Genomic DNA, 230686 nt, shown 5'->3' with positions numbered 1-230686 from the left:
CGAGGCTCCGCAGCTCGAGGACTGGATCCGCCGAGGGCACTGACCCGGCCTGTCTCAGAGGAGTACTGCCCGTGACCACCACCACGTCAAGCGTGATCCCCACCCTCCCCGGTCGCTACTACGTGGACCCCGAGATCTTCGCCGCGGAGCAGCGGAACATCTTCGAGGCGATGTGGTTCTGCGTGGTGCGCTCGGCCGACCTGCCCAAGCCGGGCTCGTTCAAGACCGTTCAGGTCGGCTCCGAGAGCATCCTCGTCACCAGGGCGCGCGACAGGTCGGTGCGCGCTTTCTTCAACGTCTGCCGCCACCGCGGCGCGACGCTGCGCACGGAGGAGTCGGGCGAGGTGAAGCGGGCCTTCCAGTGCCCGTATCACGCCTGGACCTACGACCTGGACGGCAAGCTGATCGCCGCGCCCAACCTGACCAAGATGGCCGACCTGGACCGGGTGGAGTACGGCCTGGTGAAGGTGCACGTGCGCGAGTGGCTCGGCTACGTGTGGGTGTGCCTGGCCGACGAGCCGCCCTCCTTCGAGGAGGACGTGCTGGGCGCGGTGACCGAGCGGCTCGGCTCGCTGGAGCTGCTCGAGAACTACGACGTGGCCGGTCTGGAGGTGGGCCGCAGGATCGTCTACGACGTGAAGGCGAACTGGAAGCTCATCATCGAGAACTTCATGGAGTGCTACCACTGCGCCACGATCCATCCCGAGCTGACCGAGGTGCTGCCGGAGTTCGCCGACGGCTACGCGGCTCAGTACTTCGTGGGCCACGGCGCCGAGTTCGGCGAGGAGATCCAGGGCTTCACCGTCGACGGGTCCGAGGGGCTCGACCGCATCCCGGGCGTCAGCGAGGAGCAGGACCGCCGCTACTACGCGATCACGATCAAGCCGCAGGTGTTCATCAACCTGGTGCCCGACCACGTGATCGTGCACCGCATGTTCCCGCTGGCGGTGGACCGCACGGTGGTCGAGTGCGACTGGCTCTACCTGCCCGGCGTCGTGGCGGGCGGCAAGGACCTGGACAAGTCGGTGGAGCTGTTCCACCGGGTCAACGAGCAGGACTTCGAGGCGTGCGAGCGGTGCCAGCCGCAGATGAGCTCGCGTACGTACGCCAAGGGCGGCGTGCTGGTGCCCAGCGAGCACCACATCGGCGCCTTCCACGACTGGGTCCAGGACCGCGTCGGGTGAACGAGCACGACGACGAACGCCTGACGGCCGGCCCGCCCAAGGACTGGGCGGGCGGCCTGCCCGCGGTGGGCCACGCCCTGCGCATCGCCCACCGGCAGATGGGGATCGGCCGCACCGCGCTGACGCTGCTGCGCGTCAACCAGAAGAGCGGCTTCGACTGCCCCGGCTGCGCCTGGCCGGAGGGCGAGCACCGCAGCCCGGCCGAGTTCTGCGAGAACGGCGCCAAGGCGGTGGCCGAAGAGGCCACGACCCGGCGGGTCACCCGCGAGTTCTTCGCCGCCCATCCGGTGAGCGAGCTGGCCGGGATGAGCGACTACTGGCTGGGGCAGCAGGGCAGGCTGACCGAGCCGATGTACAAGCCCGTGGGCGCCGAGCACTACGAGCCCGTCGGCTGGGCGGAGGCGTTCGGCATGATCGCGGCCGAGCTGCGCGCGCTGGACAGCCCCGACGAGGCGGTCTTCTACACCTCGGGCCGCGCCTCCAACGAGGCGGCCTTCGCCTACCAGTTGCTGGTGCGCCGGTTCGGCACCAACAACCTGCCCGACTGCTCCAACATGTGCCACGAGTCCAGCGGCGCCGCGCTCACCGAGACGATCGGGATCGGCAAGGGCACCGTGTCGCTCGACGACCTGCACCGGGCCGACCTGATCTTCGTGGTCGGCCAGAACCCGGGCACCAACCACCCCCGCATGCTCACCGCTCTGGAGAAGGCCAAGCGCGGCGGCGCGCGGATCGTCGCGGTCAATCCGCTGCCCGAGGCCGGGCTGCTGCGCTTCAAGAACCCGCAGCGGCCGTCCGGGCTGGCCGCGGGCAGCGCGCTGGCCGACCGGTTCCTGCAGATCCGGCTCAACGGCGATATGGCGCTGTTCCAGGCGCTGTCGCTGCTGCTGCTCGACACCGCCGACGAGGCGTTCATCGCCGAGCACACCAGGGGCTTCGAGGAGTGGAAGGCGCACCTGACCGGCCTGGACTGGGCGGAGGTGCTGGAGGCGACCGGCCTGACCCGGCAGGAGCTGGAGGAGACGGCCCATGACGTCAGGAACGCCGGGTCCGTCGTCGTCTGCTGGGCCATGGGGCTCACGCAGCACCGCAACTCCGTGGCCACCATCCGCGAGGTGGTCAACTTCCAGCTGCTGCGCGGCAACGTGGGCCTGTGCCCGGTGCGCGGCCACTCCAACGTCCAGGGCGACCGGACCATGGGCATCTACGAGAAGCCCTCGAAGGACTTCCTGGACGCGCTGGCCGCCGAGTTCGGCTTCGAGCCGCCCCGACACCACGGGCTGGACACGGTCGAGGCCATCCGGGCCATGCGCGACGGCGAGGCGAAGGTCTTCGTCGGCATGGGCGGCAACTTCGTCCGCGCCACCCCCGACAGCCGCGTCACCGAGGCGGCGCTGCGCCGTACCAGGCTGACGGTGCAGGTCTCCACGAAGCTCAACCGCTCGCACGCGGTGTGCGGCGAGCGGGCGCTCATCCTGCCCACGCTGGGCCGCACCGAGCGCGACCCGGCCGGGTTCGTCACCGTCGAGGACTCGATGGGGCTGGTGCACGCCTCGCGCGGCCGGCTCGCGCCCGCCTCCCCGGACCTGCTGTCGGAGGTGGCGATCGTCGCCCGGCTGGGCCGCGAGCTGTTCGGCGAGGAGCCGTGGGCGGGCTTCGAGCGGGACTACGCCACGATCCGCGACCGCATCGCGCGGGTGATCCCCGGTTTCGAGGACTTCAACGGCCGCGCTGAGGCCGGCTTCGCGCTGCCCAACGCGCCCAGGGACGAGCGCCGCTTCCCCACCGCCACCGGCAGGGCGGGCTTCACCGTCAACCGGCTGGAGGTCCTGCGGGTGCCGCCGGGGCGGCTGCTGCTGCAGACCGTACGCAGCCACGACCAGTACAACACCACCGTCTACGGACTCGACGACCGCTACCGTGGTGTCAAGAACGGCCGCAGGGTGGTCTTCGTCCACCCCGGCGACCTCGCGGAGCGCGACCTGGCCGACGGCGACGTGGTCGACCTGGTCAGCGAGTGGCCCGACGGCGAGCGCACCGCCGAGGGGTTCAGAGTCATCGCCTATCCGACCGCCCGCGGCTGCTGCGCCGCCTACTTCCCGGAGACCAATGTGCTGGTGCCGCTCGACTCGGTGGCCGAGACCTCCAACACCCCGACCTCCAAGAGCATCGTGGTCCGGCTCAGCCGGCGTACCCGAGGCGGCGGCTGATCTCGTCGGCCCCGCCGATCAGGACGGGAGCGAGCTCGTGCATCCGCTCGGCGGTGAAGCGGTAGGCGGGGCCGGAGGCGCTCACCGCGGCGACGACGTCGCCGTGGTAGGAGCGGATGGGCGCCGCCATGGCGTTCAGCCCCTCCTCCAGCTCCTCCAGGCAGTAGCCGTAGCCGGCCTGCTTGATCTCGGTCAGCTGCTCCCTGAGCCGGTCGAGGTCGGTGACGGTGCGTGGCGTGAAGGACTCCAGGGCCCCGTCGGACAGCACCCGCTCCCGCTGGCGCTCGTCCAGGTGGGCCATCAGCACCTTTCCGCTGGAGGTGGCGTGCAACGGCGTGATCTGGCCGACCCAGTTGTAGGTGGTGACCGCCGAGGCGCCGCGGACCTGGTCGAGGTTGACGGCGTAGTTGGAGCGGAGCACGGCGATGTTGACCGTCTCGCCGAACTCCTCCGCCAGGCGCTGGCATACCGGGCGCCCCCGCTGGGTGACGTCGAGCTGGGTGTTGACGCCGCCGGCCAGGCGGATGATGCCGAAGCCGAGCCGATATTTGCCGCGTTCCTCGGCCTGCTCGACCAGGCCGCGCGCCTCGAGCGCGCCGAGCAGCCGGAACGCGGTCGACTTGTGCACGTCGATCTCCGCGGCGACCTCGCTGACCCCTGCCTCGCCCCGCCGGGAGAGGATCTCCAGCACGCTGATCGCCCGATCGACCGACTGCACTCCCCCGCTGCCCGAATCGTTGCCCATAGCGAAACTCTAAGTGCTGGAGGGAACTCCGTCTAACATACGACCAAAAGATCTCCTGTTGCGAGTAGTGAAACGCAATGCGTATAGCGCTACGATTTGGCGAAACGCGCGAGCGAGACGAGGCACCATGACGTCACATCAATACGACTTCGTCATCGTCGGAGGCGGCTCGGCCGGCAGCGCGCTGGCGAACCGGCTCTCCGCGGACCCTGCCACGCGGGTGCTCGTCCTGGAGGCGGGCCGATCGGACTACCCGTGGGACGTGTTCATCCACATGCCCGCGGCCCTGCCCTTCCCCATCGGCAACCGCTTCTACGACTGGCGCTACGAGTCGGAGCCCGAGCCCCACATGCACGGCCGGCGGATCTATCACGCTCGCGGCAAGGTGCTCGGCGGCTCCAGCAGCATCAACGGCATGATCTTCCAGCGCGGCAACCCGCTGGACTACGAGCGGTGGGGCGCCGATCCCGGGATGAAGAGCTGGGACTACGCCCACTGCCTGCCGTACTTCAAGCGGATGGAGAACTGCCTGGCCGACCCCGACACGCCGTGGCGCGGCCACGGCGGGCCTCTGGTGCTGGAGCGCGGGGCGGCGAGCACGCCGCTGTACGACGCGTTCTTCGAGGCGGTGCAGCAGGCCGGTTATCCCCTGACCGACGACGTGAACGGCTACCGGCAGGAGGGCTTCGCCCGCTTCGACCGCAACATCCGGCGCGGCCGCCGCCTGAGCGCCGCCAGGGCGTACCTGCACCCGGTCATGAAGCGGCCCAACCTGACCGTCAAGACGCGCGTGCTGGTGACGAAGGTCGTCTTCGACGGGAACAGGGCCGTCGGCGTCGAGTTCGACGGCGGCCGGGTCCGCGCGGGCGAGGTCATCCTGTGCGGCGGCGCGATCAACTCGCCGCAGCTGCTGCAGCTGTCCGGGATCGGCAACGCCGACGAGCTGCGCGAGCTCGGCATCGACGTCGTGCACGACCTGCCGGGCGTGGGCGAGAACCTGCAGGACCACCTGGAGGTCTACATCCAGCACGGCTGCCGCGAGCCGGTCTCGATGCAGCCGAACCTGCAGAAGTGGCGCCACCCCTGGATCGGCGCGCAGTGGCTGTTCCTGCGCGGCGGGCCGGGGGCGACCAACCACTTCGAGGCGGGCGGCTTCGTCCGCGGCAACGACGAGGTCGACTACCCCAACCTGATGTTCCACTTCCTGCCGCTGGCCGTGCGCTACGACGGCTCGGCGCCGGCGGGCGGGCACGGCTACCAGGTGCACGTCGGCCCCATGTACTCCGACGCCCGCGGCTCGGTGAAGATCAAGAGCACGGATCCGCGGCAGCATCCGGCGCTGCGCTTCAACTACCTGTCCACCGAGCAGGACAGGCGCGAGTGGGTGGAGGCCGTCCGGGTGGCCCGCAAGATCCTCGGGGCGCCGGCGCTGGCCGGGCTCAGCACGGGCGAGGTGTCGCCCGGCCCGTCCGTGGAGACCGACGAGGAGATCCTGGACTGGGTGGCCAAGGACGGTGAGACCGCCCTGCATCCCTCGTGCACGGCCAGGATGGGCGTGGACGCGATGTCGGTGCTCGACCCGGACACGATGCGGGTGCACGGCGTCGACGGGCTGCGCGTGGTGGACGCCTCGGCCATGCCGTACGTGACGAACGGCAACATCTATGCGCCGGTCATGATGCTGGCGGAGAAGGCGGCCGACCTCATCCTGGGCAACACGCCGCTGCCGCCGCAGACGACCGAGTTCTACCGTCACCGGGCATGACACAAGGGCGGTGGGGCACTCCCCCACCGCCCTCGTGCGCCAACGTCAGCGGAAGACGACGGTGCGGTTGCCGTTGAGCAGGACGCGCTGCTCGCTGTGCCACTTCACGGCCCTGGCCAGCACCTGCGCCTCCACGTCCCGGCCGGCCGCGACCAGGTCCTCGGGGTCGAGCTCGTGGTCCACCCTGGCCACGTCCTGCTCGATGATGGGCCCCTCGTCCAGGTCGGCCGTGACGTAGTGCGCGGTCGCCCCGATGAGCTTCACGCCGCGCTCGTGCGCCTGGTGGTACGGCTTGGCGCCCTTGAAGCCCGGCAGGAAGGAGTGGTGGATGTTGATGGCCCGCCCCTCCAGCCGCTTGCACAGGTCGTCGGAGAGGATCTGCATGTAGCGCGCCAGGACCACCAGCTCCGCGTCGCACTCCTCGACCAGCTCCAGGATCCGCGCCTCGGCCTCGTCCTTGGTGGCGGCCGTGACGGGCACGTGGTGGTACGGCACGCCGTACGAGGCGGCCAGCGGTTCCAGGTCGGGGTGGTTGGAGACGATCGCGGGGATGTCGATGTTGAGCGCGCCCACCTGGCGGCGATAGAGCAGGTCGTTCACGCAATGGCCGAACTTCGAGGCCATGACCAGCGTGCGGGTGGGCGTGGCCGCGTCCTTCAGCTGCCAGTTCATCTGGAAGGACTCGGCGACGTAGGTGAACCCCTCGCGCAACCGCTCGATCTCGTCATGCGCGGCGAAGTGCACGCGCATGAAGAAGCCGCCACCCTTGCGGTCGTTGAACTGCTTGCTCTGCAGCATGTTCCCGCCGTGCTGGACGAGGAAGCTGCTGACCGCGTACACGATGCCCGGCTTGTCGGAGCAGGACACCGTGAGGATGAACTCGCGGCCAGGGTCGGGACGTGGAGACATCACACCCTCCCGGTGTTGCGTATGACGCAAAGAAGAGATTTATACGCAACAGACTGAGGGCAGGGGCCAACCACGTCAAGGGGCAAGAAGGTCAAACCTCAGCACAACGTATTTATTTGGCCAGTGATTCCGGCAAACCCTTGACGAACACTCCGAGACGAGTCAATCCTGTTCCTCATTAAGCAGCGCCTTGCGCGATACGCAACTATCGAGGTGTGCCGATGACCGAGCTCTACATCGCGGGCGAGTGGACCAGGCCACTCGCCGGTGGTCAGCGGCGCATCCACTCGCCCGCCGACGGCAGCCTCGTGGCCACCGTGGCCGAGGGGACCGCCGCGGACACCGAGGCGGCGATCGCCGCGGCCAGGCGCGCCTTCGACGGCGGCCCCTGGCCCGCGACACCGGCCCGCGAGCGTGGCGCGCTGCTGTACAAGGTAGCCGACCTGCTGGAACGCGACCGCCAGACCTTCGCCCGCGCCGAGTCGGGCGACACCGGCAAGCGCCTGGTGGAGAGCGAGTACGACATCGACGACTGCGTGGCCAGTCTGCGCTACTTCGCCGGCGTCGCCGGCACCGACGCGGGCCGGGTCGTCGACACCGGCCGCGACGACGCGATCAGCCGCATCGTGCACGAGCCGATCGGCGTCTGCGGCCTCATCACGCCGTGGAACTACCCCCTGCTCCAGACCACGTGGAAGGTCGCCCCGGCGCTCGCCGCGGGCAACACGTTCGTGCTCAAGCCGAGCGAGCTGACCCCCAGCACGGCCATCCTGCTGATGCGCGCGCTGGCCGAGGCCGGGCTGCCGGATGGGGTGGCCAACCTCGTGCTCGGCGCCGGCCCGGAGGTCGGCGCGCCGCTGGCCGAGCACCCGGACGTGGACATGGTCTCCTTCACCGGCGGCCTGGCCACCGGGCGGCGCGTCATGGCCGCCGCCGCGGCCACCGTGAAGCGGGTGGCGCTGGAGCTGGGCGGCAAGAACCCCAACATCGTCTTCGCCGACACCGATTTCGACACGGCCGTCGACTTCGCGCTCACCGCGGTGTTCCTGCACTCCGGCCAGGTCTGCTCGGCCGGCGCGCGCCTGCTGGTGGAGGACTCCCTGCACGACGCGTTCGTGGACGAGGTCGTACGGCGGGCCGAGCTGATCCGCCTGGGCGGCCCCTTCGACCCGCACGCCGACACCGGCCCGCTCATCTCCGCCGCGCACCTGGCCAAGGTCGAGGAGTACGTGGCGGCGGGCCTGGCCGAGGGGGCCGTGCTGCGCTGCGGCGGCCGCCGCCTCGACGGGCCCGGACACTTCTACCGGCCCACCGTCCTGGACGAGTGCAAGCAGGACATGCGCGTCGTGCGCGAGGAGTCCTTCGGCCCCGTCCTGACCGTCGAGCGCTTCACGACCGAGGACGAGGCGGTCCGCCTCGCCAACGACACCGAGTACGGCCTGGCCGGCGCGGTCTGGACCCAGGACGCCGGCAGGGCGCAGCGGGTCGCGGGCCGGCTGCGGCACGGCACGGTGTGGATCAACGACTACCACCCCTACGTGCCGCAGGCCGAGTGGGGTGGCTTCAAGCAGTCCGGCAACGGCCGCGAGCTGGGCCCGACCGGCCTGGACGAGTACCGCGAGATCAAGCACGTCTGGCAGAACATCCGACCGCGCCCACAGCGGTGGTTCCCAGAGAACTGACGCTCCGACGACGAAGAGGTGGTCATGACCGTCCCGTCACTGACCGAAAGCACACCGCTCAACACCGAGGCACCCCCCATTCTCGACGTCCGAGGCCTGTGGAAGGTGTTCGGCCCCAAGGCCGGCCGCGTGGTCGGCAGCACCCTGAGCCGCACGGAGCTCAAGGAGCAGACCGGCTGCGTCGCCGCGGTCCGCGACGTCTCCTTCTCGGTCCGGCGGGGCGAGGTGTTCGTCGTCATGGGCCTGTCCGGCTCGGGCAAGTCCACCCTGGTGCGCTGCCTGACCCGGCTGATCGAGCCCACGGCGGGCGAGATCGTGCTGGACGGCGAGGACATCCGCGCCGCCGACGCCCGCAAGCTGCGCGAGCTGCGCAGGCACCGGATGGCGATGGTCTTCCAGCACTTCGGGCTGCTGCCGCACCGGTGCGTGCTGGAGAACGTGGCCTTCGGGCTGGAGATCCGGGGCGCCCCCAAGAAGGAGCGCTACGAGCGGGCCCGCGAGGTGCTCGGGCTGGTCGGGCTGACCGGCTTCGAGAACTCCTACCCCGACCAGCTCTCCGGCGGCATGCAGCAGCGCGTCGGCCTGGCCCGCGCGCTCGCGGCCGACCCCGAGGTGCTGCTGTTCGACGAGCCGTTCTCCGCGCTGGACCCGCTGATCAGGCGCGAGATGCAGAACGAGGTCATCCGCCTGCACCACGAGGTGGGCAAGACGATGATCTTCATCACCCACGACCTGAGCGAGGCGCTCAAGCTCGGCGACCGGATCCTCATCATGCGCGACGGCGAGCTGGTCCAGGTCGGCACGCCCGACGAGGTGGTGGGCGCGCCCGCCGACGAGTACGTGGCCAACTTCGTCAGCGACGTCCCGCGCTCGCACGTGCTGACCCTGTCGTGGATCATGCGCCCGCCGCTGGCGGGCGAGCCGCTCGACGGCCCGGAGCTCGGCCCCGACGTGGTCATCCGCGACGCTGTGCACACCGTGCTGTCTGCCGACCGCCCGGTGCGCGTGGCCGGGGACGACGGCCTGCTCGGCGTGGTCACCAGCGCGGAGATCCTCGAAGTGATCGCCGGAGGGCAGCACTGATGGCGGCCGTCACGGCGGTCGCCGCCAGGCTGCACAAGCTGCCCGACCGCAGGCTGCTGCTGGCCCTGGTCGTCGCGGCCTGGGTGGTGGGCTGGGCGGTGCTCGGCGGGCGCGACACCCAGCAGCTGGGCGGCGCCGAGCTGACCCCGCTGCACCGCGACCTCAGCCAGGCCATGGACGTCATCGACGACAGCCGCAACAGCAACCCGTTCTTCCTCTACTTCATCAACTACATCCGGCTCTTCCTGGACGACGCGGTGACCTTCGTCCAGGCGCTGATCAGCCAGCCGTCCTTCGGCCGCCCCCTGCCCGTGCTGGGCTGGCTCGGCGTGGTGGCGATCGCCACGGCCGTCGCCCTGCTGTACGGCAACAGGAAGGTGGCGGCGCTGACGGCCGCGGGCTTCCTGTCCTTCGGCCTGCTCGGCCTGTGGCAGGAGAGCATGGACACGCTCGCCCTCACGCTGACGGCGGTCGCGCTGTCGCTGGCCGTGGGCATCCCGCTCGGGATCTGGGCGGGGCTGAGCGACCGGTTCCTGCGGCTGGTCACGCCGGTGCTCGACTTCATGCAGACGATGCCGACGTTCGTCTACCTGGCGCCGCTGACGCTGTTCTTCCTCATCGGCCCGGCCAGCGCGACCGTGGCCACGATGATCTACGCGGTCCCGCCGGCCATCCGCATCACCGCGCACGGCATCCGGCAGGTCTCGCCGGAGACGATGGAGGCGGGCACGTCGCTCGGCGCCACGCCCCTGCAGGCGCTCAGGCACGTGCGGCTGCCGATGGCCAGGCAGACGATCATCGTGGGGATCAACCAGACCATCATGGCCGCGCTGTCCATGGCCACCATCGCGGCCCTGATCGACGCGCCCGGCCTGGGCAAGACCGTGCTCAAGGCGCTGCAGACGCTGGACGTCGGGACCGCCTTCAACGCCGGCCTGGCGATCGTGATCATGGCCGTGGTGCTCGACCGGGTGACCTCGGCCGCCAGCCGGCGGGTGGAGGACCAGCGCCGCGCGGGCCGGCTGCGTTCCGCGCGCCGGCGCCGCATCGAGGTGACGGCCGTGCTCGGGATCGCGGCGGTGCTGGCGTACCAGTCCTACACCTACCTCTGGGCCGCGGACTTCCCCATCGAGGCCAACATTGGCTCGTACGTGCGCAACGCCGCGGACACCGCCAGCGCCTGGGTGCAGGACAGCCTGGTGACCTACACCAACGCGCTGAAGAACGCGCTCACCAACGGGCTGCTCAACCCGTTCGAGGCCCTGCTGACCGGCTCGCCCTGGTGGCTGGTCTGCCTGGTGGCGGTCGCCGTGGCCCTGCTGGTGGGCAGCGCGCGGGCCGCGCTGGTCACCGCCATCGGGCTGCTGATGGTGCTGGCGCTCGGGCTCTGGCAGGACAGCATGGTGACGCTGGCCTCCACGCTGGTCGCGACCATCCTGGTGATGGCGCTCGGGGTGGTCGTCGGCGTGTGGATGGGCCGCAGCGACCGGGCCGACACCCTGCTGCGTCCCGTGCTCGACGCGGGGCAGACCATGCCCGCCTTCGTCTACCTGGTGCCCATCCTCGGCCTGTTCGGCCCGACGCGGTTCACCGCGATCATCGCGGCCGTGGTCTTCGCCGCGCCGGTGGCGATCAAGCTGGTGGCCGAGGGGATCAGGCGGGTCTCCCCCACCACGGTGGAGGCCGCGACCTCGGCGGGGGCGGGCACCTGGCAGCTGATCTCCAAGGTGCAGCTGCCGATGGCGCGCAGCGGCGTGACGCTGGCCGCGAGCCAGGGACTCATCTACGTGCTCTCGATGGTCGTCGTGGGCGGCCTGGTGGGCGCCGGGGCGCTCGGCTACGACGTGGTGGCCGGCTTCTCCCAGCACGAGCTCCGCGGGAAGGGGCTGGCCGCCGGGATCGCGATCGTCGTGCTCGGCATCGTGCTCGACCGCGTCATGCGCGCCGCCACGCAACGGGCCGACGCCGCCGCCCACGGAGGGCTTGCGAACAAATAAGGAACAGGAACACAGGAGGACCAAGTGGCGATGTCGAGAAGCGGCAGGATCAGGGCGCTCGCGCTCGTGACCGGCGGCGGCCTCCTGCTCAGCGCGTGCAGCGGAGCGAAGGTCGGCGAAACCCAGCAGGCCGCCGCGGGAGGCGGCAAGACGTGCGGCACGTTCAACCTCGCGGTCAACCCATGGGTGGGCTACGAGGCCAACGCCGCGGTGATCGCGCTCGTCGCGGAGAAGAACCTCGGGTGCAAGGTGGTGAAGAAGGACCTGAAGGAGGAGGTGTCCTGGCAGGGCTTCGCCACCGGAGAGGTTGACGCGGTCGTGGAGAACTGGGCCCACGACGACCTGAAGAAGAAGTACATCGACGAGCAGAAGGTCGCCGTCTCGGCGGGGCCGACCGGCAACAAGGGCGTCATCGGCTGGTTCGTGCCGCCGTGGATGGCCAAGAAATATCCCGACATCACCGACTCGAAGAACCTCAACAAGTACGCCTCGCTGTTCAAGACCTCCGAGTCCGAGGGCAAGGGCCAGCTGCTCGACGGCGACCCGTCCTTCGTCACCAACGACGCGGCGCTGGTCAAGAACCTCGACCTGGACTACAAGGTCGTCTACGCGGGCAGCGAGACCGCGCTCATCCAGGCCTTCCGGCAGGCGGAGAAGCAGCAGACGCCCCTCATCGGCTACTTCTACGACCCGCAGTGGTTCCTGTCCGAGGTGAAGCTGGTCAAGGTCGACCTGCCCGCGTACACCAAGGGGTGTGACGCCGACGCGGCCAAGGTGGCCTGCGACTACCCGCCGTACGAGCTGGACAAGATCGTGAGCAAGAAGTTCGCGGACTCGGGCAGCCCCGCCTACACCCTGGTCAAGAACTTCACCTGGACCAACGACGACCAGAACCTCGTGGCCAAGTACATCGCCGAGGACAAGATGACGCCCGAGGAGGCGGCCGCCAAGTGGGTCGCCGCCAACCCCGACAAGGTCAAGGCCTGGCTCCCCGCGACCTGACCGCTCCTCCGCCGTGCGCCCGGCCCGATCGTCCTGCCGCGATCGGGCCGGGCGTACGCGTGCGCCCACCGGCCGAAAGGCTGTACTGAATAAGACAGAACACCCCTTGACACCCGGAATGCGGCGAGCGACGCTTGTTGCGGAAAGCGCGTTTGGTTGCATATACCGCAACAACGGAGGTGGCTATGACGGGCCCGAGCGTGGTCATCATCGGCGCGGGCGTGGTCGGCGCGGCCTTGGCCGACGAGCTGTCCGCCCGAGGCTGGACCGACGTCACCGTCGTCGACCAGGGGGACGTGCCCGCCACCGGCGGCTCCTCCTCGCACGCCCCCGGCCTGGTCTTCCAGGTCAACGGGTCGAAGACGATGACCGAGATGGCCCGCTACACCGCGGAGAAGTTCGTCGAGCTCGACAGCTTCCTGCAGGTCGGCGGGCTCGAGGTGGCCACCAGCCCGCAGCGGCTGGCCGAACTGCATCGCAGGCACGGCTGGGCGGTCGCGTGGGGGCTCGAGGCCCACCTGCTCACGCCGCAGGAGTGCGCCGCCAAGCACTCGCTGCTGGACGAGGCCAAGGTGCTCGGCGGGCTCTACGTCCCGACGGACGGGCTGGCCAAGGCGGTCAAGGCGGTGGACGCCCAGCTGGCCAGGGCCCGGGAGCGCGGCGTGCGGGTGCTGCCCAGGCACGAGGTGCTCGACATCAGGACCCAGGACGGCAAGGTGTGCGCGGTGGTGACCGACCACGGCGACCTGCCCGCCCAGGTGGTCGTGTGCTGCGCCGGGATCTGGGGCCCGAAGGTGGCCCGCATGGCCGGCATGGAGCTGCCGCTCACCCCGCTGGCCCACCAGCTCGCCTGGACCGGGCAGGTGCCGGGGCTGGCCGGCCAGACCGAGGAGGCCACCCGGCCGATTCTCCGCCACCAGGACGCCGACCTGTACTACCGCGAGCGCTTCGACACGCTCGGCATCGGCTACTACGGCCACCGGCCGATGCCGATCACCGCCGACGAGATCCTCGCGGTGGACGAGGCGGAGGTGATGCCGTCGGTGCTCACCTTCACCCCCGACGACTTCGCCAAGGCCTGGGAGGAGACCCAGGCGCTGCTGCCCGACACGCAGAAGGCGGAGGTCGAGTCCGGCATCAACGGGCTGTTCTCCTTCACCACCGACCACCTGCCGCTGATGGGGCAGTCCCAGGACGTCGAGGGCTTCTGGGTGGCCGAGGCGGTCTGGGTCACCCACTCCGCGGGCGTCGGCCGGGCGATGGCCGAGTGGCTGGTCGACGGCCACTGCTCCTCGTTCGACCTGCACGAGTGCGACGTCAACCGGTTCGAGCCGCACCAGCTGGCGCCCGACTACGTGCGCGATCGCGGCTGCCAGAACTACGTCGAGGTCTACGACGTCATCCACCCGCTGCAGCCGATGGAGCACCCGCGCCCGCTGCGGCTGAGCCCCTTCCACCCGCGCCAGCAGGACCTGGGCGCCGTCTTCCTGGAGGCCTCAGGCTGGGAGCGCCCGCAGTGGTACGGCGCCAACGCGCCGCTGCTCGACGGGCGCGACCTCCCCACGCCCGGCCCGTGGGCCGCGCGGTACTGGTCGCCGATCGTCGGCGCCGAGGCGCAGGCCACCCGCGAGGCGGTCGCGCTGTACGACATGAGCGCGCTCAAGCGGCTGGAGGTCAGCGGCCCCGGCGCACTGGCGTTCCTGCAGCGGATCACCACCGGCGACGTCTACAAGTCGGTCGGCTCGGTGACGTACTGCCTGCTGCTCGACACCGACGGCGGCATCCGCAGCGACGTCACCGTGGCCCGGCTCGGCCCCGACCGCTTCCAGATGGGCGCCAACGGCAACCTGGACCTGGACTGGCTGGAGCGGCACCGCCCGGCCGACGTGTTCATCCGCGACGTCACCGCCGGCACCTGCTGCCTGGGCGTGTGGGGCCCGAGGGCCCGCGACCTGGTCCAGCCGCTGACCGGCATCGACCTGACCGCGCTGAAGTACTTCCGCGGCGCCCGCGGCTTCATCGGCAACGTGCCCGTCACCATGCTGCGCCTGTCCTACGTCGGCGAGCTCGGCTGGGAGATCTACACCACCGCCGACATGGGGCTCAAGCTCTGGGACACGCTCTGGTCCGCGGGGCAGGAGCACGGCGTGCTGGGCGGCGGCCGCGGCGCCTTCACCAGCCTGCGCCTGGAGAAGGGCTACCGCTCCTTCGGCACCGACATGACCTACGAGCACGACCCGTACGAGGCCGGCCTCGGCTTCGCCGTCAAGCTGGACAAGGGCGACTTCGTCGGCCGCCGGGCGCTGCTGGAGCGTAAGGAGTCGGTCCGCAGGAAGCTCACCTGCCTGCTGACCGAAGAGGTGGTCATGGGCAAGGAACCGGTCTACGACGGCGACCGGGCCGTCGGCTACGTCACCAGCGCCGCCTACGGCTACACCGTCGGCCGCGGCATCGCCTACGCCTGGCTGCCCGCCTCGCTCGCGAGCCCCGGCCAGGCCCTGCACATCGGCTACTTCGACCAGCGCGTCCCGGCCGTCGTGGCCGAGGAGCCGCTCTTCGACCCGGCGATGACCCGGCTGCGCGGTTAGGGAAAGGACCTCATATGATCGACACCCCGCTGGACGTGGTGGACCCCGAGGTCCACGCCCTGATCGGCGCCGAGCTCGCCAGGCAGCGCTCGACGCTGGAGATGATCGCCTCGGAGAACTTCGCGCCCGCTGCCGTGATGGCGGCCCAGGGCTCGGTGCTCACCAACAAGTACGCCGAGGGCTACCCCGGCAGGCGCTACTACGGCGGCTGCGAGCACGTGGACGTGATCGAGCAGATCGCCATCGACCGGATCAAGGCGCTGTTCGGCGCCGAGGCGGCCAACGTGCAGCCGCACTCGGGAGCCCAGGCCAACGCCGCGGCGATGGCCGCGCTGCTGGAGCCCGGCGACACCATCCTCGGCCTCGACCTGGCCCACGGCGGCCACCTGACGCACGGGATGCGCATCAACTTCTCCGGCCGCCTGTACAACGTGGTCGCCTACCACGTGCGCGAGAGCGACCACCTGGTGGACATGGACGAGGTCGAGCGCCTGGCCCGTGAACACCGTCCCCGGCTCATCATCGCCGGCTGGTCGGCCTACCCGCGGCAGCTGGACTTCGCGGCCTTCCGCCGGATCGCCGACGAGGTGGGCGCGTACCTGATGGTGGACATGGCGCACTTCGCCGGGCTGGTGGCCGCCGGGCTGCACCCCTCCCCCGTGCCGCACGCGCACATCACGACCACGACCACGCACAAGACGCTCGGCGGCCCGCGCGGCGGGGTGATCCTGTCCACGGAGGAGCTCGCCAAGAAGATCAACTCCTCGGTCTTCCCCGGCCAGCAGGGCGGCCCGCTGGAGCACGTGATCGCGGCCAAGGCGGTCTCCTTCAAGATCGCCGCTGGGGAAGCGTTCAGGGAGCGGCAGCTCCGCACGCTGGAGGGCGCCCGCATCCTGGCCGACCGGCTGCTGGCGCCCGACGCGGCGGCCGCGGGCGTGAAGGTGCTGACCGGCGGCACCGACGTGCACCTGGTCCTGGTCGACCTGCGCGAGTCCGAGCTGGACGGCAAGCAGGCCGAGGACCGGCTGCACGCGGCCGGGATCACGGTCAACCGCAACGCCGTGCCGTTCGACCCGCGACCGCCCATGGTCACCTCGGGCCTGCGGATCGGCACCCCGGCGCTGGCCACGCGCGGCTTCGAGGCGGCCGACTTCGCGGAGGTCTCCGACGTCATCGCCACCGCGCTGACTCCGGAGGCCGACCTGTCGTACCTGCGCGACCGGGTCGAGGTCCTGGCCGGCAAGCACCCGCTGTACGGAGAGGCGCGATGAACCTGCCCGAGCACCCCGAGTGGCTGTGGGGCACCGCCGAGCCCAGGCGCTCCTACGACGTCGTCATCGTCGGAGCCGGCGGGCACGGCCTGGCCACCGCCTACTACCTGGCCAAGAACCACGGCATCACCGACATCGCGGTCCTGGAGCGGGGGTGGCTGGCCGGCGGGAACATGGCGCGCAACACCACGATCATCCGCTCCAACTACCTGTGGGACGAGAGCGCGGGCATCTACGAGCACGCGCTCAAGCTGTGGGAGGGCCTGGAGGAGGAGCTCGGCTACGACCTGCTGTTCAGCCAGCGCGGCGTGCTCAACCTCGCGCACAGCCTGCAGGACGTGCGCGACAGCGTGCGCCGCGTCGAGGCCAACCGGCTCAACGGCGTCGACGCCGAGTGGCTGGACCCCGAGCAGGTCCGCGAGGTGTGCCCGATCGTGGACATCTCGCCCGGCGTGCGCTACCCGGTGCTCGGCGGCACCTTCCAGCCCCGCGCCGGCATCGCCAAGCACGACCACGTGGCCTGGGGGTACGCCCGCGCCGCGGCGGCCCTCGGCGTCGACTTCATCGAGCACTGCGAGGTCACCGGCCTGCAGGTGAGCGACGGCCGGGTCACCGGCGTGGAGACCACCCGGGGCCCGATCTCGGCCGGCCGGGTCGCGCTGTGCGCGGCGGGCCACACCTCGGTCGTGGCCAAGACCGCGGGGATCGACCTGCCGCTGCAGAGCCACCCGCTCCAGGCGCTGGTGTCCGAGCTGCTCGAACCCGTGCACCCGACGGTCGTCATGTCCAACGCCGTGCACGTCTACGTCAGCCAGGCGCACAAGGGCGAGCTGGTCATGGGCGCCGGCATCGACGCGGCCAACTCCTACCGGCAGCGCGGCGCCTTCCACATCATCGAGCGGCAGATGGCCGCCGCGCTGGAGCTGTTCCCGATCTTCGCCCGCGCGCACGTGCTGCGCACCTGGGGCGGCGTGGTGGACGTCTCGCCCGACGCCTCGCCGATCGTCGGCCTGACCCCGGTCCGGAACCTCTACCTCAACTGCGGCTGGGGCACCGGCGGCTTCAAGGCGACGCCCGGCGTGGGCTGGTGCTTCGCTCACACCGTGGCCAACGACGAGCCGCACCCGCTCAACGCCCCCTTCTCCCTTGACCGATTCACCACCGGGGCGCTCGTGGACGAGCACGGCGCCGCCGCGGTCGCGCACTGAGGAACGGCCGATGCTGCAGATCCCATGCCCCTGGTGCGGTCCTCGCGACGAGGCCGAGTTCCACTACGGCGGGCAGGCCCACGTCGCCTACCCCGCCGACCCGGCCGCGCTGTCGGACGAGGAGTGGGCGCGCTACCTGTTCTTCCGCGACAACCCCAAGGGCCCCTTCGCCGAGCGGTGGAGCCATGCGGCCGGCTGCCGCCGCTGGTTCAACCTGGTCCGCGACACCGCCACCAACGAGATCCTGGAGGCCCGATGAGGCTGTCCACCGGCGGGCTGATCGACCGCGGCGGCACGCTGCGCTTCCGCTTCGACGGCTGCGAGCTGACCGGCCATCCCGGCGACACCCTGGCCTCCGCGCTGCTGGCCAACGGCGTGCGCCAGGTCGCGACCAGCGTCAAGCTGGGCCGCCCGCGCGGCATCTTCGCCGCCGGCAGCGAGGAGCCCAACGCGGTCGTCCAGATCGAGCGGCCCTTCCCCGAGCCGATGCGGCCGGCCACCACGATCGAGCTGTACGACGGGCTCGTGGCGAGCAGCCTGCCCGGCCGGGGCCGCCTGGCGGCCGAGCCCGACCCGGCCCGTTACGACGCCGTGCACGCCCACTGCGACGTGCTGGTGGTCGGCGCCGGACCGGCGGGGCTGGCCGCCGCCCGGGCCGCGGCCGTGGACGGCGCCCGGGTGATCCTGGCCGACGAGCAGCCCCGTCCGGGCGGCAGCCTGCTGGGCACCACCGAGGACATTCCGGGCAGCCCGGCCGGGCAAGGCGGCCACGAGTGGGCGGCGGCGGTGACGGCCGGCCTGGAGCGCCTGCCGGACGTCACGGTGCTGCGCCGCACCACGGTCTTCGGCTACTACGACGACAACTACCTCATGGCCGTCGAGCGCCGCACGGAGCACCTCGGCGCGGCCGCCCCCGCCCACGTGGCCAGGGAGCGGATCTGGCGCATCCGGGCGGGCCGAGTCGTGCTGGCCACCGGCGCGCACGAGCGGCCCATCGCCTTCGCGGGCAACGACCTGCCCGGCGTGATGCTGGCCGGGGCCGCGCGCACGTACGCCGTCAGGTACGGCGTGCTGCCCGGGCGCCGGGCCGTGGTCTTCACCACGAACGACAGCGCCTACGAGGCCGCCTTCGACCTGGCGGACGCCGGCCTGGAGGTGGCCGCGATCGTGGACGTGCGCCCCTCCCCCGGGCCGCTGGCCGAGGCCCGGCGGCGCGGCATCGAGGTGCTGGCCGGGCAGGCGGTCGAGGCCGCCAGGGGCGCGGGCGAGGTCTCCTCCGTCCTGGCCGGCGGGATCGAGATCGAGGCCGACCTGGTGCTGGTGTCCGGCGGGTGGAACCCGGTGGTGCACCTGTTCAGCCAGGCGGGCGGGACGCTGCGCTACGACGAGGACCTGGCCGCGCTGGTGCCCGGCGTCTCGCGGCAGAAGGTCCGCGTGGCGGGGGCCGCCAGGGGCGTGTTCACGCTGGAAGGCTGCCTTGCCGACGGTGCCGGGGATGGCGGGCCAGTGCCCCTGGGGCCCGGGGGGACGCCGTACTGGCTGGTCCCCGCGGACGACCTCGGCGGGCACTTCGTGGACCTGCAGCGGGACGTCACCGCGGCCGACGTGCTGCGCGCCACCGGCGCGGGGCTGCGTTCGGTCGAGCACGTCAAGCGCTACACCACCGCCGGGACCGCGCACGACCAGGGCAAGACGTCGGGGCTGCTGACCTCGGCCGTGGTGGCCCATGCGCTGGGCGTGCCGGTGGGCGAGGTCGGGATCACCTCCTACCGGGCGCCGTACACGCCGGTGAGCTTCGCGGCGCTGGCCGGGCGCGACCGCGGCGCGCTGCACGACCCCGTCAGGGTGACGGCGCTGCACGAGTGGCACGCCGAGCACGGGGCGCTGTTCGAGAACGTCGGGCAGTGGCAGCGGCCGTGGTACTACCCGCGCGCGGGCGAAACCATGGAGGCGGCGGTGCTGCGCGAGTGCCGCGCCGCACGCGACGACGTGGCGGCGATGGACGCCTCCACGCTCGGCAAGATCGACGTGATCGGCCCGGACGCGGGCGAGTTCCTCGACAGGCTCTACACCAACCTGATGAGCTCGCTGGCCGTCGGCTCGATCCGGTACGGCGTGATGTGCCGGGCCGACGGCATGGTCTTCGACGACGGCACCGTCATCCGCCTGGCCGCCGACCACTTCCTGGTCACCACCACGACCGGCAACGCCGCCGCGGTGCTGGACTGGATGGAGGAGTGGCTGCAGACCGAGTGGCCGTCGTTGCGGGTGCACCTCACCTCGGTGACCGAGCAGTGGGCGACGGTCGCGCTGGTCGGGCCGCGCTCGCGCGAGGTGCTCGCGGCGCTGGCGCCCGAACTGGCGGTCTCGGCGGCCGACTTCCCGTTCATGACCTGGCGCGAGGCCGAGGTGGCCGGGATCCCCGCCCGGGTGTGCCGCATCAGCTTCTCCGGCGAGCTGGCCTACGAGATCAACGTGACCTCCTGGGACGGGCTCCGCCTGTGGACCGCGATCATGTTCGATGGCCGCGTCACCCCGTACGGCACCGAGACCATGCACGTGCTGCGGGCCGAGAAGGGCTACCCGATCGTCGGCCAGGACACCGACGGCACCGTCACACCACAGGATCTGGGCATGTCGTGGGTGGTGTCGAAGAAGAAGCCCGACTTCGTGGGCAAGCGCTCCCACGCCAGGGCCGACAGCTCGCGTCCCGACCGCAAGCAGCTCGTCGGGCTGCTGCCGGACGACCACGGCTTCCTGCTGCCGGAGGGCGCCCACCTGGTGGCCTCCGCCGAGCTGCCCGAGCCGCCGGTGCCCATGCTGGGGCATGTCACCTCCAGCTACCGCAGCGCGGCGCTCGGCCGTACGTTCGCGCTGGCCCTGCTCAAGGGCGGGCAGTCGCGCCACGGCGAGCGGCTCTACGCGCCCGTGGGCGACGCCATGGTGCCGGTGACCGTCACGTCTCACGTCCTGTACGACCCCGAAGGAGCGCGTCGCGATGGTTGAGCGCAGGAGTCCGGCCGGGGCGTTCGCCGGCCGTTTCGAGGCGGCCTCGCGCGGCGGGGCGCTGACGCTGCGGGAGATCCCCTTCCTCACCCACGTCAACGTGCGGGTGCCTTCCGGGACCGACCTCGGCGTCCCGCTGCCGGTCGAGCCGAACACCGCGGTGACCTCCGGCGAGATCACCGCGGCCTGGCTGGGGCCGGACGAGTGGCTGGTGATCGCCCCGCCCGGATACCGGCCCGAGCTGCTGCGCAAGGAGCTCGGCGAGCGGCGCGGCTCGATCGTGGACGTCTCGGCGCAGCGCACCACGCTGTTCGTCGGCGGGCCCAGGGCCCGCGACCTGCTCGCCCACGGCTGCGCGCTCGACCTGCATCCGCGCGTGTTCGGGCCGGGGCGATGCGCGCAGACCATGCTGGCGCGGGCGCAGGTCGTGCTCGTGCCCCGGGAGGACGGGTTCCTGGTGCTGGTGCGCTCGTCCTTCGCCGCCTACCTGGCGGAGTGGCTGCTGGACGCGGCGGCGGAGTACGTGACGTGAGCATCGGGGTCTTCGACCTGTTCAAGATCGGCATCGGGCCGTCCAGTTCGCACACGGGCGGGCCGATGGCGGCCGCGCACAGGTTCGTCCGGGGGCTGCGCCAGGACGGGCTGCTGGAGTCCGTCGCCCGGGTCGAGGCGATCCTGTACGGCTCGCTCGGGCTGACCGGCAAGGGCCACGGCAGCGACAAGGCCGTGCTGCTCGGCCTGTCCGGCGAGAAGCCGGAGCTGGTCAACGTGGACTCCGTCGACGCCCGGCTGCTCGCCATGCGGGAGTCGGGCACCGTGTCGCTCGCCGGCACGCACCCGGTGCCGTTCGTGGTCGGCGAGGACCTGGTCTTCGAACGCAGGATCTCGCTGCCCGGGCACCCCAACGGGATGCGCTTCACCGCCTTCGGCGCCGACGGCGGGGTCCTGCGGGAGAAGGTGTACTTCTCGGTCGGCGGCGGCTTCGTCGTCGACGAGACGGCCGCCGGGGCGGACCGCATCAAGGCGGACGACACGGTCCTGCCGTACCCGTTCACGACCGCGGAGGAGCTGCTCAAGCACTGCGCCAACACCGGGCTGTCGATCTCCGGGCTGATGCTGGAGAACGAGAAGGCCTTCGGCCGCACCGAGGCGGAGATCCGCGCGGGCATCCTGGAGCTGTGGCGGGTGATGACCGAGTGCGTCCGCCGCGGCATCACCTCCGAGGGCGTGCTGCCCGGCGGGCTCCGTGTGCGCCGCCGCGCGCATGGGCTGCACCGGCGCCTGCTGGCGGAGGCGCCGGAGAAGGACCCGCTGCACGCGATGGACTGGGTGTCGCTGTTCGCGCTGGCGGTCAACGAGGAGAACGCCGCCGGGGGCCGCATCGTCACCGCGCCCACCAACGGCGCCGCGGGCATCATCCCGGCGGTGCTCACCTACTACACGCGGTTCGTGCCCGGCGCCGGCGACGACGGGGTGGTGCGCTTCCTGCTGACGGCGGCGGCGATCGGCGTGCTGTTCAAGGAGAACGCCTCGATCTCCGGAGCGGAGGTGGGCTGCCAGGGCGAGGTGGGTTCGGCCTGCTCGATGGCCTCGGCCGGGCTGACCGAAGTGCTGGGCGGCACGCCGGAGCAGGTGGAGAACTCCGCCGAGATCGGCATCGAGCACAATCTGGGCCTGACCTGCGACCCGATCGGCGGCCTGGTCCAGATCCCATGCATCGAACGCAACGCGGTGGCCTCCGTCAAGGCGATCGCCGCCGCCCGCATCGCCCTGCGCGGCGACGGCCGCCACTTCGTCTCGCTGGACAAGGCCATCAAGACCATGCGTGACACCGGCCGCGACATGCTCGACAAGTACAAGGAGACCTCGCGCGGCGGCCTGGCCGTCAACGTCATCGAGTGCTGACGGAGCCGGCCAGCAGCCGCAGGTTCTCGGCCTGGGCGGAGCCGGGCGGGGCGTGGTAGACGGTCAGGGACTGCTCGGGGTCGTCGGGCAGCCGCAACGACTCGAAGGAGAGCGTGAGCTCGCCCAGCAGCGGGTGACGCAGGCGCCGGGTGCCGTGGTTGCTCTCCTTCACGTCGTGCCCGGCCCACAGCCGGCGGAACGTCTCGCTCTTCACCGACAGCTCGCCCACGAGCGTCAGCAGCCGCGGATCGTCGGGGTAACAGCCGGCGTACAGGCGCAGAGCGCCGACCACGTCGGCGGCCTTCGCCTCCCAGTCCGCGAACAGCCGCCGATGGCCGGGCTCCAGGAACACCAGCCGGGCCCAGTTGCGCTCCTGGGGCGGCAGCCGGTCCCAGTCGCCGAACAGGGCCGCCGCCATCGGGTTCCAGCCCAGGATGTCCGAACGCGGCCCGGTCACGTACGCCGGGACCCCCTCCAGGGAGGCCAGCATCTGCCCGAGCGCGGTGCGCACCTGCTGCAGCGGCGGCGGCCCGTACTTCCTGCGGTCCCGGCACTTGACCAGGCGGGTGAGGTGCTCGTGCTCGGTGTCGCTCAGCCGCAGAGCGCGCGTGATCGCCCCGATCACCTCGCCCGACACGTTGTTGCCCTTGCCCTGCTCCAGCCGGGTGAGGTAGGCGACGGACACGCCGGCGAGCTGGGCCAGCTCCTCGCGGCGCAGCCCTGGCACGCGCCGGTGCCGGCTGAAGACCGGCAGCCCGACGTCCTCCGGCCGCAGCCGCGCCCGCCGGCTGCGCAGGAATTCGCCGATCTCGCTCATAACCCCCGATAGTACGCACACGATAACGAACGAGGCTGACCCTGCCAGTAGTAGGAACAGCGGTCGTACGCGGAGCAGGGCTCTGGGCGATCCGCCCGGGCTGCGGCAGGCTCGATTCCCCTGATCGCCACCTAAAGGGGGATATTTCAAATGTTTGCCGCTCAGCGCAACGGCCGTCCTGCGACCGCCGAGGAGTTGGCGCCGCTCGCCTTCGCGGGCTACGCGCATTTCACCGCCATGCAGGTGCGCGGAGGCCGGGTCCGCGGCCTCGACCTTCACCTGGAACGGCTGCGGCGCGCCTCGGTGGAGTTGTTCGGCCGTGCGGTGCCCGACGATCGGGTGCGCTCCTACCTGCGGGCGGCGCTGCGGGCCGGCCCGGCCGACGTCTCGCTGACGGCCACGGTGCATTCACCGGCGGGCGAGTTCACCGTGGCCGAGGGGGAGCCCGAGGTGCTGGTCCGTACGGGGCCGGCCGCCTCCGGTCCGGCGGGCCCGCTGACGCTGGCGGCGGTCGAGCACGAACGCTTCCTGCCCGCCGTCAAGCACGTCGGCGAGGTGGCCAAGACGTACGTCCTCCGCCAGGCCGCCGGCCAGGGCTTCGACGACGCCGCCTTCGTCGACCGCCGCGGCCGGCTCAGCGAGGGCTCGATCTGGAACCTGGCCTTCTGGGACGGCACCGCCGTGGTGTGGCCCGTGGCCGAGATGCTGACCGGGACCACGATGGCCGTCGTCCGCCGGCGACTCGATCACCTCGGCGTCCCCCAGCGCGCCCAGGAGGTCACCCTCGCCGACCTGCCCGCCCTGGCCGGGGCCGTGGTCATGAACTCGTGGACGCCGGGCGTGCCCGTCCACCGGATCGGCTCCGTGCCCCTGCCGGAGGCCGAGCCCTTCGTACGGTTGCTGCACCGCGCCTATCAGGCCGAACCGCCGACCACCCCCTGATCCGTCCCTTCCGCCCGGATGTCCAGGACCTCCAGGAACGCGGCGGCGGCCGGTGACGGGCGTCCCCTGCTCCAGATCAGGTGCTCCACTCGGGTGGGCGGGTCGCGGAGCTCGACGACGCGCACGCCGGGGAGTTCGGGCGCGAAGGCGGCGGGCATCATGGCGACGCCCAGGCCCAGCCGGACCAACCGGGCCATGAGGTCGGCGTTCGTGATCTCGAAGGCGACCTCACGGCTGACGCCGGCGGCGGCGAACGCCTCGTCCGACTGGGCGCGCGCGGCCGTGCCGGCGGGGAAGTCGACGAACACCTCCTCCGACAGCCGGTGCAGGTCCACGCCGGCAGCCTCGGCCGGCACTTCGGCCAGTGGGTGGCCGGGCGCCACCACCGCGACCAGCTCGCCCCGCGCCAGGACGAGCCCCCGGACGCCCTTCGGCCGCACGCTCGGCGGCAGCCCGAGGAAGGCGATGTCCAGGGCGCCCTGCCGGACCTGCTCGGCCAGCTCGTCGCTCGCCCCCACGCGCAGCGTGATCCGTACCTGCGGATGGCGCACGTGAAAGCTCTTCAGCGCGCTCGGCAGGTCGACCGCGGTGACGGTGGGGATGGCGCCGATGGCGAGCCGGCCGCGGAGCTCCCCTGAGGCCGCCGCCACCTCGGCGCGAGCCCGTTCGGCGGCGTCGAGGGCCTGCCGGGCGGCGGGCAGGAACGCCTCGCCGGCGGGGGTCAGCGTGACCCGGCGGCTGGTGCGGTCGAAGAGCCGGGCGCCCAGTTCCCGTTCCAGCCGGGCGATCTGGTGGCTCAGCGCGGACTGGACGACCCGGCAGCGCTCGGCGGCACGGGTGAAGTTCGCCGTCTCCGCCACCGCGACCACATAGCGCATCTGTTGCAGCTCCACGGATCAATCGTGGATCACGATCGCCTGGCGTGACAAATATGCGTCGGACTCATTGATCGTCCAGGTCTCCCGGAGGAGACCGGCCTGGGCGTCAGTAGGTGGCGCGGCCGCCGCTGATGTCGTAGACGGCGCCGGTGGAGAAGCTGACCTTGTCGGAGGCCAGCCAGGCGATCAGTTCGGCGACCTCCTCGGGCCGGCCGACGCGGCCCATCGGGATGAGGCTGGTGATGTGGGCCAGGGCCTCAGGACCGGTGGTGGCGTTCATCGGGGTGGCGATGACGGCCGGCGCGATGACGTTGGCCAGCACGCCGCTGGTGGCCAGCTCCTTGCCGAGCGACTTGGTCAGCGCGATGACGGCGGCCTTGGAGGCGGAGTACGGCGCCATGTTCGGGTTGCCGTCCTTGCCGGACATGCTGGCGATGTTGATGATGCGTCCCCACCCGCGCTCGCGCATGCCCGGGACGAAGGCGCGGCAGGTGTTGAAGGTGCCGTGCACGTTCACCTCGAAGGTGCGCCGCCAGCCGTCCAGCGGGATCTCCCACAGGGGCGCGTTGGGGCCGACGATCCCGGCGGAGTTGACCAGGATGTCGACCGGCCCGACCTCGTCGGCGGCGGCCTGCACGGCGGCGGCGTCGGTGACGTCGAGGACCAGGTCGGCGCCGTCGGCGATGTCGGCGGTGATGATCGAGACGCCTTCCTTCTCCAGCCGGAGGGCGGCGGCCTTGCCCAGGCCGCTGACGCCTCCGGTGATGAGGGCGGTGCGGGAGGAGGTCATGAGGTCCTTTCATTCCAATAGTTGGAACGAAGATTTATTTTATGGAAGTTGCTTGCGAGATTAGCCGATACTCACTTCCCGCAGGAAGCTCTCATGGAGCAGAACTTCCACTTTTCGGAACAGTGGTCTAGCGTTCGGAACATGTTGGTATCTGTACCCCGCCCCGGGAACCCCGTCCACCACGCCGACGTCAACGACCGGCGCCCGCAGAGCGTGGAGGCCCGGTAGTGCGCGCGCTGGTGCTGACCGGCCCGGGCAAGGCCGAGATCCAGGAGGTCGAGCCGCCGGTCGCCGCGCCCGGGCAGGTGGTCGTGGACGTCGAGCGGGCCGGGGTGTGCGGCACCGACATGGAGCTGTTCACCGGCGAGATGAGCTACCTGCACACCGGGCGGTCGTGGTACCCGCTACGCCCCGGCCACGAGTGGTGCGGTCGCGTGACCGACGTGGGCGAAGGCGTGGACGCCGGCTGGTTGGGCCGCCGCGTCACCGGTGACACCATGCTCGGCTGCGGGCACTGCGAGCGCTGCCGCGCCGACCGCCACCACGTCTGCGCCGAGCTGTCGGAGATCGGCATCAGCCTCGGCCGCTCCGGGGCGCTGGCCGAGCGGCTCGCCGTACCGGCGACGGCGCTGCACGCGCTGCCGGACAGCATGGACCTCACGCTGGGCGCGCTGGTCGAGCCCGGCGGCAACGCGTTGCGCGCCGTCCACGGCGCCGGCCTGCGGCCCGGCGAGCGGCTGCTGATCCTGGGCACGGGCACGATCGGCCTGCTGGCGGCGCTGTTCGCGCGCTCCCAGGGGATCGAGGTCCACCTGCTGGGCCGCGACATCGACGGGCTGTGCCTGGCACAGTCCCTGGGCTTCACGGGCACCTGGACCCGGCCGTCGCTGCCGGAGCTGCGGTGGGACGCCGTCATCGACGCCTCCAACGCGCCCGAGCTGCCCGCACTCGCGGTCGACCTCGTCGAACCGGCCGGCCGCGTGGTCTACATCGGCCTGGCCGGCACCCCGAGCACCCTCGACACCCGCGCGCTGCTCCTCAAGGACGTCACCGCCGTCGGCATCCTCGGCGGCTCGGCCGGGCTGGCGGGGACCATCGCCGCCTACGCCGACGGCTCGGTCGACGCCCGCCCGCTCGTGGCCGCCACGGTCGGCCTGGCCGAGACCGCCGACATCCTGGCCGGCCACCGCCCCGCCGACGCCGGACCGGGCCCGAAGATCCACATCGATCCCCGACAATGAGCCCGGCGATGCCGCACCTATCGGTCGCTGATCTCAGGACAGCCCGGCGGCTCCACGATCTCGACGCCGATGGGCGCCACGGCCCCCGCGTTCACGTCCGACGTGTAGCCACCCGGCACCGTCGCGTATGGATCCGGGTGACGTAGGGCGCGGCGGCCCGACATGAGTAGGGGCTACTCATGCGCGGCCGGGACCAGAAGCCGGACGATCCTCCGCAAGGCGAACTCTCCTGGAGGAAACGACCGTGAGCTTCAAACATGGAGCGAGAACGTGGCGCCGGCGGCTCGCGTTCGGGGCGATCGGCGCGCTGCTCGCCGCATCGATCCCGGCCCTGACCACGCCCGCCGCGGCGGCGCCGGCCCCGAACGTCTCGCTGACCTTCTCCATCGACTATCTCTTCCAGATCGAGAACCCGGACGGCGGAGGCCTGAAAGACGGGGACTACTACCCGAAAGTCCAGATCGCCGACGGGCCCATCGAGGTGGGCCCGCGGATCGAGGACGACGAGTTCTCGCCCAAGGGCCTGCCCGAGGCGCCCAACGGCTGGGTCTTCACCAAGTCGGACCTGCCCGGTGACAAGCCGACCGTGGACATCACCGTCAGCTTGTGGGACTGGGACAGCGCCCTCAACACCAATGACGACAGGATGGACATCAGCCCTCAGCCCCAGGACATCGAGCTGAACCTCGTCTACGACTTCCGCTCCCGGTCCCTGTCGGGGGACGGCATCGTCTTCGGCACGCCGTGCATCGATTCCACCGGCGACTTCAAGGGCCAGAGCTGCGTCGAGGGCAACGGCGACCACGGCTTCCCCAAGGACAACGACGGCAGGAGGACCAGGCTCGGCATCACGGTCAGCACCGATCTTCCCGACACCGACCAGGACGGCATCCCGGACATCGTCGAACTCTCGGGGATACGCGACCGCAGCGGCACGGTTCTCGCCGACCTGCCGGCGCTGGGCGCCGACCCGTGCCGTAAGACGATCATCCTGCAGGTCGACTACATGGCCGACGGCAGGCACTCCCACCAGCCCAAGGGCGACGCGATCACCCTGGTCAGGAACGCCTTCAAGAACGCTCCGGTCCGAGCGGCGAATCCGTGCCCGTACGGCGCACGCCCCGACGGCGTCGACTTCGTCTACATCCCGGGCGCGCGGCTCAACGAACAACCGGCCATCGGACTGGTCAACGACACCGAGTTCGTCTCCGCTCGCAACGACCACCTCCGCCATGAGCTGTCCCCGTACGCGCACTATGCGATCTTCGGGCACGACCTCATCGTCAGCCGCGAGGACGGGGACAAGACCGAGCCGGGGATCTCAGGCGAGTGCTGCGAGTTCCAAAGGGACAACAACAAGGACTTTCTCGTCACCCTCGGCTCGTGGCGGACCACATGCGTGGCGGACTTCGGCGTCGACTACGGCGGCGACGGCGTCCTGCAGACGAAGCCGGCGGGCGACGACAAGATGGTCGGAACAGCGATCCGGGTGGGCGGCGACGGCACCTGCGACACCACCAGCGCGCACCGCACCGACGTGCAGGTGCTCGACACCGGAACGGGCAAGGCCGACGCCGAGGTCGGCACCGTGCAGGACCAGGCCGGCACCCTCATGCACGAGCTCGGGCACGCGCTCGGCCTGGCCCACGGCGGTGCCCTGCCCCAGGGCGACGACACCGACGACAACTTCAAGCCCAACTACCCCAGCGTCATGAACTACTTCTTCCAGTCGGGCATCCCCAACAGCCCGCCGCCCCTGCTCGTCAACGACATCGGGATCTGGAAGACCGGGGCCACCCGCATCGGGTATTCGACCGGGAAGCTTCCCGACCTGGTCGAGAGCTCGCTCCTGGAGAGCAACGGGATAGGCGACGGCACCGACTACACGTTCTGGATGACCGACAACCTCGCCCACCCCGACAGCTCGGTCAGGCCCTGGCGAGCGGGGATCGGCAACGGACCGCTCAACTGGAACGACAACACCACCACGGGCACCGGCGTCCCGATCATCGACCCGACCCGGGTGAGCGTGGACATCAACGGCAGCGGCGACAAGACCACCCTCACCGATCACGACGACTGGGCGGCCGTCAGGTTCCGGGCCGGCAACTCGCCCGACAGCAAGGGGCGAGCCTGCAGCAGCTACCCGGTGAGTGCGCCGACCTGCAAGGGGACCGGCGGAAGTCCGGAGAGCGAGCTCGACTTCGCCACCGTGCTGCGGCAGGAGGTCTCCTTCTTCAACCAGTACGACCCCGACATCGCCACGACCAAGAGCGTCGACAAGCGCGACGCCGAACCCGGTGACACCCTCACGTACCAGGTGAAACTCGACAACGTCGGCACCGGCGCGGCGACGGCGATCGGGCTGACCGACACCCCGCCCGGCGGCGCGGCCCAGACGCGACAGGTGCCCTACCTCGGCCCGGGAGTGTCCACGACCGAGACGTTCACCTACGCGATCCCCTGCGACACCGCCAACGGGACCGTCCTGACCAACACGGCCACGGCGACCGCCAAGGACACCGGCGGCGGAGCCGAGGCGAACACGGCGAACAACACCGCCAAGGCCGAGACCGCCGTGCACGCCCCGAAGCTCACCCTGGCCAAGACCGCGCCGCGGACGGTCAACGCGGGCGAGGCCATGACGATCGACCTGAAGGTCGTCAACGCGGGCAGCGGCACCGCCACCGATGTGACCCTCACCGACACCCTCCCGGCCGAGGTCGCCTACAGCCGGGCCCTCGACCAGGGCAGCGGGCCCAAGCCCTCGTCGGTGACCGCCAACCCGGACGGCACGACCACGCTCACCTGGTCGCTCGGCTCGATCGACGGCGGAGCGACCTCCGGTGTGCGGTTCACGGCACGGCCCAGCCTGCTGTTCGCCGCCGGGGACGAGCTGCCCGACGCCGCCTCGGTCTCGTACCGGAACGGCAACGGATGCGTCTACGAGCCGGTGACCGCGACGGCCTCGACCACCGTCACCGAGGTGCCGCCCACCCGTAACCCGTGGCCGCAGCTGTCCTGGCAGCTGCACCCCGACCGGCAGAGCGCCGAGTTGCTGGCCCGGATCCAGGCGACCGACTCCCGCTTCGACGGGGCCGACGGCTCGGCCCCGGACGGCGCGCTCTCCCGGGCCGAGGTGAACGCGGTCTTCGGCCTCTCGATCAGGCAGCCGGACCTCCTCCGAGCCCAGCTGCTGACGGCCTACCTCAACCTAGCCGACCGGCGGATCAACGCGGCGACGAAGATCTCCTCGCTGGTCGCCGCCACGCTGGAGCTGAGGTCGGTGGCCCAGGCCGCCCGCCACGCACAGGCCACGCTCCTGCTGCCGGACGACCTCGCGCACCTGCTCACGTACACCAAGGCGACGACCGTACTGACCGAGATCAACCTCAACCTGAGTGAACGCTACTGAGCCGGACGGCCCGCCGCGGCGACCCCGCGGCGGGCCGGGTCCCAGTCCTGGCCGCGCCACCAGGTGACGAGCAGGCCGCCGGCCAGGACCACGGCCGCCACGACGCGGTAGCCGGCGCTCATCCCGTACGTGGCCATCACCGTGCCCATGACGGCGACCCCGACCGCGCTGCCGAGCTCGCGGGTGGCGCTGTTGAGCCCGGAGCCGAGCCCGGCCCGCTCGCGCGGCAGCGCCGCCATGATCTCGTACGAGAGCACCGGCAGGCACACCCCCATGGCCGCCCCCATGACGACCAGGCCGACCGCGTACACCGGGTACGGCATGGCCGCGTCCGCGAACGACAGCAGCGCCGGCCCCGCCACGATCCCCGCCAGCCCGGCCGGTACGGCGGGCCGCGCGGGCAGGCGGCCCGACAGCCGCGACAGGACGATCATGGGGATGACGAGCGGCACGATGGCCACGCCGGTGACCAGCGGCGAGAAGCCCTTGACCTCCTGCAGGAAGCGGGCGTTGACGAAGAACATCGCGAACAGCCCGAAGAACGTCACCGCCACGCCCAGCGTCCCCGCCCGCAGCCGCGGCAGCGCGAACAGCCGGGGGTCGAGCAACGGCCGCGGCGCGCGGAGCTGGTGCCCGACGAAGACGCAGAACAGCACGGCCGCCACGCCGAACGCCGACAGCACGAGCCCGCTCCCCCATCCGGCCTCGGGCCCCTCGATGACCCCCGCCAGCAGCGCCACGGACGCGGCCGTGAGCAGCACCGTCCCCGGCAGGTCCAGCGGGGTCGACGCCAGGCGGGGCGCGCGCGGCACCAGCACGGCGACCAGCACCGCCAGCACTCCGGCCAGCAGCACCGGCACGCCGAACAGGGCCCGCCACGGCAGGTACTCCATGACCGCGCCGCCGCCCACGTTGCCGACCACCCCGGCGGCGCCGGTGGCGGCGGTCCACGCGGCCACGGCGTGCCCGCGTTCGGCGGCCGGGTAGACCCCGACCGTCAGGGCCAGGGAGGCGGGCATCACCAGGGCCGCGCCCGCGCCGCTGAGCGCCCTGGCGGCGATCAGCGTGCCGACGTCCGGTGCGAGCGCCGCCAGCAGGCAGCCCGCCGCGAACACACCCAGGCCCGCCAGCAGCACCCCCTTACGGCCGAACCGGTCGCCGGCCGCTCCCGCGGGGATGAGCAGGCAGGCGAAGACGATGACGTACGCGTCCACGATCCAGAGGATCTGGGACGGTGACGGGCGCAGCTCGCTCGCGGCGAGCGTGGGGATGGCGAGGTTGACGGCGGCGACCAGGGCGACCGCGAGGATCACGGAGGAGGCCATCAGGGCCATGATCCGCGTCCTGGCGGGATGACCGGTTTCTAACGTCGATGCGGGCATGCGAAACCCCCGGATTGTGGAGATGGGTGATGAGTCGAGCGGAGGCCTCCCGCGGAATTCACCGTAAACTCGATCCTGACTTGACCTCAAATGCATCTTTTTCAGGTGATATATGCGTCAGACGCAACCCAGCCTGGACCTGCTGATCGCGCTGGACGTCCTGCTGGAGGAGGGCAGCGTCTCGGCCGCCGCGCAGCGGCTGCACCTGTCGGAGCCGGCCATGAGCCGCACGCTCGGCCGCATCCGCAAGGCGATGGGCGATCCCGTGCTGGTGCGCTCGGGACGGCAGATGGTGCCCACGCCGCGGGCGCTGGCCGTCCGGGACGAGGTGCGGGCGCTGGTCGAGGCGGCCAGGAAGGTGTTCACGCCGCCGGGCCGGCTGGACCCGGCCACGCTGGTACGGCGCTTCACGATCCTGGCCTCGGACGCGGTGATCACGGCCATGAGCGTGGCGCTGCTGACGGAGGCGGCCGCGTCGGCTCCCGGGGTGCGCTTCCACTTCATCCCCGAGGGGTACGGCGACGCGCGGGCGCTGCGTGACGGGAGCGCGGACCTGGAGGTGACCGTGATCTCGGACCCGGCGCCGGAGACGCGGGTCGAGCCGATCATGGCAGACCGGGCGGTGGGCGTCGTCCGTCCCGGGCATCCGCTGCTCGACGGGCCGGTCACGGCGGAGCGGCTGGCGGCGGCCGAGCACGTGATCGCCACCCGGCGGGGCCGCGACGAGGGCCCGGTGGACGAGATCCTGGCCGGCATGGGGCTGACGCGCCGGATCGCGGGCTCGGTGCCGACGTTCGAGGCGTCGCTGCTGGTGGTGCGGCAGTCCGACCTGGTGGGGATGACGCCGGAGCGGCTGACCCGGCCGCTGGTGGAGGCTCTGGGGCTGGCGACGTTCCCGATCCCGTTCGCGTTGCCGGAGATGACGCTGTCGCAGGCGTGGCATCCCCGCTACGACGTGGACCCCGCGCACGTGTGGCTGCGCGACCTCGTACGCGAGATCCTCGGCCGGCACCGCTGATAAGTGCTCAATCGATGAGCACTTTGACCGGGAGGATGGGACGCATGATGATCCTCGCGGACGCCGCCGCATGGCGGAGCTGGCTGAACGGCCACCACGACTCCATGACCGAGGCCTGGCTCGTCCTGGCCAAGAAGGGCACGAACGACCCCACCAGCCTCACCTACGAGCAGGCCCTGCAGGAGGCACTGTGCTACGGGTGGATCGACGGCACGGCCCGCCGCCGCGACGAGTCCACCTACTGCCAGCGCTTCAGCCCGCGCCGGCGACGCAGCTCCTGGTCGCGGCCGAACGTCGCGCGGGTCGAGCGACTGCGGCGCGAGGGCCGCATGCGCCCGGCCGGCCTCGCGGCGTTCGAGCAGGCCTTGTAGAGATCGTTGTTGGTGAGCTCGGGGGCACCCTTGACCGGCGTGGCGAGCACCGTACCGGACAAGAGCGCCAGGCCGGCGGCCGTACCGCTGCAGCCGGCGATCTCCCCTGACGGCCGCCGAGTCGCCTACATGGTCACCACCGTGTACTTCCACCGGGCCCTGCGGCGGTTCGGCGTCGAGCACCAGTTCGTCGTCTATCCCGGGGAAGGACACTCCATCCAGGACCGCGACCACCAGCTCGACCTGCTCCGGCGCACCCGTGCGTGGTTCGACCGATGGCTCGCCGGCTGAGCCACGCGGCGATCACGCGCCGGGCGGTGGGGCGGTGCTGCCGCGGACGACGAGCTCCGGCGTCGGGGCCTGGACCGCGCGGGGCTCCGGGCGCTCGGCCATCGTGTGGAGCAGTTCGGTCGCCGTCAGCGTGCCCAGCGCGTACGTGTCGCGGGTCAGGGCGGTGATCGGGGGATGCGGCAGATGGGTGAGGATGGAGTCGTCGAAGGACACGATGGACACCTCGCCGGGCACCGGCACGGCCATCTCGGTGGCCACGCCGAGCCCCGCGGCGGCCATGACGTCGCTGTCGTAGATGATCGCCGTGCACCGCGGGCTCGCCTCCAGGAGGCGGCGGGTGGCCGAGGCGCCCTGGGTGTCGGAGTAGTCGGTGGCCACGCTGGCGATGTCGATGCCGAGGCTCTCGCGGGCGTCGCCGATGGCCCGCAGGCGGCGGCGCGTGTGCTGGTAGGACGGTATGCCGCTGACATGGCCGATGAACCGGTGGCCGAGCGCGGCGAGATATTCGAGGATGCGGGTCATCGCCGCGTGGTCGTCGACCCAGACGCTGGTCAGCGGCAGCGTGGCCCCGTGGCCGCCCAGGATGACGGCGGGGACGCGCAGGTCGGCGACGAGCCGGGGCCGGACGTCGTCGACCGTGAGGTCCAGCAGCACGAGCCCGTCGACCCGGTTCTCGGCGGCCCAGCGGCGGTAGACGGCCACCTCCGCCTCGGTGTCCTCGACGATGAGGAGCTGGGTGGCGATCCCCTCGTTGGACAGGCGGGACTGCAGGCCGGACAGGAAGTGAGCGAAGAACGGCTCGACGCCGAGCGTGCGGGCCGGACGGGCGATGACGATGCCGGCCACGTCGTTGTTGGCCCCCTTGAGGGCGCGGGCGGCGCGGTGCGGGCGCCAGTTGAGCTCCTCGGCGACCTCGAGGATGCGCTTGCGCGTGGCGTCGCTGATGCCGGGGCGGGCGTTGAACGCCAGCGACACCGCCGACACCGAGACCCCCGCCAGCCGCGCGATGTCGGTGCTCCTCAGCCGGGCCGGCGCCGCGCCCGCCAGGGACGCGGGAGGCTCGGACGAACCGTCTGAGTCCTGAAGCGGAACCTGGTCGTTCGGCGGCATCGATCCTCCATGGCGGACAACCGTCGTTATGCAAACTTGATGAGCCCCCGGGTGACCGCAGCACCTAAAACGTATTAGTCTGCGGTCGCTTGCTGATCATAACGTACTAAAACGTATTAGGCCGATTGTGATACCTCCGCTACGGAGAGGTACGAGATGCACAACCACCTCAGCCGCACGCTAGAGAGGCTCGCCCGCGTGCGGCGGGAACGGATTCAGCCCCGGCTCCACACCCGGCTGGGCGGTGTCGAGGTCGAGGCCTGGACGGTCCCGGACGACGGCGAGCCGGTGCGCGCCCGCCATGCCCTCGGGCTCGAACCCGACGCCGGCCGGGCCGCCCCCGCCTACCGCCCCTTCCCCCTGGGCGCCGCCTGGGGCGAGGCCTGGGCCACGACCTGGTTCCGGATCCGGGGCACGGTCGACCCGGGGCAGGACGGCCCGATCGACCTGGTGCTGGACCTGGGCTGGTTCGACCACTCCGTGGGCGGTCACTGCGAGGGCCTGGTCTTCACCCCGGACGGGACGATCGTCAAGGGCCTGCACCCCCGCCAGTCCGACATCCGGTTACGAGGTCACGGGGCCGATCTGGTCGGCGCCGACGGCTCGTTCGTGCTGTATGTCGAGGCGGCGGCCAATCCCCTGCTGCTCGGCCTGCCGCCCTTCGTCGTCACCGAGCACGGCGAGAAGGGCGCGCAGGAGCCGTTCGAGCAGTTCAGGCTGCGCCGCGCGGAGATCGCCGCGTTCTCGCCCGAGATCCACGCGCTGTGCTGCGACCTGGACGTGGCCGGCGGCCTGGCCGCCGAGCTGAGCGCGGACGAGCCGCGTCACTGGCGGCTGCTGCGCGCGATCGAGGAGGCCCTGGACGCCTACGACGAGGCGGACGCCGAGGCGAGTGCCGGGCGGGCGCGGGCGATCCTCGCTCCCGTCCTGGCCACGCCCGCGCACGCCAGCGCCCACCGGATCACCGCCGTCGGGCACGCGCACATGGACACGGCGTGGCTGTGGCCGCTGCGCGAGACGGTCCGCAAGCTCGCCCGTACGGTCTCCAACGCGCTCGCCCTCCTCGACGCCGACCCCGGCCTGGTGTACACGATGTCGGCGGCCCAGCACTTCAGCTGGCTCGAAGAGCACTATCCGGAGCTGTTCGAGCGGCTGCGGCGCTATGTCGAGCAGGGCCGGTTCGTGCCCGTCGGCGGCATGTGGGTGGAGGCGGACGGCGTCATCCCCACCGGCGAGTCGATGGTGCGCCAGCTGACCTACGGCAAGCGCTATTTCCTCAGCCGCTTCGGCCGCGAGCCCCGCGAGATGTGGCTGCCCGACTCCTTCGGCTACTCGGGCGCCCTGCCGCAGCTGGCCCGCAGGGCCGGGTCCCGCTGGTTCCTGACGCAGAAGATCTCCTGGAACGACACCACGGTCTTCCCGCACCACTCCTTCTGGTGGGAGGGCATCGACGGGACGCGCATCTTCACCCACTTCCCGCCCGCGGAGACGTACGCCGCCGAGGTGACCGCCCGTGAGCTCCATCACGCGGTCGCCACGTTCAAGGACAAGGCGATCGCCTCCCATTCGCTGCTCCCGTACGGCTACGGCGACGGAGGCGGCGGCCCCACCCGGGAGATGGCCGAGCGGCTGCGCCGTTTCGCCGACCTGGAGGGGGCGCCACGCGTGATCTCCAGGACCCCGGCGGAGTTCTTCGAGGAGGCCGAGTCCGAGCTGCGCGAGGCCGGGGCGCTGGAGCCGGTCTACCGGGGCGAGCTCTACCTGGAGCTGCATCGGGGCACCCTGACCTCGCAGGCGGAGATGAAGCGGCACAACCGGCGCTGCGAGTCGCTGCTGCGGGCGGCCGAATACCTCAGTACGGCGGCGAGCGCGCTGCGCGGGGCGCCGTATCCGCGTGCGGAGCTCGACGAGATCTGGCGCACCGTGCTGCTGCACCAGTTCCACGACATCCTCCCGGGGACGTCGATCAGCTGGGTGCACCGCGAGGCCCGCGACACCTATCAGGCGCTGGAGGAGCGCCTGCACGACCTGATCAAGCAGGCCGGTGCGGCGCTGGGCGGCGAGCGGGCCGAAGGCGGGCTGCCCCCGTTCGTCACGCCGGCGAGGCCGGGCGCGCAGGCCGTCGAGGTCTCCGACGGCGAGGCCGGCGCCACCGTGCTGGACGACGGCCTGCTGCGGGTCGTGGTGGACGGCGGCGGCCACGTCGTCTCGCTCCTCGACCTGCGCAGTGGCCGGGAGGTCGTCCCGCCCGGCCGCCGCCTCAACGAGCTGCAGCTCTTCCGCGACGAGCCGGTGCGCTGGGACGCCTGGGACGTGGACCGCCACGTGCTGCGCCACCCCCGGGCGCTCGACGACGTCACCAGCCGCAGGGTGGTCCGCAGCGGGCCCGACGCCGGCGTGGAGGTGGTCCGGCGGACCGGCGCGTCCACGGTCACGCTGACCATGTGGCTGCGGGCCGGCACCGGGCGGTTCGAGACCGAGTGCGCCGTGGACTGGCAGGAGCGCGAACGCCTGCTCAAGGTCGCCGTCCCGGTGCGGGTCCTGGCGCGGACCGCGCGCTTCGAGACCCAGTACGGCTACGTCGAACGCCCGCTGCTGACCAACACCGCGACCGAGGAGGCGATGTTCGAGGCCGCGATGCACCGCTACGTGCACGTGGACGACGGCGACTTCGGCCTCGCGATCGTCAACGACACGATGTACGGGGCCGACGCCCGCGCCGACGGCGACTCCACCGTCGTCCGGCTCTCCCTGCTGCGTGGCGCGCGCTTCCCCGACCCCCGCGCCGACCTCGGCACGCACACCTTCCGATGGGCGGTGCTGCCCGGCGCGGACGTGCCGGGCGCGGTCGAGGCCGCGTACGCGTTCAACGCGCCCGACCTCACCGGCCTGCCCGCGCCGCTGATCCGGTTGGAGCTCCTCACCGGCCACGCGCTCGTCGACTGGGTGAAGCAGGCCGACGACGGCTCCGGCGACCTGGTTGTACGCGTGTACGAGACGCGGGGCGGACGGGCGAGCGCCCGGCTGAGCTGCCACGAGGAGCTCGGCGCGGGAGCCGTCGTGTGGGAGACCGACCTGCTCGAACGGGAGCTCGGCGCGGACGAGGACCTGCCCGTGGCCCTGGGCCCGGCGGGCGCGCGCCGTCCCGTGGGCGAGGCGCGGCTGGACCTCGGCCCCTTCCAGGTGGCGACCCTGCGGATCGCCACTCATGCATCACTCAAGGAGGATGTCCAATGAGAACACGGACTTGCGTCGCGGCGCTGGCCCTGGGATCGCTGCTGCTGTCCGGGTGCGGTGACGGCGGAGCGACGCCGCAGGCCTCGGGCGGGGCGCTGACGGGATCGATCAAGTTCCAGACGTGGAACCTGAAGAACGAGAAGTTCACGCCGTACTTCACCGAGCTGATCGCGGCCTTCGAGAAGGAGCACCCGGGCACGAAGATCGCCTGGGTGGACCAGCCCGCCGAGGGCTACCAGGACAAGCTGTCGGCCGACGCCGCGGCGGGGGCGCTGCCCGACGTCGTGGACATGGGCCCCGAGGCCGCCTACACGCTGGCCCAGGCCGGGGTCCTGCTCGACCTGAACAAGGCCGACCCCCAGGCCAAGAGCCAGTACCTGGACAAGGCGTGGCAGGCGATGACGTTCAGCGGGCTCGGCGGCGGGACCTACGGCTACCCGTGGTACCTGAACACCGGTCCGGCGTTCTTCAACACCGCGCTGTTCAAGAAGTGCGGTCTCGACCCGGCCAAGCTGCCCGCCACCTACGACGAGCTGTTCGACCAGGCCGAGACCATGGCCAAGAACTGCTCGGACGTGTCGATGATCGCCCGGATGCCCGTCATCGAGATGTTCGGCGAGTACGGCGTGCCCCTCATGGACACCGCGGGCAAGCAGTTCACCTACAACGACGCCAAGGGCGCGGAGTTCGTCGAGCGCTTCCGCAAGCTGTTCGCCAGCAAGGGCCTGACCCAGGAGGCGCTGAACAACCTGCAGACCAAGGAGGTCGAGGAGTTCAAGGCCGGTCGGCTGGCGTACCTGTCGGGCAGCTCGTACACCCTCAACGACCTGAAGGACACAGCGCCCGAGATCTACAAGACGCTCGGGATCGGGCCGCGGATCAGCAACGCCGCCCCCAACATGTACATCGAGTCGCTCGTCGTGAACGCCGCCGGCAAGAACCAGCCGCTGGCCACGGCCTTCGCCAAGTACGTCACCAACACCGCCAACCAGCTCGCCTTCGCCAAGAAGGCCTCGGTGTTCCCCTCGTCGGCCGGGTCGATGGACGACGAGTACTTCACCAAGGACGACGGCGACCCCGCCACGAAGGTGCGCCTGGAGAGCGCCGACCAGGTCAAGAAGGCGGTCGTGTGGTGGCCTCCGGCGTTCTCCGGCTCGGCCGACGCCGACACGCTGCGCGAGCAGATCGCCCAGGCGCTGCTGGGCAAGAAGTCGGTGCAGCAGGCGCTGGACGAGTCGGTCAAGTACTCCAACGAGCGGCTGGCCGCGCACGGATGACCGGCTCCGCCACGCACGACGAGGGCAGCGCGCCGGCGACCCATCGCTGGCGCCTGACCCCGTGGCTGTTCCTGCTGCCGGCGCTGGCCGTCATCGTGGTCCTGGTCCTCGTGCCGTTCCTGAACACGCTGCGCCTGGCGTTCACGGACTCCACCCTGCTCAGGACCGGGGAGTTCACCGGGTGGGACAACTTCCGGCGGATGTTCACCGACGAGCGCTTCGGCACCGCGCTGCTGAACTCCACGCTCTACACGGTGTGCGTGGTGCCGCTCATGGTGGCGCTGCCGCTCGTGCTCGCGTCGCTGCTGAGCGGCGCCGGCCGGCTGATGGGCTTCTTCCGCACCACGATGTACCTGCCGGTGATCATGTCGCCGGTCATCGTCGGGCTGATCTGGACGAACATGCTCGACAAGCGCGGCCTGGTGAACGAGCTGCTCGGCACGCTCAAAGCGGTCGCCGCGCCGGTGCCCTTCCTGACCGACCGGTGGCTGCTGCTGTTCAGCGCGATGTTCGTCACCGTGTGGATGGGCCTGGGCTACTACATGGTCATCTACCTGGCCGCGCTGGCGAACATCGATCAGAGCCTGTACGACGCGGCGGCGATGGACGGCGCGGGCCCGATACGCAGCTTCCTCAGCGTCACCGTCCCGGGCGTGCGTTCCACGATGGGCCTGATCGGCGTGCTGTCCTCGGTGGCGGCCTTCCGGGTGTTCGGCGAGATCTACGTGCTCACCGACGGCACCGGCGGGGTCGGCGGCGGCGATCTCACGATGACCATGCTCATCCAGCGCGAGGGCACCGGCCTGCAGGCGCGCACCGGATACGCGGGCGCGATCAGCCTGGTCATGTTCGTCATCCTCGGCGGGCTGCTGGTCGCGCAGCTCGTCCTGCAACGCAAGCAGAGGTCCTCCTGATGTCCGGTCCGTCCGCGCGACGCCGCATCGCGGCAGGCATGGTCGTGCGCTACCTGATCCTCCTGCTGATGGCCGTGCTGCTGGCGGGCCCGCTGCTGTGGCAGGTCTCGCTGTCGCTCAAGGGAGCCGGCGACGCGCTCTACACGCGACCGCCCGAGCTGCTTCCCGGCCATCCCACGCTGGGGAACTTCGCGACGGTGCTCGACCGCGTCCCGGTGCCGCACTACCTGCTCAACTCCCTGCTCGTGGCCGCCATGGCCGTCACCGGCAACGTGGTGGGCGCCACCTGCGCCGGGTACGCGCTGGGCAAGCTGCGCTTCCGCGGCCGCGGGGTGGCGGCGGCCATCTGCGTCGCGGCCCTGCTCGTCCCGGCCGAAACCGTGCTGATCTCCCAGTTCCTGCTGGTCAGGGCGGCCGGGCTGGCCAACACCCTGCTGGGGGTCGTCCTGCCGACGATCGTGGCCGCCCTGAACGTCCTGCTCATGCGCAACGCGTTCCGCAACCTGCCGGCCGAGTTCGAGGAGGCGGCCATCGTCGACGGCGCCAACGCCTGGCAGCGGTTCATCCGCGTCTCCGTCCCCCAGGTCAAGGGCGTCATCACGGTCGTGGCGATCTTCGCCTTCGTCGGCTCGTGGAACGACTTCCTGTGGCCGCTCATCGTGCTGTCCGACGAGGACAACTACACCCTCACCGTCGGGCTGAACCGCCTGCGCGGCACCTTCTACGACGATCCGCGCCTCATCGCGGCCGGCACGATCATCGCCCTGGTTCCCATCGTCACGTTCTTCGCCATCTTGCAGCGCTACTTCTTCCGCGGGCTCGAAGCGGGAGGCTTGAAAGGTTGAAATGCTGAGATTCGGGGTCAACTACACGCCTTCCCAGGACTGGTTCTACTCCTGGCTGGATCCGGACTGGGCGGCCACCCGGCGGGACATGGAGGCCCTGGCCGGGCTGGGCCTGGACCACGTACGCGTGATGCCGTTGTGGCCCGTCCTGCAGCCGAACCGGACGCTGATCCGCCGCCGCGCCCTCGACGACGTCCGCCGCGTCGTGGAGATCGCCGGCGAGGCCGGCCTCGATGCGAGCGTGGACGTCCTGCAGGGGCATCTGTCCGGCTTCGACTTCGTGCCGAGCTGGCTGACGGACTGGCATCGGCGCAGCATGTTCACCGACCCCGACGCGATCGCCGCGCAGGCCGAGCTGGTGGAGGCGCTCGACGGGCACCTGTACGACCTGCCCAACTTCCTCGGCCTGACCCTGGGCAACGAGGTCAACCAGTTCACCTCCGCGCTGCATCCGAGCCCGATGCCGGCCACCGCCCGGCAGGTGACGGCCTGGCTGCGGGCGCTGCACGGCGATGGGCCGCGCGACCGCCGCCACTTCCGGCTCAACGCCGAGTACGACGCCGTCTGGTACGCCGACGACCACCCCTTCACCCCGGCGCACTCCAGCCGGCACGGCCAGATGAGCGTGATCCACTCGTGGATCTTCAACGGCACCGCCCAGGGCTATGGGGCGATGTCACACGAAAGCATCACCCATGCCGCGTACCTCATCGAGCTGTCACGCGCCTTCGCCCTCGACCCGGCGCGCCCGGTCTGGCTGCAGGAGGTCGGCGCGCCGCTCAACCACCTGACCGAGGACCAGGCGCCCGGCTTCTGCGAGGGGACCGTGCGGGCGGCGGCCGACAGCGACGCCCTGTGGGGCGTCACGTGGTGGTGCTCGCACGACGTGGAGCGCCGGCTGGCCGACTTCCCCGACCTGGAGCACAGCCTCGGCCTGATCGGGGCGGACGGCGCGGTCAAACCGATCGGCCGGCGCTTCGCCGACCTGGCCGCGGAGCTGCGGCACCGGCCGCGCCCGTCCCCGCGGACCGAGGCCGTCGTCGTCCCCGTCGGCGCCGACGACGTCCCCGTGTCCCGGGCGGAGCTCTCCCCCGGCGGCGGCGTCTTCGAGACCTGGATGGGCCGCGCCCGCGCCGGGGCCCGCCCCGGCCTGGTGACCTCCGCGACCGCGGGCGACCCGGCCGCGCTGCGCGCCCGCGGCATCGAACGGCTCGTCCACGCCGAGCCCACGGGCCGCACCTTCTACAGTTCGGTCGCCGACGACGAGGTCCTCGACCGGATGGCCGCCCATGCCGACCGCTGAGCCGGTCGAGCGGCTGCTCGCCAAGCTGTCCCCGCGCGAGAAGGTCGGCCAGCTCAACCAGCGCCTCTACGGCTGGCAGGCCGTCGAGCGGGCCCCTCGGGGCGGATTCCGGCTCACCGATCTCGCCCGCGCCGAGCTCGACCGGTGGGGCGGGCTCGGCGCGCTGTACGGGGTCTTCCGCGCCGACGCCTGGTCGGGCCGCACCTGGGCCGACGGGATCCGGCCGGAGGAGCGCGCCGAGGTCGCCGCCCTCGTCCAGGACGAGGTGGCGCGGGCCGGCGGCCACGGGATCGGGGTGCTGCTGTCGGAGGAGGCCCCGCACGGGCACCAGGCGCTCGGCGGGACGCTGCTGCCCACCAACCTCGCGGTGGCCGCCGGGTGGGATCCGAACCTGCTGGCCGAGGCCGCGGCCGCCGTCGCCGCCGAACTCGCCGCGAGCGGCGTGCACCTGGCCCTGGTGTCCGCGCTCGACCTGCTGCGGGACCCGCGCTGGGGCCGGGCGGAGGAGTGCTTCGGGGAGGATCCGCTGCTGGCCGCCGAGCTCACCCGGGCGCTGGTGATCGGCATGCAGGGCGCCGATCGCGGCGCGGTGGGCCGCGGCGGGGTCGCGATCGTGCTCAAGCACCTGGCCGCCCAGGGAGAGGCGGTCGGCGGGCGCAACGGCCAGTCCACCGTCATCGGCCCCCGCGACCTGCGCGAGCTGCATCTCCCGGCGGCGCGGGCCGCGGTGGAGGCCGGGGCGCTGGGGTTCATGGCGGCCTACAACGACATCGACGGGGTGCCGTGCTGCGCCAACCGCGACCTCCTGACCGGCTTCCTGCGGGACGAATGCGGATTCGACGGGATCGTCATGGCCGACGGGCTGGCCGTGGACCGGCTGACGGCGATGACGGGCGACCCGGCGGGCGCCGCCGTGGCCGCGCTGGAGGCCGGGGTGGACCTGTCGCTCTGGGACGAGTCCTTCTCGCAGCTGGAGGAGGCGGCCCTGGCGGACCCGCGGGTGGCCGAGCTGGTCGACGCCGCCTGCCGCCGGGTGCTCACCCTCAAGCACGACGCCGGCCTGCTCGGGGACACCGCGGGTGAGGCCGCCCCAGGTGCCGAACGCGAGGCGCTCACGCCGGCCGGGCACCGCGAGGCGCTCACTCTGGTCGAGCGCCGCGAGGCGCTCGCGCTGGCCGGGCGGGCCGCCGACGGCCTGTCCCGCCGCCTGGCCCGGCAGTCCCTGGTCCTGCTGCACAACGCCGGCGACCTCCTGCCCCTCGAACCTCGGTCACTGACCAAGGTCGTCCTCGCTGGCCCGAACGCCCGCGACGTCACCGCCCTGCTGGGCGACTACGTGCCGCCCCTGCCGCCGGGGTCGGCCGCCGGCCTGGACCTCGCCCTGCGGCAGGCCCTGCCGGACGCCGAGGTGGTGTGCCCGCCGGGTGTCCCCACGGCGGCCGACCTGAGCGGCGCCGACCTGGTGATCCTGGCGCTCGGCGGGACGAGCCACCGTACGTACGCCGAGGAGTTCGCGGCCAACGGGGCGGTCGCCGGCCAGGCGGCCACGGCGACCGCCGGGGAAGGCGTCGACCTGGCCGATCTCACCCTGCCCGGCGGCCAGGACGACCTGGTCGCCGCCGTCCGGGCGCGGGCCGGCTGCCCCGTGGTGGCCGTCGTCGTCGCCGGCCGGCCGCATGTGCTCACCGGCGTCCTGGCGCACACCGACGCGCTGCTGTGGGCCGGCTACCCCGGCCCGCACGGAGGCCACGCGATCGCCGACGCGCTGTTCGGCGGCTACGAGCCGGTCGGCCGCCTGCCGTTCACCGTGCCCGCCCATCCGGGCGCCGTGCCGGTCCGCCACAACGACCGGCACCCCGCCTGCGACGTCTACCAGGACGCGCCGGACCCGGTGCTCTTCCCCTTCGGCCACGGCCTGCGCTACCGGCCCGTGCTCCTCGACCGCCTCACCGCCGGGGCCGGCGCGGACACGGTCCGGGTGAGCGTCGAGGTCGCCAACCCGGGCGGCGCCGCGGCCGAGGTGGTCGTGCCGCTGTTCGGGCGCCGTACCGGAGGTCGGGTGCTGCCGCGCCTGCGCGAGCTGCTCGCCTTCCGCAGGGTGACCGTCCCAGCGGGCGGCCGTACCGCCGTCGTCTGGGACCTGCCCGCCGCGCGCTGCTTCGCCGAGGACGCGGCGGACCGGGCCCGTACCGACCTGTACGTCGCGGACCTGCACGAAACCATCTGCCCGGCCGTCCACTCCCCCGGACCGGCCGACCCCCTTCCCGACAGTGAGGAGTCGTGATGGCCCGATCACATCGCACCCGTAGATGGGCGGTGACGCGCGCCGGCACCGCCGCCCTGGCCGCGATGCTCGCCGTCGCGCTGACCGCCACCGGCGCCGCGGCAAGCGACACGCTGCCCTGGACCGGCGAGAGCGCAGTCGGCGCCAGTCAGCCCTACCAGCACGGCTACGCCGTCACCGACCTGCTGCGCTGGAACCCCGCCGACGACGCGGGCGCCGAATTACTGCGCGCCAAGGTGCCGCTCCAGCAGCGCAACGCCGCCAACGCCGCCACTCAGCGCAACCCGGCGCTGCCCGCCGGCACCCAGCTGCTGACCCTGGCCGGCGACTACGGCAACGCCTTCTTCGAGAGCCACCCCTACACCAACGAGTTCAGCCAGTACCTGTTCAACTACTGGCAGTACGCGGACTTCTACGGCTCCTGGCACGGCATGCCCACCCAGGGAGTCCCGGTGAACTACTACGACCCGGCCGCCGACTGGCGGGAGAAGTGGTTCGAGTTCGGGATGCTCAACCTGCCCAACCCCGGCTACACCAACGCCGCCCACGCGAACGGGGTGCGCTCGCTGGGCTGCATCTTCTTCTCCGACAACGACCGCGGCGACCAGACCTACTCCGAGCTGCTGGTCCGCGACGCCGCCGGCGGCTTCCCCGTGGCCGCCAAGCTGATCCAGGTCGCCAAGTTCTACGGCTTCGACGGCTACTTCATCAACCAGGAGGCGCGGGTCGCCCCGGCGGACATCCCGGTGTACAAGCAGTTCCTGAAGCAGCTGCGCGACGGCGGCATCTACGTGCAGTGGTACGACTCCATCGACAACTCCACGGGCGCCATCTCGTACCAGAACGAGTTCAACGCGGTGAACGGCCCGTTCGTGCGCGACCCGCGGCTCGGCGACGTGTCCGACTCCATCTTCCTCAACTACTGGTGGAACCGGACCAAGCTCACCAACTCCAAGAGCTACGCCGCCGGTCTCGGGCTGGACTCCCGCAAGAGCGTCTTCGCCGGGGTCGAGGCCGGGCAGTACCAGTTCAACCAGCCGTACAACCTCGAGGACAACCTCGACGCCGCAGGCGCGCCGATGAACGCCATCGCCACGCTCGGCGCCGACTTCGTCTCCTCCGACTACGCGAACAAGACCGACGACGCCGCGCAGCGGGACGTCTTCGATCGGGAGCGCCGCTGGTGGACCGGCTCCTCGGCCGGCGCCACCACCCCCGAGGGCACCTGGAAGGGGATCTCCAAGTACGTCGCCGAGCGTTCCGTCATCGGCGGCACCACGTTCGCCACCTCCTTCAACACCGGCCACGGACTGTCCACCTGGACCAAGGGCCGGCTGTCCAACCCGAAGGAGTGGGGCAACATCAACCTCCAGGACATCCCGGTGACCTGGCAGTGGTGGATCGACGCGGCCGGGACGCCGCTCAGCGCCGACTTCGACTACGGCCCCGCGTACACGCCGGCGAGCCGGTTCTCGTACCAGAAGATCGGCGCCTACAACGGCGGCAGCTCGCTCGTGCTCAGCGGCACGATCGACGGTGACAACACCGTACGGCTCTACAAGACGGACCTGCAGGTCGCCAAGGGCTCGACCCTCGACCTGACCTACACCAAGCCCTCGGCCAGCGACGATTCCGAGCTGCGGCTCGGGCTCGTGCTCGCCTCCGACCCCGGCAAGGTGGTCCAGCTGCCGCTGGCCGGCTCGGGCCGGCGCACCACGGGCTGGACCACGCGGTCGCTGGACCTGTCGGCGTACGCCGGCCAGCGCGTCGCGGCGCTCGGCCTGGTCGTCGCCGCCGGCGCCCGCCCGATCCAGGGATACCAGGTCAACCTCGGCGCGCTGGCCCTGCGCGACGGCAAGGACCGCACCCCCGCGGCGCCGCAGGACCTGCGCATCACCCAGATGCTGCCCGAGAGCGGCGAGCTGTTCCTGGCCTGGAAGAGCGCCGGGTACGACAAGGTGCGCCGCTACGACGTCTACCTCGACGACACCTACCTCGGCGGGATCTACGACGACGTCTACTACGTCAAGCGCTTCACGGCCACGTCGGGGACGATCAGGCTGGTGGCGGTCGGCCCGGACGGGTCCGAGAGCCCGGCCGCGACCACCTCGTTCGACCTGGCCACGGCGCCGGCCAAGGTGAAGGCGTCGGCCAGGCCGGACGGCACGCTGACCGCCTCCTGGACTCCCCCGGCGAACGGCCGGCCCGTCACGCTGAAGGTCCAGAGCCTCGACACGTCCCGCCCGTACAGCAAGGAGGTCGAGCTGCCCGGGACCGGCACGGGCACGACGCTGACCGGGGTGCCCGTCAACGGCGACGGCTACCTGCTCACCCTGCGGGCGGGGCCTGGCACGGCCACCGCGGTGCGCGGGAAGTTCGCCGACACCGAGATCGCGCCCTACCCGGCGTCGGCGGTGAAGATCAGCGGGAACACGTTCACCTTCTCCCGGCCGACGCTTCCGGACTGGCACACCCTGACCGTCCTTGAGAACGGCCAGGCGAAGTCGTTCGCGACGACGTACGGGGCGGGCGCCAAGCCGTACATCATCCGCGGCCGCACCACCCGGGCCGCCGAGACGGTGACCATGTCCAGCGCCGGTAGCAAGGTGGTCGCGGTGCTGGAGGACTACGCCGGCAACAAGGCCACGACGGTGCTGCGCGGCAACTGATCACCGGGGGCGCCGCGGGCTTTCGGCGGCGCCCCTCACCACTGCGGCTTTCTCGGCACCCCTACCGCAGCGCGGACAGCAGCAGCGCCCGGTGCCGCCGGACGAACGCGCGGTCGGCCGTGGCCCAGGCCACGGCCGCTTCCGCGTGGCGGCGGCGCGCCGGCGGGAGCGCGGGGTCGTCGAGGTTGGCCGTCTCGGCGTCGACGACGCGCGACTGCGCGCGCTCCATCCCGTCCAGGAGCCGCGCCGCTTCGACCGGGCCGTACCCGTCGCGCAGCTCGCGCACGTGCCCGACCTGCTCGACCGAGCCGTAGCCGTCGCGCAGCTCGCGCAGGTGCCCGGCCTGCTCGACCGGCGGCACCCGGCTCTGCGACAGGACGCACCAGGTCCACGCCATGTACCCAAGGTCCTCGAGCCGGTCGCCCGGACGGCAGGAGGACCAGTCGATGAAGGCCACCGGCAGGCCCTGCCGGAAGATGGTGTTGAACGGGCCGGGGTCGCCGTGGATCACGCACTCCCGCCCGGCGGCCAGGACGTGCCCGGCGGTCGCCTCGTGCAGCTCGCGCAGCATCCGCCCACCGGCCGCGTACGCGCCGGGCGCCCGCTGCGCGGGGTGGTCGGTGGTGGCGCCGGGAATGAAGCTCAGGATGTCCCGGCCCTGCTCGTCGATGCCGAGGTGGCGGGGCGCGTGGGGGTAGCCGGCGGACTCCAGCTGGGCCAGCACCCGCGCGGCGAACGCGGCCCCGGCGTCGCGGGCGCGGCGGACCGTGTCGCCGACCCGGACGACCTCCAGGGCGTTGTTCCCGCCGGTGAGAGGTTCCTCGGTCATGACGACCATGGTGCCTCCCGCCGGAAATCCGGGTGCTCGGCGGGCCGGCGATCCGGCACGATGGCCGCCATGACCTTGGGAACGGTGACGCAGCCACCGCCCGGCGTGCTGGCCGCCTTCGGGCTGACCGCACCCGTCCGCCCGCTCGCCGGCGGCCGGGGACGGACTTTCCGGGCCGGCGACGCGGTCGTGAAACCCGTGGACGGCGCGGAAGAGGCCGAATGGTCCGCGCGGGTGTTCGCGGGCCTGTCCCCCACGGCCGGTTTCCGGGTCCCCCGCCCGCTCCGCTCCCGCGACGGGGGCTACGTCGTCGAAGGGTGGACGGCCTCCGAGTTCCTGGACGGTCGGGAGGGGCCGGCCGGGAAGTGGGAGGCGCTGATCGCCGCCGGCAGGGCGTTCCATCGGGAGCTGCGGCACCTGCCGCGCCCGGCCCTGCTCGACCGGCGCGACGATCCCTGGGCGGCCGCTGATCGCATCGCCTGGGGCGAGGCACCTCCGCCTCCGCCGACCAACGCCGATGAACTGCTGGGCAGGCTGGGTGAGCTCGCGGGTCCCGTCACGGCTCCCAGCCAGCTCATTCACGGCGATCTGACCGGGAACGTGCTGTTCCATCCCGGACGGCCGCCCGTCGTGATCGACTTCTCGCCGTACTGGCGGCCGGTCGCGTACGCCGAGGCCGTCGTGGTCGCGGACGGGCTGCTCTACCACCGGGCGGACCCGGAGCTCATCGAGGCCGTCCTGCCCGGCCGCGAAGGGCTCCACCTGCTGGCGCGTGCGCTCATCTTCCGGCTGGCCACGACGGCCGTCTGGGCGGGCCGCGTTCCCGAGGACGAGCTGACCCGCTTCGCGGGCGTCACTCACCTCGCCGAGCAGGCCGCCGTGGCCGCCCTCGCCGCCCGGCGAACCCCGTAGCGGTGCCGGAAATTGAGCGGCGTGCCCCGGATCGGGAGGGATAGGGTTGCCCGCGTGATTTCCTCCCGGCTCGGCGCATACCGATCATCCCAGGCAGGCCCCGTGGGCGATGCGCGCTGACGCGCCGCCGGTGAGCCGGTCGCTGTGGCGCGACCGTGACTTCCTGATCTTCTGGTGTGCCCAGACGCTGTCCGTGGCGGGCGACTCGTTCGCGCTCATCGCGGTGCCCCTCCTCATCCTCGACGTCACCGGCTCCGTCGCCCAGATGGGGCTGCTCACCGGCGTGTCGGGGGCGGCGTCGGTGGCGGCCGGGGTGTTCGCAGGAGTGCTCGCCGACCGGTTCGACCGGCGGCGGCTGCTCATCGCCTGCGACGTCATCCGGCTCGTGCTGTACGTGACGATCCCGGTGGCCTGGGCGTTCGGCCGGCATGTCTGGCTCCTGTACGCGGTGCTGCCGCTGGCCGCCGCCGTGGGCATGGTCTTCCAGGTCACGTACGTGGCCGCGGTCCGCGGCCTGGCCGGCGGGAAGCGCGTCACCGAGGCCAACAGCATGCTGTACGCCACGGCCGCCGCGGCGGGCATCCTCGGCCCCACCCTGGCCGGGTTGGTGAGCGGCCACCTGGGCCCGACCGCCGCGATCGCCATCAACGCCGCCAGCTTCGGGCTGTCCGCGCTCGGCGTCCTGCTGACCCACCCCTCCCGCTACGCCGTCGAGACCGTCGAGCCGGTGGCGCCCGCGCCCGGCCGGCGGCCGTGGCGGGAACTGCTGGCCGGGGCGGAGTTCCTGCTCCGGCACCCGGTGCTGCGCACCCTGACCATCCTGCTGTCGTTCTTCATCTTCATGACGCTCGGGCTGACGGACATCGTCATCTACCGGCTCAAGCACGACCTCGGCCAGCCCGATTCCGTGGTGGGCGTCGTGCTGGGGGTCGGGGCGGTCGGCACGATGGCCGGTTCGGCGCTGGTGGCCCATATGCGGCGGATGCTCGGGTTCGGACCGTTGTGGATCGGGGCGCAGATCGTGTCGGGCCTGGCCATCCTCAGCCTCGGGCTCGCCGGGTCCGTGTGGGGCGTGGCCGCCATCATGGCCCTCTATCTGGCGTGCGTGAGCCTGGCCGGGATCAACTCCATGTCGCTGCGGCAGCAGGTGACGCCCGCTCACCTGCTGGGCCGGGTGACATCGGCGTTCTGGACGATCCACTTCTCGCTCGGGCCTGTGGGCGCGGCCGCGCTCGGCTGGGGCGCCGCGCACTACGGCGCGACGACGGTGTTCGTCGTCGCGGGGGCCTCCTGCCTGCTGCTGGCGCTGATCGCGCTGGCCACCCCGGTACGCCAGCGCCACCCCGAGAAGGTATGAGGTCACGCCCATGACGAAGGACGACACCGCCGGCATCGCGACATGGCTGTGGCGCGAGGTGGATCCCGGCGACTGGTCCGGCGCGGCGCTGCGACCGGCGGCCGAGGGGCACGGCCGGCTGGTGCCGGTGGCGGAGCACGAGCGGCGGTACGCGGGCGACCGTGAATATCGCGGCCTGACCGTCCCCCTCTCCTTGGAGGGCGCACCGGCCACAGCGTTCCGGCAGCACGCCGAGGCGGTGGAGGCCGCGATCGGCCCGGCCGACAGCGTGGGCAGCCACGGCCCGACCGGCCCCTGGTACGACCCGTCGCCGGAATGGGGAGCCCCTTTCCAGCGCTGGCGGCGACCCGGCGCCGAATCGCTGGAGCTACGTGCCATCGCGACCGGCGCGGAGCTCTCCCTGCAGCCGACAGAGCCCTATGAGGAGTGGCGACAGGCCACGTTCGAGTGGGGCGAGCCGTCGCAGTCGCCGGGTGGATTCGTCATCGAGTATCTGACCCCCGCCAACGAGGGGCTGAGCACGCCGGGCGGCTGGCGGGTGCCCCGGTGGGCGGCGCTGCCGCCCCTGCTGGGGGCGTTCCTGCGCACGCTGCCCGCCGAGACCGGCGCGATCGGCAGGAACGTGAGCGTCACCCTGTTCGCGGGAACCCGCTCCGTCCTCGCCATCCGCTCCGCCGAACGGCTCACCGTCGAGGGCTGGTTCAAGCACTTCTCACCGGGCGCAGAGCAGGGCTGGTCGCAGCGGGTCGAGCGGACCGTGCGCTCCTGGACGCTCGACGCGGGCGGCCCCGGCGAGGTGGACGGCGAACGGCTGGCGCGGCACCTCGCCGACGTCCTCAAGGCGGAGAAGGTGTCCTCCCCGGCGAGGCTGAACAAGCACGTGCGCGGCCCGGAGGACGCCCACACGGTGCTGCTCGGCCTCGGCTTCTGACTCGCGGGTGGCGTGCAAGTGCGCGGCCGTATCGAGCGCGAACGCGGCGCTGCATCCGGCCCATGTCGGGCCGATCCGCGAGGCGGGCGGCGCGCCGGAAGGCGATTGCTGAGGCCGCCTGATCACCCCTAGGGTGGCGGACATGTCCCTGTTGACCTACGACCGGATGCGGGCCGAGATCGCCGGGCAGACCGAGCTGCTGCGATCGCTGATCAAGAACGCGGACATGAAGGCGCCCGTGCCCACCTGCCCTGGATGGTCTCTGGGGCAGTTGCTGCGGCACGTCGGCGAAGCCCATCGCTGGATGGGGACGGTCGTGGCGTCGCGGTCCGTGGAGCCGGTCTCCGACGAGCGGATCAACGACCTCGACGCGTACACGGACGAGGTGGCGGCCGAGCTCGATCCCTGGCTCGGGGAGGGCGCGGAGCGGCTGGTGGAGGTGTTGCACGGGGCCGAGGGGCCCGTGTGGACGCCGCAGGGGCTGGACACGCCGGCGTTCTGGGCGCGGCGGGCGCTGTTCGAGACCGTGCTGCACCGGGCCGACGCCGCGCTCGCCCTGGGCAACGGCTTCGCGGTCGACGACGAGGTCGCCGTCGAAGGGCTGGAGGAGTGGCTGGGGTTCAGCTGCGTGCCGGAGGCCTACGAGGGGCACGGGCTGCTCGGCCCGGGACGGGCGCTGAGCTTCAACGGCGAGTGGCTGGTCGACCTCGGCGGGGACGCGCCCGTCTGGAGGCGCGGGCAGGGGGACGCCTCGGTGACGGTTCGCGGGCCGGTGAGTGAGCTGCTCCTGTTCGTCTACCGGCGTCCCGCGCCGAAGGTCGGGGTCTCCGGGGATGCGGCGCTGCTCGGGCGGTGGCTGGAGCGGTCCGGGTTCTGGCTGGAGGAGGACGGCTGAGTCCGGCCCCATGAGCAGGCCCAGCCTGGACGAGCGTCTGGCCGCCCTCGGGATCAACGGCCTCGAACCGCTGGGGCGGGGCCTGGAGTTCTCCGTCTTCCGCGGCCGGCCGGGCGACGGCGGGCCGCCGGTCGCCGTCCGCGTCGGCGAGCGCCGCTTCGACTCCAACGCCAACGACCCTCGGGTCGACACCCGCGCCCTGCTGCGCCAGGAGTACCGGCTCACCCGCCTGCTGGGCGACCACGGGCTGCCCGTGCCCGAGCCGGTCGCCCTCGTCCTCGCCGAGACCCCGGACGAGCCGGACCTCCTGATCAGCCGCTACGTGGAGGACGACGGTTCGGAGCTGGACTGCTTCCGGCTCGGCGAGCTCCTGGCGCGCCTCCACGCGGTCCCGCTGCCCGGACCGCGACCCGTCGCCGCCGAACACCTGACGGCATCCCGGCTCGTGGTCGGCAGGATCCTGCGCCGCTGGCGGGAGATCGCCCGCCTCAGGGACGGCTGGCCGCCGCCGCCCGCCCCCGGACGGCTGCTCCCGATCGCCGCGCCGCTCAGCCGCGGCGCGCTGCTCCACCTGGACGTCCGCAGGGCGAACGTCCGCTGCCACCAGGGCCGGGTACGCGCCCTCCTCGACTGGTCGAACGCCCTGCACGCCCACCCCGCCCTGGAGTTCGGGCGCCTGGGAGAGTTCGCCAGGCTCCCGGAGAACCAGCTCGACCTCGAGGCGTTGCGCGCCGGCTACGCGCGCCACGCCGAGCCCCCGCCCGACGCCGGGCCGCTCGCGCTGCTGTGCCGGCTGGACGCGGCGGTGATGCTCGCCCTCGTCTTCCTCTCCGAGTCACCCGACCCCGCCCGCGCGGACACCGCCGTGGAACGGGTTCTCGAGCTGGCCGCGGCGTGAGGTCAGGCGGCCGGGTCGTCCCCGATGACCGGGGCGGTGCAGGTGTCCACGTCCACGGCCGAGCGGGCGACGATCTCGCCGTCGCTGACCAGGGCGATGTGCAGCCGGCCGCTCGTCCAGCCGTCCGGCAACGCGGCGCCGACCTCGGCGGGGCCGCTGAGCAGGAACGGCTTGGCCTCGATCCAGGAGCCCGCAGCGCCGAAGGCGTCAGGGGCGGGGCCGAACACCGGGGTCCAGGCGGTGTGCAGGTGGCCGTTGACCGGCTCGCTCCCGTGGTGCGAGACGCGGACGGGCACGGTGACCTCGCGCGACTCGCTCAGCAGGTCGCGGCCGGGCGCGACGGGGACGACGTCCAGCACGAGCGTGGTGGTGGCGTTCACGTCGGCGGGGTGCACGCCGGCCAGGTCCTTGGCGCGGCGTTCGAAGTCCAGCAGGCCCGCGGACTCGTGCTCGACGTCGTACAGCTCGGTGTAGACGTAGCCGGCCAGGCGGTCGTGGCGGCGCAGCTCCTGGGTCTGCCAGCGCAGGTGCCAGGCCCGCTCGACGCAGGTGAAGCCGCCGCCGTACTCGCTGTTGAGGTTGGGCAGGCCGCGCAGCGGCTGTGACGGGGATCCGGCCAGCTTCTTGCGCACGACGTAGTCGGGGCCGAGCCGGACGGGGAAGTCGTCCTGCTCGCCGTCCATCAGCGCGGCCACCGTTCGGCCCCAGGAGGCGGCGGACTCGTCGTAGTAGTGCCAGTCGAGCAGGTCCGTCTTCACGTGGGTCCAGCCGGAGTTGTCCACGGCCGGCCTGCTCGGGTCGAGGGCCTTGAGCAGTTCGTACGCCCGCGCCGCCGCCTGCTGCCTGGCCTCATCGCCCGGGATGTCCCAGTCCAGGCCCCATTCCTCGTTGTACAGGCCCCAGATGACGATCGCGGGCGAGTCGCCGTCGCGCTCCACCATCGGCGCGATCTGCTCCTCGAACGCGCTCACCGACTCCGCCGAGAAGCGGCCGGTCGAGGCGGGCTCGGCCCACACCAGCATGCCGAGGACGTCGGCGTGGTGGACGAAGCGGGGGTCCTCCAGCTTGAGGTGCTTGCGTACCAGGTTGTAGCCCGCCGCGGCGGCCAGCTCGATGTCGCGGCGGAGCGCGGCGTCGTCGGGGGCGGTGATGCCGGTGCGGGGCCAGTAGCCCTGGTCGAGCACGCCGCGCACGAACAGGCGGCGGCCGTTGAGATACAGGTCCTCGCCGATCACCTCGACGCGGCGCAGCCCGGTGTAGGCGGCGACCTCGTCGGTGCCGTCGGCCGAGGTCAGGCGGGCGTCCACGTGGTAGAGGTGCGGGTCGTCCGGGGACCAGAGCCGGGGCCCGGCGACGGGGAGCACCGCCCGTGCCGCGCCCTCCACGACCGGGACCTCCACTGTCGTGTCCGTCCCGCGCAGGGTCAGGCGCAGCACGGACTCCGACGGCCCCGCCACCCGGGCCTGCACCTCGATGGCGTCCAGCCCGGCCGAGGGGCGCAGCTTCAGCCCGGCCAGGTGCGTGGCGGGCCGGGCCTCCAGCCAGACGCTCTGCCAGATCCCGGACGACGGGGTGAAGCAGACGCCGTCGTAGTCGTCGCGCGGGATGCTGCGCTGCTTGCCGTGCGCGAGCTCCCGCTTGTCCAGCGGCGCGCAGACCCGTACCACGACCTCCTGCGGGCCGTCGCCGCGCAGCGCGTCGGTGATGTCGGCCTCGAACGGCGTGTAGCCGCCCCGGTGCGTGACCACCTCGACGTCGTTGACCCAGACGGTGGCCTCGTGGTGCACGGCCCCGAAGTGCAGCACGACCCGCTGACCCGCCCACCCGGCGGGGACGGTGACCGGGCGGCGGTACCAGGCCACCGGCAGCCAGTGGGCCTCGATGCCCGACGCGGGGGTCTCCCAGGCGAAGGGCACGGTGATGGTCCTGTTCCAGCCGGGCTCGGTGTCGGCCCGGAAGTCCCACTCGCCGTTCAGGCTCGACCAGGAGTGCGACCGGTCGAAGTGGGGGCGGGGGTATTCCATGATGCTCTCTTCCATAAGGGTGAGGGTCAGCCCTTGACGCTGCCCGCGAGGATGCCGTTGATGAAGTGGCGCTGCAGCAGGACGAAGATCACCAGCAGCGGCAGCATGGCGATGCTGCCCGCGGCGAGCAGCTCGCCCCACACGGTGGCGAAGTCGGCGCCGATCCGGTTGCCGGTGACGTTCTGCGCGAGGGTGGACAGGACCACCTGGAGGGTCTGGTGCGAGGTGTCGTTGACGGCGACGACCGGCCAGACGAAGTCGTTGTAGACGTTCATGGTGGTCAGGACCGCGAGCGCGGCCAGCCCGGGACGGATCACGGGCAGCACGACCTTGGCGAAGATGCCGAACTCCCCCGCGCCGTCCACCCGGCCCGCGTCGATGAGCTCGTCCGGGATGGCGGCGATGGTCTGCCGCATCCAGAAGATGCTGAACGCGTCGATGCTGCCCGGCAGGATGAGCGCCTGGTACGTGTTCACCCAGCCGAGCGCGCTCATCTCCAGCAGCAGCGGGATGATCAGCACGAGCGTCGGCAGCATCAGCGTCAGCAGCACGACGCCGAACAGCAGGTTCTTGCCCGGGAAGGCGTACTTGGCGAAGGCGTATCCGGCCAGCGGGCAGAAGACCATCGTCATGGCGCCCCTGACCACCAGCACCAGCGCCGTGTTCGCGAACCCGGTGCCGATCGGCACGTCGGCGAACATGGCCCGGTAGTTGTCGAGCGTCAGCGCGCCGACCGACGTGCTGATCGACAGGGGGTCGGCGATGATGTCGGCCGCCGGCTTGAGCGAGGAGCTGACCGCCCACCAGATCGGGTACAGGAACACGATCGCGAGCAGCGCCAAGAGCGCGTACTGCAGGGGTCCGGGGCGGGTCTGGTTCATGACACCTCGTCTTTCGGCCGCAGCAGCCTGACCGACACCAGCGACAGGCCGAAGACCAGCAGGACCAGCAGGAACGAGTTCGCGGCGCCGGTGCCCAGGTCGGAGGCGGTGATGTGGTCGTACAGGTAGAGGCCCGCGGTGGTGGTGGAGCCGTACGGGCCGCCCTCGGTGACCACGAACGGCTCGGCGAACATCTGGAAGACGGCCAGGGTCTGCACGACCACCAGGAACGCCATACTCCGCCGCACCAGCGGGACGGTGATCGACCAGAACTGGCGCCACCGGGAGGCGCCGTCGAGGGCGGCGGCCTCGTACACGCCGCCGGGGACGGCCTGGAGGCCGGCGAGCAGGATGATGATCGCGAACCCGGTGGTCTTCCACAGGAACAGCAGCGCCAGCGTCGGCTTGGACCACGCCGTGGACGTCAGCCAGCCCACGTCGGGCAGGCCCACCAGGTTGAGCAGGTGGTTGACCAGGCCGTAGTCCTGGTCGAACACCACGATCCAGACCTGCGCCATGGCGACCAGCGGGGTCACGAACGGCGCGATGAACGCCACCCGGAACAGCCCGCGCAGCCGCAGCTTGGCGTTGGCCAGCAGCACCGCGCCGCCCAGCCCGGCCACGACCTGGATCGGCACGATCAGCAGCCACATGACGGCGCTGTTGCCGAGCGAGGCCCAGAAGTCCGGGCTGGTCAGCAGGTAGAGGTAGTTGTCCGCGCCGACCCAGTGGGCCGCGCCCGCGCCGCGCCAGCGCATGAAGCTGAGCTGGAGCGCGTAGATCAGCGGATAGATCCCGAACGCGGCGAAGACGAGGAAGAACGGGGCGATGAACAGGTACGGCGACAGCCGCGTGGCCCTCATGAGCGGTCGATCAGGTTGCGCTGGATCTTCTCGGCCGACTCCGTGATCACCTGGTCGGGCGACATCTTGCCCTCGATCAGGCGTTGCACGTTGTTGCCGAGGTAGTCCACCGACTGGGCCCACCACCAGGGGATGGGCGCGGCGGCCGGGATGGTGCCCGCGGCCTCGACGGCGACCTTCCACAGGTCCTGGCCGCCGAGCGCCTCGATGGGCTTGAACAGCGGCTTGGCCGGGTCGAGCGCGGGGGTGAAGCTGGGGATCGAGGTGGACAGGCCGCCCGGGTAGACGGCGTTGGGGCCGTACACGGCGGTGTAGCCGGGCTCCTTGAAGCACAGGAACTCGTACAGCAGCCAGGCCAGCTCGGGGTTCTTGGCCTTGGCGGGGATGACGAAGCTGCTGCCGCCCATGGCGCCGCTGCGGGCGCCGCCCGGCGTCCAGGCCGGCAGCGGCGCGGCCCGCCACTTGCCCTTGGTGGCCTTGAGCAACTGCTGCGGCGCGAACGACCACCAGATGGCCCACGGCACGAACACCTGCTGCCCGCTGTCGAGGGTGTTGACGTCGGCGGGCTCCAGGTAGGGGGCGTGGGTGACCAGGCCGTCCTTGACCGCGCTGTCGATCCAGCCGAAGATCCGCCGGTACTCGGCGGAGTCCAGCCGCAGCTTGCCCCCGGCGTCGGTGAGGCTGGTGCCCTGCTGGTTGGCCAGCATCTCCAGCCAGAGCTGGCTGAGGAACGGGGTCTTCTCCAGGTGGATCGGCCTGGTCCTGGGGTCCTTCTCCTTGACCGTCCGGGCGGCGGCGAGCAGGCCGTCGTACGTGGCCAGGCCCGCCGGATCCACTCCGGCGCTCTCCAGCACGTCCTCGCGGTACCAGAGCAGGCCGGGGTCCAGGTCCCACGGGACGCCGTAGATCTTGCCGTCCACGGTGTTCACGGACAGCTTGTACGGCGAGGTCCGGTCCCGGTACGGCGCGATGAGGTCGGTCAGGTCGTACAGGTGCTCGGCCTGCCCGCCGATCTTGGCGTCGTCCCAGAAGCTGCCGTCGGGCACGTCGGTGCCGCTGATGAGGGTGTTGGCCAGCTTCGCGTCGATGTCCACGGCCTGGTGGTTCACCTTGACGTTCGGGTACGCCTCGCGGAACTTGCCGATGGCCGCGTCGAACACCTTGAACAGGTCGCCCGACCGGTTCCAGACGGTGATCTCACCCTTGACCGACGACGCCGACGCGGCGGGCGCGGCCAGCTTGCTCGGCTGCGCGCTCGGGCCGCCCGGCGCGCACGCCGCCAGCGAACCGGCGGCGGCGATGCCCAGGGCGCCCTTGAGGAAACCGCGCCGGTCTATGAGGGGTGTGGACATTCTCTGACTCCTCGGCCTGGGCTCATGTTGGGGCTCTGCAACGATGCAGACATAATGCATACTTGTCTGCAACGATGCAAGAGCGGGTTTAGGATCTTCCCAAGAGAGAGCCTTCGGGAGTATAGGAGACGCATGGCCGGTCCAACGCTTCGCGATGTCGCCAAACGGGCGAATGTATCGATTCGCACCGTGTCCAACGTGGTCAACGGGTATGCGCCGGTGTCAGACGAGCTGCGCGCCCGGGTGCAGGCCGTGCTGGACGAGCTCGACTACCGTCCCAACCTCATCGCGCGCAATCTCAAGCAGGGGCGCACCGGGATGATCGCCCTGGTGGTGCCCGAGCTGGACGTGCCGTACTTCGCCGAGCTGGCGCGCGAGGTGATCACGGCGGCCCGCGCCCGCGGCTACGTGGTGATGGTCGACCAGACCGACGGCGACGGCGACCGGGAGCGCGAGCTGCTCGGGCGGGACTCGCGGGCCACGATGTTCGACGGGCTGCTGCTCAGCCCGCTGACGATCTCCGCCGAGGAGCTGCGCGGGCGCGCCAACCGGATCCCGATCGTGCTGCTCGGCGAGCACATCTTCAACGGCAGCTTCCACCACGTGGCCATCGACAACGTCGCCGCCGCCCGCGAGGCCACCACCCATCTGCTGGACCTGGGCCGCCGCCGGGTGGCCGCCATCGGCGACCAGCCGTACGCGACCGGCGAGACCGCCCAACTCCGCACCGCCGGCTACCGCCAGGCGCATGCCCGCGCGGGCCTGGAGGTGGATGAGCGGCTCGTCGTCTCCACCCCGCACTTCCACCGGCGGCTGGGCGCCGAGGCCATGGAGCACCTGCTCGCCCTGCCCGAGCCGCCCGACGCGGTGTTCTGCTACAACGACCTGCTCGCCCTGGGTGCGATCAGGGCGCTGACCAGGGCCGGTCGCCGCGTCCCCGACGACGTGGCCGTGGTCGGCCTGGACGACATCGAGGAGGGCCAGTACAGCACGCCCAGCCTGACCACGATCGCCCCGGACAAGGGGGAGATCGCGCGCCGGGCGGTGAACACGCTGATGGACACGATCAACGGCTCGGCCGCCGCGCCCGCCGAGATCATCGTGCCGCACCGGCTGATCGTCAGGGAGAGCACCGCCGGCTGACCCCGGGGCGCTCTAGCCGGACAGTTCGAGAGCGGCATCGAGCAGGCTGCGGGTGTACTCGTGCCGGGGCGCCCCCAGCACCTCCGTCGCCCGCCCTTCCTCCACCACCACACCCTGGCGCATGACGGCGATCCGGTCGGCGATCTGGTGCACCACGCCGAGGTCGTGGGAGATGAAGAGCATGGCCAGATGGTGGCGCTCGCGCAGGTCGACCAGCAGCCGGAGGATCTGCGCCTGGACCGACACGTCCAGGGCGGACACCGCCTCGTCGCACACCAGCAGCCGGGGCCGGACCGCGAGCGCGCGGGCGATGCTGACCCGCTGGCACTGCCCGCCGGACAGCTCGGCCGCCCGCTGCCCGGCGACGCTCGCGTCGAGTCCGACGTCGTCGAGCAGGCGGTGCAGCGCGGCGGTGCGGTCGCCGGACGGGGCCGAACTCGGATGGGTGCGCCACGCCTCGTCGATGATCGCGGCGACGGTCATGCGCGGGCTGAGCGACGACCGCGGGTCCTGGAAGACCATCTGCGCGGCGCGCTGCTGCGCCGTCGTCCGCCGCCCGACCGGCCCCAGGGGCACGCCGTCGAGCAGGACGGCGCCGGAGTCGGGCCGTACGAGGCCGACGATCGCGCGGGCCACCGTGGTCTTGCCCGACCCCGATTCCCCGACCACCCCCACGATCTCGTCGGGGGCCACGGTGAGGCTCACGCCGTCGACCGCGACGAAGTCCCCGGACCGGCGGGCGGCGCGCGACCGGAACCACGCGGTACGCCGGCCGAAGCTGACCCGCAGGTCCCGCACCTCGAGCAGATCGACGCTCATCGCTGCAGCAGCTCCTCGGCGAAGTGGCACGCGGCCCACCGGCCGGGCGCGACGGTTCTGGTCTCCGGCTCCTCGGTGCAGCACCGCTCGCGCGCCAGCGGGCACCGAGGGTGGAAGGCGCACCCCGGCGGCCGGTTCGCCGGGGTGGCCGGCGTGCCCGGCAGCGGGTGGGCCAGCGCGGTACGGGTCCGCACCGCGGGCACGCTGTCGACCAGCGCGCGGGTGTACGGGTGAGCCGGGCCTGCCAGCACCGCCTCGGTCGGGCCGCGCTCGGCGACCCGGCCCGCGTACATGACGACGACCTGGTGCGCGACGTGCGCCACCACCCGCAGGTCGTGGCTGACGAGGAGCATCGCCAGTCCCTCGTCCTGCTGGATGGAGCGCAGCAGGCGCAGGATGCGCGCCTGGACGGTCACGTCCAGCGCCGTGGTGGGCTCGTCGGCGAGCAGCAGCGCCGGGCTGCCCGCCAGCGCGAGGGCGATCATGGCCCGTTGCCGCATCCCGCCGGAGAACTCGTGCGGGTAGCTGCGCATCCTGCTGTCCGGCTCGGGGATCCCCGCCCGCTCGAGCAGTTCGAGCACCCGTCGGCGCACCTGGTCGCGGGGGCGGCCGGCGCGGCGGAGTATCTCGCCCACCTGGCGGGCGATCGTCTGGGTCGGGTTGAGCGCGGCCAGCGGGTCCTGGAAGATCATCGCGATCTCGTGGCCCCGCAGCCGGCGCCGGCGGGCGGGGCTCGTCTTCAGGAGGTCCTCGCCCCGCCAGCGCAGCTCCCCGCCGGTCGCCGCCCCCTCCGGGAGCAGGCCGATGACGGCGTTCGCGGTCATCGTCTTGCCACTGCCCGACTCGCCGATGAGCCCGACCGTCGTCGCCGGCGGGATGTCGAACGTCACCCGGTCGACGACGCGGACCGGGCCGCGGGCGCCGGGCAGGTCGACGACCAGCCCGGCCACCTCGAGCAGCCCGTCCACCTCGACCGGCGTCTCGACCGGGGTCCGCACGCCGCTCATGAGCTGCTGACCCGCACGCCGGCGAAGTCCGGCAGCCCGTTCGGGTCCGGGGTGACGCCGGTGACGCGGTGGTTCCAGGCGTAGGCGTACTTGACCGCCATCGGGAACATGCCGACCGCGTCCTGCCAGATGATCTTGCTGGCCTCGCCGTACAGCTTGACCCGCTCGTCGCTGTCCGAGCTCGCCCCGGCGGCGGCGAGCAGCTTGTCGAGCTCGGGGTTGCAGTAGCCGTTGCGCTTGGCCGCGCAGGGGTAGAGCCGGCCGAGCGTGTTGGCCGCGTCGAACGTGGGGTTCGACAGCTGCTGGAAGTTGACGTCCCAGTTCAGGGCGAGCAGGTCCTTGGTGAACACCGCCTGCTCCTTCTCCAGCAGGTCCACCTGGACGCCGATCTTCTGCAGGTCGGAGACGATCGCCTGGTTGAACGGCCGGAACTCGGCGTTGGCGAACTGCAGCCGCAGCTTGGTGGAGAAGTCGAATTTCGCGTCGGTCAGCGCGGCCTTCGCCGCGGCCGGGTCGTAGCGGACTGGCTCCTGGGGGGCGTAGCCGAGCGTGACGGGCGAGACCGGGGCGTCGGCCAGGGTGCCCGTCTGCGGATAGAGCCGCTTGATGATGGTGGCGAAGTCGACCGCCTGCCACAGCGCCCGCCGCACCTTGGCGTCCTTCAGCGCGGGCGTGGAGGAGTTGAACCACATGGTGAACACGGCGGTGCTCGGCACCGTCTCGACCTTGAGGGTGGAGTCGCGCTGCAGCTCCGCGAGCTGGTCGTCGGGGATGCCCCAGGCGAGGTCCACCTCACCGGTCCGCAGCGCGGTCAGCCGGGCCGCGAGCTCGGGCATCTTGCGGATGGTCACCCGCTTGACCTGGGGCGCGCCGCCGTAGTGGTCAGGGTTCGGCACCAGCACGAGCGTGCCGGACGGGTCGAACTTCTCCACCTTGAACGGCCCCGACCCGACCGGGTGCTGGAAGAACGCCGGGTTCTCGCCGGTCAGGCTGCCGGGCAGCACGTAGAAGATGGCGAGCTTGTACGGGACCGCCGCGTCCGGTTTCGGCGCCTTCAGCACGACCTCGGTGGGCGACGAGGCGGTCATCGTGTAACCGACGAAGTTGGCCGCGTTGGTGCTCTTGAGATCCATCATCCGCTTGAACGAGGCCACGACGTCGTCCGCGGTGACGGGCTTGCCGTCGCTGAACTTCACGCCCTGGCGCATCGTGAACGTCCACTGCGAGGCGGAGCCGTCGGGCTTCCACGCGGTGGCGAGGTCGCCCTCCAGGGTGCCGTCCGGGCGGGGCCGTACCAGCCGGCTGAAGATCGCCTTGGAGGCCAGCTGTGTGCCGGTGGCGCTGCCGCCCGTGGGGCTGGCCGGATCGAGACTATCGATCGCGTAGGTGCCGGCGACGGTGATCTCGCCGCCGGTGCCACCGCCGCCGCCCGTGCCGCCGCCGGTGGCGGCGCTGCAGCCGCCGAGCACGAGGGTCGCGGCGGCGATGAGGGCCAGTGCCGCGAGCCGCGGCCTACCTGAGGCAAGGGGTCTGGTCATGGACGTCTTCCCGCCTTCCGGGGATGGTTCTTCGGGGGGTGCTCGTGATGGAAGGGGTTATGTGCCTGCCGGACGACGGTCGCCGCAGTCACCTGAGGTGTCCGCGTCCGTATCTGGCGGTGAGCTGGTCGCCGAGGATCCCGATGTTGATGATCAGCAGCGACAGCGCGACGCCGGGCAGAGTGGAGATCCACCAGGCGGTTTCGAGATACTGCTTTCCGTTCGCGATGGTCTGGCCCCAGGACACCGACGAGCCGGGCAGGCCGATGCCGAGGAAGCTGAGCCCGGCCTCGGCCAGCACGACGAGGGCGAACTCCAGCGTCGCCAGGGCCACGACCGGGCCGACCGTGAGCGGCAGGATGTGCCGGACCAGGATGGACGCCGGCCGTACGCCGAGCACGCGGGCCGCGTCGATCCAGGCCCGCTCCCGCATCGACAGCGCGACGCCGCGGGTGACCCGCGCGAAGGAGATCCAGGCCGTCGCGGAGAGCGCGATCACCACCACCAGCACGCTGCGCTCGAAGGCGCCCGCGATCACGATGGTCAGCAGGATCGCCGGGAAGGCGAGCAGGATGTCGATGCCGCGGGCGAGCACCGTGTCCAGCCGGCCGCGGAAGTAGCCGGCGACGATGCCGACGGTCACGCCGATCACGCAGCAGACGACGACCGTCGAGACACCGATGATCATCGACGTGCGGGCGCCGTAGACGACCTGGGCGAGGACGTCACGGCCGAGGCCGTCGGTGCCGAGCCAGGCGACGCCGCCCGACGCGAGCCGCGATCCCGGGCCGAGCAGCCGGTCGTCGAGGGAGACGCGCACGGGGTTGTAGTCGAGGACCAGCGGTCCCACCCCGGCGACCACGACGTACAGGGTCAGGACGGCGTACGGGATCCGGCTGAGCCACCGGCCGCGCACCACGGGCCGGCGGACGGCGACGGCGGTCATGCCGCACCGTCCAGCTTGATGCGCGGGTCGAGCTGGGAGTACAGCAGATCGGCCACGAGGTTGAACAGCATCACGATGCCCGCGATCAGAAACGTGGCCGCCTGCACGACGGCGTAGTCACGGTTGGAGACCGCGTCCACCACCAGCGTGCCGAGCCCCGGCCAGGCGAAGACGTTCTCGACCACGACCGCGCCGCCCATCAGGCCGCCCATGTGCAGCCCGACGATGGTCACCACGGGGATGAGGGAGTTGCGCAGCGCGTGGCCGAGCAGCACCTGCTGCTCGGTGAGCCCTTTGGAGCGGGCCGTCTGGATGTACGGCTCGCGCATCGTCTCCGCGACGCTGGTCCTGGTCAGGCGGGCCACGATGGCGGTGAACGGCAGAGCCAGCGTGACCGCCGGCAGGACCAGGTGAGCCGGTGAGCCCGCCCCGGCGCTGGGCAGCAGGCGGAAGGCCAGCGCGAAGACGAGGATCAGCATGATGCCCACCCAGAAGGTGGGGAACGACTGCAGGGCGATGGTGCCCGCGGTGACCAGCCGATCGACCGCGCCGCCCGGGCGCGCGCCGGCCAGCAGTCCGAGCACGAGGCCGAGGGACACGGCGATGACGGTGGAGGCGAGCATCAGGTCGGCGGTCGCGGGCAGGCGCTCGAACACCTCCGACATCGCCGGCCGGTCGAACCGGTAGGAGTCGCCGAACTGTAACCGGGCCACCTCGCCGAGGTAGCCGAGGTACTGGCTGAACACCGGCCGGTCGAGCCCGAGTTTCCCGGTGAGCTCGGCCACCTGCTCCCGGCTCGCGTCCGGGCCCAGCAGGATCGTGGCCGGATCGCCCGGGGCGACCCGGACGATGAGGAAGATGAGCGAGGCGGCGCCCCACATCACCAGCACGCCCACGAGCAGTCGTTTGGCGATGACCCGGATCATGTGGGCTTACCTGGTTCGGTCACTGCTGTCTCCTTGGTGGGGCCACGGTCGCGCCCGGCATGAGGGGGCACTCGACGTTCTCTCTGCGGGCATCCGGCTCGGGTGCCTCCAGCAGCCGCACCAGCAGGTGGGTGGCCTGCCGGCCCATCTGCTCCCGTGGGACCACCAGGCCGGTCCAGGGGGTGTCGGTGCGGTGCGCGCCGGTGGAGTCGCCCAGCACGACGACGCTCAGGTCGTCCGGGACCGACATCCCGTGCCGTCGCGCGCACTCCAGGAGCTCCTCGGCCAGGAGGACCTGCTCGGCGACCACGGCGGTGATGCCGCCGTGCCGGATCTCGGCCAGGAGGCCCGCCACGTCGTCGGCGGATTCCAGCGTCCACACCGGGCCCGTGAGCCGCCTGGCCTCACCGGCGGGCATCGCCCGCCGGAATCCCTTCTCCCGGTCCCGGCTGGGCTGGGCGTCGCCGTCACCGATGCGGGCGTACGCGACGCGCCTGTGTCCGAGCTCGAAGAGCCGTTCGGTGAGCTGCTGGGTCGCCGTGGCGTAGTCGGCCGCCACGTAGGAGACCGGCTCTCCCGACACCTCCCGGTGTCCCACGTAGACGAAGGGGAAGCCGGTGTCGCGCAGCCGCTGGATCTCCTCGACGTTCGGGTCACGCCCGAGCAGCAGCGCGCCGTCCGCGAGCGACAGCCGGGTGGACCCGTCGCGGAAGACCTGCCGCTCGCCGCCGAGGCTGGTGAACAGCAGGAGGTCGTAGCCGAGCTCCGCCGCCGCCTGCTCCATGCCGAGCAGGAACGGGAAGTAGAAGTCGACGCTGGTCGTCGGGAAGACCGGCTCGAAGGTGAACACGCCGATGATCTTGTTCTGGCCGCCGGCGAGGGATCTCGCCGAGGCGTTGGCGACGTAACCCCACTCGCGGATCGCCGCCAGCACCCGCTCCCGGGTCGCCTGGCTGATCCGGACGTCGGAGTCCCGCTCGTTCAGCACGAGCGAGACGGTGGCCTGGCTGACCCCCGCGAGGCGCGCGATATCGGCCTGGGTAGGCCTCCGTACCGGTCCGCGACTCATTCGGGCCTCCTGCTAATGCGCCTGACCCAACGAACGCAAAGTTTGACCCTCGCTTCTGTGAGGCGTCAATGGACCTGGGCGAAAAAGAACGCGGGAAACAAGAGCGAATTACTAATACCCATTAGCATCTAGCGTCCCGCGTTGATCGCGGATACCGTCCGGAGCGTTTGCCGAGGGAGGTGCCATGGATACCGACCATCCGGTCACCGGCATGATCATCCCGCTCGTCACCGCGCTCGACCGGGGCGGGCGGCCCGACCCGCCGGCCGTCCGGCCGCTGCTGGCCCACCTCGCGTCCGCCGGCGTCACCACGCTGATGCTGGCCGGCACCAACGGCGAGGGCCCGCTGCTGCCGGCCGACGCCGTCCGGGCGTACGCGGTGGAGGTGTCCGCCATGTGGCGCGACCTGGCGGGTGCGCCCGCCCGGGTCATGGTGGCCGCCGCCGGCACGGGCACCCGGGAGACCCTGCGGCGCATGGACCGCCTCGCGGAGCTCGACCTGGACGCCGTGGTCGTCCTCGCGCCGTCCTACTTCCGGCACACCGAGAGCGAACTGCACGCGCACTTCCGCGACCTCGCCCGCCACGGCCACCCCGTGGTCGTCTACAACAGCCCCGGATACACCGGTAACCCGGTCCCCGTGTCCGTGATGCGCCGCCTGCTCGACGAGCCGGCCGTCATCGGGTTGAAGGACAGCTCGGGGGACGCGGCCTTGTTCGCCGAGTTCTGTGCCCTGGCCGGAGAACGCCCCGGCTTCCAGGTGGCCCAGGGTGCCGAACGGCAGCTCGCCGACGGGCTCCGCACGGGGGCCGCCGGGCTGGTGCCGGGGGTGGGCATGCTCGCGCCCGCGCTCTGCGTCGACCTGCTCAAGGCCGGCCGTGGCGGCGACCACGCCACCGCGGCGGCGCTGCAGCACGACGTCGACCGGCTGGCCGCGCTCTTCGGAGTCCGCCCCGGGGTCAGCGGCGTGGTCGTGATCAAGACCGCGCTGCACCTGCTGGGGCTCTGCCCGCCGCACGCCGCGGCGCCGTTCCTGCCTCTCACCGAAACAGAGCTCGCCGAGCTGCGCGCCGCGCTGGGCCGGATCCATGACCTCGTAGGACCACTCGACCCGCAATAGACCCGAGCACCCCCCAAGCTCCTGCCGAGGAGAGTCGCATGACCATGCCCATCAGCCGGCGGGCCTTCGCCCTCGGGCTCGCCGCGGGCGCCGCAGCGGCCGCCCTGCCCTCCCCCGCCGCGGCCGCGCCGGCCGTGGCCCAGCCGTTCTTCGCGGAGGCCACCTTGTGGGACTCCGCCGTGGATCCGCTGGCCAGCTACCACGTGTACGGCCTGGCCGTCCTGCCCGACGACACGATCCTGGCCTGCACGGAAGGCCGGCACAAAGTGTGCGACGCCGGACCGCACGACCTGCTCGTCCGCCGCAGCACCGACGGAGGGAAGTCCTGGAACCCGTCGCAGACGGTGGCGGCGTCCGTCGACGGCGAGTCCTGGTCCAACCCCACCTTCGTGGTGGACCGGGTGACCGGCGAGGTGTTCCTCTTCCACGGGCTCTGCGTGCAGTTACCCGAGAACACGAGCTGCTCCGCCGACTCCAGCACGGTGTACGTCATCTCCAGCAAGGACGGCGGCGTCACCTGGAGCGAACCGCGCAGCCTGGCCGGGCTCTTCGACCACTTCCCGTACAACTGGGCGATGCACGGCCCGGGGCCCGGCCACGGCATCCAGCTCGACTCCGGCCGGCTGCTGCTCACCGTGTCCCACCGCACCATCATCACCGGCGTCCCGACCGCCGATCGCCACTACGGCGCCTCCACCGTCTACAGCGACGACCACGGCGCCACGTGGCAGTCCGGCGGCGAGGTGCCGATGGGCGACGGCTACCCCGTCGTGGGCGAGGCCAGGCTGGTGCAGCGTGCGGACGGCACGGTGGTGATGAACAGCCGGCCCGGTTCGGGCAACGACTGGCCACGGGACATCGCGGTCAGCACGGACGGCGGCCTGACCTGGTCGCCGCCCAGGATGGACTTCAGCCCCGCACTCTTCAACGGCGTCGACACCGGCCTCATCCGCTACACCGGCGGGCCGGGCGGCGAGGACGTCAACCGCGTGCTGTTCAGCCGGCCCGACTCGCCGATGCGCTGGAACATGACGGTCGCGGTGAGCTACGACGAGGGCCACTCCTTCAGGTACAGCCGCTCGGTCAACCCGGGCCGGGGATATTACTCGGACCTGGCGTCCCTGTCCGACGGCACGATCATCCTCCTCTACGGCTGCGACGGCGACCTCGACGGCTCTCCGCGGCGCGTGGCCGCCGCCCGGTTCAACCTGGAGTGGCTGACGCAGGGCCGGGACAGTCTGGTCACCCCTCCGAAGCTGACCGAGAGGACGCACGACCTGGGCCGCCCGGCGGCGCGGGCCAAGCTGTCGGGCGGGACGGTGACCGTGGTGGAGGAGGCCACGGCGCGCGGCGGCGCCCGCGCCGTCTTCACTCCCGGCGCGATCGGGGACTACATCGAGTACCCCTTGATCGTCGCCCCGGGCGGACGGGAGGAAGTGTGGCTGCGCTACTTCCGCTCCGGCGACGGGGGCCTCGTGACGGTGACCGTGGACGGGAAGGCGCCGCGCACCTCCACGCTGGATCTGACGTCGTTCCGCGGCGACGGGTACGACGTCGCCTACCTGGGCCGGATGGCGTTGCTGCCCGGCCCGCACACCATCCGCTTCACGCTGGCCGGCGCCGGCCGGGGTGGCGGCACGACCATCTCGCTCGACCAGCTGAGCCTCGTCCGGGGCTCCGCCGCGCCGGACGTCCGCGAGGAGGTCACCGTCGACAACGGCGGGCTCGGATTCGAGACCACCGGCACCTGGCCGAGCAGCAGGGGCGTCAGCGGATACTACGGCTTCAACTACCTGACGCACGCCCGCGGCACCGGCGCCAGCACCGCGCGATGGCGACCGGCGCTCCCGGGCGAGGATCGCTACGAGGTGCTCGTCTCCTACGCGGCCGACCCCAACCGGGCGACCAACGCCCCCTACGTCGTCCACCATGCCGCAGGCACCACTGCGGTGTCCGTCAACCAGCAGGTGCGCGGCGTACCCGACCCGCGCATGGGCGAATGGACGTCTTTGGGCACCTTCTCCTTCCGGGCCGGCCTCGAGGGATATGTCGAGCTCAGCGACGCGGCCAACGGCGTGGTCATCGCCGACGCCGTCCGGTTCCGCCGGCAGGCGCCCGCATGACGGCCGTGCCGAGCCCCGCCGCCGCGGTGGCGCTGCGCCCGCTGCCGCTCTCCGGCAGCCGCGTGGCGGGCGGGTTCTGGGCCCGGCGGCTGGACGCCAACCGGGCCGCGATCCCGCTCGGGCACGATCGGCTGGACGAAGCGGGCAACCTCGGCAATCTCCGGATCGCCGCCGGCGAGGCGGCCGGTGAGGCCCAGGGTGCGAGCTTCCGTGACTCCGACGTCTACAAATGGCTGGAGGCGGTCGCCTGGGAGCACGCCCGCAGCCCCGACGACGCGCTGCTGGACCACCTGCGCACGCTCGGCCGTACGATCGCGACGGCGCAACGCGAGGACGGATACCTCAACTCCGCGATCCAGGTCCGCGGCGAGGAGCGGTACGCGCGGCTGTGGATGAGCCACGAGCACTACTGCGCCGGCCACCTGATGCAGGCGGCCGTGGCCGCGGCCCGGGCGACCGGCGAGACGGAGCTGCTGCGGGTCGCCACCCGGCTGGCCGACCATCTGGCCGGCACGTTCGGCCCCGGCCTGCGCGAGGAGCTGGACGGCCACCCCGTGGTGGAGATGGCGCTCGTCGAGCTGTACCGGCAGACGGGCGAACGACGGTACCTGGACCTGGCCCGCCACTTCGTCGAAGCCCGCGGGCACGGTCGTGCCGTCAAGCCGGGCTTCGACCCCTCGCACTACGGCGACCCCGCCCACTACTCCGACCGGCTGCCCGTACGCGAGGCGGAGACGGTGGAGGGACACGCCGTGCGCGCCGTCTACTTCGCGGCGGGCGCCACCGACGTCGCCATCGAGACCGGCGACACCGAGCTGCTGGCCGTGATGCGCCGGCAGTACGACGTGATGCGCCGCCGCAAGCAGCACGTCACCGGCGCCGTCGGCGCGCGCTGGGACGGGGAGGCGTTCGGCGAAGCGTACGAGCTGCCGCCCGACCGGGCGTACGCGGAGACCTGCGCCGGGATCGGGGCCATGCAGTGGGCGTGGCGGCTGCTGCTGGCCACCGGCGAGTCCGCCTACGCCGACCAGATCGAGCTGCTGCTGTACAACGCCCTCCTGCCCGCGGTGTCGCTGACCGAGGCGGACTACTTCTACGTCAACACGCTGCACCGGCGGACCGGCGCCCGGGGCGACGTGCAGCGGTCACCGGCGCACGGCCGCCGTCCCTGGTTCAACTGCGCCTGCTGCCCGCCCAACGTGATGCGTACGCTGGCCGCCCTGCCCACGTACCTGGCTACCGGCACGGAGGACGGCCTCCAGGTGCACCTGTACGCCCAGAGCTCGCTGGCCTCGGGTGGGCTCGCCGTGGACGTCGGCACCGACTACCCGTGGGACGGCCTGGTCACGGTGACCGTGCGCGAGGCGCCGCCGCGCGAGATGGAGCTGGCGCTGCGCGTACCGGACTGGGCCGAGGGCTCCACCGTGGACGGCAAGCCGGTGGAGCCCGGCGGCTACGCCCGCGTCCGCCGGGTGTTCCGGCCCGGCGATCGGGTGGTGCTGCGGATGCCCATGCCCGCCCGGTTCATGGTGGCCGACGATCGCGTGGACGCCACGCGGGGGTGTGTCGCCGTCACCCGCGGGCCGCTGGTCTACGCGATCGAGCAGCCCGACCAGCCGTCCGGCGTCGTCCTGGAGGACCTCCGCATCAACACCGCCACGCCGCCGCGGCCCGAACACCGGCCGGACCTCCTCGGCGGCGTGACCGTGCTCCGAGCCGGCGGCGCGCTGGCAGGAGGGCCCGCCGAGTCCCCCTACCGGCCCCACGGGCAGCCGGCCCCGGCGGCGCGGCCCGCGGAGCTCACGCTGATCCCCTATTACGCCTGGGCCAACCGCGGGCCGCACGCCATGCGGGTGTGGATCCCCCTATGAAGGAAAAAATGCCGCATTACGCCCATGTCCAGGACTCGCTCGCCCGGGGCTGGAACACCTGGGACACGCGCAGCGTGCTCACCCACGTCCTCCTCCCCGACGCCCTGGGCCTGTCCCTCGGCCTGAAGGAGTACTACCGGGGCACGTCGCTGCGCGCCGCCCAGATCGGCCGCCGCACCGAGGGCGCGGAGACGGTCACCCTGGGCCGGCACGCCTACGACGGCGGCTACACCGAGACCACCGTGACGTGGGCGGGCGTCACGATCCGGGTGCAGACCGCGCACACCGGCGACGACCTCGTCGTGCTGGTGACACCCACCGCCAACCAGCACAAGAGCGCGCTGCTGACCGTGGGCGTCGCCTATCTGTGGAACCGGCCCGGCTCCGTCACCCGCGAGGGCGACCGGGTCACCGCCCAAGGGCCCGGCGGGACGGTCGAGGTCTTCTGCACGGCCCCGCACGTCGACGACCCCTACACCGACGTCGACGGGCCGTACCTGGCGATGGAGCTGACCGGCGCCGTCGGGATCAGCACCGGCCGTGCCCGCGACCTGCCGGAGATCGCGCGGATCGTCGCCCGCGCCTCGGCCGCGATCGGGGTGGCCGGCACCGACCCCCTGGCGCAGCACCGCGAGATCGTCAGGGACGCCATCTCCTGGAACACCGTCTACGAGCCCGCGCGCTCCCGCGTGATCACGACCGTCAGCCGGCTCTGGAACGTCGGCAAGCGCGGCGGCTACTCCCTGTTCTGCTGGGACGCGTTCTTCAACGCGCTGCTGGCGGCCGTGTCGAGCAAGGAGCTCGCCTACGTCAACACCGTCGAGATGCTGCGGGCCCTGACGCCGGAGGGCTTCGTGCCCAACGTCGAGCAGGGCACCGGCCGCACGACCCACGACGGGTCCCAGCCGCCGGTGGGCTCGCTGGTGGTCCGGGAGCTCTATCGCAGGTTCGGCGACCGGTGGTTCCTGGAGGAGTGCTTCGAGCCGTTGTTGTCCTGGAACCGCTGGTGGTGGCGGGTGCGCCGGGACGGTGACCTGCTGTGCGCCGGCTCGACGTACTTCGACCCCGAGTTCCCCTCGCCGCAGGACATCCCCCGCATCCACCAGCATTTCGGCGCGACCTGCGAGACCGGCTGGGACAACCACCCGGTCTTCGAGGACGTGCCCTTCGACCAGGCCAAGAGCCTGCTCGCCGCCCACGACGTGGGCCTGAACAGCCTGTACGCGGCCGACTGCGAGGCGCTGGCCGACATCGCCGACGTCCTCGGCGACCAGGAGGCCGCGGCGGAGCTGCGCGAGCGGCACGCGGCCGTCGTGGCGGCGATGGAGTCCCTGTGGGACGAGCCGAGCGGCGTCTACCGCAGCAGGCGCACCGACACCGGGCTGCCGACCGAGCGGCTGTCCACGATGAGCTTCTACCCCATGCTGGCCGGCGTCGGCGCGGGGGAACGGACCCGGCGCATGGTGTCCGGGCGCCTGATGACCGACGACGGCTTCGGCGGCGAATGGCTGCTGCCCACCTCGCCCCGCGACGAGCCGGTCGACGTCGGCGAGGGCAGCTACTGGGCGGGACGGGCGTGGCCGCCGGTGAACTTCCTCGTCTACCTGGGGCTGCTGCGCGCCGGGGAACGGCCCGCGGCCGCATGGCTCGCCGAAGGCAGCTCCCGGCTCGTGCTGAAGGAATGGAACGAGCACCGCCACGTGCACGAGAACTACTCCAGCGTGCACGGCGGCGCGTGCGACAAGCCCAACAGCGAGCCGTTCCAGACCTGGGGCGCGCTGCTGAGCCTCATCGTCCTCATGGAACGCGGCGAGGTCGACTTCTTCGAGAAAGGTGATGTGATTTGAGCGGCGCCGAGGTGGACGTCCTGGTGGTCGGGGGCGGGATGGGCGGGGTCGCCGCGGCGCTGGCGGCGCTGCGGCGCGGCCGGACCGTCGTGCTCACCGAGGAGACCGACTGGCTGGGCGGGCAGCTCACCAGCCAGGGCGTGCCGCCGGACGAGCATCCGTGGATCGAGCAGTTCGGCGCGACCCGCTCCTACCGCAGGTTACGCACGGCCATCCGCGACCACTACCGCACCTGGTACCCGCTGACCCGCGAGTCCCGGGAGGCGCCCGACCTCAACCCGGGGCGCGGCACGGTCAGCAGGCTCTGCTGCGAGCCCCGGGTGGCCGCCGCGGTGCTGGCCGACATGGTCGGCCCGTACCTCGCCGCCGGGCGGCTGACGATCCGCTACCTGCACCGGCCGGTGGCCGCCGACGTGGACGGCGACCGGGTGACCGGGGTGACCTTCGCGGGCCCGGACGGCGAGCCGTTCCACGTGCGCGCGGCGTACGTGCTCGACGCCACCGAGCTGGGCGACCTGCTGCCCCTGGCGGGGATCGAGCACGTCACCGGTTTCGAGTCGGCCGCGGAGACCGGCGAGCCCAGCGCCCCCGCGCAGGCGCAGCCGGCCAACATGCAGGCGTTCTCCTGGGTCTTCGCCGTCGAGCACCGCGCCGGTGAGGACCACACCGTCGACCGGCCCAAGGACTACTCCTTCTGGCGCGACTACCGGCCGCCGTTCTGGCCGGACCGGCTGCTCAGCCTCGTCGCGCCCGACCCGCGCACGCTGGAGCCGAAGCCGCGCAGGTTCGTGCCGCACGCCTCGTCGGGCCCGGTCGTCGCCGACCAGAGCCGCGACCCGGGCGACACGGATCTGTGGGTGTTCCGGCGCATCCTGTGCCGCGAGGTGTTCGAGCCCGGCTTCGCGGTCAGCGACGTCGTCGTGGTCAACTGGCCGCAGATCGACTACCTCCCCGGGCCGCTGATCGGCGTCACCGAGGACGAGCGGGCCCGGCATCTCCAGGGCGCCAGGGACCAGGCGCTCAGCATGCTCCACTGGCTGCAGACCGAGGCGCCCCGGCCCGACGGCGGCACCGGCTGGCCGGGGCTGCGGCTGCGCCCCGACGTCATGGGCACCGCCGACGGCCTGGCCAAGAGCCCCTACATCCGCGAGTCGCGGCGCATCCGCGCCCGCCGCACGGTCGTGGAGCACGACCTGTCGCTGGCGGTGCGCGGCGAGCACGGCGCGGTCGCCTACCACGACACCGTGGGCGTCGGGATGTACCGCATCGACCTGCACCCCTCCACCGGCGGCGACAACTACATCGACGTGGCGAGCTGCCCGTTCCAGATCCCCCTGGGCGCGCTGCTGCCCGTCCGCGTGCGCAACGTGCTGGCCGCCGGGAAGAACCTCGGCACCACCCACATCACCAACGGCTGCTACCGCCTGCACCCGGTGGAGTGGAACGCCGGCGAGGCGGCCGGCGCGCTGGCGGCGCACTGCCTGGACAACCGGCTCGAACCGGCGCAGGTCCACGAGGATCCCGCGGCGCTCGAACGGTTCCAGGCCGAGCTGGTCGCCGACGGTTTCGAGCTGGCCTGGCCGCAGGTGCGGGGATACTGACCGCTTCCGGACTTTTGGTCTTACGTAGGTGTTCATGGCTCAGTTAGTGTGAGCCGGTGTGATCATGAGGTGTTCACTCCCCGCTCGTGGCTCGCCGCCGCGATCATCGGCACGGTGCTCAGCACGGTGCTCAGCACGGTGCTCAGCACGGCCGTCGCCGTCCCGGCAGCCGCAGCCCACTCCCCCGCCAAGGTCACCGATCCCGCCAAGGTCACCGATCCGGTACGCCACGTCGATCCGCTGATCGGATCGGCCAACGGCGGCAACACCTACCCCGGCGCCGTCCTGCCGTTCGGGATGATCTCGTGGAGCCCGACCAACACGGCGGGCGACCAGACCAACGCCGCGGGCGCCAACGGCTACTCCTACAACACGCCCCGCGTGCGGGGCTTCGCGCTCACGCACGTCAACGGCGCGGGCTGCCATCCGGGGGCCGCCGGGGACGTCCCGATCATGCCGTTCGCCGGCCAGGTCACCTCGTCGCCGACCGCGGACAAGACCGACGCGATCTACGCGAGCACGTTCAGCCACGACAAGGAGAGCGCGCGGCCCGGCCGGTACACGGTCACGCTGGACTCCGGCGTCAGGACCGACCTCGCGGTCACGACCCGCGCGGGCGTGGGCGAGTTCAGCTTCCCGGAGGGCTCGCCGGCCAGCCTGCTGTTCCGGGTGTCCAACTCGCTCAACGGCAGCGAGGACGCCGAGATCACGATCGACCCCGCCACCCGTACGGTCACCGGCTCGGTGCTGACCGGCGCGTTCTGCGGCCGCCGGGCCAACGGCGGCGTCAACAACCGCAAGAGCTACTACCGGCTGCACTTCGCCGCCTCGTTCGACCGCGCCTTCGCCGCCACCGGCACCTGGGTGAACGGCGACCTGCGCCCCGGCACCACGACGGCGAGCGGCGGCGAGGGCTACGCCACGGGCGCCGACCGCGCGGGCCGCGGCTCCGGCGGGTACGTCACCTTCGACGGCGCCGACGTCCGCATGAAGGTCGGCATCTCCTACACCAGTCTGGCGGCGGCCAGGCAGAACCTGGCCGAGGAGATCTCCGGGCGGGACGACGTCGCGTCCGTGGCCGCCCGGGCCACCCGCGCCTGGAACGAGCGGCTGCGCTCGGTCGAGGTGGCCGGCGGCTCGGCGGACCTGCTGACCACGTTCTACACGGCGATGTACCACGCCTACCTGCAGCCCAACGTGACCAGCGACGTCGCGGGCACCTACCTCGGCGGCGACCGGCAGGTGCACCGGCTGGCCCGGGGCCAGGGCGTCCAGTACGGCAACTTCTCCGGCTGGGACCAGTACCGCGCGCACACCCAGCTCCTGGCCCTGCTCGAACCGCGGGTCGCCGGCGACTACGCCCAGTCCCTGTACAACCTGGCGCGGCAGAACGGCGGCGTCTGGGACCGCTGGGTGCACGTCAACGGCCCCACCCACGTGATGACCGGCGACCCGTCGGCCCCCGCGCTCGCCGGCTTCTACGCGCTCGGCGTGCGCAACTTCGACGTGCGCGGGGCCTTCGACTCCCTGCTCGCGCAGGCGACAGTGCCGCACCCGTCCGGCCTGTCGGACAAGGGGTGCCCGGGGCAGTGCGAGGGCCAGCGCCCGAACCTGGCCGAGTACCTGCGGCTCGGCTACGCGCCCCAGGACACCTGCCACTGCTGGGGCGGCGCGGCGGAGACGCTGGAGGACGCGACCGCCGACTTCGCGCTCGCGGACTGGGCGGGCCGGCTCGGCCGCACCGCCGAGCGCGACCTGCTGATGCCGCGGGCGAGCTGGTGGCGTAACACGTTCAACCCGTCGGCCGGGCCGGAGGGCGGCTACCAGCAGGCGCGCAAGGCCGACGGCGGCTGGCTGTGGCCGTTCTCGGCGACCTCGGACGCCGGTTTCGCGCAGGGCACCAGCGCCACCTACACCTGGATGGTCCAGCACGACGTCTCGGGGCTGGCCGCCGCCATGGGCGGCCGGGAGCAGGCGGCCAAGCGGCTCGACACGTTCTTCCACCGCGCCGACGGCTCGTGGGCGACCGGCGGCGACGGTTTCCGCTACGACCCGACGAACGAGCCCGGCATCCACGTCCCGTGGCTCTACAACGCGCTGGGGCAGCCGTGGAAGACCCAGGAGACGGTACGCGCGATGGCCTCCCTCGTGTACAAGACCGGCCCCGGCGGCCTGCCCGGCAACGACGACCTCGGCACCATGTCCGCCTGGTACGTCTTCGCCGCGCTCGGCATGTACCCCCAGACGCCGAGCCGGGCCGAGATGCTGCTGTCCAGCCCCATGTTCCCGAAGGCGTGGATCAAGCGCGGCAACGGCCGCACGATCACCGTCAGCGCCCCGCAGGCCGCCCCCGAGGCCGTCTACGTCCAGGACGTGAAGGTCGACGGCAAGGCGTACACCCGCTCCTGGCTGCCCGAGTCCCTGCTCGACAAGGGTGGCGACGTCGTGGTGAACGTCGGCGCCACTCCCGACACCTCGTGGGCGACCGCACCCGGCGACCTCCCCGTGGACCGCGTCCCCGCCGCCGAGGCCCCGATCCCGAACCTGCCCGCCGCGTGCGAGCCGTCCGGCTCCTCCTGCGCCCAGAGACTCCAGTACGACGTGGACGGCGTGGCCACCGCGGACGCCAAGCCCCAGGGCAACCTGGACGGCAAGGGCTGGAGCTTCCCGGCCGAGCAACTACCCGAGCCGGGCCTGCGCACCGTGTCGGGCGGCGCCTACCTGATCCCGGAGACCAGGGGCGCGGCGGGCAACTTCCACGGCCTGCGCGGCCAGCGCACCTACCTCACGCCGGGCCGCTACCAGGCCCTCGACCTGCTGGTCACGGCCGTGAACGGCGACCAGCAGACCGAGCTCACGATCACCTACGCGGACGGCACGACCTCCACGGCCCCGCTGAAGGTGACCGACTGGGCGAGCGCGTCACCGCGCTTCGGAGAGGAGGCGGCGATCACGGCCGGCACCCGCTACAACGTCAACGGCACGGCCGACGGGCGCAAGGTGAGCATCTGGCGGGTGTCGGTGCCGGTGGACGCGGCCCGCGAGGCGGTCTCGTTCACCAGCCCGGCGATGCCCAACGTCAAGATCTTCGCACTCACGACCCGCGACTGACCGGCCGGGCACCCACTCGGTCATGCGCTGAAGGCGGCGCGGTCGGGGTCCGGCAGCCACTGGCGGTGCGGGTCGAACGGCCGGTAGTTGTCCGTCACGTACCGGACGAGCCGGGCCAGCACCGGGTGATGGCTGTGCCGGTGGAAGATCAGCGAGCACGGGTACACGGGGGCGGGGGCGACGACCGGGATCTGGACGGTACGCGGGTGCCAGGGCATCCGGAGCCCCTCCCCCACGAACCCGATGCGTTGGCCGGAGCCGATCTGCTCCACGAAGTACTCCCAGCCGAAGTCCGGCCCCGCGGTGTCGATCGGGATGTCGAACGCGGCGCTCAGGAGGCGGTAGAACTCGGCCCATTCACTGTCCGGGACGTTGCCGGGCATCCACACGGTCGTCCCGGACAGGCGTTCCACCTCCACCTCCCGCAGGCCGGCGAGTGGATGGTCGCGGCCGACCAGCAGATGCACGGGCTCGAGGTAGGCCGGCACGTGCCGCAGGTCCTCCTCCAGCGTCCCGCTGACACGGACGAAGGCGGCGTCGAGGGACCCGCGGACGAGCGCGCCGCGGGCCGATCTGAGCCCGTTCGAGGTGATGACCTCGACGTTCACGTCCTCGACGGTCTCGTGGAACTCCCGGATCAGGTCGCTGGAGCGCAGCCGGGTGTCCAGGACGTCGACCCGGAGCGAGCGGCGCCGGCCTTGCAGCACTTCGCGTGCCTGGTCGGCGATGCCGACGAGGGCGCGAGCGTGGTGCAGGAACGTCTTGCCGTCCTCGGTGAGGTCGGCCCCCGTGCGGGTGCGGGAGAACAGCCGTACGCCGAGGTCGGACTCGAGCTTGGCGATCCGCTTGGAGACGGCCTGCTGGCTGATGCCCAGCCTGGCGGCGGCCTCGCTGAAGTAGCGGTCCTCGGTGATGACGACGAAGGCGCGGACGGCGGCGAGGTCCAGGTCGAACGCCGCCTCTTCCACCACTGGTGGTTGTGGCTCTTCGGTGTGTCGATTGTTGGACAACCGGGCCTGCTCTCGGGTCGAATGCTCGGGTTCGCGGGTGAGCCTACAACCAGGAGGCGTGGTCTCGGTGGGATCTTTCGTGCATCTCCACGTGCATACGGAATACAGCATGCTCGACGGCGCGGCCAAGGTCGGGCTGTTGATGGACGAGGTCTCCCGGCAGGGGATGCCCGCGGTGGCCATGAGCGACCACGGGAACGTGCACGGGGCGTACGAGTTCTACCAGGCGGCGCGCAAGACGGGGATCAAACCGATCATCGGCATCGAGAGCTACGTCGCCCCGCTCTCGCGGCACCACCGGCAGCCGGTGTACTACAGCGACAACCTCGCGCTGCGCCGCTCCAACGACGGGACCGGCGAGGGTGGCGACGTCTCCGGGCGCGGCCTGTACACGCACATGACGATGTGGGCGACCGGGGCGCAGGGCCTGCGGAATCTGTTCCGGCTGCAGTCGCGGGCCTGGCTGGAAGGCCACGTCCAGAAATATCCGCGTATGGATGACGAATTGCTCGCCGAGTACGGCCAGGGCATCGTCGCCACGACCGGCTGCCCATCCGGCGAGGTGCAGACCAGACTGAGGCTCGGCCAGTACGCCCAGGCCGTCGAGGCGGCGGCCCGCTGTCGCGACATCTTCGGCAGGGACAACTATTTCCTGGAGCTGATGGATCACGGCCTGGCCATCGAGCGCCGGGTCCGCGAGGAGCTGCTCAAGCTCGGCAAGGAGCTCGGCCTGCCGCCCCTGGCCACCAACGACTCGCACTACGTCACCGAGAACCAGGCCCCGGCGCACGACGCACTGCTGTGCGTGGGCACCGGCAAGCGGCTGGCCGACGCCGACCGGTTCCGGTTCGGCGGCAGCGGCTACTACGTCAAGTCCGCCGCCGAGATGCGCGCGCTGTGGGACGCCGAGGTGCCGGGGGCCTGCGACAACACGCTGCTGATCGCCGAGCGGGTCGGCGACTACGGCGAGGTGTTCGCCCACCGGGACCTGACGCCGCGCTTCCCCGTGCCCGAGGAGGAGAGCGAGGCCAGCTGGCTGCGCAAGGAGACCCTCAAGGGCGCCCGCCGCCGCTACGGCCGGCCGTCACAGGAGGTGCTCGACCGCATCGACTACGAGCTGTCGGTCATCGAGGCCATGGGCTTCCCCGGCTACTTCCTGGTGGTGGCCGACATCTGCCGCCATGCCCGGGAGCGCGGCATCGGCCTGGGCCCCGGCCGCGGCTCGGCCACCGGATCGATCGTCGCGTACTGCACGGGGATCACCCAGCTCGACCCGATCGAGCACAAACTCATCTTCGAACGCTTCCTCAACCCCGAGCGCATCTCCATGCCGGACGTCGACCTCGACTTCGACGACCGGCGGCGCGACGAGATGATCGACTATGTCACCCGCAAGTACGGCGACGACCGCGTCTGCCAGATCGTCACCTTCGGCACCATCAAGGCCAAGGCCGCCGTCAAGGACTCCTGCCGCGTGCTGGGCCTGCCGTACGCCTTGGGCGACCGCATCACCAAGGCGTTCCCGGCGGCGGTCGGCGGCAAGGAGATCCCGCTGGCCGCCGTCCACGACAAGGGCCACCCCCGGCACGGCGAGGCGGCCGAGCTGCGCCAGATGTACGAGCAGGACCCCGACGTCAAACGGGTGCTCGACACCGCGGCCGGCATCGAGGGCCTCACCCGCGGCACCGGCATCCACGCCGCGGGCGTGATCCTGTCCAGCGAGCCCCTGATCGACGTGATCCCGCTGGTCAAGCCCAAGGCCGGCGGCCCGATCGTGACCGGCTTCCCCTTCACCCAGGCCGAGGACATGGGCCTGCTGAAGATGGACTTCCTCGGCCTGCGCAACCTCACGGTGATCGGCGACGCGATCGCCAACGTCCGGGCCAACAAGGGCGTCGACATCGACATCCTCGACATCCCCATCGACGACGCCACCACGTACCGGCTGCTGGCGCGCGGCGACACGCTCGGCGTCTTCCAGCTGGACGGCGGCGGCATGCGGGTCCTGCTGAAACTCATGCAGCCCACCACGTTCACCGACATCGCGGCGGTGAACGCGCTGTACCGGCCCGGGCCGATGGAGATGAACGCCCACACCAACTACGCCCTGCGCAAGACCGGCAAGCAGCCGGTCGAGCCGATCCACCCCGAGCTGGAGGAGGCCCTGGAGCCCATCCTGGGCGACACCTACCACCTGGTCGTCTTCCAGGAGCAGGTCATGGCCATCGCCCAGCAACTGGCCGGCTACTCGCTCGGCGCCGCCGACATGCTGCGCCGGGCCATGGGCAAGAAGAAGAAAGAGGTCCTGGACGCCGAATGGGACCGCTTCTCCGCCGGCATGAGCGGCCGCGGCTTCTCCGCCGAGGCGATCAAGGCGGTCTGGGACGTCCTCGTCCCCTTCAGCGGCTACGGCTTCAACAAGTCCCACACCGCCGGGTACGGCCTGGTCTCCTACTGGACCGCCTACCTCAAGGCCAACCACCCCCAGGAGTACCTCGCCGCGCTGCTCACCTCCGTCGGCGACGACAAGGACAAGATGGCCGTCTACCTGTCGGACTGCCGCCGCCTGGGCATCAAGGTGCTGCCCCCGGACGTCAACGCCAGCCGATTGGACTTCGCCGCCGTCGGGTCCGACATCCGCTTCGGCCTGGGCGCCGTACGCAACGTCGGGGCCGGCGTCGTGGACGCCATCGTCGCCGCCCGGGAGGCCCAGGGCCGCTACATCGACTTCAACGACTTCCTCGGCAAGGTCCCGACGGCGGTCTGCAACAAGCGCGTCATCGAGTCGCTGGCCAAGGCCGGCGCGTTCGACAGTCTCGGGCATCACCGCAAGGCCCTGGTCGCCGTCCACGAACAGGCCGTCGACTCGATCATCGACGTCAAGCGGAACGAGGCCCGCGGCCAGGACTCGCTGTTCGGGGAGCCGAGCCGGAGCGGCGGCGCCTTCTCCATCGCGATCCCCGAGGGCGAGTGGGACGGCGACACCCTGCTGGACTTCGAGCGCGAGATGCTCGGCCTGTACGTCTCCAGCCACCCGCTCGACGGCGCCGAACGCGTCCTGGACGCCAACCGCGACACCACCCTCGCCGACCTGCTGGCCTCCGGGCGGCAGGACGGGGCGACCCGGATCAGCGGCATCGTCTCCGGCCTGCAGCGCAAGGTCACCAAGCAGGGCAGCCCGTGGGCGATCGTCACCCTCGAGGACCACGACGCCGCCATGGAGGTGCTCGTCTTCCCCAAGACCTACACCCTGTACGGCGAGGCGCTGGCCCAGGACCGCGTGATCTCCGTGCGGGGCCGGATCAACGTGCGCGACGAGACGATGAGCGTGTACGGCGAGGAGATCGCCCTCCTCGACGTCTCCCGGGCGGACACCGAGCCTCCCGTGGTGATCTCGATCCAGGAGACCCAGCTGAGCCCACGGCTCGTCCAGGAGTTCAAGCACATCCTGACCACCCATCCCGGCCGCGCACCCGTACACGTGCGCCTGCACCGCCCCGGCGCCAGAAGCGTGCTGCTGGACCTCCAGCCGTTCCGGGTCACCGCCGAACCGGCGCTCTACGGCGACGTCAAGGCCCTGCTGGGCGCGGACGCGATCGGCGGGGCATGACCGGCGACCCGCCCTGCCCCCGGTGCCGCACCGACAGCGTCCTCGCCGTGCTGCGCCTGCCGCACACCTGGACGAACGCGTCGGGGAACGAGGTCCGGGGCGTCAGCGAGGTCCTGCTGTGCGCCCGCTGCGACGCCGGCGATCCGGTCGCCGGGCCGATCGTCGCGTACTTCGCGGTGCACGGATGCGTGCGACCGGAGCACACCGCCGAGCTGGCGCGGGCGCTGCGCCACTGGGCCGATCGGGCCCGGCCCCCGCGCCCGGACGAGAACGCGCCGGCGGCCGAGACCGAAGCCTGGTACCGCGGCGACCCGTGAGCGGCCTTATCGGGCGGCCTCACTGGGCAGCCTCACTGGGCAGCCTCACTGGGCGGCGGCGTACTGTGCCACGCCCTCGCCGAACGACCAGTCGAGCAGCGAGTTCTCGCTGACCGTGACGAACACGTTGCGCGGCTCGGTCCCCGCGTACTCCTCGGCGAGCTCGGCGATCCGGCGGTAGAGGGCCTGCTTCTGGTCGGCGGTGCGTCCCGCGCGCATGGTGACGGCCACGAACACGAGGTCGTCGTCCCGGTGGATGCCGAGGTAGCCGTCGTCGTAGCGGAACGTGCCCCGCGTGCCGTCATGGCTGGTGAGCACCTGGAACAGGTCGTCCTGCGGGATGCCGATGGCCTCCACCAGGGCGTCGTGCACGGCCCGGCCCAGGGCCTCCAGCCGCTTCCGGTCCGCACGGAGCGCGTCGATCCGAACAAAGGGCATGGGTTCCTTCTTTCACAGCGATTCGATGAGTGGCTGGTCGCCGGTGAGCAGGTAACTGGCCACGAACGTGGCCGGCTCGGTGGCGGAGAGGTTGTCGAAGCGGCGGACGGTCGCGCCGGCGGGCTCGAAGAAGGCGCTGCCGGCGCGGAGCTCCTGCGCGGGGTGCCCGTCGAGCTCGTACACGATCCGGCCTGCGGTGACGTAACCGGCGACGCCGCCGGGGTGGGTGTGCGGGCCGCTCGCCGCCCCCGGCGGCAGGGTGACCCGGTGCGTCTCCACCCGGTCGATCCGCCCGGGCCGGCCGGCCAGGTCGCCTGTCACCAGGTGCTCGCGGCTGATGGCGCTCATGGTGGTGCTCCCTTCACGTGCTCACTTCACGTGCTCACTTCACTGGGCATGTCCGGCGAGCAGGCCGAGCGCGCCGTCGACGGCCTGCGCGTACACCTCCGCGTCGGCGGCGGCGCGGGCCAGCACGTATCCGCCCTGCAGCACCGCGACCAGCGCGGTGGCGGTGGCCGCCGGGTCGGGCCCGGCGGCGAGCTCGCCGCCGGCCCGCGCTTCCTCGAGGACGGCGGCGAGCCGGGTCCGAAGCCAGGAGAAGGTCTCCTCGACCGGACGGCGCAGCTCGGGATCGGCCATCACGTCCGGGTCCTGGGTCAGCCGGCCGACCGGGCAGCCCCGCAGCGCGTCGCGCTCCCGGCTCAGGTAGGCGGTGATCCGCTGGAGCGGGGTGCCGGGGCCGGACAACTCCGCCTCCGCGCGTCCGCGCATGTCGTCGGCGCTCCGGGCGATCGCGGCCAGCGCCAGGTCGGGCTTGCCGCGGAAGTGGTGGTACATGCTGCCCTGCCCCGCCCCGGACCGCTGCTGGATCGCCTTCGGCGAGGTGCCCACGTAGCCGCGCTCCCACAGCAGCTCGCGGGTGCTCTCGATCAACCGTTCCCTCATGTCCACGCCACGAGCGTACATACTAGTAGGTACAGAAGGCAACTAAGTCGTAACGACGATCTTGCCGAACTGGGTGTTGGACTCCATGTGCCGGTGCGCCTCCACGATCTCCTCCAGCGGGAACAGGCGGTCCACGACCGCGCGGAAGGCCCCGGTACGCAGCCCCGAGGCGACGAACGCCGCGGCGCGGCACATCCGCCGCGGGTCCCTGGTGATCTCATGCACCGTGTACGTGCGCAGGTTCAGCGCCGGCATGCCCAGGTCGAACCCCGGATAGGGCGTCGGCTGCCCGCTCTGCGCACCCCACAGGAACAGCGTCCCGTCGGCCGCCACGGCTCTGGCCAGCTCCGTCACGCCCGGTCCGGCGACGGCGTCGAAGACGTACTCGGCTCCCCGGCCGCCGGTCAGCGCCAGGATGCGGCCCGCCACGTCCTCCTCGTCCGAGACGATCACCTCGGCCGCGCCCTCCTCGATCAGCCGCCGCCTCTTGGCATCGGTGCGGGTGACGGCGATCGGCGTGGCGCCCAGGCGGCTGGCCGTGCGGATCGCGGCCAGGCCGACGCTGCTGGAGGCCGCGTTCACCACCGCCACGTCGCCCGCCCGCATCCCGCCGACCTCCACCATCGCGCCGTAGGCCGTCAGGTAGGGCATCCACACCGCCGCGCCGGAGACCGCGTCCACCCCGTCGGGGCGCGGCACGAGCGAGGTCGCCGGCGCGATCGCGCGTTCGGCGTACATGCCGTAGTCGTTGTAGGAGAAGTTCGGCACGACGCTGACCGCCTGGCCCTCCTCGAACCCGGTCACCTCCGGGCCGACCGCCTCGATCACACCCGCGGCCTCGGAGCCGAGCCCGGCCGGGAACCGCTTGACCGGCTCGATGTACCGGCCGCTCCGGAACAGCCCCTCCGCCCGGTTGACCCCGATCGCGTCCACCCGGATCCGCACCTCGCCCGGCCCTGGCTCGCCTGGCTCCAGGTCCTCCAGCCGCATCACCTCAGGCCCGCCGACCTCGTGGAACCGCACAGTCCTCGCCATGACAACGTCCTTCTCTCTCAGCTCGAACGCGGCTCACTGTAGAGAGAAGTCCGATCGTCGTCAAACTTCGATGCCTGTCGTACTATTGGCCCATGGGACGTACACCACCGCACCCCGAGGTGTCGCAGTTCGGCCTCCAGCAGGTGCTGGAGGCCCTCGTCGATCCGGTACGCCGGAGCATCGTCACGCAGCTCGACGCCTCCGGCGAGGACATCAAGTGCGGCGACTTCGACATACCGGTCAGCAAGTCCACCGCCACCCACCACTTCAACGTGCTGCGCGAGGCGGGCCTGATCCGGCAGTACTACGTCGGGACCGCACGGATGAACACCCTGCGCCGGGAGGAGATGGACGAGGCGTTCCCCGGTCTCCTCACCGCCCTCACCACCCCTCAGGCCCGCGCGGCCCAGCCTCTCGCCGGCTGACCCCGGCTTCAGAAGCCGATGCGCTCCGGCGCCTGGGCGACAGGTCCGAGCACGAAGCCCAGGGCGGTGCGCAGTTCGGCGATCGTCTCGGGCGGCAGTTCGAGGTGGGCCTCGAACGTGGTCTCGGCCCCCAGAGCGTCGGCGGCCTCGGGCGTCAGCTCCAACCGGAGCGCCGACTCATCCAGGGTGATGGAGCGCACGCCCTCGCTGGTGCCGCGGGTGCCGTGCCGGGCCACCAGGTAGACCTCCTCGTAGCCCATCACGTAGAGGTGCTCGGACTCGTCGTCGGCGGACTCGGCCAGGAAGAGCACGCGCTGGCGGTGCTCGTCGCGCCGGCCGAAGTCGCGGCAGGTCATGGCCGCGGCCGGGACGTAGGCGACGTCCCCGTGGATCGGGGGCGGAGGCGGCGGGCGGCGGCCCGAGTCGTCGTCGCCCCATCGGGGGTAGCGCCGGTCGTAGTGTTCGCCGTACGTCGTGGGCATGCCGATCGGCGCGGCGGTCGGAAGCGCGGCCAGCAGCCAGCCGGGCGACTCCGTGCGGGGGAACGTGGTCAGCTCCGCCAGCGCCGCCGGCGCGGGCACGTCCTCGAACGGCGGCGCGGAGGAGTCGACGCGCCCGGTGTAGCCCCGGCTGCCGGCCGGGAACGCCAGCTCGCAGGTGAACCAGGTGCCGGAATCGGCCTGGTAGGAGAGCTCGCGCAGGCGCTGGAACGGCTCGTCCAGCCCCTCGGCGGCGATCTCTCGGCCGTCGCGGGTGAGCGTGGTCCGCGCGTACGAGCCGACCTGGGCGCGGCGGACCTCCAGCCGCGTCCAGCCCGGCTCGGCGACGTCGCGGGCGAGGTCGCCGATCTCCAACCGCAGGGCGTGGCCCTCGTCGTGCCGGGTCCGCCAGTGCTTGTTCTTTCGGGATCGTCTGGCCGCCATGGTCATCCTTCCTGGCCGTTGTCGCCGGTGAGCAGGTCGTGCAGCCGGCGGATCTCGCGCAGCAGGCCGCTGCCGCCCCTGCGGGCGGCCATGGCGCGTACCTCGGGGATCTCGCCGCGCGCCCCGGACCACTCGGCCGCCGCGGCGGCGAGGGCGACGAAGCCGGCCAGGCCGTTGCGGGGGCGCTCGCCCGGCGCGGGCAGCAGGGCGGGCAGGGCGGTGGCGGCGATCCGCCACACGTGCGCGTGGGCGCCTCGCCGGGCCGCGGCGTCCAGCGCGGCGACCATGTCGATCATCCGCACCTCGCCGCTCGCCAGGAGGAGCCCGGTCTGGCGGCCGACCTCCTCCGCGGGCAGTTCGCCACGCGCGGCGGTCTCCAGCAGGACGTCGACCGACTCGGGCACCCGCGGGTCGCCCAGGACCCGGGCGAGGACGACCGCGAACGCCGCCCCGACCGGCCCCTCCGCGCGGGCGAGCTCGTGGGCCTGCTCCGGCCCGACGGTGTCGTGCACCCAGTAGCGCCTGAGCGCGTGCGGCATGAGGTACGCGGCGGCGACCTCGCGGTGGGAGGGCAGCGTCGAGGTCCACCATTCGCGGTGCTCGCCGCCGCCAGAGTCCTCGGGGACGCTGAGCATCAGGTCGACCAGCGGCAGCCCGGTGGGCGCGACGGTGGCCGACGGCACCAGGCGTATGTCGTGGCTGTGGCTCCGATCGTGCCAGTCGTGGCCTTCGCCTTCGCCGTTGCACCGCCACTCGAGCTCGATCGCGACCTCCGGGCAGGTCCACCCGGCGACGATCCGGCCCGCGCCGGACGTCAGGCGTGCGGCCCGCCGCATGGCCTCGGGATCCGGGGTGCGCGGCAGGCGCAGCAGCGCCTGCTGGAGGTCGGCTGCCAGCGGCTTGGCCCCGGCCGCCTCGATCACCTCCAGCCGCCGGACGAGCTCGGCCGCCGCCACGTGCCCGGTGCTGTGCGTGGGCGTGGCCAGCAGCAGCGGCGGGAGGGTGTCCTCCTCGACGGCCCGCAGGATCTCGGCCGCGCGATGCAGCAGGAGCCGGAGCGGGGCGGCCAGCCGGGTCTGCGGCATGTAACGCGTCCAGGCGTGCCGGACGGCCGCGGTCCCGGTCAGGGAATGCGTGGCGCCGTCGAACCACTGATCGACCCGCTCCCAAGCCTCCTCGCGGTACGTCCAGCCGGGCCCGCCGATCAGCCGGGGGCGCAGCTCCGCCACCAGGCCCGCCCGGTCGCGGCCGACGAGCGTGACGAACCCGGCGAGCCGCCGTTCCCAGGCCTGCCAGGAGCGGGCCCCCTCCGCCATCAGCTCCTCGATGGACTCGATCGGAGGCGCGAAGGCGACGGCGCGTCCGGGCGCCGCGGGCAGCGGCGGCAGCACGAACGCGGGCTCGGCCTCGGCGACGCTGCCGCCCGCGAAGGCGGCGGAAGCCCGCAGGCCGAGGTGAGGCGGGAGCAGCTCGATCGCCTCGCGTACGGTGGCGCGACCCTCCTCGGTCATGCGGCCGGCATGCGCGACGGCCAGCTCGACGGCCTTCTCCTGCAGCTCGGCCGAGTCGGCGGCGAACGCGCTGGCCAGCGACCCTGCGACCAGGCCGGCCAGCTCGGGCGCGCGCCGCACGGAACGGTCGAGCCACGACATCCCGGCGCGCACCAGCTTGCGCTCGGGGCGGAACAGCAGCGACTCCCACGCCTCGACCAGGTCGTCGGCGGTGAGCTCGCCGCAGGCGCGCAGGCGCTTCAGGGCCAGCTCGGCGACCGGGCCCGGGGAGGCGGGCAGCAGGCGCAGGTAGTCGCGGGCGCGGCCTGCGGCCTCGGCGGGCGAGGGATCCAGCGCCTCGTGCAGGCGTACGAAGAACCGCAGGTCGATGGGCGTGCCACCGAGCAGGAAGCGGCGGACGCAGCCGTCGATCAGCGCCTCGCGCCGCACCCTGCCCGACTCGGCCGCCTCCAGCAGCGCCCGCAGCCAGCCCTTCTCCGATGCTTTGTCCCACTGGAGCACCCGGCCCACGCCCTGGGCCTCGAACAGGCGCGGCAGCAGGTGGTCGAGCAGCGGGTCGTCGGACAGCGACGGCTCACGACTCACCCAGCCGGCCACCAGCGGCTCGTGCGGCGGCGGCTCGATGCCGGTCTCGCGGAGCAGGGCCAGGGCGAGCCCCATGCCGCGGTCGTCGGGCACGCGCATGCGCAGCACCAGCCGCTCGGCCAGATCGGCGCGCCAGGCGGCGGGCCGGTCGGCGAGCACCGCGAGGACGAGGCCGACGTCGGCGTCGGGGCCGTCCCACTGCGGCGCGAAGTCGCGCCGGTAGAGCCAGGACGCCACGGCCGCCGCCCCGCCGAAGGTGGCCGCGCCCGCCACCCGCAAGGCGCTCCCATAGGCGACCAGGTCGTCGTCCCACCGGTCGAACCGGGCTCGCAGCTCCTTCAGCAGCTCCGGCAGTCGGGCGGCGACCTCCTTGCGCCCCTGCTCGTCCAGCGCCTTGACCTGCTCGGCGAGCCGGTCGGCCTGGCGTGCGACGATCAGCTTCTCGATCTCTCCGCAGTGATCCACAGCGGGGACATTAACCACCGCCGCCGACACTTTTGGCCACACTATTAAATCAGTCGCTTGACTTACGTACCTCCACCTGGTTAGCTGGCGAGAAGGGGTCCACTCGGGGAGGTCATGGTGGGTCAAGGATGCGGTGAGAGCCGCGCCTTCGAGCCGCGGGGGCCGTACGGTCCGGCTCGGTGGCGACCATGACGGTGCGGGCCGAGCGGGCCTGCGCGACCCGCGAGCAGATCCTGACGGCGGCCGAGCGGCTGTTCGCCGAGCACGGGGTGTTCGCCGTCTCCAACCGGCAGGTCAGCGAGGCCGCCGGGCAGGGCAACAACGCCGCCGTCGGCTACCACTTCGGCACGAAGACCGACCTGGTACGCGCGATCGTGCGCAAGCACATCGAGCGGATCGAGCGCGTCCGCCGCCGCATGCTGGCCGAGACGGCCGGGTCCGGCGAGGTACGCGACTGGGTGGCGTGCCTGGTGCGCCCGGTCACCGAGTATCTCGCCGAGATGGGCAACCCCACGTGGTTCGCCCGGTTCGGCGCGCAGGTGATGACCGACCCCGTCCTGCGCGACATCATGATCGAAGACGCGCTGAGCTCCCCCACGCTCGTCGAGATCCTCGGCGAGCTGAAGCGGTGCCTGCCCGAGCTGCCGCCCGACGTACGGGCCGAGCGCAGGGACATGACGAGCCACCTCATGGCGCACGTGTGCGCCGAGCGCGAACGCGCGCTGGCCGAGGACACGCCCACGCCCCGTGCCGACTGGCACGACACGGCGACCGGGCTGATCGACGCGACCGTCGGACTGTGGACAGCACCTGTCACAGCGCCCACCACTGGGCCCGGCGGCCGGACCACCTCACGCAAAGGAAGCCGGCGATGACCGAGATCCACGAGTTTCCCATGGCCAGAGCGGCGGGCTGCCCGTTCGACCCGCCGCCGCCCCTGCGCGACCTGCAGAAGGAGGGGCCGCTGGCCAAGGTCAGGTTGTGGGACGGCAGCACCCCGTGGCTGGTGACCACGTACGCCGAGCAGCGGGCGCTGCTGGCCGACCCCAGGGTCAGCGCCGACGTCACCCGCCCCGGCTACCCGATCCAGGCGCCCCGCATCGGCGCCGGCGGCACGATCAGCTTCATCATGATGGACGACCCCGAGCACTCCCGGCTGCGGCGGATGGTGCAGGCCCAGTTCACCGTCAGGCGGACGGAGTCCCTGCGCCCGGCCGTGCAGAAGATCGTGGACGACCTGATCGACGACCTGCTGGCCGGCCCGAATCCGGTGGACCTGGTGGAGGCGTTCGCGCTGCCGGTGCCCTCGCTGGTGATCTGCGCGCTGCTCGGCGTGCCGTACGCCGACCACGACTTCTTCCAGGAGAACAGCAAGACCGTCATCAGGCGCAGCACGCCGCCCGAGGAGCGGGCCGCCGCCGGCGCGAGGTTGTTCGAGTACCTGGACTCCCTGATGGGCGAGAAGCTCGCCGACCCGGCGGACGACCTGCTGTCGAAGCTGGCCGAGCGGGTCAAGGCCGGCGAGATGACCCGGCAGGAGGCCGCCCAGATGGGCGTGCTGCTGCTGATCGCCGGACACGAGACCACCGCCAACATGATCGCCCTGGGCACGCTCGCCCTCCTGCGGCACCCGGGCCAGCTCGCCCTCCTGCGCCACAACGACGACCCACGGCTGGTCGCCAGCGCGGTGGAGGAGCTGCTGCGCTTCCTCAACATCACCCACAGCGGGCGCCGCCGGGTCGCGCTGGCGGACATCGAGATCGGCGGCCAGGTCATCCGCGCGGGCGAGGGGATGATCATGGCCAACGACATCGCCAACCGCGACCCCGCGATCTTCCCCGACCCCGACGAACTGGACATCCGCCGCGACGCCCGCCGCCACGTGGCCTTCGGCTTCGGCGTCCACCAGTGCCTGGGCCAGCCGCTGGCGCGGATGGAGCTGCAGGTCGCCTACAGCACGCTCTACCGGCGCATCCCGTCCCTGCGCCTGGCGGCGGACCTGGAACAGATCCCCTTCAAGCACGACGGCCAGGTCTACGGCGTCTACGAGCTCCCCGTCACCTGGTGACCCGCCGGCACCTGCTCAGCGGCAGAAGGGCGCCATGCCCATGACGGACTTCACGCCGCCGAGCAGGTGCTGGACGAAGTACTGGTCGCCGTCGAGCGGCTCGTCGGTCCACGCCTTGACGTCGTGGCCGAGGGTGGTGAGCCAGGCCCTGCCGCCGTCGTAGTACTGGCACCAGCTGACCGGGTGGTCGCCGCCGTGGCCGGGATGACCGAGGTTGCCGCGCACGCCGCGGGCCAGCGTGCTCTCGTCCACCTTGGCCAGGACGCGGACGCGCGTGGGGAACGGGACGAGGTTGTACCACTCGTCGGTGAAGGCCCAGCGCTGCGGCAGCCCCTGGGTGGAGGCGTCGCGCCGGTCGGCGGTGACGACGGTGCCCGGCTGGTTGGCGGCGTGGTCGTAGAAGTTGGCGTTGCCGAGCAGCCCTTCGTACCAGGGCCAGTTGTACTCGGTGCCGAAGGCGTTGTGCACGCCGACGAACCCGCCCCCGGCCCGGATGTACTGCCGCAGCGCGGTCTGCGCGGCGTCGTCGAGGGTGTCCCGGGTGGTGCTGAGGAACATCACCGCGTTGTACGGCAGCAGCCGCCCCGCCGAGGACAGCTGGGCGACGTCCTCGGTGTAGTCGACGGCGAAGCCGTTGTCCTGGCCCAGCTTGAGCACGGCCTTGATCGCGACGTTGTCGTCGTTGAGCGGCGGGTTGAGCCCGGGGCCGAGCGGGGTGCCGAGGTGGGCGTGGCGGGGACCGGCGGTGCGGCTGTAGACGAGCAGCCGGTAGCCCTTGGCGGGGTCGAAGTTGCCCCAGTCGTGGTAGCAGCGCGGGTCGGTGCCGCGACAGACGCCGTAGTCGGGGTCGCCGAGGTTCTGTGCCCCCTCGCGCGAGGCGGCGGAGCCGGGAGCGGTGGCGGTGAGCAGGAGTGCCGCCGCGCCGGTGAGGGCGGCGATCGACAGTCTGGTACGCATGGGCACCTCGCGCCTCGATCCACTAGATGGATCGGATGGTCCACTAAGAGGTTCGAGCGTAACCACGGCCCGGCACGAGAACAAGCTCTTGCCTTCACGTTCGGCCGAGGCTTATGGTGCGTCCGTCATATGGATCAATAGGTCCATGTAGCGGACCGCTGAAGGTGTGTGGTGCCAGTGGAACGACGTAACTTCCTCCTCGGCGCGGCCGCGGCGCTGACCACCGCCGCCACGGTCGCGGAACCCGCCACGGCCGCCACGGAACGCCAGCCCGCCTCCCTCGGCGTCGCCGGCAAGGACTTCCCCAAGGTCTGCGGCAACCTGGGCAACCACAACCACTCCCCGCTCAAGCAGATCACCGCCCGGAACCTGAGCCGCCTGGGCGGCGCCTGGCACGTCAACCTCGAGGGCGGCAGCACCGCGGCGCACCAGCAGAGCACCTGCGTCGTCGAGAACGGCGTCCTGTACGTGCAGACCACGCAGCAGAACGTCTTCGCCGTGGACGGCCGGACCGGCGCGATCAAGTGGCAGACCAACCTCGGCACCAGGCAGACCAACATGCGCGGCGTCGCCCTCGGCGAGGGCCTGGTCTTCTCCACCTCGGGCGCCAACATCGTCTATGCCTTGAAGAAGGACACCGGCCAGGTCGTCTGGCAGCGCCGGCTCATCACCGACGACGAGGGCGGCGGCGACACCGGCGGCTGCGACCCGCAGAACGGCCAGTGCGGCGGCCTGACCGGCACACTGGCCGGCGCCGTCGTCTACCACGACGGCCTGATCTACGTCGGCATGCAGGGCAGCACCGGCGGCGCGCGCGGCCGGGCGTACGCGCTCACGGCCGCCACCGGCGAGGTCGCCTGGACCTTCTGGGCGTGCCCCGGCGAGGGCCAGTTCGGCAACGACACCTGGGAGGGCGAGTCCTGGAAGACCGGCGGCGCGGTGCCGTGGATCCACCCGGCCGTCGACCCGGAGCTGGGCCTGGTCTACTGGACGTTCGGCGGCTCCTACCCGCGCCTGGACGGCTCCGGCCGGGGCGGCGACAACCTGTTCGCCAACTCGATCGTGGCCATCGAGGCCAAGACCGGCAAGCGCAGGTGGCACTTCCAGTCGGTGCACCACGACATCTGGGACCTGGACAACGTCATGGCGCCCGTGCTCGTGGACATCAAGGTCAAGGGCAGACTGCGCAGGGCCGTCGTCTACGGCAGCAAGGCCGGCATGTTCTACATCCTGGACCGGGAGAGCGGCGAGCCGCTGCACGGCGTGGAGGAACGCCCCGTGCCGCAGGACCCCCGGCAGAAGACCGCGCCGACGCAGCCCTTCCCCGGCGGCGAGCCGTTCATCACGCAGGCGCCCGAGTTCGGCAAGGCGACCAGGCCGGTGCCGTTCTACGCCTGGGGCGGTCTCTACACGCCGCACTGGGACCGGGCCACGATCATCTTCCCGGGCGCGGGCGGCGGCGCGGACTGGGCGCACCTGTCGTACAACCCGCACACGGGCTGGATCTACGTCGGGTACGGGCTGATCAACTCCGGCTTCTCCAACACCCACGACGGCCGGGTCAACACCTCGCGCCCGCTGGGCGAGTACTTCGCGGGCGGCATCGCGGCCGTGGACCCGCGCACCAACGAGCCGGTGTGGACCCTCGACCGCGAGTGGTCGCTGGCGCACGGCAACGGCATCCTGACCACCGGCGGCCGGGTGATGTTCCAGGGCGGGCCGGACGGGCTGCTGCACGCCATGGACGACACCGACGGCCGGATCCTGTGGAGCTTCCAGTGCGGCGCCGGCGTGCACACCAGCCCGATCAGCTACGAGATCGACGGCGAGCAGTACCTCGCGGTCCTGGCCGGTGGCAACGGGCTGCCGTATCCGGACATCCCGCGCGGCGACCACCTGTGGGCGTTCAAGCTGGGCGGCAAGGTGGCCCCGGCGGCCACGCCCACGCCGCCCAGGAAGCGCAACGACATCAGGGCGGCGGCCGTGGCCGGCACCACCGTCACGCTCGGCCGGATCTGGGACGCCGCGAACCAGCGACCCGGCGCGACCGAGAACACCGTCGCCCAGAACGCCATGTCACCCCAGCACCTGCGGGTGCCGAAGGGTACGACGGTCACCTTCGCCAACCCGGCCGACAACAAGTCCGCGCACGCCGCCGTGTCGTTCTTCGAGTACGAGTTCGACAGCGGCGTGCTGATGCCCGGCCAGTCCTTCACCCACACGTTCGACACCGCGGGCGAGTACTTCTACAACGACGCGATCTTCCCGCAGAACACCGGCAAGATCGTCGTCTACTGACGGCGCTCAGGCGAGGGGGTGGTCGAAGCCGCGTTCGGACATGCGCTTGGCCACCTCCCGCAGGTCCGCGGCGAACTCCGCGACGCGGTCGTCGCCGAAGCGCACCGTCGGGCCGCTGAGCGTCAGCGCCGCCACGGTCGCCCCCGAGCCGCTCGTCACGGGCACGGCGACCGCCGACAGGCCGGGCTCGCGCTCGCCGTGGCTGACCGCGTGGCCGTCGCGCGCCGCCTGGTCGATCCACTCCCGCAGGGTGGCCGTGTGGGACTCGCCGTACGGGGAGGAGCGGGCGACCCGGGACAGCAGCCGCTCGGGGGCGTCCTTGAGCAGGATCTTCGAGGAGGCCCCCGCCCACAGCGGCAGCTCGTCGCCGACCCGTACGACGTGGCGCAGCGGCTGCGGGCTCTCCTGCTGGGCGATGCAGACGCGGTGGACGTCGCGCAGCACGTACAGGTTGACGGTCTCCCGCTGCCGCGCGCCGAGCTCGCGCATGAGCTGGACGGTCTCCGGCGGCAGCTCCCACGCCGTGCGGGCCAGATGCGCCCACCGCCACAGGGCGGGGCCGGCCGCGTAGCCCTTCGGCGTGCTCCACAGCAGCCCCATGTGCTCCAGGGTCTGCAGCAGCCGCAGCGCCGTCGTCTTGGCCAGCCCCGTCTCCTCGACGACCTCGCGGATGGTCAGCGTCCGCCGCTCCTCGGTGAGCAGCGACAGGATGTCGAACGCCCGCTGGACGCTGCGCACGCCGCCGCTCTCACCGGACTCTGCGGGAAGGTTCGAAGGCACGGGTCCTCACTTGTGAGTAGAAGGTGAACCTGCTGCCCACCTTCTCATGCGGTCCGCAGGCTAACATCTGGTCCGCTTGATGGTCCATATGATCCGCTATGTGGTTCAGGGTCTTGCCAGAACCCGTACCGTCCTCATACCGTGAGGCCATCCACAGTGCGGTTCATGAGAACCGCTTAGCGGATCCATGGAGCCGCCATGAACGCAATCCACGACACCGGCTGCCTGGTCGCCGGCCAGTGGCTCACCGAAGGACCGCGGGCCGAGCGCGTCGGCCCCTACGTCCGCCAGGTCGTCAGCCGGGCCAGAACGGCGCAGGCCGACGACGTCACCACAGCTCTCGGCTACGCTCAGCGGTCGGCCAGGACGATCGCGCGGCTGGCCCCGGCCACCCGCGCGGACATCCTGGAGCGCGCCGCCGCCGCGCTCACCGATCGCGGCGGCGAGCGCGGCGAGGAGTTCGCTCGCCTCCTGGCGCTCGAACTGGGCAAACCGCTCAAGGACGGGCGCGGCGAGGTGCTGCGAGTGGCCGACACGCTGTCCGTCGCGGCGGCCGAGGCCAGGCGGATCGGCGGCGAGGTGCTGCCGGTGGCGGGCTGGGCGCGCGGGGTCGGCAACACCGCCCTCACCCAGCGCGCCCCGGCGGGCCCGGTGCTGGCGATCACGCCGTTCAACGCGCCCGCGAACCTGCTGGCCCACAAGCTCGCCGCCTCCTTCGCCGCCGGCAACACCACCATCGTCAAGCCGCCGCCGCAGGCCCCGGCCGTCTCCACGGCGCTGGTCGAGCTGCTGCTGGACGCCGGCATGCCGGTCGAGGCCGTACAGGTCCTGCACGGCGGCGGCGAGGTGGGCGCGCGGCTGTGCGCGGCGCCGGAGATCGCCGTGGTGAGCTTCACCGGCGGCGTCGCGGCCGGGCACGCCGTCGCCCACGCCGCCGGGCCGAAGCGGGTGCTGCTCGAACTCGGCGGCAACGCCGCGACCATCGTGTGCGAGGACGCGGACATCGCCGAGGCGGCCCGGGTCTGCGCCCGCACCGGCTACAGCAACTCCGGCCAGAGCTGCATCTCGGTGCAGCGCGTCTACGTCCAGCGCTCCCGCTTCGAGGACTTCGCCGACGCCCTGACCGGCGAGGTGAAGGCCCTGGCCGTGGGCGACCCCCTCGACCCGGCGACCGACGTGGGCTCGATGGTGGACGACGCCGCGGCCGAGCGCGTGGTCCGCTGGAGCGCCGAGGCCGCCGGGGCGGGCGCCCGCATCACCGTGGGCGGCAGTCGCGACGGGGCGGTGATGGCGCCCACCGTCGTGGTCGCGCCGCCCCGCGACGCGCGGGTGGTCAGGGAGGAGGTGTTCGGCGCGCTGGTGGCCGTGCTCCCCTACGACGGCTTCGACGAGGTGATCGAGGAGTGCAACCGCAGCTCGTACGGCCTGCAGGCCGGGATCTTCACCCACGACGTGCGCCGCATCCTCACCGCCTGGCGGGAGCTGGAGGTCGGCGGCCTGATCGTCAACGGCTCCTCCAACTTCCGCCTCGACCACGTCCCGTTCGGCGGCGTGAAGGACTCCGGCATCGGCCGCGAGTCGCCCCGCTGGATGATCGAGGACTTCACCGTGACCAAGACCCTCATGCTCAAGGGGCTGACGATCTGGGGAGATCAATGACCACCGCCGCCCACGCGCTCGTCGCGCAACTGGAGGAGCTCGGCGTCGAGTACGTCTTCGGCACCTGCGGGCACACCAACATCGCGGTGCTCGACGCGCTGGCCGACAGTCCCATCCGCTTCGTCATCGCCCGCCACGAGCAGGCCGCCGCGCACGCCGCCGACGGCTACGCCCGCGCCGGCGGCAAGCCAGGCGTGCTGCTCGTGCACGTCGGGCCCGGCCTGACCAACGCCGCCACCGGCGTCATGACCGCCGCGCTCGACTCGGTGCCCCTCATCGTGATCTCCGGCGACATCCCCTCCTACTACCGGGGCCGCCACCCGCACCAGGAGATCAACCTGCACGCCGACGGCGACCAGGCGTCGGTCTTCCGCCCCTTCGTCAAGCGGGCCTGGAACGTGCACCGCGCCCAGGACCTGGGCCGGGCCGTGGAGCGGGCCTTCTGGACGGCGCTGTCGGGACGGCCGGGCGCCACGCTCGTCAACGTGCCGATGGACGTCTTCTCCCGGCCCGCGGCGCCGTACCCGCCGATCAGCCACGCGGCGCCGCCCGACCTGCCCGAGGCCAGCGCCGAGCTGATCGCCGCGACGCTGGCGGCGGCCGAGCGGCCGCTCGTCTATGTCGGCGGCGGCCTGCGTGAAGAAGCCGACGCGCTGATCGCGCTGGCCGAGCATCTGGACATCCCCATCGCGCACTCGCTCATGGCCAAGGGCACCGTGCCCGACGCCCACCCGCTCGTGCTGGGCATGCCCGGCTTCTGGGGGCTGGAGCTGACGAACGCGTACGCCCGGGAGGCCGACGTCGTGCTCGCCCTGGCCACCCGCTTCGCCGAGACCGACGCCAGCTCCTGGGACCCCCGCTTCACCTGGGACTTCTCCGCCGGCAGCACGCTGATCCAGATCGACATCGACCCGGCCGAGCTCGGCCGCAACTACCCGGTGGCGATCGGCGCGGTCGCCGACGTGGGGCTCGCGGTCAGGGCGCTGGCCGAGGCCGCCAAGGCCCATCCCCCGGCCGACAGGCCGGAGCTGAGGGAGAAGATCCGCGAGGCCAGGTCCGGGCTGTTCACCGCGAGCAGGGAGCGCGGCCGGAGCGAGGACTTCCCGCTGCGGCCCGAGCGCATCCTGGCGGACCTGCGCGATACGATCCCCGCCGACGCCGTGCTGGTCACCGACGTGGGCTGGAACAAGAACGGCGTCGCCCAGTGCTACGAGCTGCCGCCGCAGGGGCGGTTCATCACCCCCGGCGGCGCCTCCACCATGGGGTTCGGCCCGGCCGCGGCCGTGGGCGTACAGCTGGCCCGGCCGGAGCGGACGGTGGTCGCGCTCATCGGCGACGGCGGCATGAGCGCGCAGCTGCCCGCCGTGCCGCTCGCGGTCGAGCAGGGCGCCCCCGTGATCTTCGTGGTGATGAACAACAGGTCGCACGGGACCATCTCGGACCTGCAGGCGGCCCACTTCGGCCGCAGCCACGGCTGCGACTTCACCGACCCGGCCGGGCGGCCCTACAGCCCGGACTTCGCCGCGCTCGCCGTCGCGTGCGGCGCCGACGGCCACACCGTCACCACGCCCGCCGAGTTCGGCGCGGCCCTGCGCGCGGCCGTCGCGAACCGGCGTCCCGCGGTCATCGACGTCCCGATGGTGAACGAACCGGTGCCGACACCCGGCCACTGGAACATCAAGGACATCTATCAGGGGATGTTCTCCGACTGAAACCGTTGCGCGTTCGATATTTCCTCCGCCTCCGTGCGGCGCTATAACGAACGTACTAGTCCGTGAATTAACTCTCTCACCTACCCCCAGAGGTGAATCGTGAGATTTCCGATCGTCGCGGCCGCGTTCATCCTGCTCGCCGCCTGTGCCCCGCCCGGACAGTCGAACCAGTCAGGCGCCGGCGCCACCGGACCCATCAAGATCGCGAACGTCGACGCCCAGAGCGGGCAGCTCAGCTCGCTCGGCCAGTGGGAGCACAAAGGCGTGAAGCTGGCCATCGACGAGGCCAACAAGGCCGGCGGCGTCGACGGGCGGCAGATCCAGCTCGACCTGTTCGACAGCCAGGGCGACCCGACCGTCGGCACCAACCTGGCCAGGAAGATCGCCAGCGAGGGCTACATCGCCATGCTCGGCACCGCCGAGAGCGCGGTCACCCTGGCCATGGCGCCCATCCTCAAGGACGCCAAGATCCCGAACATCACCTCGGGCCAGTCGCCCAAGCTCGCCGAGCTGAAGAGCCCGTTCCTCTTCCTCAACGCGCCGACCAGCGTCACCTTCGACGAAACGCTCGCCAAGTACCTGGTCGACGAGAAAGGGCAGAAGAAGATCGCGCTGATCAGCAACAACGGCGCCTACGGCAGCGGCGAGCACGACGCCTTCCTCAACGCCCTCAAGACCAGGAGCGTCACCCCGCTGGCCGACGAGGTCGTCACCCCCGACCAGAAGGACTTCAACGCCAACCTCGCCAAGATCCGCGAGAAGGACCCGGAGGTGCTGTTCATCGGCGCCGAGGAGGTCCAGTCGGGGCTGATCGCCAAGCAGGCCCGCGAGCTGGGGCTCAAGGCCGTCTTCGCCGGCGGCGCCCCGATGGGCACCGACGTGTACGCCACCACGGCGGGGCTGAAGAACGCCGAGGGCTCGATCGTCAGCTCGCCCTACCTGAGCAACGACGCCAGCGACGCCATCAAGGCGTTCGCCGCCAAGTACAAGGCCGCCTACAACGAGGAGGCCCGCATGCACGTCGCCAAGGCGTACGACGGCGCGTCGATCCTCATCGAGGCGCTCAAGCAGACCAAGGGCGAGGGCGGGCAGAAGCTGGCCGACGCCATCCGCGGCGTCAAGCGCGCCGGGCTGCTGGGCGACTACGACTACGACGCCAACGGCGTCGGCATCCACACCACCAAGATCGGCCTGGTCAAGGACGGCAAGGTCGTGCCCGAGGCCGCGAGCTGACGTGCAGGTATTCCTCCAGACCCTGATCGGCGGGGTCACGTTCGGAGCGGTGTACGCGCTGGTGGCGATGGGGTTCTCGATCGTCTACCGCACCATGGGGCTGGTCAACTTCGCCCACGGCAGCGTCGTCATGATCGGCGCGTACGCCGCCTCCACGTTCTACCTGGCCAGCCGGCTCCCCTTCGCCGTCGCGATCGTCGTGGCCATCGCGGTCACCGGCCTCATCGGCCTGGTGATCGAGCGCTTCCTGCGTCCCCTGGAGAACAAGGACTTCACGCTGATGCTGATCGGCACGATCGGCTTCGGCGCCGTCCTGGAGGCGGGGGCGGTCCTCGTCTGGGGGGCCACCGGCCACGCGGTGCCCTCCCCCGTCGCCACCGAGCCGATCGACCTGGCCGGCGTCCGCATCCCCACGTACAACGTGCTCGTGATCGCGGTCGCGGCGGCGGCGACCGGGCTGCTGGCGCTGTTCCTGCAGCGCACCAAGCGCGGCGCGGCCATGCAGGCGGTCGCCATGGACCACCAGGCCGCCACCGCGGTCGGCATCCACGTCGGGCGCAGCAACGCCATGGCCTTCGCCATCGGCGCGGGCCTGGCGGCGCTGGCCGGCAGCCTGGTCGGGCCCATGCTGTACGTCAACCCGACCATGGGCGGCACCCTGGGCATCAAGGGCTTCGCGGCCGCCATGCTGGGCGGCTTCGGCAGCATGCCGGGGGCGATCGTCGGCGGGCTGGCCTTCGGGCTGCTCGACGCGTTCGCCGCGGGCAACTTCCAGGAGTACTCGGAGCTGGTGACGTTCCTGGTGTTCGCCGCCGTGGTCATGATCCGCCCGACCGGCATCTTCGGAGAGGCCACGGTGAACCGCGCATGAGACGTCTGGCCTGGCTCGTCCCCGTCGCCGTGGCCGCGTGGCTGCTCCCCTACGGCCTGGGCGGCTACTCGATGCACGTCGCCGACGTGGCGATCATCTTCGCGATCCTGGCCGTCGGCCTCGGCCTGACCATGGGCGTGGCCGGGCAGATCAACCTGGCCCAGGTCGCCTTCTTCGGCGTCGGCGCCTACACCGTGGCCATCCTCACCACGCAGGCCGGCTTCGGCTTCTGGACCGCCGCGGTCCTGGCGGTGGTGGCCGCCGCGGTCTTCGGCGCGCTCGTGGGGGTGCCCGCGCTGCGCATGCAGTCGCACTATCTGGGCATCGTGACGCTCGGCCTGGCCCTGGCTTTCACCAACTGGGTCACCAACGCCACCGTCGCGGGCCGCGCCGAGGGCATCAGCGATGTGCCGGTGCCGCCGATGTTCGGCCTCGACCTGTCCAGCGGCTACCTCTTCTACTACGTCGAGCTGATCGTCTTCGCGCTCGTCCTGGCCTTCGCCCTGCTGGTCGCCCACTCGCCGCTGGGCCGAAGACTCCGCGCCATGCGCGACGACGACCTCGCGGCGGGCGCGCTGGGCGCGGAGATCCCGCTGCTGCGCATGACCGCCTTCGTGCTGTCCGGCCTGTACGGCGGCGTCGCGGGCGTCCTGTACGCCGGGCTCATCCGTTTCGTCGCTCCCGAGTCGTTCAACATCGCGAACATGTTCCTCCTGCTCGCCATGGTGATCATCGGCGGCCGGAGCAGTGTCCTGGGCTGCGTCGTCGGCGCCGTCGCGCTCTCCCTGGTCAGGGAGGCGCTGCTGGACGCCTCCGCCTACGCCCAGCTCGGCTACGGCCTCGTGGTCGTGCTCGTGGTGGTGTTCGCGCCCAAGGGCCTGGCCGGGCTGCCCCGCCAGCTCCTGCGGCGCCGTCGCGACGGCTCGCGCGCCCAGCTCGGCCCCTTCCGGCCGTACGAGGCCGCCGCGCCCGCCCCTTCGGACGGCGACGTGCTGGAGGTCCGGGACGTGACCAAGCGGTTCAAGGGCCTGGTCGCGCTCGACGGGGTGTCGCTCACCGTGCCCGCCGGGCAGATCCGCGGCATCGTGGGGCCCAACGGGTCGGGCAAGACCACGCTGTTCAACGTCATCAGCGGCTTCTACACGCCCACCCAGGGGTCGGTGCGGCTGCGCGGGCGCGACGTGACGGGGGCGGCGCCGTACCGGCTGTCGCACCGCGGCGTGGCCAGGACCTTCCAGAACCTGCGCCTGTTCGAGGACCTCAGCGTGCGCGAGAACCTGCTCGTCGGCCTGGACCGCACTCCCACCACGTGGATCTGGCGCTACCCGAGCCTGCCCTGGAAGGTGCTGGGCTACGAGCGGGAGCTGCGCGAGCGGGCCGGGGACCTCATCGAGCGGTTCGGGCTGGGCGAGGTCGCCGACGCCGAGCCGCGCTCGCTGCCGTACGGGATCCAGCGGCGCATCGAGCTGGCCCGCGCCATGGCCATGCGGCCCGGCCTGCTCCTGCTGGACGAGCCCGCCGCCGGAATGAATGGTGAGGAGGTGCGCCGGCTCGGGGAGATCGTCCGCTCCATCAGGGACTCCGGCGTGACCGTCGTGATCATCGAGCACAACATGGGCCTGGTCATGTCGCTGTGCGAGCAGGTCACCGTGCTGTCGGGCGGCCGCGTCATCGCCGACGGCCCGCCGGCCGAGGTGGCCGTGCACCCCGACGTCGTGGCCGCCTACCTCGGCGACTCGATGACCGCCCCCACCGCCGAGGAGGCCACCCGTTGAGCACGCTCACCGTCGAGAACCTCTCCGTCCACTACGGCGGCGTACGGGCCGCCCACGACGTCTCCTTCACCGTCGAACCCGGCCAGTCGCTGGGGATCATCGGCGCCAACGGCGCGGGCAAGACCTCCACGCTCAAGGCCGTCATGGGCCTGGCGCCCCGGCAGGCCGGCGCGATCCGCTTCGGCGGGCACGACCTGCTGCGCGCGCCCGCGCACACCCTGGTGCGGCACGGCATCGGCTACGTCCCCGAGGGCCGGCACGTCTTCCCGGGCCTGAGCGTCGAGAAGAACCTCCTGCTCGGGGCCTACACGCAGAGCTGGAAGCGGACGCCGATCGACGAGGTGTACGAGGTGTTCCCAGTGCTGCGCGAGATGCGCCACCGCCTGGCGGGAGCCCTGTCCGGGGGCCAGCAGCAGATGCTGGCCGTCGGACGGGCGCTGATGTGCCGCCCCAAGGTGATGCTGCTGGATGAGCCCTCGATGGGGCTCTCGCCGATCCTCGTCGCCGAGATCGCCGCCGTGCTCAAGCGGCTCAACGCCGACGGCCTGGCCATCCTGCTCGTCGAGCAGAACGCCAAGCTCACCTTCGACGTCACCACGACCTGCCTGGTGATGGAGAACGGCGAGATCGCCGCCACCGGCACCTCGGCCGAGCTCCGCGACGACCCCCAGGTCCGCCGCATCTACCTCGGCCTGTGACCCCCCGGCGGCGGCACCCTGCGGCCGGGGGGTGGGTCAGCCGGCGATCTCCGCGATGTCCGGCTCCAGCAGGGGGAAGCGCTTGAGCACCTCCGGGTCGTGGCCGGCGACCACCAGGTGGGGCCCGTCGGCCAGCTCGTTGATCCGGTCGAAGGCGCCGTACATGCCGGTCATGCTGTGCAGGATCGGGAACGGCCGGTCGCCCTCGATGTTCTCGTAGAAGTGGCTCGCGTCGGAGGCCAGCACGACGTGCCCGCGGGCGGTGCGCACGCGCACCACCTGCATGCCCGCCGTGTGGCCGCCGACCAGGTGCACGCTCAGCCCGGGCACCACGGTCGCGTCGCCGTCGAGCAGGGACACGCGGCCGTCCCGGCGGGCGGCCTGGAGGTGGGCGAGGTCGTCGTCGTTCAGCAGCCAGCGCTCCCCCGTGACGCGCTCGGCCCAGGGTCCCGTCCAGTAGTCCAGTTCGGCCTGCTGCAGGACGTAGCGGGCGGAGGCGAACTCGGCGGCGGTGCCGGTGTGGTCGTAGTGCAGGTGGGTCAGCACCACGTGATCGACGGCGTCCGCCGCCACGCCCAGCCGGGCCAGCGCCTCCACCGGCGAGGCCAGGTAGCGCAGCCCCGCGGCCCGTTCGGCGCGCGCCCGGGCGATGCCGGTGTCGATGACGACGGTGTGCTCGTCATTGACGGCCAGCCAGACGTAGTACGCGGTGGGGTGCGGCTCGGCTCCCCGGGTGTCGTAGCCGTGGAAGTGCTCGCCACGCCGGGCGTCGCGCTCGGCGTAGCGCAGGGCGTACACGCGGAAACCGGTCACACCCGCACCGGTTCCTTGAGCCCGAGCTGCTCGGTGGGGACGCGGTAGGTCTCCCGGGCGGTGGCCACGGCGGCCACGTTGACCAGGCACACGACGGCGGTGATGACCGACACGCCCAGCCAGCTGCCCTGGCCGGTGCCCGCCAGCGCCGTGGCCACGGTCGGCGCGAAGCCGGCGATCGCGAAGCCGATCTGCGTGCCGATCGCCATGCCCGACAGGCGGACCCGGGTGGTGAACATCTCACCGTAGAACGACGGCCAGACGCCGCTGGTGGCGCTGTGCACGATGCCGAACATCAGGATGCCCACGACGAAGATCAGGGGGTAGCTGCCGATGGAGATCGACCACAGGTAGGCGAACATCAGCGCCGCGCAGCCCAGCGAGCCGCCGATGAAGACCGGCTTGCGGCCGACCCGGTCCGACAGCCGCCCCCACAGCGGGATCGTGATCACCGCGGCGACGTTGGCCAGCACGCCGACCCACAGCATGGGGCCGCGTTCCAGGTGCATGGTGTTGACGGCGTACGACAGCGCGTGGACGGTGAAGATCGTGCTCACCGAGGCGATGACCGCGGCCACGACCACGCGCAGCACGTCCCCCCGCTGCTCGCGGAAGAGCACGGCGAGCGGCATCCTGGCCACGTTGTTGGTGGCGACCTCCTGCTCGAAGGCGGGCGTCTCCTCCAGCGTGCGGCGGATGACCAGCCCGACGGCGGCCACCCCGATGCTCAGCCAGAACGGCACCCGCCAGCCCCAGCTCAGCAGCTGGTCCTCGGGCAGCGCGGCGATCGGCAGGAAGATCGCGGTGGCGATGATCTGCCCGGCCTGGGTGCCGTTGAGCGTGAAGCTGGTGTAGTAGGCCCGGCGGTTGTCGGGGGCGTGCTCGAGCGTCATCGAGTTGGCGCCGGCCTGCTCGCCGGAGACGGAGAAGCCCTGCAGCAGGCGCAGGACCACGAGCAGGACCGGGGCGAGCACGCCGACCTGGTCGTAGGTGGGCAGGCAGCCCACCAGGAACGTCGAGGCGCCCATCATGACCAGCGTGGTGACCAGGACCTTCTTGCGGCCGAACTTGTCGCCCACGTGCCCGAGCACGAACGCGCCGACCGGCCTGGCCAGATAGCCGACGCCGAAGGTGGCCAGGGCCAGGAGCGTACCCGTGGCGGGCGAGCTGGACGGAAAGAAGATCTTGCTGAAGACGAGCGCGGCCGCGGTGCCGTAGATGAAGAAGTCGTAGTACTCCAAGGCACTACCGATCCATGCAGCTATAGCCGCTTTGCGAGGTTTGCCCTGCACCGTCACGATTATGCTCCTCACGGGGGGAATGGCATAGCGCAGTGGCAGGAAACTAACTCACCGGTTCGTACATTACAAGGGTGTTGCCAATCGGTTACCTGGGATTCGGCTCTCAGGCCCAGTGATCAGGCAGGGCCGCGGAGGTAGGCGACGACCATCTCGCCCACCATCCGGCGCAGCCGGTCGCGGTGCTCCGGCGCCGCCATGTCACGCCCGAACAGCGCCCCGAACGTGTGCTGGTTGGCCACCCGGAAGAAGCAGAACGAGCTGATCATCATGTGCACGTCGATCGCGTCGGCGTCGGTCACGAACTCGCCCGAGGCCTGCCCCGCGTCCAGGATGCGCGAGATGACGTCGAGCACCGGCGTGCCGAGGTTGGCCAGCACCTCGGACTTGCGGATGTGCTCGGCCTGGTGGACGTTCTCGATGGCGACGAGCTTGATGAAGTCGCGGTGCAGGTCGTGGTGGTCGAAGGTCAGCTCCGCCAGGGTGCGGATCGCCTCCACCGGGGCCAGGTGCTCGACGTCGATCGTCCGCTCCATCGCCCGGACCTCGGTGTAGGCCTTCTCCAGGACCGCGATGTAGAGGCGCTCCTTGCTGCCGAAGTAGTAGTAGATCATGCGCTTGGTCGTGCGCATGCGCTCGGCGATCTCGTCCACGCGCGCGCCCGCGTACCCGTGCCGGGCGAACTCCTGCTGGGCGACCTTGAGGATCTCCGCCTTGGTGCGCTCGGCGTCCCGCTGGCGTTCGGAGGCGACGGGTTGCGTGGTCATTCGGTCATCTTAGTGAGGTCCGGCGTGCTGCACGGAGAGCCGGATCGGGGCGTTCCCGGCGCCGTACCCCTGGTAGCCGCCCGTGCGCTGGACGAGCTCGAAGAAGACGCGGCCCACGGTGACGGTGTACAGGTGCAGGAACTCGCCGTGGGCGTCCCGGTCGTACAGCACGCCCAGCTCCCTGAGCTCGGGGTCGACGTTCTCGTGGCGGGCCTCCAGGTCGTCGTAGTAGTTGGCGGGGATGGGCAGCAGCAGCTCCGGGTGCTCGGCCCGCAGGCGGCGGGCGACGGCCACGACGTCGTCGCAGGCGAGCGCGACGTGCTGCCACGGCAGGTCCCTGGCGCCGACCTGGGTGAGGTTGATGACCATCCGGACCGCGCCCTCGGCGGCCGACATCGCCTTGCTGCGCAGCAGCCCGTACGGGTCGGGCAGCTCCAGGCTCTCCTGGGGCCGCAGGCCGAGCACGGTGCGGTAGAACAGCTCGGCCTCGTCGAAATAGTGGAACGGCTGGGTGAGGGCCACGTGGTCGATGCGGGTGATCTCCCCGGCGACCGGCCCAGAGAGCGGCCTCGCGGGGCCGAAGTCGTCGAGCCAGGCCGTGTCGCAGAAGAAGATCTCGGTGCCGTCGGGGGCGGCGACGGCGTCCAGGCGCGCCTCCCTGGGCGCGCGCTCGCGCGGCAGGACCGGCGACAGCAGCGACTCGGCGTGCTTGACCGCCGCGCCGGGGTCGGGGCTGTCCAGCCCGATGGCGACCAGCGCGGGGTCCCCGCCTGCGGCGTTCAGCAGCAGCCGCGCGCCGCCCTGCTCCCACAGCTCGACGGGTTTGGTGGGATGCGTCCCGGTACGTTGGAAGCCGAGCGCGCTCAGGACTCCGCCGAGAGCTTCGGGGTCGGCCAGCTCCGCGAAGGCGAACCCGGTGGGGACTGCCGGATGGGCGGCCCCGTACAGGGTGTCCTCCAGGGCGATGAGCGAGCGCATGCCGTCGCGGGCCGTGCGGGCGGTGCCGGCCTGGCGGAAGTGGTCGTTGAAGACCTCCAGCGAGAGCGGACCGGTGTATCCGGCGTCGAGGACGTGCCGCACCAGCCCCGCCACGTCGAAGTTGCCCTGGCCGGGGAAGCAGCGGTAGTGGCGGCTCCACTGCAGCACGTCCATGGCCAGCAGCGGCGCGTCGGCGAGCTGGAGGAAGAAGATCTTCTCGCCGGGGATCGCCTCGATGCCGATCGGGTCGGAGCCGCGCGAGAGGATGTGGAAGCTGTCCAGGCAGGTGCCCAGGTTCGGGTGGTCGGCCATGCGCACCAGGCGCCAGGCGTGCAGGTACTCGTTGACGTGCCGGCCCCAGGCCAGCGCCTCGTAGGCGATGCGGATCCCGTGCTCGGCGGCCCGTTCGGCGAGCAGCCGCAGCTGGGAGGCGGCCAGCTCGTCGTCGCCGATCGCCTCGGGCGAGACGTTGGAGCAGACCAGCAGCAGGTCGGCGCCCAGCCGCTCCATGGTCCGGAACTTGTGCTCGGCGCGGCGCAGGTTGCGGGCCAGCAGGTCGGCGGGCACGGCCTCGAAGTCGCGGAAGGGCTGGTAGAGGTCGATGGAGAGCCCCAGGTCCGCGGCGCGGGCCCGGATCTCCTCGGGCGGCAGCGGGCAGACCAGCAGGTCGTTCTCGAAGATCTCCACGCCGTCGAACCCGGCGGCGGCGATGGCGTCCAGCTTCTCGGTCAGCGTGCCGCTCACCGACACGGTGGCGATGGACTTGCGCATGACTTCTCCTCAGACGGTCACCAGGTCGGTCAGGTGGGCGAGCATGCGCTCGGTGTCGGGTTCGCGGCCGGTGAACAGGCGGAAGGCGTGCGCGGCCTGGAAGACGACCATGCCGCCGCCGTCCAGCGTCCGGCAGCCCGCCGCGCGGGCCTGCTTGAGCAGCTCCGTCTCCAGCGGCCGGTACACGATGTCGGCCACCCACAGGCCGGGGCGCAGCAGCGCCGCGGGCAGCGGCAGCCCCGGGTGGTGGGCCATGCCGGTGGGCGTGGCGTGCGCCAGCCCGTCCGCCTCTGCGAGCAGTCCGGGCAGCTCGTCCTGGGTGGCGGCGCTGGCCCGGCCGGCGCCGAACCGGGAGCTCAGCTCCGCCGCCAGCCGCACCGCCCGGCCGGGGTCGGCGTCGACGATCGTGATCCGGTCGGCGCCCAGGGTGAGCAGCGCATGCCCGACCGCCGCCCCCGCGCCGCCCGCGCCGAGCTGCACGATCCGGCGGGTGGGCGCGTCGGGCAGGCCGCGGGCGAACGATTCGGCGAACCCCGTCCAGTCCGTGTTGTGCCCGATGGCGCGCTCGCCGTCGAACACGACGGTGTTGACGGCGCCGAGCATGCGGGCGTCCGGCGACAGGTCGTCCAGGTGCGGGATGACGCTCTGCTTGCACGGGTGGGTGATGTTGAGCCCGTCGTAGCCGAAGCGGCGCGCGGTGCGTACCAGCTCTCCCACGTCGAGCCCGAGCACGTCCGTGTCGAGCAGGCGGTAGACGTAGTGCAGCCCGTGGTGGACGGCCTCCCGCTCGTGCAGCGGCGGGCTGAGCGAGGGGCCGATGCCCGAGCCGACCAGCCCGGTCAGGAACGAGGCCATCAGTTCTTCCTCTCCGGCGGATGGGACAGGTGCGTTGGACGCCTCCTAATGTACGTACTAGTGAGTTAGCTGGCTAGACGAGGGCCGGCACCGGCACTTCCCCGGCCCCGGGGTCAGGCGAACGGCTGGGCCATCTGGTCCAGCACCTCTTCCGTGACCTCCCGCATCGTCCGGGTCTCGTCGTCGAGCCACTTCTGCGTGGCGATGCGCATCGCGACCAGGAAGGCGGCGGCGATCACCTCGGGACCGACGCCCCCGGCCTGCTCGCGCCCGGCCACCGCCGCGTCCAGCTCCCGCTCCAGGCGCATCCGGCTGGCCAGCTGCCTGGCCAGCAGCGAGGGGTGGCGCATGACCAGCCTCGTGCGCACCTGCCACTCCCGGTCGGGGGCGACGGTCTCGACCTCGAAGATGTCGAGCGCGCTGCGCAGCGCCCGCCACGCCGACAGTTCGGGCGGCTGCTCGCGCACCCGCCGCACCAGTTCGAGCAGGCGCTGCTCGTCGCCGTAGAGCAGCGCCTCCTCCTTGCCGTCGAAGTAGTTGGAGAACGTCCGGCGCGAGATGTTGGCGGCGTCGGCGATGGCCTCGACCGTGACGTTGTCCAGGCCGTGCTCCATCGCCAGCCGCAGCGTGGCCTCGTGCACCGCTCTGCGGGTCTCGGCCTTCTTGCGCTCGCGCAACCCCATTGTGCTGTCCATGACGCAGGCAAGCTTACCCGGCGGGAATAGATGCCCAGTGCGCAAAGTTTCCCATTGAGCATGTATGGTGTCCCGGTCCCACGTACTCATTTGGAGGTTCGCGCATGAGCGCACAGACGGCAGCGCCGTCGCCGGCGGCGGAGCCGATGGCCCACCGCCAGGTTCTGGAGGCCCTCAGCGGCCTGTTGCTCGTCCTCTTCGTCGCGATGATCAGCGGCACGGTCGTCTCGGTCGCGCTCCCCCAGATCATCGGCGCGCTCGACGGCAGCCAGTCGCAGTACACGTGGGTGGTCACGGCCTCCCTGCTGGCCTCGACCGCCTCCACCCCCATCTGGGGCAAGCTGGCCGACCTGTTCGACAAGAAGCTGCTCCTGCAGATCTCCATCGTGATCTTCATGGTCAGCTCGCTGGCCTGCGGCTTCGCCCAGAACACCGGGCAGCTCATCGCCTTCCGCGCGATCCAGGGCCTGGGCATGGGCGCCCTGCAGATCCTCACGCAGGTGATCATCGCCGCGATGATCACTCCCAAGGAGCGCGGCCGCTACAACGGCTACCTCGGCGCGGTCATGGCCGTGGCCACCGTCGGCGGCCCGCTGCTCGGCGGCCTCATCTCCGACACCTCCTGGCTGGGCTGGCGCTGGTGCTTCTTCATCGCCGTGCCGTTCACCGTCGTCGCCTTCGCGCTGCTGACCAAGACCCTGCGCGTGGCGACCGTGCGGCGCTCGGACGTGAGCATCGACTACTGGGGAGCCACCCTCATCGCCGCCGGCGTCAGCGTCCTGCTCATCTGGGTCACCTTCGTCGGCAACGAGTTCGACTGGCTGTCCTGGCAGACCGCGGCCATGGCGGGCGGCGGCGTGCTCCTGCTCGCCCTGGCGACCTGGGTCGAGTCCCGGGTCACGGAGCCGGTCGTGCCGCTGCACGTCATCAGCAGGCGCACCCCCGCGCTGGCCATCCTGGCCAGCCTCGCGGTCGGCATGGCGATGTTCGGCGGCTCGGTCTTCCTGGGCCAGTACTTCCAGATCGGGCGCGGGTACGGCCCGACCGCCGCGGGTCTGCTGACCATCCCGATGATGGCCGGCGTGCTGCTCTCCTCGACCATCAGCGGCCGGATGGTCTCCAGGAGCGGCCAGACCAAGCCGTACATCCTGGCCGGCCTGGTCGTCCTGACGCTGGGCTTCGCCGGGCTGGCCACGATCGACCACCAGACCTCGATGGTGCTGATCTCCGCGTACATGCTGGCCGTGGGCGTCGGCGTGGGCATGTCGATGCAGAACCTCGTCCTCGTCATCCAGAACACCGTCCCGCTGCGCGAGATCGGCGCGGCCAGCGGCGCGATCACCTTCTTCCGCTCGCTCGGCGGCACCGTCGGCGTGTCGGTGCTCGGCGCCGTCCTGGCCAACCGGGTGGCGTCCAACATCGCCGAGGGCCTGGCCAAGGCCGGCATCCCGGCGGGTGGGCAGGCGGCGGGCGGCAGCCTCAACCTCGCCGCGCTGCCCGAGCCGATCAAGCTGATCGTCAGGTCCGCGTACGGCGACGCCACCGGCCACATCTTCCTCATCTCGGCCGCGATCGCCGTCGTCGGCCTCGTCGCCGCGGCCTTCCTCAAGCCGGCCAAGCTCCGCGACAGCCTGGACCTGCCCGAGCCCGCCAAGGAGGAGGCCCCGGCCAACGCCTGACCTGCGACGGCAAGGATTCGCCAGTTCATGGTCAGCGGCGGGTCGCTCCGGAGTGGGGCGGGTCCCGGCGCGGTATGAGGAGGTCGGCGAGAGATCAGGGACCCGGGGGGAGGATCCAGTGGCGGATGTGGGCGATGGCGACGGACTCGGTCAGGACATCGCCCGCGTGGGCCGCGCACTCGCCCAGGTCGTCGCGCCGACCACCATCCTCGCATCTGTCTTGATGTATTTCGGGTCTGTCCGCCTCAACAGCATGTACTCGAGGCTCGGGGTCAACACCAGCATGCTGAGCTTCACCTTCCAGGAATACGTGATGCGCAGCATCAACGTGGCCGATGAGCCACTGGTGGTGGTCCTGCTCCTGCTTCTCCTGCTGCTCCTGGTGGCGCCCTTCGCGCGCGCGGTGCTGATCCGGTCCACCGTCTGGCATCGCATCGCCACCATGCGGACCATCTGGGCACTCGCCACGCTTGGGGTCGTCAGTATCGCGGTGGCCGTTATGGCCATAGCCGATTGGCCCAGATGTTGGGATCGGCCGTTCTACGTCAAGCCCCTCTTTTTGGGCCTCGGCTCGCTCTTGCTGTTCTACAGCGCTTACCTTCGCAACGCGGTCAACTCTGGCCCGGCGGTTCCCCCCACCGGCCAGATCGTCCAGCGCACGGTCCTCGCGGCCCTTGCACTGGTTTCGGTGCTGTGGTTCGTGGACGAACACGCGCAGCGAATCGGCAAGGAGGATGCCGACAGGATCCTGGCACAGCCGGAAAAAACACTGGTGGCCGCGGTGGTCTACGCGCGGCAGCGGCTGAATCTGGAGGGCCCGGGAATCGATGAGAGCCTGCTCCCGGACCCGAATGCGGACTTCCGCTACCGATACACCGGCCTGCGCTTCCTGATCGCGTCCAACCGACAATATTTCCTCGTGCCCGTCTGCTGGGGCTCCACCCCCGGCGCCCGGACCATCGCCCTTCCGGCTGACGGTTCGATCAGGCTCGAGACCTTGAACGTCATGACGAAGCAGTCCTGCTCCAAAGGGCACTGAACGCCGCGTCAGGCCCAGCCGTAGACCGAGCGGACCGCAGCGGCGATCTCGTTGACCAGGCTCATGTTGTTGCCGTTGGCCAGGATCGCGTATCCGGCGCCGAGCTCCGGATAGCCCTTGAACACGGACTTGAAGCCGTAGTTGGAGCCGTCATGGGTGTAGGAGAAGTTCTTCGTCCCGGAGCCGGCGATGAAGAAGCCCCGCCCCATGGTGGGCTCGGGCCCCGCGGTGAGCAGCGTGCGGACCGAGGCCTTGGTGAGCGGCCCGGCGATGTCGCCGGAGGCGGTCCACGCCTTGTTGAGGTAGGACACCAGGCGGCACAGGTCGAGGACGTTCGTGTAGAGGCCGGCGGCGGCCGACTCCGGGTAGCGGTTGCGCTTGCCGGAGATCACCGTGCCGCTGGCGGTGTGGCCGGCGGCCAGCTCGAAGCCCGGCGACAGCGCGTAGGAGCTGTTCTTCATGCCGAGCGGCCCGAACACCTCCTTGTCCATGTACGACGCCAGCGACAGCCCGCTCTTCTGCTCCACCATCCGCTGCAGCAGCACGAACCCGGCGCCGGAGTAGTGGAACTCGGCCCCCGGGGCGGTGGTGAGCTCGATCTTCGGCGAGTTGCCCTCGCCGTTCATGACCTGCAGCAGCGAGGGCACGGTCGCGCCGGGGCCGTAGCCGGCGAAGCCGCCACCCCCGGTGTCGAAGCCGGTGCAGGCGTCGGCCGGGGAGGTGGAGCCGCGCCCGATGAGGCCGGCCCGGTGCGTGAGCACGCGGTCGATGGTCGGCACCGCCGTCGAGGTGACGCAGTCGCGGCGCGGCAGGGTCCAGCCCAGGTGGGGCCGGATGTCGCCGGTCAGGGGCAGCTTGAGCGTCTGCGCCAGGCGCATGACGCCGACCGCGGCCACGGCCTTGCTGATGGAGGCGGCCTGGAAGGCGGTCTCGGGGTGCGCGGCGGCGCCGCTGCCGGCCTCCAGCCAGCCGTACCCGGTGGACCAGGCGATCTTGTTGCCGACCACCACCGCGACGGCCACCCCGGGCGTCTTCCACGCGTTCATCCGCTGCCAGATGGTCGCGCCGCCCACCGCGTTCTCGACCTGCCGCACCCGGTCGGCGGGCAGCGCGGGCACCTTGCCGCGCGTGCTCGCCACCCAGCCGCCGGCCGCGGAGAAGGCGACGTTGTGCAGCTGCCAGCCGCCGGCGGCCAGCTCGTTCAGCTTCTTGAAGCAGGCGTCGTCGATGGCGCGCGCATGGAACTCGTCCTGCGCCACGACCACCCATCCGCCGCCCTTGGGGAAGGCGACGCCGGTCAGGCGGCGCCCGCCCTGCGTCAGGTTGCGCATCATCTGGTAGCACTCGTCGTCGACGCCCCGGGCGTAGAAGCCCGTGGTGTCGGCCACCGCCCAGCGGTCGCCGCCGGCCGGCGGGAACGAGACGTGCACGACCTGCCGACCGGCGGTGTAGGAGTCGCTGACGCGCTGGTGGCACGCCTCGGGCAGGCCGCGCGCCGCCATCCCCTTGTCACTCGTGATCACCCAGCGGTCGCCGCCCTCCGGCGGGAAGGCCACGCAGTGGATCTTCGCCCCGGCCTTGACCATCTTTCCGAGCTCGGCGAAACACGCGTCGGGCACGCCGCGGGCGAAATAACGGCCGTCCTGGGTGACGATCACCCAGCCGCCGGACGGCGTGAACGCAACCGTGGTGACGCCGTACGGCGCCAGCTCCCCCATTTTGGCATGCAGCTCATCGGGAACACCCGCGTCGGCGAACGGGTAGCCCGCCGCCAGCGCCGGCCGGGCGAAGTCCACGGCGGCCAGGCCCGCGGCGCCGGTCAGGGTGAGGAAATGTCTGCGGTCCAAGGGGGAACTCCTCAGGGGGCAATGGTCACCAACTGCGTTTGAATCATGGCAGACCGCAGACACTCCTCGATTCACCCCATGGTGGGCGGGCCCTGCTCGATGCGGCGCAGCACGGGCGCGAGCCGGTCCAGGTCGGCGCCGTCGATCGGCTGGCGCTCGTCCCACCAGGTGGCGCCCGCGTCCATGAGCGGGCCGAGCAGGTCGCGGGACTGGGCGGCGCCGGTGGGGCTGACGCCGCCGACGACGAGCTCGAAGGGGCCGTCGTCCTCGCGCTGCTCACGTACGTACGCGGCCAGCTCCCGCACCTGGTCGACGGGCGGCCCGTATCCGTGCGAGCCCGGCCCGAACAGCGGAACGGCGCCATCCCAGCGGGCGGCCCGGCGCATCGGCCTGCGGTTGGGCCAGAACCCGGCGACCCACACCGGCGGGCGGGGGCGTTGCACGGTCGGCGGCAGCAGTGTCACGTCCTCGGCCCGGAAGTGCCGCCCGCGATGGGTGACCGGCTCGCCGCTCCAGTAGCGGGCGAGCAGGTCCAGGCCCTCGTCGAGGAGCTCGGCGAGCACGACCGGGTCGGTGGGCTCGCCGAAGCTGCCGTACTCGTCCTCGATCGGCCCGCCCAGGCCCGCGCCGAAGATCACCCGGCCGCCGCTGAGCGCGTCGAGCGTGGCGACCTGGCGGGCCAGCTGCTGCGGCCGGCGCCGGGCGACCGGGGTGACCAGGGTGCCGAGCCTGATCCGGGTGGTCGCCAGCGCCGCCGCCGTCAGCAGCATCCAGGGGTCGCCGAACGCCCGCCGCCTGCTCTTGACGTGGACGACGTGATCCCAGACGAACAGCGCGTCCCAGCCCGCCTGTTCCGCGGCGACGGCCACCGAGGCGACGGTCCTGGGGTCGGCGAAGTCGCCGAAGTTCGGAATGTTGATCGAGAAGTGCATCCCGCCATGCTGCTGGCCCGCGGCGGGGGACGGCAATCGTTTTAAGGCGTGTCGGCGATGTCGTTGGCGGCCACGTACCCGAAGGTCATGGCGGGGCCGATGGTCGAGCCGGAGCCGGCGTAGCTGTGGCCCATGACGGCTCCGCTGGCGTTGCCGGCGGCGTACAGGCCGGGGATGACCGACCCGTCGGCCCGCAGCACCCGCGACCGGGCGTCGGTGCGCATCCCGCCCTTGGTGCCGAGGTCCCCTGGGACGATCTTGAACGCGTAGAAGGGCGGCAGCCACAGCGGCGCGAGGCACGGGTTCGGCTTGACCAGCGGGTCGGCGTAGTAGCGGTCGTAGGCGCTGTCGCCGCGGTGGAAGTCGAGGTCCTTGCCGGTCGCGGCGAACCCGTTGAAGCGGTCGATGGTGCCGCGCAGCGCCGCCTGCGGGACGCCGATCTTCTGGGCCAGTTGCTCGATCGTCCACGCCTTGAACGCGGCGCCGCCGGCGAACCATTCGTCGGGCAGCGGCAGCAGCGGCGCGACGTCCCGGAACAGGTACTTGTTGCGGTAGTTCTGGTCGACGATGAGCCAGGCGGGGATGTGCGGCTGGCCCGGGCCGTTGCGGTCGTACATGACGTGGACGACGTCGCTGTAGGGGGCGCCCTCGTTGACGAAGCGCACGCCGTTGCCGTTGACCAGCAGGCAGCCCGGCAGGGTGCGTTCGGCCAGGCAGAAGTACGGCTGGCCGGGCAGCGGGATGGCCGGGCCCCACCAGGCGTCGTCCATCAGGTCCAGGGCGGCCCCGACCCGTTCGCCGGCCTCGATGCCGTCGCCGGTGTTCTCCTTGGCGCCGACGGTCCAGCTCGTGCCGATGGGCTGGCGCTGGAACTCCGTGCGCATGGCCGCGCTGTGCTCGAACCCGCCCGAGCCGACGATCACGCCGCGCTTGGCCTTGACCAGGCCGCCGGGCGTGACGACGCCGGTGACGCGGCCGGACTCGACCTTGAGGTCGAGCAGCGGGGTGTTCAGCAGCACCGGCACGCCGGCCGAGAGCAGCCCCGCGCGCAGGCCGGCGGCCAGGGACTGGCCCATGGTCAGCGGTTTCTCGCCGCGCAGCGCGGCCTCGGTGCCGCGCAGCAGGCACGCGGCGCTCACCTCGAGGCCCTTGGCGTTGACGGCGGCGAGCGTCAGCCACTTGTAGTCGGCGCTGTAGACCACCAGGCCCGCGGGGGTCTGGATGTACGGGCCGTTCAGGTGGGCCAGCTCGGCGCCGAGGATGTTGCCGTCGAGCTGGGCGGGCTCGATGGAGCGCCCGTTCGGCATGCCGCCGGTGAACTCCGGATAGTAGTCGGAGTAGCCCTCCATGAACCGGAAGCGCAGCGGGCTGTTGCGCATCACGAACGAGATCATCGCCGGCCCGGCCGACAGGAAGGCCCGCTGCCGCTCGATCGGCACGGTGTCGCCGACGACGCGGGCCAGGTAGGCGGCGGCCTTGGCCGGGGTGTCCTGGACTCCGGCGGCGAGGATGACCTCGTTGCACGGGATCCAGATGCCCGCGCCCGATCGGGCGGCCGAGCCGCCGAACGTCGGGGCCTTCTCCACCACGACGGTACGCAGCCCGCGTTTGGCCGCCGTCAGCGCCGCGGTCATCCCGGCGGCTCCGGCGCCGACCACCACGACGTCGTACTCGACCTCGGCACGGGCCGGCGCGCTGCCGAGCGCGGCGCCCGCGACCATTGCGCCGCCCGCCACGGCGGCCCCGCGTAACAGGGCGCGCCGGCTCTGGCCCTGGGGGGTGAGGCTGGATTCGACCATGACGGCAAGCATGCGCTTGGTTGTTTTCACTGTCAATGCGGCCGGGTGTTGACGCCGCCGCCGAAGCCTGGTGCCATGATCGGGACGGTCCGTAGAGGAGATGCGATGCGACGATTGGCCGTCGTGCTCCTGTTCGCCGCGGCGCTCGTGGCGCCCGCGACGACGGCGTACGCCGAGACGTGCTCGACCACGCTCCCCCAGCCGGACGGCCACGGCATCACCTGCGTGCGGGTCGAGCGACATCTCCAGAACGACGGCTCCGAGCTGCGCGACGTCGTCATGACCTCGACGGCGATCTTCCAGGCGGCCGGCGGCACCCCCGCGATCGACCCGCTCGCCCACGAGATCAGCGTGCGCGTCTACCTGCCCCCGGGGTACGACCCCGCCAGGAGCACCCGCTACCGCTCCCTCTACCTCATCAACGGCGGCGGCGACGACTACGACGAGTGGACGACCAAGACCGACCTCGTGTCCCTGATCCGCACCACGCCCGGCCACCCGTACGACGGGATCGTGGTGATGCCGACCGGTGGCATGACCGGCTGGTACAGCGACTGGGCCGGGCGTACGGACGGATATTTCGCGCCGAAGTGGGAGACGTACCACATCTCGCAGCTCATCCCATGGATCGACGCCAACTTCAACACGATCGCCAACCGGTCGGGGCGGGGCCTGGCGGGGCTGTCGATGGGCGGGTTCGGCACGCTGAAGTACGCCGCCGCGCACCCCGACGTGTTCTCCGTCATCGGCGCCTTCTCGCCGGGCATCGACCTGCGCGGCAAGCCCGCCCAGCGGACGGTCTCCGACTCGATGTGGCAGTCCGGGGCCGCGATCACCGTGCTGGACCCGGGGCCGTACCGGGTCAACAAGTACGACGGCTGGCTGCCCGTGCTCGACCAGCAGCAACAGCTCGTCTACCGGCTGGACACCCTGTTCGGACCGCACACCACCAGCGCCTCCGGGGACCTCGACTGGCCCGCCGCCAACCCGGCGGTGCTCGTGACGCAGGGCAGGTACGCGCCCTTCAGCGGCAGGCTCGGCCTGTACGCGGGCGGCTGCCGGTCGCTGCCGCGCGACCCGTCGGGCCAGTACATCCTCGGCGACGGCGGCGGCCCCGCGCCCGCGGAGTGCGCCTACAGCACCACGTCCCCGGCGAACACCGACGCCCTCGCGGTGAACGAGGCCATCCTCGGCTCGTACGCGAGCGTCTTCGACCAGACCCTGACCGGCCTGGGCGTCGGCCACCGCTACTGCTACGGCACGGGCGGCCACGACTGGAACTCCTGGCCCGCGATGCTGACCGACTTCCTCCAGTACGCCTACGGCACGGCCCCGCCCCGCTGCCCCAACGCCTGACGCGCCGGACCTTCCGTCCGGTTTGAGCGCAGGCACCAGCGGCCGGTGGACGGGAGCAGGGCCATGAGCTCAGCATCAACCAGACCGGCGGACCGGGGTCGATGAGGAGTGCGGCGGCCTGGAAGACCATGGCCAGCTGCCCCGGAAGGCTCAGCAGCGCCAGCGTCGCCGCGGCGGTCGCGGTGCCGGCGTCCCGCGCAGGGGGCTCCGGCGGTTCAGGGTCGCCGGGCCGGGGTGCGGATCGCCGTGCCCCGTTCGGTGATCATGACGGTGACGTCCGGTGGGAGCCAGTGGGTGACGGTGTCGGGCCCCTCCAGCCGGTCGAGGACGTCATTCAGCCGGGGCCGGTCGGCCGGGGTCTTGGCCAGGCAGGCACGCAGCAGGGGCACGAGGTCGGGCTCTTCGTGGACGACCCGGTAGACGACCAGGTCGGCTCCCAGCACCCGGACCGCCGCGGGCGGCAGCGGCCCCTGCCCCGTGACGGCCTCGGCCAGGGAGGGGCCGGGGATGCAGGCGGTGGCCGGCCAGGGCGGGTCGGCATCGGCGTCGGCGTCGGCGTCGACCACCTCGGCGGTGTAGAAGCCGCCGACCCGGCGGGCAGCCTCGACCTCGGCGGAGAACCGGCGCCGGAACTCCGCGTCGCCCCCTCAGCGAGGCTTTCGGAGGCGTGCGGACGGGCAGACGGGGACGGGCAGCTCGTCGGGCGAGGGCCGCACGCCGGACAGCAGCAGGGCCAGGTAGCGGCGCGGATCGGCGTGCTCGGGGTCGCGCGGGTGCACGGTCGCCAGGGCCATCACGACGATCGCCGCCAGGTCGCGCACCGTCAGGTCCGCCCGCACCCGCCCCTCCCGCTGCGCCCTGGCCAGCACGGCGCCCAGCGGCCCCATGAACCGCTCGGCGATGTCGACCGTGAACGCGCCCGACTCCCGGGCCGCGCGCAGCAGCCCGTGGTGGGCGGCCAGGGTGTCCACGGTGGCCGCCAGCGCCTCGGTCAGCGCGCTCCCGGCGTCGTCGGCGTCGCGGGCGGCCAGGGCGAGCGGTTCGACCTCCTCGGCGAAGTACGTCTGGAACGCGGCCCTGATCACCCCGTCCCGGTCGCCGAACCTCCGGTAGACGGTCGCGATCCCGATCCCGGCGCGCCGGGCGATCTCGTCGAGGGACAGCGCCGGGCCGCTCTCACGCAGACTCGCGATCGCGGCCCGGACGATCTTGTCCGAGTTACGCAGCGCGTCGGCTCGCTGTCCCTGCTCGTGCACGATCCGTCACGTTAGCAGCCGGTCACCAGGCCACCGGGAACGAGCGCAGCCCGTACACCACGTTGAAGGCGCGGAACTCGGCCGGCTCCCCGGCCTCGCGCAGTCCGGGGAAGCGCTCGAAGAGGGCGGGGAAGGCGATCTGCATCTCCATCCTGGCCAGCGGCGCGCCCAGGCAGTGGTGCACGCCGTGGCCGAAGGCCACGTGCCCCATGTCACCGCGGCCGATGTCGAGCCGGTCGGGGTCGGCGATGTAGGCCGGGTCGCGGTTGGCCGCGGGTAGGGCGCACACCACCAGGTCGCCCGCCGCGATCGGCTGCCCGGCCAGCTCGGTGTCGGTGGTGGCGACCTTGAACGTGCCCGTGTGGACGATGCTGAGCCAGCGCAGCAGCTCCTCCACGGCGGCGTTGATCCGCTCGGGTTCGCGCCTGAGGAGCTCCAGCTGTCCGGGGTGGCGCAGCAGGGCCAGGGTGCCGATGCCGAGCATGTTGGAGGTGGTCTCGTGGCCGGCCAGCAGGAGCAGCGAGGCGATGCCGGCCAGCTCGTCGGTGCTCAGGTCGTCGCCGTGCTCGCGTACGAGCATGCCGAGCAGGTCCTCGCCCGGCTCGGTCCGGGTGCGGGCGACCAGCTCGGCCATGTAGGCGCGCGACTCGAGCTGGGCGGCGCCCCGCTCCTGGATGGGCAGCGAGACGTCGAGTATCTTCCCCGTACGTTGCTGGAAGTCGCCCCGGTCGGCGTACGGGACGCCGAGCAGCTCGCAGATCACCAGGGACGGGACCGGCAGGGCGAAGGCCGAGACCAGGTCGGCGGGCGGCCCGGCGGCCTCCATGGCGTCCAGGTGCTCGGTGACGATGTCCCGGATGCGTGGCTCCAGGCGGCGCATCCGGCGCATGGTGAACTCGGGCGTCAGCATCCGGCGCAGCCGGGTGTGCTCGGGAGGGTCGAAGGCGAGCAGGTTGCCCGCCCGGAACCGCTCGATCTCCTCGGGGCTCACCTTCGGCATGCCGGGGGCCCTGAAGACGTTGCGCTGGGCGTTGCTGAAGCGCCCGGAGTCCCCGAGCACCTCCCTGACGTCGGCGAAGCGGCTGACCATCCAGACGTCGAGGCCGAACGGGGACTTCTCCCGCCGGACGCCGTCCTTGTCGCGCGCCACCGCGACCTCGGGATCCGGGTCGAACGCGTTCCGGCGCATGTACAGGGGCAGGGTTACAGGCTCGCTCATGCCAGCTCCTCGGGGGATCGACCGTGGCCTGAAAACGATAGAAGTCTATTGCTTTCGGGCCCGGAGCGAGCGGAGCCGGTCAGCGGGTCGAGCCGGTCCGGGTGTTGTGGTCGTGTCCAGCTCACCCAGGGCCTCGTATCAGCGGGTGAGCAGTTCCCGCAGGGCCTTGGCGATCTCGGCAGGCGCCTCCTCGGCCATGAAGTGGCCGTGGCCGACGGTGTCGTGCCGCAGCCGCGGCGCCCACGCCCGCCACAGCGCCGCCGCGTCGTAGCCGAGGGCGGCGCCCCAGTCCTGCTGCAGCACCGTCACCGGCATCTCCAGGCGCCTGCCCGCCTCCCGGTCGGCCCGGTCGTGCTCGGCGTCGATGCCGGCCGAGGCGCGGTAGTCGGCGACGATCGAGGGGATCGCCTCGCGGCAGGCCTCCAGGTACGCGGCACGTACCTCGGCGGGGACCGCCTGCGCGTCGCCCGTCCAGGCGTCGAGGAAGTGGCCGAAGAACACGTCCGGGCAGGCCGCGATCATCGCCTCCGGCAGCCCGGGCGGCTGGGCCATCAGGTAGAGGTGGAAGCCGACCGCCGCCGACGCCCCGCGCATCACGTCCCACATGTCCACGGTCGGCAGCACGTCCAGGCAGGCCAGGTGGGTGATCGCCGCCGGGTGGTCGAGCCCGGCGCGGAAGGCCACCAGGGCGCCGCGATCGTGCCCGGCCAGGGCGAACCGCTCGTGCCCGAGCGCCCGGGCCAGCGCCACGACATCGGCGGCCATGGTCCGCTTGGCGTAGGTGCCGGGTCCGGTCTCGGCGGGTTTGTCGCTGGCGCCGTAACCACGCAGGTCGGGGCAGATGACCGTGTGGTCCGCGGCCAGGTCGGCGGCGACGTGCCGCCACATGAGGTGCGTCTGCGGGAAGCCGTGCAGCAGCACGATCGGGCTGCCCTCCCCCGCGACGGCCGCGCTGAGCGACACGCCGTCTGCGACGGGGACGCGGTGATAGGTGAAGCCGTCGATGACCACGATGGCCCTCTCTTTCGGTCGGTTTGTTCCGGTGGGGGAGGGATCCAGCGTGCCGGGCGTGAATGAGCATCCGATCAGCGCGCTACCGTGACCTGAGGCTGGCTGACCCTGCGTGGAGTGGGGCTACCGGTGTGCGGGCATCGGGCTGCGGCGTCTGAGACCGGCGGCACCCGAGACCGGCGGCGGACACGGCCATTGGCAGGCACGGCCGGGTCCCGCTCAGGCGCCTGCCTGCCCGCTCGGCACCGAGGCGCAAAAGGACGCCCGCCACCAGCGGGGACGCTGGTGGCGGCCGACGGATCGGTCGGTCGGCATGACCGGTAGAAGGGGGTGACGGGGGCGGTGCAGGTGACGTTCGGCGTGCTGGGGCCGGTGGCCGCCTGGGACGGCGCAGGGGACCCGATCGCCTTGAAAGGGCCGCGCCATCGCGCGGTGCTGGCCCGGCTCATCGTCGCCCGGCGGCGCGTCGTACCGGTCGCCCACCTGGTGACGGACCTGTGGGAGGACCCGCCGCCGGACGCGGTGGGCGCGCTGCGCACGTTCGTGGCGGCGCTGCGCCGGGCGCTGGAGCCGCAGCGCCCGCCCAGGTCCCCGGCCCGGCTGCTGGTCACCGAGGGGCCGGGGTACGCGTTGCGCGCGGAACCGGACGCGGTGGACGCCTGGCGCTTCGAACGGGCGGTGACCGCCTCGGGGTCGCCCGCGGACGTGCTCCCCCGCGTCGAGGAGGCGCTGGGATCGTGGCGCGGGCCCGCCTACGCGGACTTCTCCGACGAGCCCTGGGCCCGTACCGAACGCTCCCGCCTGACGGAGCTGCGGCTGCACGCCGTAGAACGCCAGGCCGAGGCCCGCCTGGACCTGGGACTGGCCGGGGAGGCGGTCCCCGACCTGGACGCCCACGTCGCCGAACATCCCTGGCGGGAGGAGGGCTGGCGGCTACTTGCTCTGGCGCTGTACCGTACCGGCCGCCAGGGCGACGCCCTCGCGGTGCTGCGCCGGGCGCGGGAGCTGCTGGTCGAGCACCTGGGCGTGGACCCCGGTCCCGGGTTGAGCCGCCTGGAGGCGGACATCCTCCACCACGCCCCTCACCTCGCCCCTGGCAGTCAGGGCCCGGCGGACACGGTGTGGGCACGGGCTGCCGCCGCCTACGACCGCAGCGTGCCGTCGGGTGCGCGTGCCCGGTTGGAGTCGACGGTGGGGCTGATGCGCGACCTCGCGGTGACGGGTGGCGGCGGCCTGCGAGCGGCCCGCGAACACCGGGTGGCGGCCATCGCGGCGGCCGAGGAGCTGGGTGACGTGGAGCTGACGGCCCGCGTCATCGGCGCCTACGACGTACCCGCGATCTGGACCCGCCTCGACGACCCCGACCAGGCAAGCCACGTGATCGCAGCCGCCGAACGCACCCTCGCCACCCTGCCACTGAGCACCCCGACCACCCTCCCACCGAGCACCCCGAGCCCGGCCACCACCCTCCCACCGGACACGGCCGCTACCCCAGCGGGGATGACCGCTATCCCAGCGGGCACGGCGCCGATCCCGGAGCATGCGACTGCGGCCTCAGAGAGCAGCGGCGCTGCCGCCCCCGCTGACGGGGCACGTTCACCGCTGGGGGCCCGTGACGCGGTGCGAGCCCGGCTGCTGGCCACCATCGCCCTGGAGTCCCGCGGCACGAACGCGGCACGAGGCCCCATCGCCGCCAGTGAGGCGGAGGTGCTCGCCCGCAGCCTGGACGACCCGGGCCTGCTGGCGTTCGCGCTCAACGGCGTCTTCATGCAGACGTTCCACCGTACGGGCCTGGCGCCCGACCGGGACGCCATCGGCGCCGAGCTGATCGCACTGTCGGCCCGGCACGGCCTGGTCACCTACGAGGTCCTGGGCCACCTCATCCGCCTCCAAGCCCGCAGCGCGCTCGCGGACTTCGAAGGAGCCGACACCCACGCGACCGCCGCCGATCACCTGGCCGCGCGGCACGAGCTGCCGCTGGTGGGCGTGTTCACCCAGTGGTATCGAGCGCTGCGCCTCGACGCGACCGGCCAGGCCCCGCCGCAGAAGGTCGAGGCGGCCTACCGATCCGCCGCCGCCCGCCTGGACGGCGCCGGCATGCCCGGCCTGGAACACGGTCTCCTGCCGCTCGCCCTTCTGTGCCTGCGCCTGCGCCACACCTCACCCACCTCGGCCGACGACGGCGCCGACTTCGGCCCCTACGATCCGTGGACGCGCCCGCTGGTCCTCCTCAGGCTCGGACACCGCCACGAGGCTGCGGCGAAGCTGCGTGACGTACCCGACCCACCGCGCGACCTGCTCTTGGAGGCCATGTGGTGCCTGGTCGCGCGGGCCGCCGCGGCCGTCGGCGACAGGGAGACCATGGCGCGCGCCCGCACCGCACTCGCACCCGCGGCGGCGGAGCTGGCCGGAGCGGGCAGCGGCCTCCTCACCCTGGGCCCGGTCTCCCAGCACCTCGATCTCCTCCGCTGAGTGCTCCCCCAGCCCTCAGGCCCCGGCGGGAGCGTCGTAGACCAGGGTGTACCGCCAGAACAGGCGACGCCGGACCCGGGCGCCGGGCAACTCCTGCGCGGCCGCGGCCCTGATGTCGGCCAGGGTCTCCTGCGCCTCGGCGGTGGGCGCCGTCATGTGCGGGGGCGGCGCGTCGGCACGGGCAGGATGCTTGACCAGCCCCATGATCGGGTTGGCGACCATGGCAGGCAGGGCGGCGAGCAGATCGGCGGGCCCCGCCTCGCGGTAACAGCCGACGACCACGAGGCGACCGCCCGGGGCGAGACAGCCGCGCAATTCCCGCAGCGTGGGCACCAGCGGGAGATGGTGCAGGACGGCGACGAGAGTGACGGCGTCCCAGCGCCGCTGCGGGTCACGCCCGGCGAAGTCGCCCTGGACGATGGTGACCGCGGGGTCGTCGGCGAAGCGCTCCGCCGCGGCCCCGGCGGTCGCGAGGTCGGGTTCGAGCCCGGTGACGGTGGCGGCGCGGCGGCGGAGCAGGGCGACGAGGTTGCCCGTGCCGCACCCGACGTCAAGGACGTGGCCGGCCCCGGACGCGGCCACCTGGCCGACGACCCAGCCGCCGTAGTGGTCGTTGTGGCTCCACGGGTGCCGCTTGTTGAAACGGTCGAGGTGAGACAGCAGCGCCATGACGACCAACCCTAGCGATCGCGCTCTCCGACGGGTGATCACGATCGCACGAAAATCGATCGAGACCCGCCGACGAGTGCGCTAGCGTCTTACCTCGCTGGTCCCTCACATCCGTTGGGCCTGGTGCGAGTACGGGTCGAACTGCATCGGTTATCTCTTTCTGCAAAAAAGATCACATCCGGTGCCGCTTCTCATATCCGTACTCGTTCTCAGCTCGGCGGCCACCGGTGTGGTTCGGTGAGGGCACGGGTCGAAGTTCGTCGGTTACCACTCATAATGGGGCGGTCGCAGGTTCGAGTCCTGCCCGGGGCAACGCTCCGGTAGCTCAGTTGGCAGAGCACCTGATACCGGTGAACATCCCATATCCGCGCCTTCTCCGGACCTCACCGGTCCCCTCGTCAGCTTTGCCGGTGGCACGGGTCGAATCTGGTCGGTTACCTGAGGTTCGACTCCTTCCGGCCGCTCTCTCGTGCGGCCGGCGCCCAGATCGGTTGGGCACCCGGCCGGAGCCCCATATCCGTGCCTCCGGAAAGCTGACGATCAGGGGAGGGCGGGTCGAAGTCGTTCGGTTATCTCCGGCACCGGCGGTCGCAGGGTTCAAGTCCCCGCTGCGCGCCTTTTGGCGCGCAAAGCTCAGCGGTAGAGCTCCGGTCATGATCCGGTCGGCACCCCCATATCCGCCCTCCCCTCCCCCGCATTCGCCACCTGGCGGGGATCGACGCGACTTGCCCTCCCGGGACCTGCGGCGGCTCCGTCGCCGGCTGGATCCGTGAACGCCGCCCGGAACAATGCCGGCGCGATCTCGCCGACCCCCAGCCGGCCACCCACCCGATCAACGCGATCGCAGCCCGATGGGGATTAACCAACGCAGCGCATTTCAGCCAGGCCTTCCGCAACGCCTATGGCCTGCCGCTGCGCCAATTCCGCGAGCAGTCCGCGACAGTGCATTCAGACTGAAGATGCCCGTAACGACAGGCCCGGCCACCGCCCGCACCCTTGAGCGAGGAAGCCGACGAGAGCCGGCCAAAGCTTCGACAGATGGGCGGTCACGAACCTCCGCCCCGACGGCCGTTTGCCCGGCGGGGTGCGGTGACCCCACCGGGCAAAGAGCGCCGCCTCTGTCAGGAGGTCGGGGTGAGGACCTTCGCCTCGTGCTTGGGCTCGGCCGGCTTGCGCCGCATCCGCTCCTTCGCCCGCTCCACCATCGTGTACAGCGTCGGGACCAGCACCAGGGTCAGCAGCGTCGAGCTGATCAGACCACCGATCACCACGATCGCCAGCGGCTGCGAGATGAACCCGCCGGAGCCGGTCACCCCCAGCGCCATCGGCGTCAGCGCGCAGATCGTGGCCACCGCCGTCATCAGGATCGGCCGCAGCCTGCGCCGCCCGCCCTCGATGACCGCTTCCACCACGCCCATGCCCTGCTCGCGATACTGGTTGATCAGGTCGATGAGCACGATGGCGTTGGTCACCACGATGCCGATCAGCATCAGCATGCCGATCAGCGCCGGCACGCCCAGGGCGGTGTCGGTGGCGACCAGCAGCCCGATCGCGCCCGTGGCCGCGAACGGGATCGATACCAGCAGGATCAGCGGCTGGACGAAGCTGCGGAACGTCGCCACCATGATCAGGAAGACGATCGCGATCGCCGCCAGCATCGCCAGCCCCAGGTCGGAGAACGCGTCCGACTGCTGGGCCGACGCGCCGCCGATCTCATAGGTGGCGCCCGCGGACAGCGACAGGCCGTTCAGCTTGGTCGTCAGCGTCTGCGTCACGGCGCCGAGGTTGCCGGCGTCGGCCGCCTTGGCCGACACCGTGGCCGAACGCTCGCCGTCGATCCGCGTCACCTGCGTCGGCCCGGCCACCTCCTTGACGTCCGCGACCGTCGACAGCTTGATCATGCCCGCCGCCGTCGGCAGCTTCAGGTCCTTGATCGCCTTGATGTCGTCCGGCGCGTCCGCGCCGCGCAGCACCAGGTCGCTGGAGCGGCCGTCCAGGGTGATCTGGCCCAGCGGAGCGCCGCGGAAGGCCTGCGCCACCGCCTGCCCCACCTGTGCCTCCGACAGGCCCCGCTCCGCGGCCTCCTGCCGGTCCACCGCAACCTCGACCCGCGGCGCGCTGGTCTCCATGTTGGAGGACACCTCGGTGAGGCCCGACACCTCGCCCATCGCGGTCTTGACCGTGTCGGTCGCCGTGCGCAGCGTCTCGGCGTCGGGCGCCTGCACGATCACGTCGATCGTGTCGGAGGAGAACCCGCCGCCGCCGGCGCCGCCCACCGTGACCTCGCCGACGCCCGACAGGCCGTCGATCCGCTCGCGCAGCGCCTGCTGCACCTTGTCGGGGTCGGCGCCCTCCTTGACCGTCACGGAGTACGACGCCCGGTCCGCGCCACCGCCGACCGCGCCGCCCTGCATGGCGTTGCCGCCACCGACGTTCACCTGGTACGTCTCCACGCCGTCCAGGTCCTTCAGCACGCCCTCGACCTGCTGGGCGGCCTTGTCCGTGGTCGCCAGGTCGGTGCCGACCGGCATCTTCTGCGACAGGGAGATCGTGTTCTGGCCCGAGGAGTCCAGGAAGTTCGTCTGCAGCCCGCCGGCCAGGCCCATCGTGCCGATGAACACCGCCACGCCGATGAGGATCGTCACCAGCTTGAACCGGGTCGCGAACCGCAGCACCGGCAGGTAGGCCCGCTGCAGCGGCGAGCGCAGCTCCTTGGCCTCGGCCTCCTCGCGCTGCTTGCGCGCCTGCTCCGGCGTCAGGTCCGGCGCCTTCAGGAACCAGTACGCCAGCACCGGCACCACCGTCAGCGACACCACCAGCGAGGCCAGCAGCGCCACCGCCACCGTGATCGCGAACGGGCTGAACAGCTCGCCCACCATGCCGCCCACGATCGCGATCGGCGCGAACACCGCCACCGTCGTCAGCGTCGAGGCCGTCACCGCGCCTGACACCTCGCGCACCGCCGTCAGGATCGCCTGCAGCTTGGCCTCGCCGTACGCGAGATGTCGCTTGATGTTCTCCAGCACCACGATCGAGTCGTCGACCACCCGGCCCACCGCGATCGTCAGCGCGCCCAGGGTCAGCATGTTCAGCGAATAGTCGCCCGCCCACAACACGATCAGCGCGATCACCACCGACAGCGGGATCGACACCGCCGTCACCAGCGTCGAACGCACCGACAGCAGGAACACCAGGATGACCAGCACCGCGAACGCCAGGCCCAGCAGGCCCTCGGTGGTCAGGCTCCGGATCGACTCCTCCACGTACGGCGCCTGGTCGAACACCACCGACACCGCCGTGTCCGAGCTGTCGCCCAGCGACCTGGTCAGCTCGGGCAGCTTCTCCCGGATGTCGTGCGAGATCGACACCGCGTTGCCGTCGGGCACCATCGTCACCGACACGCCCAGGCTCGTCTTGCCGTCCGTACGGGTGATCGTCGCCGCGTCCGCCAGCCCCTGCTTGATCTCGGCGACGTCGCCCAACTTGACCGGCTTGAGCGGCTTGGGCTTGGGCGCCTGCTGCTGCGCGAGGGCCGCCGGGGACTGGCCCGGACGGCCGGGCTGCCCGGTCTGCGGGCGGGCCTGGGCCTGGCTCGGCTGCTGCTGGGTGGCCGCCGGCTGGGCCGGGGTCAGGTACAGGTCCTTCAGCTTGGCCACCGAGTCGACCCGCGCACCCACCTGCACCGTGAGGGACTTGCCGTCAGCGGTCAGGGTGCCCGCCGGGATCGGCGTGCCGTTCGCCTTCAGCACATCGGGGATCTGCGAGGCCGACACTCCGGCCTTCGTCATCTTCTTGGTGTCCGGCTCGATCGTGACGACCTCGTCACGGGTGCCCGTGACCGACGCCTCCCGTACGCCCTCCACGCTCTGCAGCTCCGGCACCATGATCCGGCGCAGCTTGTCGGCCATCGCCCGCTCGTCGCCGCCATCGCCCACCGCGAGCACCACCACCGGGATGTCGTCGGTGTTGCCCGCCACGACCTGCGGATCCACCCCGTCCGGGAGGGAGACGCGGGTGATGGCCTGCTGCATCTTGTTCAGCGAGGACTCGACGTCCGTGCCGTACTCGAAGGCCACCTGGATCTGCGCCAGGCCCTCCTTCGACGTCGAGGTCATCTGCTCCATGCCGTCCAGGCCCTGGAACGAGTCCTCGATCGGCTTCGTCACCTGGTCCTCGACGATCTCGGGCGAGGCACCCGGATACGCCGCGACCACGAACGCGCCAGGGAAGCTCAAAGACGGCAGCAACTGCTGCTTCAACTGCGGAATCGTGAACACGCCGAACGCGCTGAGCACGAGCGCGAGCAATATCACAAGGCTGCGATTGACCAGGCTCAAACGGGCGAATGCGGTCATAGGCGTCCCCTCCAAGAGTTCGCCCCAGACTAACACTTCGCCTCGAACGAATATTTAGACAGATCGAGCTTTCCTGATAACCTTCTCAGGAAGCGAGAGGTGAGTGTGAGCGACGAACGCGAAGACCTGATCCGTCGAATCAGCGAAACACAGCGTGGCATGGGGCGACTGTTCGCCCAACATCAGTCCCCGCTGTTCACCTCCAACCTGACCATGCGACAACTCCACGTCATCATGCTCCTGGCCTTCAACGGCTCCGCCTCCGGCCAGGAGCTCGCGCACCACCTCGGCGTCAGTCTCGGCACCGTCACCGGCCTCGTCGACCGGCTCGTCGCCCACGGCCTCGTCACCCGTCACGAGGACCCCCACGACCGCCGCGTCCGCCGCGCCGAGCTCTCCCCCGCCGGCACCGCCCTGATCGAGGAGATCCAGGACTCCGGGTTCGAACACTATCGCCGCATCCTGGACCACCTCGACACCGAGACCCTGCGCTCACTCGACCACATCACGCGCACCATCCGCGCGGTGGCCGACAAGCTGTACAACGAATGACCTGTACCTCAGGCCGGCGCCTTTACGTTGTAGATTCGAAAGCCAGCCCGGACAGGACCTCCGGCAGCTCCCCCTCGTACACGACGGTCAGCCGCCGGGTGGCCCGCGTCACCGCCACGTACAGGTCCTGACCTCCCATCGGCGACTGACCCATGATCCCCGCCGGATCCACCACCACGACCGCGTCGAACTCCAGCCCCTTGGCCTGCCCCACCGTCAGCACCACCACCGGCGCGTCCAGGTCACCCTCCGGGAACAGGCCGGCCACCTCCGCGTGCCGCGCGTCCGAGGTCACCACGCCCACCCGGCCCTCGCCGATCGAGGCCAGCTCCCCGTCCACCAGCCCCGGCAGCCCGGCCACCGGCAGGCGCACCGCGAGCGGCCGTGAGCCGCCCTCGCGCACCGACTCGGGCGGCTCCTGCTCGGGCGCGAAGGCCCGCAGCACGTCCGCCGCCACCGTCATGATCTCCACCGGCGTGCGGTAGTTGACCAGCAGCCGCTCCTCGCGCCAGCGCCCCTCGAGGTAGGGGTCCAGCACCTCCCCCCACGACCGCGCCCCGGCCGCCGACCCCGTCTGGGCCAGGTCGCCCACGACCGTCAGCGACTTCGCCGGCACCCGCCGCATGATCATCCGCCAGGCCATCGCCGACAGCTCCTGCGCCTCGTCCACGATCACGTGGCCGTACGCCCACGTCCGGTCCGCCGCCGCCCGGTCGGCCGTCGTCAGCCCGAGCCCGTCGTCCGCGTGCCGCTCCGCCAGTACGTCGGCCCGGTCGAAGATGCCCTCCTCCAGCACCCCCGTGCTCTGCAGCACCTCCAGCGCGTACAGCTCCTCCGACGCCTGCTCCTCGGACGCCCGCCTGGTCGCCACCCGGCGCTCCGAGTCGTCCTCGCCCAGCAGCTCGGCCGCCTCGTCCAGCAGCGGCACGTCCCCGGCCGTCCACGGCGCGTCCACCGGGCGGACCAGCTCCTGCCAGTCCAGCCCCGACGGCGCCACCGACCACAGCGTCTCCGGCGAGGCCAGCGCCTCCGAGATCAGCCGCCGAGGGGTCAGCTCCGGCCACAGGTCGTCCACCGCCCGCCGGATCCCCGGCTCGCCCCACAGCCGCCGCGAGGCCAGCTCCAGATCCAGCTCGTCCAGGTCGCCTTCCAGGTCGAGCGGCTGCGCGAGCTCCGGTTCGTCCTCGATGACCAGTTCCTCGATGTGCAGCGACTCCTCCAGCGCCCGCGCCTCGGCCTTGGCCAGCTCCTTGAGCAGCTCGGTGACGTACAGCTTGCGCGCCATGTTGTGCGGCAGCCGCACCGCCCGCGCCCGGTCGCGCAGCCGCACGCACGTCGCGTGCGGCACCCGCAGGTTGAGCCCGTCCAGCTCGACCACCAGATCGCCCTCGGGCGCGCGCTGGCGCAGCTCCAGCGCGCGGGCGACCACGTCGGCCATCCGCGCGTCGCCCTTGACCACCGCCGTCGCCGGCCCGTCGGCCGCGCTCGCCCGCACCCCCGGGAACATCTCCCCGACCGTGGTCATCACCACCTGCGTCTCCCCCAGCGCCGGCAGCACCTGGCTGATGTAGCGCAGGAACATCGAGTTGGGGCCCACCACCAGCACGCCGCGCCGCTCAAGGGTGTCGCGGTGGGTGTAGAGCAGGTACGCCGCCCGGTGCAGCGCCGCCACGGTCTTGCCGGTGCCCGGGCCGCCCTGCACCACCAGCGCTCCCTGCAGCGAGGCGCGGATCACCCGGTCCTGCTCGGTCTGGATGGTGGCCACCACGTCGCCCATCCGGCCCGTCCTGCCCCGGCGCAGCGCCGCCAGCAGCGCCGCCTCGCCGACGAGCGCGCGCCGGTCGCCGTCGCTCATCCCCTCCAGGTCGAACACCTCGTCGTCGATGCCGACCACCGTGCGGTCCTTCAGGTGCAGGTGCCTGCGGCGCACCAGCCCGCCCGGGTCGGTGGCCGTGGCCACGTAGAACGGCCGCGCGGCAGGGGCCCGCCAGTCGATGAGGACCGACTCGTGCTCCTCGTCGCGCAGCCCGATCCTGCCGACGTACGTGCTCTGCCCCGTGCCGTCGTCGATGCGGCCGAAGCACAGGCCCCGCTCGACCGCGTTCAGCTGGGCCAGCCTCCTGGCCTGCTCCGAGGCCATCGCCTCGCGTTCGACCATCGCCTGGCGGGTGCCGCCGGCCCTGGCGTACACGTCTCGCAGCGCCGCCTGCGCCCGCCCTCTGGCGACGTCGAGCCGGCCGTACAGCCACGACACAGTACGCTGTTCGCTGTCAAGGGCTTCCGCAAGACCATCTTGACGATTAGCCATTCGCTGGTATACTCCTAACCGGAGGATTGTGAAGCCTTTGCCTGAATTGGGCAATCGAGCTTAACGCCGCACGCGCGTGCGCGCAATCTCCTCGTTGCGTCATTCAGGGCGTTATTCGGGCAGCATGCCGGAAGGTGCGGGGATCGCCGGGAACGGGTTGTCCGGCAGCAGGATCACCCGCCGTCCCCGCCCCACCGCCTCCAGGTGCAGCAGCGCCGTGCCGATGCCCGCCGCGCCCGCCATGTACCCGGTGTCCGCGCTCACCACGCCGGGACGTACCCGCTCGAAGGCCTGGTACCACCGCAGACCCCCGCCGTCGCCGCTCGCCCTGCCCGCCAGGTGCTCGCCCAGCGTCCGGGCGAAGCCCAGGTACGCCTCCCGCCCCGTCACCGCCCACAACCCGATGAACAGCTCCACCAGCCCCGCCAGCCCGCAGCACTGGCAGGCCGTGTCCCACAGCCCGGGCACCCGCCGTCCCGGCACGCCGCTCGTCACGATCCCCGTGGCCAGCCGCTCGGCCCACTCCAGGTCGGCCGGGTCACCCCCGGCCCGGTACAGCTCCACGAACATCCGCGCCACTCCGGCGGAGCCCGAGCAGAACCCCAGGTAGTGCAGCCCTCGCCCCTGCGGCAGATGGTGCGGCACCAGCGCGCGCCGGCCGCTCAGCACGCTGACCGAGCGCACGAAATCCGCGCCCCTGCGCGCCGCCTCCAGGAACCGGGCATCCCCGCTCACCCCGTACAGGCGGGCCAGCAGGAACGCCGTCCCCGCCGTACCGGCCAGGAAGCCCGGCGTGACCGCGTCCGCCGGCAGGCCCTCGCAGTCGCCGAAGCGGTGCCCCGGCACCGCCAGCCGCGCCGCCCGCAGCCCCGCCTCGGCCGCGAGCTCCGCGTACGACGGCACCCCCAGCATCGAGGCGCCGTGCAGCAGCGCCAGCACGACACCGCCGTCGCCCCGCTGCGCCGGATCCCCCGACCAGCCGGGACCGCCGTCCATCGGCCGCGCCGCCCGCGCCACCCGGTCCAGCGCCACCACGGCCGCCTCCTCGGCCACACCGTCGCCCAGCACCCACCCGGCCTCGCACAAGGCGACCGCGATCCCGCCCAGCCCGTGGTGGAACGTCACGTCTCCGACCCCGGGCCCGGCTTCGACCAGGTAGCGCACGCCCGCCCGGGCGTCCTCCAGGTACTCCTCCCGCCCGGTCGCGGCGGCCAGCTCCAGGAAGAACAGCACGATGCCGGCCGCGCCGCCGTACAGGGAGGCGGGCTCAGGCGTCAGCGCGGAGCGGCCCCGCGGGTCGGGGTTGCCCACCCAGTGCCGCGCCCGCGCGTCGCCCGCGGCCGCCGTCCTGATCCACCGCGCGGCCCCGATCGCGGCACGCAGCGGGGCTCCGGCGGACGCGCGGGTCGGATCCAGGCTCATGACGCACCCGAGGGCTCTTCCCGATCAGTGAACGACCTCAATTCTCCCCCATCCCACCCCGCCCGCCAATCGGCGCTCGAACCCCTCGATTGGTGTACTGGCTCTTGTGGTACCCCACCACGACGCCGGGCTCGAGGGCGAGGAAGTTGTCGCCCGAGTCCCGCTGCTCGCTCGTCCCCGCCGGCGGGGATCGGCTCACGCCTGGCCGATGTCGCCATGGACCCTGCGGTAGGCGCCCGCGACGAACGCGATGCCGTCGCCCGGCGCTGCGGCTTCGGCACCGCCGAAACCCTCCGCCGCACGTTCCAGCGGCTGGTCGGCATCGCGCCTTCCGACTATCGCGACCGCTTCAGAACCGCACTCTGAGCACCCGCGCCCTGCCGATCCCCATCGAGCCGACCGCCTCTACGGCTCTCTGCTATAGTGCAAACTGCAATATAGAAAGGAGCAATAAGATGAAGCTCTTAGTGATCGGCGCGGCCGGTCGCACCGGCAAGCACGTCCTGGCGCAGGGCGTCGAGCGCGGGCACGAGATCACGGCCTTCGCCCGCCGTCCGGACTCGTTGCCCGACCTTCCGGGGCTGACCGGCGTACACCACGGCGACGCCCACGACCTCGACACCGTGCGCACGGCCGTACAGGGCCAGGACGCGGTAGTCGCCGCCGTCGGCGGGAGTCGCATCGCGAGCAACCTCATCACGGCCATGCGGGAGCGCGGCGTGTCGCGGCTGGTGATGACCAGCAGCCGCTCGGTGCCCGCCACCCGTCCGCGTCTCGCGGTCGCCCTGGCCTGGCTGTTCTTCCGCGAGGCGTACGTGGACCTCGCGCGGGCCGAGGGCATGCTGCAGGTCAGCGGCCTGCACTGGAGCATCGCACGCGCCACCATGCTCAATGACAAGCCGCCATCCGGGCGGGTGCACGTCGACTTCGAGGCCAACGCGACCGGTGGCGCGATGCAGTTGTCCCGCGCCGACTATGCGATGGCGCTGCTCGACACCGTCGAAAACGCCGATCTCATCGGCAAGGCGCTGGGGATCTGCGGACCTCGGTAGCAGCCACCCCAGCGAATGCGCGTATGCAGAGAGGTCATCCATGAAACACGGCATCAACTACGACACCGGATTCCTGCCTGGAGAGCAGCTGTCGCGTAAGACGTTCGACGTGGAGGCCGTCAGGCGCGACATGCGCACGATAGCCGATGACTTACATTGCTCCGTGGTCCGCGTCTCAGGCAGGGATCCTGAGCGGCTGAGCGTGGCCGCCGAGGCAGCGGCCGCGGCCGGTCTGGAGGTGTGGTTCTCGCCGTTCCCGGTTGACCTCACCCCCGAGGAGACCATGGACTGTCTGATCGAGTGTGCGGAGCGGGCCGAGGCGCTGCGCGGGAACGGCGCCGAGGTGATCTTCGTGGCCGGGTGCGAGATGAGCGCGTACTGCGGCGGTTACCTGCCCGGTGACACCTTCCTCGATCGATTCGAAGCCATGCGGGGCGGGCCGGAATTCTGGTCGTCTCTCGGTCCGATCATGCAGCGGCTCAACGGCCGGCTGGGCGAGGTGGCCGAGGCCGTGCGGAAACGATTCGGGGGCCGCGTCACCTACGCGTCCGGGCAATGGGAGCTCGTCGACTGGTCCCCGTTCGACCTGGTCGGTGTCGGGGGCTACCGGGCGGCGTACAACGCCGGTCGATTCCGTGAGGACCTGCGCCGACATTTCGCGCACGGCAAGCCGGTCGTCGTCACCGAATTCGGGACCTGCGCCTACACCGGCGCGAGCGAGCTCGGCGCGATGGCGTGGCAGCCGCCGAACGCGGCCGTGCGAGACGAGGGCGAGCAGGTGCGTTACTTCACCGAATTGCTCGACCTCTTCCGCGACGAGGGCATCGACACGGCGCTCTGGTTCACGTTCGCGGCATTCACTCTGCAGGGCGAGCAGGACCTCAGCTCTTACGGCGTGGTGAAAATGCTCGACGAGACCCGGTGGACGCCCAAGGAAATCTTCCACGCCATGGCCGCCAGATACGCGCGCGCATAACGTCGCGGCGCTTCAGCGCCGTCAACGGCGGGCGTAGCCGCCCAAGGCGGGTTCCAGCAGGCCGAATGCGCGGTCGGCGGTGTCGGCGAGTATCGCGAAGATCTCGTCGGAGGTCCTGCCTTCGAGGACCAGTCGCTGCCCCTCGAAGAACAGCAGCCGGTCCACGGCGGCGAGCTGAGCGGCGGCGAGTTTCGTCGTGATTCCCGCATCGCCGGTCTCGTCGCCCAGCACGGCCGCCAGAGCGTGCTCGGCCTGCTCGTGGATCTGCCGGAGGCGGGCGCGGAGCGCCGGGGTGTCGCGCACCAGGCGCTGCCAGGCGATGTCGTCGTCGGGGATGAGCGGGTCGTGTCGGCGTACCCGTTCGAGATAGTCGCGGCGCAGGGCGGCCAGGGCGGACTCGCCCGGCTCGCGCTGTCCGACCGCCCGGGTGAGCGTGGTGACGTGTTCCTCGCCCATGTCGAGGACGAGGTCCTCCTTGAGGGGGAAGTAGTTGGTGACCGTCATCTTGGCCACGCCCGCGGCGCTCGCGATGTCGGCGATCGTCACCTTGTCGAAGCCGCGCTCCTTGAACAGCCGGGTGGCGACGTCGGAGATCATCTGACGCGTCCGGCGCTTCTTGGCCTCCCGCAACCCCTCCGCTCGCACACTCACGGTCTCATGCTATCCGCGGTCACAAGGTCGAGCCCAAAATTAGGTTTGACCTAATAAAGTGTCCAACCTAAATTTGAGTTCGACCTAACCAACGACCGTGAGAGGGTGACCATGGCCGCGGACACGCTCACGTCGGCGCGCGAAAGGCTCGATCCCCGGTTGACGCGCATGGGGCTCGTCCTGATCGCCGCCCCCATCCTGGCCACCGTGGACGCGACGGCCGTCGGGGTCGCGACGCAGGCGATGGCCGCCCACTTCCGCACCTCGCTGGCCGACGTCCAGTGGGTGGCGACCGGATACCTGCTGGCGATCGCGATGGTGATGCCGTTGTCGGGCTGGCTGAGCGAGCGCTACGGCGCCAAGCGCATGTGGATCATCGCCGTGGCGCTGTTCACGGCGGGCTCGGCCCTGTGCGGCCTCGCCTGGTCGCTGCCCGCGCTCATCGGCTTCCGGCTGCTCCAGGCGCTGGGCGGCGGTCTGATGAACCCCATCTCCCAGGCGATCGTGGCCCGGGCGGCCGGGCCGTCCCAAGCCGGCCGGGTCCTCGGGCTGCTGTCGATTCCGGCGATGTTCGCGCCGGTTCTCGGGCCGGTCCTCGGCGGGCTGGTCGTGCAGAGCCTGGACTGGCGTTGGATCTTCTACGTCAACCTGCCCATCTGCCTGACCGTCCTCCCGCTCGCCGCGCGCCTGCTGCCCGCCGACGGCGCCGAACGGGACGCCGGCCGTCCGCTCGACGTTCTCGGCCTGCTCCTGCTGTGCCCGGGGGCGACGGCTCTGATCTACGGCTTGTCCCTGGCGGGCGAACGCGGCGGACCAGGATCGTCCGTCGCCACCACTGTCCTCGGCGCCGTCCTCGGCGCCGGGCTGCTGCTGGTCGGCGGTTACGTCATCCACGCGCTGCGGGCCGGCGACGCGGCGATGATCGACGTGCGGCTGTTCGCCCGCCGTGGCTTCGCGGCGGCGACCGCGACCTCGTTCCTGCTCGGCGCCGCGCTCTACAGTTCCATGGTCCTGCTGCCGCTCTTCTACCAGCAGGTCCATCACACGGACGCGTTCCGTACCGGCCTGCTCCTCATCCCGCAGGCGCTCGGCGCCGCCGTCGGCGCGTTCGCCGCGGGACGGCTCGCCCACCGTTACGGCGCGCGCGCCGTCGTACTCACCGGCCTCCTGCTCATGGCCGCGGGAACGGCCGTGTTCACCCAGGCGGGCGCGGGGCCGGCGGCGTGGTCACTGAGCGTGTCGCTGGTGGTCCAGGGGCTCGGTCTCGGAAGCGTGATGGGCCCGACGATGGGAGCCGCCTACGCGTCTGTCGATGAGCGGGAAACGCCGCGCGCCGCAAGCGCCTTGAACGTCCTCAACCGGATCGGCGGATCACTGGGCACCGCGATCTTCCTGATCGTGCTGGAGAATCAGCTCGCCGGCGCCCACGCCGGCCCCGAGTCCGCGTTCGGCGTCACGTTCGGCTGGGCGCTGGCCCTGGCAGTGCTCGCCCTCGTCCCCGCGGCACTGTTCCCCCGGAGGAGAACGCCGCCATCCTGAGCCGGCTACTTCGGTCCTGCACTTCCGCGATCCTGTCGCAGGGATCGGAGCACCGCATGGATGGACGGCCGCCGGTCGGCATCGGTGCGCCACACCGCGTAGATGTGGCGGGTCAGGCGTGGCCGCACCTCGACGAAACGGACCCCGTCGGGGACGGGGTCACGGCCGAGTCTGGGAATGATCGCCACACCGAGGCCGGCGGCGACGAGGGCCAGTTGGGTGTGGTGTTCGCCGGCGGTGTAGGCGATATCCGGTTCGGCCCCGCGAGAACGCAGCGTTTCCACCAGCCAGGAGTTGCAGATCCAGCCGTCACTCCAGGTGATCCATGGCTCGCCGGCGAATCGCTCGATCTCCACGGCGGTCCGCGAGGCCAAGGGGTGCCCCTCCGGCACCGCGATGTCGGCGACGTCGTCGAGCAGCCTGGCCCTGCTCAAGTTGCCGGGCAGGGACAAGGGAGAGTCCCACCAATCCTGGACGATGGCCATGTCCAGATCGCCGCGGCTCACCCCCGGCACCGCTTCGTGCGGCTCGCACTCCTGCAACATGATCCGCAGCCGCGGGTGATCACGACGGAGATCCCGCAGCGCGGGCGGGACCAACCCGCGCGCGGCCGTCGCGAAGGCGGCAAGCGTCAACTGCCCGGCGACGACGCCGCGGCAGGCCTCCAGGTCCGCCTCGGCCCGTTCGGCCAGCGCCAATATCTGCCCCGCGTGGACGGCGAGCAACTCGGCGGCCTCGGTGAGACGCACGCCGCGGCCCTTGCGCTCCAGCAGGCGCTGCCCGACCTCTTGCTCCAGTTTCGCCATCTGCTGGGAGATCGCCGAGGTGGTGACATGCAGGATGTCCGCGGCTGCGGTGACCGACCCGTGGGTGGCGATCGCGTACAGAGTACGAAGCCGATCCAGATTCAACATCTTAGGAATGCTACGCAATATGTCGCAGAAAGAGTCGCTTGTCCTTTGTAATTGCGTACGGCAAGGTGCTGGCTATGGCTGACGAGACCATTGACATCGGTGGAGACCTGTCGGTGCGCCGGCTGGGGTTCGGCGCGATGCGGCTGACGGACTGGGGGCCGCCCAGGGACAGGCCCGCCGCGATCGCGGTGGCGCGGCGAGCCGTCGAGCTCGGCGTCACCCTTCTCGACACCGCCGACGCGTACGCCCTGGGCGCCAATGAGGAGTTGCTCGCCGAGGCGTTGCACCCGTACCCATCCGGCCTGGTCATCGCTACCAAGGCGGGGCAAAGTCGCCCGGGGCGCGACCGTTGGAAGCCGCTGGGCCGCCCGGAGTACCTCATCCAGCAGGCCGAGCTGAGCCTTCGCCGCCTCCGGCTGGAGCGGATCGAGCTCTTCCAGCTTCATCGTGTGGACCCCCAGGTCCCCTTCGCCGAACAGCTGGGGGCGCTCAAGCAACTGCGGGACGACGGCAAGATCCGCCACATCGGACTGTCGGAGGTGGGCGTCGCCCAGCTCGAGGAGGCCCGCCGGACGGTGCCCATCGCCGGCGTGCAGAACCTCTACAACCTCGCCGACAGGCGGCACGAGGACGTGCTCGACTACTGCGAGGCCGCGGGCATCGCCTTCATTCCCTGGTTTCCGGTGGCCGGCGGAGCGCACGCCCTCGCGGGGGGACCGCTCGCCCAGGTCGCACAGCAGATCGGTGGCACCCCCCCGCAGGTGGCACTCGCCTGGCTGCTGGCCCGCTCACCCGTCACCTTGCCGATCCCCGGCACCAGCTCCGTCGTGCACCTGGAGGAGAACATGGCGGCCATGGACATCAGGCTGACCGGTGAACAATTCGGCCGCCTGGATGCGGTGTGGCGCGAAGCCCAGAGCCTGGAGCCGGCCGGTTGATCGGTCCGTTCGCCTGGCGAGGCCACGGGCGGACTGTTCACGGGCAGGCCGACGGGCGGGCCGGCTGCTCCAGGCCTGTCTACGTGGGGTGGAGCTCCGCCAGGCCGAAGCCGAGGTGGCTGTACAGCTCCAGCTGGTCGTAGTACTCGCGGTGCGAGATGATCTTCCCGTTCTCGACGAACGTGGCGCAGATGGCCCGGACGGTGATGCGGCGGCCCGTTCCCGCGATCTCTCGCCCGTCGGGCAGCAGCAGCGGGCCCTTGTGGGTGCCGGTGTACGTCCATTCCGTGACGGCGGGGTTCTCGCAGTCGCCGAGTTCGTACCAGGCCGTCATGTGGAAGTCGGGGAACGCCTCGAGAATCTGCTCGTGGAGCCACGCGATCTGGTCATGTCCTTCCGCGACGCCCGCAGGCGAGACGTACACGGCGTCCGGACTGTAGCAGGCGAGCACCCTCGGCAGGTCGTGCGCATTGACCGCGTCGGCCAGCTGGTGTTTGAGATCCCAGAAGGTGGACATGGGGCCTCTGAAGTGGGTCGAGTCGTAGTTTGACCACTCACGTTACCGAGAGGCAGGTCAGCCGCCGGTCATGGCCGCGTGAGATGGGGGCCAAGGCGGCATGTGCCTGATCCATCCGCGGTCGGGCGAAGGCGCCGTGTCCGGGCCGAGCGCTGCCGCGCGTACACTCTGTGACCTGGGGTTTTTGCCGACGGCGAGGCGGCCGGCGGACCCGAGACGGGGCCCGACGTACGCGCGACTCTCGGGCTCTACCGCGAGAACTTTCCCGCCGCGACGTTCGGAACCGATCAATGGGAGGTGGGCAAGCTGCTGGCCGGCATGCCCACCCAGCCCACCCTCTACCTGCACGGCAGCGAAGACTCCGTGGTCGATGAGGAGATCATGGCCGACATCGTACGAGTCCTGGTCCTGCCGGATTCCGGTCCTGATCGGGACGATGTGCGCCACTCGGAAGGACGGCGATCAGGTCATCGGTCTGGGCCTGGTCGCCGTCCGTGGTCGTCCGCATCGGTGGCGGTGGACTCATGTGGCAGCACGTCGCGAGCCGCATGCTCGGCGTCGGCGGTGATAGCGTCCGGTCCCGACTCCCCCATTCAGAATGAGCCGCAGGCGCTGACGATCGGACAGGGAATATGGCCGAATTCGCCTTCAGCTTGGTTGAGGTCTTCAGCCGCACGCCGATGAGCGGAAACCTGCTGCCGGTGATACACGGAGCGGACGCTGTCGACACCTCGACGATGGCCCTGATCGCCCGCCGATTCCTGCAGCCCGAGACGTCGTTTCTCGCGGCCTCCGATGACCCCTGGTGCGACTACACGCATCGAATCTTCACGGTCGCGCGCGAGGTTCCCTTCGCCGGGCATCCGTCGCTCGGCGCCGCGGCCGCTCATGTCTGGCATGCCGGCCTCGGTTCGACCGAGCTGACACAGCAGACCATGAGCGGCCGCCAGCGACTCGTCGTCGAGTCGGCAGGCGATGAAGCCATGGTGGCCATTGCCCAGAATTCACCGGTCTTCGGGGCGACCGTATCGTCTTCACATGTTCTCGCGGCGCTCGGAGTCGCACCGGAGGACGCCCACCCCGAACTGCCGGCGCAAATAGTGTCGACCGGGCTGCCCGCATTGATTCTGCCGCTGCGCGAGGTCTCCGCACTGGCTCACGCGACTTTGGATCGCGATTCCCTGTACAAGGCGCTTGAGGGTTTCGCCGAGCCGGACAGTCTGAACTGCTATCTGGTGGCCGAAGAAGGTCCCGGCCGGTGGCGCTCCCGCTGCTTTGCCTTGGACTTCACGACCGGCGAGGATCCGGCCACGGGATCAGCCGCGGGCGCGTTCGGCGCGTATCTTCGCGAGCACGCCGGGCAGGCTCGGATGACGATTGATCAAGGTATGGAGATGGGATTCCCCAGTCAAATCATCGTGGACGTCTCCGGTGAGATCATGGTGAGCGGGCTGGTGCGATTCTTCGGAAAGGGCATGATCAATCTGCCCTCGCATTGAGCCGGCCGGGCGCGCGCTGGTCGCACGCCGGTTCCACGTCCGCCCGGAGGCGGGCCCTTCGACCCTGGTGATGTCGCCGTCCTCGACGGTGAGCGCCAAGTGGTGAGTGGTCAGGTGGGGAAATCGGTGTCGCGGCCGAGGGGCTCCAGGCGGTCGAGTTCGTCGAGGCGGGCGCGGAGCTTGGCGCGGATGCGGTCGAAGGAACGGGCGCCGAGGGGAAGCCGCAGCGGCGGGGTGTCCAGGTTGACGGCGGCGACGATCGCACGGGCGGCGCGGACCGGGTCACCCGGCTGAGCGCCGTGCTGGGCGACGAAGGTCGCCTTGGCCGGTTCGATGACGGGCCGGTAGTCGTCGATGGGAGTGGCCCAGCGGAACGAGCGGCCGGCGAAGTCGGTGCGGAACGGGCCGGGTTCGACGATGGTGACGCCGATCCCCAGATGCTCCAGCTCGGCGGCGAGCCCCTCGGAAAGTCCCTCCAGCGCGAACTTGGTCCCGCCGTAGGCGGTGCCGCCCAGCATGGTGGTCACCCCGCCGACCGAGGACATCTGCACGATGTGCCCGGATCGCTGGGAGCGCATGGCCGGCAGCACCGCGCGGGTCACGTCGATGGCGCCGAAGACGTTGGTGTCGAACTGGCGCCGCAGCTCCTGATCGGTGATCTCTTCCAGGGCGCCGCGCATGGCGTATCCGGCGTTGTTGACGAGCACGTCGATCCGGCCGAACGCCTCCAGCGCGGCATCGACGGCACGGCGGACGGCGACCGGATCGGTGACGTCCAGGTCCAGGGCGAGGACTCGGTCGCCCGCCTGCTCGGTCAGGCCGGTGAGGGTGGCGCGGTCACGCGCGGTGGCCACCAGCCGGTCACCGTGCGCCAGCACGACGTGGGCGAGCGCTCGGCCCAGCCCGGTGCTGGTGCCGGTGATGAACCACACCTTGCCGGAAGAGGCTGAGGTGGTCATGTGAGGGTCCTTTCCAGGTCGTGATCGGCGGGGGCGAGCATCCCGGTAGACTTTGCTTTGGGACTCAAAGTTTGAGACTCAAAGCAAAGTAGCTTGATACTCAAAGGACGTCAAACGTGAGACCTGACCCCGCACCCGCAGGCGACTCGGTCGCCGCCGAGATCGACGCCTGGATCTCCCAGATGGCCGACGCCGACCCCGTCACCGAGGCCGCCCGGCAGCGCATCGGCCGCATCTCCCGCCTGTTCGAACACCTCCTGGCCGACGTCGCCACCGCCAACGACCTCACCCCCGGAGACTGGACCGCCCTGTCGGCCCTGCAACGCTCCGGCCCGCCCTACGAGCGCACCCCCAAGCAACTGGCCGACGAACTCGGCGTCACCGCCGGGACCATGAGCGTGCGCATCGACCGCCTCAGCAAGGCCGGGCTGGTCGAGCCCGTCCCCGCCGTCGACGGCCGCAGCCGCCCGGTCCGCCTCACCGAGCTGGGCCGGCGGCGCTGGAGCCAGGCCACCCGTGACCGCACCACTCGCGAACGGCGCCTGCTCACCGACGCATTGGCGTCCGACGACCTCGATCAGCTCAATCGACTGCTCGCCCAATTGCTGGCCCGCCTGGAGGACGAGTTCGGCCCGGCGCCTCGCCATCAACAAGCTCGGTAGATGTCCGGTCGGTGACCTGTGCGGTGCTCATCAAGAGGCTTCAGCCGCTTCTTCCCGCACCACCGGCGGCTGGATTCCCGAAAGTGAACGCCCCCTCTGGGATGGGGCGACGGCGTGGTTCGCCGACGATGGCCTGCCGGAGCCCCGCGCCGTGCCGGTCCGGGCCGTGAACAGGAGCCGGAAGGGGGGTGGCTCTCGGGCACCACGTACTACGCCCCCGAGACGCCCAGCCGTGTCCCGCCCGACTCCACTCAGACCATCCCGGTCACGCTTACCTACACCACCAAAGCGACCTGGGCCGCGGCCGACTGGGTGCTGTCGTACAGGTGGAGCACGCCGGACGGCACGCCAGCGCTGGCAGAAGCCCGCAGGCCGGAACCGCGCGAGGGGGCACGCTCAGGACGGCCCGTACGTGCAACCCCGCGCCCATCAGCGTATTGAGCCCGGCGATCGCGGATGGGCGCGGGCCGGTTGGCCAGGTCGAGGTCGTGGACGTTGAGGCGAGGACCATCGCGGCGAGTGAGCCTCACCCGAGCAGAGCGTCCTCCCCGTTCGGCGTGCGTCTCCTCAAGCGGTGGGTGACCCTTCACTCGAGCGGTAGGGCGTGCCGTCCGGCAACCTGGCGGATCTCCTCCAGCGGGTACGGCGTCTTCCTGCTCTCACTCTGCAGATCGTGGTAGAAGCCGTTCAGCACGGTGGCCAACGGGCTGTGCCGCGACAGCAGGGTGGCGACCCCGCCGGGCACGCCGGCCGGCCGCTCTCCTGCCGCCCATTCCCGCACCAGTTCGCGACGCCCCGGCCAGTCGACGCCGTGGAAGGCGCCGGCCAGCCAGTTCACCAGGTACGTCAACGTGTAGGTGCGGTCGAAGGTGAGGTGCCGGCGATAGAAGGCCTGTTCCTCCTCTGACAGGTCGAACCGGCTCGATACGGCCTGCCCGAAGTCGGTCAGGTAGAAGTGGTGCCCGTCGGTGAGGATGTTGTCGAAATGCGCGTCGAAGTGCAGGAGGCCGCCCGCGTTCATGAAGGACACGGCCTCACGCAGCCCGTGGTCCGCCAGGGCGCAGGCGCGGTCGGCGTCGCCCGCGCGCACCCGCTCGTCCAGCCACTGGTGCAGGTTGTATGGGAAGTACTCCAGGAAGAGCGTCAGGCTCGCCGGAGCCTCTGCCAGCGCTTCGAGGCGGCGGCGCACGCCGGGCGCGCTCTCCCAGAAGGTGACTGCCCGATCGATGTCGGCCAGCTCTCCGTACAGCGGGGCAGGCTCGGCGTTGGGCAGCACCCGCCAGTGATACAGCAGCGGGAAGCCAGGGAACCGGCCGGTCAGCACCCACTCGGTGGTCATCGTGTGCGCGGCCAGCTCGCGCCAGGCGCCGAAGCCGGGCGAGCCGATGCCGTACTGGCAGAAGGGCGGCAGCCCAAACAGGTTGGCCGTCGAGTGCGGGTGGCGCAGTTCGGGCTCGGTGAGGGGCACGCGTTTGACGAAGACCGCGGTGCCGCCGACCGCGAGCCGAGCGGACGCCCCGCCGATGCCGGTGCCGAGGGGTACGGCCTCGCGCTCCAGCAGCTCGGCCAGTTCCCGGTCGTCGTAACGGGCCATGGCCGTGGAAACGTCACGGTGGATGATCAGCCGCGTGTCCGTCATCGTGATCACTTTACTGACCGATGACGGCCGCCCTTGCCTGGCGGCCACCGTGCCGCACTGCTTGCCGAGCTCGGCGAGCCGGTCGTTGACCTCTTGCCAACCGTGTACCGCGGGACCGTGGCCCATTCGTTACCCGCTCCCGGAATGATCACATTCCATGAAGAAGACGATCACAGTTCTAGTTACCGGCTGCGCTTTTCTGGTGACCGCCGCTCCCGCGCAGGCTGCGCCCAAGGATCCCGTCCGAGCTCTGAAGAGCAAGCTGGTTTCCGGGCACGGCGTACGGTTCACCGAGACCACCACTCTCATCGGAGACGGCAAGGTCAAGCTGCAGAGCCGCAAGGGAACGTTCCAGTTCAACGCCAAGGGCATCGCCGCCTCAGACATCACCTGCAAGACGGGCCCCGCCGAGCCTGAGCGGACCATCAGCGTCGGCAAGGTCAGCTATACCTCGGGCGGCATCTGGAAAGAGCGCCTTCCAGACGGCAAGACGTGGCTCAAGACCGGCGGCATGCCCGGCGGCGCCGGCGGTTTCTACGGGCAGGTCATCAACCCCGCGGAGCCGGGAACGTTATCCGCGCTGATCAAGAAAGGCAAGCTGAGCGGAAGCACCATCACAGGAAAGATCACGTTCAAGGAACTGGAGAAGGTGTCGCGCTGGTTCGACGCGTCGATCCCGCTGCGCATGCACGACGACACGAAAGTCACCTACACCCTCAGCCTCACCTCGGCCGGGCTCGTGAGCAGGGTGAGGAGCTCGTACGCGGCAACGGGAGTGATCGACAAGAGCGGCTTCGACGGCCAGACGATCACGATCGACAGCCGCTTCACCGGGTGGGGAGGCAAGGTGTCGATCAAAGCGCCGGACCCGGAGACGGTGACCGCTGACGCGGGTTCCTGATTGTTCCACTGACCGGGCCTGGGCCTTTCGTAGATGAGCGATGTGTCGCAGCGGGCCCACCTCTTGCGCACTCAAGAGGTCCATCTCACCCGCTTCCGCGACTGGTGCGCCCGCTCCCTGCGCGGCACGGACGCCGGTAAGGCGCAGGACGAGCTCGTTGCCAGGGTGCGCCGCGCCACTGCCGGCGTCTACAACCCTCTCGGCCGCCGGTTGTGGTCCATCGGCAGCCATGCCAGACCATTCGAGGAACGCGAGGAGTTTGACGCCATCACCGGTGGTCGCGCTGGAGCCGACGCTCAGCCCGCTTGCGACGATTGTGGCCGCACCGCTCGCCTCCGCCGCCGCGGTGCTTGAGCTCGCGGGGCCACTGAGCACGAGACCGGGGCATGACTGAAAGACGTCACGTCCGGCATGACCGGGAACGGGCTGATTGCGTTATACCGCAAACCTGTTCTCATGCCGGTCGCGGCGGCGCAGATTCTGGGCATGAGAGCTCGAGGTTTGATGCGAGGCATCACGGCAGCCGGCTTGCCGGTCGGCATTCTCGCCGTCCCGCCCGAGGCCCGCGCCGCGCCGCCGGGCCCGGATGACGACGTACGCGCGCGATCCGTGCCGACGACCGCGCCCGCCAAGGTGCCGGCGGCCGACCGGGGCCGGGTGCTGGGCAAGCGGTGGCAGGCCTCCTCCGACCGGGCGTTGCCTGCCACGGGAGATGCCACCGGCTTTCACGTGCCGGCCGCCGACGCCGCAGCGGGATACGCCTGGCGGACCGTCGCCACGCTCGGCGAACCCGGAGTGGAGACCGACAGGTGGATCGGCAACATGTGCGTGACGGCTTCCGGCCGGCGCGCGGTCATCGTGTACGCGCCGCGGAGCTTCACCGACGACGAGAAGTTGTTCGACCGCGGCGGATTCACCGCGGTGGTCGACCTGACCAGCGGTGCCGTGACCCGGCTGCCCGGTCGAGCCTGGCGTACTTCACACCGGCGTGCGGCGCGGGCGAGCAGGCGGTGCTGACGCAGGGCGGGGACACCAGCCTGGGGCGCACGCGGCTGATCCGGGTGGACGCGGGCAAGGCCCGGATCGACGCGCGGATCGAGGTGCCGGGCCAGTTGACGTCAGCGGTTCCGGTGGCCACGGGGATCGTCGCGGCCGACAGCGGCGCACTGGTACGCGTCGCCGACGACGGCTCGAGGCGTGTGCTCACCGCGACCGAGGGCGTGCCGTTCGACGTGGCCGCCGACGCCGATGGTGGCGTGGTCTACCTGCGGCGCTCGGGCGCAGACCGGGTGCAGGCTCGCCGGGTGTCCGCCGCGGTGAAGGGTCGTGCCGTCCTGGCCACGCTCGCCTCGGGTTCGCTGACCGGGCTCGACATCACCTCCGGTCACGGTGGCCGGGTGTTCGCGCTGGGGTCCGGGACGCTCGCGACGGGCCCGGCCAGCGTGTCGGGCCTGGACGCGCCGCCCGGATCACAGCCCTCCCTTGAGGGTGAGCTCGTGGTCACGTCCGTGCTGCCGGTGACGGAGCCGGCGGCGGCCGACAGGCTCGGGCCGAAACCGCTGGCCGTCAAGGCGACCGCGACGGAGACCGGAGCCGGCACCACGTTCACGGTCACCCCCGAGATCGCGGCCGCGCCGGCGGGCGCGAGCCCGAGGTCGGCCACTCTCAAGGCGAGTCCGTCCGATCCGGCCGACTTCGCCGAACGGTACTGCTCGGTGCCTCGCAACGACCCGCGCAACCAGGCGATGCAGCCCAAGCCGCGCCAGGTCGAGTGGGTGGTCGACCAGGCCGCGCGCGGAGTCCTGACGGTGTCGCGGCCGGCGAACTGGAAGAACCTCGGCATGCCGGCCTACATCCCGCAGGGCCTGTTCCCGCCACGGACGCTGGCCGGCGGTGGGGTGGTACCCGCGCAGATCATGCTCGGGATAGGAGGTCGGTCGACGATCGCCAACCTGGGCGCCGCGGCCGGCCCTGCGTCAACCGATGCAACTCGCGGAGGGGGATGGCTTGGCACGGCGGGATGTGATCCCCCGCCGGTGAGTGGCAAGGATCATGGTCCTTGATCGTCCGGCAAGGGCCGCCGTGTGCTCCAGCCAGACTCCGTTGCAAGCCGGCCTCGTGGCGCATGTGTCGTCGGCTTTCCGGGTACCCACACATCAATCCCCGGCCGGGGCCGGCGAAAGACGATCTCCCCCGTCGCGCGGGCGGGGAGAATAGTTGTGAGGTAATGGATCGACGCATCTTCGGTCTGGAGAACGAGTACGGCGTCACGTGCACCTTCCGGGGTCAGCGCAGGCTGTCTCCGGACGAGGTGGCGCGCTACCTGTTCCGGCGGGTCGTGTCCTGGGGCCGGTCGAGCAACGTGTTCCTGCCCAACGGCGCCCGGCTGTATCTGGACGTGGGCAGCCATCCCGAGTACGCCACCCCCGAGTGCGACAACGTCGTGGAGCTGGTCACCCACGACAAGGCCGGTGAGCGGATCCTGGAGGGGCTGCTGGTCGACGCCGAGAAGCGGCTCCGCGAGGAGGGCATCGCCGGCGACATCTACCTGTTCAAGAACAACACCGACTCGGCCGGCAACTCCTACGGCTGCCACGAGAACTACTGTGTGGGCCGGCACGGGGAGTTCGGGCGGCTGGCCGATGTGCTGATCCCGTTCCTGGTCACCCGGCAGATCATCTGCGGCGCGGGGAAGGTGCTGCAGACCCCGCGGGGGGCGGTGTACTGCGTGTCGCAGCGCGCCGAGCACATCTGGGAGGGCGTGTCGTCGGCGACGACCCGGTCCCGCCCGATCATCAACACCCGTGACGAGCCGCACGGCGACGCCGAGCGGTTCCGCCGCCTGCACGTCATCGTCGGCGACTCCAACATGAGCGAGACCACCATGTTGCTCAAGGTCGGCGCGACCGATCTGGTGCTGCGCATGGTGGAGGCCGGGATCGTGATGCGCGACATGAGCCTGGAGAACCCGATCCGGGCGATCCGCGAGGTCTCGCACGACATGACCGGGCGGCGGCGGATCCGGCTGGCCAACGGGCGTGAGGCGTCGTCGCTGGAGATCCAGCAGGAGTACCTCGGCAAGGCCAAGGACTTCGTGGACCAGCGGGGCGGCGACGTGATCGCGGGGAGGGTGCTGGAGCTGTGGGAGCGCACCCTGCGGGCGGTGGAGACCGGCAACCTCGACCTGGTCTCCCGGGAGATCGACTGGGTCACCAAGTACCAGCTCATCGAGCGGTACCGGAAGAAGTACGACCTGCCGCTGTCCTCGCCCCGGGTGGCCCAGCTCGACCTTGCCTACCACGACGTGCACCGTAAGCGCGGGCTGTTCTACCTGCTGCAGCGGCGCGGCGCGGTGGAGCGGGTGACCTCCGACATCAAGATCTTCGAGGCCAAGTCGGTGCCGCCGCAGACCACCCGGGCGCGGCTGCGTGGCGAGTTCATCCGCAAGGCGCAGGAGAAGCGGCGCGACTTCACCGTCGACTGGGTGCACCTGAAGCTCAACGACCAGGCGCAGCGCACCGTGCTGTGCAAGGACCCGTTCCGCAGCGTCGACGAGAGGGTGGACAAACTCATCGCCAGCATGTGACCGAGAGGGAACGGAAGTAGCTCAGTGGCTTGAACCGGGTCAAGCCGGGATGCACGCGCCGGCAGTGGCTTACGTGGCGCCGGCCAGGGCCTTGTCGGTCGTACGAAAGCCCGCACCCCCTGACCCTGCGGAGCGCACTTATCGTCCACCGCAAGCCCAGGAGCGCTGCTGCCTCTCACCGACATCGCTGTCACTACTCAGGGTGTGGTCCACTTTTCGTGATCGGCCACACTTCCAAGATCACGATCATGTTGAGCCGGGTGCGGGCCAGTGTCGGTGTCGGGACGCTGCTCTGTGTCGATCATGGAGTTGTCGGCGGTCGTGTTCCCACACCTTGCCACCGTTCGTATCGAGCGGGTGCATCGGATGGGAGCGACCGTGCGGGTGAAAACCGCGACGACGGAGCCGAGGGGTGAATGTCCGGCCTGTGGCTGTGAGTCGGTGCGGGTTCACATCGGATCTGCCGGTGGCCGGGCAGGAGGTGCTGCTCCAGGCGCGGGTGCGCCGCTTCTTCTGCGACAACACTGCCTGTGACAAGCGGACCTTCGCCGAGCAGGTTCCCGCTTTCGGCTCGCCCGACCGACCGGTGAACTGCTTGCCGTTGTCCGCACCCTCGGCTCCTACTCGCCGTCCTGATCACCGCCGCCAGCGTGTCCGACAGCGCCGCCGGGTGGCCGAATGCACCTTCGGCTGGCTCATGCTCCACCGCCGACCGGCCCGCGACTACGAGACGCGGCCAGACCGCGGCGCCGCCATGATCCGATTGGCGTCCATCGACAACCCCGCCCGACGCATAACAGGCGAAACCACCCCAACATGGCGATATACGTAACCGGCAATCAATCACAAACTTCGCACTTCATATGCCCTCTTAGATTTCGAGCAAAGGTCTTTGCAACAGGCCCGGCCTCGGGAGGCGTCTTGTAGGTGTGGAGTTCGAGGATTTCGTCCGGGCGCGCGGGTCCGCCCTGCTCAGATACGGCCACGTGCTGACCGGCAACGCCGACGACGCCGCCGACCTGGTACAGGAGGCACTGCTCAAGCTGAGCGACGGCTGGCGCAGGGTCCGCAACAAGGACGATCCAGAGTCGTACGTACGTACGATCATGGCCCGGCAACACATCAGCTGGTGGCGCAGGCGGCGCAGGGAGCACCTGACGGACGACGTACCAGAAGGCTCCTACACCGACAGCCACTCCTACGGCGAGCTGTGGAAGGAACTGGCCACGCTGCCGCGCAAGCAGCGTGCCGTCCTGGTGCTGCGCTACTACGAGGACCTGTCGGATCAGGACATAGCCGAAATCTTGGGGATCTCCCGGGGAACCGTGCGCAGCCAGGCGTTCCGGGCGCTCAACACGCTGCGGATCAAGCCGGCGATGCTTGAAAGGGGACGATCGTGAGGACAGAGGACGAGTTGACCGACGCGTTGCGGTCGGCGGCGGAGCGGGCGCCACAAGAGGGCGACCTGCTGGCAGCCCTTGCGGTGCGCAGGCGTCGTAGGCACCATCGGCGCACGCAGGTGCTCGCGGCCGGGGCCGTAGTGGCGGTACTGGGTGTGGGCGTGGTGGGAATCAGGGGCTTCTTCCCCGGCGGGGGCCACGCCAGCGTGTCGGCGGCGAGTCCCACGGACATGACAGTCTCCGTCACCACGATGCTCCCGAACGTGGCGCTCTCCCCGCCCGCGCGCTCGAAGGTCGTGGACGCCGACAGGCTCTGGCCCGGCGCGGTCTTCACGATGCCCGCCAAGAACGCCGATGGCTGGCGCTATCGCCCGATCACCGCCCTCAGCGCGACGGAGGTGCTGCTCAGCGCCGAGTCGTCGTTCGAGAAGGCCGGGACGTTCGAGGTGTACGACTCGGCGACGGGCAAGTCGCGCGTGGTCACCACGGTGCCGCGGACGCCGGGGCTCGACCGCTACTTCCCGCAGACCGCCACCACCGACGGCCAGAGCCTCGCCTGGTTCGCGTACGGCGAAAAGGACGGCGCGGCCGTGCGCGAGATCTGGACGGTCCCGCTGGCGGGTGGCGAGCCCAGGCTGCTCGGCACGTTCACCGGGAAGCACGCGCAGATCGACGCGATCGGCGTCGACGGCGACCACGTCTACTGGTCCGAGTTCTCCGGCGGCGTCTGGAGCATCCCCGTCGCGGGCGGCGAGGCGGCGCGCGTGCCCGGCGGCGACGGGCTGCACCTGATTAAATGGCCGTACGCCGTGGACGTGGCCGACGGCCCGAAGGGGGACGACCGCAACCAGACCAAGCTCGTGGACCTGGCGCGGGGCGCGCAGACCGAGATCAACGTGCCCGCGTCGGCGCAGGGCCTGCGGTGCGGACCCTCCTGGTGCTTCGGGCGTAACGGGCAAGGATTGTTCGTGCAGTACCTCGACGGCACGAACACGATCGCCCTCGACGGCCTCGGCGACGTCTCGATGGCTCTGACCCGGTTCCCGATCCTCGACCGGTTCCTGTTCGCCGGGAACACCGTCTACGACGCCGCCACCGGCGAGGTGGCCGCCACCGGCAAGGGCAGCGGCGGGTACGGCGTGGGCACCTCCTCCGAGCCCAGCACGATCATCTACTGGGACGGCGAACCTGGCACGTTCACAGTGCTGAACCTGGCAGCCGTCCCGCCCGCGCAATAGCGTTCGGGACCATGCGGACCTTCGCGAATGTTCAGGAGCTCAAGACGGCCGTCGGCGAGAAGTTCGGCCCTACGGAGTGGCGAACGGTCACTCAGGACCAGGTCAACCCTCTTCGCCGATGCCACCAATGATCATCAGTGGATCCACGTGGACGTGGAGCGGACCAAGGAAGGGCCGTTCGGCGGCACGATCGCCCACGGCTGTCTGAGTTTGTCGCCGCTGCCGTCGTTCATGTTCGAGATGGTCGAGGGGGCTGCATCGTCGATGGGCGTCAACTACGGCCTGAATAAGGTCCGCTTCCCCAGGCCCGTGCCTCTCGGCGCGCGCAGCAGGGCCGTGGGCAAGCTCACCGACGTCAAGGGCTCGCCGGCAGGCCAGCTACCGAGGAACGTAGCGCGGCTCACGAAGAGACCTACACTCGGCTCTTGTTGTCACCACGGCTAAGAGTTCTGTTTGTTGCAGGTGATGCATGATCGTGCGCGCTCCGTCGTTCGATGGGAAGGCCGGACCGATGTCCGGGCCGGCATGTCCCATTGGCAGGGCGATGGCCTCGTCCGGCAGCAGTTTCGGACCGGACGGACATCTCGGACCTGTCCGAGCGCGAAACTCCAGCCAGCGCCTTCCCCACCTCGCCGTGCGGCTGCCGGCCCCTCCTCCGCCCAGCAGAACGCCGTCGGTGCGGTCAAGGTGCGCGGCCAGGTCGACCATCCGCGCTCGTTCAGCATGGCGCGACTGCGCGGCCTGCCGCAGCACACCGTACGCGTGCTCTACCAGACCTCCCACGGCGCGGAGAAGCACACCGTCACTGGTCCTCTGCTCGCCAACGTCCTCAAACTGGCCGGGCCGCGCATCGGCCCAGACGTCAAGAACGCCCAGCTGCGCCTGTTCGTCACGGCCACCGGATCCAAGGAAGGTCCGCGCTTGGTCGTACCCGGCGACGTCAAGGGCGGCCGCTACGTCAGCGGCGTCCTACGCCTCCACCCTCGACCCCGCCTGACGCGACCTCTGTCCGCAGCGGCATCCTGCTCACCCTGAGCGGGCAGGATGCCACGCCGGCTGAATTCGGAATGAGGGATGCGCTATGTCACGCAGGTCGCAGCGGTGGGCAGGCGTACTGGTGCCACCGCCTCTGCCATCGCTATGACCATTTACCTGATCTTTGTAGGCGCCGAGGGCAGACCCGCGCATCAGCGCGTTGGGCGTACTTGTGGGACTGGCCGGCCTTGCGCTCGCCGGCCAGGGTGGTCACGGAACCGATCGGGACCCCGCATTTACCAGGTTCGAGGCGCTCGCTTCTCCATCGACCTGGAGCCCCGAGATGACGCCGCGCTAGCTCTCAAGCCCCAGCATCACGTCGGACGCCTTGATCACGGCGATAACCTCACTGCCCTCCACCAGTCCCAACTCATTGGCGGCCTCTACGGTGACGGAGGCGACCAACCGCATCCCACCGGCGTCCAGTTCCACATTCGCTGTCGCTTCGCCTTTGGTGAGCCCAGTCACCCGGGCCGGAATCTTGTTACGTGCGCTCAATCGCATAGCGTCCACTCCTGACTCGGCACTCGCCTCGTCATGCCGCCTTCCCCCAGGTGGAGCATTTACGTCCTCCCCAGCCTGACGGCTCGCACCTGAACCGTCATTCACCGCTGTCCTGTCTCGTTCGGCTTGAGGCATGAGGCCTCCTTGAACTGCGGTGCCTCAGAATCGATGAAGTCATGTCTCATTGATCATGAGGCAGATCTGTGGATGTCCCGGCCCGGCTAGATCGGGAAGCGGCCGCGGCGGATCTGCCAGTGGCGGCCGGACTTGAGGTGGTCGACGATCGCGCGCTGGAGCACGGTGCGGCGTGGTAGCTGGTCGAGCGGCGTGGTCAGGGTGCGGAACACGAACCGCAGCACCTCGACGTCGGCGTCCTGCCCTTCCGGCTCCTCGTAGGGCTCCAGCTCGAACCTCTGCTGGAACCGGACGATGTTGGAGTCCCCGGGCAGGTACTCCAGTAGTTGCGGGTCGAGCAGCCACGAGCCGCAGGAGAACGCCGTGTAGCGCTCGTCGGGAAAGTGGCGGGGGAAGAACGCGCGGGCCTCGTCGAGCGACGCCGCGACCGCCTCCGGGGTCATCGGCCCCGACTCGGGGATGTGCAGGTCGATGGTGGTGCCGCCGCGTTGGTGCTGCAGCCGGCCCAGCTCGTAGATGCCGCCGCGGGCGTGCAGCGTCAGCCAGCTCTGCATGACCGGCCAGCCCTCGCGGTGCATCCGCCGGTCGATCGCGAGGTTGCGGCCCAGGTCCGCCAGGGTCACCCACGACACGGCATCGGCGATGCCGTGGTCTCGGTGGTACCCCGTGACGACGTCGACCAGGGCCAGGTACGCGTACACGTAGAGATGCCGCCAGGCGGGGCCCTGTTCGCGCGGCAGCTCCGGACCGGGCGGCAGCCAGCCGTGGCCCCCGAGATCGGCGCGGACCAGGGCGATCGAGCGGTCGAGCAGCCAGCGCAGCTCTGGAGTCCACAGGGGAGAGTCGGGGTCGGGCCAGCCCGCCATGATCTCGTCGGCGTCGTCCGGCCGCACCGCGAGCCGGTCGAGGATCGCGCGCGCGTCGGCCTTGGCGGGCAGCGGAGCCGACGGCCGGTCGCCGGCGAGCCGGTGCACGCGGTCGACATCCTCGACGGGTACCCCGAGCCGGGCGGCGATGTCATCCAGATCCACGCGGACGATCCTACGATCACTGGCAACGCCACGGAGAAGAGTCAAGGTCCTGCCCCTCTCCGGCCGTCCTGTCTCCGAGGAGGGCCCTCGCCATCATGACTCGCCTGGTGGTTGGAGTTGACTTCCCGGAGGGCCATGTACGACGCCCTAGAGCGATCACGTCCGAAGGGTTGACGGCTACGTCGAGGCCGTAGTCCCCTCAGGCAGGCATGAGGGTTACGTTCCTCGGTTCGGCCTCGCAGAACGGCGGCTCGCCCACGCTGTACGCAACAGATCGGGGCAGTTGTTCGCGGTGCTGGAGGACCCCGACCAACGCGGGCTCACGAACCCCGTGCTGGTGATCAGGCCGATCACGCCGCTGGCCCGCTGCATCCACGGCATTTCCAACCAGCAGGTGGCGTCTGATCCGCCTGCCGCCGAGTAGGCCGCGGACATCATGGCGGTCTTCGACGGTGCCATCTTCGTGGCACGCTCGCGAAGGAACTCAAGCTCGCCGCGGACATGCCCGTCAGTCTGAAACATCGGCCGGCACCTCGTTGACCGGGTAACGGGCCGGTTGTCCGGTCAGGACCCGTACGGCCTCCTCGGCGGCGATGCGGCGCACTGTGGTGATGGCCTGCTCGGAGTAGTAGGCGGCGTGGGGGGTGATGATCACGTTGGGCAGCGCGAAGAGGGGATTGCGTGGGTGCCAGCCGCGTTGCTTCGCAGGCTCCTCCTCAAGGTCGTCCAGTGCCGCGCCCGCGATCCATCCCTCGGTGAGAGCCTGGCGGAGCGCCGTGTCCTCCACGATAGGGCCGCGTGCGGTGTTGATGAGGACGGCGGTCGGCTTCATCCTGCGGAGCGTCGCACGGTCGAAGGTGTGGTGTGTCTGCGGGGTGAGCGGCGCCTGGATCACCAGGTGGTCGGAGCCTTCGACGAGTTCGTCGAAGGACACCGGCCGCACCTGGCGCGATCGGATCTCGGTCTCGTCCAGAAACGGATCGTGCGCCCAGACCTCGACGCCGAACGCTTTCGCGCGTTCGGCGATGAGCTGTGCGATGGAGCCGAAGGACAGCAGCCCGAATACCTGGCCCCTCAGCCGCCAGATCGGCTCTCCGCTCTGCCACTGCCATGTGCCCTGCCGGGTCGCCCGGTCGTATTGGCAGATCTTGCGGGCGGCGGCGAGCCAGAGCGCGACGGCGTGATCGGCGACCTCGTCGGCGCACCACTCGTTCGGTGCGTTCGTGACCTGGATGCCCCGTCGGGTGGCGGCGGTGACGTCGACGATGTCCACGCCCGTGCCGTAGCGGGCGATCACCCGGCACCGGGTGAACGCGTCGATGGCGCGGGAACCGACCTGCGCGTACTGGGTCAGGACGCCGTCGACGTCCTGGCCCTTTTCGATCACCTCGTCCTCGCTCCTGCACTGTGCGGCGAGGAGCTCGAACCCGGCCCCCTCGACGATGGCGCGTTCGATGTCCACGTCGCCGAAGTCGAAGTCGGCGATCAGGATCGTGCCTTTGGCGTCAGTGCGAGTCACGGGGAATCCCCTTGGTGTGTACGAGATCCTGGTACGACACGGCGAGCTCCAAGCAGCCTCCGCTGTCCAGCTGTCCCACCGTGGAACGGTAGATCTCCTGCCACGGTGTCTGGTTGTCCAACGTGGCCGGCGTGTACTGGGCCCATCGCGCGGCGATCTCCTCATCGGACAGGAGGACGTCGACACGCGCGTTGTCCATGTCGATGCGGATCCGGTCGTCGGTGCGCAGGATGGCGAGGTTGCCGCCGGCCGCGGCCTCGGGGCTGGCGTTGAGAATGGACGGTGCGTCCGAGGTGCCGCTCTGGCGGCCGTCTCCGAGTGTGGGCAGCGTCGTGATGCCCAGTTGGAGCAGCGCGGCAGGCACCTCCATGTTGACGACCTCGGCCGATCCCGGGTAGCCGATCGGCCCGGTGTAGCGGATGACGAGGATGCAGTTCTCGTCCAGGCCCAGCTCGGGGTCTTCGATGCGGGCGTGGTAGTCCTCGGGCCCGTCGAAGACGATGGCGCGGAGGTCGAACACCTGCGGGTCATCGGGATGCGACAGGTAGCGGGCGCGGAAGTCGTCGGTGATGACCGAGGTCTTCATGACCGCGGAGTCGAAGAGGTTGCCGGTCATGACGAGAAGTCCGCCGCGCGCGGCGACAGGCTCGTCGAACGGGCGGATGACCGTCGGGTCGGCGGGCGGGGCCTCGGCCAGGTTCTCGGCCACGGTACGTCCGGATACGGTCACGGCGTCGCCGCGCAGGCGCCCTGCTGCCAGCAATGACCGCATGACCGCGGGGACGCCGCCGGCGCGGTAGAAGTCCTCGCCGAGGAACTCCCCGGCGGGGGCGACGTTCGCCAGCACCGGGATGTCGGCTCCGACCCGTTGCCAGTCCTGGATGGACAGCGGCACCCCGACGTGGCGAGCGATGGCGTTGATGTGGATGGGCACGTTGGTCGAGGCGGCGATGGCCGAGGCGACGATGATCGCGTTCTCGAAAGCCTGCCGGGTCATGATCTTGCGCGGGGTGAGGTCCTCATGCACGAGGGCCACCGCCCGGCGGCCTGTGTCGTAGGCCATCTGCGCTCGCCGGCGATAGGGGGCCGGGATCGCCGCGCAGCCTGGCAGGGACATCCCCAGGGCCTCGGCCAGGCTGTTCATCGACAGCGCGGTGCCCATCGTGTTGCAGTGACCGATGCTGGGGGCGGAAGCGGCCACGCGCGCCATGAACTCGTCGTAGTCGATCTGCCCGCCGGCGAGCAGCCGCTTCGACTGCCAGATCACCAGGCCCGAGCCTGACGAGCCGATCCGCCGGCCATGGTGATAGCCGTTGAGCATCGGCCCTCCGGACAGGACTATCGCGGGGATGTTCACCGTGGCCGCGGCGGTCAGGCACGCGGGCGTGGTCTTGTCACAGCCCGTCGTCAGGACCACCCCGTCGAGTGGATATCCGTAGAGCACCTCGACCAGCCCCAGGTAGGCGAGGTTGCGATCCAGGGCGGCGGTCGGGCGCTTGCCGGTCTCCTGCAGCGGGTGGACGGGAAACTCGAAAGGGAGGCCCCCGCCGTCGCGGATCCCGTCCTTGACCCGGTCGGCGAGGGCGAGATGGTGGCGATTGCACGGAACGAGGTCGCTACCCGTTTGGGCGATGCCGATGATCGGCCGGCCCGACTGGAGTTCCCCTGGGGTCAGCCCGAAGTTGAGGAAGCGTTCGAGATACAGAGCCGTCATCTCCGGATTGCCGGCGTTGTCCCACCATGCCTGGCTGCGCAGGCCGCCTGGGGCCGCCTTCGTCGAAGGCATCAGGTACTCCTCGCTGCCCCACCAGGGCGGACAGGCCCGTCCGATCCGGCCGGGTATTCGAGCAGCGGGACCAGGTCCCTGGACCAGGCCGACATGACAGGTGCGAGAACCCGCCAGGACTCCTCGGCCTCGTCGCCTCGGATGGACAGAGCTGCGTTGCCCTGCAGGACGTCCAGCAGCAGCCGGCCGTAGGCAGGCAGGCCGGGGGCCTCCAGCTGCGCGGTGAGGGTGAGCGGGGCAAGGGTGCGCCCGTCGGGGCCGACGCCGGTCAGCGCGAGGGTCATGCCCTCCGGCTCCAGCCCGAAGCGCAACACGTTGGGCGCGCCTTGCTCGCCGTCGCCGAAGGGCAGGTGAGGTACGGGCCGGAACCGTACCGCGACCTCTTTGCGGTCGTGTCCGAGCGCCTTGCCGGTGCGGAGCCGGAAGATCGTCCCGGACCAGCGCCAGCTTTCGAGTTCCAGCTCCATCTCGGCGAAGGTCTCGGTACCTCGCCGAGGGTCCACGCCCTCCTCCTCGGCGTAGAGCGGAACGTCCCGGTCACCGATGCGGCCGGCCAGGTAACGGGCGCGGCGGGTACGGTGCACGACGTCGTCGTCCGTGAGACGGCGTACCGAGCGCAGCACGTCGATCTTCCGATCGCGCAGGTCACGCTCGCCGAGGCTGAGCGGTGGTTCCATGGCCACCAGGCACAGCACCTGGAGCAGGTGGTTCTGCAGCATGTCCTTCAGCGCCCCGGCGCCGTCGTAGTAGCCCGCCCTGCCTTCCAACGTCAGGGTCTCGTCCCAGACGATCTCCACCTCAGAGATGTGCGCGCTGTTCCAGATGGGCTCCAGCACCCGGTTGGCCAGCCGACTGCCGAGCACGTTCTGAACGGTCGTCATGGCCAGGAAGTGGTCGACGCGGAACACCGCCTGCTCCGGCACGACCTCCGACAGCAGCTGATTCAGCGCCACAGCACTGTCCAGATCTTCGCCGAACGGCTTCTCCAGCACGATCCGGCTGCCCGGTGTCAGGCCCGCGCCGCCCAAAGCCGCCACCGTGCCAGGGAAGATCGCTGGAGGAAGAGCGAGGTAGACCGCTACAGGACCGTCGCCGGCGATGGCCGAAGCGACATCGGTGACGTCGGTGGCGTCGGCCCGCAGGTAGCGGGCGGACTCCACGATCGCCTTCCTGGCGTCGGCAGAGGAGGAGAGGCCATGCCGGTCGAGCTGATCGACGGCCCACTGCCGGAACCCCTCGTCGGTCCAGTCGGCCCGGTCCACGCAGGTCAGCTGGAAGCCGTTGTCCAGATGCCCGGCTGTCCACAGGGCGGCCAGCGCCGGAAGCAGGTAGCGCGCGTTGAGATCGCCGGTGGCGCCGAAGATGACGAGCCTGTTGATCATGTCATCCTCCCTTCTTTCGCTCGTGCGAGCCTGACGCCGGCGGCGATGACGCCGATGTGGCTGAATGCCTGGGGGAAGTTCCCCATGAACGTGCCCGTCGACGGGTCGATCTGCTCCGGCAGCAGCCCGAGCGGGCTGGCCCGGGCGCACAGTGAGGCGTAGAGTTCCTCGGCCTGTTCGGCACGGCCTTGCAGGACGAGGTTCTCGACCAGCCAGAAGCTGCACAACACGAAGGCGCCCTCGTCGCCTGGCAGGCCGTCGGGCGAGTGGTCGTGCAGGTAGCGGTAGAGCAGTCCGTCGCCGGCGGACAAACGTTCGGCGATGGCCGCGGTGGTGGCCGCCATCCGCGGGTGGTCGGCCGGGATGACCCTCCGCAGCGGGAGCGCGAGCAGGCTGGCGTCCAGTCCGCCGCTGCCGTCGAGGTGTTCGCCCAGGGACTGCGCGTCCTCGTTCCAGGACTGGTCCACGATGAGCTGACGCAGCTTGTCGGCCGTGGCGCGCCACCTCGTGACCTGGCCGGGCAGGCCGAGCCGCTCGCCCATCGCCGCGGCCCGGTCCAGGGCCACCTGGCACATTCCGGCGGAGTAGGTGAAGACGCGGCTTGCGCTGCGTACCTCCCAGATGCCCTGGTCCGGCTGCCGCCACTCGCGCACGGTGGTGTCGGCCAGCTCCGCCAGGCCGGACCACAGCGCGGGCTGGATCTCGCTCCCGGAGCGCAGCCACTGGTCGGCGCAGTCCAGCACCTCGCCGTAAACGTCGTGCTGACGCTGATCAGCTGCGCCGTTACCCCATCGCACAGGAGCGGAACGCCGGTAGCCCTCCAGGCCGACGTCTTGGATCTCCTCAGGTACGGGATCGCCGCAGATGCTGTACATGATCCGCGGTCGGCGGCTCTGTTCGAAGGCGTCGAGGACCCAGCCGAGGAAGGCGTCGGCCTCGCTGTCGAAGCCGATGCGGCGCAGCGCGAACACGGCGAAGGCGGCATCCCGGATCCAGGTGTAGCGGTAGTCCCAGTTGCGTACGCCACCGATCGGCGCGGGCAAGGAGGAGGTAGGGGCGGCGACCAGCGAGCCGTTGACCCAGTCGTCGCACAGCTTGAGCGTGATCGCGGCGCGGCGGACCAGCGGTTCCTCCGGCCCGCTGTAGCGGCAGTTCCTCATCCACCGGCGCCATGCCTCGGCGGTCTCGCGCAGCATGGCCTCGGGGTCGAACCGGTGGTGGCGGTGAATACGGCCCCAGGACAGCACGAGATCAAGGCGATCGCCCTGTTCGAGGTCGTGGACGGTGCGCAGGCCGGTCAGGGGACGGTTGGAACGTAGATGCAGCCGTAGGTCCGGCCGCCGCGACGCCTGCACCTCCAGGCCGCTGCCCAGGAGCCGGGTCTGCCCACCGCCGCGGGGATGCAGCTCCGCCGACACGCGGACGGTCCCGTCCAGGACCTGGGCGGAACGGACGAGCTCGGCCCGGCTCGCGCCCGCATCGTCGCTGAGATCGGCGCCGGCACGCAGCGCCAGCGCGTCGGTGATCCTGACCGAACCGCTCGAACTGCGCAACTCGGTCACCAGCACCGCGGTATCAGGCTCGTAGCGCTGCCGGGCCTCCCGCAGGTCCTCCACCGTCAGCGTGAAGTGCCCGCCTCGTGCGTGATCGAGCAGGCCGCACAACAGTGGTTCGCTGTCGAAGCGGGGCAGGCACAGCCACGGGATCGAGCCGTCCAGGCCGACCAGTGCCGTGGTCGTGCCGTCCCCGATGAGACCCAGATCCTCCAGCGGCAGGTAGCCATCCCGACGGCGGACCGGGCGGAACGATGGATCGGGATCGAGCATGCCGGATTCCTCTTTCGTCGTACGGCGCGCAGTCGGAGGCACCGCTGCTTGCGCGGGCGAAACGCTGCCCGGCTGCGGCCCTAGAAGGTGATCAACACCTTCACGACATCCTCGAGTTTCTTGTCCGCTATCTCGAAGGCCCGCTCCATCTCCCCGAACTCGAACGAATGGGTCGTCATGTGGGTCGGGTCGAGGCGCTTTGCCTGGAGGATTCGCAGCAGCCGCTCCATGCACAGCCGGCCGCCTGGGCACAGGCCCGTCGTGATCGTCTTTTCGGCCATGCCGACTCCCCATTCGACGCGGGGAATGCGCACGAATTCGCCTTCACCGTAGTAGCCGGTGTTGGACACCGTCCCGCCGGGCTTGGTGATTTTGACGGCGGTCTGGAAGGTCGCGTCCGTGCCGAGGGCCTCGATGGCGGTGTCCACGCCCTGGCCCTGCGTCAGTTCGAGGACCCGCTCGACGACATCCTCTTTGCTGAAATCCACGATCTCGTCCGCGCCATAGGTTTGCGCGAGCTTCTTCCGGCGGGGGACCGATTCGACCCCGATGACGAGACCGGCGCCGCAGAGCCGTGCTCCCGCGGTCGCCATCAGCCCCACCGGCCCCTGTGCGAGAACGGCGACGGTCCCGCCCAGCGGGATGCGGCCGTTCTGCGCGCCCATGAATCCGGTCGAGAGCATGTCGGCGCAGTAAGCCGCCATCTCGTCGGTGACGCCCTCAGGAATCTTCGCCATGTTGGCGTCGGCCTCGTTGACATGGAAGTACTCGGCGAAGACTCCATCCTTGGAATTCGCGAACTTGAACCCGCCGAGCGGCCCGCCGGACTGTGACGGATGCCCGTTCTGAGAGGCGAGATCGCCCCAGTCAGGGGTGATGGCGCCGACCAGAACACGATCGCCGGGGCGGAAGTTCCGCACCTCGTCTCCGACCTCGTGCACCACACCGACCCCCTCGTGGCCGAGCGTCAGGTTCTCCCGGGGCCCGATGCCGCCCTTGACCGTGTGGGAATCCGACGTGCAGATCAGGGCACTGGTCGTCCGTACGATGGCGTCCAACGGGCCCGGCCGCGGCACGGGCTTGTCCATGAAGCCGACGCGTCCGATCTCCTTCATCACGAACGCCTTCATCGTCCCTTCGGTACGTTCTGCCATGATCACTCCCCCGAACGCCGCCTGCGTCGCCCCCCAACACGCCGGCGACACGGCTGATGTCTGGCCTTCCCCTGGCACGGGTGCGGAAGCGAGGCTCCAGCAAGGACCATCCCTTATGTGGACAAAGGATCCATGGCAGAGGGGCCGAGCAACGATCGCCGTCAAGCCGCAATCGGCCGGACATGTCCGGTTCAGCGGGCCAGTTCCCCTCCGCGAGGCCAGCCCACCGTGCTCAGCCCTGCTCTGCCCAGTCGCCCAGCGACCAGTCCCGCACCTCCGGCATGTCCTGCAGGTGCTCGACCACGTACCGCTCATGGCGGAGGAACTGCTGCTCGCACCATGCCTTCTGCTCGCTCGCCCCGGTCGGGGTCCGCCGTGCGGCATTCAGCGCGTCGATCACCAGGTGGTACCGAGATGCCCGGTTGCGCACCACCATGTCGAACGGGGTCGTGGTCGTGCCCTCGTCGGCGAACCCGCGCACATGGAATCTGTCCGGGCCCGGCTGGCCGTGCACCAGCTGGTGGATCTCGCCGGGCAGCCGTGAAAGGCGAACAGCACGTCGACGTGGTCGGTGAACAGCTCCCGGAACAGGATGTCGTCCATGCCGTTCGGGTGGACCGTGCGTAGTGGCAACGTCATCAGGTTGACCACGTTGACCACTCTGGTGGCGAAGTGCGGCAGGCGCTCGCGCAGGAGGTTCGCCGCCGCGACGGTCTCCATGGTGGCCACGTCCCCGGCGCACGCGAGCACGATGTCGGGATCCGACCGCCCGTCCACGGTCCCTGCCCACGGCCACAGCCGGCACCCCGGGCACAGTAGGCCACTGCCTCGTCCATGGGCAGCCACTGCAGCTGCGGCTGCTTGTCGATGACGACGAGATTCACGCGCGACCGCGACCGCATGCAGTGGTCGGCCACCGACAGCAGCGTGTTCGCGTCCGGCGGCAGGTAGACCCGGCTGATCGTGCCGCGGTGGGTGATCACGTTCTGGATCAGTCCGGGCCCCTGGTGGCTGAAACCGTTGTGGTCCTGGCGCCAGGCCGTCGAGGTCAGCAGGATGCTCGGTCACGCGCTCCGCGAACGCCCGGTCGGACACTCGAACACCGCCCCGAGCCGGTTGCTGTTGGTCTCGTCGGGGCAGAACAGCCGGAACCGGTCTGGGTTGCGTTCGTAGGTGTCGCGCATGAGCTCGCCGAGCCTGCGGGTTATCCCGGCCAGCGGCACCTGGTGAGAGCGCCATGTGCCCGACGCCTGCACTCCATCCACCACGTCCGGTCCGGTCCAGCCCTTCGGCGTCCGCAGCACGATCATCGGCCACCGGGGCCGGGTGCCGTCCCAGTCGCCGCTGCGGGCCTCCGCCTGGATCGCCTTGATCGACGTCCACGCCCGCGACAGCGCGTCGGCGAACCGGCGGTGCATGCCGGGCAGGTCGTCACCCTCGACCTCGATGACGTCATACCCGTGCCCGGTCAGCAAAGACCGGACCTCGTCCCGGTCCCTTGCGGGCCGGCAGGGTCGGCCCGGCGATCTTCGCGCCGTTCAGGTGGAGAACCGGCAGAACCGCGCCGTCGCGGACAGGGTTCAGGAAGGAGATCACGTTCCACGACCCCTCCAGCGGACTTGTCTCCGCCTCCCCGTCGCCGACCATCGCCAGTGCGATGAGATCCGGGTTGTCCATCACCGCTCCGAAGGCGTGCAGCAGCAAGTAGCCGAGCTCGCCGCCCTCGTGGATCGAGCCCGGGGTCGGCACCGACGCGTGGCTGGGTATCCCACCGGGTGCGGAGAACTGACGGAACAGCCGCAGCAGCCCCTCCTCGTCCATGGTGATGTGCGGGTAGATCTCGGTGTAGGTGCCCTCCAGGTAGCAGGCCCCGACCAGCGTCGGGCCGCCGTGCCCGGGACCGGCCAGGTAGATCATCTGCTGCCCGGTGTGCTGGATCAGCCGGGACGCGTGCGCGTACACCAGCGCCAGGCCAGGGCTGGCGCCCCAGTGTCCCAGGAGCCGCGGCTTGATGTGCTCGCCGGCCTGCGCCGTCGTACAGCCTTCGCCTGTCAGGTGTGTGCCTGGTGACCTGGGGAATCAGGCTAATTGGCTGCTTCTCGCCGCCGTACATGCGGCGCCCGGTGCCGCAGTCTGCCGACGCCGCCTGGTTGGCCTTTTCCGCACAGGGAGATGGACAATGCGTGTCCACGCGGTCCCGGCCCCGAGAACCGTTGCCCCCGATGCCCAGCTCGCCGACGTGGTGTTCGCCGACGACCGGGTGAACGGTGACATGGTCCTGTTCCGGCGCCGGTCGGCCGGCGGCTGGCGTCCGGTGACGGCCAGGCAGTTCGCGGCTGACGTTCGCAGCCTGGCGGCCGGCTTCCTCTCCGCCGGCATCCGGCCCGGCGACCGGGTCGCGCTGCTGGCCGCCACCAGCTACGAGTGGACGCTGGTGGACTATGCCCTGTGGACGGTGTACCGGCGGCTGCGGGCCGCGCTCGGCGGCCGGGTCGGCTACGCCATCTCCGGCGGAGCGCCGCTGGGCGCACGGCTGGGTCACTTCCTCCGAGGAATTGGCATCACCGTGTGGGAAGGCTACGGGATGACCGAGACCAGTGCCGCCGCGACCGTGAACCTGCCCCACGCGCTGAAGATCGGCACGGTGGGAACGCCCCTCCCCGGCGTCGAGATCCGGATCGCCGACGACGGCGAGATCCTGATCAAGGGCCCGATCCTGTTCCAGGGCTACTGGCGCAACGAGCAGGCGACCAGGGAGAGCCAGACCGCCGACGGTCGGCTGCGCACCGGCGACCTCGGCGTCCTGGACGAGGACGGGTTCCTGACGATCTCGGGCCGCAAGAAAGAGATCGTCGTCACCGCCGGCGGCAAGAACCTCGCCGCGGAGGCGCTCGAAGATCGCCTGCACAACCACCCGCTCATCAGCCAGGCGGTAGTCGTCGGCGACCGGCGGCCGTACACCGCCGCGCTGATCACCCTGGACGCCGCGGCGCTGTCGTCATGGAAGCGGGCCGTCGGCAGGCCCGAGCAGGCCGGCCCGGCCGAGCTTCGCGACGATCCGGATCTGCCGGCCAGGCTGCAGACGGCCGTGGACGAGGCCAGCACGGCGGTGAGCCGGGCCGAGTCGATCCGCAGGTTCCGGATCCTTCCGGTCGACCTGACCGAGCAGAACGGATATCTGACCCCGACCCTGAAGGTCAAGCGTGCCTTGGTCCACAAGGACTTCGCGGCCGACATCGAGGAGCTGTACCGCTGAGCACCAGACGCCAAGACCGGCAGACCCGCCGCGTCGCGGGCGAGCGATCGACACTGGACCGGCTGGTGGCGGCCACGCCGACGTCCCGCGACCGGGTGGTCGACGCCGCCCGCGCGCTGTGCATCCTGGTCGTCACCCTCTGGCACTGGACATTGTCGGTCACCCACCGCATCGCCGACGGCAGCCTGACCATGCCCAACCCGATCCATACCGTGCCCGGTAGCTGGCTGGCCACCTGGGTGCTGCAGATCATGCCGGTGTTCTTTCTGGTCGGCGGGTACGCCAACCTGGTCGGCTGGCAGCGGGCTCAGGCTGGCGGGACGACCGCCGGCCAGTTCGTCCGAGGCCGGCTGCGCCGGCTGCTCTGGCCGACTGCCGTCTGGGCCCTGGTCTGGCTCGCCGGCGAGCTGATCGCGGCGGCCCTACCCGGCCCGCACCGATGGATGTGGGAGTGGTTCCCGGGCTACCTGACGCCGCTGTGGTTCCTGGGCGTGTACGGCCTGGTGATCGCCGCAGTGCCGATCACCGCGAGCCTGAACGCCCGCTACGGAGCCAGGGTCCTGGTAGCGCTCGTGCTGCTGATCGCCCTCGGCAGCGTGGCGCACCGCGGCGCCGGCCTGGCCTGGGCTGGCTGGGTGACCGCCGCCCTGGTGTGGCTGTTCTGCCACCAGCTCGGCTACGCCTGGCGCAGCTGGGAGCTGGGGCGGCGCCCGCTGGCGCAGCGTCTGGCGGTTGTCGGGGCCGGGCTGGCCGGGCTGGCCGGGCTGACACTAGGAGCGGGCTACCCCCACTCGATGGTGGCCACCGCCGGCGCCGAATCCAACATCTTCCCGACCAACGCCGCCATCGCCGCCCTGGCCGTCTTTCAACTCGGGCTGCTGACCCTGGTCACGCCGGCCGCCGAGCGCCTGCTGCGCCGACCGACCGCCTGGAAGCCGGTGGTGGCCCTCAACGTGGTCGCGCTGACCGTCTTTCTCTGGCACATGACCGCGTACCTGGTGGTGCTGTGGGCCTATGAAGGGCTGGGTGGCACCCTGCTTGCGGAGCCAACCGTCGGCTGGTGGGCCCAGCGCTGGCTATGGCTCCTGGCCCCATCGGCCGTCCTGGCCGTGCTGGTCGTCCTGTTCGCCCGAGTCGAGCTGGCCGCCCGCCGACCCCGGAGAGGGGCAGGTCGCTGAGCTCGGCACCCAACAAAAGAACACGAACCGCGGCTGACAGTGGGGATGACTCAGCGACGGCGGGAGACGGTGCCCTGCGAAGCCGAGGACGGCCCGGTCTCCGAGTCGGCCTGTGCCGACGTTGGGCGGGCCTGCGGGCGATCGGCGCGATGTCCTCGCGATCGGATGGGAAGAGGTTGACGAAGAAACGCCGGGTGCGCTTCAGCGGACATCGCTTCCCCGGCGATTGGTTGTGTGGAAGGGCGGCACGGTCATTCCGCCTGAGAGCCGCCGCCGCGCAATCCTTTGCCGAACGATGTGCCGGCGGGGGCCGGGTGGTGGTCGCCATGGCCCGCTCGACGCGGTCGTACCCCTCGGGTGCTAGCTTGGCCGATCATGTCTGACTATCTGCGGGAGCTGTTCTCCCTCGACGGCCGGCGCGCCCTGGTGACCGGCGGCAGCTCCGGCATCGGGTACGCCATCGCCGAGGCGATCGGCCGGGCCGGAGCCGAGGTCATGCTGGTGGCCCGCAGGGAGGGCGAGCTCGACAAGGCCGCCGCCCGCCTGCGCGAGCATGGCGTCACCGCCTCGTGGATCAGCGCCGACCTCGCCGACCGCGACGACGTCCGGCGCGTGTGCGCCACGGCGGGCGATGCCGACATCCTCGTCAACGACGCCGGCAACAACATCCGCAAGCCCATGGCCGACCTCACCGTCGAGGACTACGAGCGCACCATCGCCGTCAACCTCACTGCCCCCTACCTCCTCGGCCAGCACTTCGGCCCGAGGATGGCCGCCCGTGGCTGGGGCCGCATCATCAACCTCGGCTCCCAGCAGTCCATCAGCGCCTTCGGCGACAGCGGCGCGTACGGCACGGCCAAGGCCGCCATCGCCGGCCTGACCCGCTCCCAGGCCGAGGCGTGGTCGGGTCGCGGGGTGTGCGTCAACACGATCATCCCCGGCTTCGTGCTGACCCCGCTGACCGAACCCGCCCAGGCCATCCCGGGCCGCGTCGAAACGCTCGCCGCCCGCCACATGGTCGGCCGCAACGGCGTGCCCGGGGACTTCGCGGGCGCGGCCGTCTTCCTGGCCGGGGACGCCTCCGCGTTCGTCACCGGGCAGATGCTCTTCGTGGACGGCGGCTTCTCCGTCCACTAGCCCCATCCGGCGCCGAGGACTCACGCCAGGGGGAACGGCCGTCGCGGAAACGGTCCCTTGCGGCCGGCCGCTCGCGGGAGCCGTCCTCCCCCACCGCCCCTCCGAAACCGCCCGACCCTCGCGCAGGCGAGCCCGCCGTGGGCAGAGGCCCCTTGCGGGCAGGGCCAACCGCTCAGGGCGGCAGCCGCGACAGCAACGGCTGCCGCGGTGGCGGTGGCGAAGTCCGGCGGACTTCGGAAGGCCGGCTGGGGGCGAGGGCCTGGTGGTCCGCCGTGGGTCTTTACTTGCGGCGGATCTGGCGCAGCCCCACCCCTTCGCGCCAGGAGTCCATGACGATCTCGTCGCCCTCCACCCGCGTCCACACCACCTCCGTCAGCTCGATCCGGAACAGGTGCGACTCCTCGCTCGGCAGCCCGAACGACGCCGGCACCTCCCGATCGGTGATCTCCACGGCCCGCCCGGCCAGCTTCACGTCGCCCTCCCACGACGACGGATCGTCCCCCTCAGGCGCGCTGGAGGTGACGTGGATCGCCATCCGCGGGTCACGGCGCAGGTCGGACGCCTTGACCGCCCCCGGCATCGACCCCGTCCACAGCTCGCCGTCCCGGAAGCTGGTCTCGATGCCGCTGACCCGGGGCGAGCCGTCCTTGCGCAGCGTGGCCAGCACCTTGTGCCGGTACGCCTCCAGCAGCCGCCGCGCCGGCCCGGCCAGCTCCGCCGCCTGCTGCTCGAACTCCTGCCATGAAGCCATGGCCGCCATCATGCCCGCCGCCACCGACAGAATGGGCGACGCCGAGCGCGTGCCCAGGGTCCGTGGTCAGGCGCGGCGGCGGGCGCGGTAGGCGCTGGCCTTGGCGCGGTTCTGGCAGGACAGGCCGCAGAACCGGCGCGAGGCGTTCCTGGTGACGTCGAAGAAGACCAGCTCGCACCCGCCCGCCTCGCAGGTCCGCAGCCGCCGGCCCTGGCCGACGCCGATCACCATGGCCAGGGCCGTGCCGGCGTCGGCGGCCCAGGCGTCGACCAGGTCCGCACCGGGGCCGTGGAAGGCCAGCACAGGCGGGTCGCCGTGCAGGTTGGGCACGGCCGCGTGGCGCACCAGGGCCGCGTTGAGGGCGGCGACGTCGCCGCTGAAGGCCGGGTGGAGCTCGGCGGCCACGTCCGCGAGCCGGTCGGCGTCCGCGCCGGTCAGCGCGCGGCCGGCGGGCCGGCCCTGCCGGTCGAACGCCGCCTCCAGCGCGGCCCGGCGGTCGGCGGGCGGGTCCACGGGGCGGCCGCGGGCCTGGGTGACGGCCAGCTCGTTCACCAGCAGGACGGCCAGCTCCGCCCACCTCCCGACATAACTGTCTATTTGCGATTGACCAGTGATGCGCCAAGCCTCTATCGTCACTGGCATAGCTTATCTAGACAGTGAGGGATTACTATGAGCACATCGTCCAGACTTGCCCGCCGCATGTGGCACCAGCTTGAGCCGATCCACGCGGTGCTGTACTTCTCGCCCCAGGCGTTCGAGGAGGCGGGCGCGCTCGGTTACGACGTGGAGTCGCGCTGGCCGAGCTATTTCGCCTACCGCACGGCCCCGCTCGGGCGGGCCGGCAGCCGGCTGGCCACCGCCGCGTACTACAGCTTCAGCCCGCGGATGATCGCCGAGCACGTGCCCGCCGCGTGGGAGGTCGCCTCGCCCGAGCGGGTGCTCGAGGCCCGGATGACCGCCGTCGACCGCACGTACCGCGCTCTGCTGGGCGACAGGGTGACGGCGGACGCGACGGTGGAGGCGGCGGAGCTGGCCAGGCGGGCCGCCGAGAGCGTGAGCGTGGCCGGGCGGCCGTTGGCCGCGGCCAACCTGGACCTGCCCTGGGCCGACGAGCCGCACCTGGTGCTGTGGCAGGCAGCCACCGTGCTGCGCGAGCACCGCGGTGACGGCCACCTGGCGGCGCTGCAGGCCGCGGAGCTGGACGGTTGCGAGTCGCTGGTGTCGTTCGCCGCGATCGGCGCCGCCCCCGCGGCGAACTTCGCCGGGCGCGGCTGGAGCGAGCAGGAGTGGGACGCGGCCCAGGAGCGGCTGGCCGCCCGCGGGCTGGCCGGCCCCGACGGGCAGGCCACCGAGCGGGGGCGGGCGCTGCGCGACCAGGTCGAGCGGATGACCGACCGGCTGGCCGCGGAGCCGTGGCGGCTGCTCGGGGAGGAGCGCGCCGAGCGGCTGGCCCGGCTGGCTTCGCCGTTCCTCGGCGCGGCCTTCGAGGCCGGGCTGCTGCCGATGACCAGCACCCTCGGCATCGCCACCGTCAAGGCCCCAGACTAGAAAACACGGATTAGAAACCCGGCCTAATCGAAACCGGGGGCGGGCTGCCAGAGGCTGATCTCCGTGCCCTGGTCGTCGGTGCAGGTGCAGCCGCGCCCCGACTTGCTGTCGTACAGCTCGCCGGTGTCGCCGCCGAGCTCCCGCACCCGCTTGACGGCCGCGTCGATGTCGGTGACGTGGTAGTAGATGTTCGGCTGCGAGGAGGGCCCGCGCGCGACGAAGCCCATCGGCACGGCCGTGTTCGTGACGTGCAGGTACGTCTCGTGCTCGCGCCTGAACTCCCAGCCGAACAGCGCCCCGTAGAAGGCGGCCGCCCGATCCAGGTCCGCCACGGACAGCGTGTAGTAACCCAGCTCGACACTCATGTACGAACCTCCGCAATAATTGCCGCTAGCGTTAAGGGTTAACAGCCTAACGGAAGCAGGCAACAATTAACGCCAACGTTAACGAAATCGACGCGACACTGGCCGCGCTCGCCGATCCCACCCGCCGCAAGGTCATCGACCTGCTGCGCGAAGGCCCGCGACCGGCCGGCGAGCTGGCGCAGGCCGTCCAGATGAGCGCCCCCGCCCTCAGCAGGCACCTGCGCGTGCTGCGGGCGGGCGGCCTCGTCCAGGCGGAGGCCGGCGGCGCCGACGCCCGCCTGCGCCTCTACACGCTGCGCCAGGAGCCGTTCACGGCGCTGCAGGCCTGGCTGGACCAGGTGCAGGCATTCTGGGCCGAGCAGCTCGGCTCGTTCAAGGACCACGTGGAGCGCAGCCGGTGAACTCCGTCCAGGCCAGCGTCACCGTGCCCGTCGACCCGGCGACCGCGTTCCGGATCTTCACCGACGAGATCGACAGCTGGTACGTGCGCGGCCGCCACAGCTGGGTCGACCCGGCCCGCGCGGTCGCCATCCGCTTCGAGGACGGCTTCCTGCGCGAGCTGTGGTCCGACGGCGGCCACGTCGACACCGGCAGGATCCTCGCCTGGGAGCCGCCGCGCCGCCTCGTCTGGGCCGACCTGCTCAACGAGGGCGGCCGGATGGAGATCGAGGTGGCCTTCAGCCCGGTCGAGGGCGGCACCGAGGTGCTGCTGGAGCACCGCGGCCTGGACACGCTGCCCTCGGACGTGGCCGGACGCATCCGGCGCGGCTACTCCTGGAACATCGCGCTGCGCTGGTTCGCCGGCACGTGGGCGGGCTAGCGGCGGCCGTACTTCTTGTGCACGGCCTGCTTGCTCACCCCGATCGCGTCGGCGATCTGCGCCCAGGCCAGCCCCGCCACCCTGGCCCGGCGCACCTGGACCGCCTCCAGACGCTCGATCTCGCGGCGCAGGGCGGTCGTGGCGTGCAGTGCCAGCAGCGGGTCGTCGTCCTGCGCCTGCCGAAGGAGGGTCGCCAGGTCGTTCGTCATGTCCTAAAGGTAGTCCAGGAGCAGTCGGTTGATCTCCTCGGGACGTTCGAGGGCGGGCAGGTGCCCGGCCCAGTCCAGCTCGACCAGCCGCGCCCGGGGCAGCTCGCCGGCCAGGTGGCGGGCGCTCTCCTGGAAGTACGGCAGGTCGTGCGCGCCGGCCACGACCAGCGCCGGCACGTCGATCTCCGCCGGCGCGAACTCCTTCTCGACCTGCGACGGCTCCGGATCGGCGGCCAGCTGCACCTCGAACGCGTGCCGCTGCATCTCCACCACGCGCCCGAACGTCTCCCGCGACGCCTCGGGCCCGAGCAGGGTGCGCGCGTTCAGCTCCGCCGCGCCCTCGACGTCGCCCGCCTCGAGCAGGCGCCCCTCCTCGTCCCAGTACGCCCGCAGGTCCGGCGTGGGCGCCAGGTCGGAGACGGGGTTCAGCAGCACCAGCCGGCCGGCGAGCCCGGCCGCCGCCAGCTCCAGCGCGACCCGGCCCCCGCCCGACGAGCCGACCAGCGCCGCCCGGCTCACCTCCAGCGCGGCCAGCAGCCGCGCCACGTCGTCGCTGTCGCTGTACGGGCCGTCCGACCGGTAAGGGCTGCGCCCGTACCCCCGGAAGTCCACCGTGATCACCCGGAAGCGCTCGGACAGGGCCTCCACCTGCGCGTCCCACATGCCCGAGTCGACCGACGTCGAATGCAGCAGCACGACGGGCTCGCCCGTGCCCCGCTCGGAATGCCAGATCGTCATCGTGACTCCACCGCCAGCCGCACGCCCAGCCCGATCAGCACCACGCCGGAGATCTGCTCCAGCCGCCGGCGCACCGCGGGCCGCCCCAGCACCGCCTTGGCCTTGGCCACCGTCCAGATGAGCAGCCCGTACCAGGCCAGGTCGACCAGCACCCACACGACGGCCAGCGTCGCGAGCGTGACCGGCACGTTCTGCCCCGGTGCGACGAACTGCGGCAGGAACGACATCGCGAACACCGCCGCCTTCGGGTTGGCCAGGCACGTCCCGAGGCCCGCCAGGTACGGCCCGCGCAGGCCCGGCACCACCGCCCCCTCGACCTCGGTCGCCCCATTGGTCGAGGGCGCGCCCTTGCGGGCCTGCCACAGCGCCTGGGCGCCCATCACGACCAGCACCACGGCGCCGACCACGCGCATCACGTCATAGGCCAGCTGCGAGGCCACCAGCAGCGCCGACAGGCCGAAGGCGGCCGCCAGCCCCCACAGCAGGATGCCGGTCTCGTTGCCCAGCGTGGCGGCCATGCCGGAGCCGCGGCCCGCGCGCAGCGTCTGGCGCAGGATGATGGCCGTGCTGACCCCTGGCGCCATGGCCACCAGAACGCACGCGCCTATGAAAGCGAGAAGATACATGCGCGGAATGTTCCCAGAAACCGCGCCGGGAAGTCGCCTGATTATCGGCCTACTCGTACAGTTTGCGCAGCTCTGCGACCGCCTCGCCCATCAGCGCCCGCAGCTCCGGCGGCCCCAGCACCTCCACGTCGGCCCCCATCCGCAGCAGCAGCCAGCGCGCGTGCGTGATCGACTCGATCGGCACCGTCAGCGTCAGCCAGCCCTCCGGATCGGGCTCGCCGGCCGCGGCCAGCGCGGCGCCGACCACGTCGGAGCCCATCGTGTACGCCAGCAGCTCGCCCCGGCCGGGGGCGAGCCTGATGACGGCCTCGGCGGTGTACATCCGCTCGCGGAACTCCTTGGCGTAGCCCTGCCAGAACTCGCCCAGGTCGAACCCCTCGGGCCGGGGGAAGCGGCCGGGCAGCGTCTCCACGGTCAGGATCCGCGCCACCCGGTAGGTGCGGGCGCTGCCGCCCGGCGGCGCGGCCACCATGTACCAGGACCCGCCCTTGAGCACCAGCCCGTACGGGTGGATCACCCGGTCGACCTCCTGCTGCCCCCAGCGCCGGTAGGTCATGTGCAGCGGCCGCCGGTCCCACACCGCCTCGGCGACCTCGCTCAGATGCGGCACGTCGTCGGCCGAGCGATACCAGCTCGGCACGTCGAGCAGGAACCGCTCGCGCATCCGCGAGGCCTGCGAGCGCGGCTCGGGCGGCAGCGCGGCCAGCAGCTTCAGCTCCGCGGTGGCGGCCACCTCGGCCAGCCCCAGCTCGGCCGCCGGGCCGGGCAGCCCCGCCAGGAACAGCGAGGAGGCCTCCTCGGCGGTCAGCCCGTTGAGCCTGGTGCGGTAGCCGTCGAGCAGTTGGTAGCCGCCCGCGGGCCCCCGGTCGGCGTAGACCGGCACGCCGGCCGACGACAGCGCCTCCACGTCGCGGTAGACCGTGCGGACCGACACCTCCAGCTCCTCGGCCAGCTCCGGCGCGGTCATGCGGCCGCGCGACTGCAGGAGCAGGAGCAGCGAGAGCAGGCGGCTGGCACGCATGGCCCCATTGTAGGAAAGCGGCCTGCGGGAAAGCGGCCGTTCAGCGGGCGGCGTACTCCTCTCTGGAGGACATCACCTGGGGCATGCGCCCCTCCACCCACTCCAGGAGCGGGATGAGCCGCTCGGCGGCCTCCCGGCCCAGCTCGGTGAGGCTGTACTCGACCTTGGGCGGGATCGAGGACTCGGCCACGCGCAGCACCATGCCGTCACGTTCGAGCGCGTGGAGGGTCTGGGACAACATCTTCTCGCTCACCCCGTCGACCCGGCGGCGCAGCGCGTTGAAACGGTAGGGCCCCTCGTACAGGGCCACCAGCGCCAGGATCGCCCAGCGACCGGTGATCGTCTCCAGCACCGAGCGCGAGGTGCACCGGCGCGAGAAGACATCGGACACCAGCTCTTCGAACTCCTCCATGGAAACCAGCGTACGCGTTCGTGGGTACTTTCTGATAGAAAGTACTAACCAAATCGCTGGTACTGAATGGGAGAAATCATGATCGTGGTGACCGGAGCCACCGGACAGCTGGGCCGGCTGGTGATCGAGGAGCTCAAGAAGCGCGTCCCCGCCGAGCAGGTCGTCGCCGCCGCGCGTACCCCGGAGAAGGGCGCCGACCTCGGCGTCGAGGTGCGCCAGGCCGACTACGACCGGCCCGAGACGGTCAGGAGCGCGCTGCGGGGCGCCACCAGGGTGCTGCTCATCTCCGGCCTGGACCCCAACCGCCTGCAGCAGCACTCGACCGTCGTGGACGCCGCCAAGGAGGCCGGGGCCACGCTCGTCTACACCAGCGCGCCCGGCGCCGACACCACCGAGGCCCTCCTGGCCGCCGACCACCGGGCGACCGAGGAGTACATCAAGGCGTCCGGGGTGACGTACACGATCCTGCGCAACAACTGGTACAACGAGGTCTACGCGCCGGCGATCACGGCCGCCCCGCAGCTCGGCGCCGTGCACGGCGCCGCCGGCGACGGCCGGGTGGCCTCCGCCTCCCGCGCCGACTACGCCGCCGCCGCGGCCGCCGTGCTGACCGGCGAGGGCCACGACGGCAAGGTGTACGAGCTGTCCGGCGACACGACCTGGACCCGGGCCGACCTGGCCGCCGAGATCGCCGCGGCCACCGGCAAGGAGGTCGTCTACCAGGACCTGCCGAAGGACGAGTACGCGGGCGTGCTGGCCGGTGCCGGCCTGCCGGTGCCGTTCGCCGAGATGATGGCGGACGTGGACGTCAACATCGCCCGCGGCTGGCTCTCGCACACCCCCGGCACGCTGCGCGACCTCATCGGCCGCCCCACCCAGCCGATCGGCGAGTACGTCCGTTCCCTCCTGGCCTGACCCCGCGGCGCGCCGTCAGCCGCCGAACTGCTGCCACGCCAGCCTGGCCACCAGGGCCACCACGACGCACAGCAGCACGATCCGCACGAAGCCGGTGCCCCGCTTGAGCGCCATCCGCGCGCCGAGCTGGGCGCCGGCCACGTTGCACACGGCCATGCCCAGCCCGAGCCCCCAGTTCAGGTGCCCCTGGAGCCCGAAGACCACCAGCGCCCCGAGGTTCGTCCCCACGTTGATGATCTTGGCGGACGCGGAGGCCGAGACGAAGTCCAGCCCGAGGATGGTGGTGAAGGCGATGATGAGGAACGTTCCCGTGCCCGGCCCCATGATGCCGTCGTAGAAGGCGATCCCGACCCCGGCCACCGCCACCGCGGCCAGCACCCGGCCGCGGGTCCGCAGGTGCGGCACCGGAACGGCCCCGAGCGCGGGCCTCAGCGTCACGAACGCGGCCACCCCGAGCAGCACCACCATGACGACGGGCCGCAGCACCTCGGCCGAGATCGCCGCCGCCGCCGACGCCCCGAGCCCGGCGCTCAGCACGGCCAGCCCGGCGCCGGGGAGCGCCACCTGCCGGTCGATCTTGGTGGAGCGGGCGTACGCGACGGCCGCCGAGGTGGTGCCGAAGATCGACGACAGCTTGTTGGTGGCCATCGCCTCGACCGTGGGCAGCCCCGTCATCAAGATCGCGGGGAGCTGCACCAGCCCGCCCCCGCCCACGACGGCGTCGACCCACCCCGCCCCTGCCGCCGCGACCAGCAACACCAGGACCTGCTCCAGCGGCACGCCACTCCCCCGATTCCCCCAAGAAACCCCAAGAGTGTACAAGTCACACAGCAAGCGGCCTTGAGGGAGGGGTGACGTCAGGGGATCCGGGAGCCGAACAGCACCGCCGCGCCCGCCACCAGCAGCCCGGCCAGGATCGCGGCCACGATGAACCACTGGGTGATCTCCTGGTTGACCAGCTTGTAGCCGAGCGAGGTGCCGATCTGCTCGTAGACCTCGCGCAGCTCGCTGCCGGACTCGGCGGTGTAGGCCCGCCCGCTGGTCCCGTCGGACAACGACTGCAGGGTCTGCTTGTTGACCGGCACGTTCACCGGGCGGCCGTCGATGTTGACGGTGCCCTCCTGGGTGCCGTACGCGATCGTGGAGACCGGCACGCGGGCCTGCTGGGCGGCGTCGATGGCCTCGTTCACGGACCTGCCCGAGGTGTTGTCGCCGTCGGACAGCAGCACGATCGCGGCCGGCGGCGGGTCGGTCGCGGCCTGCTGGTCGAACGAGCGCAGCGAGTCGAGCGAGTTGAAGACGGCCTCGCCGATCGCGGTGCCCGGGCGGGTGGTGAGGGTGCCGATGGAGGTGACCACGGCCTGGTGGTCGGTGGTGGGCGAGATGACGACGTTGGCGGAGCGGGCGAAGGACACCACGCCGACGTTGAAGCGGTCCGGCAACTCCCTGACGAACGCCTGGGCCGCGGCCTTGGCGGCGTTGATCCGGTCGGGCTGGACGTCGTCGGCGTCCATGGACAGCGACACGTCCAGCGCGATCATGATGGTGGCGCGGTCGCGCGGCACGCGTACCTGGTCGGCGGGCTTGGCGGCGCCGACGACCAGGAGCGCCATCATGAGGAGGAACAGCGCGGGGCCGACGTGGCGGCGCCAGCCGGGGCCGGCGGGGGCGACGAGGTCGAGCAGGGCCAGGTTCGTGAAGCGCACGGTGTAGCGGCGCCGGGCGAACATCGACACGATGTACCCGGCCACCAGCAGCCCCACCAGCAGGAACAGCCAAAGCCAGCCGGGGGCCAAGAAAGTCACGTAGGTCTCCTGTGGGCGAGATGGCTCATGCGGCGCTGGCGGAGGACGAACTGCGCGATGTCGAACACCCAGTCCCGGTCGGTACGCAGCACGAGGTGCGCGATGCCGGCGCGGCGCAGCGCCACGCGGGTGCCCTCGCGCTGCAGGGCGGCCGCCTCCGCGTACGCTTGCCGAACCTTGGGTGAAAGATGCACTTCGCGTACCTTCCCGCTCTCGGGGTCGGTGAACGCGACCCGCCCCACGTCGGGCAGCTCCAGCTCGCGAGGGTCGATCACCTCGACCGCCAGCACCTGGTGACGGGCGGCCAGCCGCCTGATGGGGCGCTCCCAGGGGCGTTCGGCGTCGGGGTCGAGGCTGGGGCGGGCGTCGAGGAAGTCGGAGACGATCAGCCGCACACCGCGCCGCCTGCGGCTGGCCGACAGCACCTCGATGCCCTCGGCCAGATCGGGCGCGTCGGGCACGATCCGGCCGCGCGGGGCGTCCATGAGCGAGTGCAGCAGCCCGTAGAGGGCCGGGCGGCCGGTGCGCGCGGGCATGCGGTGCACGTACTCGTCGTGCAGCACCAGCGCGCCGAACCTGTCGCCCAGCCTGCTCGACAGGAACCCGATCGCGCCGACCGCCGCCACGACCAGGTCGCGTTTGTCGGTGTCGGCGGTGCCGAAGTCCATGCTGGGCGACAGGTCGGCCAGCGCCCAGGTCTCCAGCTCGCGGTCGGCGATCAGGTCGCGTACGTGCGGGACGGTCGTGCGCGCGGTGACCGCCCAGTCCATGCGGCGCACGTCGTCCTCGCCGGGCACGTACACGCGGCTGTCGCCGGCCTCGCTGCCCGGCCCCGGCAGCAGCCCCTGGTGGGCGCCGTGCAGCAGCCCGTCCAGCCGCCGGGTGACCGTCAGCTCCAGCCGCCTGAGCGCCTGTTCGGCCGTGTTCACAGGCCGCTCACCGGTTCTGGTTCCAGACGACGAGGGGCGGGGGCACGGCCTGCAGGATCTGTTTGACGACCTGCTCCGGGTCGACGCCGTCGGCCAGGGCGTCGAAGGTGAGCATGAGCCGGTGCGACATCACGTCCACCGCCACGTCGCGTACGTCGTCGGGCAGCATGTAGTCACGGCCGCGCAGCAGGGCCAGCGCCCGCCCGGCCGAGACCAGGCCCAGCGTGGCGCGGGGGCTGACGCCGATCTCGATGGTGTCGATGAGGTCGGGCAGGCCGTAGTCGGCGGGGCTGCGCGTGGACATGACCAGCCGCACCACGTAGTCGGCGACGAGCTGGTGCACCGAGACCTGCTCGGCCGCCTCCTGCAGGGCCAGCAGCTTGTCGGGGTCGAGCACCCGCTCGGGGACCGGCGGCTTGACGCTCATCCGGTGGAGGATCTCCAGCTCCTCGTGCGCGCTGGGGTGCGGCACCCGTACCCGGAACAGGAACCGGTCACGCTGCACCTCCGGCAGCGGATAGACGCCCTCGGACTCGATCGGGTTCTGGGTGGCGAGCACGATGAACGGCCTGGGCAGCGGGTGGGTGACGCCGGCGAGGGTGACCTGCCGCTCGGCCATCACCTCCAGCAGCGCGGACTGGACCTTGGCCGGGGCGCGGTTGATCTCGTCGGCCAGCAGGAAGTTGACGAACACGGGGCCGAGCTCGACATCGAACTTCTCGTTGGAGGGGTGGAAGACCCGGGTGCCGATGATGTCGCTCGGCACGAGGTCGGGGGTGAACTGGATCCGGGCGAACGTGCCGCCCACGACAGTGGCCAGGGTGGAGGCGGCGAGGGTCTTGGCGACGCCTGGGACTCCTTCGAGCAGGCAGTGCCCGCGGGCCAGCAGGGCCACGATGAGTCTTTCGACCATGTGGTCCTGGCCGACGATGACACGCCGGACCTCGTCGAGACTTTGACGCAGCAGTGCCGCGTCGTTTCCGCCTGGCAACTCTTCGGCGACGCTCATGACGCCATTCCACCAAACGCGCCGCAAACGTGCACGACGCCACGTCTGTGCTTTCATGGCAAACGTGGCAAGTCCCCTGCAGTACGGCGATCCACCCCGGCTGGGACCTTACGTGGTCCAGGCCCGCCTGCACACTGCCCCGGCCGGCTTCGTGTACCTCGGCCAGGCACCCGACGGGCGCGCGGTGTCCGTCGCCGTGCTCACCCGAGGGGCCGCGCTCGACGCCGCCGCCCGTGACCGGTTCGTGACCGCGATCAGGGAGGCCAGGGGCGAACGGTCCGGATTCCGCGGCTGGCTCGGACGTTCCGGGCGGTCGCGGAGCGCGGTGCTGGACGACACGCCCGACGTGCTCGCCTTCGACGGCGGGCACGCGCCCTGGGTGGCGGTCCCGTACGTGCCCGGCCGGCCCGGGGCCGAGCGTTTCCTCGATCCCGTCATGGTGGGCGGGACGTTCATCGGCGAGGTGCACGGGCCCGACTTCGTGCCGTACTGGCTGACCGACCGCGCGCCGGCGCTGCCCGGCCCGACGCGGCAGCGCAGGCCGCTCACCGAGACCCGCAAGCGGGTCCTGATGGCCGCGCTGGCGCTGGTGTTGCTGCTGATGCTGGTGACGGCGATCCTGCTGCTGCTGTTGCTGGGCCGGCGCGACAGCGAGCCGCAGCCCCGGCAGCTGCCGCCGACGGTGTTCGTGCCGACGCCGCCGCCGACGCCGGCCAGCCCCGAGCCGCGGCCCTCGCCGTCGACGTCGCCCTCCCCGTCGGAGAGCGGGCAGGTCACGCCCGGTCAGACACCGGGCGACGAGATGGGTGAGGAGTCCCCGCTGTTCCATTAGTTTGAGCCTGACGTAACAGGAGGCTTTAGCTTCCGCGGCATGGAATTCATCGTTCACGACACCCTCACGCCGATGGCCGCCCTGCTGCGCGAGCCGCTCGAACGGCGGCCCGGCGCGCTGCGGGACATCCTGGAGCCGACGCGCTCGGAGATCCCGATGCCCGGCGACATCGTCGACATCCACCACCAGGGCGGCGGCTTCCGGGTCGACGCCGACGATCCGCGCTACCTGCCCGCCGTCCAGCGCATGATCGACGCCGACGTGCCCGGGCAGGTGCGGCGGGAGCTGGAGCGCGCCTCCGACCGGCTGCGTGACGCCAAGCAGCGGGAGTCGGTGCAGGTCATGCTCATGTTGGGCAATCCGGACAACGAGCATTTGATGAAGGTGGGCGGCGGCTACTACGGCATGGGCGGCTCGCCCGGCTGGCTCTACCTGCTGGCCTGGCCGTCGGACGAGGTGATCGGCCGGATCGGGCACCTGGCGGTGCACGAGTTCCACCACAACGTCCGCTACACCAACGTCGAGTGGAACCCGATGACCGTGACCGTGGGCGAGCACGTGGTGGCCGAAGGGCTGGCCGAGGCGTTCGTACGGGAGCTGTCGGGGGCCGAGGCCATGGGGCCGTGGTCGTCGATGGTGAGCGGGGAGGCGTACGAGCGGGCGTACGAGCTGATCATGGCGGACTTCTCGCTGGCCGGGATGCAGCACACGTCGAAGTACGTGGTGGGGGACAGCGTGGCGCGCATGTTCGGGCAGGAACCGCGCGGCATCGCCGACATGGCGGGGTACGCGGTGGGACTGCACCTGGTCGACCGGGCCCTGGCCGCCACCGGCCTCACGGCCACGGAGGCGACCGTGCTGCCCGCGGCCGAGCTCCTGCGCCGCGCCGCCATCCACCCCTGACCTCCTCGCCCGCCCCCGAAGGACCCCACGGGGCCCCTCGGGGGGACGCCGTCTCAGCTCGGCGAGACGAAGCCCGACTCGTACGCGGCGATCACGGCCTGGGTCCGGTCCCGGGCACCCAGCTTGGCCAGCACGTTCCCCACGTGCGTCTTGACCGTCTCCTGGCTGACGACCAGCTCGGCGGCGATCTCGTGGTTGGACAGCCCCTTGGTCATCAGCCGCAGCACATCGCCCTCACGGCCGGTCAGCCGGTCGATCCCGGCCACCCGTCCCGGGCCCTGGGACCGGCGCCCGGCCAGCGCCCGGATCGCGGCCGGGAACAGCAGCGACTCCCCCGCCGCGACCAGCTTGACCGCCTTGATCAGATCGTCCGGCCTGGTGCGCTTGAGCAGGAACCCGCTGGCCCCGGCCCGCAGCGCGTCGTAGACATAGTCGTCGTTCTCGAACGTGGTCACCACCAGCACCTTCGGCGGCGCGTCCAGGGCCAGCAGGCGCTCGGTGGCCTGGATGCCGTCGAGCGCGGGCATCCGGACGTCCATGAGGACGACGTCGGGCCGTTCACGGCGGACCAGGGGCAGGACGGCGGCGCCGTCCGCGGCCTCGCCGACCACGGTCAGGTCCGGCTCGGCGTCGATGATGATCCGCAGTCCGGCGCGGATGAGGTCCTCGTCGTCGGCGATCACGACTCTGAGCGTCATGGGCTCGACCGTAGCGGCAGACGCACCGTGACGCTCCATCCGGCCTCCGTGGGGCCCGCGTCCAGTTCGCCGCGCAGCAGCCGGACACGCTCGCGCATCCCCGTCACGCCCCTGCCTCCGGGACCGCCGCCGGTCCCCCGTCCCGGGTTGGTGACCTCGAGCCTCAGGTCGTCGTCCTGTACGGCGGCGGCCAGGCGTACGGGGCCGTGGCCGTGCTTGATGGCGTTGGTGAGCGCCTCCTGGAGGATGCGGTACGCCTCCCGGGAGACCACGGCGGGCACGGCGGACAGGTCGCCCACCTCCTGCCGCACCTGAGCGCCCGAGGCGGCGACGAGCTCGTCGAGGTCGGCCAGCGTGGCCTGCGGCGCCCTGCCCCGCCCCGGATCGCCACCACTCCGAGAGCCACCGGCCCGGTCGTCTTCGCGGAGCACGCCCAGGACGTGGTCGAGGTCCTCCAGGGCGGTGCGGGCCGACTGCTCGATCGCGGCCAGGGCCCTTCTGGCGATCTCCGGGTCACGGTCGAGGACCCGGCCCGCGGCGGCGGCCTGCAGGGTGACGACGCTCAGCGCGTGCCCGACCGAGTCGTGCAGCTCGCGGGCGAGGCGGTTGCGTTCGGCGAGCGTACGGGCGTGCTCTTCTGCGGCGGCCAGGCGTTCGGCCGGGGTGGGGCCGAGCAGGACGGGAGCCAGCCTGGCCAGCAGCTCGCCCGCGCCCGCCACCGTCGCCACCAGCGCCCCCAGCAGCGCCAGCCCGCCCAGCGGCCACAGCGCCGCGGGCCATCCCGGCTCCACGACGACGCCGATGACCGGGGTCGCCCGCCCGGCGAACGGCAGCGCGAGCGTGACCAGCGTGAACGGCACGATGGCCAGCGTGGAGCCGCTGAGCAGCCCGCCGACCGCCAGGTGCAGGGTGAACCAGGCGGCGGTCCTGCGCCGCTCCTGCCAGGTGCGGCCCGCCTGCCTGGGCGGGCTCTCGACGTGCGCCCCGAGCAGCCCCTGCGCCGCGTTCACCTCCAGGGCCCGGATCGGCAGGAACAGCCCGGTGACGGCCACCACCGGCAGCACCGCCACGAACACGCCGATCTGGATGGGCAGCAGCAGGTTGGCGCTCTGGCCCTGCCACTGGGCCGCGATCAGGACGCCGGTCATCATGTACGGCATCAGCAGCGCGCCGCCCAGGATGAGGCACGCCCATCGGCGGGGCAGGTTCCTTCTCACATCCGCGATTGTATGTCGATGGATATTCGCTCTCGGTGGAATGCGCCCTTAGAGAAATGCGCCCCCAGCGAAAAAATTCCAGAATTCACACCCGCCGGGTCTAGCGTTTTTCTCGGAAACACCCAGCACAGAAAGGCGACCGGTCATGACGGAGACCCAGCGTGCGGCCTGGCCAGACCAGCTCAGCCAGCGCCTGCTGAAAGAGCGGATCGTCGTCCTCGGCCAGGAGGTCGACGACGAGATTTGCAACCGGCTCTGCGGGGAGCTCCTATTGCTGGCGGCCGAAGACCCACACCGCGACATAACGCTTTACATCAATTCGCCGGGCGGGTCCGTGACCGCCGGGATGGCGCTCTACGACATGATGCAGTTCATTCCGTGCGATGTGGCGACGGTGGCGATGGGGTTCGCCGCCTCCATGGGGCAGGTGCTGCTGACGGCGGGCGCCAAGGGCAAGCGCTACGCCCTGCCCAACTCCCGTGTCGTCATGCACCAGCCGCTCGGCGGCATCGGCGGCTCGGCCAGCGACATCCAGATCCAGGCCGACAACATGCTCTACACCAAGCGCCGGATGGCCGAGATCATCGCCCACCACACGGGCCAGCCGCTGGAGCGCATCCAGGCCGACTCCGACCGCGACCGCTGGTTCACCGCCCAGGAGGCGCTGGACTACGGCATCGTCGACCACATCGCAGAAGGGATGAACTGATATGAGCGGCCGCTATGTGCTGCCCTCGTTCACGGAGCGCACGTCGTACGGCATGAGGGAGATGAACCCGTACAACAAGCTCTTCGAGGACCGGATCATCTTCATCGGCGCCCCCATCGACGACACCGTGGCCAACGACGTGATGGCGCAGCTGCTCACGCTCGAATCGCTCGATCCCGACCAGGACGTCAGCCTCTACATCAACTCCCCCGGCGGCTCGTTCACCGCCATGATGGCCATTTACGACACCATGCAGTACATGCGGCCGGAGATCCACACCGTCTGCATCGGCGAGGCGTCCTCGGCCGCGGCGGTCCTGCTGGCGGCGGGCTCCCCCGGCAAACGCGCCGCCCTGCCGCACGCCCGCGTCCTGCTGCACGAGCCCCACACGGAGGGCGGCCGCGGGCAGGGCAGCGACCTGGAGATCCACGCCAGGGAGATCCTGCGCATGCGCGACCAGCAGGAGGAGATCCTCTCCCGGCACACGGGGCGGGGGATCCTGGAGATCAGGAAGGACATCGAGCGGGATCGGATCTTCACGGCGGAGCAGGCGCGCACGTACAGGCTGGTGGACGACATCTACGCCTCCAGAAAGCGCACCCTGACCCCCACCCGCTGACCCCCACCCCTCCCCCGGCCCGGCCCCAGGCGCACAACCAAGCACCGAAACCCAAGGCTGGAGTCGGGGGCCAGGGGTCCGGGCCGGAGGTAGGGACCCGAGACCGGGAGCGGGGTGATGGTACCGGCGGGGTCTCCTCCGAAGGCCCCGCGTCCAAACACCCCACACCTGCGGCCGACGCGCCGTGAGGCGGGTGCCCCACGGCGGCGGTCATGGTCGCGGCAGGAGCTTCAGGGTCGTGGCTCGGGCCTGGGCGGCGACCATGGGGACGACGTAGGTGCTGCCGTAACGGCGGTACTTGGTGCGGTACGCCGCATCGATCCGGTCGTTGACGCCCGGATCGTTCTCCTCGGCCAGGGCGACGTCCTTGTCGATGCCGCCGGCGGTGATGTGGGCGTGGTGGCCGGCCCGGGCAGTCCGGTACCAGGCTCCGTCGCTGCCTCGGTAGGAGCGGATGTAAAGATCGTCACCGTCACGGACGACCCAGATGGGCACCGGTGTGCGCGGCGTGCCGTCGTCGCGGACGGGCGCGATCCGCAGCTCCTCCGCGGTGCCGATACGGGCGAGCTCGTCGCTGGTCCATGAAGTCATGGCGGATGTCCTTTCCTGTGGCGGTGGCCGATCACAGGCCGGTCATGCGTTCCAGGTGTTCGGGATAGCGGGCGCCCTGGATGTCGATCTTCGCGGCGGCGGCGTCGATGTGTTCGAGGTCGTCGGTGGTGAGCTCGACGTGGGCGGCGGCGACGTTCTCCGCCAGTCGCTCCGGCCTGCGGGTGCCGGGGATCGGGACGATCCAGGGCTGCTGGGCCAGCAGCCAGGCCAGCGCGATCTGTGCGGGTGTGGCGCCCTTGCGCCGGGCGATGGCGCCCAGGAGATCGACGAGCGCCTGGTTCGCCTTCCTCGCCTCGGCGGTGAAGCGCGGGATGCTCGCGCGGATGTCGGCGCGGTCGAAGGTGGTGGCCGCATCGACGGTGCCGGTGAGGAATCCTTTGCCGAGCGGGCTGTAGGGGACGAAGCCGATGCCGAGTTCTGCCAGGACCGGCAGGACCTCCTGTTCGGGCCTGCGCCACCACAGGGAGTACTCGCTCTGCACGGCGGTCACGGGCTGGACGGCGTGGGCGCGGCGGATGGTGCCGGCGGCTGCCTCGGACATGCCGAAGTGCCGGACCTTGCCGTCCTGGATGAGCGTTTTGACCGCTCCGGCGACGTCCTCGATCGGCACCTGCGGGTCGACGCGGTGCTGGTAGTACAGGTCGATCACGTCGACGCCGAGCCGCTGGAGTGAGCCGTCGACGGCCTGCCGGATGTGCTCGGGCCGGCTGGACAGCCCGGTCTGGCGGCCCTCGTCGTCGAACGCGAATCCGAACTTGGTGGCGATCACGACCTGATCGCGGACGGGGGCGAGGGCCTCGCCGACCAGCCGCTCGTTGCGGAACGGCCCGTAGACCTCGGCGGTGTCGAAGAACGTGACGCCGCGCTCCACCGCTCCCCGGATGAGCGCGATCATCTCCTCCCGGCTGCCGGGGTTGGGGCCGTAGCTCTGGCTCATGCCCATGCAGCCGAGGCCGATCGCCGAGACCTCGAGATCACGGCCGAGAGTTCGCTTGTCCATGGTCGGCTCCTTCGTCGATCGTTTCACCGCTGATCATGATCGTCTGTCGCATCGCCGTCCGGGCGTGTACGTCCCGTCGTCGCTGTGAGGGCGGGTCCGAGCAGCCGGCTTGCGGCTGCGGCGGCCAGCGTGGCCGCGGCGGCGATGAGCAGGCTGGTACGCAGGCCGTGCAGGAAACCGGCCGGTTGGGCGAGCAGCGCGCCGAAGACCGCGACGGCCAGGGCACCGCCGACCTGCCGGCTGGTGTTGAACACGCCGCCGGCGACCCCGGCACGGTGGGGCGGGACAGCGTCCAGCAGCGCGGCGGTCATCGGCGGCATCACGAGCGGACCGCTCAGTCCGATCGGGACCATCAGGACGGCCAGGGCCCAGACCGGGGTCGAGGCGGGCGCGAGGGCGAGGATCGTCAGGCCCGCCGTCATGAGGGCCAGGCCGGTGGTGATGAGTGCCCGCGTGCCGATCCTTTCGGTGATGCGCGCGCTGAAGGGGGTCAGGATGGCGCCGACGAGCATCATCGGAGCGAACGCCGCTCCGGCGGCCAGAGCGGACAGGCCCCGCAACTGCTGGAGGTACAGGCTCATCACGAACGGCAGCCCGTAATAGCCGACGACGAACGCGAAACCGACGACGACGCTGACCGTCGCGGTGCGGGAGGCGAACAGGTCCAGCGGCACCATCGGGTGGGTGCGGAGCGCCTGGGCCGCGAGGAAGGCGGCGAGCGCCACGCCCGCGACCGCGAACGCGGCGATCACCCGGGGCTCGGCGAACCCGGCGGCGCCGGCCTCGATCGCGCCGTAGGTCAGCCCGCCCATCGCCAGGACCGCGCTGGCCTGGCCCGGCCAGTCGAAGGGGACGCGCCGGTGGGGCGAGCGCTGGGTGCGGACGAGCAGGATCAGGGCCGCCGCGGCGACGGGCAGGTTGATGAAGAAGATCAGCCGCCAGCTGAGCATGGTCAGCAGTCCGCCCAGGACGGGACCGCACGAGGAGGCGACGGCGCCGCCCATCGCCCACACCGCGACCGCCCGTCCCCGCCGGACCGGGTCCGGGTAGGCGTGGCCGATCAGCGCCATCGAGGAGGGCATCATCACGGCGGCCGCCGCGCCCTGGACGAGGCGGGCGGCCACCAGCGCGCCCAGGTTCGGCGCCAGACCGCAGGCCGCCGAGGCCAGGGCAAAGATCGTCACCCCGATGCCGAAGGCGCGGCGCGCTCCGACGCGGTCGGTCAGAGAACCCGAGGACAGCAGCAGCGCGGCGAACATCAGCGTGTAGCCGTCGACGACCCACTGCAGCCCGGTGATGCCACCGCCGACGTCGTACCGGATCGACAGCAGGGCGACGTTGACGATGACCGCGTCGAGGGTGATGACGAAGAAGCCGAGCACGGCGGCGGCCAGCGCGCGGCCGGCAACGGCACGCGGCCGGTCGCCGCCGGCGGCGATGGTCGGGCAGGCGGTGCGCGTGGTGGGCATCAGCGGTGATCTCTTCGCAATGCGGAGCGGGCGAACGGACGGGCTGCTCAGGGCTGCGGCCACATGGTGACGGGCGCGCCGTACATGGATGGCGCGGTACGTCTCGCCGGCCTGGCGGAAAGGCGGGGCCAAGGCGGGCAGCCGCTCCTCAGGACCTGGGCATCAACCAGGAAACCGCAGGTGGGCGTGGTGAGGGAGTCCCTGTCGTTGCCTGTACTGGCAGAACACCCCACGCCGGGTTTGAACCGGCCGGATGCATCCCGTACGACGGCAAGCCCCGCACCGCTCCCGCGACGAACACCCGGCCTCGGACGGCCGCCGCGCTTTCTGGGTGCCCGCGTTGTTGAACGCCGCGTCCAGCAAGGTCTTCACCGTCGTGTCCACCATGGCGGCGGGCAGCACGTACGACCGGCACCAACCGGGAAAGCGCTGGTGAGACAGCCGCAAAGAGTTCCTGCTGTTCCCTGTACTGGCAGAACACCCCACGGCACCGAGATCCGGCCTACCCTGCGAAGACATGGACAACCGCAGTGAGGTCCGCGAGTTCCTGATCTCGCGGCGAGCCAAGATCACCCCGCGGCAGGCCGGGCTGCCCGCCTACGGCGGCCACCGGCGCGTCCCCGGGCTGCGCCGCGAGGAGGTCGCCATGCTCGCCGGCGTCAGCGCCGAATACTACGCCCGCCTGGAGCGGGGCAATCTCAGCGGCGTCTCCGAAAGCGTCCTGGAATCCCTCTCCCGCGCCCTGAAGCTGGACGAAGCCGAACGCGCCCACCTGTTCGACCTGGCCCGAACAGCCAACGCCGGCCCCCGCACCCGCCGTCGCCCCACCCAGCAGCAGATCCGGCCCGGCATCCAGCGCCTCCTGGACTCGATGACCGACGCGGCCGCCTATGTCCGCAACGGACGCCTGGACATCGTGGCCGCCAACCGGCTCGGCCGGGCCCTCTACGCACCCGTCTTCGACGATCCGGTCCGGCCCGTGAACCTCGCCCGGTTCCGCTTCCTCAACCCCCGCGCCCACGACTTCTACCCCGACTGGGACGAATCCGCCCACACGACCGTGGCCCTGCTGCGTACCGAAGCTGGCCGCGACCCCTACGACCGGACGCTGACCGACCTCGTCGGCGAACTGGCCACCCGCAGCGAGGAATTCCGCGCCCTGTGGGCCGCCCACAACGTCCGCCTGCACCACACCGGCGTCAAGAACTTCCACCACCCCGTCGTCGGCGACCTCAGCCTCCCCTTCGAAGCCATGCCCCTACCCGCCGACCCCGGCCTGACCCTCACCGCCTTCAGCGCCGAACCCGGCACCGCGGCCCACGACGCGCTCACCCTCCTCGCCAGCTGGATCTCCACACTCGAACAGACCGAACCAGCCCGCGAAAGCGACCAGCCCCGCACCACGGACGCCTGACCCACTCCGGCCACGAACCAGCCCCACCCGTGGCAGCCGCGACGGCCGGGCCCGGTCGGCCGCGTGCGTCGGGGATCCGGGCCGGTCCGGTAACGTTTTGCGACGTGGCCCACTACTTCTCCGAACAGCCGAAGGCAGCGAGCAAGCCGGGCTCCGTCGACCTGGTCCTGCCCGATCTGCACCTGCGGCTGGAGACCGACAGCGGCGTGTTCTCGCCGGAACGGGTCGACGTGGGCACGCGCATCCTGCTGGAGACCGTCCCGCCGCCACCGCAGGAGGGCGATCTGCTCGACCTGGGCTGCGGGTACGGGCCGGTCGCGCTGACCATGGCCTCCCGGGCGCCCGAGGCGACCGTATGGGCCGTCGATGTGAACCGGCGCAGCCTGGAGCTGACCGCCAGGAACGCCCAAGCCGCCGGCCTTTACAAAGTACGGTCAGCACATATCGACGAAGTACCAGATGACGTGAAATTTCGGGCAATCTGGTCTAATCCTGCGATCCGTATTGGGAAGCAGGCCCTCCACGACATGCTCACCAGGTGGCTGACGCGGCTCACTCCCGACGGCGTCGCCTACCTGGTCGTCCAGAAACACCTCGGCTCGGACTCCCTGCAGCGCTGGCTCGGCGAGCAGGGCTGGCACGCCTCCCGCGAGGCCAGCCGAGCCGCCTACCGCATCCTGAAGGTGACCCGATGAGAAGGCAACTGCGCCCCACCGACGTCAAGCGGCTCAACCGCACCTGGCGCAGGAACACCCAGAACCGCCTCGCCATGATCATCGAGTCGGTCACCGGCCCGTTCAACATCGGCTCGATCTTCCGCAGCGCCGCCGCGTTCGGCGTGGACGAGATCTGGCTCGCCGGCAACGCCACCCCGCCGACCAACCCCAAGGCGGGCAAGACCGCGCTCGGCACCGAACGCCTGGTCACCTGGCACGAGCCGATCCTGGCCACCGAGGCGGTCAAGGCCGCCAAGGCGGGGGGCTACACCGTGCACGCCATCGAGCTGACCGCCGAGGCCGTGCCGCTGCACCGCGCCGACCTGGGCCGCGACGTGTGCCTGGTGGTCGGCAGCGAGGACCACGGCTGCTCCCCCGCGCTGCTCGAGGCCGTGGACGGCGTCTGCTACATCCCGCAGGTCGGGCGGGTCGGGTCGTTCAACGTGGCGGTGGCCGCCGCCATCGCGCTGTCCGAGGCTCGCCGCCAAGAGTGGGAGAATCTCCTCGAACCGTAACCGAACCGTTCACCCACGGAAGGCATACTCAGGACGTGCTGAGCCGTCGATTCGCCTTTCTCGACCATCCGGGCCCGCTGGCCTTCGCGCATCGCGGAGGCGCCGCCGAGGGCGCGGAAAACTCCATCGCGGCCTTCGAACGGGCGGTCGGGCTCGGCTACACCTATCTGGAGACCGACGCGCACGCCACCTCCGACGGCGTGCTGCTCGCCTTCCACGACCACACGCTCGACCGGGTGACCGACCAGCGGGGCCGCATCTCGGAGCTGCCCTACCGGGCGGTCAGGCAGGCCCGCATCGGCGGGGTTCACGAGATCCCGCTGCTGGAGGACCTGCTGGGCACCTGGCCCGAGGTCCGCTTCAACATCGACGTCAAGGAGGCCGCCGCCATCGCGCCGCTGGCCGAGGCGATCCGGCGCACCAACTCCTATGACCGCATCTGCCTGACCTCCTTCTCCGACGAGCGGCTGACGCTGGCCAGGGCGGCGATGGGGAGGGAGGTGTGCTCGGCGCTCGGCCCGCGCGGCGTCGCCGCGCTGCGCGCCGCCGCGTCCACCTCCGGCTACGGCCGCCTGCTGGCCCGCCTGTCGCGCGCCGGCGTCCCGTGCGCGCAGGTGCCGGTGGGCTTCCGCGGGCTGCGGGTGACCACCCGGAGTCTGGTACGTACGGCGCACGCCATCGGCATGCAGGTGCACGTATGGACCGTCAACGACCCCGTACGCATGGAACACCTGCTCGACCTGGGCGTGGACGGCCTCATGACCGACAACGTCTCCGGCCTGCGTACCGTCCTGGAGCGCCGCGGCCAATGGCATCCCGGCAGCCTGGCCGCGTGACCCGGCCGGACGGCCACGGCTCCGCGGCACGAGCGAGCATCCAGAGCACGGCGTACCAGCCCCAAGAAGCCAAGAAAGCCCCATAAGCCTGCAGGCCGGGCCCGCCCGGCCGCATAGGAGCGACTCGACACCATGCCCGTACCCGCACCCCCCGCGGCCCTCGACGACTCCCCCGCAGCCCGCAGGCGCGAGCAGCGCGGCTGGTACTTCTACGACTGGGCCAACTCCGCCTTCTACACCACGATCATCTCGGTCTTCCTCGGCCCGTACCTCATCCCGGTCGCCAAGACCGCGGCCTGCGCCAAGGACTTCCCGAACATCGTCTCCGACACGTGCGTGGCCGACTTCGACAAGCTGGTCGACAGCAACCCGGGCCTGGGATACGTCGACGTGCTCGGCGCCGACATCAGGCCGGCCGCGTTCTTCGCGCTGACGCTGACGATCGCGGTGTTCCTGCAGATCGTGGTACTGCCCGTGGTGGGCGCGCTGGCCGACCACACCGGACGCAAGCGGGAGCTGCTCGGCGGCTTCGCCTACGTCGGGGCGCTGGCCACGATGGCCCTGTACTTCGTCGAGGGCGACCGCTACATGCTCGGCGGGGTGCTGTTCATTCTGGCCAACCTCGCCTACGGCTCCTCGGTCGTGGTCTACGACTCCTTCCTGCCGCAGATCTCCACCCCGGCCGAGCGCGACAGGGTGTCCTCGCGCGGCTGGGCCATCGGCTATCTGGGCGGCGGCCTGCTGCTGGCCCTCAACCTCGTCCTCTACACCCAGCATGAGGCCCTGGGGGTTGCCGAGGGCATGGCGGTGCGCATCAGCATGATGTCGGCCGGCCTGTGGTGGGCGATCTTCACGATCATCCCGCTGCTGCGGCTGCGCAACCGTCCCGTGCCCGCCCACGAGACCACGGCGCTGCGCTCGGTCGGCGGCAGCTTCCGCCAGCTCGGCCGCACCCTGGCCGAGCTGCGCCGCTATCCGCTGACGCTGCTGTTCCTGGTGGCGTACCTGATCTACAACGACGGCGTGCAGACGGTGATCGGCAACAGCGCGGCCTTCGCCTCGGAGGCCCTCAAGCTCGACAAGACGGTGCAGATCACGGCCATCCTGATGGTGCAGTTCGTGGCGTTCTTCGGCGCGCTGCTGCTGGGCCGGCTGGCCCGCAGCATCGGCACCAAGCGCGCGGTGCTGGCCAGCCTGGTGCTGTGGACGGCGATCGTGGTGGCGGCGCTGTTCGTCCAGGAGGGGCAGGAGCTGCAGTTCTACCTGATGGCGTTCGCGATCGCGATCGTGCTGGGGGGCACGCAGGCGCTGTCGCGCTCGCTGTTCTCGCAGGTGATCCCGAAGGGGCGGGAGGCCGAATATTTCAGCCTGCTGCAGATCAGCGACAAGGGCTCGGCGTTCATCGGCTCCTTGACGGTCACGATCGCGCTCAATCTGAGCAACAGCTACCGGATCGCCATCGTCTCCATGATCATCTTCTTCATCATCGGCTTCGTCCTCCTGGCCCTGACCAACCTTCCCAGGGCGATCCGCCAAGCCGGCAACGAGGTCCCCGACCGCATCTGACCCCATCCCCCGGGCAAAACCCCTCGCGCCCGTTCACCGGGAGCGCAGCCGCATGAGGCGCCATCCCACGTGGACACGCGCTGGTGGTCCGGTCCGCAGCCTTCCGCCGCCGTGGGCGACCGGCCTCCGGGGTCGTCCCCGGCGTTCGGCAGCCTGACTCCCGGCGCGTTCCTGGCGTTCGGCGGCTGCACTCCCAGCGCGTTCCTGGACGAGCACACAGGCGCGCTCGTCCAGGTGCCCGCACCGAGACGAGCAACCAGACGCCACATCCAAGCGCTCACACCGAGACGCACCACCTGACGGCACATGAAGCGCGCGTGCCGGGACGGACCGCCAGACGGCATATCCAGGCGCTCGTGCCGAAGCGAGCAGCCGCGCGGATCGTCCAGGCGCTCGCACCGGAACGGACCACCAGACCGCACAACCAAGCGCTCGCGACGAAAACGAGCCGGGCGGATCGTCCACGTGCTCGCGGCGAAACGAGCAGCTAGGCGGCTCATTCAAGCGTTCGCGCCGATCACGGCAACTCGCCGCAGGCTTCCAGCGGGCGGCCAGGCAGGAGGGTTCAGTCGTTTGGGCTGTGTGGCGGATCGGGGCTGGACTCAGGCAGGGGTTCAGAACTCGAGTCGGCCGGAGCGTCAGGGCACGGGCCGAGCTTGTGGGCGATCCAGAACGCCGTCCCTGCGAGAGCGGCCGTGCCCACGATGGCGAACAGCACCCACCACCCCCGATGACCGTTGCCGTACGAGTCGCCGGTGGTGCGCCCGGCATCGGAACCCGGCACGCCTGTACCATCCGGCGTGCCAGTACCGCCTGGCGCGCCCGTACCGCGCGGCGGGGATCCGCCCGGGAGCGACGAGGCGCCATCGCCAGGTGAGGTTGATGGGCCGCCGGTATCGGGCAGAACGGACGAGCCGCCGTCGCCGGGTCGAGTCGCCGCGTCGTCAACGTCGTGCGAGGGCGGCCATCCCTCGGTTCCATCGAGGGACGACCAGCTTCCATGGCCCTCAAGCGACCCCCAAACCCCAGCGTCCGACGACCAGCCCCCGCCGTCAGGCGACCAGCCCACGCCGACAGGCAGCGAGCCTCCCCCACCAGGCGACCAGCCTGCGGCACCAGACGACGAACCTGACCTGTCAGGCGACAGGCCCACGGCGCCAGGCAGCGAACCGACACCACCAGGCGACTGGCCCACGCCGCCAGACGGCGAACCGGCACCACCAGGCGACCAGCCTGCGGCGGCAGGCGGCGAGCCTGTGCCGGGCTGCGTGGTCGAACTGTCGGAATGGCCAGGTTCTTGGGGAAACATTGCGGCGTCTCGAGACGGCGAGTCCACGCCAGGGGGCGGAACCCCGTTGGGCGGCGTCTGTGATCGGCCGGCGCCGCGTTGCGCGGGTCCGCTCCCCCCTTTCCGGGTCGGTGAAGTGGCGCCGCCCGACGCCTGCGAATCCGGTCCGCCTCGGGGGTGTAAATCCGGCCCGCCTCGCGCCGGTGAGCGTCCGTCGCGCTTCTGCGGCCCTCCGCCGTCACGCGGTGCTGACGGACCTGCGACGCCCCGGAAGGTGCGTGTCCCATCACCGGTGCCCGCGAGCCCGGGGCCGTGCGAGGCACCCTGCCCCTCGCCACCCCCCAAACCGCTGGAGGGGGACGGTTGCGCCTCCGCCCCACCCTGTGATCGTCCGTCATCCGAGCGGGGCTGCGAGCCCTTGCCTGGTCTTGAGCTCCCGCCCGATCCGGCGCCTGGGTGGTCCCTCGCCGGACCCGTACGCACCGCTTTGCCGTCCCCACCATCGCCCTCCCCGTCATCGTCATCGCCCCCGTCGCCATCCGCGGAGGCGGCGGCGACCTGGACCGCGCCGAGCGGCGACGCCGCCCGGGCCTCCCACCGCCCTGGTAGCGCCGCCGTGGTGCCCAGGACGAGCGCGACGGTGACGGCCGGCAGGAGCCATCGTGGTCCCCGTCTCATCGGCGTCTCCCGTCGGTAGGTCCCGTACGCTGCCGGTTCTCAGCCTGCGGGCCTACGATGGCGCCTGCGTTAGCGGCGGATGAGAGGTCTCTCATCGACAGGCGGACGCCCGATCCCGGAAGCCGTCCAAGGCGGCACGCCGGTCACGGCAGTCCGGGCGGCTCTGATCGCTACAGCCAGGGACTGGCTGCAGGCACGGCGGTGCGGCCGGTGATCTGGTCACAACGACCCGGGACGCCCTCCGGGTGCAACGGCGCGGCCGACGTCCTCGTCACAAGGTTCAGGGGCCAAGGCCGGTCACGGCGGTGCGATCGGTGGGCTGGTCACGGCAGAGGGCGGCGTGCCCGGTCGGCAGTGCGGTGGGTGGGCCGGCCGCGGCGGACGGCGGTGTGCCCGATCACACAGTACGGCCGGTGGGATGGTCGCGGCGGACGGCTGCGTGCCCGATCACCACAGTACGGCCGGTGGGATGGTCACGACGGACGGCTGCGTGCCTGGTCATGACGGTGCTGCGAGGAGCATGGTGCCGGGGCCCTGGGCCGCGCCCGGGCCGCGTACGGCTGAGACCGTGTCCGCGGTGGCCTCGTCGCCGCAGTGTGGGCATGTGACGACGGGGGTGAAGCGCTCGCCGCAGGAGTGCACCAGGAGAGCGGGCGGGCCGCCCGGCGGCGTGGACCAGCGATCGCCCCAAGCCATCAACGTCAGCAGGGCCGGCACGATGTCGCGGCCTGCCTCGGTGAGGACGTACTCGTGGCGCACGGGACGCTCCTGGTACGGCCGCTTCTCCACCACGCCGGCCGCCACCAGATGCTCCAGGCGGCGGGTCAGGAGGTTGCGCGAGATGCCCAGGTCCTCCGCCAGATCGTCGAACCTGCACAGGCCCAGGAACAGGTCACGCAGGATCAGCGGTGTCCACGGCTCGGCGACCACGCCGACGGCCTGGGCGATGGAGCAGTGCATCTCACCGAACCTGTTCATGGACCCAGGATAGTGGGTTGATAAAGTGAACCTATGACAGTTCACATTCAGGACTCACCTGCCGCCGCCTACCGCCGGGCCGGTGAGGCACACGACGTCGACGCCCTCGTCGCCACGCTGGCCGACGACGTGGTCTTCCGCTCGCCGCTCAGCGCCAATGCCGCCTTTCAGGGCAAGGAGCCGGTACGGGAGCTGTTCTCGGTCGTGTTCGGCGTGCTGTCGGACCTGCGCTATCAGAGAGACATCGGCGACGAACGTACGCGGGCCCTGACCGCGACCGCCCGGCTGGGGCGCCAGGAGATTCACGAGGCGGCGCTGGTCGAGGTGGGCGAGGACGGGCTGATCAAGGAGATCACCATGTGGATCCGACCCCTGCCGGGGCTGACGGCGATGATGGCCGCGCTCGGCCCCGGCATGGCGCGCACCACCGGCAAACCGGGCCTTCCTTGGCTCGTTGCCGCCGCCGTCAAGCCGCTGGCGGCGATGACCCGCTTCGGCGACAGGACCCTGGTCCCGCTCCTGACCCGCAGGCGTCCCCGCTAGAGCCCAACAAGGGCACCCGTCTCGTGCCGCTCCGCCCCGGGGCGGCCTCGTCTCACGCCAACCTTCCCACGCCGACCCGACTTGTCCGCGCCCTCCGATGGCGGGCACCCGCGGGAAGGGCCGGAATATCGCTTGCCCCCACCCGCTTCGCCCCCGCGCCCCGCTCCGCCCCGCTCCATCCCGCCCGTCCCGCCTGCTTCGCTCCGCCCCGCCCCGCTCCGTCTCCCCGCCCTGCCTGTCCCCCGCCCTGACTGCCCTGCCCGGAGGATGGTCGCGCTCGCCGGGTTCAAGACACCCGGCCAGGCCGCATGAGAGCCCACGCTCCGCCGGTCTCACACCAACCAAGGAGGTTCGCCGATCCGAAGAGAGAGCGGTGCTCTTGACAGTGTTCCCCCGAAGCGAGAGCATTGCTCTCACTAAAGAGCAACGCCCTCTTCAAGGAGCATTGATGGCCCCCAGGATCACCTCCCTGGCCTTCGCCGCCGCCGGCATCCTCTTCCTCGCTTATCCCGCGATCCGCCCTTCCGGCGACGACGCCACGGCCATGGCCTCCACGGCGTGGGTCGCCGGGCACGCGGCCGCCATGCTCGGTTTCGTGCTGCTCGGCCTGGCCGTTCTCGGGCTGCACCAGGTGCTCGGCGACCGCCTCTCCCTGCGCGCCGCCGCCGTGACCTGGGTGGGCGCGGGCCTGACACTCCCGTACTACGGTGCCGAGGACTTCGGCCTGAACGTGATCGCCCGGCGTTCCCTCCACGACCAGGCGCCCGCGCTGATGGAACTGGCCGAGGAGTTCAGGTACGGGCCCGTCGCGATCACCATGTTCGCCGTGGGGCTCCTTGTTCTGGCCGTCGGCGCGGTGATGGCGGCGATCGCCGTCTGGCGGTCCGGAACGCTGCCCAAGTGGAGCGGGACGGCTCTGGCACTGGGGTTCGTACTGTTCATCCCGCAGTTCTTCGGCCCGTACCCGCTGCGGATCGCGCACGGCGCGCTGATCATGATTGGCGGGGTCTGGCTGGCGGCGGCCCTGGTCAGGGCCGGAACGAGGGCCCGATCGGCGACTGTGTGAAGAACCGACGCCCCAAGCGCGATTGGATCACCCCGCGGGTGGGAATCCCATCACGGTACCAAGCGTTAGACACCGTGGGAGACAGATCCCCCCACGCAAGGGGGCCCTGTAGGAGGCATTTAGACATGGGCGAGCGCGCGCTTCGTGGCACCCGGCTCGGGGCAACCAGCTACGAGAACGACCGTAACACGGATCTGGCCCCGCGCCAGGAGGTGTCCTACACCTGTCCTAAGGGCCATCGCTTCGAGGTTCCGCTTGCAGCCGAGGCTGAGATCCCCGCTACCTGGGAGTGCCGCATGTGCGGCGCGACCGCGGTGCGGGTGGACGGCGAGCAGCCGGAGTCCAAGAAGGTCAAGCCCCCGCGGACACACTGGGACATGCTCCTGGAGCGGCGGTCGATCGAAGATCTTGAGGAGGTGCTCAACGAGCGGCTCGCGGTTCTGCGGGCCCAGCGTCGTAAGAGCGCCTGACCTCCTCTCACGGTGAAACCCCCGGGCTACCCGCCCGGGGGTTTCTTCATGCCCACACCACGAAGATGCCCGCACCACGAAGGTGGTGCCAGGGTCAGGTCAGGTCAGGACAGCAGGGCCTGGGGGCCGAGGCCTTGAGGCTGGCATTTGCCCACGCAGTTGCCGGAGTGTCTGCGGGTGGGTGGCGGAGTTGCGTCAGTTTTCTCTGTTTCGCCGCCTGGGCGGCCTGCGCCAGGAGCCCTCGTGCGCGATCAGAGCGAGCGTGTAGGGCTCCCCCAGGAACAGCTGGCCGGTGGTGCAGACGCCGATCGCGCTGGGGCCGTGCTCGTCGAGGAGCCGCCGGGCGCGGCCCGCCCATCGCGGTGGCCCAGTCGGTCTCGACCAGCCGCCCGTTCGCGTGGATGAGGGGCGCGTTGGCGGCCTGTCAGCCGTACATGTCCCTCGGCCCGAGGCGGCCGTGGTTGACGCGATCCGGCGCGCCCGCGCTTCCCGACGAACGCGTCCGTCCTTGACCGCGAGGTCCAGGCCGTCACCATTGCCGTGCAGGAGCGTCGCGCTCTGCACTCCCCGTCCTGCGCGCAGACCGCTCTCGAGCAAGGAGCCGACGCGGACCCGCCAGGGCTCTACCTCCGGGCCCGGCCGGCGTCCGCGTCCCCCATGGCTCGGCGAGCTGGGGGCCGATAGACCTCGAACGCAGGCCCCACCGGGACGATCAGTCGCGGTCCTCGCGGATGACCTCGCCGTGCACCACCCGGCCGCCGTCCGGCACCCTCACGTCCTGATGGGGCGGGAAGAGGTTCGCGTACGGGGAGCTCGCGGCCAGCCGCTTGACCCGGCGATCGAAGAACCAGGAGCCCAGGCGGCGCATCAGAGGCCGCGTGAACGGCAGGATGCACAGGAACCCGAAGACGTCGGTGAAGAAGCCCGGCGTCAGCAGCAGCGCGCCGCCCACCAGGACCAGGCCGCCGTCGGCGAGCTCGCGCTCGGGCATCCGGCCGGACCCGATCGCCTCCTGGAGCGCCCGCCAGGCCCTGCGGCCCTCGCGGCGTACCAGCCAGGCGCCGAGCAGGCTGTCGGCGATGAGCAGGGCCACGGTGGCGGGCCCGCCGATCACCGAACCCACCTGGATGAGCAGCCAGATCTCCAGGACGGGGACGACCAGGAAGGCCAGGAAGAGCAGCAGCCGCATCGTTTCCTCGATTCCGCACCAGCGCGTTACACCAGGAACAACGGCCGACGGCCCCAAAGCGTTCCAGGCTGCTAGCGCGCCCTGGGCACCGAGTCGAGCAGCAGCCTGGTGTAGGGATGCTCGGGCTCCGCCAGCACCCTCGCGACGGGCCCCCGCTCCACGACCACCCCTCTGTGCAGCACCAGCGTGTCCTCGCACAGGTGGCGTACGACGGCCAGGTCGTGGCTGACGAACAGCAGCGCGACGCCGGATTCGGCGCGCACCCGGTTGAGCAGTTCGAGGATCTGCGCCTGGATGGAGACGTCCAGCGCGGCCACGGCCTCGTCGAGCACGAGCACCGACGGTTCCACGGCCAGCGCCCTGGCGATGGCCAGGCGCTGCCGCTGCCCGCCGCTGAGCTGGTGGGGCCGGGCCCCGGCCTCGCGGGTGCCCAGCCCGACTTGCTCGAGCAGCTCGGGGACGCGCGAGCGGTCCCCGCCGTGCAGCCTGAGCGCCACCTGCAGGCACTCGGCGGCGGTGAGCCGCGGGTCGAGCGACAGGTAGGGGTCCTGGAACACCATCTGGATCTCGCGGGCCCGCCGGAGCCGCGCCGCCCGGCCGCGTTCCCTGGCCGAGCGCGCCCGCCCGTCCACGGTGATCGTGCCGGAGTCGGGGGTGACGAGGCCGACGAGCATGCGCGCGATCGTCGTCTTCCCCGACCCGGACTCCCCGACCAGGCCCAGCGAGCCGCCCGGCGGCAGCTCGAAGGACACCTGGTCGGCGGCCACCGAGCCGTGGAAGGACTTGCACAGATCGTGTACGCCGAGCATCACGCCTCCACCAGACGGCAGGCGGCGGAGCCGCCGGACACGGTCACGGGCCGCGGCGACCACTCCTCGCAGGCGTCCGCGGCCCGCGGGCACCGCGGCGCGAACGGGCAGCCGGCGAACGTGTCGTCCAGCGAGGGCGGGCGGCCGGGGATGGGCCGGAGGGGACGGGGATCGTCCAGCTCCGGCGTGCAGGCCAGCAACCCGGCCGTGTACGGGTGCCGGGGGTCCTCGAACAGCTCCTTGGCCGGTCGCGACTCGACCACCGTGCCCGCGTACAGCACGTGCACCCGGTCGCAGAAGGACGCCGCGAGGTGCAGGTCGTGGGTGATGAACAGCATGCCGAGCTCCCGCTCCGCCTGGACCTCGCGCAGCAGGGCGAGCGTCTCGGCCTGGGTGGTGACGTCGAGCGCGCTCGTCGCCTCGTCGGCCAGCAGCAGCGCGGGGTCGGCGGCCAGCGCGGCGGCGACGACCACCCGTTGCAGCATGCCGCCGGACAACTCGTGCGGGTATTGCCGCATGCGCAGCTCGGGATCGCGCAGGCCGACGGCGGCCAGCAGCTCCACCGCCCGGGCGCGTGCCTCGGCCTTGGGGCGGCCCAGCGTGTGCACCATGCGCTCGGTCAGGAAGTCGCCGACCCGGCGGACCGGGTTGAGCGAGGAGCGCGGGTCCTGGTAGATCATCGACACCTGCGAGGCCCGCAGGTCCCTGAGCCGGCCCGGGTCCATCGCGAGCACGTCCTCGCCCGAGACCAGCACCCTGCCGGAGGCCGCCGCCCCGGCGGGCAGCAGCCGCAACACCGCCCGGGCCAGCGTGGACTTGCCCGATCCCGACTCACCGACCAGGCCCACGATCTCGCCCTTGCCGACGGCCAGCGACACCTCGCGCAGGATCGGCCGCCGGCCGCCCGCCGTGATCGTCAACTCCTCCACGGAGAGCAGCATCAGGTCCCCCTCACGCCCATGCGGTCGGCCAGGCGTACGCCGATCACGTTGAACGACACGACCACCAGCGCGATGGCCGCGCCCGGCACCAGCACCGGCAGGAACGCGCCCTGCACGATCGCCGGTTGTCCTTCCTTGACCATGAGCCCCCAGTCGGACGACGGCGGCTGAGCCCCGAACCCGAGGAAGCTCAGCGTGGCCAGGCTCATCAGCCCCTCGCCGAACAGCACGACCAGGTAGCCCACGATCGAGCGCGCCATGTTGGGCACCAGGTGCCGCACGCAGATCGCGAACCCGCCCATGCCCTGGACCCGGTAGGCGTCGATGTACGGCTTGCCGCACTCGCCCAGCGCCACGCTCCTGGTGTAGCGGGCGATCGTCGGCGTGTACGCCAGCCCGAGCGCGACCACGGCCGTGGTCATCCCGTTGCCGAACACCGCGACGACCAGCACCACGAACAGCAGCCCGGGGAAGGCGTACATGACGTCGGTCAGCCTGGACACGACGGCGTCCACCCAGCCGCGGTGCCAGGCGGCCAGCGTGCCCAGCGCGACGCCGAGCACGGAGGCGATGGCCAGCAGCGCCAGGGGGCCGATCAGGGAGGTGCGGGCGCCGTACAGGACCCTGGTGAACAGGTCGCGGCCCGACTGGTCGGCGCCGAGCAGGTGCTCGGGCGACATCGGCGCGAGCGTGGCGGCGAAGTCGACCCCGTCCGGCTCGTACGGGGCCACCAGCGGCGCGAACACCGCAGCCACCACGACCAGCACCAGGAAGGCGCCGGCCAGCCGGTAACCGAGCGGCCGGGCGGCCTTCGGAGAGAGTGTGGCGACCATCGTGGTCATGCGGGCCTCCGCACCCTGGGGTCGATCAGCGGCTGGGCGAGATCGACGAGCGTGGTCACGAGGATGTACGCGGCCACCATGAGCAACATCACCGCCTGGGTCACCGGGAAGTCGTGCGTGTTGATCGCGTTGACCAGCAGCGAGCCGACGCCGTTGAGCCCGAACGCGGTCTCCACGGTCACCGTGCCCGCCAGCATGCCCGCCGTGACCAGCCCGCACATGGTCACGATCGGCCCCAGCGCGCCCCTGAGCACGTGTCTGACCACGATCAGCCGCTCGGACAGCCCGGACGCGCGGGCCACGGTCACGTGGTCGAGTTCGCGCTGCTCCACCATGGACTGCCGGGTCACCCGGCTGATGATGGCCAGCGCGCCGAGCGCCAGCGTCACGGCGGGCAGCGTCAGGTGCCACAGCGACCGGCCGCCCATGACGGGGAACCAGCCGAGCTGCACGCCGAACAGCGAGATCAGCGCCGTGGCCACCACGAAGGGCGGCACCGAGGTGGCGAACGTCGTGCCCGCCACCACCGCCGAGTCGGTGCGCCCGCCGCGCACCGCGGCCAGCACCCCGAGCGCGACCCCGAACACCACGAACAGCACCGCGGCGTACGCCACCAGCCCGAGCGTGCTCGGCAGCCGCGCCATCAGCAGGTCGAAGACCTGGTCGTTGTACTGGGTCGAACGCCCGAGGTCGCCGGTCGCCGCGTCACCGAGCCATCGTGCGTACTGCACCAGGAACGGGTCGTCCAGGTGGTATTCGGCCCGGACGGCGGCCAGGTATTCGGGCGTGAGGTTCTCCTTGCCGCCCGCCAGGAACGTGACCGGGTCGCCGGGCGCCGCGTAGGACGCCCCGAAGATCACGAACGAGGTGGCGAGCAGCGTGACGAGCAGCCCGGCCAGCTTGCGCACCATGGACTCAGCCCTTGGCCCCGAGGTCGGCCGCCCACGGGTAGCCCATGTTCACCTGCGAGGCCGGGGGCCCGGTCACCTTGCTGCCGAGCACGACCGCGTTGGGCACCTCGACCAGCGAGATCCACACCATGTCGGCGGTGAAGCGGCGCTGCAGCTCGATGACGTCCTTGGCGCGGACCGCGTCGTCGGTGGCGCTCAGCGCCTTGGCGACGAGCTCGTCGTACTCGGGCGAGCTGAACTTGACCCAGTTGTTCGACGAGCCGGTCAGGCCGTTGTCGTAGAAGCCGATCGGGTCGGACTTGGTGATGTACCAGTCGTCGGGCACCAGGTCGACCTGCGCGCGCAGCGACTTGTCGGTGTAGAAGCTGCCGAACTCCGAGGCCGGGACGGTCTTGATCTGCGCGGTCAGCCCGATCTTCTTGGCCGCGTCGACCACCGCGTTGGCGATCACCGTACGGGACTGCTCGCCGTTGGTCGCCACGATGATCGGCTCCTTCGGCGCCCCGGCCTCCTGCACGAGCTTCTTGGCCTCCTCCAGCCGAGGCGTCTCCGGCGACCCCTGCAGCTCGTCGTAGGCCGCCTGGAACGCCTCCTTCTCGTAGGACCACGCCCCCGCCCCGACCGGCACCTTCCACGGCCTGGCCAGCCCCGCGAACCCGGACTTGGCGATGCCCGCCCGGTCCACCGCCAGCGACAGCGCCCGCCGGATCCGCGCGTCCTTCATCACGCCGCGGTCGGTCGGCAGCAGCACGTACACGCGCGTGGTCGCGCCGTAGGCCACGCTCACCGCCTGGTTGCTCTGCAGCGCGACCGCGGGCCCGGTGTCCGACAGGTACGCCCCCTGCGCCGCCCCCGTGACCAGGCTGTTGACCAGCGCCGTGTCCTCGGCCCACTGGAAGGTGACGGTCTTGGTGAGCGGCTTGACGTCCTTGTTCCAGTACGCGTCATAGCGCTCGATCGTCAACTGGCTGCCGGACTTCCACTCCTTGAGCCGGTAGGGCCCGCTGCAGGCGTCTTCATGCCCGGGTGTGCCGAAGTCCTTGCCGAGCTCGTCCACGACCTTCTGGTTCAGGACGATGCCCGCGCCGCCCGCGAGGGCCTGCACGAACAGCGCGTTGGGCCGCTTGAACGCGATCGTGACCTCGTGATCGCCGGTCTTGGTGACCGACTGCACGTCCTCGAACTCGTCGGACTCGTCCTTGCCCTCACCCGAGTGCCGCTTGAGGCTCCACACGACGTCGTCGGCGGTGACCGGCGAGCCGTCGTGGAAGGTGGCGTCCTGGCGCAGGGTGAGGACCATGGTCTTGGGGTCGGGCTGCTCGGCCTTCTCGGCCAGCCACGGCTTGACCGTCATGTCGGGCTGGGTCTGCATGAGGCGCTCGCAGACGTTGGCCAGAACGGTGCGGTTGTCGGTGCCGCCGTCGAGGTCGAGGTCGAGGGTGCCGGGCTCCTGGCCGAGCAGCCAGACGGCGTTGTCGAGCGGGCCTGCCGCCTTCGGCGTGCGGTCGACCAGCGTGAGCTTGGCCGGGTCCGGCGCCTTGGTGGTGGCCGCCGGTCCGCCGCAGGCCGCGGTGAGAGCGGCGAGACCGAGCAGGGCGAGGGTCTTCTTCACGGGGTCACTTCTCCATGCGGTCCGTCGTAGAGGTTCCAGGGCACGCGCTCGTACTCGTGGTCGCAGGGCGTGCCGGCCGCGATCAGGTAGTCGCCCGTGGTGAGGTCGACGCAGCTCGACAGCAGGGTCGCCCACCGTTTGACGGCGGGCTGGGTCTCGTCAGGGTGGGTGCAGAGGGACTCGGGGTAGCCCAGGTGGTCGGACATGGCGAGCCTGATGCGCTTGCGGGCCTCGTCGGTGCCGGACGCCTCGGCCACGGTACGCAGCCCGCCCTCGGCCCTGGGCACCCGGAACAGCGAGTCGGCCGAGCCGGGCCGGTAGGTCGCGGCCAGCTGCGGCGGCACGAACGCCTGGTAGTGGTTGCCGTGCACGAGCAGCCCGTCGGTCGGGTACATCCAGCCGATCGCGCCGGGCGTGGTCTCCAGATCGATGGCGAACCCGTCGCGATGGGTGACCAGCGCGTTGCTGGCGATGTGGGCCCGCGACTTGGTCAGCGCCTCGATCGCGGTGTTGAGGTTGCCGCTGTCGAGCACCTTGCGCCTGATCAGCGTCTGCGGCACGCCCACCGAGTCGTCGAAACGCCCGCCGAGCCCGTTGGCGTTGAGCGCGATGCCCGCCGAGTTGGCCCCCTGCCGCCCGACCTGCCCCGCCTCCACGTGCATGATGACCGTCGGCCGGCCGGGCTGCACCACCCTCAGCACCATCACCGTGTCGGAGACGCCGTCGCGCCAGTCCCAGTTCTGGCCGGCGTAGACGTGGCCGTCGCCGGAGGCCTCCGGCATCAGCGCGAACGACGTGCACCCGTCGGGCTCCATGGAGCCGAACGTGGTGTCGTAGATGATCTCGCCGCGGGCATTGAGCGCCAGGATGTCGAGGAAGCCGACGCCGGCGCCCTCGGCGATGCCCTCCATCTCCTCGACCAGCTCCGGCGCGAACTCCTTGCTGGGCTCGACCCAGCGCGCCGCACGCGCGCCGACCTGCTCCCACGACAGGCCGCTGGAGTGCGCGAACGCCTCGGCGTAGTAGGCCAGCGCGCGGTGCACGCGGTCGCGGGCCTGCTCGCCGTACTGGCGCCCGCGCTCACGCGGAGCGCCGGAGATCTCGACGAGGGGCAGGGATGTGAGGCTCAATGGTGCTCCTTGGACCGGCCGGCGTCCTGTAACGTTCATTTCAAGGGACGGCAAGTCTGTAGCGGTCGTTTCCAAAGACAGAGTAATGAGCGCTACACGGGAGTCAAGAGTCGTAATGGAAAATACACACAGCCCGATCGAGCAGCTCAGGGCCATGGTCAGGCAGCTGTGGGACGAGCTGTCACCGGCCGAGCGGGCCGTGTGCCACTATTTGACCTCGGCCTCGCCCGAGCAGATCCTCTTCGCCAGCGCCCAGGAGCTGGGCAGCGCGACCGGCACCAGCAACGCCACCGTGGTGCGCACCATGCAGCGGCTGGGCTTCGGCGGCCTGCCCGGGCTCAAGCGGGCGCTGGCGGCCGAGTTCACCTCGTCCGTGGCGCCCGACGTCCGGCTCAAGCGGCGCATCGGCCACGTGGGCCAGGACCTGTCGGCCATCTGGGAGCGGGTCTTCGACGAGGCCCGCGAACGAATCGACCACTGCCGCCGCCTGCTCGACCCCGAGGCGTACAAGAAGGCCGTGGAGCTGCTGGTCAACGCGCCAGGAGTGCTCGTCTACGGCGCCGGCGCGTCCGACCCGGCGGCCCGCCACCTGGCGCTCAAGCTGGGCCGCCGGGGCCACCGCGCCCGCGCCACCTCGGCCACCGGCTTCGCGCTCGCCGACGACCTGCTCTCGCTGGCCCACGACGAGGTGCTCGTCATCTTCCAGCCCGGCCGGCGGCTCAAGGAGATCACCGTGCTGATCGAGCGGGCCCACGCCGTGGGCGCGGGCATCGTGCTGATCTCCGACGAGCTCGGCGGCGAGTTCGCCGAACGCGTGGACGCGGTGCTGGCCGCGCCGCACACCCCCACCGGCATCACCGGCGAGCCCCTGGCCGGCATCCTCGTGGCCGACGCGCTGCTGCTGGCGCTCGACTCGCTCGACGAGCCGCGATCCGTCGAGCACTCCCACCAGCTCAACGCGCTGCGCGAGCAGCTGCTCGGCCCGCGTTTCCGCTAGTGAGGGCCGCCGCTCCGCTAGTGGGGGCCGCCGCGCAGCCGCTTGGGCAGACCCGTGACCCCCCACAGGCCGATGCGCCACAGCGCCTCGGACATGACCTTGCCGCTCATCTTGCTCTTGCCCACCGTACGCTCCACGAACGTGATGGGCACCTCCACCACCCGTAGCCCGTTCCTGGACGTGCGCAGCGTGAGGTCGACCTGGAAGCAGTAGCCCTGCGACTCCACGCCGGAAAGGCCCACCTTCTCCAGGGTGGCGGCGCGGTAGGCGCGGAACCCGGCGGTCGCGTCACGCACGGGCAGGCCGAGCATCACCCGGGTGTAGAGGTTGGCGCCCTTGGACAGCAGCTCGCGCCGGTGCGGCCAGTTGACGACCTTGCCGCCGGGCACGTAACGCGACCCGATCGCCAGGTCGGCGCCGTCGGCCAGCGCCTCGAGCAGCTTGGGCAGCTCCTCGGGCTGGTGGGAGCCGTCGGCGTCCATCTCGACCAGGACGTCGTAGCCCTCCCGCAGCCCCCAGCGGAACCCGGCGATGTACGCCGCGCCGAGGCCCTGCTTGGTCTCCCGGTGCAGGACGTGGACGTGGTCGTCGCCGTCGGCCAGCCCGTCGGCCACCTCGCCGGTGCCGTCGGGGCTGTTGTCGTCGGCCACGAGCACGTGGACCTCCGGCAGCGCCGCCCGGATCCGCTCCACGATCATGGGCAGGTTGTCGCGCTCGTTGTAGGTCGGTACGACGACGAGCACCCGGCCGAGAGTCTCCATCATCAGTCGTTCCTCATCCGATCGCCTCGCCGCCTGCCCCGCCACGCGGCGACTCCTGCCGCCGCCGCTCCCATCACCATCAATGCCCACTCAGGAACCGCGCCCACCGTGGTGGCGATCGTTTCCTGGGTGCGTACGGGCACCTTGACCACGTTCATGTCCGCGACCAGTTCGCGGGTCTGCCAGGAGACCTTACCGTCAGGTCGGATGTAGGCGGAGATCCCCGTGGTGGCGGCGGCCACGACCGCCCGGTTGTGCTCGACGGCGCGCAGCTTGTACATGGCCAGCTGCTGCGTCGGCAGATTCGACAGCGCGTACGTGGCGTTGTTGGCCTGCATCGCCAGGACCGTGCCCCCGGCGCGCACGGTGCCGCGCACGGTGTCGTCGTAGGCCACCTCGTAGCAGTTGACCGCGCCGATCGTGATCGGGCCCAGCTTCAGGTCGCCCGGCTTGTCCCCCGGGACCGACTGCCGTCCGACCAGGCTCGCCCGCTCCCACAGGGCCAGGACGAGGTCCTTGAACGGCGTGTACTCCCCGAACGGGACCAGATGCTGCTTGTCGTAATAGGCGCCGGGGCCGGTCACCGGGTCCCAGACGAGGCTGCGGGTGGCGCGGGAATCCTCGCCGATCGCGACCACCGCTCCGATCAGCGTCGGGACGCCGACGTCGCGGACGGAGTCCTGGATGATCTCGCGGGCGTACGGGTCCTGGTAGGGGTCGATGTCGGTGGAGTTCTCGGGGAGGACGACCGCGTCGGGTTTGGGGAGTTTTCCTTCGCGTACGGCCTGGGCCAGGCGTTTCGTCTCGTTGACATGATTTTTCAGGACAACGGCGGGTTCGTCCCCCAGGAAGCCCATGCCCCTTCCCGGGACGTTCCCCTGGACGATGCCGACGTTGACCGTCCGCCCCTCGTCGCCCGGCCTGGGGAGCGCCAGCGTCAGCACCGGCACGGCCAGCGCCAGGATCGCCGGCACGGCCCTGCGCCACCCACCCTCGACCTTGGGCCGGACCAGGACGGCGTAGGCCAGCAGGGCGCCGCACAAGGCCACGGCGAACGACACCAGGGGCGCGCCGCCCAGCGCGGCGTACTGCGTGAACAGGGACTCGCTCTGACTGAACGCCAGCCGCGCCCACGGGAACCCGCCGATGGGCACCTGGCTGCGGGCCCACTCCATGGCCACCCACAGCCCGCCGAACCACAGCGGCCACGCGCGCAGCCTGAACACCAGCGCGGCCAGGGCGGCCATGACGGCGTAGAACACGCTCTCCGTGGCGACCAGCATCAGCCAGACGTCGTCGCCGATGGGCCGCACCCAGGCGAGGGTGGGCAGCAGGAACACCAGGGCGATCACGAAGCCGAGCCAGGCGGCCCTCCTGGGCCGGGTGCCGTAGAGGGACGCGACGATCAGCCCGACGCCGATCGGGGCGGCGGGCCACCAGTTGAGCGACGGGAACGCGGTGTACAACGCCACCCCGCCGACCACACCCGCCACGACGCGGGCCAGCAGCACCCGCCCAGGCTCCCGACTTCCCGGACTCACCGTCTCGGACGCAGCCGGCTCCTTGGACGCGGGTGCGGCGTCAGGCTCAGCGGCGGGCACGGATGGCGACACAGGGCCAGCGGCGGCGGGCGACGCCCCCTCAGGCGCGTGCTCGGACACAGGCGTCGCGTCGGACCCGGACGCCCCTTCCGACGTGGTTGCAGCGTCGAGCGCAGGCGCGGCGTCGACGTCGGATGGCGTAGCGGGGTCGGGAGCGGAGGCGGTGGGTGATGCGGTGTCAGGCGAAGGCGCCTCTTCGGGCGAGCCTTCGCGGGCAGGGGCGGCGGTGGGCGGCGGCGTGGGCTCGGGTCCGGCCGCAGGCGCCGCGCCCGTGAGAGCTGCGTCCGTGAGAGCTGCGTCCACGAGGGCCGCGTCCGGGGCGTCGGCGCGAGCCGGCTCACGCCCGGGGGTGGGCGGTAGGCTCGTTCTCTCCTGAACCACTCCGGGGTCTCCTCCGCCGAATCGCACGCCTGCTTGCGAAAACGCTACCGCCCCACAGGGGCGGTCGAAGCCAGCGCAGCACCGGAAGATCGAAAGAATCGGCGTTTCACGCCGGGAGGCGGCAGGGTGATCCCGCGACCTACGGGACCACCCGGCGCACATGTCGGTCCTGCGCACGAGAGCGGGAAGAGGGCCCGGAAACCCTTCGGACCGGACCCGTCTCGTCGGCGGCGAGCTCGGAATTCCGTTGTCTACTGGGCTCCCGGACCCGTCCCGGGTCCAACCCCCCGCCCGGTTGGGGTGCCCCGACTCGACGGACCGACGGCCCTGCACCTGGCTGTGTGGACGGAGTCACACTCCGTCACGGACGCAGGATCCGACGATGTCAGAGACGGCCAACCGGCCAAGTCCCGTGCTGGACTGCGCAGCAAACTACCGACTCCACCTCAGATGTCAACCGTGTCCCGATCAGCAGAAACATCAAGTTTTCGCAGGTAGGACATGGGGGCGCAAGCCGGTCAAAGGTCATTGGCGGACGCCTGGGAGCGGCTCGGCAAGCCCCTCAGAGCCTGCGACAGCGGCCGCTCGTGCACCACTCCGAGCCTTTGCGTGGCGCGGGTGAGAGCAACATACAGGTCGCTCGGACCCCGTGGCGACTGGGCGGCGATGAGGTCGGGCTCGGCCACGATCACCGAGTCGAACTCCAGCCCCTTCGCGTCCGCCACCCCCATCACGGCCACCGGCGCGTCGAGGGCCGCCGCCCCGGCCCGCCCCACGCCCGTCGCCACCGCCCCGGCCGGCTCCGTGCCGGACCGCGCCGCCGCGCGTCCCGCCCCGGATCCCGGGTCCCCGGCGCGGCCCGGGCCGGGCGTCACCACCACCGCGCCCGTCACCGTGGCGGCCACCTCCGCCCCCAGCGACTCCAGCAGCGCGTCCGGCACCACCACGGCGACCTTGCCGCCCTCCCCCACCTCGGCCTTGACCAGCTCCGCCAGCGCCGGCAGCGGCGCCGACCACGGCTCCACGCCGAGCTCGCGCACGGACGTGGGCGCCTGCAGGGCGGGGTCGATGGTGGCCAGCACCCGGGCGGCCACCGCCATCAGCTCCACCGGCGTGCGGTAGTTGACGGTGAGCCTCTCCTGGCGCCACCGCCCGGCCACGTACGGGTCGAGGACCTCCTCCCACGACCGCGCCCCGGCCGCCGACCCGGTCTGCGCGATGTCCCCGACGATCGTCATCGACCGCGTCGGGCACCGCCGCATGACCGCCCGCCACGCCATGTGCGACAGCTCCTGCGCCTCGTCCACGATCACGTGCCCGTAGGCCCAGGTGCGGTCGGCCGCCGCACGCTCGGCGGTGGTGAGGTAGGGGCCCTGGCCGCGCTGGCGCTCGGCCAGGCGCTCGGCCTCCATGACGTCGGACAGCCCGGTCAGCTCCAGGACCTCGCGCGCGTAGGCGAGCTCGGCCTCGCGCTCGCTCTCCTCGGCCTGCCTGGCGGCGGCCAGCTCCTCCTCGGCCTGCATCGCGCTGGCCCGCAGCACCTGCTCGTCGATCTCGCCGAGCAGCTCGGCGGCCTCGTCCAGCAGCGGCACGTCCGACTCGGTCCACTCCCCGCCGTCGCGCCGCAGCAGGGCGCGTTCCTGCGGGCTCAGCTCGGAGGCGGCGTAGCCGAGGCGCTCCGGGGAGCCGTACAGGCCGAGCAGCAGCCGCTGCGGCGTCAGGTACGGCCACAGCCGGTTGAGCGCGGACTTGACCACCGGCTCGGTACGCAGCTCCTCACGCAGGTCGGCCAGCTCGTCGTCGTCGATGAGCCCCTTGCCGATCTTGCGGGCCTGCTGCCTGGCCAGGGCGTTCAGCAGCGACCGGACGAACACGGCGCGCGCCTGGTTGTGCGGCCGGCGCGAGCGGGTGGCCTTGTTGCGCGCGCCGTCGAGCATGGAACGGTCGATGGTGAGCGTGATGCGCCCGATGGTGAGCTCGACGGGCTTGCGCGGCACCCGCTGCCGGTCGCGTACGGCCTTGGCGATCACCTCGGCCATGCGCGCGTCGCCCTTGAGCGCGGCCACCTCGGGCCGCTCCCTGGCGGTGGCGGTCACGCCCGGGTACAGCTCCCCGACCGTGGACAGCAGCACGTCGGTCTCGCCGAGCGAGGGCAGCACCTGCTCGATGTAGCGCAGGAAGGTGAGGTTGGGCCCGAGGATGAGCACGCCGCGCCGCTCGAGCCGTTCGCGGTGGGTGTAGAGCAGGTACGCGGCGCGGTGCAGCGCGACGACCGTCTTGCCGGTGCCGGGCCCGCCCTGGACGACCAGCACGCCGTTCAGGTCGCTGCGGATGACGCGGTCCTGCTCGCCCTGGATGGTCGCCACGATGTCGCGCATGCGGCCGGTGCGCCGCTCGTCGAGCGCGGCCAGCAGGGCCGCCTCGCCGTTGAGCGTGGCGCGGTCGTCGTCGGTGAGCGAGTCGAGGTCGAGCAGGTCGTCGTCGACGCCGATCACGGCGCGGCCCTTGGTCTGCAGGTGGCGCCGCCTGGTCAGGCCCATCGGAGCGGCCGGGGTGGCACGGTAGAACGGCTGCGCGACCGGCGCGCGCCAGTCGATGAGCAGGCGCAGCTGCTCGTCGTCGGTCATGCCGAGCTTGCCGATGTACAGCCGGCCCTCGTCGACATGATCGAGGCGACCGAAAATCAGGCCGCGCTCGACCGCCCAGAGCCGGGCGAGCCTGGAGGCGTACATCTCGGCGAACGTGTCGCGCTCCGACCTGTTCTGCATCGTGCCGACGGCACCCGTGGCCAGCACCTCCTTGAGCTGCCGCTGGGTACGCTCGCGCAGCTCGTCGAGGCGGTCGTAGAGTCGGGTGACGTACGCCTGCTCCCTGGCGAGCTCTGTTTGACGAGTTGCCGCCTGACCGTTATTGTGGTTAATGAGACACTCCGGGCCATTCTGCTTGTTGTTACGACAAACGACGACATTAGCACGCCTGTTGAGGCACTCCCACTTGCTTTCTCTCTCCGATCTCTTTCCTTGTTACGGCTTGGTTTCACCTGCATCCGGCTCTTGACCCACGGGGCCGGACTCCCTATGTTCCGAGTTAGGAAAGTTTCCTAACTCGCAAGGAGTCCATCCGTGAGCGGTCCGGTACCGGGGACCCCCAGTCTGCTACGTGCCATCAATGATCGCGCCGCCCTGCAGGCACTCCTCGAACGCGGTCCGCTGACCCGCCCCGAGATCGGCACCCTCACCGGGCTGTCCAAGCCGACGGCGTCCCAGCTCCTCGCCCGGCTGCAGGAGGCCGGGCTGGTGGTGCTCGACGGCATCAGGGAGGGCCTGCCGGGGCGTACGGCGGAGGTCTACCGGATCAACCCGGCGGCGGCGTACGTGGCCGCGCTGGACGTCACGCCCGACCGGATCGAGGCCAAGGTGGCCGACATCACCGGCACGATCGTCGGCGAGCACACGCTCCCGACCCCGCGTCGGCCCCCCGGCGAGCTGGTGGACCGCCTGAACGCGGCCCTGGAGGGCGCGAGCCCGCCGGACAAGCTGCGCCGGGTCGTGATCGGCGTGCAGGCCGCGATCGACCCGTCCACGGGCAGGCTGGGGTACGCGGCCGCCAAGGACGTGCCCGGCTGGCAGCTCCCCGACCTGGTGCCGACCCTCAGCGCGGGCCTGGGCGTGCCGGTGGACGTGGAGAACAACGTCAACCTGGTCGCGGTGGCCGAGCAGGCGCACGGGGCGGCCCAGGGCCATCAGGACTTCGTGCTGTTGTGGGCCGACGAGGGCATCGGCTCGGCCATCGTGCTGGGCGGCCGGATACACCGGGGCGCCACGGGCGGCGCGGGCGAGGTGGGCTACATGCCGACCCCGGGCGCGCCGACGGCCCGCGAGGCGGGGCGCTACGCCAACCACGGCTACCAGGCGCTCACCGGCGGCCCAGCGGTGCTGAAGTTGCTGCGCTCGTACGGCGTGCGCGGCGGCGACTTCCCGCACGCGGTCGCCAACGCCGTGCGGGCGACCGAGGGGAAGGGCCAGAAGGCCGACGACGCCAGGGCGGGGCTGCGCGACATCGCCGCCCGGCTGGCCGTGGGCCTGGCCGCGATCACGTCCGTCGTGGACCCCGGGCTGATCGTGCTGACCGGCGGCGTCGTGCTGTCGGGCGGCGAGACCCTGCGCGAGCTGGTCGAACACGAGCTGCACGCGCTCACCATCCCGCAGCCCCGGGTCCGGCTGTCGAGCGTCGAGGGCAACCCCGTCCTCGCCGGCGCCCTCGATCTGGCTCTTGCCACCGTACGCGAAGAGGTTTTCAGCTCAACCGTTCCGACATGATCCACCACGGCAGGAGGCACCCCCCGTGCGCTTCGTCCCTCTGTCGGTCGCCGCGGCTCTCGCGCTGACCGCCTGCACTCTGAGCGGGTGCACCGCGAACAAACAGGCAGGGCCGTCGCTCGGCGCCCAGCCCAAACCTTCGGGCTCGGCCTCGCAGGCGCTCCCGGCGGCCACGCTGGAGCTGTGGCACGGGTTCAACACGGACGCCGAGGTCAAGGCGTTCGAGGAGGCCATCGCGGGCTTCAATAAGAAATTCCCGCAGATCACCGTCAAGGCCGTCAAGAACGTGCAGGACGACCAGATCACCCAGGCCATCCGGGGCGGGAACGCGCCCGACGTGGCGGCCTCGTTCACCACCGACAGCGTGGCCCAATGGTGTAAGTCGGGAGCGTTCCAGGATCTCACCCCGGTGATCAAGCAGGACGGGATCGACCTGTCGGTGCTGCCCGAGGTGGCGCGCTCGTACTCGGGCTTCGAGGGCAAGCAGTGCACGCTGCCGCTGCTGGCGGACGCGTACGGGCTCTACTTCAACAAGAAGCTGATGAAGGGCAATCAGCCGCCCAAGACCTTGAGCGAGCTGACCGCGCTGGCCAAGAAGCTGACCGTGCGCGACGCCGACGGCACGATCAAGGTGGCCGGGTTCATCCCGAGCGCCCAGTACTACGAGAACAGCCCCACCCACCTGGCCCCCATGGTGGGCGCCAAGTGGTACAACGACGACGGCACCTCGGCCATCGGCTCCGACCCGGCCTGGAAGCGGCTGCTGACCTGGCAGAAGGAGCTCGTCGACTGGTACGGCTACGCCAACCTGGAGAAGTTCCGCAAGAGCCTGGGCGACGAGTGGAGCGCCAAGCACCCGTTCTACCAGGGCAAGGTGGCCATGGTCCTGGACGGCGAGTGGCGTAACGCCATGATCGCCAACGAGGCGAAGGACCTCGACTACGGCACCGCTCCCCTGCCCGTCGCCGACGACCGGCCCGACCTGTACGGCAGCGGCTTCACCGCGGGCACCGTGATCGGCGTGCCGAAGGGGGCCAAGCATCCGCAGCAGGCGTGGGAGCTGGTCAAGCACCTCACCACGGACACCGCCTCGCTGGTGACGCTGTCGAACGCGCTGCGCAACGTGCCGACGACGAAGGCGTCGATGGAGTCACCCGAGCTGGCCAAGGACGCCAATTTCACGACGTTCCTGAACATCTTCGCCCACCCGAAGACCTCGACCATCCCCGCCGGCGTGAACAGCGTCTTCAACCAGGAGGTCATGAGCACGTTCGTGACCAAGTGGGAGAAGGGCGGCGTACCCGATCTGGACGCCGGGCTGAAAGGCGTGGACAAGCAGATCGACGACAAGCTGAAGCTGTCCGGGGGCTGAGGTGGCCGCGCTCGCTGACGTGTGGCGGCGCCGCGAGGGCCTGCGGGCCCTCGTGTGGCTGTCGCCGTGGCTCGCCGGGGTGTCGATCTTCTTCGTCTACCCGCTGCTGTCCACGGTGTACTTCTCCTTCCACCGCTACGACATGTACACCCTCGAGTTCGCCGGCCTGGACAACTACCGCTACCTGTTCGAGGACCCCCGGGTGCTGACCTCGGCGAAGAACACGCTGTGGCTGGTGCTCATCATGGTGCCGGCGACCGTGCTGTGCTCGCTGGCGCTGGCGCAGCTCGTGGTGCGGCTCAAGGCCGGCGTCGGGCTGTTCCGCACGATCTTCTACCTGCCGTCGCTGGTGCCGCTGGCGGCCGGCACGATCACGTTCGTCTTCCTGATGAACCCGGCGACCGGGCCGTGGAACCAGTTCCTGGCCCTGTTCGGGGTCCGGGGGCCCGACTGGTTCGGCGATCCGGCCTGGTCGAAGCCGAGCCTGACGCTGCTGTCGCTGTGGAGCTGCGGCCAGCTCGTCGTGATCTTCATGGCGGCGCTGCTGGACGTGCCCAGGCACCTGTACGAGGCCGCGGCCATCGACGGGGCGGGAGCGTGGCGGCAGTTCCGCAGCGTGACGCTGCCCGCGATCGCGCCCGTGCTGATGTTCTCCCTGGTCACGAACGTCATCTACGCCCTGCAGTACTTCACGCAGGCGATGATCGCCTCCCGGGTGGCCTCGGGCGAGACGGACTCGCCGGGCAGCTCGTTCTCGCCCGGCTATCCGGACGAGTCGCTGCTGACGCTGCCGCAGTGGCTGTTCCAGGTCGGCTTCCGCGACTACTCCATGGGGTACGCGTGCGTGCTCGCGCTGCTCCTCTTCGCCACCTCGATGATCTTCACGCTGATCCTGCTGCGGCAGTTCCGCAAGGCCGAGGAGGCGTCATGAGTGCCACGATCGTCGACCCGGGCACCGCGCCGCCCCGTCCGGTGGCCGCGCACGCCCGGCGGGACGGCGTCCGGGCCCGCAGGCGGCGGGTGCTGGTGTGGATCGCCACGCACGCGCTGGCCGTCGCGCTGGCGCTGATGTTCCTGGCGCCGGTGGTGTTCATCGCGCTGACCGCGCTGATGACCGACCAGCAGGCGCTGACCAGCGACCTGTGGCCGCACAGCTGGAACTGGGACAACTTCGCCGTGGTGTTCGAGAAGTCGATGCTGCTGCGGTGGGCGGCCAACACGCTCATGTACGCGGTGCTCGGGACGGTGTTCACGGTGGTGTCGTCGGTGCCGGTGGCGTACGCGCTGGCCAAGTTCCGCTTTCGCGGGCGGCGGCTGGCGTTCCTGCTGGTGATCACCGCGATGATGCTGCCGCCGCAGGTCATCGCGGTGCCGATCTACCTGGTGTGGGCGCGGCTGGGGCTGACGGACAGCCTGTGGCCGCTGATCCTGCCGATGCTGCTCGGGGACGCGTTCTCGATCTTCCTGCTGCGGCAGTTCCTGGTCACGATCCCGCGCGACTACACCGACGCGGCCAAGGTGGACGGCTGCTCCGACTTCACGACCCTCGTCAGGGTGGTCCTGCCGATGGCCCGCCCGGCCATCGCGGCGGTCGCCCTGTTCCAGTTCTTCTACTGCTGGAACGACTACTACGGGCCGCTGCTGTACGCCGGCGTCGAACAGGACCACCTGACGCTGTCGCTCGGCCTGGCCACGTTCAAGGCGTTCCACAGCGTGCAGTGGAACCTCACCATGGCCGCCACGCTGCTGGTGACCGCACCGGTGATCATCGTGTTCTTCTTCGCCCAGCGAGTGTTCATCGAGGGCGTGACTTTGACGGGAGTGAAGGGTTGAAACTGGCCGTGGTCGGGGGCGGCTCGACATATACGCCTGAGCTGGTCGACGGCTTCGCGCGGTTGCGCGACGAGCTGCCGGTGACGGAGATCGCCCTGATAGATCCCGACGCCGCGCGCCTGGAGCTGGTGGCGGGCGTGTCGCGGCGGATGCTGGCGCACGCGGGGCACCCGGCGCGCGTGCTGGCCACCTCCTCGGTGGAGGAGGGGGTCGCGGGGGCGCAGGTGGTGCTGTTCCAGCTCAGGGTGGGCGGGCAGGCGGCTCGGGAGGTGGACGAGACGCTGCCGCCGCGCTGCGGGTGCGTGGGGCAGGAGACGACGGGCGCGGGCGGGCTGGCCAAGGCGCTGCGCACGGTGCCGGTCGTGCTGGAGATCGCCTCGGTGGTACGCGCGCTGGCGCCGCAGGCGTGGATCGTGGACTTCACGAACCCCGTCGGCATCGTCACCCGGGCCCTCCTGGACGCCGGGCACCGGGCGATCGGGCTGTGCAACGTGGCGATCGGCTTCCAGCGCAGCTTCGCCGGGTGGCTGGGGGTGGAGCCCTCGCGGGTCTCGCTCGGCCACGTCGGGCTGAACCACCTGACCTGGGAGCGGTCCGTCCACCTGGACGGCGAGGACGTCCTGCCGGCCATCCTGCACTCGCACGGGCAGGAGATCGCCGACAGCCTCGGACTGCGGCCGGAGCTGCTGGAGCGGCTGCGCTCGGTCCCCTCCTACTACCTGCGCTACTTCTACGCGCACGACGCCGTGGTGCGCGAGCAGCGCGCCAAGCCGTCGCGGGCGGCCGAGGTGGCGGCGCTGGAGCGGCGGCTGCTGGAGATGTACGCCGACCCGGCCGTGGTGACCAAGCCGGAGCTGCTGTCGGAGCGCGGCGGGGCGTTCTACTCGGAGGCGGCGGTGGCGCTGATCGCGTCGCTGCTCGGGGACCGGGGGGACACTCAGGTGGTGAACGTGCGCAACGGCGGCACGCTGCCGTTCCTCGACGACGCGGCGGTGATCGAGGTGCCCGCGGCCGTCGGGGCCCGGGGCGCGGTGCCGCTGCCGGTGCCGCCGGTCGAGCCGCTGTACGCCGGGCTGATCGCGCACGTGTCCGCGTACGAGCGCCTGGCCCTGGACGCGGCGCTGCACGGCGGCGCGGACCGGGTGCGGGACGCCCTGCTCGCCCATCCGCTGGTCGGGCAGGACGAGATCGCCGAGGAGCTGACGGGCCTGCTCCTCGAGGCGAACCGCGCGCATCTGCCGTGGGCGGTGGGCTAGTGGGGCGCCCGCGGCTCGTGCTGGCGGTGGACGGCGGCAACAGCAAGACCGACGTGTCGGTGATCTCTGAGCACGGCGAGGTGCTCGCCACGGGCCGCTCGGGGCCGTTCGCGCCGCAGCGCGACGGGGTGGCGGCGGCGGTGGGCGTGGTCCGGGACGCGCTCGCCGCCCTGGGGCCGGAGGCAGGGCCTGAGGGCGGGCCTGAGGGTGGGTTCGACCACGTGTCGGCCTGCCTGGCGGGGGCGGACCTGCCGATCGAGGAGGAGGCGCTGGCACGGGAGTTCGCGGCCAGGGGGTTCGGCCCGGACGTGGTGGTGCGCAACGACACGTTCGCGCTCCTGCGGGCCGGGGCGTCGGCCGCGTGGGGGGTGGCGGTGGTGTGCGGGGCCGGCATCAACGCGGTCGGCGTCTCCCCCGCGGGCGCGGTGGCCCGCTTCCCCGCTCTCGGGCGGATCAGCGGCGACTGGGGCGGCGGCCAGGGCCTGGCGGAGGAGGCGCTGTGGCACGCGGTGCGCGCCGAGGACGGGCGCGGCGTGCCGACCGCGCTGACCGGGCTGATCACGTCCTACTTCGGCACGGCGACGGTCGAGGAGCTCGTGCTGGAGGTGCACTTCGGCCGGCTGAGCGAGGAACGCCTGCACGAGCTGTCGCCGGGCGTGCTCGCGGCGGCCGGGGACGGGGACGCGGTGGCCAGGTCGCTGGTGGAGCGGCAGGCGGAGGAGGTGACGGTGATGGCGGAGGTGTGCCTGCGCCGCCTCGGCCTGCTGGAGACGCCGACCGAGGTGGTGCTGGGCGGGGGCCTGCTGACGGCCCGGGATCCGCTCCTGACGTCGCTGCTGGACTCCTCCTTCGCGGTACGGACGCCGCGGGCGAAGCCGGTGCTGGCCGACGTGCCCCCGATCGTGGGCGCGGGGCTGCTCGGCCTGGAGCACCTCGGGGCGGCGGAGAGCGCCAAGGCCCGCCTGCGCGCCCGCTACGAGCCGCCTGGCCGGGGCTGAGCGCTCAAGGGTGGTCGAGCACCCCGGCGGCCGCTCCGGGGCGGGTGGTCAGGCGTCCGGGCCGGCGGGGAGCTCGCCGGCCACCTCGGGGGCCCGATGCTCGTACGGGGTGCTCAGCACGACCGTGGTGCGGGTCGAGACGTTGGCCGAGGCACGGATCTGCTGCAGCAGGTCCTCCAGCGCCGTCGGCGAGCCCACCCGGACCTTGAGGATGTAGCTCTCGTCGCCCGCCACGCTGTGGCACGCCTCGATGGCCGTCAGGTGGGCCAGCCGCTCGGGGGCGTCGTCGGGCGCGGCCGGGTCGATCGGCTTGATCGACACGAACGCGGTCAGCGGCAGCCCGACCGCCTCATGGTCGATGATCGCCGCGTATCCGCGCACGACCCCGCGCTTTTCCAGGCGGCGTACGCGCTGGTGCACCGCCGAGACCGAGAGCCCGGTCTCCCTGGCCAGGTCGGTGAAGCTCATGCGGCCGTCGCGGGCGAGCAGCGTGACGATCCGGCGGTCGATCTCCTCCATCGCCAAAAGGTTAGCCGGTCATGGTCACGACATGGTCCCGACGGGCGAGGCCCCCATGCGCATCGCGTGCTCGACGAGCGTGATGAGCACTTCCCGGCCCGAGTCCTTCTTGCGGGCGTCGCAGCGCACGATGGGGATGTCCGGCTCCAGGCCGATCGCCGAGCGCACCTCGCCGACCGTGAACGGCCTCGAGCCCTCGAAGCAGTTGAGCGCCACGATGAACGGCTGCTCGCGCTTCTCGAAGTAGTCGACGGCCGGGAAGCAGTCGTCGAGGCGGCGGGTGTCGGCCAGCACGACGGCGCCGAGGGCGCCCATGGCCAGCTCGTCCCACACGAACCAGAAGCGCTCCTGGCCGGGCGTCCCGAACAGGTAGAGCATGTAGTCGTTGGCGATGGTGATGCGGCCGAAATCCATGGCCACGGTGGTGGTGAGCTTCCTCTCGACGCCCGACAGGTCGTCGACGTGGGTCCCTACCTGGGTGAGCGCCTCTTCCGTACGCAATGGCCGGGTTTCGGACACGGCACCGACCATGGTGGTCTTGCCCGCACCGAAACCACCCGCGATCAGGATCTTGATCGCTGTCGGCAGCCGCCAACGGTCAGAGCGACCGAATTCCATCCAGCACCGCCTGTACCTCTCCCGCGCATGCACAACCCCGCCCCTGAGGTGCCGTGGTCAGTGGTACCTGTCAAGGTGCATTGAGAAGGTCGCTCCACATGCCTGGCATCCAGACACCCTAGCAACGCCACATTTTCCACTCAAGCCGCAATCTTTTACAAGAATCAAAATGTCACGGTTTGTCGTGCGACGGGCCTTATTCGCGGATCTGACGGTCAAGGTGTCAAGCCAATGTGTCAGGTAATCCGACAAGCACTTTAACGGCCGGCCCTCAGCCCGAAATACCGACGAAACCTGCGTTGAACCCGATCTGTCTGCGCAGGTAGGCGGCGGTGCGGGGGCTGCCGGCCCCAACCGGCTCGATGAGCCCGGCGGCCTCGCGGGCCAGGGCGGCCATCGCCCCGGTGACCTCGGCGCGGCTGACGCCGAGCGCCAGGACGTTCAGGTCGCCCCAGCTCATGTCCTTGCGGTAGGAGGCCATGTCGCCGAGCAGGTGCAGGTAGCGCTGGACCTGCCTGCTGACCGCCCGCAGGTCGTCCAGATGGGTCCTGGCCCAGTCGTCGGCGGTGTAGATCCAGTGCGAGACGTCCACGAAGCACGAGCCGCGGCTGTCGGCGTTGTCGAGAAAGCGCTCCAGCGTCAGGACGGCCCGCGTGTCCCGCCACACCCACGCCCTGCCCATGCCGATGAGCGTCTCGGCGAGCTGGTCGCGCCAGATCCACCGCAGGTCGTCGAACTCCTTGACGGTGCCCAGCTCGTCCCGCAGGTCGGCCAGGAACCGGGTCGCCGCCGAGCGGGGCACGGCGCCGTCGGCGACCGACAGACATTCGCGGATCAGCCGGTCGACCTGCTCGCGGGTGGTGGCGGTGTGGTCCACGAGACGGTCCACTGCCAGGACCCACAGGGCGGCCCGGTTGGCCACCTTCAGGTGCTCGGCGCTGGCCCAGGGTGCGCTGAAGGCCGTGGACAGGGTCAGGGCGGCGTAGAACTCCGCGCCGAAGGCCGCCGCGGGGAACAGCCCGCTGTACAGCTGGGCGCAGCGCCGCAGGTCCCTGCCGCATTCGGCGGCCAGCGCGCACGTCCTGCCGAGCTCGAACGCCTCGTCCAGCTCGTCGTCCGGCATCCTAAGGCCGCTCGATCAGCTCGCGGATCATGGGCGACCGTCCCCCAAACCCCGATATCCATCTGTTAGGGAATTGTTTCATGATCGCGCGCTTCCCATCAATGGCCCGTTCAGCCTGCCCCGATGGCGATGAACGACACGTCGTCGCCCCTGGCCCGGCAGAGCGCCTCGGCCAGGCCGAGCCCGCGGCGCAGGCCGTCGTGCAGGCCGAGCATGACGGGCACGGCGGTCTCGTCGTTCACGGGGACGACGCTGGCGACGATCCCGGCGGTGCCGAGGCGGAGCAGGGCGGTGGCCAGGCCCAGCAGCTCGTCGGCGCCGACGGCCGCCATCTGGCCGGAGTCGCAGCTCGACAGGACCAGGTGGTGGGGGGCGCGGCGCAGGCGTTCGAGGTCGTAGCCGGTCAGGGGGCCGTCGTCGAGGTGGAGCGAGGAGAACAGCGGGCTGTCGGCCCTGAACGTGCCGTGCGCGGCCAGGTGGGCGAGCAGGCTGCCGTCGATGGCCGCCAGCACCGCGGGCGCGGTGGACCGCCCCGCCTCGAGGAGGGACACGTCCCAGGGCACGTCCCAAGGCACGTCCCAGGGCACGTCACCGTCGGCCTGGGCGTACAGGCCGGCGATCTCGCGTACCTCGCGGTCGGCGTGGGCGACGCCCGGGCCGCGGACGAGGACGATGCGGCCGCCGTCGGGGCGCGGCGCCGACCTGGCGCGCAGCCACGCCCCGGCGGAGGGGGCGACGGTGAAGGGCCGGCGGCGCAGGGACGGCAGCAGGCCCCAGGGGGTGGTGTGCAGGGTGCTGGGGGGCACCACGACCAGCGGCCCCTCCTCGCCGAGCAGGCCCGCGACCGGGCCGAGCACCGCCCGCTCCAACCGGGCGCCCAGGTCGTGGAGCTCGTCCTGGTCGGGGTCGCGTTCGTAGGCGAGGCGGCGCAGCCTGGAGCGGGCGAACTCGACCTCCGCGACGGCCCGGTCCATGGGCCCGGCGGTGTGGCGGCGCACGGTCCCGCCGCCGCAGAGCAGGACGTGCAGCGTGCCGTCCACGGCGACCAGCTCGGCCAGCCGGCCTCCACCGAGAGCATCCAGGAGCCGCCCGGTCCGGTCGTCGTCGCGGTCGCGGCGCTCGTCTCCGCCGCGCGAACTCCCCTTGGCATGGAGCGTGGCGGAGCGTACGCGGGATTCCAGGCGGCTGCGGTCGCGTTCCAGGGCCGCTGCCGAGGCGGCGCCGTCCTGGCGGGCCTGGGCCAGCAGGTGCTCGGCCTGCCGCAGGGCGGCGAGCCTGGCCAGGAGCTCGCCGTCCTCGGGCGGGCTCACGGCGGGCACGGCGAGCGAGGTGGCCCGCCACCGCTCCGTCCAGGCCAGGAGCCGGCGGGGCCGACCTTCGCGCAGCAGGTGCCGCTGGGCGAGCGTGACCAGCTCCGCGCCCTGCGCGGTGGCCAGCGCGTGCAACTCGGACGAGCCGAACGTGAGCCGGTGCTCCTCGATGAGCGCCAGCCCGGCCCGGCAGGCGTGCAGCAGGCGGCGCGGCTCCCCGGCCGCCTCCGCCCGGAGCGCCTCGGCCAGCCAGCCGCCCGCCCGGGACGTGGCGGGCCCCTTGTGCCGGACGTCGGCGGCCCTGGCGAGGTGCCGCTCGGCCACGCCCGGTTCGCCCAGGGCGAGGGCGATCCGTCCCGCCACCAGGTGGGCCTGCCACACCTCCGGTGACCCCAGCCCGGCCAGCCGCGCGGCGAGCCGCCGGGCCTCGCCCAGCGCGGTCCGCCGCGCCGGGACGTCCGGGGTGGCGTGCTCGGCTTGCAGGACGATCAGGCGGGCGTGCTCGGACCACCACGCGCGGTGCTGGCGGGCGAACAGCCGCCGGGCCTCCCCCGCCCGTTCGCCGGCGGTGGCCGGGTCGCCGCTCTGGAGGGCGGCGCGGGCGGCGATGAGCAGCAGTTCGGCGCGCCGGGTCGCCTGGCCGCGCAGCCGGGCCAGCAGCCGCAGCCCTCCGTCCGCGTGCTCCAGCGCGTCCCGGGCCAGCCCGGCGGCCAGCAGGACCGCGCACCGGTCGCCGACCAGGTCGAACATCGGCGTGCCGAGTGAGTGGAAGCTCCGCTCCGCCTCGTCCAGCAGGGCGAGCGCCGCGGGCAGATCGCCCGTGCGGAACGCCGCCACCCCCCGGTTCTGCACGGCCACCGCCGAGTCGTGCTCCTGCCGGGTGGGGCCCAGCATGTCCTGCGCCGTGCGGAAGTCCGCGTCGGCGGCCTGGACGGCGCCCAGGGCGAGCTGGACGTGCCCGCGCAGGGTCAGCGCCCGCGCCGCCCACACCGTGTCGCGCGCCGCCAGCAGGGCGGGCACCGCGTCCCGCAGGTCGTCGAGGGCCGGCCCGTGCCGGCCCAGGATCCACCGGGCGCCCGCGCGGCGGAACAGCACCCGCGCCCGCGTCGTGCCATCCGCCCGGGTCGCGGCCTGGTCGAGCGCCGACAGGCCCGCCCGCGTACGTCCTGACTGCAGCAGCGCGATGCCCAGCGTGGCCAGCACGTCGGTCTCGCGGTCGGCCGAGCCGGAGCGCCGCGCCAGGCGCACGGCATGCCGCAGCTCCCCGATGGCCGCCTCGAGGTCGCCGAACTCACGGTGCAGGATCCCGAGCGCCTGCCTGGCGATCGAGGACTCGTACGGGCCCCTCCCGTCGGCCAGCAGCGCCCTGGCTGCCGCCAGGGCCTCCCGGGGTCTCGCGAAGACCATGGCCAGCAGGTCATGCGGATCTTCCCGGGACACGGAACGATCGTAGACCCCAGCTGTATCAGCGGCTCCGGTGATGGCTCCTACATACGTACATCGCAGGGAGGGACAGGGAGGGACGCAGAGAATGACCCCATCGGACAGCCGGTTCTGGGAGCAGCTGGAGATACTCAACGCGGCGCTGCCGGACGGCATGCGCGCGGTCGCGGGCCCCGAAGGGGCCGCGCCGGGATCCGCGGTGCAGCCGCGGTTCGCCCACCTCGCCGGGCACGTCCTGGTGCGCGACGCCGACGCGGGCCGGGCCGCCGCGACCGTCCAGCGCCTGCAGCCGGGCCCCGACACGGTCCGCGTGGCCGGGGCCAGGACCGTCGGCCGCACCTCCATGCGCCGGCTCTCCGTCGGCTCCAGGAACCTGCACCGGACCGTCGAGCACCTGGCCCGCGAGGACATCGCGTCGAGCCTGGTCCACTTCGTCACCGTCGCGGGCGTCAACCTGTGCCCCGGCGACGAGCCGGTCCCGAGCGCCGGGCCGCTCAACCCGCCCCTGTCCGGCCGCGACCGGGGCGCGGGGGTGAGCGTCGCCGTCCTCGACACCGGCCTCGTCCACGACTACCTCGACCACCAGTGGCTGGCCGAGAGCTCGGGCATCCCGAACATCCCCAAGGTGGACGGCGACGTCACCGCCCCGGGCGACGAGCTCGACCCCGACGGTCTGATCAAGCCGTACGTGGGCCACGGCACCTTCATCGCCGGCGTGCTGCGCTGCGTGGCGCCCGCCGCCGACGTGCGCGTCTACAACGCCTTCCCGTACGCGGGCGCCGCCCTGGAGGACGAGCTGGGCCAGACCCTGCTGCACATCCTGGACGAGCACGGCTGGCCGGACATCGTCTCCCTGTCGGCCGGCACCAGGACCGCCGACGCGAGCGCGCTGCTCGGCCTGGCCGACTTCGTGGACGAGCTGGCGGCCCACCCCGGCACGCTCCTGGTGGCCGCGGCCGGCAACGACGGCGAGACGCTGCCGTTCTGGCCGGCCGCGTTCGCCGCGGAGCCGGTCAACGCCTCCGGCGACGTGGTGCTGTCGGTGGGCGCGCTGCGCGAGGACGGGCTCGGCCGGGCCTGCTTCAGCAACCACGGCGACTGGGTCACGGTGTACGCGCCGGGCGAGCGCCTGGTCAACGCCTTCACCTCCGGCCCCTACCAGTACGGCTACCCGCACCGCACCACCTGCCGCTTCGCCGACCCGGCCCACTACCCCGGCTGCACCTGCATGGCCACGCTGCAGGAGGGCGACAAGGCCACTTTCACCGGTCTGGCGGCCTGGAGCGGCACGTCGTTCGCCACGCCGATCGTGGCCGGGATGATCGCGGCCCGCATGGCGCAGGAGCAGGTGTCGGCGCGGGAGGCCGCGGCGCAGCTTCTCGCGGGGCGGCTGGCCGTACCGGATCTGAGTGGTTTCCTCCGATGATGGCGAGTTACCCGCCCGGCGGCGGTATGCGAAATATATTGGGCTTCCCGCCCAGATATAGGGAGCCGCCGCAGTGGACGACACCGCAACCCTGGTCGCGGCTGCCGCGGACGGCGACGCTGGGGCGTGGAAGGAGCTCTACCAGCGCTACAGCGGGCTGGTGTGGGCCGTGGCGCGAGGCTACCTCGTGAACGACTCCGACGCCCAGGACGTGTGCCAGACGACGTGGTACCGCTTCGCCGAGCACCTGACCAGGCTCCGGGAGCCCGAGCGGGCCGGCTCCTGGCTGGCCAGCACCGCCAGGCACGAGGCGCTGCGGGTCCTGCGCACCAGCGGCAGGGCCCTGCCGGTCGGCGACCTGGAGCTGATGGGCCTCGACGCCGACGATCGCTCGCCCGAGTTCCTGCTGCTGGAGGCGGAGGAGGCGAACGAGCAGGCCGAGCGCGAGCAGGAGCTGTGGAGCGCGTTCGAGGAGCTGCCGGAGCGCTGCAGGCGGCTGCTGCGCGTCCTCATCGCCGAGCCGCGGCCGAGTTACCAGGAGATCGCGGACGGGCTGGACATGCCGGTCGGCAGCATCGGCCCGAACAGGGGGCGCTGCCTCAAACGGCTGGCCGCCCTGATGAACCGGCGAGGCGTGAACGGCATCAGGGGGTGAACGGCGTGGACGACGCGATGGACGACGCCATGGATGATGGGGACCTGGAGCTGGAGGAACGGCTGCGGGCGGCGGCCGAGCGGCTCGACCCGGTCCCGGCGGGGCTGTTCGAGGAGGCGATGCTGGCCTACGCGCTCAGGTCCCTGGACGCGGAGCTGGCCGAGCTGACGTTCGACTCGTGGGAGGAGCTGTCGGCCACCCGGGTGCGCGGCGGGGGGCGGGCGCGGCTGCTGTCGTTCGCCGCCGGGGAGGTCGTCGTGGAGCTGGAGGTGACCGGCCGGCGGCTGGTGGGGCGGGTGTCGGGCGGTACGCCCGCCGAGATCGTGGTGCAGCGGCGGGACGGTGGCACGCCGGTGTGCGCGGACGAGCTGGGCCGGTTCACCACGGGCGAGCTCGCGCCCGGCCCGCTGCGGCTGCGGGTCAGCCCCGACTGCGGCGGCCCGGTGGTGACCACCTGGATCCTCATCTGACCGTCGTCAGGTCGCCCAACTTGGCGGCCAGCGCCACCCGGGAGCCGATCCCGAGCTTGGCGTAGATCTTGCCGAGGTGGTACTCGACGGTCTTGACGCTGATGAGCAGCTCTCTGGCGATCTGCCGGTTCGTCAGCCCGCCGGCCACCAGGGTGGCGGTGCTGAGCTCCTGGGGCGTGAGCCCGAGCCGTACCGTCGCGGGCTGTTCCAGCCCGCACGCCGCCAGCTCCTGGGCGCAGCGGTCCACGAGCGGGCGCGCCCCCAGCCGATGGAAGATCGCGCGGGCCGCGCCGAGCCGGTCCGCGGCCGCTCGGCGCCGCCCGGTGCGGCGCAGCAGCCTGCCGAGGTCGAGCAGCACGCGCGCCTCCTCCAGCGGGCACACCCCTTCCACCAGCGCGAGCGCGCGGACGAAGCTCTGCTCGGCCTCGGTTGGAACGTTCCTGGCGGCGAGCAGCAGTCCCTCCAGCCTGAGCCGGGCTGCCTGCGGGCCGCTCCCGCCGAACGCCATCAGTGTCCGCTCCGCCTCCTCCAGCCGCCCGTCGGCCACCAGCGCCTCGATCCGCCCCGGCCGCGGGTCGGGCACGAACACGTCACCCGCCTCCTCCACCGTGCCGACGGGCTCGGCGCCGATGAGGGCCAGGGCCAGCTCCGCCTGCCGCTCCCCCATCGCGTGGCGCAGGCGGCGGGCGGTGGCGCGGGCGGCGCCGGCGTGCGCGAGCGCCCGCTCGTGCTCGCCCCGGGCCGCCAGCGGCGCCACGCACGCAACCTCCAGGCACGGCAGCAGCCACCGCTGCCCGAGCGCCCGCGCCTCGGCGAGCGCCTGTTCCGCGCGGGCGGCGGCCTCGTCCCAGCGCGCGCTGCGGTGCTCGGCGACGGCCAGCAGCGCGGCGGCCAGCAGGCGGTGGTGCGGCAGCCCGGCCTTCGCCGCGGCGCTCTCGACCCGCCTGAGCACCGCGCACGCCTGTTCGGGGGCGCCCTCCGCCAGGTGCGCGAGCGCCGCGGTGAGGCCGCCGGGCGGCGCGCCGGCGCCGGGTGCCCCTCCCAGCGCCAGCACGTCGTACGGCCTGGCGACCGCGCCCGCGATGGGCTGTTCGATCGCCAGGCCCGCCCAACTCACCGCCGCCTCCCGGTCTCCGTTGACCAGGTGCAGCCAGGCGAGTTGTTCGGCCACGTCGGCGGCGAACCCGGGCTCCCGGTGCCGCCACGCCTCGGCCAGCAGCTCGGCGGCCTCGTCGAAGCGTCCCGTGGCCAGCGCGAGCCGGCCCAGCACGTAGCGGCGCACCGGGCGCGGATCGGCGTTGCGGGTGGCGGCGAGCTCGGCGGCGCGGACCACGTCGCCTCCGACGAGGACGTGCTCCAGGACGGCCGTGGCCAGCTCGTCGCGGCGGGCGGCCGACTCGGTGAGCCCGGCGGCCAGGTCGAGATGGGCGGCGGCCTCCTGCCACTGCCCGTGCTGGGCGGCCTTGGCCGCGAAGCCGGCCAGTTCCTCGGCCAGCGCCTCGTCGGGTCCGCCGGCCGCCGCCGCCCGGTGGCGCAGGGCCGTACCGGTCTCCTCGGCCAGGCGGGCGGCGGCCAGGTGCAGCCGCGCCCGGACGCCGGCGCCGAGCCCGTCGTAGGCGGCCGCCCGCGCCAGCGGCTCGGTGAAGCCGATCAGGCGTCCGGGCAGCTCTCGTAGCAGCCCGGCGCTGACGGCCTCCTCCAGCGCGTCCAGCGGCTCGTCCACCCCGCCCGCGACGGACATCGCTACGTGAAGCGGGCATTTCTCGCCCAGGACGGCGCACGCGGCGACGAGCCGGCGGGCGGCGGGGGTGCAGGCGTGCAGGCGGCGGGCGAAGGAGCGCAGGTACGTGCCCGGGGCGGGCAGCCGCGTACCGGGGTCGGCCAGGACGTGGACGGGAAGGGCGGCCAGGAGCGCACGGGCGTGCAGCGGGTTGCCCAGCGTGTGGTCACGCAGCCGCGCGGCGGCCCGGCCCGCCGCTGCGCCCGTCTCGGTGTTCTCCGCTCCAGATGCCCGCCCGGATGCCGGCCCAGATACCAGCCCGGATACCGGCCCAGACGACGGCCCGGATGCCAGTTCGGTCAGGTCGGCGGCGCTCAGGCCGCCCAGCGTGATGCGGAGCGTGCCGTCGCCGGTCAGGAGCCGCCGCAGCCCTTCCGGCGGCCACGGCCCGGCGACGTCGCGGCAGGCGAGCAGCACGAGCACGCGCCCGGCCCGCGTCCGCCGCAGCACGTAGGACAGGGCCCGTAACGAGGGGCCGTCCGCCCACTGCGCGTCGTCGACCAGCACCACCAGGGGTCCCTGCGCCTGGAGCGCGTCGATCGCCTCGCAGAGCGCCTGCCCGGCGGCACACGGGTCCGGCCCCGCCGCCGCGGGCACCCCCAGATATGCCGCCTCGTCCAGGAGCTGGCGCACGACGCCGAGGTGGAGCTCCCGTTCGCTCTCCTCGCCGCTGGCCGCCAGCACCCGCGCGCCCCCGGACGCGACGAGCCGGTGGATGAGTGCCGTCTTGCCGATCCCCTCGGGCCCTTCGACGACCGCTCTCCGGGCGAATCCCCCGGCCGCCGCGCGCAGTTCCGCGCCCAGCAGGGCGAGCTCCGCTGTCCTGCCGACGAACATGAGCACTCCCTCCGCCGCCCTCGCATTCCCAGAGGGCGGGCGGCGGGCCCTGATACACCTCAGGGCCGGGCGCCGACCCGGGTCCAGGCGGCGGTGGCGTCGTCGTGCCGTTTCCCGTACACGGGCCCCCGGTCCCGCTCCAGCTCCCTGACCGCCGCGATCACCGCTTCGGGCCCCTGCCCGTCCAGCGCCGCCACGAGGTCGCGCCAGCTCCACCCGTACCAGTCGACGAGCCGCGACACCCCGTCGGTGAGCGCGCCCACGCCGCGCGCGTCGGCCACGACGCCGCACAGCCCCTGCCGGGCCGCCTCCGGGCGGCTGCCCGCCACCCAGAACCCGCCGGGCGCGTTGCGCATCCGCCGCACCAGCTCCACCGTGTACGGCCGCCCGCCCGGCAGGCCCTCGACCCGGTCGTCGCTCACCACCCGGACGCCGCCGTCCGCCAGCGAGAAGACGACGGGCGAATCGCCCAGCACGAGATATTCGACCCCGCTCCGGCCGGTCCGCACCATGGCCACCGTCGAGGACGGTGAGTCGGGATCGTCCAGGTCACAGGTGCCGGAGTGGGCGGCCATCGTCATCCCGATGGCCGCCTCCAGGATCTCCGCCAGCGGCGAGTCGCGATCGGCGCTCAGCCCCGCCGCCAGCGCGTCCCCGAGCCGCCGCACCAGCCACGGCACGTCGTGCGCGCACCCGCCGGCGACCCCGGGAAGGGCCCCAGGAGCGGCTGTCGCCCCGTCGAGCACGACGATCCACGACGGCCCCGCGATCACCAGGTCCTCGTTGGGCCGCCCGGACCCGGGCCTGCTGGCGCAGGCGACCTCCGCGAACACGGCCTCCTACACGATGACGAGGTCGCGCGGGGTGTTGTTGAGCCGCTCGGCGCCCGTGTCGGTGCAGACCACGATGTCCTCGATCCGCGCCCCGTGGCTGCCGGGCAGGTAGATCCCGGGCTCCACGGAGAACGCGAAGCCGGCCTCCATCGGCTCGCCGTTGCCGGAGACGATGTACGGCTCCTCGTGCGTCTCGATCCCGATGCCGTGGCCGGTGCGGTGGATGAAGTAGTCGCCGTATCCCGCCTCGGCGATGATGTCGCGGGCGGCGGCGTCGATCGACTCGCAGGAGACGCCCGGCCGCACCGCCGCGCAGGCCGCGTCCTGGGCCCGCCGCAGCACCTCGTAGTACGCGGCGAAGTCCGCGGGCGGCTCCCCGACGCTGTACGTGCGCGTCGAGTCGGAGCAGTAGCCGTTGTGCAGTTGCCCGCCGATGTCCACCACGACCGGCTCGCCGGCCTGGATCACCCGGTCGGAGACGTCGTGGTGGGGGCTGGCCCCGTTGGGCCCGGAGGCGACGATGACGAAGTCGACGGTCGCGTGGCCCGTCGCCAGGATCGCCTCCGCGATGTCCCGGCCCACCTCGCGCTCGGTGCGCCCGGCACGCAGGAACTCCGGCACCCGCCGGTGCACCGCGTCGATCGCCTCCCCCGCCTCGCGCAGCGCCGCCACCTCGGCGGCCGATTTGCGCATGCGCAGCTCCCGCAGCACGGTCCCGGCCAGCACCTGCTCCGCGCCCGGCAGCACCTCGCGGAAGCGCAGCGACGACATGGCCCACATCCGGTCGGCCAGGCCCACCTTCTCGACCTGGCCCAGCCGCGCCGCCGCGATGGCGTACGGGTCGTCGGTCTCGTCCCACGCCACGAACTCCAGCCCCAGCCGCGAGGCGGGCGACGCCTGCGCCGCGGGCAGCTCCAGCCGGGGCACCATCATGTACGGCTCGCCGGAGGCGGGCACCACGAGACACGTCAGCCGCTCCAGCGGCTTGGCCTCGTATCCGCTCACATAGCGCAAGTCGGGGCCGGGCGTCAGCAAAAGGGCGTCGAGACCGGCCTTGGCGGTGGCCTCCTGGACGGCGGTGAGACGGGACACGGGATACAGATCTGAGGACGTCACAGCCCATAATCTACTCGGACCGCGCCGCCTAAAATCCGCGAAAAGCTCTCACAACACGGCAAGCCACCGCTACACTCCGTTCAAGATTGATCACGTAGTGTAGGGTCAATTGTCCATCTTTGAAAGTGGGACCATGGTCGACGTCGCAGGCGCGGCCGAGCCGCTCGGTCACAAGAGCAACAAAGGCCACACTGACCACCCGGGCTCCGAGAACGACGCCGAGATGCTCGCCGTACGGCTGGCGCACGCCCAGCGGCTCGGCAACATGGGCTGGGCGGAATGGCACATGCACAGTGGCGAGACGATCTGGTCCGACCAGGTCTACCTGATCTTCGGCCGCGACCCGGCCGACGGCCCGATCGCCCTGCCCGACCTGGCCAAGCACGTCGAGCAGGCGGACATGGGCACGCTCGACCGGCTCCTGTGGTCGGCCGTCGAGAGCGTCGAGCCGGTCCAGGCCGAGTTCCGCATCCGCCGCCGCGGCGAGCTGCGCGACCTGCGCGTCGTCCTCGAACCCCTCATGGCCCCCGGCGGCCCCATCGGCCTGCACGGCGTCATCCAGGACATCACCGGCCGCCGCCGTGCCGAGCGCCTGATGTCGGAGTCGCGCCGCCAGCTCCTCGAGGCCCGCGAGCAGGCCGCCGAGGAGCTCCACGTCATGCTCGCCCTGCGCGAGGCCATCCTCCCCGAGCACCCCGGATGCCTCGACCTGCCGTACGCCACCATCGCGGTCCGGTACGTGCCCGCCGAGAAGACCGCGAGCCTGGGCGGCGACTGGTTCGAGGCCGCGCCCGCCCCCGACGGCCGGCTGCTGCTGGCCATCGGCGACGTCTCCGGCCACGGCCTGCCCGCCATCGCCCACATGGCCCAGCTCCGCCACGCCCTCGTCGGCCTGGCCATGACCGGCCAGCCCGCCCACCGGCTGCTCACCTGGCTGAACGACCTCGCCATGCACCAGCTCAAGGAGACCACCGCCACCGCGATCATCGGCCACCTGGATCCGGAGACCCGAGTGTTCGCCTGGGGCCAGGCGGGCAACCTGGCGCCCATCCTCGTGCGCGACGGCGTCGCCCGCCAGCTCGACCAGCCCCGCGGCGTGCTGC

General features: G+C 71.5%; 200 protein-coding genes and 2 pseudogenes (2 of these 202 running past the window's edge). 106 read left to right on the top strand and 96 right to left on the bottom strand.

Features of this window, described 5'->3' with window-relative positions; genetic code table 11:
* The 3 genes in view from ACWDRB_RS23860 to ACWDRB_RS23850 are tightly spaced (at most 28 nt apart) and all read left to right on the top strand, a layout consistent with a single transcriptional unit that may run on beyond the window.
* Positions 1–43, top strand: the end of a protein-coding gene (locus ACWDRB_RS23860; RefSeq protein ID WP_449896928.1) for an MBL fold metallo-hydrolase. The gene continues 581 nt to the left of window position 1, outside the view; only the last 43 of its 624 coding nucleotides appear in the window; its start codon lies beyond the left edge, outside the window; its stop codon occupies positions 41–43.
* A gap of 28 nt (positions 44–71) precedes the next feature.
* On the top strand, positions 72–1184 hold the full coding sequence (locus ACWDRB_RS23855; protein WP_449896926.1) for an aromatic ring-hydroxylating oxygenase subunit alpha: 1113 nt from the start codon (positions 72–74) through the stop codon (positions 1182–1184).
* Positions 1181–3394: an FdhF/YdeP family oxidoreductase gene (locus ACWDRB_RS23850; protein ID WP_449896924.1), complete on the top strand. Its 2214-nt coding sequence runs from the start codon at positions 1181–1183 to the stop codon at positions 3392–3394. The genes ACWDRB_RS23855 and ACWDRB_RS23850 overlap by 4 nt, the downstream gene beginning before the upstream one ends.
* Here the strand turns inward: ACWDRB_RS23850 and ACWDRB_RS23845 are convergent.
* The gene (locus tag ACWDRB_RS23845) at positions 3366–4139 is read right to left on the bottom strand and encodes an IclR family transcriptional regulator (protein WP_449896922.1); all 774 of its coding nucleotides are present in this window, start codon (positions 4137–4139) and stop codon (positions 3366–3368) included. The genes ACWDRB_RS23850 and ACWDRB_RS23845 overlap by 29 nt on opposite strands.
* A 127-nt stretch (positions 4140–4266) precedes the next feature.
* On the opposite strand from ACWDRB_RS23845, the gene betA reads away from it, so the two are divergent.
* Positions 4267–5904 (top strand): choline dehydrogenase, encoded by a 1638-nt coding sequence (betA, locus tag ACWDRB_RS23840; RefSeq protein WP_350734516.1) that lies wholly within the window; start codon positions 4267–4269, stop codon positions 5902–5904.
* 45 nt (positions 5905–5949) lie between these two features.
* Here betA and purU read toward each other — a convergent pair whose 3' ends face one another.
* The gene (gene purU, locus ACWDRB_RS23835) at positions 5950–6813 is read right to left on the bottom strand and encodes a formyltetrahydrofolate deformylase (protein WP_363968395.1); all 864 of its coding nucleotides are present in this window, start codon (positions 6811–6813) and stop codon (positions 5950–5952) included.
* Between the two features lie 221 nt (positions 6814–7034).
* Here purU and ACWDRB_RS23830 point away from each other — a divergent pair, with 221 nt between their 5' ends.
* From ACWDRB_RS23830 to ACWDRB_RS23780, 11 genes are all read left to right on the top strand, one after another.
* Positions 7035–8495, top strand: a complete 1461-nt coding sequence (locus ACWDRB_RS23830) for an aldehyde dehydrogenase family protein (protein WP_449896918.1) — start codon at positions 7035–7037, stop codon at positions 8493–8495.
* A gap of 24 nt (positions 8496–8519) precedes the next feature.
* Positions 8520–9578: a quaternary amine ABC transporter ATP-binding protein gene (locus ACWDRB_RS23825; protein WP_449896916.1), complete on the top strand. Its 1059-nt coding sequence runs from the start codon at positions 8520–8522 to the stop codon at positions 9576–9578.
* The gene (locus tag ACWDRB_RS23820; protein ID WP_449896914.1) at positions 9578–11575 is read left to right on the top strand and encodes an ABC transporter permease; all 1998 of its coding nucleotides are present in this window, start codon (positions 9578–9580) and stop codon (positions 11573–11575) included. The genes ACWDRB_RS23825 and ACWDRB_RS23820 overlap by 1 nt, the downstream gene beginning before the upstream one ends.
* 30 nt (positions 11576–11605) lie before the next feature.
* On the top strand, positions 11606–12577 hold the full coding sequence (locus ACWDRB_RS23815) for an ABC transporter substrate-binding protein (RefSeq protein WP_449896977.1): 972 nt from the start codon (positions 11606–11608) through the stop codon (positions 12575–12577).
* Positions 12578–12762: 185 nt separating this feature from the next.
* Positions 12763–15165 carry a GcvT family protein gene (locus tag ACWDRB_RS23810; protein WP_449896912.1) on the top strand — a complete coding sequence of 801 codons (2403 nt, stop codon included), beginning with the start codon at positions 12763–12765 and terminating at the stop codon, positions 15163–15165.
* Between the two features lie 14 nt (positions 15166–15179).
* Positions 15180–16436 carry a serine hydroxymethyltransferase gene (glyA, locus tag ACWDRB_RS23805; protein ID WP_449896910.1) on the top strand — a complete coding sequence of 419 codons (1257 nt, stop codon included), beginning with the start codon at positions 15180–15182 and terminating at the stop codon, positions 16434–16436.
* The gene (locus tag ACWDRB_RS23800) at positions 16433–17644 is read left to right on the top strand and encodes a sarcosine oxidase subunit beta family protein (protein ID WP_449896908.1); all 1212 of its coding nucleotides are present in this window, start codon (positions 16433–16435) and stop codon (positions 17642–17644) included. The genes glyA and ACWDRB_RS23800 overlap by 4 nt, the downstream gene beginning before the upstream one ends.
* 10 nt (positions 17645–17654) lie before the next feature.
* Positions 17655–17903: a sarcosine oxidase subunit delta gene (locus ACWDRB_RS23795; protein WP_319708365.1), complete on the top strand. Its 249-nt coding sequence runs from the start codon at positions 17655–17657 to the stop codon at positions 17901–17903.
* On the top strand, positions 17900–20650 hold the full coding sequence (locus tag ACWDRB_RS23790; RefSeq protein WP_449896905.1) for a 2Fe-2S iron-sulfur cluster-binding protein: 2751 nt from the start codon (positions 17900–17902) through the stop codon (positions 20648–20650). The genes ACWDRB_RS23795 and ACWDRB_RS23790 overlap by 4 nt, the downstream gene beginning before the upstream one ends.
* Entirely contained in the window at positions 20643–21182 is a 540-nt protein-coding gene (locus tag ACWDRB_RS23785; RefSeq protein ID WP_449896903.1) for a sarcosine oxidase subunit gamma, read from the top strand. The genes ACWDRB_RS23790 and ACWDRB_RS23785 overlap by 8 nt, the downstream gene beginning before the upstream one ends.
* Positions 21179–22555: an L-serine ammonia-lyase gene (locus ACWDRB_RS23780; RefSeq protein WP_449896901.1), complete on the top strand. Its 1377-nt coding sequence runs from the start codon at positions 21179–21181 to the stop codon at positions 22553–22555. The genes ACWDRB_RS23785 and ACWDRB_RS23780 overlap by 4 nt, the downstream gene beginning before the upstream one ends.
* Here ACWDRB_RS23780 and ACWDRB_RS23775 read toward each other — a convergent pair.
* Positions 22542–23372: a helix-turn-helix transcriptional regulator gene (locus ACWDRB_RS23775; protein WP_449896899.1), complete on the bottom strand. Its 831-nt coding sequence runs from the start codon at positions 23370–23372 to the stop codon at positions 22542–22544. The two genes, ACWDRB_RS23780 and ACWDRB_RS23775, sit on opposite strands and share 14 nt — an antisense overlap.
* Before the next feature lie 150 nt (positions 23373–23522).
* On the opposite strand from ACWDRB_RS23775, the gene ACWDRB_RS23770 reads away from it, so the two are divergent.
* Positions 23523–24314 (top strand): aminotransferase class IV family protein, encoded by a 792-nt coding sequence (locus ACWDRB_RS23770; protein WP_449896897.1) that lies wholly within the window; start codon positions 23523–23525, stop codon positions 24312–24314.
* Here ACWDRB_RS23770 and ACWDRB_RS23765 read toward each other — a convergent pair.
* Positions 24287–25207 carry a LysR family transcriptional regulator gene (locus ACWDRB_RS23765; protein ID WP_449896895.1) on the bottom strand — a complete coding sequence of 307 codons (921 nt, stop codon included), beginning with the start codon at positions 25205–25207 and terminating at the stop codon, positions 24287–24289. The two genes, ACWDRB_RS23770 and ACWDRB_RS23765, sit on opposite strands and share 28 nt — an antisense overlap.
* A 91-nt stretch (positions 25208–25298) precedes the next feature.
* Positions 25299–25982, bottom strand: coding sequence for an SDR family NAD(P)-dependent oxidoreductase (locus tag ACWDRB_RS23760; RefSeq protein WP_449896893.1), 684 nt, complete (start codon positions 25980–25982; stop codon positions 25299–25301).
* 227 nt (positions 25983–26209) lie between these two features.
* Between ACWDRB_RS23760 and ACWDRB_RS23755 the strand changes: the two genes are divergently transcribed.
* A complete protein-coding gene (locus ACWDRB_RS23755) occupies positions 26210–27223 on the top strand; it encodes a zinc-dependent alcohol dehydrogenase (protein ID WP_449896891.1) in 1014 nt (337 codons plus the stop codon).
* Positions 27224–27467: 244 nt separating this feature from the next.
* The gene (locus ACWDRB_RS23750; RefSeq protein ID WP_449896889.1) at positions 27468–30638 is read left to right on the top strand and encodes a DUF7507 domain-containing protein; all 3171 of its coding nucleotides are present in this window, start codon (positions 27468–27470) and stop codon (positions 30636–30638) included.
* Here ACWDRB_RS23750 and ACWDRB_RS23745 read toward each other — a convergent pair.
* A complete protein-coding gene (locus tag ACWDRB_RS23745; protein WP_449896887.1) occupies positions 30632–31963 on the bottom strand; it encodes an MFS transporter in 1332 nt (443 codons plus the stop codon). The genes ACWDRB_RS23750 and ACWDRB_RS23745 overlap by 7 nt on opposite strands.
* A 169-nt stretch (positions 31964–32132) precedes the next feature.
* On the opposite strand from ACWDRB_RS23745, the gene ACWDRB_RS23740 reads away from it, so the two are divergent.
* From ACWDRB_RS23740 to ACWDRB_RS23730, 3 genes are read left to right on the top strand one after another with little or no spacing between them, the layout of a single operon-like run.
* Positions 32133–33038, top strand: a complete 906-nt coding sequence (locus tag ACWDRB_RS23740; RefSeq protein ID WP_449896885.1) for a LysR family transcriptional regulator — start codon at positions 32133–32135, stop codon at positions 33036–33038.
* A 44-nt stretch (positions 33039–33082) separates the two neighbouring features.
* Complete coding sequence (locus ACWDRB_RS23735) at positions 33083–33409, top strand: YdeI/OmpD-associated family protein (RefSeq protein ID WP_449896883.1); 327 nt, start codon at positions 33083–33085, stop codon at positions 33407–33409.
* A 39-nt stretch (positions 33410–33448) separates the two neighbouring features.
* Positions 33449–33700: a prolyl oligopeptidase family serine peptidase gene (locus ACWDRB_RS23730; protein ID WP_449896881.1), complete on the top strand. Its 252-nt coding sequence runs from the start codon at positions 33449–33451 to the stop codon at positions 33698–33700.
* 12 nt (positions 33701–33712) lie between these two features.
* Here the strand turns inward: ACWDRB_RS23730 and ACWDRB_RS23725 are convergent, their stop codons facing one another.
* Positions 33713–34810 carry a LacI family DNA-binding transcriptional regulator gene (locus ACWDRB_RS23725; RefSeq protein WP_449896879.1) on the bottom strand — a complete coding sequence of 366 codons (1098 nt, stop codon included), beginning with the start codon at positions 34808–34810 and terminating at the stop codon, positions 33713–33715.
* Between the two features lie 198 nt (positions 34811–35008).
* Between ACWDRB_RS23725 and ACWDRB_RS23720 the strand changes: the two genes are divergently transcribed.
* Genes ACWDRB_RS23720 through ACWDRB_RS23690 form a run of 7 tightly spaced genes read left to right on the top strand, consistent with a single transcriptional unit; the run spans position 35009 to position 47339 of the window.
* Complete coding sequence (locus tag ACWDRB_RS23720; protein WP_449896877.1) at positions 35009–38047, top strand: alpha-mannosidase; 3039 nt, start codon at positions 35009–35011, stop codon at positions 38045–38047.
* Positions 38044–39324: an extracellular solute-binding protein gene (locus ACWDRB_RS23715; protein WP_449896875.1), complete on the top strand. Its 1281-nt coding sequence runs from the start codon at positions 38044–38046 to the stop codon at positions 39322–39324. Before ACWDRB_RS23720 ends, ACWDRB_RS23715 begins: the two co-directional genes overlap by 4 nt.
* Positions 39321–40238, top strand: a complete 918-nt coding sequence (locus ACWDRB_RS23710; protein ID WP_355198688.1) for a carbohydrate ABC transporter permease — start codon at positions 39321–39323, stop codon at positions 40236–40238. Before ACWDRB_RS23715 ends, ACWDRB_RS23710 begins: the two co-directional genes overlap by 4 nt.
* Positions 40238–41083 carry a carbohydrate ABC transporter permease gene (locus ACWDRB_RS23705; protein ID WP_355198690.1) on the top strand — a complete coding sequence of 282 codons (846 nt, stop codon included), beginning with the start codon at positions 40238–40240 and terminating at the stop codon, positions 41081–41083. Before ACWDRB_RS23710 ends, ACWDRB_RS23705 begins: the two co-directional genes overlap by 1 nt.
* 1 nt (position 41084) lies before the next feature.
* Complete coding sequence (locus ACWDRB_RS23700) at positions 41085–42386, top strand: glycoside hydrolase 5 family protein (RefSeq protein ID WP_449896872.1); 1302 nt, start codon at positions 41085–41087, stop codon at positions 42384–42386.
* Positions 42373–44670: a glycoside hydrolase family 3 N-terminal domain-containing protein gene (locus tag ACWDRB_RS23695; RefSeq protein ID WP_449896870.1), complete on the top strand. Its 2298-nt coding sequence runs from the start codon at positions 42373–42375 to the stop codon at positions 44668–44670. The genes ACWDRB_RS23700 and ACWDRB_RS23695 overlap by 14 nt, the downstream gene beginning before the upstream one ends.
* Positions 44670–47339 (top strand): endo-beta-N-acetylglucosaminidase, encoded by a 2670-nt coding sequence (locus ACWDRB_RS23690; protein WP_449896868.1) that lies wholly within the window; start codon positions 44670–44672, stop codon positions 47337–47339. The genes ACWDRB_RS23695 and ACWDRB_RS23690 overlap by 1 nt, the downstream gene beginning before the upstream one ends.
* A 61-nt stretch (positions 47340–47400) precedes the next feature.
* Here ACWDRB_RS23690 and ACWDRB_RS23685 read toward each other — a convergent pair whose 3' ends face one another.
* Positions 47401–48168 carry an aminoglycoside phosphotransferase family protein gene (locus tag ACWDRB_RS23685; protein ID WP_449896866.1) on the bottom strand — a complete coding sequence of 256 codons (768 nt, stop codon included), beginning with the start codon at positions 48166–48168 and terminating at the stop codon, positions 47401–47403.
* A 69-nt stretch (positions 48169–48237) separates the two neighbouring features.
* Between ACWDRB_RS23685 and ACWDRB_RS23680 the strand changes: the two genes are divergently transcribed.
* The 5 genes from ACWDRB_RS23680 to ACWDRB_RS23660 all read left to right on the top strand — a co-directional run bounded on the left by ACWDRB_RS23680 (position 48238) and on the right by ACWDRB_RS23660 (position 53161).
* Positions 48238–49080: a TIGR02569 family protein gene (locus ACWDRB_RS23680; protein ID WP_449896864.1), complete on the top strand. Its 843-nt coding sequence runs from the start codon at positions 48238–48240 to the stop codon at positions 49078–49080.
* A 109-nt stretch (positions 49081–49189) separates the two neighbouring features.
* Positions 49190–50437, top strand: coding sequence for an MFS transporter (locus ACWDRB_RS23675; RefSeq protein ID WP_449896862.1), 1248 nt, complete (start codon positions 49190–49192; stop codon positions 50435–50437).
* Positions 50438–50447: 10 nt separating this feature from the next.
* A complete protein-coding gene (locus tag ACWDRB_RS23670) occupies positions 50448–51368 on the top strand; it encodes a hypothetical protein (protein WP_449896860.1) in 921 nt (306 codons plus the stop codon).
* 142 nt (positions 51369–51510) lie between these two features.
* Entirely contained in the window at positions 51511–52263 is a 753-nt protein-coding gene (locus tag ACWDRB_RS23665; RefSeq protein ID WP_449896858.1) for a maleylpyruvate isomerase family mycothiol-dependent enzyme, read from the top strand.
* A 10-nt stretch (positions 52264–52273) separates the two neighbouring features.
* On the top strand, positions 52274–53161 hold the full coding sequence (locus ACWDRB_RS23660; RefSeq protein WP_449896856.1) for a phosphotransferase family protein: 888 nt from the start codon (positions 52274–52276) through the stop codon (positions 53159–53161).
* 2 nt (positions 53162–53163) lie between these two features.
* On the opposite strand, the gene ACWDRB_RS23655 is transcribed toward ACWDRB_RS23660, so the two are convergent.
* The 4 genes from ACWDRB_RS23655 to ACWDRB_RS23640 are packed head-to-tail and all read right to left on the bottom strand — an operon-like array spanning position 53164 to position 58281.
* Positions 53164–55200, bottom strand: a complete 2037-nt coding sequence (locus tag ACWDRB_RS23655) for a glycoside hydrolase family 2 protein (RefSeq protein ID WP_449896854.1) — start codon at positions 55198–55200, stop codon at positions 53164–53166.
* A gap of 11 nt (positions 55201–55211) precedes the next feature.
* Entirely contained in the window at positions 55212–56066 is an 855-nt protein-coding gene (locus ACWDRB_RS23650) for a carbohydrate ABC transporter permease (protein WP_449896852.1), read from the bottom strand.
* On the bottom strand, positions 56063–56929 hold the full coding sequence (locus ACWDRB_RS23645) for a carbohydrate ABC transporter permease (RefSeq protein WP_397372378.1): 867 nt from the start codon (positions 56927–56929) through the stop codon (positions 56063–56065). The genes ACWDRB_RS23650 and ACWDRB_RS23645 overlap by 4 nt, the downstream gene beginning before the upstream one ends.
* On the bottom strand, positions 56926–58281 hold the full coding sequence (locus ACWDRB_RS23640; RefSeq protein WP_449896849.1) for an extracellular solute-binding protein: 1356 nt from the start codon (positions 58279–58281) through the stop codon (positions 56926–56928). The genes ACWDRB_RS23645 and ACWDRB_RS23640 overlap by 4 nt, the downstream gene beginning before the upstream one ends.
* A gap of 132 nt (positions 58282–58413) precedes the next feature.
* On the opposite strand from ACWDRB_RS23640, the gene ACWDRB_RS23635 reads away from it, so the two are divergent.
* Positions 58414–59424, top strand: a complete 1011-nt coding sequence (locus ACWDRB_RS23635) for a LacI family DNA-binding transcriptional regulator (protein WP_363968468.1) — start codon at positions 58414–58416, stop codon at positions 59422–59424.
* A gap of 12 nt (positions 59425–59436) precedes the next feature.
* Here the strand turns inward: ACWDRB_RS23635 and ACWDRB_RS23630 are convergent, their stop codons facing one another.
* The 6 genes from ACWDRB_RS23630 to ACWDRB_RS23605 all read right to left on the bottom strand — a co-directional run bounded on the left by ACWDRB_RS23630 (position 59437) and on the right by ACWDRB_RS23605 (position 65729).
* Complete coding sequence (locus ACWDRB_RS23630) at positions 59437–60243, bottom strand: ATP-binding cassette domain-containing protein (protein WP_449896847.1); 807 nt, start codon at positions 60241–60243, stop codon at positions 59437–59439.
* Positions 60240–61250, bottom strand: coding sequence for an ABC transporter ATP-binding protein (locus ACWDRB_RS23625; protein ID WP_449896845.1), 1011 nt, complete (start codon positions 61248–61250; stop codon positions 60240–60242). The genes ACWDRB_RS23630 and ACWDRB_RS23625 overlap by 4 nt, the downstream gene beginning before the upstream one ends.
* Positions 61247–62788: an ABC transporter substrate-binding protein gene (locus tag ACWDRB_RS23620; RefSeq protein ID WP_449896843.1), complete on the bottom strand. Its 1542-nt coding sequence runs from the start codon at positions 62786–62788 to the stop codon at positions 61247–61249. Before ACWDRB_RS23620 ends, ACWDRB_RS23625 begins: the two co-directional genes overlap by 4 nt.
* A gap of 88 nt (positions 62789–62876) precedes the next feature.
* Entirely contained in the window at positions 62877–63734 is an 858-nt protein-coding gene (locus ACWDRB_RS23615; protein WP_449896841.1) for an ABC transporter permease, read from the bottom strand.
* Positions 63731–64660, bottom strand: a complete 930-nt coding sequence (locus ACWDRB_RS23610; protein WP_364241142.1) for an ABC transporter permease — start codon at positions 64658–64660, stop codon at positions 63731–63733. The genes ACWDRB_RS23615 and ACWDRB_RS23610 overlap by 4 nt, the downstream gene beginning before the upstream one ends.
* 19 nt (positions 64661–64679) lie before the next feature.
* Positions 64680–65729: a LacI family DNA-binding transcriptional regulator gene (locus ACWDRB_RS23605; protein WP_449896839.1), complete on the bottom strand. Its 1050-nt coding sequence runs from the start codon at positions 65727–65729 to the stop codon at positions 64680–64682.
* 184 nt (positions 65730–65913) lie between these two features.
* Between ACWDRB_RS23605 and ACWDRB_RS23600 the strand changes: the two genes are divergently transcribed.
* The 6 genes from ACWDRB_RS23600 (at position 65914) to ACWDRB_RS23575 (ending at position 77402) form a co-directional block, all read left to right on the top strand.
* Entirely contained in the window at positions 65914–66849 is a 936-nt protein-coding gene (locus tag ACWDRB_RS23600; protein ID WP_449896838.1) for a dihydrodipicolinate synthase family protein, read from the top strand.
* 38 nt (positions 66850–66887) lie between these two features.
* Complete coding sequence (locus ACWDRB_RS23595; RefSeq protein WP_449896836.1) at positions 66888–68972, top strand: golvesin C-terminal-like domain-containing protein; 2085 nt, start codon at positions 66888–66890, stop codon at positions 68970–68972.
* Positions 68969–70843 carry a glycoside hydrolase family 127 protein gene (locus tag ACWDRB_RS23590; RefSeq protein WP_449896834.1) on the top strand — a complete coding sequence of 625 codons (1875 nt, stop codon included), beginning with the start codon at positions 68969–68971 and terminating at the stop codon, positions 70841–70843. Before ACWDRB_RS23595 ends, ACWDRB_RS23590 begins: the two co-directional genes overlap by 4 nt.
* 8 nt (positions 70844–70851) lie before the next feature.
* Entirely contained in the window at positions 70852–72690 is a 1839-nt protein-coding gene (locus ACWDRB_RS23585) for an MGH1-like glycoside hydrolase domain-containing protein (RefSeq protein WP_449896832.1), read from the top strand.
* The gene (locus ACWDRB_RS23580; protein WP_449896830.1) at positions 72687–74291 is read left to right on the top strand and encodes an FAD-dependent oxidoreductase; all 1605 of its coding nucleotides are present in this window, start codon (positions 72687–72689) and stop codon (positions 74289–74291) included. The genes ACWDRB_RS23585 and ACWDRB_RS23580 overlap by 4 nt, the downstream gene beginning before the upstream one ends.
* A gap of 69 nt (positions 74292–74360) precedes the next feature.
* On the top strand, positions 74361–77402 hold the full coding sequence (locus ACWDRB_RS23575; RefSeq protein ID WP_449896828.1) for a GH92 family glycosyl hydrolase: 3042 nt from the start codon (positions 74361–74363) through the stop codon (positions 77400–77402).
* A 20-nt stretch (positions 77403–77422) separates the two neighbouring features.
* Here the strand turns inward: ACWDRB_RS23575 and ACWDRB_RS23570 are convergent, their stop codons facing one another.
* Entirely contained in the window at positions 77423–78370 is a 948-nt protein-coding gene (locus ACWDRB_RS23570; RefSeq protein ID WP_449896826.1) for a LysR family transcriptional regulator, read from the bottom strand.
* Between the two features lie 121 nt (positions 78371–78491).
* Between ACWDRB_RS23570 and dnaE the strand changes: the two genes are divergently transcribed.
* A complete protein-coding gene (gene dnaE / locus ACWDRB_RS23565; RefSeq protein WP_449896824.1) occupies positions 78492–82022 on the top strand; it encodes a DNA polymerase III subunit alpha in 3531 nt (1176 codons plus the stop codon).
* On the top strand, positions 82019–82339 hold the full coding sequence (locus ACWDRB_RS23560) for a DUF6300 family protein (protein WP_449896822.1): 321 nt from the start codon (positions 82019–82021) through the stop codon (positions 82337–82339). Before dnaE ends, ACWDRB_RS23560 begins: the two co-directional genes overlap by 4 nt.
* 45 nt (positions 82340–82384) lie before the next feature.
* Here the strand turns inward: ACWDRB_RS23560 and ACWDRB_RS23555 are convergent, their stop codons facing one another.
* From ACWDRB_RS23555 to ACWDRB_RS23540, 4 genes are read right to left on the bottom strand one after another with little or no spacing between them, the layout of a single operon-like run.
* Positions 82385–82777, bottom strand: coding sequence for a tautomerase family protein (locus ACWDRB_RS23555; protein WP_449896820.1), 393 nt, complete (start codon positions 82775–82777; stop codon positions 82385–82387).
* Between the two features lie 12 nt (positions 82778–82789).
* The gene (locus ACWDRB_RS23550; RefSeq protein ID WP_363968500.1) at positions 82790–83125 is read right to left on the bottom strand and encodes a cupin domain-containing protein; all 336 of its coding nucleotides are present in this window, start codon (positions 83123–83125) and stop codon (positions 82790–82792) included.
* A gap of 39 nt (positions 83126–83164) precedes the next feature.
* A complete protein-coding gene (locus ACWDRB_RS23545) occupies positions 83165–83722 on the bottom strand; it encodes a TetR/AcrR family transcriptional regulator (RefSeq protein ID WP_449896975.1) in 558 nt (185 codons plus the stop codon).
* 42 nt (positions 83723–83764) lie between these two features.
* On the bottom strand, positions 83765–84757 hold the full coding sequence (locus tag ACWDRB_RS23540) for a zinc-dependent alcohol dehydrogenase family protein (RefSeq protein ID WP_449896818.1): 993 nt from the start codon (positions 84755–84757) through the stop codon (positions 83765–83767).
* A 92-nt stretch (positions 84758–84849) separates the two neighbouring features.
* On the opposite strand from ACWDRB_RS23540, the gene ACWDRB_RS23535 reads away from it, so the two are divergent.
* A complete protein-coding gene (locus ACWDRB_RS23535; RefSeq protein ID WP_449896816.1) occupies positions 84850–85182 on the top strand; it encodes an ArsR/SmtB family transcription factor in 333 nt (110 codons plus the stop codon).
* 8 nt (positions 85183–85190) lie between these two features.
* On the opposite strand, the gene ACWDRB_RS23530 is transcribed toward ACWDRB_RS23535, so the two are convergent.
* Both ACWDRB_RS23530 and ACWDRB_RS23525 read right to left on the bottom strand, forming a co-directional pair.
* Positions 85191–86105 carry a hypothetical protein gene (locus tag ACWDRB_RS23530; RefSeq protein WP_449896814.1) on the bottom strand — a complete coding sequence of 305 codons (915 nt, stop codon included), beginning with the start codon at positions 86103–86105 and terminating at the stop codon, positions 85191–85193.
* A gap of 2 nt (positions 86106–86107) precedes the next feature.
* Positions 86108–88666, bottom strand: a complete 2559-nt coding sequence (locus tag ACWDRB_RS23525; RefSeq protein WP_449896812.1) for a DUF7824 domain-containing protein — start codon at positions 88664–88666, stop codon at positions 86108–86110.
* Positions 88667–88854: 188 nt separating this feature from the next.
* On the opposite strand from ACWDRB_RS23525, the gene ACWDRB_RS23520 reads away from it, so the two are divergent.
* Both ACWDRB_RS23520 and ACWDRB_RS23515 read left to right on the top strand, forming a co-directional pair.
* Positions 88855–89541: a TetR/AcrR family transcriptional regulator gene (locus tag ACWDRB_RS23520; RefSeq protein ID WP_449896973.1), complete on the top strand. Its 687-nt coding sequence runs from the start codon at positions 88855–88857 to the stop codon at positions 89539–89541.
* A complete protein-coding gene (locus ACWDRB_RS23515; RefSeq protein WP_449896810.1) occupies positions 89538–90734 on the top strand; it encodes a cytochrome P450 in 1197 nt (398 codons plus the stop codon). Before ACWDRB_RS23520 ends, ACWDRB_RS23515 begins: the two co-directional genes overlap by 4 nt.
* A gap of 15 nt (positions 90735–90749) precedes the next feature.
* Here ACWDRB_RS23515 and ACWDRB_RS23510 read toward each other — a convergent pair whose 3' ends face one another.
* Positions 90750–91691, bottom strand: a complete 942-nt coding sequence (locus tag ACWDRB_RS23510; RefSeq protein ID WP_449896808.1) for a ThuA domain-containing protein — start codon at positions 91689–91691, stop codon at positions 90750–90752.
* Between the two features lie 177 nt (positions 91692–91868).
* Between ACWDRB_RS23510 and ACWDRB_RS23505 the strand changes: the two genes are divergently transcribed.
* A complete protein-coding gene (locus ACWDRB_RS23505; protein WP_449896806.1) occupies positions 91869–93989 on the top strand; it encodes an outer membrane protein assembly factor BamB family protein in 2121 nt (706 codons plus the stop codon).
* A 6-nt stretch (positions 93990–93995) separates the two neighbouring features.
* On the opposite strand, the gene ACWDRB_RS23500 is transcribed toward ACWDRB_RS23505, so the two are convergent.
* Complete coding sequence (locus ACWDRB_RS23500; protein ID WP_449896804.1) at positions 93996–94769, bottom strand: IclR family transcriptional regulator; 774 nt, start codon at positions 94767–94769, stop codon at positions 93996–93998.
* Positions 94770–94967: 198 nt separating this feature from the next.
* On the opposite strand from ACWDRB_RS23500, the gene ACWDRB_RS23495 reads away from it, so the two are divergent.
* From ACWDRB_RS23495 to ACWDRB_RS23470, 6 genes are all read left to right on the top strand, one after another.
* Entirely contained in the window at positions 94968–96428 is a 1461-nt protein-coding gene (locus ACWDRB_RS23495; protein WP_449896802.1) for an aldehyde dehydrogenase family protein, read from the top strand.
* Positions 96425–98140, top strand: a complete 1716-nt coding sequence (locus tag ACWDRB_RS23490; RefSeq protein WP_449896800.1) for a thiamine pyrophosphate-binding protein — start codon at positions 96425–96427, stop codon at positions 98138–98140. Before ACWDRB_RS23495 ends, ACWDRB_RS23490 begins: the two co-directional genes overlap by 4 nt.
* A 99-nt stretch (positions 98141–98239) precedes the next feature.
* Positions 98240–99373 carry an ABC transporter substrate-binding protein gene (locus ACWDRB_RS23485; protein ID WP_449896798.1) on the top strand — a complete coding sequence of 378 codons (1134 nt, stop codon included), beginning with the start codon at positions 98240–98242 and terminating at the stop codon, positions 99371–99373.
* Between the two features lies 1 nt (position 99374).
* Entirely contained in the window at positions 99375–100244 is an 870-nt protein-coding gene (locus ACWDRB_RS23480) for a branched-chain amino acid ABC transporter permease (protein ID WP_350734399.1), read from the top strand.
* Entirely contained in the window at positions 100241–102019 is a 1779-nt protein-coding gene (locus tag ACWDRB_RS23475) for a branched-chain amino acid ABC transporter ATP-binding protein/permease (RefSeq protein ID WP_363968522.1), read from the top strand. Before ACWDRB_RS23480 ends, ACWDRB_RS23475 begins: the two co-directional genes overlap by 4 nt.
* Complete coding sequence (locus tag ACWDRB_RS23470; protein WP_357738523.1) at positions 102016–102717, top strand: ABC transporter ATP-binding protein; 702 nt, start codon at positions 102016–102018, stop codon at positions 102715–102717. Before ACWDRB_RS23475 ends, ACWDRB_RS23470 begins: the two co-directional genes overlap by 4 nt.
* Positions 102718–102753: 36 nt before the next feature.
* Here ACWDRB_RS23470 and ACWDRB_RS23465 read toward each other — a convergent pair whose 3' ends face one another.
* The 6 genes from ACWDRB_RS23465 to ACWDRB_RS23440 all read right to left on the bottom strand — a co-directional run bounded on the left by ACWDRB_RS23465 (position 102754) and on the right by ACWDRB_RS23440 (position 108894).
* A complete protein-coding gene (locus tag ACWDRB_RS23465) occupies positions 102754–103530 on the bottom strand; it encodes an N-acyl homoserine lactonase family protein (protein WP_449896795.1) in 777 nt (258 codons plus the stop codon).
* Complete coding sequence (locus tag ACWDRB_RS23460; RefSeq protein WP_449896971.1) at positions 103527–104822, bottom strand: MFS transporter; 1296 nt, start codon at positions 104820–104822, stop codon at positions 103527–103529. The genes ACWDRB_RS23465 and ACWDRB_RS23460 overlap by 4 nt, the downstream gene beginning before the upstream one ends.
* A gap of 125 nt (positions 104823–104947) precedes the next feature.
* Entirely contained in the window at positions 104948–105595 is a 648-nt protein-coding gene (locus tag ACWDRB_RS23455; RefSeq protein ID WP_449896794.1) for a TetR family transcriptional regulator, read from the bottom strand.
* Between the two features lie 9 nt (positions 105596–105604).
* Positions 105605–107344 carry a bifunctional sugar phosphate isomerase/epimerase/4-hydroxyphenylpyruvate dioxygenase family protein gene (locus ACWDRB_RS23450; protein WP_449896792.1) on the bottom strand — a complete coding sequence of 580 codons (1740 nt, stop codon included), beginning with the start codon at positions 107342–107344 and terminating at the stop codon, positions 105605–105607.
* Between the two features lie 9 nt (positions 107345–107353).
* Positions 107354–108199, bottom strand: coding sequence for a shikimate dehydrogenase (locus ACWDRB_RS23445; protein ID WP_449896790.1), 846 nt, complete (start codon positions 108197–108199; stop codon positions 107354–107356).
* Positions 108200–108312: 113 nt separating this feature from the next.
* Positions 108313–108894: a TetR/AcrR family transcriptional regulator gene (locus ACWDRB_RS23440; RefSeq protein ID WP_449896788.1), complete on the bottom strand. Its 582-nt coding sequence runs from the start codon at positions 108892–108894 to the stop codon at positions 108313–108315.
* A 146-nt stretch (positions 108895–109040) separates the two neighbouring features.
* Here ACWDRB_RS23440 and ACWDRB_RS23435 point away from each other — a divergent pair, with 146 nt between their 5' ends.
* On the top strand, positions 109041–110573 hold the full coding sequence (locus ACWDRB_RS23435) for an MDR family MFS transporter (protein WP_449896969.1): 1533 nt from the start codon (positions 109041–109043) through the stop codon (positions 110571–110573).
* 118 nt (positions 110574–110691) lie between these two features.
* Entirely contained in the window at positions 110692–111612 is a 921-nt protein-coding gene (locus ACWDRB_RS23430; RefSeq protein ID WP_449896786.1) for a hypothetical protein, read from the top strand.
* An 8-nt stretch (positions 111613–111620) separates the two neighbouring features.
* On the opposite strand, the gene ACWDRB_RS23425 is transcribed toward ACWDRB_RS23430, so the two are convergent.
* The 3 genes from ACWDRB_RS23425 to kstD form a co-directional block, all read right to left on the bottom strand.
* Entirely contained in the window at positions 111621–113459 is a 1839-nt protein-coding gene (locus ACWDRB_RS23425; RefSeq protein ID WP_449896784.1) for a serine hydrolase domain-containing protein, read from the bottom strand.
* Between the two features lie 71 nt (positions 113460–113530).
* Complete coding sequence (locus ACWDRB_RS23420) at positions 113531–114391, bottom strand: LLM class flavin-dependent oxidoreductase (RefSeq protein ID WP_449896782.1); 861 nt, start codon at positions 114389–114391, stop codon at positions 113531–113533.
* Positions 114392–114432: 41 nt separating this feature from the next.
* Entirely contained in the window at positions 114433–116190 is a 1758-nt protein-coding gene (gene kstD / locus ACWDRB_RS23415; RefSeq protein ID WP_449896780.1) for a 3-oxosteroid 1-dehydrogenase, read from the bottom strand.
* Between the two features lie 105 nt (positions 116191–116295).
* On the opposite strand from kstD, the gene ACWDRB_RS23410 reads away from it, so the two are divergent.
* Complete coding sequence (locus ACWDRB_RS23410; RefSeq protein WP_449896778.1) at positions 116296–117546, top strand: alpha/beta hydrolase; 1251 nt, start codon at positions 116296–116298, stop codon at positions 117544–117546.
* Between the two features lie 215 nt (positions 117547–117761).
* On the opposite strand, the gene ACWDRB_RS23405 is transcribed toward ACWDRB_RS23410, so the two are convergent.
* The 4 genes from ACWDRB_RS23405 to ACWDRB_RS23390 form a co-directional block, all read right to left on the bottom strand.
* Positions 117762–118112 (bottom strand): hypothetical protein, encoded by a 351-nt coding sequence (locus tag ACWDRB_RS23405; protein ID WP_449896776.1) that lies wholly within the window; start codon positions 118110–118112, stop codon positions 117762–117764.
* An 81-nt stretch (positions 118113–118193) separates the two neighbouring features.
* Positions 118194–118802 carry a TetR/AcrR family transcriptional regulator gene (locus ACWDRB_RS23400; protein ID WP_449896774.1) on the bottom strand — a complete coding sequence of 203 codons (609 nt, stop codon included), beginning with the start codon at positions 118800–118802 and terminating at the stop codon, positions 118194–118196.
* 22 nt (positions 118803–118824) lie between these two features.
* A complete protein-coding gene (locus tag ACWDRB_RS23395) occupies positions 118825–120021 on the bottom strand; it encodes a cytochrome P450 (protein ID WP_449896772.1) in 1197 nt (398 codons plus the stop codon).
* A 138-nt stretch (positions 120022–120159) separates the two neighbouring features.
* Positions 120160–121032, bottom strand: a complete 873-nt coding sequence (locus ACWDRB_RS23390) for an alpha/beta fold hydrolase (protein WP_449896770.1) — start codon at positions 121030–121032, stop codon at positions 120160–120162.
* Between the two features lie 342 nt (positions 121033–121374).
* Between ACWDRB_RS23390 and ACWDRB_RS23385 the strand changes: the two genes are divergently transcribed.
* On the top strand, positions 121375–123504 hold the full coding sequence (locus ACWDRB_RS23385) for a BTAD domain-containing putative transcriptional regulator (protein ID WP_449896967.1): 2130 nt from the start codon (positions 121375–121377) through the stop codon (positions 123502–123504).
* A gap of 15 nt (positions 123505–123519) precedes the next feature.
* On the opposite strand, the gene ACWDRB_RS23380 is transcribed toward ACWDRB_RS23385, so the two are convergent.
* Positions 123520–124173: a class I SAM-dependent methyltransferase gene (locus ACWDRB_RS23380; protein WP_449896768.1), complete on the bottom strand. Its 654-nt coding sequence runs from the start codon at positions 124171–124173 to the stop codon at positions 123520–123522.
* Between the two features lie 675 nt (positions 124174–124848).
* On the opposite strand from ACWDRB_RS23380, the gene ACWDRB_RS23375 reads away from it, so the two are divergent.
* Positions 124849–125130: a helix-turn-helix domain-containing protein gene (locus ACWDRB_RS23375; RefSeq protein WP_449896965.1), complete on the top strand. Its 282-nt coding sequence runs from the start codon at positions 124849–124851 to the stop codon at positions 125128–125130.
* Positions 125131–125294: 164 nt separating this feature from the next.
* Here the strand turns inward: ACWDRB_RS23375 and ACWDRB_RS23370 are convergent, their stop codons facing one another.
* Positions 125295–128528, bottom strand: a complete 3234-nt coding sequence (locus tag ACWDRB_RS23370; RefSeq protein WP_449896766.1) for an efflux RND transporter permease subunit — start codon at positions 128526–128528, stop codon at positions 125295–125297.
* Positions 128529–128687: 159 nt separating this feature from the next.
* Here ACWDRB_RS23370 and ACWDRB_RS23365 point away from each other — a divergent pair, with 159 nt between their 5' ends.
* Positions 128688–129080 (top strand): MarR family winged helix-turn-helix transcriptional regulator, encoded by a 393-nt coding sequence (locus tag ACWDRB_RS23365; RefSeq protein WP_350734363.1) that lies wholly within the window; start codon positions 128688–128690, stop codon positions 129078–129080.
* 22 nt (positions 129081–129102) lie between these two features.
* Here the strand turns inward: ACWDRB_RS23365 and ACWDRB_RS23360 are convergent, their stop codons facing one another.
* The 3 genes from ACWDRB_RS23360 to ACWDRB_RS23350 form a co-directional block, all read right to left on the bottom strand.
* Positions 129103–131334 (bottom strand): HelD family protein, encoded by a 2232-nt coding sequence (locus ACWDRB_RS23360; RefSeq protein ID WP_449896764.1) that lies wholly within the window; start codon positions 131332–131334, stop codon positions 129103–129105.
* Positions 131335–131499: 165 nt separating this feature from the next.
* Entirely contained in the window at positions 131500–132810 is a 1311-nt protein-coding gene (locus ACWDRB_RS23355) for a lanthionine synthetase LanC family protein (protein ID WP_449896762.1), read from the bottom strand.
* A 37-nt stretch (positions 132811–132847) separates the two neighbouring features.
* The gene (locus ACWDRB_RS23350) at positions 132848–133009 is read right to left on the bottom strand and encodes an arginine deiminase family protein (protein WP_449896760.1); all 162 of its coding nucleotides are present in this window, start codon (positions 133007–133009) and stop codon (positions 132848–132850) included.
* 17 nt (positions 133010–133026) lie between these two features.
* Between ACWDRB_RS23350 and ACWDRB_RS23345 the strand changes: the two genes are divergently transcribed.
* The 3 genes from ACWDRB_RS23345 (at position 133027) to ACWDRB_RS23335 (ending at position 134838) form a co-directional block, all read left to right on the top strand.
* Positions 133027–133176 (top strand): hypothetical protein, encoded by a 150-nt coding sequence (locus ACWDRB_RS23345; RefSeq protein ID WP_449896758.1) that lies wholly within the window; start codon positions 133027–133029, stop codon positions 133174–133176.
* 89 nt (positions 133177–133265) lie between these two features.
* Complete coding sequence (locus ACWDRB_RS23340; RefSeq protein WP_449896756.1) at positions 133266–133862, top strand: NAD(P)-dependent oxidoreductase; 597 nt, start codon at positions 133266–133268, stop codon at positions 133860–133862.
* A 40-nt stretch (positions 133863–133902) separates the two neighbouring features.
* Positions 133903–134838: a hypothetical protein gene (locus ACWDRB_RS23335; RefSeq protein ID WP_449896754.1), complete on the top strand. Its 936-nt coding sequence runs from the start codon at positions 133903–133905 to the stop codon at positions 134836–134838.
* A 21-nt stretch (positions 134839–134859) separates the two neighbouring features.
* Here ACWDRB_RS23335 and ACWDRB_RS23330 read toward each other — a convergent pair whose 3' ends face one another.
* On the bottom strand, positions 134860–135489 hold the full coding sequence (locus ACWDRB_RS23330; protein WP_449896752.1) for a TetR/AcrR family transcriptional regulator: 630 nt from the start codon (positions 135487–135489) through the stop codon (positions 134860–134862).
* 111 nt (positions 135490–135600) lie between these two features.
* On the opposite strand from ACWDRB_RS23330, the gene ACWDRB_RS23325 reads away from it, so the two are divergent.
* Positions 135601–137028 (top strand): MDR family MFS transporter, encoded by a 1428-nt coding sequence (locus tag ACWDRB_RS23325; RefSeq protein WP_449896963.1) that lies wholly within the window; start codon positions 135601–135603, stop codon positions 137026–137028.
* 5 nt (positions 137029–137033) lie between these two features.
* Here the strand turns inward: ACWDRB_RS23325 and ACWDRB_RS23320 are convergent, their stop codons facing one another.
* Positions 137034–137942: a LysR substrate-binding domain-containing protein gene (locus ACWDRB_RS23320; protein ID WP_449896750.1), complete on the bottom strand. Its 909-nt coding sequence runs from the start codon at positions 137940–137942 to the stop codon at positions 137034–137036.
* A gap of 74 nt (positions 137943–138016) precedes the next feature.
* Here ACWDRB_RS23320 and ACWDRB_RS23315 point away from each other — a divergent pair, with 74 nt between their 5' ends.
* A complete protein-coding gene (locus ACWDRB_RS23315; RefSeq protein WP_449896748.1) occupies positions 138017–138880 on the top strand; it encodes an aldo/keto reductase in 864 nt (287 codons plus the stop codon).
* A gap of 79 nt (positions 138881–138959) precedes the next feature.
* Here the strand turns inward: ACWDRB_RS23315 and ACWDRB_RS23310 are convergent, their stop codons facing one another.
* A complete protein-coding gene (locus ACWDRB_RS23310) occupies positions 138960–139397 on the bottom strand; it encodes an ester cyclase (RefSeq protein ID WP_449896746.1) in 438 nt (145 codons plus the stop codon).
* Positions 139398–140029: 632 nt separating this feature from the next.
* On the opposite strand from ACWDRB_RS23310, the gene ACWDRB_RS23305 reads away from it, so the two are divergent.
* Positions 140030–140896 carry a PhzF family phenazine biosynthesis protein gene (locus ACWDRB_RS23305; protein ID WP_449896744.1) on the top strand — a complete coding sequence of 289 codons (867 nt, stop codon included), beginning with the start codon at positions 140030–140032 and terminating at the stop codon, positions 140894–140896.
* A 110-nt stretch (positions 140897–141006) separates the two neighbouring features.
* Here ACWDRB_RS23305 and ACWDRB_RS23300 read toward each other — a convergent pair whose 3' ends face one another.
* A complete protein-coding gene (locus ACWDRB_RS23300; protein ID WP_449896742.1) occupies positions 141007–141855 on the bottom strand; it encodes an oxidoreductase in 849 nt (282 codons plus the stop codon).
* Positions 141856–141971: 116 nt separating this feature from the next.
* On the opposite strand from ACWDRB_RS23300, the gene ACWDRB_RS23295 reads away from it, so the two are divergent.
* Positions 141972–142517, top strand: a complete 546-nt coding sequence (locus ACWDRB_RS23295; RefSeq protein ID WP_363968585.1) for a MarR family winged helix-turn-helix transcriptional regulator — start codon at positions 141972–141974, stop codon at positions 142515–142517.
* Positions 142518–143103: 586 nt separating this feature from the next.
* Here ACWDRB_RS23295 and ACWDRB_RS23290 read toward each other — a convergent pair.
* The gene (locus tag ACWDRB_RS23290; RefSeq protein ID WP_449896740.1) at positions 143104–144156 is read right to left on the bottom strand and encodes a protein kinase family protein; all 1053 of its coding nucleotides are present in this window, start codon (positions 144154–144156) and stop codon (positions 143104–143106) included.
* Between the two features lie 157 nt (positions 144157–144313).
* Between ACWDRB_RS23290 and ACWDRB_RS23285 the strand changes: the two genes are divergently transcribed.
* The 9 genes and pseudogenes from ACWDRB_RS23285 (at position 144314) to ACWDRB_RS23245 (ending at position 152316) form a co-directional block, all read left to right on the top strand.
* Positions 144314–145057 carry a hypothetical protein gene (locus tag ACWDRB_RS23285; protein ID WP_449896738.1) on the top strand — a complete coding sequence of 248 codons (744 nt, stop codon included), beginning with the start codon at positions 144314–144316 and terminating at the stop codon, positions 145055–145057.
* A gap of 504 nt (positions 145058–145561) precedes the next feature.
* On the top strand, positions 145562–146074 hold the full coding sequence (locus ACWDRB_RS23280) for a hypothetical protein (RefSeq protein WP_449896736.1): 513 nt from the start codon (positions 145562–145564) through the stop codon (positions 146072–146074).
* Positions 146068–147120 carry a hypothetical protein gene (locus tag ACWDRB_RS23275; protein WP_449896734.1) on the top strand — a complete coding sequence of 351 codons (1053 nt, stop codon included), beginning with the start codon at positions 146068–146070 and terminating at the stop codon, positions 147118–147120. The genes ACWDRB_RS23280 and ACWDRB_RS23275 overlap by 7 nt, the downstream gene beginning before the upstream one ends.
* Before the next feature lie 164 nt (positions 147121–147284).
* A complete protein-coding gene (gene pafA / locus ACWDRB_RS23270) occupies positions 147285–148643 on the top strand; it encodes a Pup--protein ligase (protein WP_449896732.1) in 1359 nt (452 codons plus the stop codon).
* Between the two features lie 625 nt (positions 148644–149268).
* Positions 149269–149475: pseudogene (locus ACWDRB_RS23265) on the top strand (IS5/IS1182 family transposase); the annotation flags it as partial.
* Positions 149476–149572: 97 nt separating this feature from the next.
* Positions 149573–150043, top strand: coding sequence for a SigE family RNA polymerase sigma factor (locus ACWDRB_RS23260; RefSeq protein ID WP_449896730.1), 471 nt, complete (start codon positions 149573–149575; stop codon positions 150041–150043).
* Positions 150040–151281, top strand: a complete 1242-nt coding sequence (locus tag ACWDRB_RS23255; RefSeq protein ID WP_449896728.1) for a hypothetical protein — start codon at positions 150040–150042, stop codon at positions 151279–151281. The genes ACWDRB_RS23260 and ACWDRB_RS23255 overlap by 4 nt, the downstream gene beginning before the upstream one ends.
* A gap of 153 nt (positions 151282–151434) precedes the next feature.
* Positions 151435–151725 carry a MaoC/PaaZ C-terminal domain-containing protein gene (locus ACWDRB_RS23250; protein WP_449896726.1) on the top strand — a complete coding sequence of 97 codons (291 nt, stop codon included), beginning with the start codon at positions 151435–151437 and terminating at the stop codon, positions 151723–151725.
* A 243-nt stretch (positions 151726–151968) separates the two neighbouring features.
* Positions 151969–152316, top strand: a complete 348-nt coding sequence (locus ACWDRB_RS23245; RefSeq protein ID WP_449896724.1) for a hypothetical protein — start codon at positions 151969–151971, stop codon at positions 152314–152316.
* Between the two features lie 294 nt (positions 152317–152610).
* On the opposite strand, the gene ACWDRB_RS23240 is transcribed toward ACWDRB_RS23245, so the two are convergent.
* Entirely contained in the window at positions 152611–152820 is a 210-nt protein-coding gene (locus tag ACWDRB_RS23240) for a TOBE domain-containing protein (protein ID WP_350734333.1), read from the bottom strand.
* Positions 152821–153041: 221 nt separating this feature from the next.
* Positions 153042–153986, bottom strand: coding sequence for an acyltransferase domain-containing protein (locus tag ACWDRB_RS23235; protein ID WP_449896722.1), 945 nt, complete (start codon positions 153984–153986; stop codon positions 153042–153044).
* A 283-nt stretch (positions 153987–154269) separates the two neighbouring features.
* Here ACWDRB_RS23235 and ACWDRB_RS23230 point away from each other — a divergent pair, with 283 nt between their 5' ends.
* Complete coding sequence (locus tag ACWDRB_RS23230) at positions 154270–154410, top strand: hypothetical protein (protein ID WP_449896720.1); 141 nt, start codon at positions 154270–154272, stop codon at positions 154408–154410.
* A gap of 84 nt (positions 154411–154494) precedes the next feature.
* Here the strand turns inward: ACWDRB_RS23230 and ACWDRB_RS23225 are convergent, their stop codons facing one another.
* The 9 genes and pseudogenes from ACWDRB_RS23225 to ACWDRB_RS23185 form a co-directional block, all read right to left on the bottom strand.
* Positions 154495–155505 (bottom strand): C-terminal binding protein, encoded by a 1011-nt coding sequence (locus ACWDRB_RS23225; RefSeq protein ID WP_449896718.1) that lies wholly within the window; start codon positions 155503–155505, stop codon positions 154495–154497.
* Positions 155492–157291, bottom strand: a complete 1800-nt coding sequence (locus tag ACWDRB_RS23220) for an IlvD/Edd family dehydratase (RefSeq protein ID WP_449896716.1) — start codon at positions 157289–157291, stop codon at positions 155492–155494. Before ACWDRB_RS23220 ends, ACWDRB_RS23225 begins: the two co-directional genes overlap by 14 nt.
* Positions 157291–158673, bottom strand: coding sequence for a glucose-6-phosphate dehydrogenase (locus ACWDRB_RS23215; protein WP_449896714.1), 1383 nt, complete (start codon positions 158671–158673; stop codon positions 157291–157293). Before ACWDRB_RS23215 ends, ACWDRB_RS23220 begins: the two co-directional genes overlap by 1 nt.
* On the bottom strand, positions 158670–160499 hold the full coding sequence (locus ACWDRB_RS23210) for a glycoside hydrolase family 15 protein (RefSeq protein WP_449896712.1): 1830 nt from the start codon (positions 160497–160499) through the stop codon (positions 158670–158672). The genes ACWDRB_RS23215 and ACWDRB_RS23210 overlap by 4 nt, the downstream gene beginning before the upstream one ends.
* Before the next feature lie 80 nt (positions 160500–160579).
* The gene (locus ACWDRB_RS23205; protein ID WP_449896710.1) at positions 160580–161653 is read right to left on the bottom strand and encodes an NAD(P)-dependent alcohol dehydrogenase; all 1074 of its coding nucleotides are present in this window, start codon (positions 161651–161653) and stop codon (positions 160580–160582) included.
* A 232-nt stretch (positions 161654–161885) separates the two neighbouring features.
* Positions 161886–162403: pseudogene (locus ACWDRB_RS23200) on the bottom strand (phosphoketolase family protein).
* Complete coding sequence (locus tag ACWDRB_RS23195) at positions 162292–162705, bottom strand: hypothetical protein (protein WP_449896961.1); 414 nt, start codon at positions 162703–162705, stop codon at positions 162292–162294. The pseudogene ACWDRB_RS23200 and the gene ACWDRB_RS23195 overlap by 112 nt, the downstream one beginning before the upstream one ends.
* A gap of 12 nt (positions 162706–162717) precedes the next feature.
* On the bottom strand, positions 162718–163128 hold the full coding sequence (locus ACWDRB_RS23190) for a phosphoketolase family protein (protein ID WP_449896708.1): 411 nt from the start codon (positions 163126–163128) through the stop codon (positions 162718–162720).
* A complete protein-coding gene (locus ACWDRB_RS23185) occupies positions 163106–163615 on the bottom strand; it encodes a phosphoketolase family protein (RefSeq protein ID WP_449896706.1) in 510 nt (169 codons plus the stop codon). Before ACWDRB_RS23185 ends, ACWDRB_RS23190 begins: the two co-directional genes overlap by 23 nt.
* Positions 163616–163832: 217 nt before the next feature.
* On the opposite strand from ACWDRB_RS23185, the gene ACWDRB_RS23180 reads away from it, so the two are divergent.
* From ACWDRB_RS23180 to ACWDRB_RS23170, 3 genes are all read left to right on the top strand, one after another.
* Complete coding sequence (locus tag ACWDRB_RS23180) at positions 163833–164909, top strand: AMP-binding protein (protein WP_449896704.1); 1077 nt, start codon at positions 163833–163835, stop codon at positions 164907–164909.
* Between the two features lie 65 nt (positions 164910–164974).
* Complete coding sequence (locus tag ACWDRB_RS23175) at positions 164975–166087, top strand: acyltransferase family protein (RefSeq protein WP_449896702.1); 1113 nt, start codon at positions 164975–164977, stop codon at positions 166085–166087.
* 375 nt (positions 166088–166462) lie between these two features.
* The gene (locus ACWDRB_RS23170) at positions 166463–167224 is read left to right on the top strand and encodes an SDR family NAD(P)-dependent oxidoreductase (RefSeq protein WP_397368468.1); all 762 of its coding nucleotides are present in this window, start codon (positions 166463–166465) and stop codon (positions 167222–167224) included.
* Positions 167225–167504: 280 nt separating this feature from the next.
* On the opposite strand, the gene ACWDRB_RS23165 is transcribed toward ACWDRB_RS23170, so the two are convergent.
* Together ACWDRB_RS23165 and ACWDRB_RS23160 are read right to left on the bottom strand one after the other, a co-directional pair.
* Positions 167505–167975 carry a pyridoxamine 5'-phosphate oxidase family protein gene (locus ACWDRB_RS23165; protein WP_449896700.1) on the bottom strand — a complete coding sequence of 157 codons (471 nt, stop codon included), beginning with the start codon at positions 167973–167975 and terminating at the stop codon, positions 167505–167507.
* Positions 167976–168041: 66 nt separating this feature from the next.
* Entirely contained in the window at positions 168042–168611 is a 570-nt protein-coding gene (locus ACWDRB_RS23160) for a CGNR zinc finger domain-containing protein (RefSeq protein WP_363968615.1), read from the bottom strand.
* Positions 168612–168644: 33 nt separating this feature from the next.
* Here ACWDRB_RS23160 and ACWDRB_RS23155 point away from each other — a divergent pair, with 33 nt between their 5' ends.
* Positions 168645–169523, top strand: coding sequence for an SCO6745 family protein (locus tag ACWDRB_RS23155; RefSeq protein WP_449896698.1), 879 nt, complete (start codon positions 168645–168647; stop codon positions 169521–169523).
* Positions 169524–169546: 23 nt separating this feature from the next.
* Here ACWDRB_RS23155 and ACWDRB_RS23150 read toward each other — a convergent pair whose 3' ends face one another.
* Positions 169547–169888, bottom strand: coding sequence for a VOC family protein (locus ACWDRB_RS23150; RefSeq protein WP_363968619.1), 342 nt, complete (start codon positions 169886–169888; stop codon positions 169547–169549).
* 65 nt (positions 169889–169953) lie between these two features.
* Between ACWDRB_RS23150 and ACWDRB_RS23145 the strand changes: the two genes are divergently transcribed.
* Entirely contained in the window at positions 169954–170289 is a 336-nt protein-coding gene (locus tag ACWDRB_RS23145) for an ArsR/SmtB family transcription factor (RefSeq protein ID WP_449896959.1), read from the top strand.
* Positions 170286–170708 carry an SRPBCC domain-containing protein gene (locus ACWDRB_RS23140; protein WP_350734307.1) on the top strand — a complete coding sequence of 141 codons (423 nt, stop codon included), beginning with the start codon at positions 170286–170288 and terminating at the stop codon, positions 170706–170708. Before ACWDRB_RS23145 ends, ACWDRB_RS23140 begins: the two co-directional genes overlap by 4 nt.
* Here ACWDRB_RS23140 and ACWDRB_RS23135 read toward each other — a convergent pair.
* From ACWDRB_RS23135 to ACWDRB_RS23115, 5 genes are read right to left on the bottom strand one after another with little or no spacing between them, the layout of a single operon-like run.
* Positions 170705–170917, bottom strand: a complete 213-nt coding sequence (locus ACWDRB_RS23135; protein ID WP_185074419.1) for a hypothetical protein — start codon at positions 170915–170917, stop codon at positions 170705–170707. The two genes, ACWDRB_RS23140 and ACWDRB_RS23135, sit on opposite strands and share 4 nt — an antisense overlap.
* A gap of 3 nt (positions 170918–170920) precedes the next feature.
* A complete protein-coding gene (locus tag ACWDRB_RS23130; RefSeq protein ID WP_449896695.1) occupies positions 170921–171655 on the bottom strand; it encodes an alpha/beta fold hydrolase in 735 nt (244 codons plus the stop codon).
* Positions 171652–172281, bottom strand: a complete 630-nt coding sequence (locus tag ACWDRB_RS23125) for a LysE family translocator (protein ID WP_449896693.1) — start codon at positions 172279–172281, stop codon at positions 171652–171654. The genes ACWDRB_RS23130 and ACWDRB_RS23125 overlap by 4 nt, the downstream gene beginning before the upstream one ends.
* 49 nt (positions 172282–172330) lie before the next feature.
* Positions 172331–173302: a helix-turn-helix transcriptional regulator gene (locus ACWDRB_RS23120; protein ID WP_449896691.1), complete on the bottom strand. Its 972-nt coding sequence runs from the start codon at positions 173300–173302 to the stop codon at positions 172331–172333.
* A 40-nt stretch (positions 173303–173342) separates the two neighbouring features.
* Positions 173343–173714, bottom strand: a complete 372-nt coding sequence (locus ACWDRB_RS23115) for a winged helix-turn-helix transcriptional regulator (protein ID WP_449896689.1) — start codon at positions 173712–173714, stop codon at positions 173343–173345.
* A gap of 78 nt (positions 173715–173792) precedes the next feature.
* On the opposite strand from ACWDRB_RS23115, the gene ACWDRB_RS23110 reads away from it, so the two are divergent.
* Positions 173793–174629 (top strand): SDR family oxidoreductase, encoded by an 837-nt coding sequence (locus tag ACWDRB_RS23110; RefSeq protein ID WP_449896687.1) that lies wholly within the window; start codon positions 173793–173795, stop codon positions 174627–174629.
* 15 nt (positions 174630–174644) lie between these two features.
* On the opposite strand, the gene ACWDRB_RS23105 is transcribed toward ACWDRB_RS23110, so the two are convergent.
* From ACWDRB_RS23105 to ACWDRB_RS23090, 4 genes are all read right to left on the bottom strand, one after another.
* On the bottom strand, positions 174645–175409 hold the full coding sequence (locus ACWDRB_RS23105; protein ID WP_350734297.1) for a sulfite exporter TauE/SafE family protein: 765 nt from the start codon (positions 175407–175409) through the stop codon (positions 174645–174647).
* A gap of 77 nt (positions 175410–175486) precedes the next feature.
* Positions 175487–176434 (bottom strand): VWA domain-containing protein, encoded by a 948-nt coding sequence (locus ACWDRB_RS23100; RefSeq protein ID WP_350734295.1) that lies wholly within the window; start codon positions 176432–176434, stop codon positions 175487–175489.
* A complete protein-coding gene (locus ACWDRB_RS23095) occupies positions 176431–177363 on the bottom strand; it encodes a DUF58 domain-containing protein (RefSeq protein ID WP_350734294.1) in 933 nt (310 codons plus the stop codon). Before ACWDRB_RS23095 ends, ACWDRB_RS23100 begins: the two co-directional genes overlap by 4 nt.
* 7 nt (positions 177364–177370) lie before the next feature.
* Positions 177371–178372: an AAA family ATPase gene (locus tag ACWDRB_RS23090; protein WP_355198869.1), complete on the bottom strand. Its 1002-nt coding sequence runs from the start codon at positions 178370–178372 to the stop codon at positions 177371–177373.
* Positions 178373–178427: 55 nt separating this feature from the next.
* Here ACWDRB_RS23090 and ACWDRB_RS23085 point away from each other — a divergent pair, with 55 nt between their 5' ends.
* Positions 178428–179204, top strand: coding sequence for a hypothetical protein (locus tag ACWDRB_RS23085; protein ID WP_449896683.1), 777 nt, complete (start codon positions 178428–178430; stop codon positions 179202–179204).
* A 39-nt stretch (positions 179205–179243) separates the two neighbouring features.
* Positions 179244–180107, top strand: coding sequence for a DUF2268 domain-containing protein (locus tag ACWDRB_RS23080; RefSeq protein WP_449896681.1), 864 nt, complete (start codon positions 179244–179246; stop codon positions 180105–180107).
* A gap of 53 nt (positions 180108–180160) precedes the next feature.
* On the opposite strand, the gene ACWDRB_RS23075 is transcribed toward ACWDRB_RS23080, so the two are convergent.
* Both ACWDRB_RS23075 and ACWDRB_RS23070 read right to left on the bottom strand, forming a co-directional pair.
* Entirely contained in the window at positions 180161–180805 is a 645-nt protein-coding gene (locus tag ACWDRB_RS23075; RefSeq protein ID WP_449896679.1) for a response regulator, read from the bottom strand.
* Complete coding sequence (locus ACWDRB_RS23070; protein ID WP_449896677.1) at positions 180802–182022, bottom strand: sensor histidine kinase; 1221 nt, start codon at positions 182020–182022, stop codon at positions 180802–180804. Before ACWDRB_RS23070 ends, ACWDRB_RS23075 begins: the two co-directional genes overlap by 4 nt.
* Before the next feature lie 145 nt (positions 182023–182167).
* Here ACWDRB_RS23070 and ACWDRB_RS23065 point away from each other — a divergent pair, with 145 nt between their 5' ends.
* Complete coding sequence (locus tag ACWDRB_RS23065) at positions 182168–182731, top strand: ClpP family protease (protein ID WP_192783338.1); 564 nt, start codon at positions 182168–182170, stop codon at positions 182729–182731.
* Between the two features lies 1 nt (position 182732).
* The gene (locus ACWDRB_RS23060; protein WP_350734283.1) at positions 182733–183350 is read left to right on the top strand and encodes an ATP-dependent Clp protease proteolytic subunit; all 618 of its coding nucleotides are present in this window, start codon (positions 182733–182735) and stop codon (positions 183348–183350) included.
* A gap of 210 nt (positions 183351–183560) precedes the next feature.
* Here ACWDRB_RS23060 and ACWDRB_RS23055 read toward each other — a convergent pair whose 3' ends face one another.
* The 3 genes from ACWDRB_RS23055 to ACWDRB_RS23045 are packed head-to-tail and all read right to left on the bottom strand — an operon-like array spanning position 183561 to position 186431.
* On the bottom strand, positions 183561–183941 hold the full coding sequence (locus ACWDRB_RS23055; RefSeq protein WP_363968646.1) for a DUF2255 family protein: 381 nt from the start codon (positions 183939–183941) through the stop codon (positions 183561–183563).
* Between the two features lie 31 nt (positions 183942–183972).
* On the bottom strand, positions 183973–184962 hold the full coding sequence (locus ACWDRB_RS23050) for an aldo/keto reductase (protein WP_449896673.1): 990 nt from the start codon (positions 184960–184962) through the stop codon (positions 183973–183975).
* Between the two features lie 23 nt (positions 184963–184985).
* Entirely contained in the window at positions 184986–186431 is a 1446-nt protein-coding gene (locus ACWDRB_RS23045) for an MFS transporter (RefSeq protein WP_449896671.1), read from the bottom strand.
* A 253-nt stretch (positions 186432–186684) separates the two neighbouring features.
* Here ACWDRB_RS23045 and ACWDRB_RS23040 point away from each other — a divergent pair, with 253 nt between their 5' ends.
* From ACWDRB_RS23040 to ACWDRB_RS23015, 6 genes are all read left to right on the top strand, one after another.
* On the top strand, positions 186685–186867 hold the full coding sequence (locus tag ACWDRB_RS23040; protein ID WP_449896669.1) for a hypothetical protein: 183 nt from the start codon (positions 186685–186687) through the stop codon (positions 186865–186867).
* An 81-nt stretch (positions 186868–186948) separates the two neighbouring features.
* Positions 186949–187845, top strand: a complete 897-nt coding sequence (locus ACWDRB_RS23035) for a helix-turn-helix transcriptional regulator (protein WP_449896667.1) — start codon at positions 186949–186951, stop codon at positions 187843–187845.
* 104 nt (positions 187846–187949) lie between these two features.
* Positions 187950–188540, top strand: a complete 591-nt coding sequence (locus ACWDRB_RS23030; RefSeq protein WP_350734570.1) for a class I SAM-dependent methyltransferase — start codon at positions 187950–187952, stop codon at positions 188538–188540.
* A complete protein-coding gene (locus tag ACWDRB_RS23025; protein WP_350734572.1) occupies positions 188537–189076 on the top strand; it encodes a TrmH family RNA methyltransferase in 540 nt (179 codons plus the stop codon). Before ACWDRB_RS23030 ends, ACWDRB_RS23025 begins: the two co-directional genes overlap by 4 nt.
* Before the next feature lie 38 nt (positions 189077–189114).
* The gene (locus ACWDRB_RS23020; RefSeq protein WP_364241828.1) at positions 189115–189912 is read left to right on the top strand and encodes a glycerophosphodiester phosphodiesterase family protein; all 798 of its coding nucleotides are present in this window, start codon (positions 189115–189117) and stop codon (positions 189910–189912) included.
* Between the two features lie 132 nt (positions 189913–190044).
* Positions 190045–191478 carry an MFS transporter gene (locus tag ACWDRB_RS23015; RefSeq protein ID WP_449896664.1) on the top strand — a complete coding sequence of 478 codons (1434 nt, stop codon included), beginning with the start codon at positions 190045–190047 and terminating at the stop codon, positions 191476–191478.
* Positions 191479–193942: 2464 nt separating this feature from the next.
* On the opposite strand, the gene ACWDRB_RS23010 is transcribed toward ACWDRB_RS23015, so the two are convergent.
* Complete coding sequence (locus ACWDRB_RS23010) at positions 193943–194422, bottom strand: winged helix-turn-helix transcriptional regulator (RefSeq protein ID WP_350734578.1); 480 nt, start codon at positions 194420–194422, stop codon at positions 193943–193945.
* Positions 194423–194455: 33 nt separating this feature from the next.
* On the opposite strand from ACWDRB_RS23010, the gene ACWDRB_RS23005 reads away from it, so the two are divergent.
* From ACWDRB_RS23005 to ACWDRB_RS22995, 3 genes are all read left to right on the top strand, one after another.
* The gene (locus ACWDRB_RS23005; protein ID WP_449896661.1) at positions 194456–194965 is read left to right on the top strand and encodes a nuclear transport factor 2 family protein; all 510 of its coding nucleotides are present in this window, start codon (positions 194456–194458) and stop codon (positions 194963–194965) included.
* A gap of 448 nt (positions 194966–195413) precedes the next feature.
* On the top strand, positions 195414–196031 hold the full coding sequence (locus ACWDRB_RS23000; protein ID WP_449896659.1) for a hypothetical protein: 618 nt from the start codon (positions 195414–195416) through the stop codon (positions 196029–196031).
* 125 nt (positions 196032–196156) lie between these two features.
* A complete protein-coding gene (locus tag ACWDRB_RS22995) occupies positions 196157–196501 on the top strand; it encodes an RNA polymerase-binding protein RbpA (protein WP_185074387.1) in 345 nt (114 codons plus the stop codon).
* Positions 196502–197213: 712 nt separating this feature from the next.
* Here the strand turns inward: ACWDRB_RS22995 and ACWDRB_RS22990 are convergent.
* The 7 genes from ACWDRB_RS22990 to ACWDRB_RS22960 form a co-directional block, all read right to left on the bottom strand.
* Entirely contained in the window at positions 197214–197690 is a 477-nt protein-coding gene (locus ACWDRB_RS22990) for an FxsA family protein (RefSeq protein WP_449896656.1), read from the bottom strand.
* A gap of 71 nt (positions 197691–197761) precedes the next feature.
* Positions 197762–198499, bottom strand: coding sequence for an ABC transporter ATP-binding protein (locus ACWDRB_RS22985; RefSeq protein WP_449896654.1), 738 nt, complete (start codon positions 198497–198499; stop codon positions 197762–197764).
* The gene (locus tag ACWDRB_RS22980) at positions 198499–199440 is read right to left on the bottom strand and encodes an ABC transporter ATP-binding protein (protein ID WP_449896652.1); all 942 of its coding nucleotides are present in this window, start codon (positions 199438–199440) and stop codon (positions 198499–198501) included. The genes ACWDRB_RS22985 and ACWDRB_RS22980 overlap by 1 nt, the downstream gene beginning before the upstream one ends.
* Positions 199440–200282 carry an ABC transporter permease gene (locus ACWDRB_RS22975; RefSeq protein WP_350734588.1) on the bottom strand — a complete coding sequence of 281 codons (843 nt, stop codon included), beginning with the start codon at positions 200280–200282 and terminating at the stop codon, positions 199440–199442. The genes ACWDRB_RS22980 and ACWDRB_RS22975 overlap by 1 nt, the downstream gene beginning before the upstream one ends.
* Complete coding sequence (locus tag ACWDRB_RS22970; protein WP_449896650.1) at positions 200279–201193, bottom strand: ABC transporter permease; 915 nt, start codon at positions 201191–201193, stop codon at positions 200279–200281. The genes ACWDRB_RS22975 and ACWDRB_RS22970 overlap by 4 nt, the downstream gene beginning before the upstream one ends.
* A 4-nt stretch (positions 201194–201197) precedes the next feature.
* The gene (locus ACWDRB_RS22965; RefSeq protein WP_449896648.1) at positions 201198–202805 is read right to left on the bottom strand and encodes an ABC transporter substrate-binding protein; all 1608 of its coding nucleotides are present in this window, start codon (positions 202803–202805) and stop codon (positions 201198–201200) included.
* Entirely contained in the window at positions 202802–203935 is a 1134-nt protein-coding gene (locus ACWDRB_RS22960) for a C45 family autoproteolytic acyltransferase/hydolase (protein WP_449896646.1), read from the bottom strand. The genes ACWDRB_RS22965 and ACWDRB_RS22960 overlap by 4 nt, the downstream gene beginning before the upstream one ends.
* Before the next feature lie 115 nt (positions 203936–204050).
* On the opposite strand from ACWDRB_RS22960, the gene ACWDRB_RS22955 reads away from it, so the two are divergent.
* On the top strand, positions 204051–204932 hold the full coding sequence (locus tag ACWDRB_RS22955; RefSeq protein WP_449896644.1) for a MurR/RpiR family transcriptional regulator: 882 nt from the start codon (positions 204051–204053) through the stop codon (positions 204930–204932).
* Between the two features lie 17 nt (positions 204933–204949).
* On the opposite strand, the gene ACWDRB_RS22950 is transcribed toward ACWDRB_RS22955, so the two are convergent.
* The 3 genes from ACWDRB_RS22950 to ACWDRB_RS22940 all read right to left on the bottom strand — a co-directional run bounded on the left by ACWDRB_RS22950 (position 204950) and on the right by ACWDRB_RS22940 (position 210470).
* On the bottom strand, positions 204950–205696 hold the full coding sequence (locus tag ACWDRB_RS22950; protein WP_363968680.1) for a polyprenol monophosphomannose synthase: 747 nt from the start codon (positions 205694–205696) through the stop codon (positions 204950–204952).
* Positions 205696–207204, bottom strand: a complete 1509-nt coding sequence (gene lnt / locus ACWDRB_RS22945) for an apolipoprotein N-acyltransferase (protein ID WP_449896641.1) — start codon at positions 207202–207204, stop codon at positions 205696–205698. Before lnt ends, ACWDRB_RS22950 begins: the two co-directional genes overlap by 1 nt.
* Before the next feature lie 989 nt (positions 207205–208193).
* On the bottom strand, positions 208194–210470 hold the full coding sequence (locus ACWDRB_RS22940; RefSeq protein WP_449896639.1) for a HelD family protein: 2277 nt from the start codon (positions 210468–210470) through the stop codon (positions 208194–208196).
* A gap of 327 nt (positions 210471–210797) precedes the next feature.
* On the opposite strand from ACWDRB_RS22940, the gene ACWDRB_RS22935 reads away from it, so the two are divergent.
* The 6 genes from ACWDRB_RS22935 to ACWDRB_RS22910 are packed head-to-tail and all read left to right on the top strand — an operon-like array spanning position 210798 to position 217453.
* Complete coding sequence (locus tag ACWDRB_RS22935) at positions 210798–211994, top strand: ROK family transcriptional regulator (protein ID WP_449896637.1); 1197 nt, start codon at positions 210798–210800, stop codon at positions 211992–211994.
* 25 nt (positions 211995–212019) lie between these two features.
* On the top strand, positions 212020–213366 hold the full coding sequence (locus ACWDRB_RS22930; protein ID WP_449896635.1) for an ABC transporter substrate-binding protein: 1347 nt from the start codon (positions 212020–212022) through the stop codon (positions 213364–213366).
* A gap of 1 nt (position 213367) precedes the next feature.
* Positions 213368–214297, top strand: coding sequence for a carbohydrate ABC transporter permease (locus ACWDRB_RS22925; protein ID WP_449896633.1), 930 nt, complete (start codon positions 213368–213370; stop codon positions 214295–214297).
* Positions 214294–215199, top strand: coding sequence for a carbohydrate ABC transporter permease (locus ACWDRB_RS22920; RefSeq protein WP_397368439.1), 906 nt, complete (start codon positions 214294–214296; stop codon positions 215197–215199). Before ACWDRB_RS22925 ends, ACWDRB_RS22920 begins: the two co-directional genes overlap by 4 nt.
* Complete coding sequence (locus ACWDRB_RS22915) at positions 215196–216455, top strand: 6-phospho-beta-glucosidase (protein WP_449896630.1); 1260 nt, start codon at positions 215196–215198, stop codon at positions 216453–216455. Before ACWDRB_RS22920 ends, ACWDRB_RS22915 begins: the two co-directional genes overlap by 4 nt.
* Positions 216455–217453, top strand: a complete 999-nt coding sequence (locus ACWDRB_RS22910) for an N-acetylglucosamine kinase (protein ID WP_449896628.1) — start codon at positions 216455–216457, stop codon at positions 217451–217453. The genes ACWDRB_RS22915 and ACWDRB_RS22910 overlap by 1 nt, the downstream gene beginning before the upstream one ends.
* A 48-nt stretch (positions 217454–217501) precedes the next feature.
* Here the strand turns inward: ACWDRB_RS22910 and ACWDRB_RS22905 are convergent, their stop codons facing one another.
* The 4 genes from ACWDRB_RS22905 to ACWDRB_RS22890 form a co-directional block, all read right to left on the bottom strand.
* Positions 217502–217972, bottom strand: a complete 471-nt coding sequence (locus ACWDRB_RS22905) for an Lrp/AsnC family transcriptional regulator (protein ID WP_350734614.1) — start codon at positions 217970–217972, stop codon at positions 217502–217504.
* Between the two features lie 24 nt (positions 217973–217996).
* On the bottom strand, positions 217997–218590 hold the full coding sequence (locus tag ACWDRB_RS22900; protein WP_350734616.1) for a GTP-binding protein: 594 nt from the start codon (positions 218588–218590) through the stop codon (positions 217997–217999).
* Positions 218591–218861: 271 nt separating this feature from the next.
* Entirely contained in the window at positions 218862–219713 is an 852-nt protein-coding gene (locus ACWDRB_RS22895; RefSeq protein ID WP_449896626.1) for a terpene synthase family protein, read from the bottom strand.
* Between the two features lie 110 nt (positions 219714–219823).
* Entirely contained in the window at positions 219824–222463 is a 2640-nt protein-coding gene (locus ACWDRB_RS22890; protein ID WP_449896624.1) for a CHAT domain-containing protein, read from the bottom strand.
* Positions 222464–222554: 91 nt separating this feature from the next.
* On the opposite strand from ACWDRB_RS22890, the gene ACWDRB_RS22885 reads away from it, so the two are divergent.
* From ACWDRB_RS22885 to ACWDRB_RS22875, 3 genes are all read left to right on the top strand, one after another.
* A complete protein-coding gene (locus ACWDRB_RS22885; RefSeq protein WP_350734621.1) occupies positions 222555–223892 on the top strand; it encodes a S8/S53 family peptidase in 1338 nt (445 codons plus the stop codon).
* 73 nt (positions 223893–223965) lie between these two features.
* The gene (locus ACWDRB_RS22880; protein ID WP_363968697.1) at positions 223966–224547 is read left to right on the top strand and encodes an RNA polymerase sigma factor; all 582 of its coding nucleotides are present in this window, start codon (positions 223966–223968) and stop codon (positions 224545–224547) included.
* 5 nt (positions 224548–224552) lie between these two features.
* The gene (locus ACWDRB_RS22875; protein ID WP_449896621.1) at positions 224553–225017 is read left to right on the top strand and encodes a hypothetical protein; all 465 of its coding nucleotides are present in this window, start codon (positions 224553–224555) and stop codon (positions 225015–225017) included.
* Here the strand turns inward: ACWDRB_RS22875 and ACWDRB_RS22870 are convergent.
* The 3 genes from ACWDRB_RS22870 to ACWDRB_RS22860 are packed head-to-tail and all read right to left on the bottom strand — an operon-like array spanning position 225010 to position 229583.
* Positions 225010–227634, bottom strand: coding sequence for an AAA family ATPase (locus ACWDRB_RS22870; protein ID WP_449896619.1), 2625 nt, complete (start codon positions 227632–227634; stop codon positions 225010–225012). The two genes, ACWDRB_RS22875 and ACWDRB_RS22870, sit on opposite strands and share 8 nt — an antisense overlap.
* Positions 227635–227693: 59 nt before the next feature.
* Positions 227694–228467, bottom strand: coding sequence for a protein phosphatase 2C domain-containing protein (locus ACWDRB_RS22865; RefSeq protein ID WP_449896617.1), 774 nt, complete (start codon positions 228465–228467; stop codon positions 227694–227696).
* Between the two features lie 6 nt (positions 228468–228473).
* Positions 228474–229583, bottom strand: a complete 1110-nt coding sequence (locus ACWDRB_RS22860; protein ID WP_350734633.1) for a M24 family metallopeptidase — start codon at positions 229581–229583, stop codon at positions 228474–228476.
* Positions 229584–229716: 133 nt separating this feature from the next.
* Here ACWDRB_RS22860 and ACWDRB_RS22855 point away from each other — a divergent pair, with 133 nt between their 5' ends.
* A protein-coding gene (locus ACWDRB_RS22855) for a PP2C family protein-serine/threonine phosphatase (RefSeq protein ID WP_449896614.1) crosses the window boundary here: on the top strand, positions 229717–230686 show its 5' portion. The gene runs 302 nt beyond the window's last position; the window shows 970 of its 1272 coding nt (coding positions 1–970); it begins with the start codon at positions 229717–229719; its stop codon lies beyond the right edge, outside the window.

This window comes from Nonomuraea sp. NPDC003707, assembly GCF_053587055.1.
Note: the sequence above shows the minus strand (reverse complement) of the source record. Positions and strands in the feature narration are given on the sequence as shown.

What these genes read in the sequence shown, in the direction of transcription:
- ACWDRB_RS23845 (WP_449896922.1), bottom strand. Translation starts at nt 4,139, where the DNA reads ATGGGCAACGATTCGGGCAGCGGGGGAGTGCAGTCGGTCGATCGGGCG.
- betA (WP_350734516.1), top strand. Translation starts at nt 4,267, where the DNA reads ATGACGTCACATCAATACGACTTCGTCATCGTCGGAGGCGGCTCGGCC.
- purU (WP_363968395.1), bottom strand. Translation starts at nt 6,813, where the DNA reads ATGTCTCCACGTCCCGACCCTGGCCGCGAGTTCATCCTCACGGTGTCC.
- ACWDRB_RS23830 (WP_449896918.1), top strand. Translation starts at nt 7,035, where the DNA reads ATGACCGAGCTCTACATCGCGGGCGAGTGGACCAGGCCACTCGCCGGT.
- ACWDRB_RS23825 (WP_449896916.1), top strand. Translation starts at nt 8,520, where the DNA reads ATGACCGTCCCGTCACTGACCGAAAGCACACCGCTCAACACCGAGGCA.
- ACWDRB_RS23820 (WP_449896914.1), top strand. Translation starts at nt 9,578, where the DNA reads ATGGCGGCCGTCACGGCGGTCGCCGCCAGGCTGCACAAGCTGCCCGAC.
- ACWDRB_RS23815 (WP_449896977.1), top strand. Translation starts at nt 11,606, where the DNA reads ATGTCGAGAAGCGGCAGGATCAGGGCGCTCGCGCTCGTGACCGGCGGC.
- ACWDRB_RS23810 (WP_449896912.1), top strand. Translation starts at nt 12,763, where the DNA reads ATGACGGGCCCGAGCGTGGTCATCATCGGCGCGGGCGTGGTCGGCGCG.
- glyA (WP_449896910.1), top strand. Translation starts at nt 15,180, where the DNA reads ATGATCGACACCCCGCTGGACGTGGTGGACCCCGAGGTCCACGCCCTG.
- ACWDRB_RS23800 (WP_449896908.1), top strand. Translation starts at nt 16,433, where the DNA reads ATGAACCTGCCCGAGCACCCCGAGTGGCTGTGGGGCACCGCCGAGCCC.
- ACWDRB_RS23795 (WP_319708365.1), top strand. Translation starts at nt 17,655, where the DNA reads ATGCTGCAGATCCCATGCCCCTGGTGCGGTCCTCGCGACGAGGCCGAG.
- ACWDRB_RS23790 (WP_449896905.1), top strand. Translation starts at nt 17,900, where the DNA reads ATGAGGCTGTCCACCGGCGGGCTGATCGACCGCGGCGGCACGCTGCGC.
- ACWDRB_RS23785 (WP_449896903.1), top strand. Translation starts at nt 20,643, where the DNA reads ATGGTTGAGCGCAGGAGTCCGGCCGGGGCGTTCGCCGGCCGTTTCGAG.
- ACWDRB_RS23775 (WP_449896899.1), bottom strand. Translation starts at nt 23,372, where the DNA reads ATGAGCGAGATCGGCGAATTCCTGCGCAGCCGGCGGGCGCGGCTGCGG.
- ACWDRB_RS23770 (WP_449896897.1), top strand. Translation starts at nt 23,523, where the DNA reads ATGTTTGCCGCTCAGCGCAACGGCCGTCCTGCGACCGCCGAGGAGTTG.
- ACWDRB_RS23760 (WP_449896893.1), bottom strand. Translation starts at nt 25,982, where the DNA reads ATGACCTCCTCCCGCACCGCCCTCATCACCGGAGGCGTCAGCGGCCTG.
- ACWDRB_RS23745 (WP_449896887.1), bottom strand. Translation starts at nt 31,963, where the DNA reads ATGGCCTCCTCCGTGATCCTCGCGGTCGCCCTGGTCGCCGCCGTCAAC.
- ACWDRB_RS23740 (WP_449896885.1), top strand. Translation starts at nt 32,133, where the DNA reads ATGCGTCAGACGCAACCCAGCCTGGACCTGCTGATCGCGCTGGACGTC.
- ACWDRB_RS23735 (WP_449896883.1), top strand. Translation starts at nt 33,083, where the DNA reads ATGATGATCCTCGCGGACGCCGCCGCATGGCGGAGCTGGCTGAACGGC.
- ACWDRB_RS23725 (WP_449896879.1), bottom strand. Translation starts at nt 34,810, where the DNA reads ATGCCGCCGAACGACCAGGTTCCGCTTCAGGACTCAGACGGTTCGTCC.
- ACWDRB_RS23715 (WP_449896875.1), top strand. Translation starts at nt 38,044, where the DNA reads ATGAGAACACGGACTTGCGTCGCGGCGCTGGCCCTGGGATCGCTGCTG.
- ACWDRB_RS23710 (WP_355198688.1), top strand. Translation starts at nt 39,321, where the DNA reads ATGACCGGCTCCGCCACGCACGACGAGGGCAGCGCGCCGGCGACCCAT.
- ACWDRB_RS23705 (WP_355198690.1), top strand. Translation starts at nt 40,238, where the DNA reads ATGTCCGGTCCGTCCGCGCGACGCCGCATCGCGGCAGGCATGGTCGTG.
- ACWDRB_RS23700 (WP_449896872.1), top strand. Translation starts at nt 41,085, where the DNA reads ATGCTGAGATTCGGGGTCAACTACACGCCTTCCCAGGACTGGTTCTAC.
- ACWDRB_RS23695 (WP_449896870.1), top strand. Translation starts at nt 42,373, where the DNA reads ATGCCGACCGCTGAGCCGGTCGAGCGGCTGCTCGCCAAGCTGTCCCCG.
- ACWDRB_RS23690 (WP_449896868.1), top strand. Translation starts at nt 44,670, where the DNA reads ATGGCCCGATCACATCGCACCCGTAGATGGGCGGTGACGCGCGCCGGC.
- ACWDRB_RS23685 (WP_449896866.1), bottom strand. Translation starts at nt 48,168, where the DNA reads ATGACCGAGGAACCTCTCACCGGCGGGAACAACGCCCTGGAGGTCGTC.
- ACWDRB_RS23680 (WP_449896864.1), top strand. Translation starts at nt 48,238, where the DNA reads ATGACCTTGGGAACGGTGACGCAGCCACCGCCCGGCGTGCTGGCCGCC.
- ACWDRB_RS23675 (WP_449896862.1), top strand. Translation starts at nt 49,190, where the DNA reads ATGCGCGCTGACGCGCCGCCGGTGAGCCGGTCGCTGTGGCGCGACCGT.
- ACWDRB_RS23670 (WP_449896860.1), top strand. Translation starts at nt 50,448, where the DNA reads ATGACGAAGGACGACACCGCCGGCATCGCGACATGGCTGTGGCGCGAG.
- ACWDRB_RS23665 (WP_449896858.1), top strand. Translation starts at nt 51,511, where the DNA reads ATGTCCCTGTTGACCTACGACCGGATGCGGGCCGAGATCGCCGGGCAG.
- ACWDRB_RS23660 (WP_449896856.1), top strand. Translation starts at nt 52,274, where the DNA reads ATGAGCAGGCCCAGCCTGGACGAGCGTCTGGCCGCCCTCGGGATCAAC.
- ACWDRB_RS23655 (WP_449896854.1), bottom strand. Translation starts at nt 55,200, where the DNA reads ATGGAAGAGAGCATCATGGAATACCCCCGCCCCCACTTCGACCGGTCG.
- ACWDRB_RS23650 (WP_449896852.1), bottom strand. Translation starts at nt 56,066, where the DNA reads ATGAACCAGACCCGCCCCGGACCCCTGCAGTACGCGCTCTTGGCGCTG.
- ACWDRB_RS23645 (WP_397372378.1), bottom strand. Translation starts at nt 56,929, where the DNA reads ATGAGGGCCACGCGGCTGTCGCCGTACCTGTTCATCGCCCCGTTCTTC.
- ACWDRB_RS23640 (WP_449896849.1), bottom strand. Translation starts at nt 58,281, where the DNA reads ATGTCCACACCCCTCATAGACCGGCGCGGTTTCCTCAAGGGCGCCCTG.
- ACWDRB_RS23635 (WP_363968468.1), top strand. Translation starts at nt 58,414, where the DNA reads ATGGCCGGTCCAACGCTTCGCGATGTCGCCAAACGGGCGAATGTATCG.
- ACWDRB_RS23630 (WP_449896847.1), bottom strand. Translation starts at nt 60,243, where the DNA reads ATGAGCGTCGATCTGCTCGAGGTGCGGGACCTGCGGGTCAGCTTCGGC.
- ACWDRB_RS23625 (WP_449896845.1), bottom strand. Translation starts at nt 61,250, where the DNA reads ATGAGCGGCGTGCGGACCCCGGTCGAGACGCCGGTCGAGGTGGACGGG.
- ACWDRB_RS23620 (WP_449896843.1), bottom strand. Translation starts at nt 62,788, where the DNA reads ATGACCAGACCCCTTGCCTCAGGTAGGCCGCGGCTCGCGGCACTGGCC.
- ACWDRB_RS23615 (WP_449896841.1), bottom strand. Translation starts at nt 63,734, where the DNA reads ATGACCGCCGTCGCCGTCCGCCGGCCCGTGGTGCGCGGCCGGTGGCTC.
- ACWDRB_RS23610 (WP_364241142.1), bottom strand. Translation starts at nt 64,660, where the DNA reads ATGATCCGGGTCATCGCCAAACGACTGCTCGTGGGCGTGCTGGTGATG.
- ACWDRB_RS23605 (WP_449896839.1), bottom strand. Translation starts at nt 65,729, where the DNA reads ATGAGTCGCGGACCGGTACGGAGGCCTACCCAGGCCGATATCGCGCGC.
- ACWDRB_RS23600 (WP_449896838.1), top strand. Translation starts at nt 65,914, where the DNA reads ATGGATACCGACCATCCGGTCACCGGCATGATCATCCCGCTCGTCACC.
- ACWDRB_RS23595 (WP_449896836.1), top strand. Translation starts at nt 66,888, where the DNA reads ATGACCATGCCCATCAGCCGGCGGGCCTTCGCCCTCGGGCTCGCCGCG.
- ACWDRB_RS23590 (WP_449896834.1), top strand. Translation starts at nt 68,969, where the DNA reads ATGACGGCCGTGCCGAGCCCCGCCGCCGCGGTGGCGCTGCGCCCGCTG.
- ACWDRB_RS23585 (WP_449896832.1), top strand. Translation starts at nt 70,852, where the DNA reads ATGCCGCATTACGCCCATGTCCAGGACTCGCTCGCCCGGGGCTGGAAC.
- ACWDRB_RS23560 (WP_449896822.1), top strand. Translation starts at nt 82,019, where the DNA reads ATGACCGGCGACCCGCCCTGCCCCCGGTGCCGCACCGACAGCGTCCTC.
- ACWDRB_RS23555 (WP_449896820.1), bottom strand. Translation starts at nt 82,777, where the DNA reads ATGCCCTTTGTTCGGATCGACGCGCTCCGTGCGGACCGGAAGCGGCTG.
- ACWDRB_RS23550 (WP_363968500.1), bottom strand. Translation starts at nt 83,125, where the DNA reads ATGAGCGCCATCAGCCGCGAGCACCTGGTGACAGGCGACCTGGCCGGC.
- ACWDRB_RS23545 (WP_449896975.1), bottom strand. Translation starts at nt 83,722, where the DNA reads ATGAGGGAACGGTTGATCGAGAGCACCCGCGAGCTGCTGTGGGAGCGC.
- ACWDRB_RS23540 (WP_449896818.1), bottom strand. Translation starts at nt 84,757, where the DNA reads ATGGCGAGGACTGTGCGGTTCCACGAGGTCGGCGGGCCTGAGGTGATG.
- ACWDRB_RS23535 (WP_449896816.1), top strand. Translation starts at nt 84,850, where the DNA reads ATGGGACGTACACCACCGCACCCCGAGGTGTCGCAGTTCGGCCTCCAG.
- ACWDRB_RS23530 (WP_449896814.1), bottom strand. Translation starts at nt 86,105, where the DNA reads ATGGCGGCCAGACGATCCCGAAAGAACAAGCACTGGCGGACCCGGCAC.
- ACWDRB_RS23520 (WP_449896973.1), top strand. Translation starts at nt 88,855, where the DNA reads ATGACGGTGCGGGCCGAGCGGGCCTGCGCGACCCGCGAGCAGATCCTG.
- ACWDRB_RS23515 (WP_449896810.1), top strand. Translation starts at nt 89,538, where the DNA reads ATGACCGAGATCCACGAGTTTCCCATGGCCAGAGCGGCGGGCTGCCCG.
- ACWDRB_RS23510 (WP_449896808.1), bottom strand. Translation starts at nt 91,691, where the DNA reads ATGCGTACCAGACTGTCGATCGCCGCCCTCACCGGCGCGGCGGCACTC.
- ACWDRB_RS23495 (WP_449896802.1), top strand. Translation starts at nt 94,968, where the DNA reads ATGAACGCAATCCACGACACCGGCTGCCTGGTCGCCGGCCAGTGGCTC.
- ACWDRB_RS23490 (WP_449896800.1), top strand. Translation starts at nt 96,425, where the DNA reads ATGACCACCGCCGCCCACGCGCTCGTCGCGCAACTGGAGGAGCTCGGC.
- ACWDRB_RS23475 (WP_363968522.1), top strand. Translation starts at nt 100,241, where the DNA reads ATGAGACGTCTGGCCTGGCTCGTCCCCGTCGCCGTGGCCGCGTGGCTG.
- ACWDRB_RS23455 (WP_449896794.1), bottom strand. Translation starts at nt 105,595, where the DNA reads ATGACCACGCAACCCGTCGCCTCCGAACGCCAGCGGGACGCCGAGCGC.
- ACWDRB_RS23450 (WP_449896792.1), bottom strand. Translation starts at nt 107,344, where the DNA reads ATGCGCAAGTCCATCGCCACCGTGTCGGTGAGCGGCACGCTGACCGAG.
- ACWDRB_RS23445 (WP_449896790.1), bottom strand. Translation starts at nt 108,199, where the DNA reads ATGGCCTCGTTCCTGACCGGGCTGGTCGGCTCGGGCATCGGCCCCTCG.
- ACWDRB_RS23440 (WP_449896788.1), bottom strand. Translation starts at nt 108,894, where the DNA reads ATGGACAGCACAATGGGGTTGCGCGAGCGCAAGAAGGCCGAGACCCGC.
- ACWDRB_RS23435 (WP_449896969.1), top strand. Translation starts at nt 109,041, where the DNA reads ATGGCCCACCGCCAGGTTCTGGAGGCCCTCAGCGGCCTGTTGCTCGTC.
- ACWDRB_RS23420 (WP_449896782.1), bottom strand. Translation starts at nt 114,391, where the DNA reads ATGCACTTCTCGATCAACATTCCGAACTTCGGCGACTTCGCCGACCCC.
- kstD (WP_449896780.1), bottom strand. Translation starts at nt 116,190, where the DNA reads ATGGTCGAATCCAGCCTCACCCCCCAGGGCCAGAGCCGGCGCGCCCTG.
- ACWDRB_RS23410 (WP_449896778.1), top strand. Translation starts at nt 116,296, where the DNA reads ATGCGACGATTGGCCGTCGTGCTCCTGTTCGCCGCGGCGCTCGTGGCG.
- ACWDRB_RS23395 (WP_449896772.1), bottom strand. Translation starts at nt 120,021, where the DNA reads ATGAGCGAGCCTGTAACCCTGCCCCTGTACATGCGCCGGAACGCGTTC.
- ACWDRB_RS23380 (WP_449896768.1), bottom strand. Translation starts at nt 124,173, where the DNA reads ATGGCGCTGCTGTCTCACCTCGACCGTTTCAACAAGCGGCACCCGTGG.
- ACWDRB_RS23370 (WP_449896766.1), bottom strand. Translation starts at nt 128,528, where the DNA reads ATGACCGCATTCGCCCGTTTGAGCCTGGTCAATCGCAGCCTTGTGATA.
- ACWDRB_RS23365 (WP_350734363.1), top strand. Translation starts at nt 128,688, where the DNA reads ATGGGGCGACTGTTCGCCCAACATCAGTCCCCGCTGTTCACCTCCAAC.
- ACWDRB_RS23355 (WP_449896762.1), bottom strand. Translation starts at nt 132,810, where the DNA reads ATGAGCCTGGATCCGACCCGCGCGTCCGCCGGAGCCCCGCTGCGTGCC.
- ACWDRB_RS23345 (WP_449896758.1), top strand. Translation starts at nt 133,027, where the DNA reads ATGGACCCTGCGGTAGGCGCCCGCGACGAACGCGATGCCGTCGCCCGG.
- ACWDRB_RS23340 (WP_449896756.1), top strand. Translation starts at nt 133,266, where the DNA reads ATGAAGCTCTTAGTGATCGGCGCGGCCGGTCGCACCGGCAAGCACGTC.
- ACWDRB_RS23335 (WP_449896754.1), top strand. Translation starts at nt 133,903, where the DNA reads ATGAAACACGGCATCAACTACGACACCGGATTCCTGCCTGGAGAGCAG.
- ACWDRB_RS23325 (WP_449896963.1), top strand. Translation starts at nt 135,601, where the DNA reads ATGGCCGCGGACACGCTCACGTCGGCGCGCGAAAGGCTCGATCCCCGG.
- ACWDRB_RS23320 (WP_449896750.1), bottom strand. Translation starts at nt 137,942, where the DNA reads ATGTTGAATCTGGATCGGCTTCGTACTCTGTACGCGATCGCCACCCAC.
- ACWDRB_RS23315 (WP_449896748.1), top strand. Translation starts at nt 138,017, where the DNA reads ATGGCTGACGAGACCATTGACATCGGTGGAGACCTGTCGGTGCGCCGG.
- ACWDRB_RS23310 (WP_449896746.1), bottom strand. Translation starts at nt 139,397, where the DNA reads ATGTCCACCTTCTGGGATCTCAAACACCAGCTGGCCGACGCGGTCAAT.
- ACWDRB_RS23305 (WP_449896744.1), top strand. Translation starts at nt 140,030, where the DNA reads ATGGCCGAATTCGCCTTCAGCTTGGTTGAGGTCTTCAGCCGCACGCCG.
- ACWDRB_RS23300 (WP_449896742.1), bottom strand. Translation starts at nt 141,855, where the DNA reads ATGACCACCTCAGCCTCTTCCGGCAAGGTGTGGTTCATCACCGGCACC.
- ACWDRB_RS23290 (WP_449896740.1), bottom strand. Translation starts at nt 144,156, where the DNA reads ATGACGGACACGCGGCTGATCATCCACCGTGACGTTTCCACGGCCATG.
- ACWDRB_RS23285 (WP_449896738.1), top strand. Translation starts at nt 144,314, where the DNA reads ATGAAGAAGACGATCACAGTTCTAGTTACCGGCTGCGCTTTTCTGGTG.
- ACWDRB_RS23280 (WP_449896736.1), top strand. Translation starts at nt 145,562, where the DNA reads ATGCGAGGCATCACGGCAGCCGGCTTGCCGGTCGGCATTCTCGCCGTC.
- pafA (WP_449896732.1), top strand. Translation starts at nt 147,285, where the DNA reads ATGGATCGACGCATCTTCGGTCTGGAGAACGAGTACGGCGTCACGTGC.
- ACWDRB_RS23240 (WP_350734333.1), bottom strand. Translation starts at nt 152,820, where the DNA reads ATGCGATTGAGCGCACGTAACAAGATTCCGGCCCGGGTGACTGGGCTC.
- ACWDRB_RS23220 (WP_449896716.1), bottom strand. Translation starts at nt 157,291, where the DNA reads ATGCCTTCGACGAAGGCGGCCCCAGGCGGCCTGCGCAGCCAGGCATGG.
- ACWDRB_RS23215 (WP_449896714.1), bottom strand. Translation starts at nt 158,673, where the DNA reads ATGATCAACAGGCTCGTCATCTTCGGCGCCACCGGCGATCTCAACGCG.
- ACWDRB_RS23210 (WP_449896712.1), bottom strand. Translation starts at nt 160,499, where the DNA reads ATGCTCGATCCCGATCCATCGTTCCGCCCGGTCCGCCGTCGGGATGGC.
- ACWDRB_RS23205 (WP_449896710.1), bottom strand. Translation starts at nt 161,653, where the DNA reads ATGGCAGAACGTACCGAAGGGACGATGAAGGCGTTCGTGATGAAGGAG.
- ACWDRB_RS23180 (WP_449896704.1), top strand. Translation starts at nt 163,833, where the DNA reads ATGCGTGTCCACGCGGTCCCGGCCCCGAGAACCGTTGCCCCCGATGCC.
- ACWDRB_RS23170 (WP_397368468.1), top strand. Translation starts at nt 166,463, where the DNA reads ATGTCTGACTATCTGCGGGAGCTGTTCTCCCTCGACGGCCGGCGCGCC.
- ACWDRB_RS23165 (WP_449896700.1), bottom strand. Translation starts at nt 167,975, where the DNA reads ATGGCTTCATGGCAGGAGTTCGAGCAGCAGGCGGCGGAGCTGGCCGGG.
- ACWDRB_RS23155 (WP_449896698.1), top strand. Translation starts at nt 168,645, where the DNA reads ATGAGCACATCGTCCAGACTTGCCCGCCGCATGTGGCACCAGCTTGAG.
- ACWDRB_RS23150 (WP_363968619.1), bottom strand. Translation starts at nt 169,888, where the DNA reads ATGAGTGTCGAGCTGGGTTACTACACGCTGTCCGTGGCGGACCTGGAT.
- ACWDRB_RS23135 (WP_185074419.1), bottom strand. Translation starts at nt 170,917, where the DNA reads ATGACGAACGACCTGGCGACCCTCCTTCGGCAGGCGCAGGACGACGAC.
- ACWDRB_RS23130 (WP_449896695.1), bottom strand. Translation starts at nt 171,655, where the DNA reads ATGACGATCTGGCATTCCGAGCGGGGCACGGGCGAGCCCGTCGTGCTG.
- ACWDRB_RS23125 (WP_449896693.1), bottom strand. Translation starts at nt 172,281, where the DNA reads ATGTATCTTCTCGCTTTCATAGGCGCGTGCGTTCTGGTGGCCATGGCG.
- ACWDRB_RS23120 (WP_449896691.1), bottom strand. Translation starts at nt 173,302, where the DNA reads ATGCGTGCCAGCCGCCTGCTCTCGCTGCTCCTGCTCCTGCAGTCGCGC.
- ACWDRB_RS23115 (WP_449896689.1), bottom strand. Translation starts at nt 173,714, where the DNA reads ATGGAGGAGTTCGAAGAGCTGGTGTCCGATGTCTTCTCGCGCCGGTGC.
- ACWDRB_RS23110 (WP_449896687.1), top strand. Translation starts at nt 173,793, where the DNA reads ATGATCGTGGTGACCGGAGCCACCGGACAGCTGGGCCGGCTGGTGATC.
- ACWDRB_RS23090 (WP_355198869.1), bottom strand. Translation starts at nt 178,372, where the DNA reads ATGAGCGTCGCCGAAGAGTTGCCAGGCGGAAACGACGCGGCACTGCTG.
- ACWDRB_RS23085 (WP_449896683.1), top strand. Translation starts at nt 178,428, where the DNA reads ATGGCAAACGTGGCAAGTCCCCTGCAGTACGGCGATCCACCCCGGCTG.
- ACWDRB_RS23080 (WP_449896681.1), top strand. Translation starts at nt 179,244, where the DNA reads ATGGAATTCATCGTTCACGACACCCTCACGCCGATGGCCGCCCTGCTG.
- ACWDRB_RS23075 (WP_449896679.1), bottom strand. Translation starts at nt 180,805, where the DNA reads ATGACGCTCAGAGTCGTGATCGCCGACGACGAGGACCTCATCCGCGCC.
- ACWDRB_RS23065 (WP_192783338.1), top strand. Translation starts at nt 182,168, where the DNA reads ATGACGGAGACCCAGCGTGCGGCCTGGCCAGACCAGCTCAGCCAGCGC.
- ACWDRB_RS23060 (WP_350734283.1), top strand. Translation starts at nt 182,733, where the DNA reads ATGAGCGGCCGCTATGTGCTGCCCTCGTTCACGGAGCGCACGTCGTAC.
- ACWDRB_RS23055 (WP_363968646.1), bottom strand. Translation starts at nt 183,941, where the DNA reads ATGACTTCATGGACCAGCGACGAGCTCGCCCGTATCGGCACCGCGGAG.
- ACWDRB_RS23050 (WP_449896673.1), bottom strand. Translation starts at nt 184,962, where the DNA reads ATGGACAAGCGAACTCTCGGCCGTGATCTCGAGGTCTCGGCGATCGGC.
- ACWDRB_RS23045 (WP_449896671.1), bottom strand. Translation starts at nt 186,431, where the DNA reads ATGCCCACCACGCGCACCGCCTGCCCGACCATCGCCGCCGGCGGCGAC.
- ACWDRB_RS23040 (WP_449896669.1), top strand. Translation starts at nt 186,685, where the DNA reads ATGCATCCCGTACGACGGCAAGCCCCGCACCGCTCCCGCGACGAACAC.
- ACWDRB_RS23035 (WP_449896667.1), top strand. Translation starts at nt 186,949, where the DNA reads ATGGACAACCGCAGTGAGGTCCGCGAGTTCCTGATCTCGCGGCGAGCC.
- ACWDRB_RS23025 (WP_350734572.1), top strand. Translation starts at nt 188,537, where the DNA reads ATGAGAAGGCAACTGCGCCCCACCGACGTCAAGCGGCTCAACCGCACC.
- ACWDRB_RS23015 (WP_449896664.1), top strand. Translation starts at nt 190,045, where the DNA reads ATGCCCGTACCCGCACCCCCCGCGGCCCTCGACGACTCCCCCGCAGCC.
- ACWDRB_RS23010 (WP_350734578.1), bottom strand. Translation starts at nt 194,422, where the DNA reads ATGAACAGGTTCGGTGAGATGCACTGCTCCATCGCCCAGGCCGTCGGC.
- ACWDRB_RS23005 (WP_449896661.1), top strand. Translation starts at nt 194,456, where the DNA reads ATGACAGTTCACATTCAGGACTCACCTGCCGCCGCCTACCGCCGGGCC.
- ACWDRB_RS23000 (WP_449896659.1), top strand. Translation starts at nt 195,414, where the DNA reads ATGGCCCCCAGGATCACCTCCCTGGCCTTCGCCGCCGCCGGCATCCTC.
- ACWDRB_RS22995 (WP_185074387.1), top strand. Translation starts at nt 196,157, where the DNA reads ATGGGCGAGCGCGCGCTTCGTGGCACCCGGCTCGGGGCAACCAGCTAC.
- ACWDRB_RS22990 (WP_449896656.1), bottom strand. Translation starts at nt 197,690, where the DNA reads ATGCGGCTGCTGCTCTTCCTGGCCTTCCTGGTCGTCCCCGTCCTGGAG.
- ACWDRB_RS22985 (WP_449896654.1), bottom strand. Translation starts at nt 198,499, where the DNA reads ATGCTCGGCGTACACGATCTGTGCAAGTCCTTCCACGGCTCGGTGGCC.
- ACWDRB_RS22980 (WP_449896652.1), bottom strand. Translation starts at nt 199,440, where the DNA reads ATGCTGCTCTCCGTGGAGGAGTTGACGATCACGGCGGGCGGCCGGCGG.
- ACWDRB_RS22975 (WP_350734588.1), bottom strand. Translation starts at nt 200,282, where the DNA reads ATGACCACGATGGTCGCCACACTCTCTCCGAAGGCCGCCCGGCCGCTC.
- ACWDRB_RS22970 (WP_449896650.1), bottom strand. Translation starts at nt 201,193, where the DNA reads ATGGTGCGCAAGCTGGCCGGGCTGCTCGTCACGCTGCTCGCCACCTCG.
- ACWDRB_RS22955 (WP_449896644.1), top strand. Translation starts at nt 204,051, where the DNA reads ATGGAAAATACACACAGCCCGATCGAGCAGCTCAGGGCCATGGTCAGG.
- ACWDRB_RS22950 (WP_363968680.1), bottom strand. Translation starts at nt 205,696, where the DNA reads ATGATGGAGACTCTCGGCCGGGTGCTCGTCGTCGTACCGACCTACAAC.
- ACWDRB_RS22920 (WP_397368439.1), top strand. Translation starts at nt 214,294, where the DNA reads ATGAGTGCCACGATCGTCGACCCGGGCACCGCGCCGCCCCGTCCGGTG.
- ACWDRB_RS22905 (WP_350734614.1), bottom strand. Translation starts at nt 217,972, where the DNA reads ATGGAGGAGATCGACCGCCGGATCGTCACGCTGCTCGCCCGCGACGGC.
- ACWDRB_RS22900 (WP_350734616.1), bottom strand. Translation starts at nt 218,590, where the DNA reads ATGGAATTCGGTCGCTCTGACCGTTGGCGGCTGCCGACAGCGATCAAG.
- ACWDRB_RS22895 (WP_449896626.1), bottom strand. Translation starts at nt 219,713, where the DNA reads ATGCCGGACGACGAGCTGGACGAGGCGTTCGAGCTCGGCAGGACGTGC.
- ACWDRB_RS22885 (WP_350734621.1), top strand. Translation starts at nt 222,555, where the DNA reads ATGACCCCATCGGACAGCCGGTTCTGGGAGCAGCTGGAGATACTCAAC.
- ACWDRB_RS22870 (WP_449896619.1), bottom strand. Translation starts at nt 227,634, where the DNA reads ATGTTCGTCGGCAGGACAGCGGAGCTCGCCCTGCTGGGCGCGGAACTG.